Annotated in this window: 191 protein-coding genes, 3 tRNA genes and 2 pseudogenes (2 of these 196 cut by a window edge); 85 read left to right on the top strand and 111 right to left on the bottom strand. The window is 71.6% G+C overall.

The features are described from left to right. From IE269_RS20655 to IE269_RS20635, 5 genes are all read right to left on the bottom strand, one after another. On the bottom strand, positions 1–150 hold the start of the coding sequence (locus IE269_RS20655) for an SDR family NAD(P)-dependent oxidoreductase (protein WP_229897980.1). Its footprint begins 1,317 nt before the window's first position; 150 of the gene's 1,467 nt are visible here — the first part of the coding sequence; the start codon lies at positions 148–150; its stop codon lies beyond the left edge, outside the window. 115 nt (positions 151–265) lie between these two features. Continuing rightward, positions 266–337, bottom strand: a tRNA-Glu gene (locus IE269_RS20650). Between the two features lie 9 nt (positions 338–346). Then, positions 347–422: transfer RNA gene (locus IE269_RS20645), tRNA-Gly, on the bottom strand. 15 nt (positions 423–437) lie between these two features. Next, positions 438–2,075 carry a GMC family oxidoreductase gene (locus IE269_RS20640; RefSeq protein WP_189824516.1) on the bottom strand — a complete coding sequence of 546 codons (1,638 nt, stop codon included), beginning with the start codon at positions 2,073–2,075 and terminating at the stop codon, positions 438–440. A gap of 96 nt (positions 2,076–2,171) precedes the next feature. Next, complete coding sequence (locus IE269_RS20635) at positions 2,172–2,429, bottom strand: WhiB family transcriptional regulator (protein ID WP_189824515.1); 258 nt, start codon at positions 2,427–2,429, stop codon at positions 2,172–2,174. Between the two features lie 490 nt (positions 2,430–2,919). Between IE269_RS20635 and IE269_RS20630 the strand changes: the two genes are divergently transcribed. Further along, positions 2,920–4,326 (top strand): FAD-dependent oxidoreductase, encoded by a 1,407-nt coding sequence (locus IE269_RS20630; protein WP_189824514.1) that lies wholly within the window; start codon positions 2,920–2,922, stop codon positions 4,324–4,326. On the opposite strand, the gene IE269_RS20625 is transcribed toward IE269_RS20630, so the two are convergent. Continuing rightward, positions 4,323–5,402, bottom strand: a complete 1,080-nt coding sequence (locus IE269_RS20625; RefSeq protein WP_189824712.1) for an ATP-dependent DNA ligase — start codon at positions 5,400–5,402, stop codon at positions 4,323–4,325. The genes IE269_RS20630 and IE269_RS20625 overlap by 4 nt on opposite strands. Positions 5,403–5,534: 132 nt before the next feature. Between IE269_RS20625 and ligD the strand changes: the two genes are divergently transcribed. Together ligD and IE269_RS20615 are read left to right on the top strand one after the other, a co-directional pair. After that, entirely contained in the window at positions 5,535–6,572 is a 1,038-nt protein-coding gene (gene ligD, locus IE269_RS20620; protein WP_189824513.1) for a non-homologous end-joining DNA ligase, read from the top strand. Continuing rightward, a complete protein-coding gene (locus tag IE269_RS20615; RefSeq protein WP_189824512.1) occupies positions 6,569–7,666 on the top strand; it encodes a DUF3533 domain-containing protein in 1,098 nt (365 codons plus the stop codon). Before ligD ends, IE269_RS20615 begins: the two co-directional genes overlap by 4 nt. Before the next feature lie 38 nt (positions 7,667–7,704). On the opposite strand, the gene IE269_RS20610 is transcribed toward IE269_RS20615, so the two are convergent. The 4 genes from IE269_RS20610 to IE269_RS20595 all read right to left on the bottom strand — a co-directional run bounded on the left by IE269_RS20610 (position 7,705) and on the right by IE269_RS20595 (position 12,677). Continuing rightward, a complete protein-coding gene (locus tag IE269_RS20610; RefSeq protein WP_229898032.1) occupies positions 7,705–9,783 on the bottom strand; it encodes a glycoside hydrolase family 3 N-terminal domain-containing protein in 2,079 nt (692 codons plus the stop codon). Positions 9,784–10,082: 299 nt separating this feature from the next. Next, positions 10,083–10,775 (bottom strand): ATP-dependent endonuclease, encoded by a 693-nt coding sequence (locus tag IE269_RS20605; protein WP_229897982.1) that lies wholly within the window; start codon positions 10,773–10,775, stop codon positions 10,083–10,085. Between the two features lie 85 nt (positions 10,776–10,860). Then, positions 10,861–11,523 (bottom strand): response regulator transcription factor, encoded by a 663-nt coding sequence (locus IE269_RS20600; RefSeq protein ID WP_189824510.1) that lies wholly within the window; start codon positions 11,521–11,523, stop codon positions 10,861–10,863. Next, positions 11,520–12,677, bottom strand: a complete 1,158-nt coding sequence (locus IE269_RS20595; RefSeq protein ID WP_229897984.1) for a sensor histidine kinase — start codon at positions 12,675–12,677, stop codon at positions 11,520–11,522. Before IE269_RS20595 ends, IE269_RS20600 begins: the two co-directional genes overlap by 4 nt. Positions 12,678–13,610: 933 nt before the next feature. On the opposite strand from IE269_RS20595, the gene IE269_RS20590 reads away from it, so the two are divergent. Together IE269_RS20590 and IE269_RS20585 are read left to right on the top strand one after the other, a co-directional pair. Continuing rightward, on the top strand, positions 13,611–14,525 hold the full coding sequence (locus IE269_RS20590) for an ABC transporter ATP-binding protein (RefSeq protein ID WP_189824508.1): 915 nt from the start codon (positions 13,611–13,613) through the stop codon (positions 14,523–14,525). Continuing rightward, on the top strand, positions 14,522–15,355 hold the full coding sequence (locus IE269_RS20585; protein ID WP_189824507.1) for an ABC transporter permease: 834 nt from the start codon (positions 14,522–14,524) through the stop codon (positions 15,353–15,355). Before IE269_RS20590 ends, IE269_RS20585 begins: the two co-directional genes overlap by 4 nt. 45 nt (positions 15,356–15,400) lie before the next feature. Here the strand turns inward: IE269_RS20585 and IE269_RS20580 are convergent, their stop codons facing one another. Together IE269_RS20580 and IE269_RS20575 are read right to left on the bottom strand one after the other, a co-directional pair. Next, on the bottom strand, positions 15,401–17,320 hold the full coding sequence (locus IE269_RS20580; RefSeq protein WP_189824506.1) for an AMP-dependent synthetase/ligase: 1,920 nt from the start codon (positions 17,318–17,320) through the stop codon (positions 15,401–15,403). An 81-nt stretch (positions 17,321–17,401) separates the two neighbouring features. Then, on the bottom strand, positions 17,402–18,475 hold the full coding sequence (locus tag IE269_RS20575; RefSeq protein WP_189824505.1) for an adenylate/guanylate cyclase domain-containing protein: 1,074 nt from the start codon (positions 18,473–18,475) through the stop codon (positions 17,402–17,404). A gap of 379 nt (positions 18,476–18,854) precedes the next feature. Here IE269_RS20575 and IE269_RS20570 point away from each other — a divergent pair, with 379 nt between their 5' ends. Then, positions 18,855–20,942: an MDR family MFS transporter gene (locus IE269_RS20570; RefSeq protein ID WP_189824504.1), complete on the top strand. Its 2,088-nt coding sequence runs from the start codon at positions 18,855–18,857 to the stop codon at positions 20,940–20,942. A gap of 388 nt (positions 20,943–21,330) precedes the next feature. Here the strand turns inward: IE269_RS20570 and IE269_RS20565 are convergent, their stop codons facing one another. From IE269_RS20565 to IE269_RS20550, 4 genes are all read right to left on the bottom strand, one after another. Next, positions 21,331–21,765: a hypothetical protein gene (locus tag IE269_RS20565; RefSeq protein ID WP_308436972.1), complete on the bottom strand. Its 435-nt coding sequence runs from the start codon at positions 21,763–21,765 to the stop codon at positions 21,331–21,333. Positions 21,766–22,095: 330 nt separating this feature from the next. Next, the gene (locus tag IE269_RS20560) at positions 22,096–22,680 is read right to left on the bottom strand and encodes an RNA polymerase sigma factor (RefSeq protein WP_189824709.1); all 585 of its coding nucleotides are present in this window, start codon (positions 22,678–22,680) and stop codon (positions 22,096–22,098) included. Between the two features lie 242 nt (positions 22,681–22,922). Beyond that, on the bottom strand, positions 22,923–23,141 hold the full coding sequence (locus IE269_RS20555) for a DUF397 domain-containing protein (RefSeq protein ID WP_189824503.1): 219 nt from the start codon (positions 23,139–23,141) through the stop codon (positions 22,923–22,925). Further along, positions 23,123–23,965: a helix-turn-helix domain-containing protein gene (locus IE269_RS20550; protein WP_189824708.1), complete on the bottom strand. Its 843-nt coding sequence runs from the start codon at positions 23,963–23,965 to the stop codon at positions 23,123–23,125. Before IE269_RS20550 ends, IE269_RS20555 begins: the two co-directional genes overlap by 19 nt. Positions 23,966–24,147: 182 nt before the next feature. On the opposite strand from IE269_RS20550, the gene IE269_RS20545 reads away from it, so the two are divergent. The 3 genes from IE269_RS20545 to IE269_RS20535 all read left to right on the top strand — a co-directional run bounded on the left by IE269_RS20545 (position 24,148) and on the right by IE269_RS20535 (position 26,435). Then, complete coding sequence (locus IE269_RS20545; RefSeq protein ID WP_189824502.1) at positions 24,148–24,609, top strand: ATP-binding protein; 462 nt, start codon at positions 24,148–24,150, stop codon at positions 24,607–24,609. Between the two features lie 281 nt (positions 24,610–24,890). After that, positions 24,891–25,472, top strand: a complete 582-nt coding sequence (locus IE269_RS20540) for a S1 RNA-binding domain-containing protein (protein ID WP_189824501.1) — start codon at positions 24,891–24,893, stop codon at positions 25,470–25,472. Between the two features lie 31 nt (positions 25,473–25,503). Beyond that, positions 25,504–26,435, top strand: a protein-coding gene (locus IE269_RS20535; protein WP_438817590.1) for an IS5 family transposase whose coding sequence is annotated in 2 segments (ribosomal slippage) — positions 25,504–25,899 and positions 25,902–26,435 — 930 coding nt in all. Because the reading frame shifts where the segments join, the coding sequence is not laid out codon by codon here. 157 nt (positions 26,436–26,592) lie between these two features. Here the strand turns inward: IE269_RS20535 and IE269_RS20530 are convergent. Continuing rightward, the gene (locus IE269_RS20530; protein WP_189824500.1) at positions 26,593–27,120 is read right to left on the bottom strand and encodes an SMI1/KNR4 family protein; all 528 of its coding nucleotides are present in this window, start codon (positions 27,118–27,120) and stop codon (positions 26,593–26,595) included. Between the two features lie 697 nt (positions 27,121–27,817). Beyond that, entirely contained in the window at positions 27,818–29,062 is a 1,245-nt protein-coding gene (locus IE269_RS20525) for a cytochrome P450 (RefSeq protein WP_189824499.1), read from the bottom strand. Between the two features lie 142 nt (positions 29,063–29,204). On the opposite strand from IE269_RS20525, the gene IE269_RS20520 reads away from it, so the two are divergent. Continuing rightward, the gene (locus IE269_RS20520) at positions 29,205–30,272 is read left to right on the top strand and encodes a TetR/AcrR family transcriptional regulator (RefSeq protein ID WP_189824498.1); all 1,068 of its coding nucleotides are present in this window, start codon (positions 29,205–29,207) and stop codon (positions 30,270–30,272) included. Positions 30,273–31,067: 795 nt separating this feature from the next. Here IE269_RS20520 and IE269_RS20515 read toward each other — a convergent pair. The 3 genes from IE269_RS20515 to IE269_RS20505 all read right to left on the bottom strand — a co-directional run bounded on the left by IE269_RS20515 (position 31,068) and on the right by IE269_RS20505 (position 37,541). Then, a complete protein-coding gene (locus IE269_RS20515; protein WP_189824497.1) occupies positions 31,068–33,665 on the bottom strand; it encodes an InlB B-repeat-containing protein in 2,598 nt (865 codons plus the stop codon). Between the two features lie 236 nt (positions 33,666–33,901). Further along, on the bottom strand, positions 33,902–34,963 hold the full coding sequence (locus tag IE269_RS20510; protein ID WP_189824496.1) for a PucR family transcriptional regulator: 1,062 nt from the start codon (positions 34,961–34,963) through the stop codon (positions 33,902–33,904). A 64-nt stretch (positions 34,964–35,027) separates the two neighbouring features. Next, positions 35,028–37,541, bottom strand: a complete 2,514-nt coding sequence (locus tag IE269_RS20505; protein WP_189824495.1) for a glycoside hydrolase family 95 protein — start codon at positions 37,539–37,541, stop codon at positions 35,028–35,030. A 241-nt stretch (positions 37,542–37,782) separates the two neighbouring features. Between IE269_RS20505 and glnT the strand changes: the two genes are divergently transcribed. From glnT to IE269_RS20470, 7 genes are all read left to right on the top strand, one after another. Next, on the top strand, positions 37,783–39,129 hold the full coding sequence (gene glnT / locus IE269_RS20500) for a type III glutamate--ammonia ligase (RefSeq protein WP_229897986.1): 1,347 nt from the start codon (positions 37,783–37,785) through the stop codon (positions 39,127–39,129). A 28-nt stretch (positions 39,130–39,157) separates the two neighbouring features. Continuing rightward, complete coding sequence (locus IE269_RS20495; protein ID WP_189824493.1) at positions 39,158–40,042, top strand: class II glutamine amidotransferase domain-containing protein; 885 nt, start codon at positions 39,158–39,160, stop codon at positions 40,040–40,042. Further along, positions 40,030–40,731: a GltB/FmdC/FwdC-like GXGXG domain-containing protein gene (locus IE269_RS20490; RefSeq protein ID WP_189824492.1), complete on the top strand. Its 702-nt coding sequence runs from the start codon at positions 40,030–40,032 to the stop codon at positions 40,729–40,731. The genes IE269_RS20495 and IE269_RS20490 overlap by 13 nt, the downstream gene beginning before the upstream one ends. Positions 40,732–40,742: 11 nt before the next feature. Further along, positions 40,743–42,068 carry an FMN-binding glutamate synthase family protein gene (locus IE269_RS20485; RefSeq protein WP_189824491.1) on the top strand — a complete coding sequence of 442 codons (1,326 nt, stop codon included), beginning with the start codon at positions 40,743–40,745 and terminating at the stop codon, positions 42,066–42,068. Then, entirely contained in the window at positions 42,065–43,177 is a 1,113-nt protein-coding gene (locus IE269_RS20480; protein WP_189824490.1) for an FAD-dependent oxidoreductase, read from the top strand. The genes IE269_RS20485 and IE269_RS20480 overlap by 4 nt, the downstream gene beginning before the upstream one ends. Positions 43,178–43,313: 136 nt before the next feature. Then, positions 43,314–43,964: a helix-turn-helix domain-containing protein gene (locus IE269_RS20475; RefSeq protein WP_189824489.1), complete on the top strand. Its 651-nt coding sequence runs from the start codon at positions 43,314–43,316 to the stop codon at positions 43,962–43,964. A gap of 29 nt (positions 43,965–43,993) precedes the next feature. After that, positions 43,994–44,491, top strand: a complete 498-nt coding sequence (locus IE269_RS20470) for a nucleotide triphosphate diphosphatase NUDT15 (RefSeq protein ID WP_189824488.1) — start codon at positions 43,994–43,996, stop codon at positions 44,489–44,491. Positions 44,492–44,525: 34 nt separating this feature from the next. On the opposite strand, the gene IE269_RS20465 is transcribed toward IE269_RS20470, so the two are convergent. After that, positions 44,526–47,834: an NACHT domain-containing protein gene (locus IE269_RS20465; RefSeq protein ID WP_472941452.1), complete on the bottom strand. Its 3,309-nt coding sequence runs from the start codon at positions 47,832–47,834 to the stop codon at positions 44,526–44,528. Between the two features lie 175 nt (positions 47,835–48,009). Here IE269_RS20465 and IE269_RS20460 point away from each other — a divergent pair, with 175 nt between their 5' ends. Next, complete coding sequence (locus IE269_RS20460) at positions 48,010–49,797, top strand: hydroxysqualene dehydroxylase (protein WP_189824486.1); 1,788 nt, start codon at positions 48,010–48,012, stop codon at positions 49,795–49,797. On the opposite strand, the gene IE269_RS20455 is transcribed toward IE269_RS20460, so the two are convergent. The 4 genes from IE269_RS20455 to IE269_RS20440 are packed head-to-tail and all read right to left on the bottom strand — an operon-like array spanning position 49,794 to position 55,695. Continuing rightward, a complete protein-coding gene (locus IE269_RS20455) occupies positions 49,794–53,105 on the bottom strand; it encodes an NACHT domain-containing protein (RefSeq protein ID WP_189824485.1) in 3,312 nt (1,103 codons plus the stop codon). The two genes, IE269_RS20460 and IE269_RS20455, sit on opposite strands and share 4 nt — an antisense overlap. Positions 53,106–53,159: 54 nt before the next feature. After that, positions 53,160–53,924, bottom strand: coding sequence for an amino acid ABC transporter ATP-binding protein (locus IE269_RS20450; RefSeq protein WP_189824484.1), 765 nt, complete (start codon positions 53,922–53,924; stop codon positions 53,160–53,162). Then, a complete protein-coding gene (locus tag IE269_RS20445; protein WP_189824707.1) occupies positions 53,921–54,793 on the bottom strand; it encodes an amino acid ABC transporter permease in 873 nt (290 codons plus the stop codon). Before IE269_RS20445 ends, IE269_RS20450 begins: the two co-directional genes overlap by 4 nt. Positions 54,794–54,807: 14 nt before the next feature. Then, positions 54,808–55,695, bottom strand: a complete 888-nt coding sequence (locus tag IE269_RS20440; protein ID WP_189824483.1) for an ABC transporter substrate-binding protein — start codon at positions 55,693–55,695, stop codon at positions 54,808–54,810. A 217-nt stretch (positions 55,696–55,912) separates the two neighbouring features. Here IE269_RS20440 and IE269_RS20435 point away from each other — a divergent pair, with 217 nt between their 5' ends. The 3 genes from IE269_RS20435 to IE269_RS20425 are packed head-to-tail and all read left to right on the top strand — an operon-like array spanning position 55,913 to position 59,976. Further along, positions 55,913–57,817 (top strand): M64 family metallopeptidase, encoded by a 1,905-nt coding sequence (locus IE269_RS20435; protein ID WP_189824482.1) that lies wholly within the window; start codon positions 55,913–55,915, stop codon positions 57,815–57,817. A gap of 51 nt (positions 57,818–57,868) precedes the next feature. Next, positions 57,869–59,158: a VWA domain-containing protein gene (locus tag IE269_RS20430; RefSeq protein ID WP_189824481.1), complete on the top strand. Its 1,290-nt coding sequence runs from the start codon at positions 57,869–57,871 to the stop codon at positions 59,156–59,158. Then, entirely contained in the window at positions 59,158–59,976 is an 819-nt protein-coding gene (locus tag IE269_RS20425; RefSeq protein ID WP_189824480.1) for a hypothetical protein, read from the top strand. The genes IE269_RS20430 and IE269_RS20425 overlap by 1 nt, the downstream gene beginning before the upstream one ends. A gap of 59 nt (positions 59,977–60,035) precedes the next feature. On the opposite strand, the gene bglX is transcribed toward IE269_RS20425, so the two are convergent. From bglX to IE269_RS20405, 4 genes are all read right to left on the bottom strand, one after another. After that, positions 60,036–62,357: a beta-glucosidase BglX gene (gene bglX, locus IE269_RS20420; RefSeq protein ID WP_189824479.1), complete on the bottom strand. Its 2,322-nt coding sequence runs from the start codon at positions 62,355–62,357 to the stop codon at positions 60,036–60,038. A gap of 263 nt (positions 62,358–62,620) precedes the next feature. After that, positions 62,621–63,445: an SAM-dependent methyltransferase gene (locus IE269_RS20415; RefSeq protein ID WP_189824706.1), complete on the bottom strand. Its 825-nt coding sequence runs from the start codon at positions 63,443–63,445 to the stop codon at positions 62,621–62,623. Between the two features lie 70 nt (positions 63,446–63,515). Further along, a complete protein-coding gene (locus IE269_RS20410; protein WP_229898034.1) occupies positions 63,516–63,737 on the bottom strand; it encodes a DUF397 domain-containing protein in 222 nt (73 codons plus the stop codon). 93 nt (positions 63,738–63,830) lie between these two features. Next, entirely contained in the window at positions 63,831–64,691 is an 861-nt protein-coding gene (locus IE269_RS20405; protein ID WP_189824477.1) for a helix-turn-helix domain-containing protein, read from the bottom strand. 241 nt (positions 64,692–64,932) lie between these two features. Between IE269_RS20405 and IE269_RS43245 the strand changes: the two are divergent. The 7 genes and pseudogenes from IE269_RS43245 to IE269_RS20370 all read left to right on the top strand — a co-directional run. After that, positions 64,933–65,382, top strand: a pseudogene (locus IE269_RS43245) (ATP-binding protein); the annotation flags it as partial. A 164-nt stretch (positions 65,383–65,546) separates the two neighbouring features. Then, positions 65,547–65,972: a hypothetical protein gene (locus IE269_RS20395; RefSeq protein ID WP_189824475.1), complete on the top strand. Its 426-nt coding sequence runs from the start codon at positions 65,547–65,549 to the stop codon at positions 65,970–65,972. A 166-nt stretch (positions 65,973–66,138) separates the two neighbouring features. Continuing rightward, positions 66,139–69,597, top strand: coding sequence for a DUF4132 domain-containing protein (locus IE269_RS20390; RefSeq protein WP_229897987.1), 3,459 nt, complete (start codon positions 66,139–66,141; stop codon positions 69,595–69,597). Then, complete coding sequence (locus IE269_RS20385) at positions 69,594–70,694, top strand: ATP-binding protein (protein ID WP_318299657.1); 1,101 nt, start codon at positions 69,594–69,596, stop codon at positions 70,692–70,694. Before IE269_RS20390 ends, IE269_RS20385 begins: the two co-directional genes overlap by 4 nt. 10 nt (positions 70,695–70,704) lie before the next feature. Further along, positions 70,705–73,305 carry a DUF5682 family protein gene (locus IE269_RS20380; RefSeq protein WP_229897991.1) on the top strand — a complete coding sequence of 867 codons (2,601 nt, stop codon included), beginning with the start codon at positions 70,705–70,707 and terminating at the stop codon, positions 73,303–73,305. Next, positions 73,302–74,561: a VWA domain-containing protein gene (locus IE269_RS20375; RefSeq protein ID WP_229897993.1), complete on the top strand. Its 1,260-nt coding sequence runs from the start codon at positions 73,302–73,304 to the stop codon at positions 74,559–74,561. Before IE269_RS20380 ends, IE269_RS20375 begins: the two co-directional genes overlap by 4 nt. Further along, on the top strand, positions 74,558–76,582 hold the full coding sequence (locus tag IE269_RS20370; RefSeq protein ID WP_189824474.1) for a hypothetical protein: 2,025 nt from the start codon (positions 74,558–74,560) through the stop codon (positions 76,580–76,582). The genes IE269_RS20375 and IE269_RS20370 overlap by 4 nt, the downstream gene beginning before the upstream one ends. On the opposite strand, the gene IE269_RS20365 is transcribed toward IE269_RS20370, so the two are convergent. The 4 genes from IE269_RS20365 to IE269_RS20350 all read right to left on the bottom strand — a co-directional run bounded on the left by IE269_RS20365 (position 76,579) and on the right by IE269_RS20350 (position 80,161). Beyond that, positions 76,579–77,106, bottom strand: coding sequence for a thioesterase family protein (locus tag IE269_RS20365; RefSeq protein ID WP_229898035.1), 528 nt, complete (start codon positions 77,104–77,106; stop codon positions 76,579–76,581). The genes IE269_RS20370 and IE269_RS20365 overlap by 4 nt on opposite strands. Positions 77,107–77,156: 50 nt before the next feature. Then, on the bottom strand, positions 77,157–78,146 hold the full coding sequence (locus IE269_RS20360) for a 3-hydroxyacyl-CoA dehydrogenase NAD-binding domain-containing protein (RefSeq protein WP_229897994.1): 990 nt from the start codon (positions 78,144–78,146) through the stop codon (positions 77,157–77,159). Positions 78,147–78,219: 73 nt separating this feature from the next. Continuing rightward, entirely contained in the window at positions 78,220–79,113 is an 894-nt protein-coding gene (locus tag IE269_RS20355; protein WP_189824472.1) for a beta-keto acid cleavage family enzyme, read from the bottom strand. A gap of 136 nt (positions 79,114–79,249) precedes the next feature. Further along, entirely contained in the window at positions 79,250–80,161 is a 912-nt protein-coding gene (locus tag IE269_RS20350; RefSeq protein WP_189824471.1) for a TetR/AcrR family transcriptional regulator, read from the bottom strand. A gap of 116 nt (positions 80,162–80,277) precedes the next feature. Here IE269_RS20350 and IE269_RS20345 point away from each other — a divergent pair, with 116 nt between their 5' ends. Both IE269_RS20345 and IE269_RS20340 read left to right on the top strand, forming a co-directional pair. Continuing rightward, positions 80,278–81,474, top strand: coding sequence for a GDSL-type esterase/lipase family protein (locus IE269_RS20345; protein ID WP_189824470.1), 1,197 nt, complete (start codon positions 80,278–80,280; stop codon positions 81,472–81,474). Positions 81,475–81,476: 2 nt separating this feature from the next. Then, positions 81,477–82,772, top strand: coding sequence for an MFS transporter (locus tag IE269_RS20340; protein ID WP_189824469.1), 1,296 nt, complete (start codon positions 81,477–81,479; stop codon positions 82,770–82,772). A 24-nt stretch (positions 82,773–82,796) separates the two neighbouring features. Here IE269_RS20340 and IE269_RS20335 read toward each other — a convergent pair whose 3' ends face one another. From IE269_RS20335 to qcrB, 7 genes are all read right to left on the bottom strand, one after another. After that, a complete protein-coding gene (locus tag IE269_RS20335) occupies positions 82,797–85,481 on the bottom strand; it encodes an ATP-binding protein (RefSeq protein ID WP_189824468.1) in 2,685 nt (894 codons plus the stop codon). Positions 85,482–85,644: 163 nt separating this feature from the next. Then, entirely contained in the window at positions 85,645–86,712 is a 1,068-nt protein-coding gene (locus tag IE269_RS20330; RefSeq protein WP_189824467.1) for a YeiH family protein, read from the bottom strand. Further along, entirely contained in the window at positions 86,712–87,281 is a 570-nt protein-coding gene (locus IE269_RS20325) for a cysteine dioxygenase family protein (protein WP_189824466.1), read from the bottom strand. Before IE269_RS20325 ends, IE269_RS20330 begins: the two co-directional genes overlap by 1 nt. A gap of 87 nt (positions 87,282–87,368) precedes the next feature. Then, the gene (locus tag IE269_RS20320; RefSeq protein ID WP_189824465.1) at positions 87,369–88,274 is read right to left on the bottom strand and encodes a LysR family transcriptional regulator; all 906 of its coding nucleotides are present in this window, start codon (positions 88,272–88,274) and stop codon (positions 87,369–87,371) included. Between the two features lie 152 nt (positions 88,275–88,426). Continuing rightward, entirely contained in the window at positions 88,427–88,885 is a 459-nt protein-coding gene (locus tag IE269_RS20315; RefSeq protein WP_189824464.1) for a hypothetical protein, read from the bottom strand. Next, positions 88,861–92,115 (bottom strand): M36 family metallopeptidase, encoded by a 3,255-nt coding sequence (locus IE269_RS20310; protein ID WP_189824463.1) that lies wholly within the window; start codon positions 92,113–92,115, stop codon positions 88,861–88,863. The genes IE269_RS20315 and IE269_RS20310 overlap by 25 nt, the downstream gene beginning before the upstream one ends. Positions 92,116–92,299: 184 nt before the next feature. After that, entirely contained in the window at positions 92,300–94,006 is a 1,707-nt protein-coding gene (gene qcrB / locus IE269_RS20305; protein ID WP_189824462.1) for a cytochrome bc1 complex cytochrome b subunit, read from the bottom strand. A 200-nt stretch (positions 94,007–94,206) separates the two neighbouring features. Between qcrB and IE269_RS20300 the strand changes: the two genes are divergently transcribed. Beyond that, the gene (locus tag IE269_RS20300) at positions 94,207–96,003 is read left to right on the top strand and encodes a hypothetical protein (RefSeq protein WP_189824461.1); all 1,797 of its coding nucleotides are present in this window, start codon (positions 94,207–94,209) and stop codon (positions 96,001–96,003) included. Here IE269_RS20300 and IE269_RS20295 read toward each other — a convergent pair. Next, positions 95,963–98,140 (bottom strand): tetratricopeptide repeat protein, encoded by a 2,178-nt coding sequence (locus tag IE269_RS20295; protein WP_189824460.1) that lies wholly within the window; start codon positions 98,138–98,140, stop codon positions 95,963–95,965. The genes IE269_RS20300 and IE269_RS20295 overlap by 41 nt on opposite strands. Positions 98,141–98,310: 170 nt before the next feature. Between IE269_RS20295 and IE269_RS20290 the strand changes: the two genes are divergently transcribed. Then, the gene (locus IE269_RS20290) at positions 98,311–99,456 is read left to right on the top strand and encodes a M20 family metallopeptidase (protein WP_189824459.1); all 1,146 of its coding nucleotides are present in this window, start codon (positions 98,311–98,313) and stop codon (positions 99,454–99,456) included. 487 nt (positions 99,457–99,943) lie between these two features. Here the strand turns inward: IE269_RS20290 and IE269_RS20285 are convergent, their stop codons facing one another. The 3 genes from IE269_RS20285 to IE269_RS20275 are packed head-to-tail and all read right to left on the bottom strand — an operon-like array spanning position 99,944 to position 102,930. Continuing rightward, positions 99,944–100,735: an ABC transporter ATP-binding protein gene (locus IE269_RS20285; RefSeq protein WP_189824458.1), complete on the bottom strand. Its 792-nt coding sequence runs from the start codon at positions 100,733–100,735 to the stop codon at positions 99,944–99,946. A gap of 6 nt (positions 100,736–100,741) precedes the next feature. After that, a complete protein-coding gene (locus IE269_RS20280; protein WP_189824457.1) occupies positions 100,742–101,845 on the bottom strand; it encodes a FecCD family ABC transporter permease in 1,104 nt (367 codons plus the stop codon). Then, positions 101,842–102,930, bottom strand: coding sequence for a FecCD family ABC transporter permease (locus IE269_RS20275; protein WP_189824456.1), 1,089 nt, complete (start codon positions 102,928–102,930; stop codon positions 101,842–101,844). Before IE269_RS20275 ends, IE269_RS20280 begins: the two co-directional genes overlap by 4 nt. A 152-nt stretch (positions 102,931–103,082) precedes the next feature. Between IE269_RS20275 and IE269_RS20270 the strand changes: the two genes are divergently transcribed. The 6 genes from IE269_RS20270 (at position 103,083) to IE269_RS20245 (ending at position 111,125) form a co-directional block, all read left to right on the top strand. Next, positions 103,083–104,087, top strand: a complete 1,005-nt coding sequence (locus tag IE269_RS20270; protein ID WP_229897998.1) for an ABC transporter substrate-binding protein — start codon at positions 103,083–103,085, stop codon at positions 104,085–104,087. 299 nt (positions 104,088–104,386) lie between these two features. Further along, complete coding sequence (locus tag IE269_RS20265; protein ID WP_189824455.1) at positions 104,387–106,048, top strand: (2,3-dihydroxybenzoyl)adenylate synthase; 1,662 nt, start codon at positions 104,387–104,389, stop codon at positions 106,046–106,048. An 86-nt stretch (positions 106,049–106,134) separates the two neighbouring features. Further along, a complete protein-coding gene (locus tag IE269_RS20260) occupies positions 106,135–106,767 on the top strand; it encodes an isochorismatase family protein (protein WP_189824454.1) in 633 nt (210 codons plus the stop codon). 4 nt (positions 106,768–106,771) lie between these two features. Further along, the gene (locus IE269_RS20255) at positions 106,772–107,020 is read left to right on the top strand and encodes a phosphopantetheine-binding protein (RefSeq protein ID WP_189824453.1); all 249 of its coding nucleotides are present in this window, start codon (positions 106,772–106,774) and stop codon (positions 107,018–107,020) included. Beyond that, positions 107,017–110,937, top strand: coding sequence for a non-ribosomal peptide synthetase (locus IE269_RS20250; protein WP_189824452.1), 3,921 nt, complete (start codon positions 107,017–107,019; stop codon positions 110,935–110,937). The genes IE269_RS20255 and IE269_RS20250 overlap by 4 nt, the downstream gene beginning before the upstream one ends. Further along, entirely contained in the window at positions 110,934–111,125 is a 192-nt protein-coding gene (locus tag IE269_RS20245) for an MbtH family NRPS accessory protein (protein WP_189824451.1), read from the top strand. The genes IE269_RS20250 and IE269_RS20245 overlap by 4 nt, the downstream gene beginning before the upstream one ends. Positions 111,126–111,165: 40 nt before the next feature. Here IE269_RS20245 and fes read toward each other — a convergent pair whose 3' ends face one another. The 4 genes from fes to IE269_RS20225 all read right to left on the bottom strand — a co-directional run bounded on the left by fes (position 111,166) and on the right by IE269_RS20225 (position 114,673). Then, entirely contained in the window at positions 111,166–112,422 is a 1,257-nt protein-coding gene (gene fes / locus IE269_RS20240; RefSeq protein ID WP_189824450.1) for an enterochelin esterase, read from the bottom strand. Positions 112,423–112,506: 84 nt separating this feature from the next. Beyond that, complete coding sequence (locus IE269_RS20235) at positions 112,507–113,439, bottom strand: JmjC domain-containing protein (protein ID WP_189824449.1); 933 nt, start codon at positions 113,437–113,439, stop codon at positions 112,507–112,509. A gap of 24 nt (positions 113,440–113,463) precedes the next feature. Next, entirely contained in the window at positions 113,464–114,333 is an 870-nt protein-coding gene (locus IE269_RS20230; RefSeq protein WP_189824448.1) for a JmjC domain-containing protein, read from the bottom strand. Positions 114,334–114,463: 130 nt separating this feature from the next. Continuing rightward, the gene (locus IE269_RS20225; RefSeq protein WP_189824447.1) at positions 114,464–114,673 is read right to left on the bottom strand and encodes a hypothetical protein; all 210 of its coding nucleotides are present in this window, start codon (positions 114,671–114,673) and stop codon (positions 114,464–114,466) included. A gap of 222 nt (positions 114,674–114,895) precedes the next feature. Between IE269_RS20225 and IE269_RS20220 the strand changes: the two genes are divergently transcribed. Then, on the top strand, positions 114,896–115,612 hold the full coding sequence (locus tag IE269_RS20220; protein ID WP_229898000.1) for a hypothetical protein: 717 nt from the start codon (positions 114,896–114,898) through the stop codon (positions 115,610–115,612). A gap of 97 nt (positions 115,613–115,709) precedes the next feature. Here the strand turns inward: IE269_RS20220 and IE269_RS20215 are convergent. After that, positions 115,710–115,794 (bottom strand) — tRNA-Leu (locus IE269_RS20215). 97 nt (positions 115,795–115,891) lie between these two features. Next, a complete protein-coding gene (locus IE269_RS20210) occupies positions 115,892–116,356 on the bottom strand; it encodes a hypothetical protein (protein WP_229898002.1) in 465 nt (154 codons plus the stop codon). A gap of 156 nt (positions 116,357–116,512) precedes the next feature. Here IE269_RS20210 and IE269_RS20205 point away from each other — a divergent pair, with 156 nt between their 5' ends. After that, entirely contained in the window at positions 116,513–117,841 is a 1,329-nt protein-coding gene (locus tag IE269_RS20205; RefSeq protein WP_229898004.1) for a DUF2254 domain-containing protein, read from the top strand. Between the two features lie 6 nt (positions 117,842–117,847). Here the strand turns inward: IE269_RS20205 and IE269_RS20200 are convergent, their stop codons facing one another. The 6 genes from IE269_RS20200 to IE269_RS20175 form a co-directional block, all read right to left on the bottom strand. Continuing rightward, positions 117,848–118,855, bottom strand: coding sequence for a sugar phosphate isomerase/epimerase family protein (locus IE269_RS20200; RefSeq protein WP_189824446.1), 1,008 nt, complete (start codon positions 118,853–118,855; stop codon positions 117,848–117,850). Between the two features lie 13 nt (positions 118,856–118,868). After that, entirely contained in the window at positions 118,869–120,056 is a 1,188-nt protein-coding gene (locus IE269_RS20195) for a Gfo/Idh/MocA family protein (RefSeq protein ID WP_189824445.1), read from the bottom strand. A 50-nt stretch (positions 120,057–120,106) separates the two neighbouring features. Next, positions 120,107–121,192, bottom strand: coding sequence for a substrate-binding domain-containing protein (locus IE269_RS20190; RefSeq protein ID WP_189824444.1), 1,086 nt, complete (start codon positions 121,190–121,192; stop codon positions 120,107–120,109). Between the two features lie 56 nt (positions 121,193–121,248). Continuing rightward, positions 121,249–122,259 (bottom strand): ABC transporter permease, encoded by a 1,011-nt coding sequence (locus IE269_RS20185; protein WP_189824443.1) that lies wholly within the window; start codon positions 122,257–122,259, stop codon positions 121,249–121,251. Beyond that, a complete protein-coding gene (locus tag IE269_RS20180) occupies positions 122,256–123,791 on the bottom strand; it encodes a sugar ABC transporter ATP-binding protein (RefSeq protein ID WP_189824442.1) in 1,536 nt (511 codons plus the stop codon). Before IE269_RS20180 ends, IE269_RS20185 begins: the two co-directional genes overlap by 4 nt. A 292-nt stretch (positions 123,792–124,083) precedes the next feature. Then, complete coding sequence (locus IE269_RS20175; RefSeq protein ID WP_189824441.1) at positions 124,084–125,271, bottom strand: ROK family transcriptional regulator; 1,188 nt, start codon at positions 125,269–125,271, stop codon at positions 124,084–124,086. A 241-nt stretch (positions 125,272–125,512) separates the two neighbouring features. Here IE269_RS20175 and IE269_RS20170 point away from each other — a divergent pair, with 241 nt between their 5' ends. Beyond that, positions 125,513–126,001, top strand: a complete 489-nt coding sequence (locus IE269_RS20170; RefSeq protein ID WP_189824440.1) for a hypothetical protein — start codon at positions 125,513–125,515, stop codon at positions 125,999–126,001. Positions 126,002–126,007: 6 nt separating this feature from the next. Here the strand turns inward: IE269_RS20170 and IE269_RS20165 are convergent, their stop codons facing one another. Next, complete coding sequence (locus IE269_RS20165; RefSeq protein WP_189824439.1) at positions 126,008–126,961, bottom strand: beta-ketoacyl-ACP synthase III; 954 nt, start codon at positions 126,959–126,961, stop codon at positions 126,008–126,010. A gap of 214 nt (positions 126,962–127,175) precedes the next feature. Here IE269_RS20165 and fdhD point away from each other — a divergent pair, with 214 nt between their 5' ends. Then, positions 127,176–128,006 carry a formate dehydrogenase accessory sulfurtransferase FdhD gene (gene fdhD, locus IE269_RS20160; protein ID WP_189824697.1) on the top strand — a complete coding sequence of 277 codons (831 nt, stop codon included), beginning with the start codon at positions 127,176–127,178 and terminating at the stop codon, positions 128,004–128,006. A gap of 2 nt (positions 128,007–128,008) precedes the next feature. Here fdhD and IE269_RS20155 read toward each other — a convergent pair whose 3' ends face one another. Together IE269_RS20155 and IE269_RS20150 are read right to left on the bottom strand one after the other, a co-directional pair. Further along, positions 128,009–128,413 (bottom strand): (2Fe-2S) ferredoxin domain-containing protein, encoded by a 405-nt coding sequence (locus tag IE269_RS20155; protein ID WP_189824438.1) that lies wholly within the window; start codon positions 128,411–128,413, stop codon positions 128,009–128,011. Beyond that, the gene (locus IE269_RS20150) at positions 128,410–129,441 is read right to left on the bottom strand and encodes a bile acid:sodium symporter family protein (RefSeq protein ID WP_189824437.1); all 1,032 of its coding nucleotides are present in this window, start codon (positions 129,439–129,441) and stop codon (positions 128,410–128,412) included. Before IE269_RS20150 ends, IE269_RS20155 begins: the two co-directional genes overlap by 4 nt. Positions 129,442–129,547: 106 nt before the next feature. On the opposite strand from IE269_RS20150, the gene IE269_RS20145 reads away from it, so the two are divergent. Next, the gene (locus IE269_RS20145; RefSeq protein ID WP_189824436.1) at positions 129,548–130,420 is read left to right on the top strand and encodes a LysR substrate-binding domain-containing protein; all 873 of its coding nucleotides are present in this window, start codon (positions 129,548–129,550) and stop codon (positions 130,418–130,420) included. Positions 130,421–130,441: 21 nt separating this feature from the next. On the opposite strand, the gene IE269_RS20140 is transcribed toward IE269_RS20145, so the two are convergent. After that, positions 130,442–132,004: a glycosyl hydrolase family 28-related protein gene (locus IE269_RS20140; protein ID WP_189824435.1), complete on the bottom strand. Its 1,563-nt coding sequence runs from the start codon at positions 132,002–132,004 to the stop codon at positions 130,442–130,444. Between the two features lie 329 nt (positions 132,005–132,333). On the opposite strand from IE269_RS20140, the gene IE269_RS20135 reads away from it, so the two are divergent. Both IE269_RS20135 and IE269_RS20130 read left to right on the top strand, forming a co-directional pair. Continuing rightward, positions 132,334–134,157 carry an AMP-dependent synthetase/ligase gene (locus IE269_RS20135; protein ID WP_189824434.1) on the top strand — a complete coding sequence of 608 codons (1,824 nt, stop codon included), beginning with the start codon at positions 132,334–132,336 and terminating at the stop codon, positions 134,155–134,157. Positions 134,158–134,423: 266 nt separating this feature from the next. Next, positions 134,424–136,025, top strand: coding sequence for an ABC-F family ATP-binding cassette domain-containing protein (locus IE269_RS20130; protein ID WP_189824433.1), 1,602 nt, complete (start codon positions 134,424–134,426; stop codon positions 136,023–136,025). Positions 136,026–136,078: 53 nt separating this feature from the next. Here the strand turns inward: IE269_RS20130 and IE269_RS20125 are convergent, their stop codons facing one another. Next, positions 136,079–136,846: a class I SAM-dependent methyltransferase gene (locus IE269_RS20125; protein ID WP_189824432.1), complete on the bottom strand. Its 768-nt coding sequence runs from the start codon at positions 136,844–136,846 to the stop codon at positions 136,079–136,081. A 129-nt stretch (positions 136,847–136,975) separates the two neighbouring features. Here IE269_RS20125 and IE269_RS20120 point away from each other — a divergent pair, with 129 nt between their 5' ends. The 4 genes from IE269_RS20120 (at position 136,976) to IE269_RS20105 (ending at position 140,593) form a co-directional block, all read left to right on the top strand. After that, a complete protein-coding gene (locus IE269_RS20120; RefSeq protein ID WP_189824431.1) occupies positions 136,976–137,806 on the top strand; it encodes an aldo/keto reductase in 831 nt (276 codons plus the stop codon). 222 nt (positions 137,807–138,028) lie between these two features. Beyond that, positions 138,029–138,481 carry an RICIN domain-containing protein gene (locus IE269_RS20115; RefSeq protein WP_189824430.1) on the top strand — a complete coding sequence of 151 codons (453 nt, stop codon included), beginning with the start codon at positions 138,029–138,031 and terminating at the stop codon, positions 138,479–138,481. A 187-nt stretch (positions 138,482–138,668) separates the two neighbouring features. Next, positions 138,669–139,535 carry a S1 family peptidase gene (locus IE269_RS20110; RefSeq protein WP_189824429.1) on the top strand — a complete coding sequence of 289 codons (867 nt, stop codon included), beginning with the start codon at positions 138,669–138,671 and terminating at the stop codon, positions 139,533–139,535. 194 nt (positions 139,536–139,729) lie between these two features. Beyond that, entirely contained in the window at positions 139,730–140,593 is an 864-nt protein-coding gene (locus tag IE269_RS20105) for a S1 family peptidase (RefSeq protein WP_189824428.1), read from the top strand. Positions 140,594–140,618: 25 nt separating this feature from the next. Here the strand turns inward: IE269_RS20105 and IE269_RS20100 are convergent, their stop codons facing one another. Further along, positions 140,619–141,557, bottom strand: coding sequence for an AraC family transcriptional regulator (locus IE269_RS20100; protein ID WP_189824427.1), 939 nt, complete (start codon positions 141,555–141,557; stop codon positions 140,619–140,621). A 100-nt stretch (positions 141,558–141,657) separates the two neighbouring features. Between IE269_RS20100 and IE269_RS20095 the strand changes: the two genes are divergently transcribed. Together IE269_RS20095 and IE269_RS20090 are read left to right on the top strand one after the other, a co-directional pair. After that, positions 141,658–142,512: a Rossmann-fold NAD(P)-binding domain-containing protein gene (locus tag IE269_RS20095; protein WP_189824426.1), complete on the top strand. Its 855-nt coding sequence runs from the start codon at positions 141,658–141,660 to the stop codon at positions 142,510–142,512. 247 nt (positions 142,513–142,759) lie between these two features. Then, positions 142,760–143,752 (top strand): LysR family transcriptional regulator, encoded by a 993-nt coding sequence (locus tag IE269_RS20090; RefSeq protein ID WP_189824425.1) that lies wholly within the window; start codon positions 142,760–142,762, stop codon positions 143,750–143,752. On the opposite strand, the gene IE269_RS20085 is transcribed toward IE269_RS20090, so the two are convergent. Then, complete coding sequence (locus IE269_RS20085) at positions 143,737–144,042, bottom strand: 4a-hydroxytetrahydrobiopterin dehydratase (RefSeq protein ID WP_189824424.1); 306 nt, start codon at positions 144,040–144,042, stop codon at positions 143,737–143,739. The genes IE269_RS20090 and IE269_RS20085 overlap by 16 nt on opposite strands. 93 nt (positions 144,043–144,135) lie before the next feature. Here IE269_RS20085 and IE269_RS20080 point away from each other — a divergent pair, with 93 nt between their 5' ends. Beyond that, on the top strand, positions 144,136–144,942 hold the full coding sequence (locus IE269_RS20080) for a helix-turn-helix domain-containing protein (protein WP_189824423.1): 807 nt from the start codon (positions 144,136–144,138) through the stop codon (positions 144,940–144,942). On the opposite strand, the gene IE269_RS20075 is transcribed toward IE269_RS20080, so the two are convergent. Beyond that, on the bottom strand, positions 144,911–145,516 hold the full coding sequence (locus IE269_RS20075; protein WP_189824422.1) for a hypothetical protein: 606 nt from the start codon (positions 145,514–145,516) through the stop codon (positions 144,911–144,913). The two genes, IE269_RS20080 and IE269_RS20075, sit on opposite strands and share 32 nt — an antisense overlap. A 181-nt stretch (positions 145,517–145,697) precedes the next feature. On the opposite strand from IE269_RS20075, the gene IE269_RS20070 reads away from it, so the two are divergent. The 3 genes from IE269_RS20070 (at position 145,698) to IE269_RS20060 (ending at position 148,457) form a co-directional block, all read left to right on the top strand. Then, on the top strand, positions 145,698–146,642 hold the full coding sequence (locus IE269_RS20070) for an NADP-dependent oxidoreductase (protein WP_189824421.1): 945 nt from the start codon (positions 145,698–145,700) through the stop codon (positions 146,640–146,642). 74 nt (positions 146,643–146,716) lie between these two features. Continuing rightward, positions 146,717–147,604: an LLM class flavin-dependent oxidoreductase gene (locus IE269_RS20065; protein WP_189824420.1), complete on the top strand. Its 888-nt coding sequence runs from the start codon at positions 146,717–146,719 to the stop codon at positions 147,602–147,604. Positions 147,605–147,809: 205 nt separating this feature from the next. Continuing rightward, complete coding sequence (locus IE269_RS20060) at positions 147,810–148,457, top strand: LPXTG cell wall anchor domain-containing protein (RefSeq protein ID WP_189824419.1); 648 nt, start codon at positions 147,810–147,812, stop codon at positions 148,455–148,457. Between the two features lie 16 nt (positions 148,458–148,473). On the opposite strand, the gene IE269_RS20055 is transcribed toward IE269_RS20060, so the two are convergent. From IE269_RS20055 to IE269_RS20035, 5 genes are all read right to left on the bottom strand, one after another. After that, on the bottom strand, positions 148,474–150,264 hold the full coding sequence (locus IE269_RS20055; protein ID WP_189824418.1) for a vWA domain-containing protein: 1,791 nt from the start codon (positions 150,262–150,264) through the stop codon (positions 148,474–148,476). 182 nt (positions 150,265–150,446) lie between these two features. Continuing rightward, positions 150,447–151,508, bottom strand: a complete 1,062-nt coding sequence (locus IE269_RS20050; RefSeq protein WP_189824417.1) for an ATP-binding protein — start codon at positions 151,506–151,508, stop codon at positions 150,447–150,449. Positions 151,509–151,605: 97 nt separating this feature from the next. Then, the gene (locus IE269_RS20045; RefSeq protein ID WP_189824416.1) at positions 151,606–152,982 is read right to left on the bottom strand and encodes an amino acid permease; all 1,377 of its coding nucleotides are present in this window, start codon (positions 152,980–152,982) and stop codon (positions 151,606–151,608) included. 81 nt (positions 152,983–153,063) lie between these two features. Then, positions 153,064–155,244, bottom strand: coding sequence for an alkaline phosphatase family protein (locus tag IE269_RS20040; RefSeq protein ID WP_189824415.1), 2,181 nt, complete (start codon positions 155,242–155,244; stop codon positions 153,064–153,066). Positions 155,245–155,338: 94 nt separating this feature from the next. Beyond that, positions 155,339–155,806 (bottom strand): hypothetical protein, encoded by a 468-nt coding sequence (locus tag IE269_RS20035; RefSeq protein ID WP_229898006.1) that lies wholly within the window; start codon positions 155,804–155,806, stop codon positions 155,339–155,341. Positions 155,807–155,943: 137 nt separating this feature from the next. Here IE269_RS20035 and IE269_RS20030 point away from each other — a divergent pair, with 137 nt between their 5' ends. Both IE269_RS20030 and IE269_RS20025 read left to right on the top strand, forming a co-directional pair. Continuing rightward, on the top strand, positions 155,944–156,717 hold the full coding sequence (locus tag IE269_RS20030; protein ID WP_229898008.1) for an MBL fold metallo-hydrolase: 774 nt from the start codon (positions 155,944–155,946) through the stop codon (positions 156,715–156,717). A gap of 101 nt (positions 156,718–156,818) precedes the next feature. Beyond that, a complete protein-coding gene (locus IE269_RS20025; protein WP_189824694.1) occupies positions 156,819–157,373 on the top strand; it encodes a DedA family protein in 555 nt (184 codons plus the stop codon). Between the two features lie 12 nt (positions 157,374–157,385). On the opposite strand, the gene IE269_RS20020 is transcribed toward IE269_RS20025, so the two are convergent. Together IE269_RS20020 and IE269_RS20015 are read right to left on the bottom strand one after the other, a co-directional pair. After that, positions 157,386–158,447 (bottom strand): MBL fold metallo-hydrolase, encoded by a 1,062-nt coding sequence (locus tag IE269_RS20020; protein WP_189824414.1) that lies wholly within the window; start codon positions 158,445–158,447, stop codon positions 157,386–157,388. A 61-nt stretch (positions 158,448–158,508) separates the two neighbouring features. Then, entirely contained in the window at positions 158,509–159,837 is a 1,329-nt protein-coding gene (locus IE269_RS20015; protein WP_189824413.1) for an aminotransferase class I/II-fold pyridoxal phosphate-dependent enzyme, read from the bottom strand. Between the two features lie 955 nt (positions 159,838–160,792). Here IE269_RS20015 and IE269_RS20010 point away from each other — a divergent pair. From IE269_RS20010 to IE269_RS19985, 6 genes are all read left to right on the top strand, one after another. Then, a complete protein-coding gene (locus tag IE269_RS20010; protein ID WP_189824412.1) occupies positions 160,793–162,292 on the top strand; it encodes a pyridoxal phosphate-dependent decarboxylase family protein in 1,500 nt (499 codons plus the stop codon). A 107-nt stretch (positions 162,293–162,399) separates the two neighbouring features. Continuing rightward, positions 162,400–163,953: a phenylacetate--CoA ligase family protein gene (locus IE269_RS20005; RefSeq protein ID WP_189824411.1), complete on the top strand. Its 1,554-nt coding sequence runs from the start codon at positions 162,400–162,402 to the stop codon at positions 163,951–163,953. Positions 163,954–164,007: 54 nt separating this feature from the next. Next, positions 164,008–164,586 (top strand): hypothetical protein, encoded by a 579-nt coding sequence (locus IE269_RS20000; protein WP_189824410.1) that lies wholly within the window; start codon positions 164,008–164,010, stop codon positions 164,584–164,586. A gap of 79 nt (positions 164,587–164,665) precedes the next feature. Then, positions 164,666–165,448 (top strand): hypothetical protein, encoded by a 783-nt coding sequence (locus IE269_RS19995; protein ID WP_189824409.1) that lies wholly within the window; start codon positions 164,666–164,668, stop codon positions 165,446–165,448. A 41-nt stretch (positions 165,449–165,489) separates the two neighbouring features. Next, positions 165,490–165,933, top strand: a complete 444-nt coding sequence (locus tag IE269_RS19990) for a hypothetical protein (protein ID WP_189824408.1) — start codon at positions 165,490–165,492, stop codon at positions 165,931–165,933. Between the two features lie 30 nt (positions 165,934–165,963). Further along, positions 165,964–166,530 carry a hypothetical protein gene (locus tag IE269_RS19985; RefSeq protein WP_189824407.1) on the top strand — a complete coding sequence of 189 codons (567 nt, stop codon included), beginning with the start codon at positions 165,964–165,966 and terminating at the stop codon, positions 166,528–166,530. Between the two features lie 64 nt (positions 166,531–166,594). On the opposite strand, the gene IE269_RS19980 is transcribed toward IE269_RS19985, so the two are convergent. Then, positions 166,595–167,395: an RNA polymerase sigma factor SigF gene (locus IE269_RS19980; RefSeq protein WP_189824406.1), complete on the bottom strand. Its 801-nt coding sequence runs from the start codon at positions 167,393–167,395 to the stop codon at positions 166,595–166,597. A 259-nt stretch (positions 167,396–167,654) separates the two neighbouring features. Next, a complete protein-coding gene (locus IE269_RS19975) occupies positions 167,655–168,128 on the bottom strand; it encodes a MarR family winged helix-turn-helix transcriptional regulator (protein ID WP_189824405.1) in 474 nt (157 codons plus the stop codon). Between the two features lie 152 nt (positions 168,129–168,280). On the opposite strand from IE269_RS19975, the gene IE269_RS19970 reads away from it, so the two are divergent. Further along, positions 168,281–169,723: an MFS transporter gene (locus IE269_RS19970; RefSeq protein WP_189824693.1), complete on the top strand. Its 1,443-nt coding sequence runs from the start codon at positions 168,281–168,283 to the stop codon at positions 169,721–169,723. Here IE269_RS19970 and IE269_RS19965 read toward each other — a convergent pair. Continuing rightward, positions 169,701–169,961, bottom strand: a complete 261-nt coding sequence (locus tag IE269_RS19965; RefSeq protein WP_189824404.1) for a DUF4235 domain-containing protein — start codon at positions 169,959–169,961, stop codon at positions 169,701–169,703. The two genes, IE269_RS19970 and IE269_RS19965, sit on opposite strands and share 23 nt — an antisense overlap. Before the next feature lies 1 nt (position 169,962). After that, complete coding sequence (locus IE269_RS19960) at positions 169,963–170,112, bottom strand: hypothetical protein (protein WP_189824403.1); 150 nt, start codon at positions 170,110–170,112, stop codon at positions 169,963–169,965. 349 nt (positions 170,113–170,461) lie between these two features. On the opposite strand from IE269_RS19960, the gene IE269_RS19955 reads away from it, so the two are divergent. After that, positions 170,462–171,979: a bifunctional phosphatase PAP2/diacylglycerol kinase family protein gene (locus IE269_RS19955; protein ID WP_189824402.1), complete on the top strand. Its 1,518-nt coding sequence runs from the start codon at positions 170,462–170,464 to the stop codon at positions 171,977–171,979. Here the strand turns inward: IE269_RS19955 and IE269_RS19950 are convergent. From IE269_RS19950 to IE269_RS19900, 11 genes are all read right to left on the bottom strand, one after another. Continuing rightward, positions 171,957–172,976 carry a cation diffusion facilitator family transporter gene (locus IE269_RS19950; protein WP_438817598.1) on the bottom strand — a complete coding sequence of 340 codons (1,020 nt, stop codon included), beginning with the start codon at positions 172,974–172,976 and terminating at the stop codon, positions 171,957–171,959. The genes IE269_RS19955 and IE269_RS19950 overlap by 23 nt on opposite strands. Continuing rightward, positions 172,973–173,230, bottom strand: a complete 258-nt coding sequence (locus IE269_RS19945) for a gas vesicle protein K (protein WP_401754930.1) — start codon at positions 173,228–173,230, stop codon at positions 172,973–172,975. The genes IE269_RS19950 and IE269_RS19945 overlap by 4 nt, the downstream gene beginning before the upstream one ends. 226 nt (positions 173,231–173,456) lie before the next feature. Continuing rightward, the gene (locus tag IE269_RS19940; RefSeq protein ID WP_438817592.1) at positions 173,457–173,672 is read right to left on the bottom strand and encodes a gas vesicle protein; all 216 of its coding nucleotides are present in this window, start codon (positions 173,670–173,672) and stop codon (positions 173,457–173,459) included. Beyond that, entirely contained in the window at positions 173,669–174,574 is a 906-nt protein-coding gene (locus IE269_RS19935; RefSeq protein ID WP_229898011.1) for a GvpL/GvpF family gas vesicle protein, read from the bottom strand. Before IE269_RS19935 ends, IE269_RS19940 begins: the two co-directional genes overlap by 4 nt. After that, positions 174,571–174,921, bottom strand: coding sequence for a gas vesicle protein (locus tag IE269_RS19930; protein ID WP_189824401.1), 351 nt, complete (start codon positions 174,919–174,921; stop codon positions 174,571–174,573). Before IE269_RS19930 ends, IE269_RS19935 begins: the two co-directional genes overlap by 4 nt. Further along, positions 174,918–176,162, bottom strand: a complete 1,245-nt coding sequence (locus tag IE269_RS19925; RefSeq protein WP_189824400.1) for an SRPBCC family protein — start codon at positions 176,160–176,162, stop codon at positions 174,918–174,920. The genes IE269_RS19930 and IE269_RS19925 overlap by 4 nt, the downstream gene beginning before the upstream one ends. Further along, positions 176,155–176,814 carry a DNA primase gene (locus IE269_RS19920; protein WP_189824399.1) on the bottom strand — a complete coding sequence of 220 codons (660 nt, stop codon included), beginning with the start codon at positions 176,812–176,814 and terminating at the stop codon, positions 176,155–176,157. Before IE269_RS19920 ends, IE269_RS19925 begins: the two co-directional genes overlap by 8 nt. Beyond that, positions 176,811–177,056, bottom strand: coding sequence for a gas vesicle protein GvpG (locus IE269_RS19915; protein ID WP_189824398.1), 246 nt, complete (start codon positions 177,054–177,056; stop codon positions 176,811–176,813). Before IE269_RS19915 ends, IE269_RS19920 begins: the two co-directional genes overlap by 4 nt. 4 nt (positions 177,057–177,060) lie before the next feature. Beyond that, positions 177,061–177,777, bottom strand: a complete 717-nt coding sequence (locus IE269_RS19910) for a GvpL/GvpF family gas vesicle protein (RefSeq protein ID WP_189824397.1) — start codon at positions 177,775–177,777, stop codon at positions 177,061–177,063. After that, positions 177,774–178,193, bottom strand: a complete 420-nt coding sequence (locus tag IE269_RS19905) for a gas vesicle structural protein GvpA (protein WP_189824396.1) — start codon at positions 178,191–178,193, stop codon at positions 177,774–177,776. The genes IE269_RS19910 and IE269_RS19905 overlap by 4 nt, the downstream gene beginning before the upstream one ends. A gap of 42 nt (positions 178,194–178,235) precedes the next feature. After that, the gene (locus IE269_RS19900; RefSeq protein ID WP_189824395.1) at positions 178,236–178,616 is read right to left on the bottom strand and encodes a gas vesicle protein GvpO; all 381 of its coding nucleotides are present in this window, start codon (positions 178,614–178,616) and stop codon (positions 178,236–178,238) included. 93 nt (positions 178,617–178,709) lie between these two features. Between IE269_RS19900 and IE269_RS19895 the strand changes: the two genes are divergently transcribed. Then, complete coding sequence (locus IE269_RS19895) at positions 178,710–180,164, top strand: MFS transporter (RefSeq protein WP_189824394.1); 1,455 nt, start codon at positions 178,710–178,712, stop codon at positions 180,162–180,164. Between the two features lie 158 nt (positions 180,165–180,322). Here IE269_RS19895 and IE269_RS19890 read toward each other — a convergent pair whose 3' ends face one another. Beyond that, on the bottom strand, positions 180,323–182,203 hold the full coding sequence (locus IE269_RS19890; protein WP_189824393.1) for a transketolase: 1,881 nt from the start codon (positions 182,201–182,203) through the stop codon (positions 180,323–180,325). A 286-nt stretch (positions 182,204–182,489) separates the two neighbouring features. On the opposite strand from IE269_RS19890, the gene IE269_RS19885 reads away from it, so the two are divergent. From IE269_RS19885 to IE269_RS19875, 3 genes are all read left to right on the top strand, one after another. After that, on the top strand, positions 182,490–183,449 hold the full coding sequence (locus IE269_RS19885; RefSeq protein WP_189824392.1) for a TIGR03557 family F420-dependent LLM class oxidoreductase: 960 nt from the start codon (positions 182,490–182,492) through the stop codon (positions 183,447–183,449). A 136-nt stretch (positions 183,450–183,585) separates the two neighbouring features. Continuing rightward, positions 183,586–184,683, top strand: coding sequence for an enolase C-terminal domain-like protein (locus IE269_RS19880; RefSeq protein ID WP_189824391.1), 1,098 nt, complete (start codon positions 183,586–183,588; stop codon positions 184,681–184,683). A 158-nt stretch (positions 184,684–184,841) separates the two neighbouring features. Next, positions 184,842–185,654, top strand: coding sequence for a methyltransferase domain-containing protein (locus tag IE269_RS19875; protein WP_189824390.1), 813 nt, complete (start codon positions 184,842–184,844; stop codon positions 185,652–185,654). A gap of 28 nt (positions 185,655–185,682) precedes the next feature. Here the strand turns inward: IE269_RS19875 and IE269_RS19870 are convergent, their stop codons facing one another. Beyond that, positions 185,683–186,153, bottom strand: a complete 471-nt coding sequence (locus tag IE269_RS19870) for a GNAT family N-acetyltransferase (protein ID WP_189824389.1) — start codon at positions 186,151–186,153, stop codon at positions 185,683–185,685. Between the two features lie 93 nt (positions 186,154–186,246). Between IE269_RS19870 and IE269_RS19865 the strand changes: the two genes are divergently transcribed. Next, entirely contained in the window at positions 186,247–186,609 is a 363-nt protein-coding gene (locus tag IE269_RS19865; RefSeq protein ID WP_189824388.1) for a VOC family protein, read from the top strand. A gap of 12 nt (positions 186,610–186,621) precedes the next feature. On the opposite strand, the gene IE269_RS19860 is transcribed toward IE269_RS19865, so the two are convergent. Continuing rightward, complete coding sequence (locus IE269_RS19860; protein WP_189824387.1) at positions 186,622–188,583, bottom strand: DUF5107 domain-containing protein; 1,962 nt, start codon at positions 188,581–188,583, stop codon at positions 186,622–186,624. Between the two features lie 227 nt (positions 188,584–188,810). On the opposite strand from IE269_RS19860, the gene IE269_RS19855 reads away from it, so the two are divergent. Beyond that, a complete protein-coding gene (locus tag IE269_RS19855) occupies positions 188,811–189,149 on the top strand; it encodes a DUF6204 family protein (protein ID WP_189824386.1) in 339 nt (112 codons plus the stop codon). On the opposite strand, the gene IE269_RS19850 is transcribed toward IE269_RS19855, so the two are convergent. The 3 genes from IE269_RS19850 to IE269_RS19840 are packed head-to-tail and all read right to left on the bottom strand — an operon-like array spanning position 189,127 to position 190,523. Next, positions 189,127–189,543 (bottom strand): RidA family protein, encoded by a 417-nt coding sequence (locus IE269_RS19850; protein ID WP_189824385.1) that lies wholly within the window; start codon positions 189,541–189,543, stop codon positions 189,127–189,129. The two genes, IE269_RS19855 and IE269_RS19850, sit on opposite strands and share 23 nt — an antisense overlap. Further along, positions 189,530–190,144 carry a GNAT family N-acetyltransferase gene (locus tag IE269_RS19845; protein WP_189824384.1) on the bottom strand — a complete coding sequence of 205 codons (615 nt, stop codon included), beginning with the start codon at positions 190,142–190,144 and terminating at the stop codon, positions 189,530–189,532. Before IE269_RS19845 ends, IE269_RS19850 begins: the two co-directional genes overlap by 14 nt. A 25-nt stretch (positions 190,145–190,169) precedes the next feature. Beyond that, a complete protein-coding gene (locus tag IE269_RS19840) occupies positions 190,170–190,523 on the bottom strand; it encodes a hypothetical protein (protein WP_229898013.1) in 354 nt (117 codons plus the stop codon). A 128-nt stretch (positions 190,524–190,651) separates the two neighbouring features. Between IE269_RS19840 and IE269_RS19835 the strand changes: the two genes are divergently transcribed. Beyond that, the gene (locus tag IE269_RS19835; protein WP_189824383.1) at positions 190,652–191,182 is read left to right on the top strand and encodes a DinB family protein; all 531 of its coding nucleotides are present in this window, start codon (positions 190,652–190,654) and stop codon (positions 191,180–191,182) included. A gap of 7 nt (positions 191,183–191,189) precedes the next feature. On the opposite strand, the gene IE269_RS19830 is transcribed toward IE269_RS19835, so the two are convergent. The 8 genes from IE269_RS19830 to IE269_RS19795 all read right to left on the bottom strand — a co-directional run bounded on the left by IE269_RS19830 (position 191,190) and on the right by IE269_RS19795 (position 201,964). Then, positions 191,190–192,155: a S66 peptidase family protein gene (locus IE269_RS19830; protein WP_189824382.1), complete on the bottom strand. Its 966-nt coding sequence runs from the start codon at positions 192,153–192,155 to the stop codon at positions 191,190–191,192. Further along, on the bottom strand, positions 192,152–194,137 hold the full coding sequence (locus tag IE269_RS19825; RefSeq protein WP_189824381.1) for a prolyl oligopeptidase family serine peptidase: 1,986 nt from the start codon (positions 194,135–194,137) through the stop codon (positions 192,152–192,154). The genes IE269_RS19830 and IE269_RS19825 overlap by 4 nt, the downstream gene beginning before the upstream one ends. 68 nt (positions 194,138–194,205) lie before the next feature. After that, on the bottom strand, positions 194,206–195,540 hold the full coding sequence (locus tag IE269_RS19820; protein ID WP_189824380.1) for a M20/M25/M40 family metallo-hydrolase: 1,335 nt from the start codon (positions 195,538–195,540) through the stop codon (positions 194,206–194,208). Continuing rightward, a complete protein-coding gene (locus tag IE269_RS19815) occupies positions 195,533–196,366 on the bottom strand; it encodes a M55 family metallopeptidase (protein ID WP_189824379.1) in 834 nt (277 codons plus the stop codon). Before IE269_RS19815 ends, IE269_RS19820 begins: the two co-directional genes overlap by 8 nt. Positions 196,367–196,550: 184 nt before the next feature. Further along, positions 196,551–197,699: an RNA-guided endonuclease InsQ/TnpB family protein gene (locus tag IE269_RS19810; RefSeq protein WP_189824687.1), complete on the bottom strand. Its 1,149-nt coding sequence runs from the start codon at positions 197,697–197,699 to the stop codon at positions 196,551–196,553. Between the two features lie 133 nt (positions 197,700–197,832). Further along, the gene (locus IE269_RS19805) at positions 197,833–198,558 is read right to left on the bottom strand and encodes a methyltransferase domain-containing protein (protein WP_189824378.1); all 726 of its coding nucleotides are present in this window, start codon (positions 198,556–198,558) and stop codon (positions 197,833–197,835) included. Between the two features lie 226 nt (positions 198,559–198,784). Then, positions 198,785–201,181: an MFS transporter gene (locus IE269_RS19800; RefSeq protein WP_438817599.1), complete on the bottom strand. Its 2,397-nt coding sequence runs from the start codon at positions 201,179–201,181 to the stop codon at positions 198,785–198,787. A gap of 336 nt (positions 201,182–201,517) precedes the next feature. Continuing rightward, positions 201,518–201,964 carry an SRPBCC family protein gene (locus IE269_RS19795; protein WP_189824377.1) on the bottom strand — a complete coding sequence of 149 codons (447 nt, stop codon included), beginning with the start codon at positions 201,962–201,964 and terminating at the stop codon, positions 201,518–201,520. A 145-nt stretch (positions 201,965–202,109) separates the two neighbouring features. Here IE269_RS19795 and IE269_RS19790 point away from each other — a divergent pair, with 145 nt between their 5' ends. After that, positions 202,110–202,712 (top strand): GNAT family N-acetyltransferase, encoded by a 603-nt coding sequence (locus IE269_RS19790; protein ID WP_189824376.1) that lies wholly within the window; start codon positions 202,110–202,112, stop codon positions 202,710–202,712. Here the strand turns inward: IE269_RS19790 and IE269_RS19785 are convergent. Next, positions 202,661–203,263, bottom strand: a complete 603-nt coding sequence (locus tag IE269_RS19785; RefSeq protein WP_189824375.1) for a HEAT repeat domain-containing protein — start codon at positions 203,261–203,263, stop codon at positions 202,661–202,663. The genes IE269_RS19790 and IE269_RS19785 overlap by 52 nt on opposite strands. 372 nt (positions 203,264–203,635) lie before the next feature. Between IE269_RS19785 and IE269_RS19780 the strand changes: the two genes are divergently transcribed. The 9 genes from IE269_RS19780 (at position 203,636) to pssA (ending at position 214,904) form a co-directional block, all read left to right on the top strand. Continuing rightward, entirely contained in the window at positions 203,636–205,441 is a 1,806-nt protein-coding gene (locus IE269_RS19780) for a 3-hydroxyacyl-CoA dehydrogenase family protein (protein ID WP_189824374.1), read from the top strand. Between the two features lie 382 nt (positions 205,442–205,823). Continuing rightward, on the top strand, positions 205,824–206,645 hold the full coding sequence (locus tag IE269_RS19775; RefSeq protein ID WP_189824373.1) for a TetR family transcriptional regulator: 822 nt from the start codon (positions 205,824–205,826) through the stop codon (positions 206,643–206,645). Between the two features lie 478 nt (positions 206,646–207,123). After that, positions 207,124–208,461, top strand: a complete 1,338-nt coding sequence (ccrA, locus tag IE269_RS19770; RefSeq protein WP_189824372.1) for a crotonyl-CoA carboxylase/reductase — start codon at positions 207,124–207,126, stop codon at positions 208,459–208,461. Beyond that, complete coding sequence (locus tag IE269_RS19765) at positions 208,461–210,530, top strand: protein meaA (protein WP_189824371.1); 2,070 nt, start codon at positions 208,461–208,463, stop codon at positions 210,528–210,530. Before ccrA ends, IE269_RS19765 begins: the two co-directional genes overlap by 1 nt. Next, complete coding sequence (locus tag IE269_RS19760; protein WP_189824370.1) at positions 210,527–211,486, top strand: HpcH/HpaI aldolase/citrate lyase family protein; 960 nt, start codon at positions 210,527–210,529, stop codon at positions 211,484–211,486. The genes IE269_RS19765 and IE269_RS19760 overlap by 4 nt, the downstream gene beginning before the upstream one ends. A 5-nt stretch (positions 211,487–211,491) precedes the next feature. Continuing rightward, the gene (locus tag IE269_RS19755) at positions 211,492–212,004 is read left to right on the top strand and encodes a MaoC family dehydratase (RefSeq protein WP_189824369.1); all 513 of its coding nucleotides are present in this window, start codon (positions 211,492–211,494) and stop codon (positions 212,002–212,004) included. Positions 212,005–212,006: 2 nt separating this feature from the next. Continuing rightward, positions 212,007–213,212: an acyl-CoA dehydrogenase family protein gene (locus IE269_RS19750; RefSeq protein ID WP_189824368.1), complete on the top strand. Its 1,206-nt coding sequence runs from the start codon at positions 212,007–212,009 to the stop codon at positions 213,210–213,212. 179 nt (positions 213,213–213,391) lie between these two features. Further along, on the top strand, positions 213,392–214,063 hold the full coding sequence (locus IE269_RS19745) for a phosphatidylserine decarboxylase (RefSeq protein ID WP_189824367.1): 672 nt from the start codon (positions 213,392–213,394) through the stop codon (positions 214,061–214,063). Further along, positions 214,050–214,904, top strand: coding sequence for a CDP-diacylglycerol--serine O-phosphatidyltransferase (pssA, locus tag IE269_RS19740; RefSeq protein WP_189824366.1), 855 nt, complete (start codon positions 214,050–214,052; stop codon positions 214,902–214,904). Before IE269_RS19745 ends, pssA begins: the two co-directional genes overlap by 14 nt. Positions 214,905–215,246: 342 nt before the next feature. Here the strand turns inward: pssA and pdxR are convergent. The 3 genes and pseudogenes from pdxR to IE269_RS19725 form a co-directional block, all read right to left on the bottom strand. After that, positions 215,247–216,685, bottom strand: a pseudogene (gene pdxR / locus IE269_RS19735) (MocR-like pyridoxine biosynthesis transcription factor PdxR). 22 nt (positions 216,686–216,707) lie between these two features. After that, complete coding sequence (locus IE269_RS19730; RefSeq protein WP_229898019.1) at positions 216,708–217,700, bottom strand: GlxA family transcriptional regulator; 993 nt, start codon at positions 217,698–217,700, stop codon at positions 216,708–216,710. Between the two features lie 395 nt (positions 217,701–218,095). Then, positions 218,096–220,357 carry an ATP-binding cassette domain-containing protein gene (locus IE269_RS19725; protein ID WP_229898038.1) on the bottom strand — a complete coding sequence of 754 codons (2,262 nt, stop codon included), beginning with the start codon at positions 220,355–220,357 and terminating at the stop codon, positions 218,096–218,098. Between the two features lie 231 nt (positions 220,358–220,588). On the opposite strand from IE269_RS19725, the gene IE269_RS19720 reads away from it, so the two are divergent. Then, a complete protein-coding gene (locus tag IE269_RS19720; protein ID WP_189824364.1) occupies positions 220,589–221,176 on the top strand; it encodes a cysteine hydrolase family protein in 588 nt (195 codons plus the stop codon). A 61-nt stretch (positions 221,177–221,237) separates the two neighbouring features. Here the strand turns inward: IE269_RS19720 and IE269_RS19715 are convergent, their stop codons facing one another. From IE269_RS19715 to IE269_RS19695, 5 genes are all read right to left on the bottom strand, one after another. Continuing rightward, a complete protein-coding gene (locus IE269_RS19715; protein ID WP_189824363.1) occupies positions 221,238–222,500 on the bottom strand; it encodes an ABC transporter substrate-binding protein in 1,263 nt (420 codons plus the stop codon). After that, complete coding sequence (locus IE269_RS19710; RefSeq protein ID WP_189824684.1) at positions 222,497–223,654, bottom strand: branched-chain amino acid ABC transporter permease; 1,158 nt, start codon at positions 223,652–223,654, stop codon at positions 222,497–222,499. Before IE269_RS19710 ends, IE269_RS19715 begins: the two co-directional genes overlap by 4 nt. A 484-nt stretch (positions 223,655–224,138) precedes the next feature. Further along, complete coding sequence (locus tag IE269_RS19705; RefSeq protein ID WP_189824362.1) at positions 224,139–225,029, bottom strand: branched-chain amino acid ABC transporter permease; 891 nt, start codon at positions 225,027–225,029, stop codon at positions 224,139–224,141. Then, a complete protein-coding gene (locus IE269_RS19700) occupies positions 225,026–225,802 on the bottom strand; it encodes an ABC transporter ATP-binding protein (RefSeq protein WP_189824361.1) in 777 nt (258 codons plus the stop codon). Before IE269_RS19700 ends, IE269_RS19705 begins: the two co-directional genes overlap by 4 nt. Further along, a complete protein-coding gene (locus IE269_RS19695; protein ID WP_189824360.1) occupies positions 225,799–226,650 on the bottom strand; it encodes an ABC transporter ATP-binding protein in 852 nt (283 codons plus the stop codon). Before IE269_RS19695 ends, IE269_RS19700 begins: the two co-directional genes overlap by 4 nt. Positions 226,651–226,856: 206 nt before the next feature. Between IE269_RS19695 and IE269_RS19690 the strand changes: the two genes are divergently transcribed. Together IE269_RS19690 and IE269_RS19685 are read left to right on the top strand one after the other, a co-directional pair. Continuing rightward, the gene (locus tag IE269_RS19690; RefSeq protein WP_189824359.1) at positions 226,857–228,059 is read left to right on the top strand and encodes a PucR family transcriptional regulator; all 1,203 of its coding nucleotides are present in this window, start codon (positions 226,857–226,859) and stop codon (positions 228,057–228,059) included. A 50-nt stretch (positions 228,060–228,109) separates the two neighbouring features. Then, positions 228,110–228,817: a nitroreductase family protein gene (locus IE269_RS19685; protein WP_189824358.1), complete on the top strand. Its 708-nt coding sequence runs from the start codon at positions 228,110–228,112 to the stop codon at positions 228,815–228,817. A gap of 61 nt (positions 228,818–228,878) precedes the next feature. Here the strand turns inward: IE269_RS19685 and IE269_RS19680 are convergent, their stop codons facing one another. Next, a protein-coding gene (locus IE269_RS19680; RefSeq protein WP_189824357.1) for a glycerate kinase crosses the window boundary here: on the bottom strand, positions 228,879–230,036 show its 3' portion. 102 nt of this gene lie beyond the right edge of the window; the window shows 1,158 of its 1,260 coding nt (coding positions 103–1,260); its start codon lies beyond the right edge, outside the window; the stop codon is at positions 228,879–228,881.

The following is a 230,036-nucleotide window of genomic DNA, read 5'->3' as shown; positions in this document are numbered from 1 at the left end:
CTCGGCGTCGGACAGCACGAGCGCCCCTTCGGACAGCGCCACTGCCCCCTCGGGCGGCACCAACGCCCCCTCGGACAGCGCCAGCGCCCCCTCGGACGACACCAATGCCCCCTCGGACGGCTCCGTCGGCTCGTCACCGTGCATGTGCATGCCTACCCCCGTACCTGTCCCGCTCCCCCGTGCGTGCTTTCTCCCCGCATGGTGCCCGGACGACGTGCACGAGTCATCCGAGTTACCCCGCGAGCCGCACGGTCGCGTGGGGCGGCGGTCCCGGCCGGATTCGAACCGGCGTGTCTCGGCCGAGGGCCGAGCGCGCCTGCCTCTGCGCTACGGGACCGCCGGGTCTTCCCGGACGGCCGGATTCGAACCGGCGTCTCTCACCTGGCAGATGAGTGCGCCTGCCTCTGCGCTACGTTTCCGGGGGACCGGGAGCGATCCTAGCGGGCGTCCTCGCGCAGCAGTTCGGCGGCCTTCTCCGCTATGGCGACCGTGGGGGCGTGCGTGTGTCCGCGGGTGATCTGCGGCATCACGGACGCGTCGACGACCCGCAGCCCCTCCACTCCCCTGACCCGCAGCCTCGGGTCGGTGACCGAGCGCGCGTCGCGGCCCATGCGGCAGGTGCCGGTGGGGTGGTAGAGGGTCTCCAGGGAGCCGCGCAGGGCGGCAGCCAGCTCGCTGTCGTCGACGACTCCGGGGTAGAGGCCCAACGGCCCGCTGGTGTAAGGGGCCAGGGCGCGCCCCGCGAAGAGGGATTCCGCGCGCCGCACTCCGGCGACGATCCGGCGCAGGTCAAAGCCGTCGGGGTCGGTGAGGTAGCCGGGTTCGATGCGCGGCGGGGCGTCCGGGTCGGGGCCGGAGAGGGTGAGGCGGCCGGCGCTGGCGGGCTGGAGGAGGACGACGCCGATGGTCAGCCCGTGCTCGGTGGGCGCGGTGAGCCCGTGCCCGACGAACGGCACCGGGGCGAAGATCAACTCCAGGTCGGGGGCGTCGAGTTCCGGCCCGCTGCGCACGAAGGCGACGGCCTCGGCGACGTTGGAGGTGAGCGGCCCGCGCCCGGCGAGGAGGTAACGGGCCAGGTTGGCGGGCGTGTCTGCGCCGGTGAGGGTGATCGGGTCGGGGCAGCGCAGCGTGACGGCGGTGGAGAGGTGGTCCTGGAGGTGGCGGCCCACCTCGGGCGAGGCGACGCGGGGTTCGATGCCGTGGGCGCGCAGTTCGTCGGGGTCGCCGATGCCGGAGTGCATGAGAAGGTACGGGGAGCCGATCGCGCCCGCGCTGAGGACGACCTCGCGGCGGGCGGTAAGCAGCCCCGGCACCCCGTCGGCCTCGACGCCGACGACCCGGTCCGTGCCGGGGGCGAAGCGCAGCCGCCGCACCCGGGTTCCGGTGAAGACGTCGAGGTTGGGGCGGCGGCGGGCGGGCCGCAGATATCCGTCGGCGGCGCTCCAGCGGCTGCCGTGCCGCTGGTTGAGCGGGGTGACGGCGAAGCCGCTGTGGTCGGGGACGTTGAGTTCGGGCAGTTCGCGGAGTCCTTCCTCGCGGCAGGCGTCGAGGAAGGCGGCGGTCAGCGGGCTGGGGCCGCGGGGCGGCGAGACGAAGAGGGGGCCCTCGGTGCCGTACACGGTGTGCGCGGGAGTGGGTCCGGTCCACCGCTCGGCGCGCCGGAAGTACCGTACGAAGTCGTCGTACCCCCACTCGTGGCCGGCCGCCTCGCCCCAGACGTCGTAGTCGTCGCGGTGGCCGCGTACCCACATCATGGCGTTCATCGACGAGCTGCCGCCGAGCATGTGCCCGCGCGGCCAGTACAGCTCCCGCCCGTTCAGGGCCTCTTGCTTGACGGTGTGGAAGTCCCAGTCGTACGGGGTCTTGAACAGCTTGGGGAACGCGGCCGGTATCCGGATCTCCGGCTTGCTGCGGCGGTCCGGGCCGCCGGACTCGATGAGCGCGACGCGCACGGCGGGGTCCTCGGAGAGCCGGGCGGCGAGCACGCAGCCCGCCGATCCGGCGCCGACGACGAGGTAGTCGTAGGTGTGCGTGGTGCCCGACCCCTGCGCGGTGGATGGCTTGCGGCGGCTCAACGCGGCTCCCTGGTACGGCGGTTGCGGACTCGCGGCAGTGCCATGGACTGCCGGTGCCCCAGCATGACCGCCCGCGCGCCGTGTTACCAGTGGGTACTAGCGGGTTTCGCGGGTGCGGCGCAGCGAGTACCGCTCCTTCTCGGAGAGGCCGCCCCAGACGCCGAAGCGCTCGTCGTGGGTGAGGGCGTAGTCCAGGCAGGCGGCGCGCATGTCGCAGGCGGCGCAGAGCTGCTTGGCCTCGCGGGTGGAGCTGCCGGGCTCGGGGAAGAAGAACTCGGGTCCGGTCTGGGCGCACAGGGCGCTCTCCTGCCAGGAGAGCGCGTCGGCGGCGGGGAGGATGGTGTTGATCGGCATGGCGCACACGCTGCCCGTTTCCGATCAACGTTCGATCAACGCCTGATCAACGTCTCGCGCACGGCCCCCATGGCGCCGGGCGCCGCGTGTCGTGGGGGATGCCGCCATGACCGTAACCCGAAAGACCGATGCCGCGTAGGCATCGCAGGCGCGCGCGTGTCCGCGCCCACGCTCCGGCATTCGACGTCCACACGCTGAGCGCCCGAACCCTCGTCGACTGGCACGCCCGCCCGCGCCCCGACATGCACGGGCCGCCCACGGCCCCGTACCACTTCCGCTTCGAGCGCGAGCAGTACCTCTACGTCCTGGAATCGACCCGCGACGACCACACGGGGGAGTGGCCGGTACTGGTGGCACGCCCTGTACGCGCAGGCCGGGCGCGGCGGTGCGTGGGGGGTGGTGGATCTCGCACCGTGAGACGGGTTCGGAGGGGTGGTGTCCTGGGGAGGGAAGGGACGTCCGAGGCCAACTGCCGCGAGGAGCACACCCCATGACCGACTTCGCAGTGATCGGCGGCGGCATTGCCGGGCTGGCGACAGGGCTGTTGCTGGCCCGTCGGGGCCATGCCGTCTCGCTCTTCGAAAAGGACTCGCGTGCCCCCAGCGGCGATCTCGACGCCGACTTCTTCGACTGGCCGCGCTCCAGGACCGTCCCGCAGGCGGTGCAGCCGCACAACCTGCTGGGCGCGGCCCGGTCGGTGCTGATGACGGAACTCCCCGATGTGTACGAGGAGTTGTTGCGTCGGGGTGCGCCCGAGTACAGGGAGTTGAGTGTGTACGGGGAGGGGGTGGAGGCCGCCCCGGGGGACGGGGAGCTGGTGATGCTCCAGCCTCGGCGCATCCTGCTGGAGACCGTCCTGTACGACGCGCTGCGCGCGGAACCGGGGGCGGTACTGCGGTACGGGGAGCCGGTGACGGGGTTGGTCTTCGGCGGCGCGGACCGGAGCGGTGTTCCCCGGGTCACCGGTGTGCGCACGGACACCGGTGACCATCCGGCGGACGTGGTCGTCGACTCGGCGGGACGCCGGGGCGGCATGGCCGGCTGGCTGGCGGAGGCGGGCGGGCGGCCTCCGGTGGTCGAGGTGCATCCCACCGGGATCGTCTACTACTGCCGCTGGTACCGGCTCGGCGAGGGCGAGCCGGCCCGGCCTCCGGTGGTGGAGGGCGGCACGTTCGGAGGGTGCGCGGTGTTCCCGGCGGACAACAGGCTCTTCGGGCTGGGGTTGTTCCTGCACGCGGGCGACCCGACGCGGGCGGCGCTGCGGGACCCGGACGTCTTCGAGGCGGCGGCCCGGACCTTCGCCTCGGGGGCGAAGTGGCTGGCGCTCGACGCCTCGCCGCTCTGCGGGGTCCTTCCGCTGGCCGGGCTGGAGAACCGGTGGACCTCGCTGCTGGACGGCCAAGGGCCGGTCGTCACAGGGCTGTTGAATGTCGGCGACAGCTTCGTCCACACCAACCCGCACATGGCACAGGGCATCTCCCTGGCCCTGTGGTCGGCCCGGTGGCTCGCCGACCGGACCTCCTCCCTGGACCCGGCGAGTGCCGAGTTCACCTCCGCGTACCACGCATGGGCGCTGGAGACGCTCCGCCCCTGGTTCGACGTACAGGTGCAGACGGACGAGGCCATCGGCCGCCGCTACGCGGACCGCATGCCGGGCCCGCCGACCGGCCTCGCCCACGAGCGGGCGGCCATGATGGCGTGCGCCGCCGACGACCCGGTGGTGGGCCGGGCCAGGATGCGGGTCCGCCACTTGCAGGTGCCTCCGGCCGTGGCGTACGGGGACGAGGAGGTCAAGCGGCGCGTGGCGGACTGGCTGGCGGCGAACCCCTCCTGGGAGGCGCGGCCCGAGGGCCCGACCCGGGAGGAGTGGGAGAAGGCGGTCGGGGCGGGGCGCTAGGACCCGGCGGGGGCCGATCCCAGGACCTCGGTGAGGTCGTAGCTCAGGGGTTCCTCCAGTTGGGCATAGGTGCAGCCGGCCGCCTCCCGGTCCGGCCGCCACCGCCGGAACTGCACGGTGTGCCGGAACCGGGTCCCCTGCATGTGGTCGTACGCCACTTCGCAGACCCGGGAGGGGTCGAGGGCGACCCAGGACTGGTCCTTGCCCCCGTTCCACCGGTTCTGGCTGCCCGGCAGCCGGTTCGCCTCGTGCGCGGACTGGTCCTCCCAGGCCGCCCAGGGGTGTGCCGCGCCCGGTGCGAGGCGCAGCGGCTCCAGCTCCTCGACCAGTTCCGCCCGCCGTTTCGCGGTGAACGCCGACGCCGCTCCCACGTGCTGGAGCACGCCCCCGTCGTCGTACAGCCCCAGCAGCAGTGAGCCCACGCCCAGGCCCGGGGTCTTGTGCAGCCGGTAGCCCGCGACCACGCAGTCAGCCGTCCGCTCGTGCTTGATCTTGTACATGAGCCGTGCGTCCGGCCGGTACGGCAGAGTGAGCGGCTTCGCCATGACGCCGTCCAGCCCCGCCCCCTCGAACCGCTCGAACCACACCCGCGCGGTCTCGATGTCGGTCGTCGCGGGCGCCAGGTGCACCGGCGGCGCCGCCCCCTCCAGCACCTCGGCCAGTGCCTTGCGCCGCTGCTCCAGGGGTACGTCGAAGAGCGCCAGGTCCTCCAGGGCGAGCAGGTCGAAGGCGACGAAGCTCGCGGGGGTGGTTTCGGCCAGCAGGGTGATGCGGGAGTCGGCGGGGTGGATGCGGTCGGAGAGCCGCTCGAAGTCGAGCCGCCCGTCCTGGGCAATGACGATCTCCCCGTCCACGACGCACCGCGCGGGAAGGTTGGCCAGCAGGGCCGGTACCAGCTCCGGGAAATAGCGGGTCAGGGGCTTGCCCGTACGACTGCCGATGACCAGCGCGTCGCCGTCGCGGTGCACGATCGCCCGGAAGCCGTCCCACTTGGCCTCGTACTGCATGCCGGGCGGGATCTTCTTGACCGCCTTGGCCAGCATCGGCTTGACCGGCGGCATGACCGGCAGGTTCATTCCGGTCGCCTTGTTCGTCCCGCGAGCGGGACCGGAGGCATTGGCGGCGTTGGTGGCTTTGGCACCCATACACCCGACCCTGCACGAAACTCCGATATGCGGCATATGTAGGCTCGGCCTACCGTGGCGCACATGGGCAAAGCGGGCGAAGCGATCGAGCTGGATGCGGGAGGGCGGACCGTGCGGCTGTCCAGCCCCGACAAGGTCTACTTCCCCGCGCGCGGGTTCACGAAGGCGGACGTGGCCCGCTACTACCTGGCCGTCGCCCCGGGAATCCTGCGCGCGCTGCGCGAGCGCCCCACCACCCTGGAGCGCTTCCCGGACGGCGTCGACGGCGAGTCCTTCTACCAGAAGCGCGCCCCCAAGAACGTGCCGGACTGGCTGCCCACCGCCACCATCACCTTCCCCAGCGGCCGCACCGCCGACGAGATCTGCCCGACCGAGGCGGCCGCCGTGCTGTGGGCGGCGAATCTGGGCACCCTGACCTTCCACCCCTGGCCGGTGCGCCGTACGCACGTCGACCACCCCGACGAGCTGCGCATCGACCTGGACCCGCAGCCGGGCACCGACTTCGCCGACGCGGTACGGGCCGCGCACGAGCTGCGTGCGGTGCTGGGCGAGCACGGGCTGCGCGGCTGGCCGAAGACGTCGGGCGGGCGGGGCCTGCACGTGTTCGTGCCCATCGAGCCGCGCTGGGACTTCACGAAGGTACGGCGCGCCGCCATCGCGGTGGGCCGCGAGCTGGAGCGGCGCATGCCGGACCGGGTGACCACGGCCTGGTGGAAGGAAGAACGCGGGACGCGGATCTTCGTCGACTTCAACCAGACCGCCCGCGACCGCACCATGGCCTGCGCCTACTCGATCCGCCCGAAGCCGCACGCCCCGGTGTCCGCGCCGTTGCGCTGGGCGGAGCTGGACGAGGTGCGACCGGAGGACTTCGACCTGGCCACGATGCCCGCCCGGTTCGCCGAACTGGGCGATGTGCACGCGGACTTGGACGACCACGCGTTCGCCCTCGACTCCCTCCTGGAGCTGGCGGACCGCGATGAACAGGACCGGGGCCTCGGCGATCTGCCGTACCCGCCGGACTACCCGAAGATGCCGGGCGAACCGAAACGGGTCGCACCCAGCCGCGCCAAGCACGACACGCAGGAACAGGGAGAGGGATGAGCAGCGAGATACCCGGGACGGAACAGGAACGGGCCACCGGGCCGACGCACGAGCGGCACGGCGCGCACGGACGGGTGCGTACGGGGGCGGAGCGGTGGGAGGCCTTCAAGAAGAGCCCGTTCCTGCCCGCGACGGTACTGGTGTTCATCCTGGCCGCGGCCGCCGGCCTCTTCGCCGGCTCGTACACGTACACCATGGCCAACCCGACCCCCCACCACATTCCGGCGGCGGTCGTCGGCGATCCCGCGACCCCGCAGCTGAAGGCGTTCGTGGCGGGCCTGGACAAGGCGCTGCCCGGCTCGCTGAAGGTGACGTCGTACGCGACGGACGCGGCGGCCCGGGAGGCGGTGGAGGAGCAGCGCGAGTTCGCGGTGCTGCGGGCCGACGGGCGCAAGGTCGAACTCGACGTGTCGGGTGCGTCGGGCGCTTCGGTGGCGCAGCTGCTCGGGGAGGCCGGGGCGAAGGTCGGGACGGCGGCCGGGGTGGACGTCGAGGTGAAGGACGTGAAGCCCTTGCAGCAGGGCGACCCGCGGGGTCTCGCCCTCTTCTACATCTCCCTCGCCGCCGTCATCATCGGCTTCGTCGGAGCCATCCAACTCAGCGTCCACGCACGCGGGTTGAACCCCGCCGAACGCATCGGCTTCCACGTCGCGTACTCCCTCCTCGGGGCCTTCGTGATCGCGGCGGTGGTGGACTGGCTGCTGGGGGCGCTGGACCTGCCCTTCGTCCAGTCCTGGCTGATCCTGGCGCTGACGATGTTCACGTCGGGGATGGTCTTCACGATGTTCAACACGCTGATGGGCCGGTGGGCGATGCTGCCGACGTGGGGCCTGATGGTCCTCCTGGGCAATCCGTCCTCGGGCGGGGCGGTGTCGTGGCCGCTGCTGCCGTCCGTACTCGGGCACATCGGGCGCTGGCTGCCGCCGGGGGCCTCGGTGAACGCGCAGCACACGGCGGTCTACTTCCAGGGCCACCAGCACGTGCTGCCCTATCTCGTGCTGGCCGCCTGGGCGCTCCTCTCCTGCACGGTCTTCTGGGTCTGGCGGCACAAGCATCCGGGCGGGCGGGAACGGGCCGCGGCCCACGCTGGCTGAGCCTTGAGGCGCGCCCCGCGAGGGGCGCGCCCCCAGGACTACTCCAGGTGGAGCGTGCAGGAGGCGGTCGCCCGGGAGCTCGTGCCCACGAAGAAGTCGAGGCGGCCCGGTTCCACCACGAAGCGCCCGTCCACCGCATTGGTCCAGAAGCCGAAGTCCTCCGCCCCCAGCGAGAAGCGCACGACCGTCGACTCCCCCGCCCCCAGCGTGACCCGCTCGAAGCCCCGCAGCCGCCGCACCGGCTGCACCAGCGACGCCACCGGGTCGTGGACGTACAGCTGCACGACCTCGTCCCCCGCCACCTCCCCCGTGTTCCGCACGGAGACCTCCACCTCGATCCGCTCGCCCCGCTTCAGCTCGGCCACCGCGATGCGTTCCACGCTCGCCCGCGGTTCGCCGAGCTCGAAGGTCGTGTAGCTCAGCCCGTATCCGAAGGGGTACTGCGGGGTGCGGTCCACGTCCAGGTAGCCGGTGATGAAGGTGTTGCCGGGGTTCTCCGGGTCGTACGGCCGCCCGGTGTTCTCGTGGTTGTAGTGGACGGGGATCTGCCCCACATTGCGCGGGAAGGACGCGGGCAGCTTGCCGCCCGGGTTGACCTTTCCGTACAGCACGTCGGCGATCGCGTTGCCGCCCTCGATTCCCGGGTGCCACGCCTCCAGCACCGCGGACGCGGACTCCACCCAGTTGCCGATCGTCAGCGGACGGCCGTTGAGCAGGACGACGACGAAGGGGATCCCGGTGGCCGCGACCGCCGCGATCAGCTCCTCCTGGTCACCGGGGAGCCCGAGGTCGCTGCGGGACGCCGCCTCGCCGCTCAGCTTCGCGCCCTCCCCGACCACGACGACGACCACGTCGGCGGCCTTCGTCGCGCCGACTCCGTACGTCACCTTCGCCCCGCGTCCGGCGACGTTCCGGATGCCGTGCAGGACCGTCACCGGCGGGAACTTCTCCCCGCCGGGTCCCGCCCAAGTACCGTGCAGATCACGGGAGTCGGCGTACGGGCCGACCACCGCCACCGCCTTCCCCGGCGCGAGGGGCAGCACCCCGCCCTCGTTCTTGAGCAGCACCATCGAGCGTGCGGCGACCTCGCGGGCGGCCTGGCGCGCCTCGGGCGTCGGCCCGGGGACGGCCTCGGACTCGTCCACGTACGGGTTCTCAAACAGCCCCAGCGCGTACTTCAGGCGCAGCACGCGTGCCACGGCGTCGTCGAGGCGCTCCTCCTTGATGCGCCCCGCGGCGAGCAACTCCTCCCCATGGTCGGCGAGATGGGTGCTGACCATCTCCATGTCGACACCCGCATGGAGCGCGATGCGGCCCGCGTCGGCGCCGTCGGCGGCGAAGCCGTGCGGCAGCAGTTCGCCCACGCCGTTCCAGTCGCTGACCACGACGCCGTCGAACTCCCAGTCCTCCTTGAGGATTTCGGTGAGGGTGTGGGAGTTGGCGTGCGCGGGGATGCCGCTGAGGGTGTTGAACGAGGCCATGACGGTGGCGCAGCCCGCGTCGAGTGCGGCCTTGAAGGGCGGCAGGTAGAGGTTGCGCAGCCGGGACTCGGAGACGTCCACGGTGTTGTAGTCGCGGCCACCCTCGGCCCCTCCGTACGCCACGAAGTGCTTGGCGCAGGCGGCGACGCGGTCCTTGGCCTTGAGGTCGGTGCCCTGGTAGCCGCGCGTCTTGGCGGCCGCGAACGCCGCCGTCAGGTACGGGTCCTCGCCGCAGCTCTCGGCGATGCGGCCCCAGCGGGGTTCGTGGGTGACGTCCATCATCGGGGAGAACGTCCAGTGGATGCCCTGGGAGCGGGCCTCCTTCGCCGAGACCTCGCCGTCGACGCGCGCGGTCTCCGGGTCGAAGCTGGCGGCCTGGGCGAGGGGGATCGGGAAGGTGGTCCAGAAGCCGTGGATGACGTCGAGGCCGAAGACCAGCGGGATGCCGAGGCGGGACTCCTCGACGGCGATGCGCTGGAGGGCGTTGCTGTGCCGGGCGCCGAGGATGTTGAGTACGGATCCCAACTCCCCCTTTTTGGCGGCTCGTTCGGCGGCTGCGGTCTGGCTGCCGCCGGGGCCGGTGGCGCCGGTCCAGGAGAGCTGCTGGAGCTGGCCGAGCTTCTCGGCGACGGTCATGCGTCCGACCAGGGCCCGGATCTCCTCCTCGCGCCCGCCCGCCGCTGCGGTTCCCGTCGTCCCGTCCGCCGCCGCGTCCGTCGCCACCGCACCGGCGGCGGTGCCACTGCCGGTCATCGCCGCGAGGAAGGTACGCCGTCCCACGCCACCGTCACCCATGTGTTCACCTTTTGAAAGTGTCGAGCCCGTTGTTTGCCACTCAGGCTCCAGGTAATCACTTCAGGGGCTGATACGGGAGGGGTCGGTGAGCGACAAGTGATCACGTTCCGCCCGCTTGGCCCATCCGGTGGGGCTGCCGCTCAGACGTGGGCGAGCAGGCCGCCCAGCGGGCGGGGCACGTGGTCCAGGTCGAGGGCGTCGACCATGGCCCGCGCGTAGCTCTCCTTGCGCCCGGAGGTGGTGCCGATGAACCTGCGGAGCTGCTGGCGGGTGGTGCGGGGTCGCTGCGCGGGCTGGTTGCGGAACGTACGCAAGGACCTCAAGTCCCCCTGCTCGGAGGCGACTTGCTCCACCCCGCCGAATCCGATGGCGCGGATCAGCTCGTCCTCCAGGTCGGCGTCGCAGACGTAGAAGCCGAGGCGTTCCAGCTCTTCGTACGTTGCCGGGCTGCCCAGTCCGGCCCGCTCCAGGGCGCGCCGGAAGTAGCCGGCCTCGGCGGCGTCGCACAGGCCGCTCAGTCGCAGGCCGAGGCCCTGCGGGCCGAGCAGTGCGAGGAACCGGCCGATGCTGGTGGCGCCGCCCATGGGCAGGACGCACACCCCTTCGGCGTCGAGGTCGCGCCCCCGCCGCACGGCGAGCGCCTCCAGTGCGGCGCGGTCGCTGACGCCTTCCACGAGGACGACGGTCCGGGGTCCGTGCGTACGGGCGAGTTCCGCCGCGGTCTCCCCGGCCGCGTCCGCTTCCGCACCTCCGGCGGCCCAGGCGACGGCGGCCGCCCGGAACCGGTCCGAGACGTGCGGCTGCGGCCTGCTGTCCAGCTGGTTCTCGTCCACCGCTTCAGTGTCGCAGGCACGTCAAAGGGATTACGGGGGCGAGGGGTTGCGGCTCCCTGGCCCCTCGGCCCTCGCCCCTCGGCCCTCAGGTCTGCGGCCCGACCAGCCCCGTGTCGTACGCGATGATCACGAGCTGGATCCGGTCACGGGCGGCCAGTTTGGTGAAGAGGCGGGCGACGTGGGCCTTCACGGTGGCGACGCTGATGAAGAGTTCGGCGGCGATCTCGCTGTTGGACAGCCCGCGCCCGACCAGCAGCAGCACCTCCCGCTCGCGGCCGGTGATGCCCGCCACCTCACGGGCGACGGGGGCCTGCGCGGGGGCGGGGCGGGCCGCGAACTCCGCGATCAGCCGGCGCGTGACGCTCGGCGCGATGAGGGCGTCGCCCGCCGCGACCACGCGGATCGCGGTGAGGATCTCCTCCAGCGCCATGTCCTTGACGACGAACCCGCTGGCCCCGGCGCGCAGCGAGCCGTGGACGTACGCGTCGTCGTCGAAGGTGGTGAGCATCAGGACACGTACGGCGGGGTGCGCGGCGGTGATCCGGTGGGTGGCCTCGATGCCGTCGACGCCGGGCATGCGGATGTCCATGACGACGACGTCCGGGCGGAGGTCGTCGACGAGCGCGACCGCCTGCTCCCCGTCGGGGGCCTCGCCGACGACCACGAGGTCGGGCGTGTCGGCCATGAGGACGCGCAGTCCGGCCCGTACGAGGGGCTGGTCGTCGGCAAGCAGTACCCGCACGCTCATCTCTCGTCCCCTTCGCCCGCGCGGCCGGTCTGCCCGCCGCGAGAACCGCCCCGATCTGCCGCACCCGGTATCGGCAGCCGGGCCGCCACCCGGAAGCCGCCGTCCTCGCGCGGGCCGGCGGTGAACTCGCCGTGCAGCAGGGCCGTGCGTTCGCGCATGCCGATCAGGCCGTAGCCGATCCCCTGCGGGCGGCTGCCGCCGCTGCCGCCGTCAACGACCTCGATACGGAGTTCCTCGGCCCGCTGATCGACCGTTACCCGGCACGCGCCGGCACCCGCGTGCCGTACGACATTGGTGACCGCCTCCTGGACGATCCGGTACGCGGAGAGGTCCAGGTCCGCCGGGAGCGGGCGGGGCTCCCCGGTGCGGCGGAGGTCCACCCGTACCCCTGCTGCCGCGGTGGTCTCCACCAGGCGGTCGAGGTCGGCGAGGCCGGGGGCGGGGTCGAGCTCGGGCCCGCCCGGCTCGGCCCGGCGGAGTGCGCCGAGCATGCGGCGCAGGCCGGAGAGGGTGTCGCGGCTGGTGGTCTCGATGGCGCTGAGGGCGTTGCGGGCCTCGTGCGGCTGGGTGTCGATGACGCGGCTGCCGACGCCCGCCTGGATGGCGATGATGCCGATGCTGTGCGCCACCATGTCGTGCAACTCCCTTGCGATGCGCAGGCGTTCGGCGGTGACGGCCTGCGCGGCGGCCTGTGCGCTGAGGGCTGCGGCGTGCTGTCGACGCTCGCGGGCCGAGTGCCCGGCGCCCCAGGCGACGATCAGGACGAGGAGAAAGAAGACCAGCGTGGAGACGTAGACGTTGTTCCCGGAGGTGAAGTACGGAGCCGCTGCGGCCAGCGCCGCGAACACGGCGGCGGCCGCCCCGACGGACCAGCGCAGCCCGCGCGTGGCCGCGACGATCGCCACGGCGAACGCGCCGGACGCGACGAGCGAGTACCCGGCCCACTCCGCCCCCACCTGCACGGGGGCGATCGGATACCCCCTCGGGAACTCCACCCATCGGTGCGGAACGGTGGTCCCGCCGGCGAACGTGCCGACGACCACGGACACCAGCGCGGGCAACGGCCTGTACCGCAGCAGCCCGAGCGGCAGCACGCCGATCAGGATCGGCAGGAGCACCTGGAGGGCGGTCGTGTACGCGCGACTCTCGTGCACGGCGAAGTAGAGAACCACGGGGTAGCCGAGCGCTCCGGCCCAGGCGAGGAGACGGCGGGCGCGGCCCGACGGGGTGGGGCCCGCAGGGGAGCGGGGCGACGGAGTGGTGCCCGCAGGGGTGCGGGCACCACCGACAACGCCTCTGCGGGCGCGGGCCGCACGGGTACGGAACGTACCGGCGTGTACCGCACCGGCAACATCCGTACGGGCGCCGACCGCACGGCCACGGACCCTACGGGCTCGTACCGCACCAGCAACGCCTGCACCGGCACGGGCCGCACGACCTCGGAACATAGGGCCTCGGAACGTACGGGCGCCTTCTGCACCGGCAACATCCTCACCAGCACGTGCCGTGCTGGCCTCAGCCGCCACAGAGGACGCAGGCGCACCGGAGTTGCCGGGGCCCGTGCCCGCCCCGACGGCGACCCCCGCCCCGGCACCGGATCCGTCCCGCAACGTGCCTCCGGCACGCGGAGCGGGCCCGGCCCCGGAGACGGCCTCGCCCTCGGCCCTCCGGCCAGCCCCGGCGGCCAAGCCACCCGCAGCGGAGTCCGGGCCCGAGCCACCGGAACTGCCCGTGTCGCCCGGGACCGGGACCGGGGCCGGGGCCAGGACCGGGGCCAGGCCCGAGACGCCCGAACCACCCGGGCCGGAACCGTCCGAGCCCGGGCCATCCGCCCCTCCGGCCCGGCGCCCCATCCGCCCACCGCCCGGTCCACGCCCCCGCACCCTCCCCCACCAGCCCCGATACCCCCGCCGAAGGAGGTCCGTCTCCGCACCCGGCACCACTTCCTCGTACATGTGGACGATCGTACGGGCGGTGCCCCGCCCGGTCATTGGCCCCGAGGCGTACGCCCACGGGCTGCCCCCGGCTGCGGAACATGGCCGACGGTCCGATGCCCGTTCGTGGTCCCGCACCGCAGCCTGGTCCGCATGATCGAAGCGAACGAACTCACCAAGCGGTACGGGAGGACCACCGCCGTACGCGGTCTGTCCTTCACCGTGCGCCCCGGCCACGTCACCGGGTTCCTCGGCCCCAACGGGGCGGGGAAGTCCACCACGTTGCGCATGATCCTCGGGCTGAACCGGCCGACCTCCGGCACCGCGCTCGTCGGCGGCCGTCCCTTCGGGGCACTGCCGCGCGGGCTGCGGGACGTGGGGGCGCTGCTCGATGCCCGCGACGTGCATCACGGGTACACGGCGCGCGCCCATCTGTCGGTGCTGGCCCGCAGCAACACCATTCCGCGCCGCCGGGTGGGCGAGGTCCTGGAGGAGGTGGGGCTCGCGCAGGCCGCGACCCGGCGCATCGGCGGGTTCTCGCTGGGGATGAAGCAGCGGCTCGGCATCGCGGCCGCACTGCTCGGGGACCCGCCGGTCCTGGTCTTCGACGAGCCCGTCAACGGCCTTGATCCGGAAGGGGTGTTGTGGCTGCGTACGCTGCTGCGCCGGCTGGCCGCCGAGGGGCGGACGGTGTTCGTGTCGAGCCACCTGATGTCGGAGATGGAGAGCACCGCCGAGCAGCTCGTGGTAATCGGTCGGGGTGAGCTGATCGCCGCCGAGAGCCTCACCGCGTTCGCCGCGCGCGGCACGCGAAGGCGCGTCGCGGTCCGTACCCCCGACGCCGACGCACTCGCCCCCGCCCTGCTCGCCGCCGGCGCCTCCGTGGAGGCGGGCACCGACGGGCTGCTGACGGTGACCGGTCTTCCCGCCACCCGGATCGGCGAGCTGGCCTCCCACACGCGCGCCGTGCTGCACGAACTCATCCCGCGCTCCTCCTCGTTGGAGGAAGCCTTCATGGAACTGACCGCCGACAGCGTCGAGTACACCACCGCCGGAGACGTCCGATGACCATCGCCCTCCCCGCCGCCACCGTGCCCCGCCCCCGCTTCCGGGACCTGCTCGCCTCCGAGTGGCTCAAGCTGTGGTCCCTGCGCCCGACCCGCTGGGCTTTCCCCCTCACCGCCCTGATCGTCGTCGGCATCGGCGTCAACGGCGCGCTCGCCGACTACCGCAACTTCCCGCAGTACTCCGAAGGCGTCCGGGAGAACTTCGTCCCCACCTGGGCCCTGCGCGACGCCTTCCCGGTCGCCTCCGCCATGGTCCTGATGCTGATCGTCGGCACGCTGGGGGCCCTGTCCGTGGTCAACGAGTACGCGAGCGGCCTGATCCGTACGACGATGGCCGCCGTCCCCGCCCGCCGCTCCCTGCTGTCCGCCAAGGTGCTCGTCGTGACGGGTGTGACGGCCGTGTTCGGAGTGGCGGTGGTGGCGGTCTCGTTCACGGTGACGCAGGCGATCCTGTCGGGGCGGGGCGTGAGCCTGTCCTTCGGCGACCCGGACGTGCTCCCGTCGCTGGCCGCGTCGGCGGCGCTGGCGCCGATGAGCGCGCTCGTCGGGCTCGGCTTCGGCGTGCTTCTGCGGCACGGTGCCGCCACGGTGGCGGTGACCGCCCTGGTGCTGGTGCTGCTGCCGTCGTTCGTCGGGCAGGAGGAGGCGTGGACGGCGGCGGTCAAGTTCGCCCTGCCGCTGAACGCCTGGCAGAACCTGGCCACCGTCGCCCCGCTCCACGTGCCGCCTCCCTACACCCCCTCCCCCACACATTCGTGGGTGGTGCTGGCGGTGTGGCCGCTGCTCGCCACGGCCGCGGCGCTCGCCCTCGTACGCCGCAGGGATCTGTGACGTACCGTCAACTCCTTTGACCGCACGGGCAGAGCTGGCACAAACTCACCGGTACAGCTCCTCGATCTCGCTCTCGTACGCCGTCTCGACGGCCCTCCGCTTGACCTTGAGGGACGGGGTCAGCATCCCGTTCTCCTCGGTGAACTCCCCTTCCACCAGCCGGAATCGTCGGATCGACTCGGCGCGGGACACCGCCTCGTTGGCGTAGTCGACGGCCTTCTGGACGTCGGCGCGCAGCTCCGGGTCGTCCAGGAGGGCGGAGAGCGGGGTGTCGCGCGGTCGTTTGCGTACGGCCAGCCAGTGCTGGACGGCGTCCGGCTCCAGGGTGACCAGGGCGGCGATGTACGCGCGGTTGTCGCCGACGACGAGGCACTGGCCGACCGGCGGGCGGCTGCGCAGCCGGTCCTCCAGGATGCTCGGGGAGACATTCTTGCCGCCGGAGGTGACGAGGATGTCCTTCTTGCGGCCGGTGATGGTGAGGTAGCCGTCGTCGTCGAGGCTGCCGAGATCGCCCGTCGCGAACCAGCCGTCGCGCAGCACCTCGCCGCTCGCGGCCGGGTTGTTCCAGTACGAGCCGAACACGATCCCGCCCTTGACCAGCACTTCTCCGTCGTCGGCGATACGTATCGCGGTGCCGGGCACGGGCTGGCCGACGGTGCCGGGGCGGGGCGCGAGGGGCGGCACGATGGTGGCGGCGGCCGTCGTCTCGGTGAGGCCGTAGCCCTCGTACACGACGATCCCGGCGGCGTAGAAGAACAGGTTGAGCCGGCGGTCCAGCGGGGAACCGCCGCTGATGGCGTAGTGCAGCCGACCGCCCAGCTCCTTGCGGATGCGCCTAAAGACCAGCAGGTCGTACAGCGCCCACCCCGCGTACAGGCCAAGGCCCGGCCCCTTTCCGCCGCCGAGGTACTTCGCGAGGTACGCCTCGCCGAAGCGCACGCCGATCCGGTCGGCCCGCTCGAAGGACGCGCCGCGTCCGATCTTCTCGGCGGTGGCCCGCCCGGTGTCGTGGATCTTCTCGAAGAGGTACGGCACGCCGACGAGGAAGGTCGGCCTGAACTCCTGCAGTTCCGGGCGGAGTTCGTCCGGCTTGATGCTGGGGCAGTGGCCGATCTCGATACGGGCCTGGAGGCAGGCGATCTGGATGGCGCGCCCCAGGATGTGGGCGAGCGGGAGGAAGAGGAGGGTGGAGGCGGCCTGTCCGGTGACGGCCTCGAAGACGGGGTGCAGCAGTCCGACCGTGTTGCCCGCCTCGGCGAGGAGGTTGGCGTGGGTGAGGACGCAGCCCTTGGGGCGGCCGGTGGTGCCGGAGGTGTAGCAGAGGGTGGCGATGGTGTCGGGGGTCAGGGCGGCGCGCCGCTTGGCGACCTCCTGCTCCTCCACCTCCCCTCCTTCGGTGGCGAGTTGGTTCATCGCGCCGTCGTCGAGGGTCCAGGTGCGGGGCGGTTTCGCCAGCTCGGCTGCGGCCTCGGCGACGACGTCCGCGTTCTCGCGGGACTCGGTGACGACGAGGCGGGCGGCGGAGTCGCGGAGGATCCACTCCACCTGTGCGGCGGAGGAGGTGGCGTAGACGGGTACGGTCTGGCCGCCCGCCGCCCAGATCGCGAAGTCGAGGACGGCCCACTCATACCGGGTGCGGCTCATCACGGCGACCCGGCCGCCGGGTTCCAGCCCGGCGGCGATCAACCCCTTTGCGGTGGAGGTGACTTCGGCGGCGAAGGTACGGGCCGTGACCGGCTGCCAGCGGCCGGTACGGGGGTCCTTGCGGCGCAGCACGACCGCGTCCGGGGCCTCCGTCGCATTGGTGTACGGGATGTCGGCGGTGCTGCCGGCGGCGACCGGCGGGGCGAGGATTCCGGTGCGCGCCTCGCGCACCGCGCCGTCCTCGCGAGTCAGTTCCACGGTGACCCGATGTGCCAGGTCGTCGCGCTGTCGTGCCTTCTTGAGGTCCTTGAGTACGCCCACTGCGGCTCCTTGGGAACAGCTGACTTGCCGGTCAACTTACCGTCAGGTAGGTGGACTTGACTGCCCCTGGGACGACTCTTGTCACGTCTCGCGGGGGCGGCCCCGCCGGAGCGCGTAGGCACGCAGCTTGCTGTAACCCCGTACAGAGACGGGACGCAACGCCCTTACGTGGTAAGCGGGTTGGTCACGCAGCCCCTCGGCGAGCTGCTGGTCGACGACGATGGTGCCGGGTCGGGCCACGGCGGTCAGGCGGGCGGCGACGTTGACGACCTCGCCGTACACGTCGCCGAGCCTGCCGAGCACTTGGCCGTGCGCGAGTCCGGTGCGCAGCTCGGGCATGTCGGGGTCGGCCTCCGCGCGCTCCAGCAGCACGAGGGCGATCTCGGCGGCGGCGGCCGGACAGTCGACGGTGAAGAGGACCTCGTCGCCGATGGTCTTGACGACCCGGCCGCCGTGCTCGGTGACGGCGTCGGCGGTCACCGACTCGAAGGTCTCCAGCACGTGGACGAGCGCGTGCTCGCCGAGGCGGCGGGTGAGCCGGGTGTAGCCGACCATGTCGACGAACCCGACGGCGGTGTGCCGGGTCTCGCGGCCCGCCATGCCGTCGAGCGAGAGCACGCGTCCGGCGTGGGCGGTGAGGTGGCGGCGCCAGACGTACCCCTGGAGGTGTTCGAGCGCGGGCAGCAGGACCTCGGCGAGCCCGACCACGTCGCCGGACCCCTCCGTGGCGCCGGTCCCGGCGAGCCAGTCCCGGACCATCTCGATCTGCCACTCGGCGAGGCGGGAGAGGTGGTGCCCCAGGGCGCGGGTGACGGCGGCGTCCAGCGAGGGGTCGATGAGCCCGGACTCCAGGAGGGCGTAGGCGGTGCGGGCGGCGGCCACGTCGGCGTCCGTGAACACCACCTCGTCGTCCCCGGCGGCGGCGAAGCCGAGCGCCCGCCAGAGCCGGTGCACCTGCTCGGGCGGCACCTCGGCGAGGCCGGCGACCTCGGCGCGGGTGTAGCGCCGCGCGCCTCCGAGAAGGAAGGCTTCGAGGGCGGCGGCGGGGGAGGGGGCTTCCGGGGCGGAGGAGGTGTGCGGGGCTGAAGGTGCGTCCGGGGCTGAGGGGGCGTCCGGGGCGGAGGGTGCGTCCGGGACTGAGGGTGCGTCGGTCATGCGGCCCATGCTGTCCCTGAACCGGCCCCCAGGACCAGCACATCCGTTTCCCGAGCCCCCTGCGGCGGGGCCGCCCTCCCCTTCCCCCGAGCCCCCTTGGGCGGCGGGGCCGCCCCCTCCACCACCCTCGTCCCCTTGGGCGGCGGGGCCGCCCCCCGGGGGCGGAACGGGCGGGCAAGGGGGCGGCCCCTCCCGCTCCCGGCCCACAGGGACACCCCCCGCCCGGCCCCGACACCGGCCGCGCACCTCGCCAAGGCCCCGGCCCACCCCGTACCGGAGAACACGCCCCCGGCCGAGCCCGCCCACGTACCCCCACCCCCCTCACCACACCAGCCCACCCCCACATGCACAAACCCCCCACCAATGTGATCGTGCAAAAGTGACCACCGCCAGCGAGAACGCCCCCGCCCCCACGGCGCCCCCCGCCGAGCCGGTACCCCCCGTCCTCGACGGCCGCAGACGCAACATCGTCTTCGGCACGATCATGCTGGGCGTCCTCCTCGCGGCCCTCGACCAGACGATCGTCGGCACGGCCCTGCCAACGATCGTCTCGGACCTCGGCGGCGCGGCGCACATGTCGTGGGTGGTCACGGCATACCTCCTCGCGGAGACGGTCGCGACCGTCCTGGTCGGCAAGTTCGGCGACCTCTTCGGCCGGAAGGTCGTCTTCCAGATCTCCGCGATCATCTTCATCACGGGCTCGTTCCTGTGCGGCCTGGCCACCGACATGACCCTGCTCATCGCGTGGCGCGCGGTGCAGGGCATCGGCGCCGGCGGCTTGATGGTCACGGCGATGGCCCTGATCGCCGACGTCATCCCCCTCCGCGAACGCGGCAAGTACCAGGGCGCGATCGGCGCGGTCTTCGGCGTCTCGACGGTCGTGGGCCCGCTGCTCGGCGGCCTGTTCACCGACCACATGTCCTGGCGCTGGGCCTTCTACGTCAACGTACCGATCGCGATCCTCGTCGTCATCGCCGCAGCCCGCACCATCCCCTCCGTCAAGTCGGCGGTGAAGCCGCGCATCGACTACCTGGGCATCGCGCTGGTGGCGATCGGCTCCAGCGCCCTGGTCCTGGCGACGAGCTGGGGCGGCAACGAGTACGCGTGGGGCTCGGCCGTGATCATCGGCCTGTTCGTCGGCGGCATCATCGCGCTCGCCCTCTTCTGTGTGGTCGAGACCCGCGCCGCAGAGCCGATGCTCCCCATGAAGCTCTTCGCCAACCCCGTCTTCACGGTCTGCTCCATCCTCAGCTTCATCGTCGGTTTCGCCATGCTCGGCGCGATGACCTTCCTGCCGACCTACCTCCAGTACGTCGACGGAGACTCGGCCACCATCTCGGGCGTCCGCACCCTCCCCATGGTCATCGGCCTGCTGATCGCATCCATCTTCAGCGGCAATGTGGTCAGCAAGACGGGCACCTACCGCATCTTCCCGATCATCGGTTCGGCGGTAATGGGCCTCGGCCTCTATCTCCTCTCGCTCATGGGCCCCTCCAGCAACACCTGGCTGGAATCCCTCTACATGTTCGTGCTGGGCGTCGGCATCGGTCTGTGCATGCAGGTCCTGACGATCGCCGTGCAGAACACCGTCGACTACGCGGACCTGGGCACCGCCACCTCGGGCGTCACCTTCTTCCGTACGCTCGGCAGCTCGTTCGGTGCGGCGGTCTTCGGCACGATCTACGCGAACTCCCTGAAGCCGAACCTGGAGGAGGGCGTGACGGCGGCGGTCCGGCTGGCCCCCGCCGGAACCGACCCCGCCACCATCGCGCAGGCGGCGCAGAGCCCGCAGTCCCTGCACAAGCTCCCCGCCGCGCAGATCGCGCCGATCGTGGAGGCGTACGCGAACACGCTGAGCACGGTGTTCCTGTGGACGGTGCCGGTGGCGGTGCTGGGCTTCGTCGTCTCCCTCTTCCTGAAGCAGGTCGAACTGCGGGACACCTCACGGGCGGGCTCCGCCGACCTCGGCGAGGGCTTCGCACAGCCGACGCCGAGCGGGGCCGGCGGCTCGTCCCAGGCCCTGGAACTGGCGGTCGCTCGCATCGTCCACACGAAGGGCGCCCTGACCGCCCGCCAGGTCGTCGCCGACTCGAACACCCGCCTCGACATCGCGGGCGCGTGGGCGGTGATGCAGGTGGACCTCTTCACCCGCATGGTCGGCCACGCGACCCTGGGCCTGATCGCGGGCCGCCGCAACGTGCCGCCGGAAGTCCTGCTCCCGGTCTTCGACCGCATGGTCGCCGAGGGCTACCTGACCCGCGACGGCAACTACCTCTCCCACACTCCTGCGGGCGAACGTGAGGCGGGCATCATCGCTGGGGCCTGGTCCGACTGGCTCGGCAACCAACTCGAAAAGGACGCGGGCCGCCCGCGCAGCGCGGAACTCCGCACCGCCGCCGACCGCATCGCCAAACGCCTCCTGGCGGAGGACCTGGCGCAGAACCTGCCGGTGACGACGCCCCGCTAGGGGCGCGGGGCTGTGTTCAATTTGCGGCTCCGCCGCGTGGGCGCGACCAGCCACAACGAACACGCACGGAAACCGCCCACAGCCGCGCGGCGAGCGCTTTAGGGAAGGGGCGGAGAGGGGAGACCCCCCCCGCCGAAGGCGGCCTGAACAGCAACCCCCACCGCCCCGCGCAGCGTCACACGGCGACGCTCCTGCGAAACGGGCGGATCGGGCGGAACGCAGCGGATCCCTTGCCGAAGGAAGCCCGGCCAGCCACCGGCCACCAACCACCGCCGCGCACAACGGCAGCCGGCTGATCGACCACGCCCCACACAAGCGCCCACCGGGCGACTCGGCGAACGCGGCGGACCCGGCGCACCCGGCCGCACCCGGCGACCAAGACCACCCCTCACGCCGCCACCCTCACCCTCCCCGGCAACGTCAAGTAGTACCGCTCAAGAGACTCCTCCTCACCCCCACCCTCAAACCGGTTCCCCACCTTCCCCAACGGACTCCTCAGCATCCCGTCCCCCATCCGCACCCCGACCCACTGCCGGAAGTACCCCCGCTCCCCCTCATCGAGATCCACCCACTCGGCCCCGGCATTCCGCACCAGAACCTCCCCCACATACGCCCCGAGCCCAAACAGATTCCGCGCAATCAACCCTTCCTCGACCGCCCCACCCCGCATCTCATCCACCAGAAAATCCACGACCCGCAAACTCTTCACAGAGAAATCCAACGGCAACCGGCGTCCCACGGTCACCCGTTCCACAAATCCCTGGGCAATGTGCCGCATGTCCTCGGATCTCGGAATCCGCTTCTGATGTCCGTCACCGGCCACGGCTCCCACCCCTTCCTCTCACCTGTCCAAGGGGCACACACGCAGCGCACCCCACCTACTCACCCACCCAAGCGAATTCACCCCCACAACCGTCACACAATCCCCCCGTGCCCCTTCTCACACCCTCAACTGCCGCACCCCGTACAACCCTTCACCACACTCATTCGTCTACGCCGACAAATACCCACCCCTTTCTCCGACTTGACGCCGTTCCCCCGACCCATCCCCCAATCCCCTCCCTCACCCCGAATCCCCGGCATGCCCTTTATCTCCCCCCTACATGCAAAATGACCCCCGGCTCTCACCGAAGGCCACCCATCCCGCCCACCCTCACCCGGCAGTCCGCACCCCCTCGCACCCCAACTGCCCAGCCAGCCCCCGCAACCCCCGCGCCGCCGCCATCCGCACAGCCCCCGCCCGCTTCCCCAACACCCGTGCCGCCTCCGGACTCCCCAACCCCACCAGCACCCTCAGCAGCACCGCCTCCCCCTGATCCGGTGGAAGCGCTCCCACCATCCGCATCACACACGCGGTCGCCAACGCATCCATCACCACCTCCGCCGCATCCCTCACGACGGGCCCGCCGTACGACTCCCACTCCACCGGCACCGCCACCTGCCGGGGCCGGCTCCGTACCCACCGCAGATGATCGACGGCCCGGTTCCGCGCCACGGCCCGCACCCACCCCCGAAACGCATCCCCGTCCCCCGCGAACCGCCCCACATCCCGACTGACCTGCAACCACGCCTCGGAGGCAACATCCTCCGCCTCCTCCCCCACCAAGGTCCGCACATACCGCAACACCCCGGGCTGCACGATCCGATACGCAGCCGCGAAGCACGCCTCATCCCCCCGCCGCGCCCCTTCAACGGCCCGCGTCAGCTCCACCCGCTCCGCTTCCGCGTCCAGAGCCATCCCTCTGCCGGACACACATCCCACTTCCCTCGGCCGACACGGCGCATCGTGCCTATGTACGCAGCGGAGCCCGGCCCTCACAGCAACCTCACAGCCCCACGGCGACCCAAACCCCTACCACAGACAAACCCCACCTCGCCCCTGCCCTCAGATTCCCGGCAAACCACCACCGAAGGCGCTCCTCTACGCAGAGGTGCCCTGCCGGAAAGCCCGGCAGGGCACCTGCGTACCACACACACCGCTCAGCCAGTGACCGAGAGCCCTTCGCCACCCCTGACGCCGGCCACAAAGGACGCCCAGGAAACAGCCCCGAAGACGAGCGCAGGCCCGTCCGAAACTTTGCTGTCGCGCACGGGGACGAGCCCGGGGAACTGATCGGCGACCTCGACGCACTCGCCACCGTCGGTGTTGCTGTACGAACTCTTGCGCCAGACAGCGGTGCTCAGATCAAGGGATCGCACGGTAGGTCCTCCAGCATGTCCGTGATGAACTTCCGCGACTCCGCCGGACTCAGGGCCAGGTCGCGTACCACATCATAGGCACGCTGCATTCGCTCAACCTGCGTGGATTCCTGGACCAGTTCACCCCGGAAATTGTTCTCGGTGTAGGCAACGGGCTGACCGTCCGCCATCCGCAGAAACATCACGGCCGTGCTCATCAGGTAGTGCAGACCAGCATCGAGGGGCATCACATGCAGCGTGACATTGGGCCGATCCGCGGCCTCCACCAGATGCTCCAACTGCTCCCGCCACGCAGTCGCGTCCCGCAACGGCGTCCGCAGCACAGTCTCCGACAGGATCGTGCGGAAGTGCGGCGCACGATCACCCTCCAGCAACTGCGCCCGCCCGACACGAGCCGCAACCTGCTGGCTGAGCTCCTCACCCCGCAGGCCACCCGCCGCGAGGGCCTCGCGCGCGTAACCCTCCGTCTGCAACAACCCCGGCGGCGCACTCACCGCGTAGTGCCACAGGCTGACGGCCTCCGCCTCCAGCGCCATGTACCGCCGGTACTGCTCGCGGAACTGCGCCGGGTCCCCCACCGCCAACTCCCACAGCGCGAGCAAAAGCCCCGGCGTGCCGTAGTGCTGATCCAACGCCTGTACGACCTCGGGGCCGCCCAGTGTCTCCCCGCTCTCCATCTTCCCGAACAACGACCAGTCCCAGCCCAGGACTTCACCCAGCTTGCGCAGGCTGTCACCCCGCTCGGTCCGCAACCGCCGCAACTCCTCGGTGAACCGCACGCGCGGTTCCTGACTGCGGCCGGTGATCACCCGTCTCGTCGGCATCGTGTCGTCCTCCGTGACTCTGTGGAAGGTGTGGAGCCACCCGCGAAGAACAGAGAACTTCACACCAAAACGGTCATTCCGCCCGCGACTCGGGGTCACTCTCGTAGTGCCCAGCAACCACGCAGAGTAGTCCAAGTGCCGTACACCCCGCAGGTGTTGGCCGGACGGACCGGAGCCCGGACATGCCGAACACCCCACCGAAACCGACCCCCGCCCCCGACGCCGACACAGTCATCCACCACTGGAACTACCGCCCCCGCTCCGTCGGCCTGGCCCGCGCCGAACTCCGCAAGACCCTGGCCGACTGGGGCCTGACCGCGCTGGAGGACACGGCCACCCTGATCCTCTCCGAGCTCCTCACCAACGCCCAACGTCACGCCCACGTCCCCGGCCGCCACATCGAAACCCGCTTCACCCGCCTCCCCACCCCCACCGGACTCCGCCTGGAAGTCCACGACGCCTCCCCTCACCACCCCCAACTCCGCGCCACAACACCCCCCGACGCCCGCGAGGGCCGCGGCCTCCCCCTCATCAACCTCCTCGCCACCGACTGGGGAGTCACCTCGCGCAACGGCCCCGGGAAACTGACCTGGGCCGAGTGCGCCGACGTATCGCCAAGGGGTGCAGAGGATCAGTCCGCATAGCGGTAGGTCACCCCAGGGCTTCGGGACGACATCCTGCGTGGCTGAAGAGGCAGGTTCAGATGCGGACGACGCTCGCGCGTGGGATGAGCAGCTGAGCCTTCGCCGCAACGCGCGCGATGCCCGCCGACCCCTCGCGCTCCTCGGTCTCGCCCGAGCACAAAGTGGACGTCACTCGACTATGACTTGTCCGGCCGATCATGGTTCCGGTTGCTGGGGCACAGCGGGGCTTCAGTCTGTCGAGGTCATAGTCGGCCCGCGATGTCGTGTGCCAGGGTGACGGAATGGACTGGCAGTCGGAGAGCCCGGAACTCTGGGCATTTTTGGAGACCTTGCACCGCGGCGACATCTTGTCTGGCACCGTTGCGGCGATCGAGCAGTTCGGGGTCTTCGTGGCCCTGGACGACGGACCTGCCCATCCCCTCTTCCCCGGTGTCGGGTTCATCGAGGTCCCCGAACTGTCCTGGCGGCACATCGACGCCATCACCGATGTCGTTCGCGTAGGCCAGCGGGTCTCGTGCGAGGTCCTCCAGTTCGACACCTACAACGCGGAGGCCAGACTGTCCTTGAAGGCGATGGAGCCCGACCCCCTGCGGGCTTTCGCCGACCGCACGGTGGGTCAGGAAATCCGCGGGACGGTGGAGGAGACAGTTCCCATCGGCGTCTTCGTCGAGCTCGGAGACGGGTTCGTCGGGCTGGTCCCCTCCAGAGAGATCGACGGCCGGCCCGCAGTGAGTCCGGTGGAGGACTTGGAGGCCGGAGAGGAGATCACCGTCGTCGTTACGGAAATCGACCTGCCGACCCGCCGAATGTTTCTTTCCAGGCCGAAGAACGCCCAGCGCGAAGGTGTCGTGCCAGCCACGTGACGGCCACCATGCTCCAGCCGTTGAATGGAGCATGGTGCGGGGTGATCTGAGTGATGCCGAGTGGGAACGGCTGCGGCCGTTGCTGCCGGTCAGCAACCGGCGTTGCGGCAGGTGGCGGGATCACCGGCAGGTGATCGACGGGATCCTGCACCGGGTGCGAACCGGAGTGCAGTGGCGTGACCTGCCCGAACGATTCGGTCCGTGGAAGACCATCTTTGAACGCCACCGCCTGTGGTCGGCGGACGGTACCTGGGAACGTCTCCTCCAGCAGGTTCAGGCCGCAGCCGATGCAGCAGGCCAGATCGACTGGGACATCTCGGTCGACTCCACCATCGTGCGGGCGCATCAGCATGCGGCGGGCGATCGCATCGACCCACCGTCGGCGCCCGGCTCAAAGGGGGCCGAGGAGCCAGAACATCAGGACGAAGCGCCGTGGCAGAGTCTGCACGCCCGCCTGGTGGAGGTGGTGCTGGAGGCGAGAGTCTGGGCCGCTCGCGCGGCGTGTTCACCAGCAAGCTTCACCTGAGCGCGGACGGCCGCTGCCGTCCGCTGTCCCTGATCGTCACACCAGGTCAGCGAGCTGACTGCACCCAGTTCATCGCGGTGCTGGAGAGGATCCGAGTCCCTGGACCGGGCCTGGGGCGACCACGCAAGAAGCCCGACGGCCTTGCGGCCGACAGGGCCTACAGCAACGGTCCCCTCCGCGAGTACCTGCGACGCCGGGGCGTCCGCCACACGATTCCGGAGAAGAGTGACAGCCAGGCCGCCCGCCTGCGCAAAGGCGCACGCGGTGGACGGCCGCCCGGCTTCGACGAGGACCGCTACGAGAAGCGCAACACCGTCGAGTGGGCAATCAACCGCATGAAGCAGTTCCGAGCGGTCGCCACTCGCTACGACAAGCGCGGCTACGTCTTCCTCGGCACCGCCACCGCGGCGACCGTCGCGATCTGGCTCCGCACGTGACCGGCCGGACAAGTCCTAGGCCGAAGTCCTGACCCGTCCAGGGGTCCAGTTACAGGCCATCGGTCAATTCCTGCCCTCCAGACACCTGGGCCCCCGGCATTTCAGCACCGGGGGCCCAAGCGCTCTACCGCTTCCCCTGCAGTTAATGCAGGCGATCTCAGTAGGATTCGACCAGAGGATCAGGTCCCGGGAAATCTGGAGAAAGTCCATCTGGATCAACCAGACCGGATACCAGGCCGCTCAGATAGTCGGTCAAGCTCCCATTGAAACTGTTCCAGTCGTCATTGTGCCCGCTGACAACAATTCCCCAAGAATCTGGAGAATCGACGTTCGTCCGCCAGTAGAACAGGTCACCCTCGTTCGAGGACCCCCATGGAAGAAGTCCCCCAGCATTCGGATGGTCGACGTACCCGTGTGCCATGCCACTGCCCACAAGACTCTCCAGGTCACCAAGGAGTCTCCTAATTCCCCGAACGTAGGAGCTCTCCCTGCCAGGGATGGGAGTCTGAAGCGCGAGGAAGTCCCCAATAACGAGAGGCGTGTATTCCTCACTCAAGGACATGAAATCCGTTGGGAGCATCGTTCCGAGTTCAGCCGAGATGAAATCCCAGTTGACCGTTTGACGCTGCATTGCGCGGTACTGGCGGATCGCGGGGAGCGTTCGCTCCAGTTCATGGAGACTCAACGGGCCTTCTGACTTCCTGTGATTTTCTTGACGCGACGGTTTTGGAAGAGTGTCTTCGTGGGTGTTTTGGCAGTCATGGCAATTGCAGTTGACTTCTCGTTTCTCCACTCACCGGCTCGTGAAGCGGTTCAGCCCCAGGGGCTGTACGGGTAGGACGCGGTGAGCTTGGCGGCGACTTCCTCGGTGATGACCTCGCCCGACATACCCAGGTGTTTGCACTCGGTCTACTTTCCGCCCTTCGGCGCCGCACCCTCACGTTGCCAACTACTTTTCCCTCAGCAGCAGTTGACCCATAGGCGCGTGCAGGCAGGGCTCAGCACCGCCGCGGGAATCTCCCGGGCGGTTTCGTGGAAGGGCGAATTGCAATCGTGGGCGTGCCAGGGTGTCAAGCGGGAGTGGATGTCCGACAGTTGGCGCCATTTTCGGGGGTGGAATCTCGGGTGCGGGTGCGGTAGAACCGTCCGGCTCAGCGCCCGACTACCGAAGGTCCTCTCATGTCCACAGTGACCGAAGCCCATTCCCCCACCGAGACCCCGGCCTCGAAAAGCACCGCCGCGGGTCGTGCAGCTGCTCAAGGAGGGTGGCACCGCCACCTGTGCGCTGGCCGTGCGGGAGCGGCACCAGCAGCGGGCCACGGCTTCCGGGGCGTACGGGCGGACGACGTGCGTGGGGGTCGTGCCGGAGCGAGGGTGAGCGGTCAGAGGCGTACGGGGAGGGATTCCAGGCGCCAAGTGCCCGGGTCCAGGGCCCTCTTGGCGTCGCCCGCGCGGGTGAGGTGGGGGAAGCGGCGCAGCAGGGCGGCGATGGCGGTTTCCGTCTGGATGCGGGCGACCGAGGCGCCCAGGCAGAAATGCGGGCCGTGGCCGAAGCCCAGGTGCGGGGTGGCGGGGGCCGGGCGGCGGACGTCGAGCCGGTCCGGGTGGGGGAAGGCGCGGGGGTCGCGGTTGGCGGCGGCGACCAGGGCGGTGACGGCTTCGCCCTTGGGGATGTGGACGCCGTGCAGGTCGGTGTCCTCGGTGGCGTAGCGCGGGATGGAGAGGAGGGTGGGGCCTGCCCAGCGGGTGAGTTCCTCGACGGCTCCGGGGAGGAGGGAGGGGTCGGTGTGGAGTGCGGTGAGCTGGTCGGGGTGGGCGAGGAGGGCGTCGATCGCGTTCGCGACCAGGGGGGTGGGTGACTGGCCGGCGAGGACGACGTGCCAGATCAGGGTGACCATCTCGGTGTCGGTGAGGCGGTCGCCGTCCTCGTCCTGGGCGCGGATGAGGTCCGTGAGGAGGTCTGTGAGGAGGTCGGCCTGCGTGTCAGCGGTGAGTTCGGTGCGGCGGCGGGTCACTGCTTGTTTGGCGCCCCGGATGATGTCGGGGATCGCGGCTGCGAACTGAGGGCCCGCCCCGGCGGCCACCGTCGCGCCGGCTGCGCGCCACTGCGGGCGGTCCTCGCCCGGGATGCCGACCCATTCGCAGATCACCTCCATGGGGAGGTGCAGGGCGAAGTCGGCCAGGAGGTCGACCGTGCCGTCCCGGCGGAAGGCCTGTTCCGCGAGTCGGTCGAGGAGGCGGTCGACCGTCGCCTCTATGCGGGGGCGGAAGGCCGCGGCGCGGCGGGCGCTGAAGGCGGGGGCGACCAGCCTGCGCAGGCGCAGGTGTTCGGGGCCGTTCATCTCGGCCATGGTCCGCATGTACGGGACGCAGTCCTCCGGCACGTCCGGGCGCAGGAAGCTCTCCGTACGGATCTCGAAGCGGGGGTCGCCGAGGAAGGCGCGGGCGTCGGCGTGCCGGGTGACCGCCCACATGCCGCCGAAGCCGGGGGCTGCGAGGTGGACCACCGGGGACTCTTCGCGGGCGCGGCCGTAGGCGGCGAAAGGGGTGTGGAGGACTTCGGGGTCGGAGAGCAGGAGTTCGGGGGTGGGGGGTTGGGGGGTCGGCGTCTGCGCGGGCTGGGGCATGGGAGGGCTCCTTCGGGTCCAGGTTTCGGATGACCGCGCCACATGATGCCATCATCTGGATGGTCTGGGTATCTTGAATGCGCCGATTTCCGGTCGAGGAAGCGGCGGGAGCGGTAGTGACCACACAGGCGACAGGAGCGACATGGGCCGGTTGACCAGGGCCGAAGTCCAGGAGATGAACCGGCGGAAGGTGCTGGGGGCGGCGCGGGACGAATTCGGCGAGCGCGGGTTCCGGGACGCCAAGATCGACCGGATCGCCGAGCGGGCGGGGCTCACGCGAGGTGCCGTGTACTCCAACTTCCCGGGCAAGCGGGCCCTGTACTTCGCCGTGCTGGCCGACGCGGCGGGGCGGGTAACCGTGGACTCTCCGCCGGGTTCGGTGGACACCGTGCGGGAGGCGCTGGGGGCGCTGGCGCGGGGCAGGGTCGCGCGCTTTCCGCTGTCCGGGGCGGAGAGTGCGGAGAATCCGGCGCGGGATCTGCCCTCGGTCGTCCTCGCGGACGCGCAGACCCGGGAGCCGTACGCCCAGTTGCTGAAGCTGGACGCGATCGTGCTGGGGATGGCGCTGGAGGGGCTCGCCGGGCGGGGCGCGAAGCGGCTGGTGCCGGTGGCGGAGACCGTTCTGACGCTGCTGCACGGGGCGGATCAACTGGCCGCCGCTGCACCGGGGTTCGGGGATCCGTTCCAGGTGGTGGCTGCTTGTGAACAGTTGGGTGAAGTGCGGGCTGCTGGGGAGTGGGCGCCGCCGCATTTGTCGTACGTGGCGCAGGCGCGGCCCGTCGATGAGGCGTGGACGCCGCCCGGGAACGTGATGGACGCGCTGCGGGGGGAGGCGGTCGGACTCGGTGAGGACGGGGTGGTCGCCGTGCTCGGGCTGCACCGGCTGGAGGCGGTGGAGGAGACGGTGCGGGCGGCTCCGGCGGGGCAGTCGGTCACGGTGGTGCTGGTGACGGGGGAACCCGGGGAACTGGGCCCGCTGGCCCGGCTGACGGTGGCGGAGCTGGGGGTGGCACTGCGGCAGGCGTTCCCGAGGGGGGTGTGGCCGGGGGTGCGGGTGGTGCATGACGAGGCGGGGGTGCTGGCGGGGGCGGTCGGGGTGTCGGGGGTCAGCGATGCGACGGAGTGCGCGGTGAGGGTGCAGGGGGGCCGGGTCGTGGCTCGGGGGGAGGGGCGGGGGGCCGGGTATGCGGTGGGGGTGGGCGGGGGGTGAAGGCCCCGGGGGGGGCGTTGCAGTCGAGGGAGGAACCTCGGCCGACTGCGCCGGTCGATTTGCCTCGCGTACGTCGCCGGAACCGGGAAGCCGGTCGGCCCGGGGGCCGGTGGGGGCATGGCCGAGGCCGCCGCGCTGCTCTCCTCGGCTGAGCGATCTCGGCCGCGCCCACCGGTCGATCCGCTTCACGTACGTCTCGCCTCGGGGGGCTGGTGGGGCATGGCCGACTCGGCCGCGGTGCTCTCTTCGGCTGAGGGACCCCGGCCGCATCCACCGGTCGATCCGCTTCACGTACGTCTCGCCTCGGGGGGCCGGTGGGGGGGGCATCGCCGACTCGGCCGCGCCGCTCTCTTCGGCTGAGGGACCCCGGCCGCACCCACCGGTCGATCCGCTTCACGTACGTCTCGCCTCGGGGGGCCGGTGGGGGGGCATCGCCGACTCGGCCGCGCCGCTCTCTTCGGCTGAGGGACCCCGGCCGCACCCACCGGTCGATCCGCTTCACGTACGTCTCGCCTCGGGGGGCCGGTGGGGGGGCATCGCCGACTCGGCCGCGCCGCTCTCTTCGGCTGAGGGACCCCGGCCGCACCCACCGGTCGATCCGCTTCACGTACGTCCTGGGAACCGGAACGCCACTCGCCCCGAGGGTCGGTGGGGGCATGACCGACGCCGCCGCGCTGCCCTCCTCGGCTGAGGACCGGTCCACCGCCGGCCGGCGCAGGTGCGCCACGGCGGGCCCGGAGTATCAGTGGACACTCCGGGCCCGCCATGGCGCTCTTACCGCCGACGGCCGTCCGCTCAGTGCGGCTGCACGCGGGCCCTGCCGGTCTTCGAGTTGTGGATCAGGAGGCCGCCCTCGAAGTCCTGGACCAGGCCGGAGAAGGAGTCCCCGCCGCCGGGCGGCAGCGCGCCCCGTCTGCTGATCCTGTGTACGTCACCGGTCGGGAAGCCCAGCGCTCCCTTGACTCCGCCGCGTGCCTGCCAGTGGCCCAGCAGGGGAGGTTGTACTGCGTGCGCGCCCGTCTTCGGTGACCAGCAGATCACTCCGCGCTGGAAGGTCTGGCAACTCCCCTGCACTCCGAGAGAGTTGACCTCCTTTCGGGGGTCGGAGACCGGGTAGCCGAGGGTGCCGCGCTCGGCGCGCAGCGCGCGCCACTTGGCGTACACCGGACCCCACAGGGGGTGCGCCCCGGAGCGTTGCGACCAGTACACGGCACCGTGCTCGAAGAGCTGGTACTGGCCGCCCGCCGCTGCGGCCCGCTGCGGGGAAGTGGCGCAGCCGAGCTGGGCGGCCCGTGCGCGGGCCGCCCCGACCGGCCCCGTCGGACGTACGGCACAGTCGAAGGCCGCGGCGACGGTGTGGTCCCGGTCCATGGTGAGGGGCAAGGGGTTGCGGTTCGGCACGGGCCGGCCGTCGACGGTCCAGCCGGTCAGGGCGCGCGCGGGCGCCGGAACGGCGGTGAGGGTCACCTGTGCGCCGTGGGCGTAAGGGGCCGGTGCGGACAACTGGACCTTGCCCGCGCCGGCGGGGGTACCGGTCACCTTGAGGGTGTGCTGTTGGGGCTGGGGGTCGGGCTTGGGCTGAGGGTCCGGCTTGGGCTGGGGATCCGGCTGCGGCTGCGGCTGCGGCTGCGGCTGCGGGTCAGGCTTCGGCTGCGGATCCGGGTCGGGCTTGGGCTGAGGGTCCGGCTTGGGCTGAGGGTCCGGCTTCGGCTCGGGATCCGGCTTCGGCTGCGGCTCAGGATCCGGCTTCGGCTGCGGATCCGGCTTCGGCACCGTCACCGGCCGGAAAGTCGCCACCAGCCCGTGCCGCGCGTCCACCGTCACCACCAGCGGATTCGTGCTGCCCGCATCCGCACCGTCCAGGGTCCAGCCCACGAACTCCTGCCCCGCGGCCGGAGTCGCCGTCACCGTGACCTTCGTCCCCTTCTCGTACGGTCCGCCCTTCGCCGCACGCGCCTCTCCCCCGCCCACCGGCGAGACGGAGACGTCGAGCGCGAAGAGCTCCTGCGGCGGTACCGGCGGGGTCCGGTAGCGGGACACGACGGGCACGGTGTCGCGCAGCACCCGCGCGTTGTCGTGGTCCGCGTCGCCGAGGGCCTCGCCGCCCGCCGTCGCCGTCGGGCTGGAGTAGTTCATGGCCATGTCGCACGCGTACGAGCACGCGGAGCCGTATCCCATGATCGAGAAGTGCTTCTTGCTGGCGGTCACCCAGCCCCGGTTGTAGGGGTAGACGGGGTTCTTGGTCCAGTTCTCGCCGCGCTGCGAGGTCAGGGTCGCGTCGTCGTGCCAGAGCGCGAAGTTGTGCCCGAGTTCGTGGGCCATGGTCCCGGTGGCGGCGTCGTCCACGTCGACCGCCGAGAACGCCGAGTCGTCGGTCTTCCGCTCCCGGTACCTGGTGTTGCCCTTCGTCGTGATGCGGTCCTCGGCCAGCGGCTCCTGCGGGGTGTTGGCGATGCCCGAGGTGTACTCGCCGCCCGCCTTGGGCACCTCCGAGAGCACCGACACCAGGTCGGCGTACTGCTCCTCGCGCACCTTGCGGGCCTGTTTGCCCAGCACGCTGGAGGCGTCGCCGAGCGCCTTGATCACCGCGCTCGCGTCCTCGTCGCCGGTGTAGTCGGCCTGGAAGAAGTGCTTGAACCGCACCTTCCCCTGCACACCTGCGTTGCCGAACGCATCGTTGATCTGGCTCTCCGCGACGGCGATCCTCGCCTTGAGCGCGGCCTCGCCGCCCGCCTTCTTCAGCGCCTTCGCGGTGTAGCCGACGGCCACGTCCACCACCACGGGGTCGGCCGCTCGGGGCGCGGTGCCCCGGGGCGTCGCCCGCTCACCGGGCGCCTCGGAGGCGGGCACCACCTCGGGCGCGGGCGGCGGCTCGTACGTGTCGCTCGACTGGAGCCGCTTGCGCCGCAGGTCGACGACCCGTACGTCGCTGTGTCCCGCGTCCGTCGGCAGCAGTTCGTAGATCAGCGAGCCCTGCTTGACGGAGCCCGAGACCCGCACCGCTCCCCCGGCCCCGGCGCACACGCCGTCCACCACCAGGTACGCGAGCTGGTCCGGGGCGCCCACGACGTGCCCGGAGACCAGCACCCGGTCCTCGGACTTCCGGTGGGTGACCGTGTCGGCCGTCACCCGGATCCGTACGTCGGGGAACAGCGGCAGCAGGATCTCGTACGCCCGGCGCGGGTCGTCGTCGCACAGCGTGCGGAACGCGCCCGGTGCCACACCCACCCGCCCCAGCCGCACCACCCACGGCTCCCCCGGTACGGGATCACCGGCCGCCGGAAGCCCCCGCTCCGCCGGAAAGGCCACCGCCACCGCCGACTCCATCGCTCCCACCGAGAGCGCGCACGCCAGCGCCAGCACGCCCCCGGTCCGCCACCACTGTCTTCCCACGCGTCGCACACGCTGCACTTGTCGCACTCGTTGCACTCGTTGCACTTGTCGGGCTCGTCGCACTTGTCGTCCTTCGCACCACACGCTCGTACGGGCAGGCCGCGACGGACACCTCCCGCCGGGCACCGCCGGTCCGGCGGTGCCCGCCACCCAACCGCGCGGACGGGCACACCGCCCCCGGGCGAATCCGAATGGGGCAGCCGTCCCACCCGGCCGGGCGCAGGACGGACCGCGCCCTAGATCTCCTTGGCCGGCCAGTCGAGCATGCGGGCGCCGATGACCGCCGTCTGGAGCGTGTAGCGGCGCAGGGGGTCGGCGGGGTCGGCCCCGGTGAGGCGGTGGATGCGTTCCAGGCGGTAGGTCAGGGCGCGGACACTCAGGTTCAGGCGCCGGGCGGCCTCGGCCGCCACGCAGCCCGCGTCGAAGTACGCGCGCAGGGTCTCCACCAGGGGCTCGGCCCCGCCGCGCGCCTCCTGCAACGGGCCGAGCGCGCTGCGCACCAGGTCGACGAGGGCCTGCCGGTCCCGGCCGAGCACGGGAAAGACCAGCAGGTCGGCGGCGTACAGCACCGGACCCTCCAGACCCATCCGCTCGGCGAGGGCGAGCGCGCCGAGGGCCTCCTCGTAGCTGTGCACGACGCCGCCCGCACCGGGGTGCGGGCGGCCGACGGCCACCAGGATGCCGTCGGCGGCGGCGTGCGCCTGCTTGGCGAAGTGGTGCAGGACGTCCCGCTGCTCGCCCGGCGCGATGCACACCAGGCGTCCGTCCTTGCTGGCGACGAGGATGCGGCGGTCGGTGAAGCGGGCGGTGAGGGAGTTCTCCACGGTCCGGCTGACCGCGTCGCCGTCCTCGATGGCGTCCGGGCCCTCGGCGACGGCGACGGCATGGGCGCGGGAGAAACGCAGGCCGAAGCGCTCGGCGCGGGCGGCGAGACGGCCGAGGTCGCTGCGGCCGTGCAGCAGGTCGTCGACGAACTCCCTTCGTACGGCCTCCTCCTGACGGATCGCCATGCGCTGGGCCCGCTCGTACCCTTCGGCGACGGCGTCGACGGCCTGCCCGACGGCGGCCAGCACCTGGTCGGGCGAGCTCGCCGCCGTGCGCGGCCACTGCTCCCTGGTCTCCGTCAGGTACGCACGGACCACCGCCCGCAGCCCGAGCCCCGACTCGGCGGCCCGCTCCCCCAGCGCGCGGCGGGCGTCGAGCTCGTCACGGTCCAGCCGCCGCCCGGTCTCCGCCACCTCGCGCAGGGTCTGGGCATACCCCTCCACGTACTCCTCGGGTATTTCCCGTGCCGTCACGTCACACGCCCCTCCACCTGCTGTTTGTCCCTTTCAAGGATCGCAGACGGGGCAAAGCACGAACCTAGGGACGGATCCGGTACGTCTCCCCCGCCCGCGTCGGCACGACCAACACGCCGTCCTTCGCGGCGTACGTCACCGAGCCGCCGCCCCCGCGCACCACCTTGACCCGCCCGGCCAGCGCGGGATGCCGCACCTTCGCCGTGCCGCCGGCCGTGGAGGTGATCCGGATCTCCGTGGGCCTCCCCTCCTGCCAGTCGACGCCGACGGTGAAGCCGCCCCGGGCGCGCAGCCCGTCGTACGAACCCTTCGCCGCCCAGGCGGAGGGCAGGGCGGGCAGCACCTGGACCGTGCCGTGGCGGCTCTGGAGGAGCATTTCGGCGATGCCTGCGGTCGCGCCGAAGTTGCCGTCGATCTGGAACGGCGGGTGGGTGTCCCAGAGGTTGGGGAGGGTGGAGGACTTGAGCTGTTCGCCGAGCATCTTGGCGGCGTGGTCGCCGTCGCCGAGCAGCGCCCAGAAGTTGATCTTCCATGCCTTGCTCCAGCCGGTGCCGCCGTCGCCGCGCGCGGTGAGGGAGACCTTGGCGGCCTCCGCGAACTTCGTGCCGGGCTCGATCTGGCGGCCGGGGTGGAGGGCGAAGAGGTGGGAGACGTGCCGGTGGGTGTTGGCCGGGTCGTCGACGTCGGTCTTCCACTCCTGGAGCTGACCCCACTTGCCGATCCGCAGCCCCGGGTCCAGTTTGCGCAGGGTTTCCTTGAGTTGGCTCCTCAACTCCCTGTCGATGCCGAGCACTTCACTCGCTTCGGCGGTGTTGGTGAGGAGGTCGAAGACGATCTGCTGCGAGATGGAGGCCCCGGCGGTGAACTCGCCCTGTTCCGGCGAGTAGCTGGGCGAGACGACGAGGGTGCCGTCGCGCGGGTCGGTGTGGAGGTTGGCGAGCCAGAAGCGGGCGGCCTCCTTCATCACCGGGTAGGCGCGGGTGCGCAGGTAGGTGCGGTCCCGGCCGAAGAGGTAGTGCTCGTACATCTGCTGGACCAGCCAGCCGTTGGCCTCGGGCATCCAGAAGGAGGTCGACCAGTCGTGGACGCCGGTGTAGCCGTAGGGGTTGGTGTTCTGGTGCACGACCCAGCCCTCGGGTGTGCCGAACATCTCGCGGGCCGTCCTGCGTCCCGGCGGGCGGAGTGCGTCGACGAGGGCGTGGTAGGGCTCGGCGGTCTCGGCGAGGTTCGCGATCTCGGCGGGCCAGTAGTTCATCTGGATGTTGATGTTGGTGTGGTAGTCGGCGTTCCAGGGCGGGGTGTTGGAGTTGTTCCAGACGCCCTGGAGGTTGGCGGGCAGGAGGGAGCCGGGGCGGGAGGAGGCGATGAGGAGGTAGCGGCCGTAGCGGAAGAAGAGGGTTTCCAGGGCGCGGTCGGCGGGCGACTTCGGGTCGGCCTTGTATCCGGCGAGGAGCTTGTCGGTGGGGACGTCGGCGGGCATCCGCTGGCCGATGTCGAGGCGTACGCGGTCGTAGAGCCTGCGGTGGTCGGCGATGTGTGCGGCGCGGACCCGCTCGTACGGCTGGGCGGCGGCCCGGGTGACGGCGGACTCGACGCGGCCGTGCGGGTCGGCGCCCCGGTAGGTGGGGTGGCGGTCGGCGTAGTCGGTGCCGGCGGAGAGGACGAGGACGGCGCTGTCGGCGCCGGTGACGGTGATCCGGCCGCCGCTCTCGGTGCGGGTGCCGCCTCGGGTGACGACCTGGACCTGGCCCTCGTACCGCAGTCCGTTGTCGGCGAGGGCGCCCTTGACGGTGATGCGGCCGTCCTTGGCGGTGGTGGTGGCGCCGGGCTGGGCGGGGTCGATGCGCAGGGTGAAGGAGATCTGCCCGGGGCGGTCGGCGGTGAGCCGGCCGACGACGGCGCGGGCGGGGTGGCTGGCGAAGTACTCGCGGGTGAAGGTGATCCCTGCGGCGTCGCGGTAACTCACCCCGGCGAGAGCGTTGTTGAGGTCGAGGTGGCGGCGGTAGGCCTGGGGGGCGGCGGGCGCGCCGGGGAAGTCGAGGACGAGCGAGCCGAAGTTCTGGTAGTTGCCGAAGCCGGGGACGATTCCGGCGGGGGTGGAGTAGGTGGGGTTGCCGAGGCGGCGGGAGACCTCGTCGGGGTCCATCGAGCCCTGGGCGTCGATGATGCGGCGGACCTCGTCGAGGGCGCCGGGGCGGGGGGCGGGCCAGTTGCCGTGGTCGTAGCCCTCCTTGCTGCCGGGGCCGCCGGTCCACAACGACTTCTCGTTGAGCTGGAGTTGTTCGGTGGCGACGCCGCCGAACACCTTGACGCCGAGGTCGCCGCTGCCGAGCGGGAGGGCTTCGCGCTCCCAGTTGGTGGCGGGTCTGTCGTACCAGAGGGTGTGGCCCTCTGCGGGCGGCACGGGTCCGGCGGGCGGGGCCGCGGCGCCGTCCGGTGCGGGTGCGGGCACGGCCGACGTCCCGTCCGGTGCGGGTCCTGACGGAACGGCCGCACCGGCCGGGAGGGCGGTGGGCAGCACCGCACCGGTGGCGAGGACCGAGGACAGGGCGAGCGCCTGGCGCCTGGACAGCGTCATGGAGATCCCTCCAGAGATCGGATCAATGCCGGGCGAACATAGAAGCTGCCCGCGATCTTTCGCAATGGATGAAAAGTCTCGACGCTTGGACCTTTCCAGAGATCGGATCTTGAGCGGTCGGCACCCTCCCTCCTCGGCGCACCTCTTTACACGACGGCAATCGATCGGACACGCTACGAGCGTTTACCCCCAGGAGACTCCACCTCACGACAGTGAACATCGGCAGTTGGGGAGAGAGCCCGTGACCGTAGCGCCCGCACCGTCCGCCGCCACCCAGTCCCTGGCGTCGCTCGCCAAGGCCGACGGAGTACGTTTCCTGCTGGCCACCTTCACCACCCTCACTGGGAAGCCCTGCGCCAAGCTGGTCCCGGTGGAGGCCGCGGACGCGCTGGAGGGCGACGGGGTCGGGTTCGCCGGGTACGCGGCCGGGGCGATGGGCCAACTGCCGCGCGACCCGGACGTGGTGGCGGTGCCGGACCTCCGTTCGTACACACCGCTGACCTTCCTGCGGCCGGGCCTGGGCTTGGTGCACTGCGATCCGTACGTCGAGGGCAGGCCGTACGCGTACGGACCGCGCGTCATCCTGCGCACCCTCGCCGAACGGGCGGCGGCCGAGGGAACGGCTCTGGTCAGCGGGGCCGAGCTGGAGTATTTCCTGCTGCGCAAGGACGGGGCGACGGGCGAACTGGTCACCGCCGACCGGCTCGACGACGCCGCGCAGCCCTGTTACGACGCACGTGGTCTGACCCGGATGTACGAGCACCTGACCGCCGTGTCGGACGCGATGGTGGAGCTGGGCTGGGGCCCTTATGCGAGCGACCACGAGGACGGCAACGGCCAGTTCGAGCAGAACTTCCATCACGCGGACGTGCTGACGACGGCCGACCGGGTGGTGACGCTGCGGTACATCGTGCAGGTGCTGGCCGAGCAACGCGGCATGACGGCGACCTTCATGCCGAAGCCCTTCACCGACCGCACCGGCAACGGACTGCACCTGCACCTTTCCCTCTGGGACGGCGAACGGGCCCTGTTCCCACGGGAGTTGATCGAGGATCCGTACGGCATGGGGCTGAGCCCGACCGCGTACGCCTTCACCGCCGGGCTCCTCGCCCACGCTCCCGCGATGCACGCCCTGATCGCGCCGACCGTGAACTCCTACAAGCGCTCCGGCGCCACGACCACCGCCTCCGGTGCCACCTGGGCGCCGCGCGAGGCGACCTGGGGCGGCAACGACCGCACCCACCTGATCCGGGTGCCCGACGCGCACCGGGTGGAGCTGCGCGGCGGCGACGGCTCCGCCAGCTCGTACCTGGCGTCGGCGGCCGCACTGGGCGCCGGACTCGACGGCGTACGACGGAACTTGGACCCCGGAGCCCCGGGTGCTACGAGCGGGCCCGCGCTGCCGCGCACCCTGCTGGACGCCGTGCACGCGCTGGAGGAGGACGCGGTGATGCGCGGGGTGCTGGACGCGGTGGATCAGGAGGCGGGGGTCAGTGCGTACTACGCGCGGCTGAAGCGGGAGGAGTTCTACAGCTGGCACAACACGGTGACCTCGTGGGAGGTCGACCGCTATCTGACCGCCGTCTGAACCAACTTGTTGTGAAAGGGACTTGAACATGTGCGGTATCGCGGGAATCCAGGTGCGGGACCCCGCCCTGGAACCACGTCTGGGGTGGCTGCTCGCCGGAATGCTCCACCAGGCCGCCGAGCGCGGACCCGACTCGGCGGGGGTGGCGCTGTACGGGGACGCGCTGCTGTCGCCGCCGGGGCACGCCTCGGTGAGCCTGCTCGCGCCGGGGATGACTCCCTCGGAGCTGGCCGAGCGGGTCGGGCCGGACGCGACGGTGGTGCCGGTCGGGCAGACGACTGTCGTCCACGCGCCTTGCAGTGCAGGTGAGTTGGAGAAGCGGGTGCGCGCCGCCGGGACGGGGGCGACCGTCATCGGGCGCGGCGCGGACCTCGCCGTACTGAAGGGGGTGGGGCATCCGGACACCCTCGCGGAGGAGTTCGGGCTGCGGTCGGCCACCGGCCGGCAGGGCGTCGTACACACCCGGATGGCGACGGAGTCGGCGGTGACGCCCGAGGGGGCGCACCCGTTCGCGGTGGCGGACGACCTGTGCCTCGTGCACAACGGATCGTTTGCGAACCACGCGACGCTGCGACGTGAACTCATCGCGGAAGGCGCCGAGTTCGACAGCGCGAACGACTCCGAGGTGGGCGCGCGCTTCGTGGCGGCGCGGCTCGCCGAGGGGCACGACCTGGAGAAGTCGCTGCGTCTGCTGTGCGAGCGGTTCGACGGTTTCTACACGCTGCTGGTCACGACCGGGGACACCTTCGCGGTCGTACGGGACGCCATCGCCTGCAAGCCGGCCGTCGTCGCGGAGACGGACGCGTGGGTGGCGATGGCGTCGGAGTACCGCTGTCTGGCCGGGCTGCCCGGCATCGAGAACGCCCGCATCTTCGAGCCCGAGCCGGAAGAGGTGTACACATGGCGACGATGACAACTCCCGCCGTGACGACGACCGTTGACCTGAGCGTCCAGTCCGTACGCGATCTGAACTCCGCCCTGCACAAGGCGCGCGAGGGCAGCTGGCACGTCACCCGTCCCGACGGCGCGCACAACCTCGCGGTGGGGCTCGACGCCCCGCTGGACGTCCGGATCGACGGGCACGCGGGCTACTACTGCGCGGGCATGAACCAGCACGCGACGGTCACCGTGCACGGCAACACCGGTGTCGGCACGGCGGAGAACATGATGTCCGGCACGGTCCGGGTGCGCGGCAACGCCTCCCAGTCGGCCGGGGCAACGGCCCACGGCGGTCTGCTCGTTGTGGAGGGCGACGCGGCGGCCCGGTGTGGGATCTCGATGAAGGGCGTGGACATCGTCGTCGGCGGGAGCGTCGGCCACATGAGCGCCTTCATGGGGCAGGCGGGCCGCCTGCTGGTGTGCGGGGACGCGGGCGACGCGCTCGGCGACTCGCTGTACGAGGCGCGGATCTACGTACGCGGACGGGTGAAGTCGCTCGGCGCGGACTGCGTCGAGAAGGAGATGCGGGGTGAACACCTCGAAGACGTACGGGAGTTGCTGACAGCGGCAGCCTTCACGGACATCGACCCGTCCGAGTTCCGGCGGTACGGCTCGGCCCGCGCGCTCTACCACTTCGACGTCGACAACAGCAGCGCCTACTAGTGAGGACCCCCATGTACGACGATCCCTCCGCCCGCGGCCTGCGCGAGTCGGCGACGTTCGACCGGGCCACCATCCACGCCATCCAGCGCGCCGCCGAGACCGGCGTGTACGACATCCGGGGCTGGGGCGCCAAGCGTCGCCTCCCGCACTTCGACGACCTGCTGTTCCTCGGCGCGAGCATGTCCCGCTACCCGCTGGAGGGCTACCGGGAGCGCTGCGGCACCGACGTCGTCCTCGGCGACCGCCACGCGACCTTCCCCCTGCACCTGGACACGCCCGTCACGATCGCCGGAATGAGCTTCGGCGCGCTGTCCGGGCGGGCGAAGGAGGCCCTGGGGCGCGGTGCGAGCGACGCCGGCACCTCGACGACGACCGGCGACGGCGGCATGACGCCCGAGGAGCGCGGCCAGTCCAAGCACCTCGTGTACCAGTACCTGCCGTCCCGGTACGGGATGAACCCCGACGACCTGCGCAAGGCCGACGCCATCGAGGTCGTCCTCGGCCAGGGCGCGAAGCCGGGCGGCGGCGGCATGCTCCTCGGGCAGAAGATCACCGAGCGGGTGGCGGGGATGCGCACCCTCCCCGTCGGCGTGGACCAGCGCAGCGCCTGCCGCCACCCCGACTGGACGGGCCCCGACGACCTGGAGATCAAGATCCGGGAGCTGCGGGAGATCACCGACTGGGAGAAGCCGGTCTACGTCAAGATCGGCGCGACCCGCACCTATTACGACGTGAAGCTGGCGGCGAAGGCGGGCGCGGACGTCATCGTGGTCGACGGGATGCAGGGCGGCACGGCCGCCACCCAGGACGTCTTCATCGAGCACGTCGGCATTCCGACGCTGGCCGCGCTCCCCCAGGCGGTCCGCGCGCTCCAGGAGGAGGGGCTGCACCGCAAGGTGCAGCTGATCGTCTCGGGCGGCATCCGCTCGGGCGCGGACGTGGCGAAGTGCATGGCGCTGGGCGCGGACGCGGTGGCGATCGGCACGGCGGCACTGATCGCGCTCGGCGACAACCACCCCAAGTGGGAAGCGGAATACCGGGAGTTGGGGTCGGCGGCCGGGTACTACGACGACTTCCAGGCGGGCCGCGACCCGGCGGGAATCTCCACCCAGGACGAGGAGCTGGCCGCCCGCCTGGACCCGGTCGAGGGCGGACGCCGTCTTGCCAACTACCTGCGGGTGATGACGATGGAGGCGCAAACCATCGCGCGGGCGTGCGGCAAGGCACACCTGCATCACCTGGAACCGGAGGACCTGGTGGCCCTGACGATCGAAGCATCGGCGATGGCCCGCGTCCCGCTGGCCGGGACGGACTGGATCCCGGGGGCCGGGCGGTGACCCCGGACGCGGACCTGGCGGTGGTCGGGGCGGGCCTGATGGGGGCGGCGACCGCGTGGGCGGCTTCGCGGCGCGGCCTGGACGTCGTACTCCTGGAACAGTTCGCGCCCGGGCACGACCGGGGCAGCTCGCACGGGAGCGCGCGCATCGTGCGGCGGGCGTACGCGGATGCGCTGTACGTACGGATGACGGGCCGGGCGATGTCCCTGTGGCGGGAGCTGGAGTCGGACGCGCACGTGTCGCTGCTGCGCATGACCGGCGGGCTGGACCACGGGGCGGGCCGCGACCCAGAGGGCATCGCGGCGGTTCTGGCCGATTGCGGCGTCCCGCACGATCTCCTGTCCGCGTCGGAGGCCGCCCACCGCTGGCCGGGGTTGCGCTTCGCGGGCCCGGTGCTGCACCACGAGGAGGCGGGCACGGTGGATGCGGCCCGGGCGGTGGATGCGTTCGTACGGCGGGCCGGGGAGCGGGGTGCCCAGGTGCGGCACGGGTACGAGGTGCGGCGGATCGTGGTGCTGGGCGAGGAGGGGGTGCGGCTGGAGGGCGCGGACGGGTCGACGGTGACGGCGCGGCGGGTGGTGGTGTCCGCGGGGGCGTGGGTACGGGACCTGGTGGGCGGCCTCGTACCGCTGCCGGAGCTGGTGGTGACGCAGCAGCAGGTGTTCCACTTCGCGTGCGGGGACGAGGTTGCGGCGGAGTGGCCGGTGATCGTGCACAAGGCCGACTTGTCGACGTACAGCCTGCCGGGCGGCAGGGACGGCGGTCCCGGCGACGCCCGCAAGATCGCCGAGCACGACGCGGGCGCCCCGACGACGGCCCGTACGCGCTCCGGCACGGTGGACCCGGCGGCCCGCGAACGCATCACCGCGTACGTCCGCGACTGGCTGCCCGGCCTCGTCCCGGAGCCCTTCAACGAGGCCACCTGCCTCTATACCTCCACCCTGAACGAGGACTTCCTCCTCGACCGGGCCGGGCCCGTGGTCGTGGCCTCCCCCTGCTCGGGGCACGGCGCGAAGTTCGCCCCGCTGATCGGCGAGTGGACCACCGACCTGGCCACGGGCCGGGGCCCCGGCCCGGACGCCCGCTTCTCGCTCGCGGCGCACGGCTAGGGCACGTACTGCTGGTGCGTGCACTGCTGGCGCACGCGCTGCTGGCGTACGTACTGCTGGTCCGTGCGCTGCTGGTCCGTGCTCCGCCGCGCACCGGCTCGCGAGGAAGCCCACCCCCTGGGACACAATGACCCCCATGACATCCCCACCCACCCCGGAGGGAGCCCCGGGCCCCCTCCCGGACCGGGAGATCCACGCCCCCCAGCCCCCCTCCCTCGAAAAGGCCATCGCCCACCAGGTCCGCCACTACCGCACCACCTCCGGCCTCTCCCTCGCCGACCTGGCCGCCCGCTGCGGGATCTCCAAGGCGATGCTCTCGAAGATCGAGAACGCCCAGACCTCGTGCAGCCTCACCACCCTCTCCCGCCTCGCCACCGGCCTCGACGTCCCGGTCACCGCCCTCTTCCGGGGCGTGGACGCCGAGCGCGAGGCCGTGTTCGTCCCGTCCGGCCAGGGCGCCCGCATCGCCCGCCGGGGCAGCCGCGTCGGCCACCTCTACGAACTGCTCGGCGCCCTGCGCGGCCCGCACAAGCGGATGGAAGCCGTCCTGGTCACGCTCACCGAGTCCAGCGAGGTCTTCCCCCTCTTCCAGCATCCGGGCACGGAGCTGATCTACATGCTCGAAGGGGCGATGGTGTACGGACATGGGGAGGCCCAGTACGAGATGCGCGCCGGCGACGCCCTCCAGCTCGACGGGGAGGGCGCCCACGGCCCGCAGGAACTCCTCGCCCTCCCCATCCGCTTCCTCTCGGTGACGGCGTACGGCGACCAGCCCGGGGCCCATTGACCGGCCCCCACCGCCTATGGTCGATGACCATGAACGACGTACGACGCCTCACGAACCCCACCACCGACACGCAGACCCGCATCGCCCCCACCCCGAACTGCCTCACCGGCGTCGGCGTGATCGTCCAGGACACGACGACGGGCCACGTCCTGCTGGGCCTCGGCCACAACGGCCGCTGGGAGCTGCCGGGCGGCAAGGTGGACACCGGCGAGAGCTTCGAGCAGGCCGGGCTGCGGGAACTCGGCGAGGAAACGGGCCTGGTGCCGGACGCCTCCCGAGCGCGGGTCGTGGGCGTGGCGCTCGACAGCGGCTACGGGCTGAACCGGATTTCCGCGGCGGTGCATGTGCCGTCCGGGGGTGGTGTGCCCCGGGTGACGGAGCCGGACAAGATCGTGCGGTGGGAGTGGTTCGCGCCGGCCGACATCCCGGACGCGCTCTTCGTCCCGTCGGCGGCCGTACTGCGCGCGTGGCGGCCGGATCTGCCGCTGCCGCTGACGGACGCGTACGTGTATCGGGCGCGGGGCTGAGTAACGGGAGAGTCCCCCCGCACAACGCCCCCGGTCAGTCTTCTTCGTAGCGACGCAGCAAATCGCGCAACTGCACCGCCATCACTTCCGGCACCTGTGCGACCAGATCCGACATGAACCGCCGGGACCGACGATGACGGCCCTCCTCACCCCAAATCCGGAGGAGTAACTCTGGCATTTCCGCCACCGTCTCAATGACAACACCCAGTGAATCGCACAGCAGCCCACACTCGGCCTCGACGTCCGTGCCGTCCGCGTGCGGGTACAAGTCCATGGTGTTCAGACGCCGGAACAGGATGCGCGCCAGCACGGCGGCCCCCTGCGGGGTGCTATCCAGCTGGTACAGGGCATAAACCACACTGTGCACCACACGTACCGGCAACCGATGTGCATCAAACAGCAGTTGACCGGAGATCATCGAACGGAGCGTGTCGTTGTTGTCGTGGGGTCCGCGCACAGCCGCACGCAGCAGTTGCGTGCAGCGTTCGTAGCGCTCCGTAAGCTCCTCGTCAGAGGACCGCAGGTGGCTCGCAAACCAGAGGCTCAGCAGGTCATGCGCCCAGGACGTGGCCGGGCCGTCCGCCTCCCCGTGGAAGGTGGTCAGGGCAATACCGAAGTGTTCGAAGAACGGGTCCAGTGCATGCCGCACCAACAGGTCCTGACCGGCGTCGGCGATGTCCATCCGGTGTCGGCTCTTCTCCGCGTAAACCCGCGACCAGGTGACCTGTGTCGTGCGGTACTCGTGGTCGGGCCCGTAGCGGAATGCCCAGTAGGGGTCGACCGCCCCGACGCCACCCGGCGGCTTCGGCGCCGTAGCCGGGAGCACCGTGAGCTCCCGTGCCCCATCGATCCAACAGCGGTGCACCTGAAGCGCGGAGGCGAGATCCTCCCACTCCTGGTCGGTCAACGCAGAACGGTACAGCTGCACCCTGTGCGACCAGGTGCCCGCCGGATCGCTGGTGGGGAAGAGCGCGCTCGCGGTGACCCCGCCGGTGACCAGGACCGTCAGCACGAGCAGGTTCGCCTCGTACATGGCGTGCCGGGAAGCCGTCGGGTGCGGGAGAGGGCGGTAATCGGCGTACCGGAACTCCACCCTCTTGCGAGCGTCGGCCATGACCTCGATCAACACCTCACCGAGCCGCTCCCGCCGCTCCGACGCGAGTCGGCCGATGCACGCCTCGACGAACCACAGCATCTGGCGTGACACCACGGGCGCGAACGACAGCAGGGCATACAGCATCTCGTCGTCCGCAGGCGCCCGGCCGATCGCCAATGCTGCAGACTGATCGACGAGTTGGCTGAGCAGAAGCACTGTTGTCCGGGCGACCAAATACTCCCCGAAGGTGGCGTGCAGGAACTCGTACGTCGTCAGGTCCCGCTCCTCCTGGAGCGCCTGCGCCTTCTGTACGAAGAAGAAGCGGCCGAGGGCGATCTCCGCCTGGTTGAGCGGGGTACGCCGGAAGTCTGTCGGGGCGGCGGTGTCGGGGCCGCCGAGCAGGGCGGTGAGGTCCTCCTGGAGTTCGTCCGCGGTGATCCACTGGCGGCGGCGGTTCAGGATGCCGAAGGCGATGAGGGAGAGCCGCTGGAGTTCGCGCTCGGAGTGGGCGGCAAGGTCGCGGGCTGTGAGGCCGTCGCCGCGCTTGCCTATCTCGCGGACCGCGAAGGAGTTCAGCAGCTCCTCGTACAGGTCGGCCGCACCCAGGGGTGTGCCGCTCTCCGTCTCCCGTTGGAGCGCGTTGGCGTTGGCGTCGTACAGAGCGAGCATCAGCAGGAGGAGCGGCTGCGAGGCCAGTTCGGCGTGCCGGCATGCGACGGCGACGGGCAGCGGCCGAAGGCCCTGGGCGGTGAAGTGCGGTGCGTTGGCCGCGTTCCAGACCGTGAGCCAGCGACGGATGTGCGGTTCGGCGAACGGTTCGAGGCGTACCGCCACCGTGCCTTCCGGGCAGCGGGCCCGGTCCGCGACGGCCGTACGGCTCGTCACCAGGGCATAGACCGGGCGGCCCTGGTCGGCTTCGCGCTGCTGGAACTTGGCGATCCTGAGGAGATAGTCGGTCTGGCTGACGCCGGTGGCCTGGAGGAGTTCGTCGAAGCCGTCGAAGAGGAGAACGGGCACGGCGCCTTCGGCGGACCGAACCAGGTCCGTCCAGGACGTCCGCTCACCGGTGGCCGCCCGCACCGCGTGCTCGACCTGGTCCTGCACGTCGTCCTCGGCGCGCACCTCACGCAGCACGACCCGTACGGGCAGGAATCCGGTGTCAGTCAGCCGAGCCGCGAGGATCCTGGTCAGGACGGACTTGCCCGCCCCCGGTTGGCCCAGGACGAGCAGAGGTGCGTTGGCTGCGGGGCGGGAAGTGAGGGTTCCGGCGAGGAACTCGGTGAGGTCGGACCGCACCGGAAGCCCCTCCCACCAGCCCTCTTGCGCGGGTCCGTTGCCGTCGGCGGGTACGTCCGAGACCCGGAAGTCCGGGTCCACGTATCCGTCCCCGAGGGTGGGCAGGGTGAGTCCGCTCGGGGCCTCGCCCTCCGCGAGGATCTGCTTGCCGAGGTCCGAGCGGTAGGCGGTGGCGAGTCCGGCGGCGGCGTGGCGGAGGGCGGGCGCGACGACCAGGCCGTGGAGCGCGCCCTCGACGCCGGTCAGGGCCTGGCGGATCTCGTGGCGGGTCGCCTGGTGCTCGACTTGGCCGGACCAGAATCCGAATTCCGGTACTTCCACGGCTAGTCGGGAATAGAGCTGTTCGTAGTGGGCCCAGGCCGACCACTCCAGTCCGCTCATGGCGGAACGCGCCTCGGCCCGCTGCCGGTCGTCGAGTCGTTCCCAAACGGCCAGCCCCTGGATGAAGAAGTCCATGTTCGCCGTGGCACTTCTGTACCAGTCGAGCAGATCGAGCTGGAACCTCTCGTACGGCAGAGCCGGTCCCACCTGCGGGATCTCCGCGAGGAGCAGTTGCCTGACGAGCGGCCTGGCAGTCCGGTCGCCGCCCGCGATGCCGACCTGCTCCGCGGCCGTGAGCTCCAACTCAGCCACGGCAAAGGGCAATTCCACCTCGCCGAACGCCTCGAAGTACGCCGTGACCACCAGCACCGCGTGTGCCGCCGCGATCTTCTCCGTACGCTCCGTACGCCCGGCACCCCCCAGCCGGTCCCGCAGCCCTGAGGTCAGATCCCGCCCCAGCCGCAGCAACCGCCCTTGCGCGCCCAAGATCCCGAGCGCTGTATCGCTCACCCCTCCCGTGGCCACGGACAAGGCTCCGCTCAGGGCCCGGTCCGCCGCCGCCAGCGCCTCGCTGTCACCCCCCAGAATCGCCACCGCATCCCGGTAACTCAGCAACCGCCGCCCGCGCATCCCCATGCATCCAGATGTACCACGCACCACCGACAACCGAGCCGCACATCACCTTTCAGCCACCCCAACACACCTTATTAGCACCGGAGTTGACAGAGGTCTTCCCGTGACGAGCGGGGCCGCTCTATGCTCCTGCGACTCATGTGTCGGTTACCACTGGTAAGGGGCTGGGCAGATGGACCGAACGGGCACCACTTCTCGACGTACCTTCGTCGCCGGAGCGGCGGCAGTCGGCGGGGCCACCGCCCTCGGCGCGCTCCCCGCAGGAGCGGCGCAAGCGGCGCCCGCCCGACCGGCCGCCGACGCCCCGTCCGTCGCCGTACTCGGCGGCGGCGTCGCCGGTCTGACCGCCGCGCACGAACTCGCCGAACGCGGCTTCAAGGTCACCGTGTACGAGAGACGGGCCCTCGGCGGCAAGGCCCGCAGCATGGACGTGCCGGGCAGCGCGAAGGGCAATCGCAAACCGCTCCCCGGCGAACACGGCTTCCGGTTCATCCCCGGGATCTACCACAACCTCCCGGACACGATGCGCCGCATCCCCTTCCCCGGCAACGCCAACGGGGTCTGGGACAACCTCATCGCACCTCCCGAGATGATGTTCGCCCGCTCCGGCGGCCGCGAGGAGATGCGGATGCCGATCCCGTGGCCCGGCCACCAGCCGCCGAACCTCGACCTGGACGACATCCGCCGGATGCTCACCGGCCTGCTGGAAACGGCGCTCAACCTCCCCCTCCACGAGATCGCCTACTTCGTCAACCGGGTGCTCGTCTTCTTCACGAGCTGCGACGAACGCCGCAACAGCACCTGGGAGAAGACCCCGTGGTGGGAGTTCGTGCGCGCGGCCCGCATGTCGAAGGAGTACCAGCGCATCCTGGCCGTCGGCGTCACCCGCAACATCGTCGCGACCAAGGCGGAGGAGGCCAGCACCCGCACGGTCGGCACGCTCGGCGAGGCCTTCGTCTTCAACGCACTCGGCCAGGGCGCGGACGGCCCGCCCGACCGCATCCTGAACGCTCCGACGAACGAGGCGTGGATCGACCCCTGGGTGGCCCATCTGCGGACACTGGGCGTGGAGTTCAAGATGGGCTGGACCGTACGGGACATGAAGACGGCGGGCGGCCGGATCAGCGCGACCGTCATCGAGGACCCGGCGGGCCTACGTCAGTCGGTCGTCGCCGACCATTACGTATCGGCCATTCCGGTTGAGCATGCGCGCCGCACCTGGAACGCTGAAATGCGCTCCCTGGATCCGCAGTTGACCCGCGCCGACAAACTCGAGACGGACTGGATGACGGGCATCCAGTTCTATCTGACGGAGCGTCCGAAGATGGTCGACGGGCACGTCAACCTCATCGACTCGCCGTGGTCACTGACCGGCATCGCCCAGGCCGGGCACTGGAAGGGCCGCGACTTCCCGGCCGTGTACGGCGACGGGGTGGCCGTCGAGTGCCTGTCGGTCGACATCTCGGAGTGGGACAAGCCGGGAATCCTGTATGGGAAGACAGCGAAGCAGTGCACCCGGGAGGAGGTGGCGAAGGAGGTGTGGGCGCAGCTCAAGGCGGCCCTCAACGACACCGGCAAGACCGTCCTGAAGGACAGCACCCTGCACTCGTGGTTCCTGGACCCGGGCGTCGACGGGCTCGGCACGCCGAACCCGACCAACGAGGACGAGCTCCTCATCCACCCGTGCGGCACCCTCCACAACCGCCCCTCCGCCGCGACGAAGATCCCGAACTTCTACCTCGCGGGGGATTACGTCGCGGTGGACATCGACCTTGCGACGATGGAGGGGGCGAACGCCTCCGCCCGCCAGGCCGTCAACGCCCTTCTGGACAGAGTGGGTTCGGATGCAGCCCGCTGTACGGTGAAGGGGCTGCACAAAATCCCGGCGATCGAGACGTTGAAGCGGCACGACCGGACGCGGTGGAAGCTGGGGCTGCGGAACGCGCTCGACGTGGGTTAGCCGGCGGGCGGTTCGTCGAAGCGGCTGCGGATGGCGCGCAGCCGCTCGGCGATCTCCCGACCCATCCCCTCCTCGCACCGGTCGAAGACCTCCCGCGTGGCCACCAGGCCCCACTCCTCGATCCATGCCGCGTCGAACGATTCGGTCTCCTCCGTGCGCAGGAACTGGGCCAGCAACTCTTCCAGCACCTCCCACAAGGCCGTCTGTGCGACCGCCTCGGTCGGGTCCGGTACACCCGACATCGCGACACCGAGCCGTCTGATCGCGACGCGCGCATGGAGCACCAGGACCGTCGGCCCGTCCAGGGGCGCCCTCCAGTCGACAATCATGCGGAGCACAATCTCGATCGGCAGCCGGTGCGCATCGTGCAGGAGCTGCCCGTAGAGCATCGCCGCCAGCCGGTCGGTGACCTCCACCGGCATGCGCCTCAACGTCCTGATGATTCCGATGCAGCGCTCGTACCGCACCGCCAACTCGCCGTCGGACCGGTCGAGATGACTCGTCAGCCAGATCTCCAGGAGGTCGTGCGCCATGGAGCTGGCGTAACCGCCGGCCGCCCCGTAGAAGGTGTCCAGGGCCCCGCCGAAGCGGAGGAAGAACGGGTCGAGCGCATGGCGCAGCACCTCGTCGTGGCTGACGTCGGCCACGACCATCTTGTGCCGCGCTTCCCGCGAACCACTGCGCCACCAGGACCGCGCAGCCCTCTGGACCTGACCCGACGGCGGATGGTTGTACACCCAGTACGGGTCCACCGGGTCCGGCTGCGGCGGCTCCGTAGACAGCGGGGTGACGGTCAGCTCCCGGCGGTCCCCCACCCAGGTCCGCCTCACGTCGAGCGCGAGCGCATACTCGGTCCACTCCTGCGCGGTCAGCGCGGACCGGAAGAGCTGGACCCGCAGCGCCCAGATGCCCGCCGGGTCCACGGCCGCCGGGAAGAGTTGGCCGGCAGTGACTCCGCCCGTCAGCAGGACGGTCAGCATCATCAGGTTGGACTCGTACTTCCCGTGCCGGGCGGCCGTCGCCCGGGGTATCGGCCGGTACTCGGCGTACCGGTGCTCGACCCGGTTGCGGGCGTCCTCCATCACGCCGATCAGCAGCTCTCCGAGCCGTTGCCGCCGCTCCGGCTCGATCCGTTCGATGCGGGCCTCCACGAAGCGCAGCATCTGCCGGGAGGCCAGCGAGGCGTACGACAGCAGGACGTACACCAGGTCGTCGTCCACAGGCGTCCGCCCGAGCGACAACGCGGGCCGCTGGTCGATGAGTTGATCAACGAGAAGTACGGCGAGCCGTGCGACGAGGTACTCACCGAACGTGGCGTGCAGGAACTCGTAGGTGATCAGCTCACGCTCGTCCTGCACCGCCTGCGCCTTCTGTACGAAGAAGAACCGGCCGAGGGCGATCTCCGCCTGGTTCAGCGGCGTGCGGAAGTCGGACCCCGGACCTGTGGCGGACCGGCCGAGCAGGGCGGTGAGGTCTTCTTCCAGCTCGCTCACGGTGATCCACTGACGGCGGCGGTTCAGGATGCCGAAGGCGATGAGGGAGAGCCGCTGGAGTTCGCGTTCGCAGTGGTCGGCGCGCTCGCGCGTAGTCATGGCGTCGCCCGCCTTGCCGACCTCGCGTACGGCGAAGGAGGTGAGCAGCTCCTCGTAGAGGTCGGCGGCGGCAAGGGGTTCGCCGCTCTCCGTCTCCTGCTGGAGGGCGTTGGCGGTGGCGTCGTACAGGGCGAGCATCAGCAGCAGCAGCGGTTGCGAGGCCAGCGCGGAGTGCCGGGCGGCCACGGCGGCGGGCAGCGGGCGCAGGCCGTTGGCGGTGAAGTACGGGGCGTTCAGGTCGTTCCAGACGCCGAGCCAGCGTTCGATGTGCGGGGTGCGGAAGGGTTCGAGGCGCAGGGCGAGGGTGCCCTGCGGGCAACGGGCCCGGTCGGCGACGGCGGTACGGCTGGTGACCAGGGCGTAGACGGGCCGGCCCTGGTCGACCTCGCGCTGCTGGAACTTGGCGATCTTCACCAGGTAGTCGGTCTGGTTGACACCGGTGGCCTGGAGGAGTTCGTCGAAGCCGTCGAAGAGGAGGACGGGGACGGCGCCCGGTGCCGAGCGGACCAGGTCCGGCCAGCTCACACGCTCGCTGGTGGCGGACCGGATCGCGTGCTCGATCTGGTCCTGGATGTCGTCCTCGGCACGGATCTCGCGCAGGACGATCCGTACGGGCAGAAAGCCGGTCCCGGAGAGGCGGGCCGCGAGGATCTTGGTGAGGACGGACTTGCCCGCCCCGGGCTGGCCCAGGACGAGGAGCGGGGCGGCGGTGGAGGCGCGCGAGGTGAGCGTGCCGGAGAGGAATTCGGTCAGGTCGGACCGTACGGGGGCCCGCTCCCACCAGTCCTCCTGCGCGGGACCGCTGCCCTCCTCGGGCACGGGAGCCACCCGGAAGTCCGGGTCCACGTACCCACCTGCGAGGCTGGGCATGGCCAGCCCGCTGGGGGCCTCGCCCTCGGAGAGGATCGGGCGCGGGAGGGCCGCCCGGTAGGCGGCGGTGAGTCCGTGGGCCGCGTGGGCGAACTCGACGGGGCGGGCCAGACCCTGAAGGGCCCGCTCCACACCGTCCAGTGACTGACGCAGGACGCTGCGCGTGGCCTGGTGCTCGATCTGTCCCGACCAGAAGCCGAACTCCGGTATTTCCAGGGCGAGTTGCGCGTACAGCTCCCGGTAGCGCGCCAAGGCGCTCGTTTCGAGACCCAGCAGAACACCCCTCGTGCGGGTGCGACCGTCCTCGTCCAGCCGTTCCCAGAGGGCGAGCCCTTGGAGGAAGTCCCGGAGGAGGTCCGCGCGGTCCCAGTACCAGGCACGCACCAGTCCGACGGTCTCCTCGAAGGGCAGGGCGGGCGTCGGGTGGGGCACCTCCGCGGACAGCAGCGTCCCCACCAAGTGGTCGGCCGTGACCTGCCCCCCGGACAGCATCACCTGCTCGTTCCTGTTCAGCTCCAACTCACCGAACTCGAACGGCAGCTCCGCCTCCGCCAGCACCTCGAAGAAGGCCGTGATCACCAGCACCGCATGCGCCGCCGCGATCTTCTCCGTACGGTCCGCCCGCTCCGCCGACCCGAGCCGGTCCCGCAACCCGGTCGTCACGTCCCGCCCGATCCGCAGCACCCTCCCCTGCGCCCCGAACAGCCCGAGCACCGCATCGCTCGCCCCGCCCGTCGCCGCCGACAGCGCACCGCCCACCACCCGGTCCGCCGCCGCCAGCGCCTCGCTGTCGCCGCCCAGGATCGCCACCGCGTCCCGGTAACTCAGTAGCCGTCGTCCCCTCATGCACAAGGTGTAGCACGCACCACCGACAACCGGACCGACGATCTACAACCTCCCCTAGAGACGCCCTGCCTCCACAATCCGCTTCAGGAACTGCTGAGTTCGCGCCTCCTGCGGCGCCCCGAACACCTCCGCCGACGTCCCCCGCTCCAGCACCACCCCCGCGTCCAGGAAGCACACCTGGTCGGCGACCTCCCTCGCGAAGCCCATCTCGTGGGTGGCGATGACCATGGTCATGCCCTCTTCCTTCAGGTCGCGCACCACGCTCAGCACCTCCCCCACCAGCTCCGGATCGAGCGCGGCCGTGATCTCGTCGAGCAGCAGCAGGCGCGGACGTACCGCCAACGCCCGTACGATCGCGGCCCGTTGCTGCTGACCACCGCTCAGCCGGTCCGGGTACTCCCCCGCCTTGCCTCCAAGCCCCAGCCGCTCCAGCAGCTCCCGGGCCCGCTCCTCCGCCTCCGCTCGGTCGACGCCGTGCACCCGCCTCGGAGCCAACGTGATGTTGTCGAGCACCGACATGTGCGGGAAGAGGTTGTACGACTGGAAGACGACGCCGATCCGGCGGCGTACCGCATCCGCGTCGGCCCGGGGGTCGGTGATGTCGTCCCCGTCGAGGAAGATCGCCCCGTCGTCGATCTCCTCCAGCAGGTTCACGCAGCGCAGCAGTGTCGACTTTCCGGAGCCGGAGGCACCGATCAGCGCCGTCACCGTGTGCGCCGGGACCTCCAGGTCGACGTCCCGCAGGACCACGGTCTCCTTGTGGCGGGCGCGGTAGGTCTTGCGTACGGACTCCAGCCGCAGCACGGGTGTCGAGGTCATACCGTTCCTCCCTGGGCCCGCTGCCGGTCCATGCGTGCCGTCACCCAGTCCGTGAACCGTGTCATCGGGATGGTCAGGGCGACGAAGATGAGGCCCGCCACGATGTACGGGGTGTAGTTGAACTCCCTGCTGGCGATGATCTGCGCCGCGTACACGGCGTCGACCGCGCCCGCGATGGACACCAGACCGGTGTCCTTCTGGAGCGAGACCAGGTCGTTCAGCAGCGGCGGCACGACCCGCCGCACCGCTTGCGGAAGCACCACGTACCGCAGCGTCTTGCGGTGGGAGAGGCCCAGCGACCGGGCCGCCGCCCGTTGCGAGGGGTGGACCGACTCGATGCCCGCGCGGAAGACCTCGGCGACGTACGCCGAGTACGTGAGCGTCAGCGCGACCCCGCCGAGGACGACGGGGTCGGTGGTGACGCCCTGGAGCCGCAGTGCCGGGACGCCGAAGACGACGATCAGCAGGTTGATGATCAGCGGCAGCCCGCGGAAGAAGTCGGTGTACGCCGTCGCCAGCGCCCGCAGCGGGAAGAAGGCCGGTCCGCGCAGGGTGCGTGCGACGGCCAGCAGCATGCCGAGGACGAGGACGCACGCCCCGCACACCACCAGCAGCCGGAGGTTCAGCCAGAGACCCTCCAGGACGTCCGGGAGCGCCTTCTTGGCGAACGCCGGGTCGAAGAAGGTCTCGCGGGTCCGCTCCCAGCCGGGCGAGTTGACGATGACGAGATAGAGGACGACCGCGGTGACGAGCGTGCTGAGCGCGGCGATGGCGGTGGCCTTGCGGGTGCGGCCGCGCTTGAATGCCTCGCGTTCCAGGCGGCGGGCGGAGGGGACGTAACCGTCGTCCTCCGCCGCCGCCGACGGCATCTTGTCGAGCGAGGTCACTTCAGCACCGGCGCGTCGACCGCGTCCGCCAGCCACTGCTTCTCCAGCTTGGCGAGCGTGCCGTCCTTGCGGAGGCTGTCGACCGCGCCCGTCACGCACGCCGTGAGGGCGCTGCCCTTGTCGAGTACGAGACCGAACTGTTCGGCCTTGCCCGGAACGTCCGCGAACTGGCCGATCACGGCGGCGTCCTGGACCTCGGCGCCGGTGATGTAGAAGGCGGTGGGGAGGTCCACGACGATGCCGTCGACCTGGCCGTTCTTCAGGGCGGCCTTGGCGAAGTCGTTCTTCTGGTAGACGGCCGGCTGCTGGGTCGGCTTGATGACGTCCTTGATGACGTCGAGGCTCGTGGTGCCGACCTGGGCGCCGAGCTTGACGTCCTTGAGGTCCGCGACCGACTTGGCCTTCGCCGCCTTGGAGTTCTTGAGCGCGACGACGGTCTGGCGGACGTCGTAGTAGCCGGAGGAGAAGTCGACGGCCTTCTTGCGCTGGTCGCTGATGGAGATCTGGTTGAGGTCGAAGTCGAAGGTCTTCTTGCCCGGCGCGAAGGAGTTGTTGAAGGCGACGGTCTGCCAGACGACGTCCTCCTTCTTGTACCCGAGCTTCTCGGCGACGGCGTAGGCGACGGCGGACTCGTAACCCTGGCCGTTCTCCGGCTTGTCGTCCTTGAACCAGGGTGCGTACGCGGGCTTGTCGGTCCCGACGGTCAGCTTGCCCGCGGTCGCGGTGGCCAGCTTGCCCTGCGGACAGGCTGCGGCTCCTCCGGCGGACGACGACGGCGCGGCCTTCGAGGAGGGCTCGGGCTGCGGGGCACAGCCCGCGGCGAAGGAGGCGGCGAGGACGACGGCGGCGGCAGTGAGACCGCGAACGAGAATGACAGGGCGCATGGCGCGAGAGTGGCAGTGAGCAGGGACTTTTGTCCACGCCGAATAGGTGTTCGTCCGCATTCTGGAACGTGTTGCGAGATGATGAATTCTCCCGGCGAGCGCCCTTTGTCGGGGGCCGGGGCCGGGACGCCTCGCTCCCGTCGCAGGACGCACTCCGGCCACGGGACCAACTCCCGCCTCTTTACCCCGCGTTGAGCCCACCCCTACGCTCCGCGCCATGCGACTCATCCGACGCACCAAGAGACCCGCCCTGCTGGCGGCCGCGGCCGCGCTCCTCACCACCATGGCCCTGCCCCAGCACGCCACCGCACAGGACCGCGACCCGGTCACCGCGAACGCCACCGTCGTCCCCGTCCAGACCACCGGCCCCGTCGACAAACGCTTCAACCTGGTCATCCTCGGCGACGGCTACACGGCCGCCGAGATACCCAAGTTCCGGGCCGACGTCGAGAAGCACATGAACGTGCTGTGGAGCATCGAGCCCTTCGCCTCCTACCGCTCGTACATCAATGTGTGGGCCGTCGAGCTGCCCTCCCCCGAGTCCGGTGTCGACTGCGACCCCGGCCTCACCGACGCCCGTCGCGACACGCCTCTCGACATGGCCTTCTGGGGCGGCTGCAACGCGAACAGCGTGCAGCGGCTGCTGACCGTCGACACCAAGAAGGCGAGTGCCGCCGCCGATCTCGTCACGGGCACGAAGAGCGCCAACCGGCAGATCGTCGCGCTCGCCAACAGCAAGACCTACGGCGGTGCGGGCGGCTCCTGGGCCACCGCGTCCGGCGGCAACGCGCTCTCCTCCCTCATCACCCCGCACGAGATCGGCCACTCGCTGGGCAAGCTGGACGACGAGTACGACTACTACGGGCGCGGCGTCCCCGGCGGCACCTACACCGGCGGCGAGCCCACCTCGTACCACCACACCCTCCTCAGCGAGGAGGAGATGCGCGCCAAGCAGCAGAAGTGGTGGCGCTGGCTGGGCGAGGAGAGCCTGTCCGGCGGGAAGATCGGGCGGCACGAAGGCGGCATGTACTCCACCAAGGGCGTCTGGCGGCCGAGCAAGCACTCCATGATGAAGACCCTGGGGTACGACTTCGACCAGGTCGAGCGCGAGGTGATGACCCAGGCCATCTCCAACAAGGTGAACCTGGTTCAGGACCACACCCCCAACACCGCCCCGCTCGGCACCGACCGCACCGCCTGGGTCGACACCCTGCACCCGGTGGGCGGCGCGCTCGACGTGACGTGGAAGCTCGACGGGAAGACCGTGCCGGGCACCTTCGGCGCGCGCAGCCTCGACCTGAAGCGGCTGCACGTGGGCAAGGGCACGCACACCCTGACGGCTACGGTCACCGATCCGACCGACTTCGTACGCGACCCCAAGGTGCGCGGCTCGCAGGCCCTCACCCGTACTGTCTCCTGGACGGTCGACCGGTCCGTGAAGGCTCCCCAACAGGCCGCTCGGAGCGCTGAGTTCACCGGACACACCGGGACCGACAAGCCGGTCGGCGCGAAGTCCGTCGTGTACGCCGACACCTCGCACCCGACGACCGGCCGCAGCCCCCAGGTCCGCTGGACGCTCAACGGCTGGCCCGTCGCGACCAGTCTCGGCAACGACCGTGACCTCGACCTGAGCAAGCTGCCCCTCCCCGGCGGACGCACGCACACCCTGAAGGCACGGATCGCCGGTACGTCGCAGACGCTCAGCTGGACCGTCGACACGACCGCCGCGAAGGGCTCGTACGAGCTGTCGAAGCCGGTACGGACCGTGCAGCGGCCCGGGAAGCCCGTGGAGTACGTCTACGACGGGCCGTTCACGATGAAGCTGGACGCGCAGGACGACCAGAAGGGCACGGTCGTCTCGCAGTTCCGGGTGAACGGCGACGGCTGGTACACCTACTACGGCTGGCCGACGGACGCGAACTCGCCGTGGCGGTTCACGCCCTCGGGGACGAACGTCGACGACCTCGTGTACGGGAAGCTGGGCACCCCGCGCGTGGTGCCGTGGGACGACGCGACGCCCGAGTACAAGACGCACACCATCGAGTACCGGACCATCGACGCGGCCGGGAATGTCGGTCCCGCGAAGAAGTTCCTGGTGACGCTGACGCCGCCTCAGTCCTGAGGTCCCGGCCTCGTTTTGTGCCGGGCTGACTATCTTCCATAAGATCCGGCGATGATCACAAGGAAACGACTGGCGGCCGGAGCGTGCGGCGCACTGCTCGCCGCTCTGGCCGCCGGGCTGCTCCCGTCGCCGGCGCTCGCCGACGACGGGGACAGCGCCGAGGGCGCCCCGAAGGAATCCCCCAAGGTCGAGCTGGTCCTCGACGTCAGCGGCTCGATGCGGGCCAGAGACATCGACGGCCAGTCCCGGATGGCGGCGGCCAAGCAGGCCTTCAACGAGGTGCTGGACGCCACCCCCGAGGAGGTCCGGCTCGGGATAAGGACCCTCGGGGCGAACTACGCGGGCGAGGACAAGAAGAAGGGCTGCGAGGACACCCGGCAGCTCTACCCGGTCGGCAAGCTGGACCGCACCGAGGCCAAGACGGCCGTCGCGACGCTGGCCCCCACCGGCTTCACCCCGGTCGGGCCCGCGCTGCTCGGTGCGGCGAAGGACCTGGAGGGCGGGAACGCCACCCGGCGGATCGTGCTCATCACGGACGGCGAGGACACCTGCGGGCCCCTCGACCCGTGCGTCGTGGCGCGCGAGATCGCCGCGAAGGGCACCCACCTGGTGATCGACACCCTCGGCCTGGTGCCGAACGCGAAGATCCGCCAGCAGCTCACCTGCATCGCGGAGGCGACCGGCGGCACGTACACCGCCGTGCAGCACAAGGAGCAACTCTCCAAGCGGGTCAAACAGTTGGTGGACCGGGCGGCCGACCCGGTCGTCAACCCCGTCGCCACGAAGGGCGGCGCGTCCTGCCAGGCGGCTCCGAAGCTGACCGCCGGTCTCTACACGGACCGTGCGAAGTTCGGCGAGCACCGCTGGTACCAGGTGCAGGTCAAGCCGGGTCAGGAGCTGCGGGCCGCGGTGAGCATCGGTGCGGACCGCGCGGTCAACAACGACTACGGGATTCTCGTACGGGCCTTCACGCTCAGCGGGCGTGAGATCGTGCGCGGGCAGGAGTCCGGGGACGGCCGCACGGACGTGATCTCGTCCGGGCTGCGCTACCCGAAGTCGGACGTGGACGCCGAGAAGGGGCAGGAGCCCCCGGCGGAGACGGTGTGCCTCCAGGTGAGCAGTTCGTTCTCCGCGCCGCCGTCGGTGAAGACGGAGCCGGGCATGCCGGTGGAGCTGGCGCTGGACCTGGTGGACTCGCCGAAGAAGGCCGCCGACGTGGCGTCCTTCGGGCTGGGGCACGGCTGGTGGCTGCTGGGTGTGCTGGTGCTGGTCGGTCTGCTCGCGGGCCTGGTGTTCGGCTGGCTCTCGCGCTGGCGCGTTGCGGTCTGGAGGACCAACTGATGCGTACGACACGTGTGGTGAGCGGTGCGCTGCTGGCCGCGCTCGCCGTTCTGGGCGCCGCTCCTGCGGCGGGCGCGGACGAGACGCCCTCGCCGTCGCCGTCCGCCGGTGAGTCCGCCGCGCCGACCGAGGCCGGGACGTCGTTCCGTACCGCCACGGCCGTGAAGTCGGGGCAGCTCGCCACGGCGGGCGCCTCGACCGGCGACTACCTGTACTGGGTGTTCCCGGCCGACGCCGGTCAGGACGCGACCGTACGGGCCAAGGTCGCCCTTCCGGAGTCCGCGCAGCGGCACGGGGCGCAGACCTGGCAGCTGGACGTGTACGACGGGCTGCGCAGGAAGCAGGCGTGCACCTACGGATCCTCGACGGCGACCGCGCCGAAGGAGGCCACTTCGGTGTCGCTGGCCTGCCACCTGCGGACCGTCCGGTCCTGGGCCGAGCAGTCGTCGAACGATCCGCTGCCGGGGTCCTATTTCGTACGTCTGACGGTGACCTCTCTCGCCGACGACGACCTGGGGCTGCCGGTGAAGGCCGAGGTGCAGCCCGCCGTGGTCGACGCGGGCGGGTCGAAGGCGGTCGACGGTGCGCTGACGGCGCCGTTGGTGCCGGGGGCGACGACGGTGCAGGACGACGCGAAGGGCGAGCCGCGGCAGATCTCGGTGCAGGCGTCGCCCGAGGGCGGCTGGGCGTCCGGCACCTGGTCGAGCCGGTGGCTGTGGACGGCCGGCGGCGCGGTGCTGGCCGCGCTGGCGGGTGTCGCGGGGTATGCGATGACGCGCGGGTCGGGACGTCCGGCGCGGGTGCCGCAGGGCTACTGACGTAACGTCACAAATAACTAAGGGGCGGGGAGTTCGGACTCCCCGCCCCTTTCCCTTGCTCAGGTGATCTTCAGTGCCGCCTTGGCGGTCGCGTCCGAGCTGGTGCCGACGTAGACGTCGATGTCGCCCGGCTCGATCACGAACTTGCCGTCCTCGGAGTTGGTCCAGAAGCCGAGGTCGTCCGCGCCGAGCGGGAAGCGCACGGTGGTGGACTTGCCGGCCGCGAGCGTCACCCGGCGGAAGCCGCGCAGCTTGCGGACCGGCTGGACGATGCTGGCGAACTTGTCGTGGACGTACAGCTGCACGACCTCGTCGCCTTCCCGGGTGCCGGTGTTGGTGACGGTGACGGAGACCTCGACGGTGTCGCCGGAGCGCAGGGCGCGGGCGGAGACGCTGTCGCGGCCGAGCTTCGGGGCGCTCGTCTCGAAGGTGGTGTAGCTGAGGCCGTGGCCGAAGGCGAATTCGGGGCCGTTCGGCAGGTCGAGGTACTTGGACGTGTACTTGTTCTTCGGGTCGTAGGGGCGGCCCGTCGACTCGTGGTTGTAGTAGATGGGGATCTGGCCGACCGTGCGGGGGAAGGTGACCGGGAGCTTGCCGCCCGGGTTGACCTTGCCGAACAGGACGTCGGCGACGGCGTTGCCCGCCTCGGTGCCGCCGTGCCAGGCCTCCAGGACGGCCGGCGCGGAGGCCAGCCAGTCGCCGACGGTGAGCGGGCGGCCGTTGACGAGGACGACCACGAAGGGCTTTCCGGTGGCGGCGATCGCCGCGATGAGCTGCTCCTGGCCGCCGGGGAGGCTGATGTCGGAGCGGGCTGCGGCCTCTCCGCTGAGCGCGGCGGCCTCGCCGACGACGACCACGGTCACGTCGGCGGCCTTCGCCGCGTCGACGGCGGCGGGGATCTTGCTGGTGTCCTTGCCGTCGGCGTCGACACCCAGTGCGTACGTCACCTTGGCGTCCGGGACGGCGGCCTTCACACCCTCCAGGACGGTGATCGCGGGAGCCTTCTTCGCGGCGAAGGGGAAGGCCCACGCGCCGAGGAGGTCCTTGGAGTCGCCGAACGGGCCGACGACGGCGACGGACTTGGTGGTGGGGGCGAGCGGCAGGGCCTTCTTGTCGTTCTTCAGCAGCACCATCGAGCGGGCGGCGGTGTCGCGGGCGGCCTTGCGGGTCTCCGGGGTCGGCTCGCCGATGACGGCGGCCTCGTCGACGTACGGGTTCTCGAAGAGGCCGAGTTCGTACTTCAGGCGCAGGACGCGGCGGACGGCGTCGTCGAGGCGGCGCTCGGAGATCTGGCCGGAGCGCAGCAGCTTCTTGCCGTTGGTGACCAGGTGGGTGCTGGTCATCTCCATGTCGACGCCGGCGTTGAGGCCCAGACGGGCGGCCTCGGCGCCGTCGGCGGCGAAGCCGTGCGGGATGAGTTCCTGGACGCCGGTCCAGTCGGAGACGACGAGGCCGTCGAAGTCCCACTCGTCCTTGAGGATCTCGTTGAGGGTGTGCGAATTGCCGTGTGCGGGAACGCCGTTGATGGTGTTGAAGGACGCCATAACGGTGGCGCAGTCGGCGTCGATCGCGGCCTTGAAGGGCGGGAGGTAGTAGTTGCGGAGCTGCGACTCGGAGACGATCACCGTGTTGTAGTCGCGGCCGCCCTCGGCGCCGCCGTAGGCGACGTAGTGCTTGGCGCAGGCGGCCAGCTTGTCCTTGGCCTTCAGGTCGCGGCCCTTGGCGGTGCCCTGGTAGGCGAGCACCTTCGCCTTCGCCAACTCCGCTGTGAGGTAAGGGTCTTCGCCGTTGCCCTCAGCGATGCGGCCCCAGCGGGGCTCGTGGGTGACGTCCATCATGGGGGCGAACGTCCAGTGAATGCCGTTGGTACGGGCCTCCTTGGCGGAGACCTCGGCGTCGGTGGCGGCGACGGCCGGGTCGAAGCTGGCGGCCTGGGCGAGCGGGATCGGGAAGGTCGTCCAGAGGCCGTGGATGACGTCGAAGCCGTACAGAAGCGGAATGCCGAGGCGGGTCTCCTCGACGGCGATCTTCTGGAGGGCGTTGTTGGCCTTGCCGCCGTAGATGGACAGGACGGAGCCGAGCCGCCCCTCGCGGGCCGCCTTGGTGGCGGCCTCGGTGCCGCCGCCGCCCGGGCCGGTGTCCCAGGACCAGGGCAGCTGCTGGAGCTGGCCCAGCTTCTCGTCGACGGTCATCTTGCGCAGGAGCGCGGATATCTCGCGCTCGTAGCGGTTCCGGCCGGGACGGCCCGGCTTGGGGGCGGCTGCCGCCCCCATCTCCGCCGCTTCCGCGGCCTGGGCGGCACCCGTGCCGCCCGCCACCGCCCCCGCTGCGACCGTCCCGCCGAACGCAGCCAGGACGCTGCGTCGTCTCACACCACTCATGCGTTCACCCTCTGAAGACGTACTGCCGAGAAGTAGCCGTGAATTGCGTGCGGATCATCAAGTGTTGAGTGGAAGCTAGGGGGTTGTTACAGGTGGGTCAAGAGGTGCGACAGGCCAGGAATGTACGCGCTTACACGTGAGGGTGGCGCACAACGCAGTGGTGGCCGCCTCGAAGAACGAGACGGCCACCACGCTTGTGCAGGTCAGGACTTGCTTGTGCGGTCGGGGACTTGCTGGTGCGGTCCGGGACTTGCTTGTGCAGGTCAGGCCTTGCGGGCGACGCCCACCCAGCCCGGGATCGGGTCGTCGCCCTGGACCGGGACGACCTCGCCCAGCTCCGGGCGCCACTCGGCGGCCAGGGAGACGCCGGGTTCCACCAGCTCGTACCCCTCGAAGAAGCGGGCGACCTCCTCGCGCGAGCGCGGCTGGAGGGTGAGCCCGCGCGCCTTGTACATGGCGGCCGCCTTGTCCGCGCCCTCCGGGTCGAAGTCGCGGGCCACGTGGGAGAGGACGAGGTAACTGCCGCTCGCCAGACGGTCCATGAGGCTCCGTACGATCTCGTACGCACCGTCCTCGTCGCCGACGAAGTGCAGCAGGGCGACCAGCGAGAGCGCGATCGGGCGGTCGAAGTCCAGGATCTTGCCGGCGTGCTCCAGGATCGACTCGGGCTCGCGGGCGTCCGCCTGGATGTACTCGGTGACGCCCTCGGGGGTGCTGCGCAGCAGGGCCTCGGCGTGGGCGAGGACGATGGGGTCGTAGTCGCAGTAGACGATGCGGGACTCGGGGGCGGCGGCCTGGGCTATCTGGTGCAGGTTGGGCTCGGTGGGGATGCCGGTGCCGATGTCGAGGAACTGACGGATGCCGTTCTCGGCGAGCCAGCGGGTGGCACGGTGCATGACGGCGCGGTTGACGCGGGCCATCTCCCGTCCGCGCGGGTCGAGTTGGAGGAGCTGCTTGGCCATCTCCTCGTCGACGGGGTAGTTGTCCTTGCCGCCCAGGAACCAGTCGTACATCCGGGCAGGATGCGGCTTGCTCGTGTCGATCTCGATGGAGGGGGAGCTGCCGGTGGGGCGGTCCTGCCCGGTCATGGGGGTCTCCTGGGAGGTCAAGTGGCGCTGGGATAAGGGGTGCTGAGGGGTGCTCATGTGCTGACGGTGTTCAGGTTGAGGTGAGGAGGAAGTCTGCCTTGCCGGCCTTCGCGCCTTGAATGAAGGCGGCGATCTCGCCGGGGGTGTAGATGAGGGCGGGTCCGTCCGGGTCGGTCGACTGGCGGACGGCGACGCGGCCGTCGGCGAGCTTCATGGCCTCGACGCAGGCGCCGCCGTTGCCGCCGCTCCAGGGCTTGGTCCAGCCGTCGGCGGGCAGGTCGGCGGCGGGCATGCCGTTGTAGATGCGGCGGCCGGGGCGGAGCTCGGAGCGGCGGGCGGCGCGCCGGTCCGGGCGGGGGGTGCGGGGGATGTGGGACATGACGGTTCAGAGCTCCTTGCGGAAATCCGCGAGGATCTCCTTGGTGCGTGACGCGGTGGCGGCCTGCGCCGCCATGCGGTCCATGACTTCGAGGTGGGTGGCCACCTCGGGGCGCGCGTCGAGGTAGACCGCGCCGGTCAGGTACTCGCTGTAGGCCATGTCGGGGAGTTCCGGCACGGCGAAGCGGAAGAGGATGAAGGGGCCGAAGGTGCCCGGGTGCGGGCCGCTGCTGAATTCGGCGAGCTGGAGGGTCACATTGGGCAGTTCGGCCGCCTCCAGGAGGCGGTCCGCCTGGGCGCGCATGACGTCGGGGCCGCCGGCCATGCGGCGCAGGACCGTTTCGTCCATGATCGCCCACAGGGTCGGCGCGTCCGGTCCGGTGAGCAGTGCCTGGCGTTGCATCCGCAACGCGACGTACCGCTCGATGTCCTCGGGCCGGGTCTGCCCGACGACCCCGCTGCGCATGACGGCGCGCGCGTAGTCCTCGGTCTGGAGGAGGCCGGGGACGAAGTGCGGGTCGTAGGTGCGGATGACGGAGGCGGCGCCCTCCAGGCTCACGTACATGCTGAACCAGTCGGGCAGGATCGCGTGGAACCGCTGCCACCAGCCGGGCTGGTTGGCCTCCTGGGCGAGCCGGACGAACGCCTCGCCGTCGGCCTCGCTGCAGCCGTACTCCTTCAGCAGGATCTGTACGTACGGGATCTTGAGGGCGACCTCCGCGGTCTCCATCCTGCGCACGGTGGCCGGTGCGACGTGCAGCACCTTGGCGGCCTGGTCGCGCGTGAGGCCCGCGCGTTCACGGAGGTCTTGGAGGCGCTTGCCGAGCACCACCTGCCCGACGGTCGGGGCGGACCGCGGTTCACTCATGGGAAACCTCCCCGTAACTCACCGTCACTGAATGGCGATTGTGCTCTACGTGCTGTTGCGATGCAGTGTGCCATGCGGTCTTGATCTACGAAACGACACTCTGGAAATTTCAGAGTGCCCCTTGCCAAGTGGCGGGGTCAGAGGGAGAGTTGAGGTGTGAACTGGTTCACGCGGCTACCGTGCACCGCATCGGGGGAGGCGGTGCACGGTGGTCGCTCCCCCCTTGGTTAAGGATGCGGTCGTGGTACCTGGCTCCACGCTCTTCTCCCCGGTCGCGGGCCCGATTCAGGAGGCCTGCGTCCGCCGGTACGGTTTCGCCCTGCCCGCATGTCCGGAGTCGGTCGCGCGCGCACGGCACCTGACGGCGGACCGGCTGACCGACTGGGGCCTGGGAGAGGACGTCGGCTTCGCCGCCTGCCTGGTCGTCTCGGAACTCGTCACCAACGCGGTGATCCACACGGGCAGCGCGCGGGTGCGCTGCGAACTGGTCGACGCCGACGGGAAGTTGCGGATCGCGGTGCGCGACGAGGGCATCGGCCCGCAGGGGCCCCGGCTGCGGCGCACCGCGCAGGACGCGGGGGAGCACGGGCGCGGGCTGGTGCTCGTGGACGGGATGTGCGACTCCTGGGGCTCGCAGGAGAACGACCTGGACTCGGGGCGCACGGTGTGGGCGGAGCTGCCGCACAAGTGCGACGAATCGGGGATGGGGGCGGCTCTCGGGGCTTCTCTGTGCGCGGATTTGCTGGGTGACGGTCCGGTGGACGTGACGGGTGACGGACCAGCGGACTTGACGAGTGACGGTCCGGATGCCGATGTGTCCTCGCCGGAGCCTTCCGTGCAGGGCGGCGCGCTGCGATGAGCAACCGCCTCGCCACCCGGCTCACCCGGGTCCGCAGGTCCGGTGCGGGCGGTCCCGCCCGGCTGCCGCTGCCGCCCTCCCTGGACCACACCCCGCTCGGCTGCGACGCGGTCGGGCTGCCCGCCCGGCACGGGCAGCGGCTGCTGCGGCAGTTGCCGCGCCCCGGGTGCGTGTTCGCCGACGGGTACGGCGAGGGGGAGCACTGGTGGTGGATCGTCCCCTCCGGTTCCGACCTCGGGGTGCCGTGGCCGGAACCCGCGCGGTACGCGGCCGGGGCGTACGTCGCGGCTCCGCGCACCCGGCTGATCCACCGGCCGGACGGCCCGGCTCCGTACACCCCGCCGATCCCCCTCTACTTGATGGTGTGCCGGCTCGCGGGGACGACGCCGGTCTGGGCGGACGGGCTGTCCGCGTACCCCTGATCTTCCCACTTCCTCCACTACGCCCCTGACCTGCTGGAACACCGCTCGGGCGGTGTCTTCGGCGGCTGCCGTCGGGGGCGTTGTCAGTGCTGCTCGCTACTGTGTTCGCACTTGATCGAAGACGGTCCGGCGGGCCGTCAGGCACGGGCACGATGGGGTGGGGACAGTGGGGCACGGGGAGTACGTCGAGGGCGGTTCGGCCGAGGGCGGTTCGGCCGAGGTCCGGGAGGCGCGGGCTCCGGAGGCCGAGGGTGCCGCCGTGGTGATTCCGGACGAGGAGACCTTCGTACTGCCGGACTCCTGGCGGCGGTTGCTGCATCCCCGGCGCGGGAGCGTCCCGCGCAAGCCGGCGGCGGCTTCGCAGTCGGCGGTCGCGGACTTCGAGGAGTGCCTCGCCAAGGCCGCCCCGCGGATCGCCGCGTGCCTCGAATCGCCCGAGAGCGAGCCCGGTCTGGTCGAGGCGGCGCGGGCGCATCTGGCCGGCAGCCAGGACCCGGTGGGTGCGGGCGCGGTCCTGGCGATGGCCGAGGACGGCTCCCACTTCTACAGCGGCGGCATCAAGCACTGGGTGGACGCCCATGTGGCCCTGTACGGGCTGCCGTTCACGGCGCGCGCCGTGATCGAGTATCTGGACCTCCACGTCGACACCGACCTCTACCGGCCGAGGGGCAAGGACGCCTCGCTGAAGGTGCTGCAGCAGGGGCTGGGGTCGTACCGGGTGACCGGTCGCCGTGCGCTGGTGGACCGGGCACGTGCTCTGCTCGCGGCGTGCGACGAGGAGACGTACGCACGGACCGTGGAAGCCGTGGGCCGTCAGCTGGGCACGGGGCGGCGGCGGATCGTGGCCGCGTATCTGCTGCCGACCGAGACCGAGTGGGTCGAGGCGTGCTGTGCGGACCCCGGGTCGGAGGGTGAGCAGAGCGGCGAGGTGCGCGCGCTGCTGATGGGCGCGCTGGGTTCGCCGGAGCAGTTGGAGCGGCTCGGCGGGACCTCCTACCTGGGCAGGCAGGGGTGGTCCGTGGCGACGATCGCGACGCTGGCCGAGGGGATCGGGGTGGCGGCGGAGAAGCCGCTGATCGAGCAGATGAGCGATGCTCACCTCGACTCCGACGGTCTGCGCACGGTGGCGAAGGCGCTGGCCGAGTTCCCCACGGAGGAGGCGTTCGCGGCGCTGCTGCACCGGGTGGGTGACAAGAAGGCAGGTCCCGCGCTCCAGGAGGCGGTGACGCGCTGGCCGGTGCGGGCGCTGCGGCAGTTGGCGCGCGCGTCCGCGCGGGACGGGTCGGTGGCGGGCCAGTTGCTGCGGGGGCTGGTGCACGGGCAGCGGGCGCTGGTGGAGGCGGTGCTGCCGTCGCTGCCCGAGGACGTCGCGGCGGTGGTGCGGCCGCTGGCGGAGAAGTCCGGGCGGCTGCCCGAGGCGACGGCGGGCGACCTGCCGGCGGTGCTGGTGTCGCCGCCGTGGACGCGGACGGACGGGCGGATCGCCGCACCTCGCGCGGTGACGGGTCTGACGGCGTCGGCCGAGGCCTCGGTGGTGTGGCTGCCGGGCGAGCGGGAGCAGTGGGAGCGCACCAGGTCCTGCTATCACGACGGCTACTTCGGGCGGCGGGCTTCGGAGCTCAGGCCGGAGGAGGTGCGGTGGGCTTTGGTCGAGAATTCGATGGCATCGGCGGCGTTGTTCGTGCTCCGCCCCGAGGAGGAGGTGCGTCCGTGGCTGGACAGTTGGTCGCCCTCTGACATCTGGGACGCGGAAGGCCTTTTCGAACCGGTGGCGGCAAGGTTCGGGCTGGACGCGCTCGGCCTGCTGCGGCGAGTGGCCGCACGCCGGCCGGCGCTGCTGGGGCACGTGCTGCTGCCGTTCGTGGACGTCGTGGTGGCGCGGATGATGGCGGACTGGCTGACCCGGCCGAAGTCCGTCTCCTCGATCGCCCGGTCCTGGTTCCAGCGGCACGGGTCGTCGGCCGCCGGGTTGCTGGTGCCGAATGCGGTGGGCAAGGCGGGGCCCGCCCGGTCGTCGGCCGAACGGGCGTTGCGGCTGATCGCTTCCCAGGAGGGCTCCGAGGTGGTGCTGGCGGCGGCCGCATCGTACGGGGAGAAGGCGGTGGAGGCGGTGGACGTGCTGCTGCACGCCGATCCGCTGCGGGCCGCGCTGCCGTCGAAGATGCCGGTCGTCCCCGTGTGGGCGGAGGCGGGGCTACTGCCGCAGATCACCGTGCGCGGCGGGGCGGCGGCACTGCCGGTGGAGTCGGCGCGGCACGTGCTGACGATGCTGGCGCTGTCGAAGCCAGGGGAGCCGTATCCCGGGGTGGCCACGGTGCTGGAGGTCTGCGACCGGGCGTCGCTCGCGGAGTTCGGGTGGGCGTTGTTCGAGCAGTGGCGGCTCGCCGGCCTGCCGGCGCAGGAGTCCTGGGCACTGCACGCCCTGGGGCTGATCGGTGACGACGGGACCGTGCGGCGGCTGACGCCGCTCCTGCGGATCTGGCCGGGCGCGGGGGCGCACCACCGGGCGGTGGAGGGGCTGGAGGTGCTGGCCGCGATCGGTTCGGACGTGGCGCTGCTGCATCTGCACGGCATCGCCCAGCGGGTGAAGTTCAAAGCGCTCAAGGCGAAGGCGCAGGAGAAGATCCAGCAGATCGCGGAGACCCTCGGTCTGACGGGCGAGCAGCTCGCGGACCGGCTGGTGCCCGATCTCGGGCTCGACACGGACGGGTCCACGGTCGTCGACTACGGCACCCGGAAGTTCACGGTCGGCTTCGACGAGCAGCTGCGGCCGTACGTGCGCGACGCCGACGGCAAGCGGCTGAAGGACCTGCCCAAGCCGGGTGCGAAGGACGACGCCGAGCTGGCCCCGGCGGAGCGCAAGCGGTTCATGGCCCTGAAGAAGGACGTGCGGACCCTCGCCTCCGACCAGGTGCGGCGGCTGGAGGCGGCGATGGTCGCGGGCCGGTCGTGGACGGCGGAGGAGTTCCGGGACCTGCTCGTCGCGCACCCGCTGGTGTGGCACTTGGTGCGCAGGCTGGTGTGGGTGAGCACGCCCGCCGGGGAGGGCGCGCGGGGGACGGCGTTCCGGGTGGCGGAGGACCGGACGTTCGCCGACGCCGAGGACGACGCGTTCACCGTTCCCGAGGGGGCGGCGGTGCGGCTCGCGCATCCGCTGACGCTGGGCGAGGAGGCGGTGTCCGTCTGGTCGGAGGTGTTCGCGGACTACGAGATCCTCCAGCCCTTCGCCCAGTTGGGCCGGCCCGTGCACCGGCTGACCGCCGAGGAGGCCACGAGCGGTCGTCTGCCCCGCTTCGAGGGGCTCACCGTGCCCACCACCAAGATGCTCGGACTGACCAAGCGGGGCTGGGACCGGGGCATTCCGCAGGACGCCGGGGTGGAGAACGAGATCACCAAGAAGCTGGGCGAGGACCTGTATCTGGTGATCGACCTCGACGGCGGTATCGCCGTCGGCGCGATCGACGTCATCCCGGAGCAGAAGCTCCGGATGGTGGGCCTGTACACCCGCCCGGAGGGTCACTGGTCCGGCAGGGAGAACGGGCTGCGCTTCGGTGACCTCGACCCGGTGGCCTCCTCCGAACTGCTCGCCGACCTGACCGACCTCACGGAAGGGGCGGCCAAGTGAGCGTCGACCACCTGACGGCCGAGCAGGAGTCGCTGCAGCGGCCGCCCGCCGAGGTCCGGTACGCGGACGAGCTGGCCGCGCTGCGCGCCGAGGACACCGGGCCCCGGCCGCCCGGCTGGGCGCTGAGTCTGCGGGCGGCCCGACGCTTCGTCGTCGGGGACGAGGAGAGCAGGGTCAGCCGCAAGTTCGTCGGGAACCCGTCGCTGGTGGACCGGGCGCTGGTGACACTGGCGACCAACCGCGGGCTGATGCTGGTGGGCGAGCCGGGCACCGCGAAGTCGCTGCTGTCGGAGCTGATCGCGGCGGCCGTCAGCGGGACGTCGACGCTGACCGTGCAGGGCGGGGCGGCGACCACCGAGGACCAGATCAAGTACGGGTGGAACTACGCGCTGCTGGTGTCGGAGGGCCCTTCGAAGCGGTCGCTGGTGCCCGCGCCGATGCTGCGCGGCATGGCGGAGGGCCAGGTCGTACGGTTCGAGGAGATCACCCGGTGCCCGCCGGAGGTGCAGGACTGCCTGCTCTCTCTGCTCTCGGAGCGGGTGGTGGCCGTGCCCGAGCTGGAGGGGCCGGAGGGGATGGTGTTCGCCCGGCAGGGGTTCAACGTCATCGCGACGGCGAACACACGGGACCGGGGCGTCAACGAGATGAGTGCGGCGCTCAAGCGCCGGTTCAACTTCGAGACGGTCTTCCCGATCCCCGACCTCGACACCGAACTGGCCCTGGTGGAGGCGGAGGCGACCGCGCTGCTGGCCCGTTCCGGGGTGACGGTCGCACCCGAGCGCGACGTGCTGGAGGTCCTGGTGGGGACCTTCCGCGAGCTGCGGGCGGACGGGGGCGGCCAGCCGGACCGTCTTTCGGCGGTGATGAGCACGGCCGAAGCGGTGTCGGTGGCGCACGCGGTGGGCGTACGGGGCTGGTTCCTGCGCGGCGAGGCGGGCAGCGCCGCCGACGTGGCGGCCTGTCTGGCGGGCACGGCGGCGAAGGACAGCCCGGAGGACCTGGCCCGGCTGCGCCGCTATCTGGAGCAGCAGGTCTCCCGGCGGCGCGGCCCGCAGTGGACGGCCCTGTACGACGCACGCCACCTGCTGGACGGGTGAGGTGAGCGCGATGGGCGGGAGGGTGAGGTTCCTGGGAGTGCGGCACCACTCCCCCGCCTGCGCGCGGCTGGTGGCCGACACGATCGCGGAACTGCGTCCGGCGTACGTCCTGGTCGAGGGCCCGGCGGACATGAACGGGCGGCTGGACGAACTGCTCCTCGGCCACGATCTGCCGGTGGCGGTCTTCAGCCACTACCGGGACGCGGACCGGGCGGCGACCTCGTGGACGCCGCTGTGCGCGTACTCCCCGGAGTGGGTGGCGCTCACGGCGGGCCGGGCGGCCGGGGCGGAGGTCTCCTTCATCGACCTCCCGGCCTGGCACCCGGCGTTCGCCGAACGCACCAACCGGTACGCGGAAGCGGAGCTGCGGTACGCGCGGGCGACGGAGCGGCTGTGCGAGCGGTTCGCGGTGGACTCCGTGGACGCGCTCTGGGACCGGCTGTTCGAGGTGGAGCCGGCGGACGGGCTGGGGGAGCGGCTCGACGCGTACTTCGACCTGGTGCGCGGCGACGCGGAGGCCGAACCGGGTGACGTGGCACGCGAGGCGTACATGGCGTCCTGGGTCCGGGCGGCGGTCCGGGCGGCGGGCGGACGCCCGGTGCTGGTAGTGACGGGCGGCTTCCACACGCCTGCGCTGAGGGGGTTGGCGGGGGCGGATGCGGGGGCGCCGGGCGGGACGGTGACGGACGGGTGGCCGGAGGTTCCCGTGCCCGGGGTGGGGGCGTTGGCCGGGAGTTATCTGGTGCCGTACTCCTACCGGCAGTTGGACGCCTTCGCCGGGTACCAGTCGGGGATGCCGTCGCCGGGCTACTACGAGCAGGTGTGGGAGCGCGGCCCCGAGGAGGCGGCCGATGCTCTGGTGCGGGCGGTTACCGGGCGGCTGCGCGCCCGTGGGCACCCGGTGTCCACGGCCGACCTCGTGGCGGCCCGAGCCCTCACCGAGGGCCTGACCCTGCTGCGCGGTCACTCCCGTCCGGCCAGGACCGACGTGCTGGACGGGCTGGCCAGTGCGCTGATCACCGACGACCTGGACGTTCCGCTGCCCTGGACCGGGCGGGGCGAACTCGCCGTGGGGACGCACCCGGTGGTGGTCGAGATGGTGGCCGCGTGCAGCGGCGACCGGGTGGGACGGCTGCATCCGGACACTCCCGCACCTCCCCTGGTGCACGAGGTGGCGGCACTTCTGGCCGTCCTGGGGATCCGTTCCGACCGGCCGCTGACGCTGGACCTGGGCTCCGGCCGGGGCCTGGAGCGCAGCCGGGTGCTGCACCGGTTGCGGGTACTCGGCGTACCGGGGCACGAGCGGGTCGCGGGCCCGGAGCACGGGGCGGACCCGGTGTTCACCGAGCGCTGGGAGCCGGCGGACCGCACGGGCCGGGACGCCGCGCTGGTCGAGGCCGGGTCGTACGGGGCACGGCTCGACGAGGCGGCCGCCGCCGCGCTCACCGAGCGGGCCCGGGACGCGGGCCGGGAAGGCCTGGCCGGTGCCCTGTTCGACGCGGTGCTGTGCGGGGTGGACGCGGTGTCGGACCGACTCCTGTCCGAACTCGCTTCGGGCGTGGCGGAGTTGAAGGACCCGGGCGCGCTGGGCGAGGTACTGGCGACGGCTCTGGGACTGTGGCGGCACGACCGGGTGTTCGGGGCGGCGCGCGGGCGGCTGCTGGGCGCGGTGGTGAGCGGTGCGGCGCTGCGGGGGCTGTGGCTGCTGGAGGGGCTGCGCGGGGCTCCGGGGGTGGACCTGGGACGGCTGCGCGCTGTGGTGGCCCTGCGGGACGCGTGTGCCTATGCGCCGGAGTTGGTGCCGGTGCCCCGGGAGGCGGTGGCGGCTGCGGCGCACCGCATCTCACGGGACGAGGAGGCCCCGGCCGACCTGCGCGGGGCGGCCTTCGCCCTGCACCGGACGCTGGCGCAGCCCGGGGACGGCAGGATGCCGCACGGGAACGACAGGGCGCCGGAGGCGGGAGCAACCGGGGTCGGGGCGGCATCGACGGCGGCCCCGGGTGCGACACCGGACGCGAACGCGACGGCAGGCACAGGCGTAGCGCCGGACACGGGCGCGACGGCAGACGCGCATGCGGCACCCGCCGCGGCGGCGACCGGGTGCACCCTCGGCGGCGTACCCGAGGATGCGCGCACCGGGACGGGGGACGAGCCGGGAGCCCCTTCCGTGTCACGCGCGGCGGCCGACGAGGTGCTTGCCCTGGGCCGGGGCGGGGAGTTCCTCGGGGACTGGCTGGCGGGGCTGTTCGCGGTGGCGCGCGACCAGGTGGCACGGGCCGTGGGCCCGGCGGGCGGCGGGTCGCTGGTCGGTGTGCTGGACTCGCTCGTCGGGGCCATGTCCGACGAGGAGTTCCTGGTGGCGTTGCCGTCGCTGCGCCAGGCCTTCGCGCTCTTCCCGCCCCGGGAACGCGAGCGCATCGCCCGGCAGTTGCTGGAGCGGCGCAGCCTGCGGGGCTCCGCACGCTCCTTGCTGCGCACGGGCGCCGACCCCCTGGTGGTGGCCCGGGGCCGCACGCTGGAGAGGTCCGTGGACGATCTGCTCGTACGACACAGGCTGGACGCGGCCCGGCCCCGGACCGACCGCACGGCCCATGAGGGGGCGCCGGAATGAACGACTACGCGCCGGGCGCAACCGCCCACCGCCACAGGGGAACAGACGACCCTGCGGGCGCCGGCATGCAGGGCGGGCCGGCGGCGCACGGGCCCCACAGGGGCGACGGGGATGCCGGGCTGGAGCGGTGGCGGTTGATCCTGGGCGAGCCCGCCGAGCGGAGCACGGGCGGTCTGGGCGGGCAGGGCCTGGCCCGGGATGCCGCGCTGGAGTGGCTGTACGGCCGGGACCCGGAGCTGGCCCGGCGCGGGGTGCGGCGGACGAAGGGTGCCGCGGACGGCACGTCCGGCGATCGCGGGGCGGGGGACGGCCCCTCGTCGGTCACCGCCGTCGACTGGCTCGACGAGGTGCACCGGCTGTTCCCGAAGGAGACCGTCGAGCGCCTGGAGCGGGATGCCGTGGAGCGGTACGGGATCGAGGAGATCGTCACCGACCCGGCCGTCCTGGAGCGGGTGGAGCCCAGTGCCACCCTGCTCAAGGCCGTCCTGCGCACCAAGCACCTGATGAACCCCGAGGTCCTGCGGCTCGCCCGGCGCATCGTCGCGGAGGTGGTCCGGCAGCTGATGGAGCGGCTACGGCCGGAGGTCCGCCGTGCCTTCCACGGCACCCGCTCCCGCCGCCCCAGCAACCGCCATGTGGCCCGGAATTTCGACTTCCGGGCCACCGTCCGGGCCAATCTGGCGCACTACCGGCCGGACGAGAAGCGGCTGCTGATCGAGAGGCCGCACTTCCACTCCCGTACGGCACGCCATCTGGACCAGTGGCAACTCGTGCTGCTGGTCGACCAGTCCGGGTCGATGGCGGGCTCGGTGATCCACTCGGCGGTGACCGCCGCCTGCCTGTGGGGGCTGCCGGGGCTGAAGACCCATCTGGTCGCCTTCGACACTTCCGTGGTGGACCTGACCAGCGACGTCACGGACCCGGTGGAGCTGCTGATGCGGGTACAGCTCGGCGGCGGCACCGACATCGCACGGGCCGTCGACTACGGCGCGGGCCTGATCGAGAACCCGCGCCGGTGCGTCTTCGCCGTCGTGAGCGACTTCTACGAGGGCGGCGACCCGTACCGCCTGGTGCGCACCGTGCGCGGTCTGGTCGGGCAGGGCACGACCGTGCTCGGGCTGGCCGCCCTCGACGAGGACGCGAACCCGGCGTACGACCGTGCACTGGGACAGCGGCTCGCGAACGCGGGCGCGCACATGGGGGCGATGACACCGGGGCAGTTGGCCTCGTTCGTCGCGGAGAGGCTGGCGGGATGACCACGGAAGCCGTCGCGCGGGCGGACCTGCTGGCCCTCTCCCCCGACACCCTCGCCTCGCTCGCCAACCGGGGCCTGGTCAAGCGTGCGGCGAAGGACCTGGACGCGGGAGCGGGGCCGGTCGTCTCGGTCGCGGAGGACGGTCGCGTACGGGCGGTGTTCGAGGACGGTACGGAGTCGGAGCTACCGCCCGGTGCGGGCCTGGACCCCGGGCACTGCACGTGCGCGGCGCCGGGGGTGTGCCGCCATCTCGTCGGCCTGGTCCTCGCCTACCAGCGAACGGCCACGGAGGCGGCGGACCCACCGCACGCCGAGGCGCCCGGGTCGGCCGCCCCCTGGTCGCCCGGCGGCTTCGACGACGAGGCCCTGCGCGTCGCCGTCGGCGCGCGTTCACTGGCGAGTGCCCGGCGCACCTTCCTGCGCGGGTACACGGCGGAAGTGCATCCGGGCACGTCCACCGCACCGGAACCGTGGGTCGAACTGCCCACCTGCACCGTACGGTTCCCGGTGCCCGGCGAGATCGGGTACGCGCTCACCGACGCCTCCCCCGCACTGCGCGGCGAGATGCTGGCCCTGGCCGTCTGGGCCTTCCGGGCGGCCGACGCGCAGGAGACCCTCCGGGCAGCAACCCGCCTGGAGGTGGGCGGCAGCCCTCACCCCTCCGGCACCGCGCTCACCGCCCTGGACCGCGCGGTCACCACGGTCAACGGCCTCCTCGCCGACGGTGTCCCGCACGCGGGCCCGCTCCTCGGCGGCACCCTCCGGCAGAGCGCCGCCGCCCTCTCCGCGGCCGGGCTGCACTGGCCGGCGGGAGTGGTCGCGGACCTCGCCGTACAGGTCGAGGCGTACGGGGAGCGCAGCGCCGCCCACCGCGCCGAGGAACTGGCCTCACTGGTGGGCGAGTTGTACGCCCGGCACCGGGTCGCCGCCGTCGACCCCGGCGCGCACGCCGACGTACTGGGCGTGCGGGAGGCCGGGGAGACCGCGCTGCGCCGGGTGCGGCTGGTCTCGCTGGGCTGCCGGGTGAGCGGGTCGGGCCCGACGACGTACGCGGAGGTGTTCTTCGCGCACCCCGACGCGGGTGTCGTGCTGGTGCTGCGCAAGGAGTGGACGGCGGCGGACGGCACCGGGGACGCCCCGCCCGGCGGTCCGGGCGTGGCGTCGCGCCGGGTGCTGGGCACGACGCTGCGGGCGCTCGCCTCGGGCAGCCTGATCAGCGAGAACGCCCGCCGCACCGCGAGCCGGGCGCTGCTGCTCGGCCGCAGCAGGGTCGCCACGACGACGGTCGTCCCGGCGGGTTCGGCCTGGACCTCGCTGCCGGATTCCCTCCTGGTACGGGACCTGGTGGCGCACGCCGTCGACTGGGACCGGCGGCCGCCCCGGCTGCTGCGGCCACGCGTGGCGGCGGAGGCCGTGCGGGTGGTGGAGCTGTCGTGGGTCGGCCCGGTGTCGTACGACCCCGCCGAGCAGCGGCTGACGGCCGAGGTGCGGGACGCCGCGGGGAACGGGGCCCTGCTGGGCGCCGGGTACGACCCCCTGTGCCCGGACGCACTGGACGTCCTGGCCGACGCGCTGAACGGGGACGGCGGCACGCGGTACGTGAGCGGGGCGCTGTCCCGCGCAGGGGGGCGCATACGGATCACCCCGCTCGCCGTGCTGACGCCGGGCGGGGTGCGGGTGCCCGACCTCTCACCGGCCGCCCCCGGCTCCGTTCGACTGTCGGCGGACGGAGCGGCCGGCAGCCGTACGGACGACGAACTGACCGAAGCGGTCGGCGGGGCGCTCGCGGCGCTCGCCGAGGCCGCGCACCACGGGCTGCGGAACCCACCGCCCTCCGTGCTGGGCGAGCTCGACGACGCGGCGGCCCGGCTCGCCCGGTGCGGGCTCGACCGGGCCGCCGCTCTGGTGCGGGCGATTCCCTCGGCGCTCCCCCAGGGAGTCGCGGCGGTGCGCGACGCCTGGGTGGACGCGCAGATACGCCTGCTGGTGACCGCCGAACTGCACCAGGGGCACGGTTCCTAGGCCGGGGCTGCCGCCGCCGACGGCACCTCCACGATGGCGCGGCCCGCCCAGGACGGGGCGTCCTCACGCAGACCGGCCAGTCGTTCGCGGATGATCTCCGGGAAGCCGGTGGCGCGGCCCGCCGCCTGGTCGACGTGCAGGGCGAGGAGTTCGGTGGTGGCCACCGGCCGGGCCTCGGTCGGCAGGGTGGTGGGCGTCTCCCCCGACACCTCGGTGTCCACGACGAACAGCTCGTGGGTGAAGCGCAGCTTCTTCGCGTCGACGCCCAGCACCCGGGTGCGAACGGCGAGGCGGGCGCCCTCGGGCACGTCGCTGAGGTAGCGGATGTGCGCCTCGACGGTGTAGAGGGAGCAGCCGGTGGACTCGCGGTAGCCCGCGTGCAGCCCGGTCTCGATCATCATGGCGTCGGTGGCGTACCCGAAGACGAGGACGTAGAAGGCCTCGCTCATGTGGCCGTTGTAGTCGATCCACTCGGGGCGGACCGTGTGGTGGACGAGCGGCAGGCAGTCGACGGCGCCGTTCAGTTCGGCGGTGTCGGTGACGTCCTGGCGGTCCCCCACGCGTGCTTCGCCGCTCACTTGGCCTCCCCCTGAGTGCGGAGGCGGCCGGTGGCGCGCAGGACGTCGATGACGCCCTGGTCGCGTTCGGCGACGAGGTCCGCGATGGTGCGGCCGTCGGCCGCGTCGTCGCATCCGGCGACCACGGCGTCGTACAGCTTCTTGTCGAGTTCGGGGGCTTCGAGGCGGGTCCACGGGGACTTCAGGGACGGGCCGAAGTGGTCGAGCATGTGGGCCATGCCGCCCTCGCCGCCCGCGAGCGCGAAGGTGAGCATGGGGCCCATGAACGCCCAGCGCAGGCCGGGTCCCTCGGTGATCGAGTCGTCGATCTCGCGGACGGTGGCCTCGCCGTTGGCGACCATGTGCAGGGCCTCGCGCCACAGGGCTTCCTGGAGGCGGTTGGCGATGAAGCCGGGGACCTCGCGGTCCATGGTGATGACGGACTTGCCCGCGACCTCGTAGAAGCGGGACGACCAGGCGACGGCGTCGGCGCTGGTGCGCTCGCCGCCGACGACCTCGACCAGGGGGATGAGGTAGGGCGGGTTGAAGGGGTGGCCGACGACGAGGCGGCCGGGGTCGGCGGCCTCGGTCTGCATGTCGGTCATGGGGTAGCCGGAGGTGGAGGAGGCGATGACGACACCGGCGGGGGCGGCGGCGTCGAGCTGCCGCAGCAGGTCGCGCTTGAGGTCGAGCTTCTCGGGTGCGCTCTCCTGCACGAACTGGGCGTCGGCGACGGCCTCCTGGAGGGTCGCGGTGACGGTGAGCCGGTCCGGGGAGGCACCCTCGGCGAGCCCGAGCTGGGTGAGGGCGGGCCAGGCGGCGTCGACGAGGCGGCGCAGCTTCTGCTCGGCGTCGGGGGCCGGGTCCCATGCGGTGACGTCGTAGCCGCGGGCCAGGAAGTGGGCGACCCAGCCGCCGCCGATGACACCGGCGCCGACACAGGCGACGCGGCGCACGTCCTCGGGGGCGCAGGGGGGCGTGGGGGAAGACAGGCCGGGGGAACTCACGGTGGGAGGAACTCCTCGTGCTTCAGGCAGGTTTGACGAGTGGTCAGAACGCGGGCGCGCGGGCGTTCAGGACTCAGGCGCGCGGCTTGAGCCCCAGCTTGGCGCGGGCCTCGTCGGGGGTGGCGACCCGGGAGCCGAGCGACTCGGTGATGGTGACGGCGCGTTCGACGAGCTGGGCGTTGGTGGCCTTGTTGCCCTTGCCGAGGTAGAGGTTGTCCTCCAGGCCGACCCGGACGTGCCCGCCGAGCAGGATGGACTGGGCCACCCACGGCATCTGCATCCGGCCGAGCGCGAAGCTGGCGAACTGGGCGCCCTCGGGCAGCATGTTGACCATCGACTGGAGGACGCCGGGGTCGGCGGGCGCGCCCCACGGGATGCCCATGCAGAGCTGGAAGACGGTCGGGTCGTCGAGCAGCCCCTCGTCCTTGAGCTGCTTGGCGAACCACAGCTGGCCGGTGTCGAAGATCTCCAACTCGGGCCGTACGCCCAGCTCCTGGATGCGCTTGGCGCCCGCGCGCAGCATGTCGGGCGTGGAGATGTAGAGGTTGTCGCCGAAGTTCAGCGAGCCGCAGTCGAGGGTGCAGATGTCGGGGAGGAGGTCCTCGACGTGCGGGAGCCGGTCGAGTCCGCCGACCAGGTCGGTGCCGGGCAGCGGGAAGTCCTTGAGCGGCTGGTCCGGGTCGATCACCAGGTCGCCGCCCATGCCGGCGGTGAGGTTGATGACGACGTCGGTGCCGGTCTCCTTGATCCGCTCGACGACCTCGCGGTAGAGGTGCGGGTCGCGGGACGGGTCGCCGGTCTCGGGGTCGCGCACATGGATGTGCACGACGGCGGCCCCGGCCTCGGCCGCCTCGACGGCGGAGGTGGCTATCTGCTCGGGGGTGACGGGAACGTGGGGGCTCTTTCGGACGGTGTCGCCCGCGCCGGTGAGGGCGCAGGTGATGATGACGTCCTGGTTCACAGTCATGCGAATCTCCTTACGGGGAGCGGTGGTTGGGGACGTACGGAGGAGGGGACCGATCAAGCGGGGAGTGGGTCACTCAGGCATGAGAGCCGGCCGCTCAGGCACGGGAGGAGGGCACTCGGGCATGAGAGCCGGCCGCTCAGGCACGGGAGGGGGTGGGCCGGACGTGGAGGAGGGTCGTGGCCACGTGGTCGAGGAGTGCGCCGTGCATGTCCTCGGCGCTCGTCCCGCCGACGGCGCCGGGCGTCGAGGCGAGCACCTGGGCGGCGAGCCCGTCGATGAGGGCGGTGAGACGCAGCGCCGCGCCCTCGGGGTCGGTGCCGGGCCTGAAGGCGCCCTGGGCGACTCCGCGGCGTACGACGTCGGCGACGGTGTCCCGCCACTGCCGGTAGTAGTCGACGTGCAGCCGGCCCACGACGGTCGAGCGTGCCGCCTGGGCCCAGAGGTCGACCCAGACGAGCCACTGGCGGCGCTGCTGCTCGCTGTACGGGACCTGGAGCTCGATGAGCTGGTGCAGTTCGTCGGCGGCGTTGTGGGCCTCGGCCGTACGGGCGGCCCGGCGCGCCGTGTCCTCGTCCATGCACCAGCGGACGGCGGCTTCGAGCAGGTCGTCCCGGCCCGGGAAGTGGTAGTGGATGGTGGCGGTGCTGGTGGCGCAGGCCTCGGCGATGTCGGCGACCCGTACCGCGTGGAATCCGCGTTCGGCGATGAGCCGGACGGCCTCCCGCACGATCTGGAGGGGCCGGCCGCCGTCCGGTGCGGCGGCGGTCGTGCCGGTGTCGCGGGTACGTCGTACCGGCGCGGCCGCAGGCGTGCGCGAGCCCGGCAGCGATCCCATCAGCCAGCCCACGTCGGCTCCGGCCGTGTCGGCGATCCTGGCCAGTTCCGCGGCGGTGAACCGACGGGTGCCGCCCAGCGAGCGGGACAGTTTCGAGGGGTCCATCACGACCCGCCGGGCGAACTCCCGCTGGCTGACTCCGGCGGCCGCGACGACCTCCCGGACCCGGGCCGCCACGTCGTCGGCCGCTGTGTCGGCTGGTTCGTTCTGCATGGTCGGCCACCGTACGCACATGTTGAGCAAATCTCAACGCCTGCCACCTCCAACCAGTGCGTTGAGATCCCGACTGATGAGTCAGTCAGACACGATTCCCGCGGAAGGACCCAAGAGTGACCGACGCGACACCCGATCCCCCGACCCCCGAGCCCCATACGCAGCCCCCTGCGCAGACCCGTACGGAGAACGGCACCGTCCCCGGCGACCACCCCGCTCTCCGCTTCCGCGGCGCCGTCTCCGTGCAGCGCGGTCCCGGCGGCGCCTGGTTCTCCCCCTGGCGGGTGCCCCACGAGGAGGCGAGGCTGTATCTGCCCGAGGGCGGCATAGGCCGGGCGGCGATGCCCGCCGGGGTGCGGCTGACGTTCCGTACCGACAGCGGTTCGCTGGTCTGCCGCTACCAGGCCGACCCGGCGCCCCGGCTGACCGGCGTGCAGGAGCAGCCCCGGCTCGACGTGGTCTGCGACGGGCGGCCGGTGGAGACGGTCGAGCTGACGGCCCACGGCGGTGACGCGCAGTTCCGGACGGTGCGCCTGCCGGGGCGGATGGTCACGGTGGAGCTGTGGCTGCCGACGTACAGCCAGTTCCGGTTGCGTTCCCTGGTCCTGGACGCGGGCGCGGCGCTCGCCCCCGACACCGCCGTGCTGCCGCGCTGGGTGCACTACGGAAGCTCCATCTCCCAGGGGCGCGGGGCCCCCTCGCCGGTCCGCGCCTGGCCCGCGCTGGTCGCCCGCAGCGCCGGGCTCGACCTGACGTCGCTGGCGATGGGCGCGGCCTGCTGCCTCCAGCCGATGACCGCACGTCTGATGCGCGACCTGCCCGCCGAACTCCTCACGGCCTGCGTGGGGATCAACGTCCAGTCGCTCGGCAGCCACAGTCCGGGCGCCTTCGACGCCGCGCTCATCGGCTTCGTCCGTACGGTCCGCGAACGGCACCCCGACACCCCGTTCGTCCTGATGTCGACCATCGTCGCGCCGGACCGCGAGACGCTGCGCGGGCCGACCGGGATGACCGTCGAGGAGATCCGCGCGCGCACCCGCGACGTCGTCCACCTCCTGCGCGCGCACGGCGACGTGGAGCTGCGCCACATCAACGGGCTCGACGTGTTCGGGCCGCGCGAGGTCCCGCTGATGCTGGAGCCGCCGGGCCTGGACCGGCTGCATCCGGGGCCGACCGGGCACCCGGTGTTCGCCCAGCGCTTCCTCGGCGCACTGCGCAGGGTCCTCGGCGACGGGCTCCCGGGCGCATCACTCCTTAACGCGCCCTTCACATCAGGCTCTTGTGCCGCTCCCCCGATTCGACAATTGTCCTGATCATGACTGAGACGACCAGGCCGGCCGCGCCGCCGAACCCCGTCCGCAAGCCGCTCAGGCAACTCCTCGCCGCCTCCGTCGGCAACGCCGTGGAGTGGTACGACTGGTACGCGTACACCTTCCTCGCCACCTTCATCGCGGCGCAGATCTTCCCGAAGAGCGCGGGCAGCCCGCTGGTGCCGTTGCTGTCGACGTTCGCGGTGTTCGCGGTCGGGTTCTTCATGCGGCCGGTCGGCGGGCTGCTGCTCGGGGCGGTCGCGGACCGGCACGGGCGGCGGGCCGCGCTGACGGTGACGATCCTGCTGATGGGCGGCAGCAGTCTGCTGGTGGGGCTGACGCCGACGTACGCGTCGGTGGGGGTGCTCGCGCCGGTGGTCCTGGTGGTGGCGCGGCTGCTCCAAGGTCTGTCCGTGGGCGGGGAGTTCGCCGCTTCGACGACCTTCCTGGTGGAGTCGGCGGGGCCCGGACGGCGCGGGCTGTTCTCCAGTTTCCAGTACGTCTCCACGACTGCCGGACAGCTCGCCGCGTCCGGGATCGCCGCGCTGCTGGTGTCGAACCTGAGCGACGGGCAGATGGACGGGTGGGGGTGGCGGGTGCCGTTCGTCCTCGGGGCGCTGCTGAGCCTCGTGGGGTTCTGGATTCGTCGTGGGGCGCACGAGACGCACGCGCCGGCGGAGCGCACCGAGCGGCCGGGGCTGTTCGACGCGCTGCGGAAGTATCCGCGCCAGTCGCTGCTGATCTGCGGGATCACCGCGGGCGGCACCATCTCGTACTACACGTGGACCTCCTACCTGCCGACCTACGCCGAGCTGAACGGCGGCTTCGACAAGTCGGACGCGCTGCTCGCGGGGACGATCTCGCTGGCGTTCTTCGCGGTGCTCCAGCCGCTGGGCGGGCTGCTCTCGGACCGGATCGGGCGCAGGCCGCTGCTGCTGTTCTCGGGGCTCGGGTTCGCGCTCTTGATCGTGCCGCTGCTGCGGGTGGTCGACGGGGGTGTGTCGTTCGGGACGCTGGTGCTGGTGAGCTGCGCGGGGATGGTGCTGCTGACGGGGTTCACGTCGATCTCGGCGGCGGTCAACGCGGAGATCTTCCCGGCGAAGGTGCGCGCCTCGGGGATCGGGTTCCCGTACTCGCTGACGGTGGCGATGTTCGGCGGGACCGCGCCGTACATGGGGACGCTGTTCAAGGAGATCGGCAATCCGGGGCTGTTCCCGTGGTACGTCGCGGCGTTGTGCCTGGTGTCGTCGGTGGTGTTCTTCCGGCTGCCGGAGAACGCGCACAAGGAGCTGGAGAAGTAGCGTCCGCGCGGGGGCCCGGGCGCGTCACTTGTCGCTGTGCGGGAAGCCCAGCTCGCGCAGGGCCCGGTCGGCGGACTTGATCAGTTCGGCAGCGCCGCAGGTGACCGCGATGGCGCGGCCCTTCTCCAGTTCGCTGGGCGATCCGGTGGCGATGCCCCATTCGATGCGGGCCCCCGCGTGCTCGTACTTGCACGGCGACGAGCCGAGCAGGTCCACGGCGCGCCGCAGCAGTTCCGCCCTGGTCTGCCCCTGGGCCAACTCGGCCTGGCAGCGCATGGCTTCGCCGATCGCGGTGTTGGTGCCGAAGCGTTCCGCCTTCTCGCGGGCGTACCGGGCGAGGGCCGCCGCGCGCTCCGGGTCGTCGGGGGCGACCGCACGGGCCAGGTCCAGGGCCCACGGTGCGAGCACCGTGTTGTGCCTGCCGCGTGCCTTGAGGGCCTCGCCCGCCGCTTCGAGTTCGGCGACGGCCTCCTTGGTGCGGCCCTGGGCGAGCAGCAGCCTGCCCCGTACCGAAGCGGCGTCCGGGATGACGATCGTGGTGGGGTACGGGGCGTGGAAGCCGCCGAAGTCCTCGGCGGCCTTCTGGGCCTCGTCGACCCGGCCCCGGGCCAGCAGGGTGTCGATGAGCATGCACACGGCGTCCCAGTGCATGGGCAGTCCGTGCCCGATGCGCTCGGCGAGCCGGACGCTCTCCCGCAGGTCCTCCTCGGCGCGCACCAGATTGCCGCGCCTGCGCTGGACGTAGCCGGTCAGCGCGTACGCGAAGGCCAGGTGGCCGCCGCTCCAGCCGACCTCGGTGAACGCCCGCCGGGCGTCCGCGAACAGGGCGTCGGCGTGGTTGAGCCGGTCGGCGAAGGCGTAGCTGAGGCCGAGGAGGGCGGGCACCTCGAAGCCCCAGGTCTGGTCGGTCCAGTTCAGGCCGGGTGGCAGGCTGTCGTTGACGAGCGCCCGGTCGCCGATCTCCACGATCGTCTGGGCGTCCTCGCCGACGGCGGTCGCGTCGAAGGCACGGAGCATCAGCAGGGCCTGCTCGGTGGTGTCGCGGCCCTCGACCTTTTCGGCGGCCTCCCTGAGCCGGCGGGACCTGGCGGGTCCGTCGAACTCGGTGGCGTACACGCCCTCCCAGAGGAACTGGATGGTCTGCAGCCGCATCCGCAGCAGGCCCGGGGCCGCCGCCTCGGCGACTTGCGCCACCATCTGACCGGCCTCGGCGGCCTGGTCGTTGTGGGTGAGCGCCTGCGACAGCAGGAACACGGCGTCGGCCTGCTGCTCGTCGTCGAGGCCCGGCTGGTCCAGGGCCTCCTTCAGGTAGTCGGCGGCGGTGGCCGGGGTGGTGAGGGTGATGAGCTTGCCCAGTTCGTACAGCACCTGGGCCCGGACCGTGGGCAGCGGCGGCTCCTGGAGCGCCCGCTCGAGGCAGAGCCGGGCGGCGTCGGGCGCGCCGACCGCGACGTACTCCCGGTGGGCGTCGCGCATCTGCTCGACGAGGTCGGCGTTGGCCTCGGGCGGTACGTCCATGAGGTACCGGGACGCCGCGGCGGCGCCGCGCCCGTCCTCGAGCAGGACCTCGGCGACGATGCCGTACCGCGCCAGGCGCACCCAGGTGGGCACCGCCTCGTTGACGGCCGTGGCGATGGTCGGGTGGACGAACTCCAGGTGTTCGTCCTCGCCCTTGAGGATGCGGGCGTCGCGCAGCCACTGGGCGCATTCGACGGCTTCGCCGACACTGATCTTCACGACCTTGGCGGCCTGCTTCAGGGAGACGTCGGACTCCAGGACGGCGACGGCGAACGCGAAGCTGAGGGTGTGGCCGCCCTTCGCCTTGAGCCGCTCCATCAGCCCCTCGGGGCGTTCGGTCGCCATCAGGGGGCGCAGTTCGCCCGCCGTGCGCTCGACCGGTTCGAGTTCCTGGGCCTTGGCGCGGGCGACGAGCGCGACGGTCTCGAAGAGGTTGCCGCCGGTGACCGCCCACACCTCGCGGCAGAACGGGTCGTCGGCGTGCTCGCCCAGCACGCGCCGGGCGAAGAGGGCCGTGCCCGGGGGCGAGAGCGGACCGAGGAGGACGTCGGTGCCCCGGCGGCGCACCGTGGTGTCCAGCTCGCGGAGCAGGGTGGCGGTCTCGCCGTCCGCCTCGTTGATCCGGTACGCGGCGACCAGCAGCACCGGGGGTGCGTCGGTGCGCGCGGCGAACGGGACCAGCCAGCGCAGGGTCTCCAGGTCGCTCCACTGGAGGTCGTCGACGACCAGGACCAGCGGGTGGTGACGTTCGGCGAGGGTGTCGATCAGGGCGTCGAGGCCGTCGCGGACACCCAGTGGGTCGGCCTGGACGTCACTGCCGGGCGGGTGGATGCCCAGCGCGCGGGCGAGGCTGCTGTGCCATTCGCCGAGCAGCTCGCGGGTCGTGGTCTCGCTCGCGCCCGCGAGGGCCGGCTGGAGCAGATGGCGTACGACGTGGAAGGCGACGGAGGCGACCGTCTCGCCGCCGCGCGCCGACCAGACGGCGCAGCCCCTCTCGCGGGCGCGGCGCTGGATCTCCGCGAGGAGGGCGGTCTTGCCGATGCCTGCCTCGCCGCGGAAGAGGAGGACTCCGCCGCGGGGTGCGGGGGTGGCGCAGAGGGCGTCGAGGGCCTTCGTGGCCGAGTCCAGTTCCGCGTCGCGTTCGATCAACTGCGGGGCGGGCGCTGGGTTTTCCGGCCGGGGCACGGGCATTCCTTCCCCTCGTCACATCGGAATTCCGAGCGTATCCCCACGGGTCGGCCACTGGCCAGCTTCTCCGGAATTTCCCCTCCTCCGGGACGGCTTCCGGCACGGACGGCCCTTGACGGGCCGTCACCTCCCGCCGTCACGAGCGCCGTTCCCGCACACCGTCCCCTCACGTCGTCAGCAGCACTCCCCCGTACGACACCCCGGCCACCACGACCCACGCGCACAGCCCCAGTCCCGCCACCCGGCCGCCCGTGCGGGTCAGCGACGGCAGGTGGACGGCGCTGCCGAGCCCGAACAGGGCTGCGGCGAGCAGGAGTTCCTGGGCGTGCTGGGCCACGTCGAGACCGATCCCCGGCACCCAGCCCGTGCTGCGCAGGAGCACCATCGCCAGGAAGCCCACCACGAACAGCGGCACCACCGGCGGCCGCTTCTGCCCCGTGGCGGGGACCTCGGGGGCCGCGAGGGCAGCCCTGCGCCGGTGGCGCACCGAGAGCGCCACCGCCGCGACCAGCGGCGCCAGCAGCGCCACCCGCATCAGCTTCACCAGGACCGCCTCGCCCAGCGCCCCCGGTCCGGCCGTCTGCGCGGTGGCCACGACCTGGCCGACGTCGTGCACGCTCGCCCCGACCCAGCGGCCGAACTCCGCGTCGGTGAGCCCCAACGGTCCGTGCAGCAGGGGGAGTACGGCGATGGCGAGGGTGCCGCACAGGGTGACGAGCGCGACGGAGGTGGCGGTGTCGCGTTCGTCGCTGTCGGTGGCCTCGGCGACCGCGCCGATCGCCGACGCCCCGCAGATCGAGTAGCCGGTGGCGATCAGCAGGGGCTGATCGCCCGGGAGACCCATCTTCCGGCCCAGCCACCAGGTGCCGAAGAAGGTCGCGGCGACCACGGCGAGGACCATCAGCACGGTCGCCCAGCCGATGCCGAGGACGTCGTCCAGGCTCAGCTTCAGGCCGAGCAGGACGATGCCGACCCGCATCAGCCGCTTGCCGGCGAAGGTCAGTCCGGGGCGCGCCGCTCCTCGTACCGTCGTACGGACCAGGGGGAGGTGCGCGACGACGATGCCGAGCACCACGGCCGCCGTCAGCATCGGCACGGCCGGGACCAGGCGGTGGATGCCCCAGGCGGCGGCCACGCCGAGCACGGCCAGGGTCAGGCCCGGCAGCTTGCCGGGGGCGGCCGGGGTGCCGGTGAGCGGGCGGTGGCGGGTCGGGCGTTCCCGCAGCAGCGCCATCAGCGGTCGGCCGGGAGTTCGTACACGCGGCGGACGCTGGAGCCGATGCGGGAGATGTCGGCGCCGTAGACGTGCAGCGATATCGCCAGGTCGGTGCAGGCGTTCCAGACCCGGTGGATGTCGCCGGGCGGGGCGAATCCGCAGACCGCGCCCTGCGGGTTGACGACGTCGTCGGTGGCGACGAGGTGGGCGGCTTCGTCCTGCGTGGCGGGCACGAGGCGGTAGCGGCGCTCGCGCTCCTCACCGACGTGGACCCCGGTCGTGCACCAGGAGACGTGGTCGTGGACGGAGGTCTGCTGGCCGGGCAGCCAGACGAGGGCGACGATCGAGAAGCTGCCGTCGTGCTCGGCGTGCAGGAGGTGCTGGCGGTAGCTGTTGGGGTCGGACTCCTGCTGCTCCTCCGTCAGCAGATCGTCCGCGCCCAGGTGGGGGGCGAGGCGTTCGCCGACGAGGTAGGCGGTGAGGTCCGGCGGCAGGCCCTGGCCCACGGCTTCGCGTACGGAAGCGACGAGGGCGTCCAGGCGGGCGGTCGTGCGCGCGGCCGTGTAGGCGGTCGAAGTCGTGGTCATACGGGCAGCGTGCAGCGGCCCGATCCATCACGTCCAACAGCGATTCGTACGCAGATCCCCAAATCCCGCTTATGTTTCGTGCGGCGCTCAGCAGCCGATCTTGTGGGCGGCGACGGTCTTCAGCTCGTCCAGTACGAGGGCGGTCGCCGGTATCCGCAGGTGCTCCCGGAGGACGTACGCGGACACCTGGCGTTTCGAGGCGGGGGCCAGGGCCCGTCCGGTGACCTGTTCGTGGCGCAGGAAGTTCAGGACCAGCCCCGGCATCATCGCGATGCCGAGCCCCTCCGCGACGAGGCTCTGCACGACGAGGTTGTCGTCTGTGGTGAACGCGATGTCGGGGGCGAAGCCCTGGGCGGCGCACTCGTGGAGGAAGTTGACCCGGCAGCGCAGACAGCCCGCGATCCACCGCTCCTCGGCGAGGTCGGCGAGCTTGACGGTGCGGCGGCGGGTGAGCGGGTGGCGGGTCGGCAGCAGGACGAGGAGCTGGTCCTCGAGCAGCGGGACCTCCATCACCTCGTCCGGAACCTCCTCCTCCGATCCGGGGTACGTGAAGGCCAGCGCGATGTCGCACTCCCCGCGCACCAGCCGCTGCAAGGACTCCGGCGGCTCCTCCTCGCTCAGCTCGACCCGCACCCCGGGGTGCCCGGCCGCGAGCCGGGCCAGGGTCTCGGGGACGAGGGTGGCATTGGCACTGGGGAACGCGCACAGCCGTACGCGTCCCGTGTGCAGCCGGGTCAGCGCGGCCATCTGCTGCTGGGCGGCGCTCATGGTGTCGAGGATCGCGGCGGCGTGCCGGGACAGCGTCTCCCCCGCCTCGGTGAGCCGCAGCCCGCGTCCGGCGCGGGTGAACAGGGGGGTGCCGACGTCCCGTTCGAGGGCCTTCATCTGCTGGGTGATCGCGGGCTGGGTGTAGCCCAGGGCCCGCGCGGCGGCCGAGTAGGACCCGGTGCGCACCACTTCGTGAAAGGTCTTGATGTGCCTCGAATCGAACACCGGGTCAGCATAGCGGGGTGTGCGGGCGTGGATCATAAGCAGGTTTTGGGGGTACGCAGAGGACTCCCCCGGCAATGGCTCACCCCGGCCTTACGAACCGGTTCGCTCCAGGTGACGCTGAGCGGGTCGCTGTCGCTGCGGGACCTGGATGATCACCAGGCCGAGACGGGTGCGGCCGGAGCCGGGGCCGGGGCGACGACCTTGAAGGTGATGCTGACCTGCCGGGTCCCGCCGCCCGCCCGCACCACGGCCGTGCCCTCCCGCACCGCGCGGACCTCCCACTCCCGGTAGCCGGGGTCCGATTCGTACTCCACGGGTACGACGGTGACGGCGGGCCCGTCCGCCACGGCCTCCCCGACGCCCGGCCCCGTCACCCTGAGCAGCGCGACGCCGCCGGCGACGAGGCCGAGGGTGCGCCCCGAGTCGTCCTGGGTGAGGGAGAGCCGGGTCGGGGTCGGGGGGCTGGGCAGGTCGGGCAGGGGTGCGGAGGCGGACAGGGTGCGCCCGGGTGCGGGTTCCGGGCGCGCGCAGGCGGTCGCCGCCACCCCGAGGACCAGGGCGACGGCGACCGCGGAACAGCGGACTGCTAGACGAGCGGAACGTTGACGCATGTCAGGATCTTCGCCTGCCGGAACAGGTCCTGCGCACTCGATGCCGGATCCAGTCGCACCTTCTCCGCATTCTGAAGCACTGTCAGGAACGCTGTGTCCGCCTTGAGATCACCGTCCGTGTCGACCTTCTCGCCCGGCTCGAAGGCCCCGTTGGCGAAGTTCAGCCAGGCGCCCAGGAGTTGACGGTCGACCGCCTTCTTGGCGTCGAAGAGCGACGGCGCGAGGACGTGCGCGGCCCGCCCCTGCGTGGACACGTCGACACCCTCGGAGAACACCGCGCTGGAGTGCTGCACGATCTTCAGGTAGCAGTCGAGCCGCTCCTTGCCGAGCCCGGTGAGGTCCCCCGTCAGGTACTTCACGTACCAGACGTCGGCGAGCAGCGAGAGCGGTGCGTTCCCCTGGACGATCACCTTGGCCTGGTCGGAGCCGGTGCCGCCGTCGTCGTCCCGGGCGGACAGGCCCAGGTCGTACAGGCAGGGCTTGTCGTACGTGTGCGCCTGCGTGTCGGCGAGGTCGCGCGGCTGGACGCTCGGGCTGTTCGCCGGGTCCGGGTTCGGCGGGTTGACCAGGGAGTTCACCACGGTGTCGGGGGTGCCGTCGCCCCACGCCCAGGTGAGCTTCTCGTCGTCGCTGCCGGGGTCGGTGACGCGCCCGGCGAGCTCGGCCTTCTTGCCCGCGTGCACGACGAGCGTCTTGCCGCCCGCGAGGTCGACGGCCTTGGACTTGTCGACGGCGACGGTCGGATCGACGTTGTCGACCGTGACGGCGGTCTGCTCGCAGGTCTCGGTGTCGTCGTCCTTGCCGCAGATCTTGATGGTGTACGTGCCGTTGTCGCCGAAGACGGTGTCGGTGGAGAAGGTGAGGGTGGCGTCCGGCCGCCCGTTCTCCAACTGCCCTTGCAGGGGTACGGTCTTTCCGTCCCCGAGGTCGACGGTCGCGGTGAGCGGGTCGAGCCAGCCGGGGTCGGTGACGGTCCCGCTGACGGTCAGCTTCCCGCCCTCCACGGCCTGCCCCTTGACGGTGAGGGCCACGGACGGCGCGACGTTGGTGACGGTGACCGTCGCGGTGTCGGTGCTCGCTCCGGCCGCGTTGCCGACGCGCAGGCCGACGGTGTACGTGCCGTCCTGGCCGACCCGGTCGAAGAGCGGGCCGGGCCCGGTGGCGTCGTCGTACGCTCCGTCGCCGTCGAAGTCCCAGGCGTACGTGGCCGCACCGCCCGGCGAGGTGCTGCCGGAGGCGTCGAGCCGTACGTCGGAGCCCTCCTTGGTGGTGTACGGGCCGCCCGCGTCGGCCGTCGGCCTGCAGGTGGCCGGGAGGTCGGTGGCGGGGGTGCCCTGGTCCTGGGCGGAGGAGGAGGCGCTCGCACCCATGCCGCGCTTGGCGAACGCACCCCACAGCAGGCACTGGTTGGCGCCGTTGTTGTTGGCGCGGTCAGCGGCGAGAATGCCGTCGCGGGCGTCCAGGAAGTCCGGCTTGGTGGCGGTCAACTTCATGCCGTCGACCATGAGTTGCTCGTGCTGGGCCTTGCCGCCCGCGGCCCCGTGCGCGCCGACGAGTGCGGTGCGGGCCTCCCACATGGTGGCGGCCCAGATCTCGCCGTCGCGGTGCACCTGGCAGCCGCCCTCGCAGAGGTTCGCGTAGGTGAGGGGGCTCTTGTCGTAGGCGTAGCGGCGCACGCCGGACGCGGTGCCGGTGGCGTACTCGCCGTAGACGGGGTCGCTCCACATGGAGGTGGCGATGGCGTCGCCCCAGCCCTCGCCGAGTCCGCCGGTCTGCGCGCCGCTGCCCAGGTTGCCGCCGCCGACGAGGCGGTGCGAGAGGCCGTGGCTGTACTCGTGGGCGACGGTGTCGCCGTTCATGCCGCGGTGGGTGTTGAGCTGACCGCAGGAGGTGCGGCCGACGAACATCCGCATGGTGGGGTTCTGGCCGTCGGCGGGGGTGCCGAAGTTGGCGTTGCAGGCGCTGCTGCCCGAGGCGTTGTAGTCCACGTACACCTGGACGCGGTCGCTGCCCTTGCCCCCCTTGCCGAGGTTGTCCTCCTGGAAGTTCCCCGACGCCTCGTCGAAGCCGAGCTTGTACAGGAAGTCGTGCATGTTGTTGGTGTAGTAGAACGCCTGGGTGACGACGGCGTCCCGGTCGGTGGTGAGGTCGGTGCCGCCGCTGGTGCGGAAGGCGTCCGTGAAGGGGTAGTGGAAGTGCTGGTACGCGGGGTCGCCGGCGGGCGGGGTCTGCGGCTGGTAGCCGAGGGACTCCTGGCCGGTGAGGTTCTGCGAGACCTCGGCGTTGTTGCCGGTGGGGACGCGCCCTTCGACCCAGGAGCGGCCGAGCCCGCTGAAGGGGACTGTCTGCTGACTGCCGTGGTTGGCGTTCTGGCCGGTGAAGACGCGCCCCTCGGGGCCCTCGTTGTGGCTGAGGTCGGTCCGGCTCAGGATCGCGCCGTTCTCGGCGTCGACCACGGTGTCGTACAAGTGGCCGTTCTTCGCCGTGAGTTGGGTGCGCCAGCCGGGCCGGGCGGTGCCGTCGGCGAGGGGCAGGACGACGCGGACGGCGGTGGTCTCGCCGGTGACGTCCGGGGTGCCGACGGAGGCGGCGGCGAGGTCGAGTGCCCTGGTTTGGCCGAGAGTTGCCGCCGCGTCGGCGCGGACGCCGGGGATCAGGGAGCCGGTGGCGGTGGCGATGCGGCCCTGCTTGTCGACGGCGACGGAGAGCTGGGCGCCGTGGACGGGGACGCCCCGGTCGGTCTGGCCGAGGAAGACGTGCTGGACGCCGTTGTGCTGCGTACCGTACGACTTGACGACGGCGAGGCCGTCGAGGTCGGCGGCGGAGAGCCCGTACAGCTCGGCGTGCTCGCGCACGTAGCCGAGGGCGATGCTGCGGGCTTCGGCCGAGCGGGCGCCGGTGAGGGTGGGGCGGCCCTGCGGGGTGACGAGGCGCGGGGTGCCGGTGCGGCCCCAGCGTACGGCGGACCTCTCCAACTCCCGCGCTGCCGAGAGCTGTTCGGAGGTGGGGCTCTTGCGGAAGGCGGCCTGCGGGTCGATGTCGGGGTAGGGCTGGTCGGCCTTCTCCTCGACGGGCGCGGCCTGCGGGGCGGGCAGGGGCGCGGCCGCGGCGGACGGTACGGCGACGGCGGTGGCGGGCAGCGCGAGCAGCGCGGCGCCGACGACCAGCGTTCTTCGGATGCGGTTGCGGTCTCTTCGTATGCGGGTTCTTCGTATGCGTGCGGACGGCATCGCTCTCCCCCTGATACGCGGTTCACGGCAAGGAACCGCGCCAAGGTACGTGAGCATGACAAGAGGGAGGAAGGGCCCGTGGGTCGGGATGGCCGAAAGTGGCGTACACGCGCTGCTGTGACATCAGGGGAGCCAGAGGCGCCGGGTGAGGGGCGGTCGTCCGGCCGCCCCTCACCCGTACACCTCAACGACGCTGCGACTCCTCCGCCTGCTCCCCGTGGTCGCCGGGCCCGCCGTGCCCGCCGCCGTGCCCGTTCGTCAGCGCCCGCCGGTACTCCTCCGCCGTCGGCTTCGGTACGAACGTGCCCGGCCCGTACATCGCCTTCGCCAGCCGCGCGCGCAGCCGGTCGGAGCGCCGGACGGGCCTGCGCACACCGTTGGCGTCGACCTCGGGGCCGACCTCGAAGGGCACCGGCTGCTCGTGCGCGGTGAGGGTGTGCAGTTCGGCCTGCGAGAGCGGGGTGTGCACCTCGACGAACTCGCCGTGCGGCAGCCGCTTGAGCGTGCCGCTCTCCCGCCCGTGCAACGCCTTCTCGCTGTCGCGGAGTTCGAGCCCCTGACAGACCCGGCGGGTGATCACGAAGACCAGCGCGGGCACCACGAAGACGCCGATGCGCACGAACCAGGTGATGGCGTTGATGGAGAGGTGGAAGTGGGTGGCCCACAGGTCGTTGCCGCCACCGATCAGCAGCACCGCGTACAGCGACAGCCAGGCCGCGCCGAGGCCGGTGCGGGTGGGGGCGTTGCGCGGGCGCTGCGCGATGTGGTGCTCGCGCTTGTCGCCGGTCACCCAGGCCTCGATGAACGGATAGACCGCGATGGCCATCATGATCAGCGGGAAGAGCGTGAAGGGGATGAAGACGCCGAGTTGGAGCGTGTGCCCCCAGGCGTTGATCTCCCAGCTGGGCATCACCCGGATCAGCCCCTCGGAGAAGCCGAGGTACCAGTCGGGCTGGGCGCCGGTGGACACGAGGTCGGGGCGGTAGGGGCCGAGCGCCCAGACCGGGTTGATGGTGACGACCGCGCCCATGATCGCGAGCACGCCGAAGACCAGGAAGAAGAAGCCGCCGGCCTTGGCGATGTAGACGGGCATGAAGGGTGCGCCGACGACGTTCTTCTCGGTCCTTCCGGGCCCCGCGAACTGCGTGTGCTTGTGGTAGAAGACCAGGATCAGATGGGCGACGACGAGCCCCAGCATGATCCCGGGCAGCAGCAGGATGTGCACCGGATAGAGCCGGGCGATGATGTCGTCACCGGGGAACTCGCCGCCGAACAGGAAGAACGCGAGATACGTCCCCACGATCGGCACCGACAGAATCGCCCCGTGCGCGAACCGCAGCCCGGTGCCGGAGAGCAGGTCGTCCGGCAGCGAGTACCCGGTCAGCCCGGTGATCAGGGCGAGCATCAGCAGCGTCCACCCGATGAGCCAGTTCACCTCGCGCGGCTTGCGGAAGGCGCCGGTGAAGAAGACCCGCATCATGTGCACGAGCATCGCGGCGACGAAGACCAGCGCCGCCCAGTGGTGGATCTGCCGGATCAGCAGCCCGCCGCGCACCTCGAAGCTGATGTCGAGGGTGGACTCGAAGGCCCGGGTCATCGGGACGCCGTTGAGCGGGACGTACGACCCGTGGTAGACGACCTCCGCGGAGCTGGGCTCGAAGAAGAGGGTGAGGTAGATGCCGGTGAGGATGATGATCAGGAAGCTGTAGAGGCAGATCTCGCCGAACATGAAGGACCAGTGGTCCGGGAAGATCTTCCGCAGGTTGGCCCTGGCCATCGGGTAGAGCCCGAGCCGGCCGTCCGCCCAGTCGGCCAGTTTCTCGCCCTTGCCGGGCGGTCCTGGCCTCGCACTGTCGCCTTGGGTGAGTCCGCTGCCGCTGATGCTGCTCATACGACCCCCTCATACGGACCTCTCAGAGTAGGCGCGTCGCCATACAGATCCAACAGGGTTGACGACGTGGGCGGTTGAAGTGTGAGGCGGCGGTCGGATCCGGTTGTTCCGGGGGCCGTACGGGTGGGGGTGCGCGGCGTCCGGACCCGGCTGGATATCGTGGCCGGTCACGGAGCACGGGACGCAGGAGGGGGCAGCGCATGGCGGGGCCGGGGCGCGAGGACTGGATACGGGTGCCGGTCGGGGAGGACGCGGACCGCTGGGCCACGCGGGGCCGCTGCCGCCGGGTGCTGCTCGTGGTGCACAACGTGACGGCCGCGACCCGGCTGCTGGATGTGGCGCCGCTCTTCGACGACGACACCGGGGTGCAGCTGCTGGCGACCTGTCCGGGCTCGTCGCCGTTCCGGGCCGGGGTCGCGGAACTGCTGGAGGACGTCCTCGGGGTTCCGGTGCTGTCGTGGCCGCAGGCGCTCGCGACGCCGGTCGATCTCGCGATATCCGCGAGCTTCGGGGGCGAACTCCACCTGATTCAGGGGAAGTTGGCCATCCTGTCGCACGGGGTTGGCTACACTAAAAGGTTGGCGACACCGGACACCGGACACCGGACACCGGACACCGGACACCGGACACCGGACACCGGACACCCTTCGCCCGACGCCCCTCCGCACGCCTGTGCCGCCCCCGTCTTCGGCCTCTCCGCCCCCTGGCTGCTGCACAACGGCGTCCCCGTCGCCGACGCCCTGGTCCTCTCCCACCCCGAACAGCTGGACCGCCTCAAGGAGGCGTGCCCCGTGGCCGCCCCCACCGGTGTCATCGCCGGTGACCCCTGCTTCGACCGCATGCTGGCGGCCCGCCCGTACCGCCACCGCTTCCGCAACGCGCTCGGGGTGCAACCGCACCAGCGGCTGATCGTCGTCAACTCCACCTGGAACCCCGAGTCCCTGTTCGGCGACGGGGGCGACGAGGACCTGCTGCCCGTCCTGCTCCCCCGGCTGGCCTCGGAGCTGCCCGCCGACGAGTACCGGGTCGCCGCCGTCCTGCATCCGAACATCTGGGCCGGTCACGGCCCCGGCCAGATCCGCGCCTGGCTGGACCGGGCCCGCCGGGCGGGCCTGATCCTCGTCGACCCGCTGCACCACTGGCGGCAGGCGCTGCTCGCCGCCGACGCGGTGATCGGCGACCACGGCGCGGTCTCGTTCTACGCCGCCGCCCTCGGCACTCCCGTGCTGCTGGGCGCGGCCCCGCTCGCCGGGCTCGCCCCGGACTCCCCGGTCGCGGACTTCGTGACGCACGCGCCGCGCCTCGATGCGTACGCACCCCTCGTACCGCAGCTCGACCAACTCATCGCCGCACACCGCCCGTTCACGGAGGCAGCGGAGTTCGTCACGTCCGTCCCCGGCCGGTCCGCCGCGCTCCTGCGACAGCTCTTCTACAACCTCATGGGCCACCCCGAGCCGACCGGACCTGCACTTCCGGAGCCACTGCTGGCCGAGACGATCGAGCCCCACCCCCTCACCGCACCCCTGCACGTGGTGACCACCCGCGCACCCTCCGGGGAGATCTCGGTGACCCGCTACCCCGACCCGCGCACGGCCCCCGAGGTGCGCGGCGAGGTCCACTCGGCCGTGCACGAGGACACCCGCGACCGCGGGCGGCTCGCGCTGGCCGACGTCATCCACCGTACGAACGCGGCCGACGACCCGCGCTTCGGCGGCCCCGCCCGCTGGACGGCCGAGGTCCTCGCCCGCTTTCCGCAGTGCGCGATGGCCGCGTACGTCACCGGGCCGACCACCTGCACGGTCCGCACCCGCGAGGGCGCCCTCCTCCACCTCACGGGCACGTTGGGGGCCGACCCGGCGCTGTACGCGTCCGCCCTGTACGCGGTCCTGGCGGACGGCCCGGAGCCGGTGAGCGGCCTGACCGTACGGACCGGCTCCGCCGTTCACGCCGTGACGGTCACCCCGCTGCCGGACCCCCTCCAGGACTTCCGGGGCTGACGCACAGCGCACGCAGCTGCCGCAGGTAGGCCAGGTGGTGCTCCGCCCGCTCGCCCTCCAGGACGGCGATCGCCTCGTCGACCAGCGGCAGCGCGGCGGCCTGCGCGGCCGGGCCCGCCCGCCGGGTGCCGTCCACGTGCGTACGGGCGAGGTCGGTCAGTGCGCGCGCCATGTTGTACGGGTCGCCGCCGGACCGGAAGTACGCCACCGCCGCGCCGAGCCGCTCACGGGCCTCGTCGGTGCGGCCCAGCCCGGTGAGCGCGCGGCCCCGGTGGCGTTCGAGGAGGGCGAGGGCGCGCGGCAGGTCGGCGGCACCCTCGTCACCGGGGCCGATGGCCGCGTACAAGCCCTCCACCTGCTCGAAGAGTACGTACGCCTCCTCCCACCGCCACTGCGCGAGCCGCAGCAGCCCCAGCCCCTCGACGGCGGAGGCGTGCCCCCGGACGTGACCGGCGGCGCTCTCGTCGCGGGCGGCGGCCCGGAGGGAGCGCTCGGCCTCGTCGTACCGTTCGAGCGCGGTGAGGGCGAAGCCGAGGTGGGCGTGCATCATCCCGGCGATACGGGTGCCGGGGAAGTGCGCGTCGGCGGTGGCGGCGCCGGTGTGCAGGGCCGGCAGGACGACGTCCAGCTGCCCCGCCTTCAGCTGCACCGGCCACAGGGCGCGGACCAGCCTGCACACGGTCTCGGGCCGGCCGAACTCGTCGGCGGCGGCGACCGCTTCCATCAGGTTGGCGGTCTCGGCGGCGAGCGCGGCGAGGGCCTCGCCCGGGCCCTCGTACGTCAACACCTCGTCGCTGTCGCGCGGTTGGGGCGAGCGCCAGCTCTGCGGCAGGGCGGCGCGGGCGGTCGGCTCGGCGAAGTGCAGATACCCGTCGAGCACGCGCCCGACGGCCGCCGAGCACACGGCCGGACCGTCCTCCCGCGCGGCGGCCTGCTCGGCCAGGGCGCGCACGGAGGGCCGGTGCCGGTGGTGCCCCTGCGGGGTGGTGTCGAGGAGCCGGTTCTCGGCGAGTACGTCGAGGGCGCGGGCCGCGTCGGGGGTGGCGAGGTTGGCCGCGCGGGCGGCCAGGCCGGTGGTGACGGCGGGCCAGGGGCGCAGGGCGGTGAGCCGGTGGACGCGGGCGGTGACGGGGTCGAGGGACTGGTAGGCGTGGTCGATGGCGGTGCGGACGGCGTCGCGTTCGGTCATGGCGGGTAACTGCGTCCTCTCCGTGCGGGGTTGCGGTACGTGCGCCAGCCGGGGTGCGGCGGCCAGGACCGCGTAGGGCGAGCCGCCGCAGTCGGCGATCACCGAGGGCAGCAGGGCGCGTGCGGCGTCGAGGGCCGGGCGGCCCGCCGTCTCCTCCAGGAGCCTGCGGACGTACTTCTCGGCGAGCGGTCCGACCGGGATCCGCCGGGCGGGCAGCCGCAGCAGCGGATCGCGGGCGGTCACCACGGTGACCACGCCCGGCGCGGTGGCGATCAGAGGGAGCACCTGGGCTGCGTGCGAGGCGTGGTCGAGTACGACGAGCAGGGCCAGGTCGGCGACGCAGCGGCGGAAGAACTCGGCACGGTGCAGCTCGGAGGGCGGTATCTCCTCCTCGGAGACCCCGAGTTGACGGAACGCCTCCCGCAGGGCGGCCCCGGCGCTCATCACCCCGTCCGGCCCACCGCGCAGATCCACGTACACCTGCCCGTCCTTGAACCGGCGTGCGGCCTCCCGGCCGCCCCAGCACCAGGCGATCTCGGTGGTGCCGATGCCTTCGGGCCCGTGCAGGAGGGCCACCTTGGGCCGCCCGTCCGTCCTGCGGCCGGCTTCCTCGTCCAGCTCCTTCAGTACGCGCTGCCGGTTCACGAAGTGCCGTGAGGCGGCGGGGAGTCGGGGGACGGACCGGGCACCGGCGGCCCGTCGCACGGTGCCCGCGAAGACGTCCCAGTCCCGGACGAGTCCGGGATCGCGCCGCATCGCCTCGTACAACTCGGCTGCCATCAGCTCCACTTGACGCTGATCGACGGGTGCCGCGACCTCCCGCCCCAGGATGCGCTGCACCAGCGAACCGGCCGACTGCCAGACCCACTTGCCCGCCTCCGAGGCCGTGCCCGAGGCGACCGCGCCGAGCACGGTCGAAATGGCCCCCACCGAGATGAGATCGAGCATCCTGCACTCCCCCGTCGTCACCGTCGTCACGTCTCGCGTCGCCGCGGAATCAACCGTATCGACAGGAGTGGCCCACACAACACCCTCCCCGGACGGCAGTCCCGCGATCACCCCTCCGGACGGCCGTAGGGTGACAGTGAAACAAAAGGGCGCAGGTCAGGAGCCGACAGATGACGAACCCCACGACGGACGACAACACCATCAAGTCCGGCATACGAAAGCGGCTCGACGAGGTCGCCACCGAACTGACGACCCTGAGCCGCCGCATCCACGCACACCCGGAGACCGCCTTCGAGGAACACCGGGCGGCGGCGTGGTGCACGGACCTCCTACGCACCCACGGCTTCGCGGTCACCGCGCCCGCGTACGGCCTCCCCACCGCCTTCGAGGCGACGGTCGGCTCGGGCCCGGTGACGGTGGCGCTGGCCTGCGAGTACGACGCGCTGCCCGGGCTCGGCCACGCCTGCGGCCACAACCTGATCGCGGCGGCGGGGGTGGGCGCGGCACTCGCCCTCGCCCCCTTCGCGGACGAACTCGGCCTGACCGTACGGGTATTGGGCACCCCGGCCGAGGAGAGTGGCGGCGGCAAGGCCCTCCTCCTCTCCGCCGGTGCGTTCGACGGCGTGGACGCGGCGATGATGATCCACCCCTGCCCCTTCGACGTGGCGGACTTCCACTCCTACGCCATGGGCTCACTCGACATCACCTACACCGGCAAGTCGGCGCACGCCGCGATGAACCCCGAGGACGGCCGCAACGCGGCGGACGCGCTCACGGTCGCCCAGGTCGCCCTCGGCCTGCTCCGCCAGCAGCTGCCCGCAGAGTGGAAGGTCCACGGCATCACGACCTCGGCGGGCACGGCCCTCAACGCCATCCCGGAATCCGCCCACGCCGCGTACGCACTCCGCACCCCTTCCGCCGCTGAACTGGACACCCTCCGTGCCCGTGTCGAGAACTGCTTCCGCGCGGGCGCCCTGGCGACGGGCTGCGAGGTGACCCTCGCCCAGCCCTCCCCCGACTACCTCGACTTCCGCTCCGACCCGGAACTGGTCGCCCTCTGGACGGCGAACGCGCGCGCCGTGGGCCGCCCGGAGCCGGAGGTGCGGGGGCCCTTCGCCTCCACCGACATGGGAAACGTCTCCCACGCGGTCCCTTCCATCCACCCCGTCCTGAACATCGGCGCCTCGTCCTGCGGCCCCCACCAGCCGGAATTCACCGCGGCGGCAGCGACGCCTGCGGCCGAACGCACGATGCTGGAGGGCGCCCTCTCCCTGGCCTGGACCGCCTCCGACCTGGCCACCCACCGCACCCCCTGACCCGCCCGTCGGGGGCGCGGGGCTGTATCGACTTGCGGCTCCGCCGCGCGGGCGCGACGTCCTGTGCCGGGCGCACTCATCCGTGCCCCTTCAGGGGCACGGGGCTGTACCGACTTGCGGCTCCGCCGCGCGGGCGCGACGTCCTGTGCCGGGCGCACTCATCCGTGCCCCTTCAGGGGCACGGGGAACTGCGCGACCAGCCACGACGTGCCTGCACGGGAACCGGTCCCCTCTTGCCCCGCAGGGTTTAGGTGAAGGGGCGGGGCTGGGGACCTCTTGGCCCGGCGGGCCGGGCTTCACGTGCCCGGTGCCGGGAGGCGCCCCGAGGGCCCTGCGGCTGCGCGCACCCGGCGTGCAAGNGCGTGCAAGGTGCGGGCAGGGGCCGGAACCGGGGCGGGCCCGGATCGGGCGTACCGCCCCCTTGCCCGCCCGTCCCGCCCCCGGGGGGCGGCCCCGCCGCCCAAGGGGGCGAGGGAGGGGAGGCCCCTCAGCCCACCGGGGCCAATGCCCCCGCCCTCGGCACCACCACCGGCGCCCCGTCCCCCGGCGCCTCCAGCACATCCGCCTCCACCCCGTAAAGCTCCTTCACCAGCGCCGCGGTGACGACCTCCCGGGCGGGCCCATGCGCCACCACCCGCCCCTCATTCATCGCCACGACCACATCCGCATACCGCGCCGCACTCGCCAGATCGTGCAGCACCATCACCACGGTCCGCCCCGCCGCCGCGACCTCCCGCACCAGCGACAGCACCTCCACCGCGTGCCCCAGATCGAGCGCACTCGTCGGCTCGTCGAGAAGCACGATCGGCGTCTCCTGCGCCAGCACCATCGCCAGCCAGCACCGCTGCCGCTGCCCGCCGGACAGCTGGTCGAGCCTCCGCTCGGCGAGCGACAGGGTCCCCGTGGCCTCCAACGCGGCCCGCACCGCAGCCTCGTCCTCCCGGGACCACTGCCGGAACAGCCCCTGGTGCGGGTGGCGCCCGTACCGTACGAGCCCTGCGACGGTGACCGCCTCCGGCGCCTGCGGCGACTGTGCGAGCAAGGCGATGCGGTGGGCGGCCTTCCGCTGGGTGAGCCCCCAGACGTCCTCCTCACCCGCCCGTACCGTCCCGGAGTCCGGCTTGTGCAGTCGGGCGACGGCCCGCAGCAGGGTCGACTTGCCGCATCCGTTGGGCCCGACGATCGCGACGACCTGCCCGCTGGGGACGGTGAGGTCGACGCCGTCGACGACGGGATGGCCGGGGTAGCCGGCGGTGAGCGCCTCTACGGTCAGTTCCACGGGACTTCAGGCCTTTCCGGTCCGAGAAGGACGATCAGATGTCTTGCCGAACAGCACCCACAACAAAAACGGCCCGCCGAGAACACTCGTCACGACGCCCACCGGGATCTCGACCGGCGCGATGACCCGCCCGAGCGCGTCGGCCCCGGCGACGAGTGCCGCACCGACGAGCGCCGAGCCGATGATCGGGACCCGGGTGGGCCCGCTGAGCCGCGCGGCGAGCACCGGCGCGGCGAGGGCGACGAAGGCGATGGGCCCGCCGATGCCGACCGCGATGCCGGAGAGCACGACGGCGAGCGCCAGGGTGACGGCCCGTACCCGGGAGACGTTGACGCCGAGCGTGGCGGCCATGTCGTCGTCGAACCGCAGCAGTTGCAGCCGACTGCCCGCCACCAGCGCCAACGGCACAAGCACCACCAACAGGTACACAAGCGGGGTCCCCACCCCCCAGTCCCGCCCGTTCAACGACCCGACGGTCCACAGGAAGACACCACCGGCGGTGTTGTCGTTCTCCCGCGACATCACGAGATCGGTCACCGCCCCGATGACCGTGGAGACACCGATGCCGACCACCAGGATCCGGTACCCGGCGTGCCCCGCCCCGCCCGCACACGCGACGACGAGCATGGCTGCGGCCGCCGCGCCGAGCGGTCCCAGCCACCAGTCGCCGATCATTCCGGTGGAGGAGCCGACGACGGAGGCGACCACGGCCGCCGTGGCGCCGTCGTTGACGCCGATGACGTCGGGGGTGGCGAGGCGGTTTCCGGCCAAGGTCTGGGTGAGGCAGCCCGCGATGCCGAGGGCCGCACCGACCATCAGGCCGACCGCGATACGGGGCAGCCGGAACTCCCGTACGAGCATGACGGTGGCGCGGTCGCCGGTGCCGAGGAGCCCGGCGAGGCTGTCGCCGAGGCTCATGCTGGTGGAGCTGGCGAACGCGGCGAAGGTGACGATGCCGCCGATCAGCAGGGCGAGCCCGACGGCCGCGAGGGCGCTGCGGTAGGGGAAGAGCCAGGAGAACGCGCCGAGCCGCAGCGGGGTGGAGTCGGGCGGGGTCAGCACCTTGCCGGACGAGGTCTTCTCGTACGGAACACGAGAACGCGTACTCATGCGCTCGCCCCCGCCGTCGACATCCGCCGCGACCGCGCGATCCAGATCAGCAGCGGCCCGCCGATAAACGCCAGCAGCACGCTCACCGGCGTCTCCCAGGGCCGGATCACGACCCGGGCCAGCAGGTCGGCGACGATCATCACGCACGCCCCGACCAGCCCGGACAGCACCAACTGGCCGCCCATCCGGGGCCCGGTGACGGACCGTGCCGCGTACGGCGCGAGCAGTCCGAGGAAGGCGATCGGTCCGGCCAGTGCCACCGCCGACCCGGCGAGCAGCGTCACCGCGACGGCGACGGTGAGCCGGATGCGCCCGGGGTGGTGCCCGAGGGAGCGTGCGCTGTCGTCGCCGAGCGCCAGCGCGGACAGCGGCCGTACGGACAGGAAGGCGACCGCGAGTCCGACCGCGATGAGCGGCAGCAGCGGCAGCGTGTCCTTGGTCTCGATGCCCGCGAGGGAGCCGATGGTCCAGTAGCGGTACGTGTCGAAGGTCGACTGGGTGCCGAGCAGTACGTACGACGTGGCCCCGTGGAAGGTCGCCCCGAGCGCGGAGCCCGCGAGCACCAGCCGCAGCGGGGATCCGGCGGCCCGCCCGGACGCGGCGAGCAGTAGGACGACGGCGCTCGCCGCCATGCCGCCGACCAGCGCCCACACCAGGACCGCGTACGCGGAGGTGATGTGGAAGTACGTGAGTCCGATCACAACTCCGAGCGCCGCACCGGAGTTGACGCCGAGCAGTCCGGTCTCGGCGAGGGGGTTGCGGGTGACGGCCTGGAGGAGGCAGCCGGCCGCGCCGAGCGCATTGCCGACGAGCAGTCCGGCGATCGTGCGGGGCAGGCGTACGTCCATGACGGCCAGCCTGATCTGCGCGTCCGCGCGGGCGGCGGGGTCGCCGGTGAGGAAGCCCCAGGCCTTGGCGATCGGGTTGGAGCCCGAGCCGATCAGCAGGGACAGCACGCACAGCGCCGCCAGGAGCAGCAGCAGGGCGGCGGCCGCCCACAGCGTGGGCCGATGGAGTCTCGCCGAACCCGGTATGGGGGGTTCGGTTCCGGCCTCCCGGACCCGCCCCTCTTGCGCAACCAACATGAAGTTAGCCTAACCTAACCACGACACGGAGCCCCTGGTCGGGTGCTGTGTGAACTCCCTGTTGCGGCAGGGACAGTTCGCCATGCCCCGACACACCCCGAGTCACCCCGTATGTCCGGTTTCCGATCCGGGCAACACTTCGCCTCACCAGCATGGAGATCACGGACATGTCCTCGACCCTCACCCCGCGCGCCCGGCTGACCGCGGTGGCGGCCCTCACCCTGGCCTCCGCCCTCACCCTCTCCGCCTGCGGTTCGGACGACTCCGGCTCCGGCGACAAGGGCTCCGGCCAGGCCAAGAACGCCGGCAAGACCGTCGCCGTCACGGACGCCACGGGCGCCGAGGTGAAGGTGCCCGAGGCGCCGAAGAAGGTCGTCGTGCTCAGCGAGATGGACCTAGACTCCTCGCTCGCGCTCGGGGTGAAGCCGGTCGGCCTGACCGCGGGCCGCGGCCAGAAGGGCGCCCCTGGCTACCTGGCCGAGCAGGCGCAGGGCATCCCGGTCGTCGGCGCGGTGACCGGCCCGGACATCGAGAAGGTCCTCGCCGCGAAGCCGGACGTGATCCTGGCCGGGCAGCTCGCCGACAAGCAGGTCCTCAAGCAGCTCCAGGCGATAGCCCCGACCGTCGTCACCATCGACAAGAAGAAGGACTGGAAGAAGTCCCTCGAACTGACCGGGAAGGTCCTCGGCAAGACCAACGAGGCCGCCGCCTTCGTCAAGGGGTACGAGACCAAGGTCGGCGAAGTGAAGACGGCGCTCGGCGCCAACGCGGGCAAGACCGTGTCGGTGGCCCGCTACTCGGCCAAGGGCACCGCGGTCATGCAGCAGGGCGTGTTCATCTCGGACATCCTGAAGGATCTGGCCTTCAAGCGTCCGGGCATCCAGAACGAGAAGGGCCAGGGCCACTCGACGCCGCTCAGCGACGAGGACCTGAAGCAGATCGACGCGGACTGGCTGTTCATCGGCACGCTGATGCAGAAGGGCCCGGACGCGAAGCTCTTCGGCGAGCTGAAGGAGAAGCCCGCGTACAAGGAGCTGGGCGCGGTCAAGGACAAGCACGTCACCGAGATCGACGGCTCCAAGTGGACCAGCCTGGGCGGCGCCACGGCCGCGATGTCCGTCCTCGACGACATCAAGACGGCCATGGCCGCCAAGTAGTCCGGGCCACCAACCGCTGAGCCCACCCTGCCCGCTGCGGGCAATCTCGCCCCGCCCGCTGTGGGCAATCGTTCCGCAGGGCGAGGGGGGCACCCCCTGCTCGAGCGGAGCCGAGAGCTTGGGGGAGGGTGGGCACAGCGGAACCCCCTGCGCCGGGCAGGCGCCCCACCCCCCGGCCCGCCCCGACCCCGGCCCACCGTCGACCGGGCCCCGGCCCACCGCAGCCCCACCCGCACGCAGGGGTACGGGACGCCACCCCGCCCCGTACCCCTGAAACCCCCACCTGCCAAGGACCCCTCGTGCCCGACACCTCCGCCGAAGCCGAAACCCCCACCCCCGCCCGGCCCGAGGGCGACGCCCCCACCTGGCCCGAAGAGACCGCCGCCCGCTACCGCGCCGCCGGCTACTGGCAGGGCGAAACCTTCGCCGGATGGCTCGCCGAACGCGCCGAGTCCCACCCCACCCGCCCCGCGATCACCGACGGCGACCGCACCTGGACGTACGCCGACCTCCACACCCGCGCCACCGAACTCGCCGCCGGTTTCGCCTCCCGCGGCGTCACCCACGGCGACCGCGTCGTGGTCCAACTCCCCAACGTCGCCGAGTTCTTCGAGGTCGTCTTCGCCCTCTTCCGCCTCGGCGCGCTCCCCGTCTTCGCCCTCCCGGCACACCGCGAGACGGAGATCCACTACTTCTGCGAGTTCACCGAAGCCGTCGCGTACGTCGTCCCCGACCGCCACGCCGGCTTCGACCACCGCACCCTCGCCGCCACCGTCAAGGCCCAAGTCCCCACCCTCCGCGAGGTCTTCGTCGTCGGCGACCCGGGCGAGCACACCGCCCTCACCGAAGTCCCGCTCCCCGCCACCGAGTTGAAGGCCCCGGAGCCCGCCCCCTCCGACCTCGCCTTCCTCCAGCTCTCCGGCGGCAGCACGGGCGTACCCAAGCTGATCCCCCGCACCCACGACGACTACATCTACTCGCTCTGGGGCTCCAACGAGCTGTGCGGCGTGAGCGCCGACTCCGTCTACCTGGTCGCCCTCCCCGCCGCCCACAACTTCCCGCTCTCCTCCCCCGGTTCACTCGGCGTCCTCTACGCGGGCGGACGTGTGGTGATGTGCCCGCAGCCCGACCCGGACACCGCGTTCCCGATCATCGAGCGCGAGAAGGTCACCATCACGGGCATCGTCCCGCCCCTCGCCCTCGTATGGACCGAAGCCGGGCCGAACACTCCGTACGACCTCTCCAGCCTCGAAGTCCTCCTGGTCGGCGGTGCCAAGTTCAGCGAGTCGGCCGCCCGCCGGGTCGGGCCGGCGCTCGGCTGCACGCTCCAGCAGGTGTTCGGCATGGCCGAGGGACTCGTCAACTACACGCGCCTGGACGACGATCCGGAGACGATCGTCACCACCCAGGGCCGCCCGATCTCCGCCGACGACGAGATCCGCATCGTCGACGACAACGACGAGGACGTCCCCGAGGGCGAGTCCGGCCACCTCCTCACCCGCGGCCCGTACACCATCCGCGGCTACTGGCGGGCCCCCGAGCACAACGCCCGCTCCTTCACCGCCGACGGCTTCTACCGCACCGGCGACATCGTCCGCCGCACCCCGACCGGCCATCTGGTCGTGGAGGGCCGGGCGAAGGACCAGATCAACCGGGGCGGCGAGAAGATCGCCCCCGAGGAGATCGAGAACATCATCCTCGGCCACCCCTCGGTGCACGACGTCTCCCTGGTCGCCGTCCCCGACGACTACCTGGGCGAACGCACGCTCGCATACGTGATCCTGCGCGCCGGCGCCGAGCCGCTGAAGTCGATGGCGATCAAGAAGTTCGTACGGGAGAAGGGCCTGGCCGCGTACAAGGTCCCCGACCTCGTCGAGTTCGTCACCGCCTTCCCGCAGACCGGCATCGGCAAGATCAGCAAGAAGGACCAGCGCTCGATCGCCACGGCCCCGCAGAACTGACCACTCCCCTTCTGCCGAACGGTTCGGGGCCACGCACCACCGCTCCGGTCCCGAGCACCCGCACTACCGAAAGGCCCACCCCCACCATGGCCCTGCCCGCCGTCGCCCCTTACGCGATGCCCACCGCCGACGAACTGCCCGAGAACCGCGTCGCGTGGACCGTCGACCCGCAGCGGGCCGTTCTGCTCGTCCACGACCTCCAGAACCACTTCCTGACCGCGTACACCCCCGACACCTCGCCGACCAACGAACTCCTGGCGAATGTCGCCCAGTTGACGAAGGCGGCGCGCGACGCGGGCATCCCGGTGATGTACTCCGCGCAGCCCGGCGGCCAGTCGCCCGCCGAGCGCGGTCTCCAGCAGGACTTCTGGGGCCCCGGTCTGCCGGACGACGCGCACGCGAAGGCCATCGCGGGCGAGGTCGCCCCCGAGCCCCGCGACACGGTCATCACCAAGTGGAAGTACAGCGCGTACGTCCGCACCGACCTGGAGGAGCGGATGCGCGTCGCGGGTCGCGACCAGCTCGTGGTCGTCGGTGTGTACGCGCACATCGGCGTCCTGATGACGGCGGCCGACGCGTGGATGCGCGACGTGCAGGCGTTCGTCGTCGCGGACGCGGTCGCGGACTTCTCCCGCGAGGACCACGACATGGCGTTGCGCTACGCGGCCGGACGGTGTGCGGTCGTCACCACCACCGACACCGTACTGAAGGGAATCTGATCCGATGTCAGCCACTGAACCCACTTCTCTGACCGTCGATCAGATACGCGTCGACGTCGCCGACGTCCTGGGCGAGGCCCCCGAGGACATACCCGTGGACGAGAACCTGGTCGACTACGGCCTGGACTCGATGCGGATCATGACGCTGGTCGAGCGCTGGCGGCGCGACCACGGCGTCACCGCGTCCTTCGTGGACCTCGCGGAGCAGCCCGCGATCGAGGCCTGGGCCCCGCTCCTGGGGGCGGCCTCATGACGACTGCCCCCACGGCGGCCGGTCTGAAGCTGACCGCCGCCCAGTCCGGCATGTGGTTCGCGCAGGCGCTGGACCCCGAGAGCCCCGCGCAGAACACCGCGGAATGCCTGGAGATCCACGGCCCGATCGACCCGGACGTCTTCGCCAGGACGCTCCGTCAGGTGGTGTCCGAGGCCGACGCCTTGCGCGTACGGATTGTCGAAGGGACCGACGGTCCGGAGCAGTTGGAGATCTCCGGCCTCGAACTCCCCCTGCACGTCGCCGACCTCCGCACCTCCGCGAACCCCTTCTCCGAGGCGTACGCCTGGATGCACGCCGACCTCGCCGTGCCCTTCGGCCTGGCCGAGGGCCCGCTCTTCGCGCACGCGCTCTTCCGCGTCGGCGACGACCGGTGGCTGTGGTACCAGCGGGTCCACCACATCGTGATGGACGGCTTCGGCTACTCCCTCCTCGCCCGCCGCACCGCCGAGATCTACACCGCGCTCGCGTCCGGCGAGACCCCGCCCGACAGCCCGTTCGGCCGGCTCGCCGACCTGGTGGAGGAGGACGCGGGCTACCGCGTCTCGGGGACGTACGACAAGGACCGCCGCCACTGGGACGGCACCTTCGCGGACCGCCCGGAGGCCCCGACCCTCGCCGGCCGCACCGCGCTGCCCTCGCGGACCTTCCACCGCCGCAGCGCCCACCTCTCGCCGCTCGCCACCGACCAGCTGCGCGAACTGGCCTCGTCCATCAAGGCGACCTGGCCCGAAGTCCTCGTCGCCGCCCAGGCGTTGTACGTCTCGCGGGCCACCCACACCGAGGAGGTCGTGCTCGGCCTGCCGATGATGGGCCGCATGGGCTCGGTGGCCCTGCGCGTGCCCGGCATGGTCATGAACGTGCTGCCGCTGCGCCTGACCGTCACCCCGTACGCGACCTTCGCGGAGCTGACCCGGCAGGTGGTGCTCGGCATCCGCGCCGCCCGCCGCCACCAGCGCTACCGGTACGAGGACATCCGCCGCGACCTCGGGCTGCTCGGCGAGGGCCGCTCCCTGGTCGGGCCGCTGATCAACGTCATGCCCTTCGACTACGGGCTGACCTTCGCGGGCGCCCGCACCGAGGCCCACAACCTCTCCGCCGGCCCGGTCGAGGACCTCACCGTCAACGTCTACGACCGCACCGACGGCTCCGGCCTGCGCATCGACTACGACGGCAACCCGGCCCTGTACGCGCCGGACGAGCTGGCCCTGCACCAGTCCCGCTTCCTGGAGCTGCTGGAACGCATCGCCCGCACCGGCCCGCACACCCCGCTCGCCGCACACACCATCGCCCGCGAGTCCGAACTCTCCCTCGTCCTGGACGAGTTCAACGCCACCGCCCGGCAGGTTCCCGCCACCACCCTGATCGGTCCGATCGAGGACCAGGCCGCCCGCACGCCGGACGCGACCGCCCTGGTCTTCGGCGACACGCACCTGACGTACGCGGAGCTGAACACCCGGGCGAACCAACTCGCCGCCCATCTCATCGAGTTGGGTGTACGTCCCGGGGCGCTCGCCGCGGTCGCCGTGCCCCGCTCCCTCGACCTGGTGGTCTCCCTCCTGGCCGTCCTCAAGGCGGGCGGGGCCTACCTGCCGCTCGACCCGGACTACCCGGCGGACCGGCTCGCGTACATGCTGGCGGACGCGGAGCCCGCCTGTGTCATCGCCGACCGAGCGGACCGCGTCCCGGCCTCCGGCGTGCCGGTCGTCGCCCTCACCGGGCTGGACACCACCTCGTACACCACCGAGAACCCGGCCCCGGGCCTCACCCCGCAGGATCGGGCGTACGTCATCTACACCTCGGGTTCGACGGGCCGCCCCAAGGGCGTCGTCGTCAACCACGCGGCGATCGACAACCGTCTGCGCTGGATGCAGCACGAGTACGAACTCGGCCCCGGCGACCGCGTGTTGCAGAAGACCCCGTCCGGCTTCGACGTCTCCGTGTGGGAGTTCTTCTGGACGCTGCGGGTGGGCGCGACGCTGGTCGTCGCCGAGCCCGGCGGCCACAAGGACCCGGCCTACCTGGCCCGCGTGATCCGCGAACAGGCCGTCACCGCCTGCCACTTCGTGCCGTCGATGCTCCAGGTCTTCCTGACCGAGCCCGCCGCCGCGAGCTGCACGGGCCTGCGCCATGTGTTCTGCAGCGGCGAGGCGCTCCCCCGTGAGACCGTGCGCGAGTTCGGCCGCGTCCTGGGCCCCGGTGTGCCGCTGCACAACCTGTACGGTCCGACCGAGGCCGCGGTCGACGTGACGTACCACCCCTGCGACACGAACGGCACCGGAGCGGTCCCGATCGGCCGCCCGGTCTGGAACACCCGGCTGTACGTCCTGGACGCGGCGCTCCAGCCGTGCCCGCCCGGCGTCAGCGGTGAACTCTTCCTCGCGGGTGTGCAGTTGGCGGACGGCTACCTGGGCCGCCCGGCCCTCACCGCGTCCCGTTTCGTCGCCGACCCGTACGGCGCGCCGGGCACCCGTATGTACCGCACGGGCGACCTGGCCCGGTGGACGGCGTCCGGCGAGATCGAGTACCTGGGCCGCACCGACCACCAGGTGAAACTGCGCGGTCAGCGCATCGAACTCGGCGAGATCGAGGCCGAGTTGGCGAAGGACGCGTCGGTCGGCGCGTCCGGCGTCCTGGTCCGCGAGGACCGTCCGGGCGACCAGCGCCTCGTCGGCTACGTCACCCCGGCCGCCGGGGCCGCGCACCCCGACCCCGAGGCCCTGCGTGCCCGCCTGGCCCGCACCCTCCCGGAGCACATGGTGCCGGTTGCGATCCTGGTCCTGGCCGACTTCCCGCTCAGCCCGAACGGCAAGCTGGACCGCAAGGCCCTGCCCGCCCCGGAGTTCAGCACCACCGCCGACGGCGGCCGTGTCCCCGCGAACCACCGCGAGGAGACCCTGACCCGGCTGTTCGCGGAGATCCTGGGTGTGCCCCGGGTCGGTGTGGACGACGCGTTCTTCGACCTCGGCGGCACCTCGCTCCTCGCGGCCCGCCTGGTCGCCCGCGTACGGGACACTCTGGGCGCGGAACTCACCATCGGCACCCTCTTCCAGGCCCAGACGCCCGCCTCGCTCGCCGCCCAACTGGACGCGGGCAACAAGGAGTCGGACCACGCCCTGGACACCCTCCTCCCGCTGCGGGCCACCGGTGACCGCACCCCGCTGTTCGCCTTCCACCCGGCGGGCGGCATCAGCTGGTGCTACTCGGGCCTGCTGTCCCGCCTCGACACGCAGCAGCCCGTCTACGGGCTCCAGGCACGCGGCCTGCACGGCGACGGCGAACAACTCCCTTCCACCATGGAGGAGATGGCCGCCGACTACATCGAGCAGATCCGCACGGTGCGCCCGCACGGCCCGTACCGGCTGATCGGCTGGTCGGTGGGCGGTGTGCTGGCGCACACGGTCGCCGTTCGCCTCCAAGAGGCGGGCGAGAAGGTCGAGTTGCTGGCCCTGATGGACGCCTACCCGTCCGACCAGTGGCAGGACTCGGCGATCCCGGCCGAGGCGGACGCGCTCACCGCGCTGCTCCGGATGGCCGGTTACGACCGCACCGACGAGCTGACCCGCGAGGACGTCCTCGCCACCCTGCACCGGGAAGGCAGCGCCCTGGCCGGGCTGCCGGACGCCACGCTGTCCGCCGTGGTCGACATCGTGGTGAACAACGCCCGCCTGATGCGGGCCCACCGCCACCGCGCCTTCGACGGCGACCTGCACTTCTTCACGGCCGCCGCGCCGCGCGAGGAGGACTGGCTGACGCCGGACGCGTGGGCCCCGTATCTCACGGGACAGCTCATCAACGACGAAATCGACTGCCTGCACCCGGAGTTGACACAGCCGGGCCCGCTGGACGAGGTGTGCGCGGTGCTCGCCGCCCACCTGAAGGAGCTGGACCACGCATGACCCACTCCCCCTTCGACCCGCCCGAGCAGGACACGGCCGGCGAGCCGACGCACCTCGTCCTGCGCAACGCGGACGGCGCGCACTCGCTCTGGCCGGTGTTCCGCGAGACGCCGGACGGCTGGACGCCGGTGTACGGCCCGGCACCGTACGGGCAGTGCACGGCACATCTCCAGGAACCGCCCGCCTGATACGGACGAGGGGCCGCCACGACACGTGGCGGCCCCTCACCTACTTCAGCAACTCGACGAGCCCATCGGCGAGTTCGGTGCGCCAGCACAGATAGTCGTGCCCGCCGTTGTACTCCCGGTACGCGGCATCGGCGTACCCCTTCTCCACCAACACGTCCCGAAGCCTGCGCGCGGCGGGCAACGCCACCCACTCCTGCTCCCCCACGGACAGCCAGAACCGTACGGGCAGCCGCTCGGCCGCCTCGATCCGCCCGGTCAGCCACTCGGAACTCTCCAGGTCGGGCCCGTCCGGCCACCAGAACGACCCCGACTGGGCCAGCACCAGCCCAAACCGCTCAGGCGCGCTCACAGCGGCGAACGCGGCGGTGAGCCCGCCGAGGCTCTGTCCGGCGACGACCGTCCGCGCCGGATCCCGGGTCACCGACCACCGCTCCCCCGCCCACGGCAACAACTCCCGCTCCAGGAACCCCACGAACCTCTCGCTGCACGCCAGCTCGTCCCACCGCACATCGGAATCAATCGACTCCGGCAACAGCGCCAGCAACGGCGGAATCCGCCCCTCCGCGATCAGGTTGTCGAGCAGCGCCGCGACGTCGAGCCCCGGCTGCCACATCTCGCCGTCCATGAGCACCAGCAGGGGCAGATCCTCGCCGCCGCCGGACGGCTCGTAGACATGCACCCGCCGCTCGTTCCCGAGGATCCCGCTCCGCACGACGTGCTCGCTGACGGTCCCGCGCGCGACCCCGTCCCGCCGCTGCCAGTCGCCGCCGCGAGGGGCCTCGGGCAGCTCGACGTACGAGACGGGCTCACCGCCCCAACGGCGGCTCAGCGTACGGGTGTTGAGCGGGTCGGCCCGCTGCGGGCGGCTGCGCAGCCACGGCCAGTACGCCGCGCCCTCACCCTGCGGCGCACCGCCCTCGTCCACGTGGAAGCCGTACGTGGCCCGCCAGTCGTCCCGCATGCGCACCGACCAGTGCCAGACATCCGTCCCCGGCACGTGCTCCATGAGGTTGTGCCCCATGTCGCGCGGATCCACGATCTTGTTCGGCATGCACAGCACAGCCCGTGTCTTGGCCGTCCCCCGCCACAGAAACGTGACGACCCGGTAGGCGGGGTCCCCCGCCGGATCGGCCTCGACGACCGGCGACCCCCCGGCCGCCCGCACGGCACCCCAGAAGTCGCCGCTCCCGACGGCCTCCGCCACCCACGCGCTCTCCGCCCTCTCCACGGGCTCCGGCCGGGTGATCCGGGGCGGCCGCCGGGTGGTCCCGACGGGCGGCGGGGCGGTCAGCGGCATGGGGCCCTCCAGCGAACACTTCGACGGCGATATCTCCGAATAAGGTTCACCTTACTTGGCGTGCCCGGAGCCGTTAGCGCGGCCTCACACCCCTCTGACCAGGGCGCCCAGCGTCCGCACGGGGGCGGGTTCGGTGCGTTCGGCACGCATGGCGTCCCGTGCCAGCTCGACCAGTTCCGCGGGTGTGAGGTCGTCGAGGGTCCGCCGGAAGGCGGCGATGAGGTCGGCCGCCACCTCGGTCAGTGCCTCGTCGCTGACGGGCCGCGCGGGCAGATCACCGCTCTCGGCCACCAGGAGGGCGCTGCTCAGGGCGTAGAGCTGGGCGGTTCCCGCCTCGCGCACGGTGAACGAGAGGTGGACGGAGGACTCCGCACCCGGCTCCTCCTCGCCGACGGCGCTGGCCGCGTGCGCGTACCCGCGGGGCACGTACAGCACCTCCCCCGGGCGCAGCACGGCGTCCAGGAGCAGCGGCCCCGGGTCGCCCTGCTCCCGCTCGGGCTGCCAGTTCCCGTCGGCGGGCCCGCCGTACACCCGCCAGCGTTTCGCGCCGTGCAGTTGTACGGCCAGTACGTCGGCGTCGTCGCGGTGCACGGGACGCCCGGTGGTGCCGGGCGGGGTGAGGAAACAGAACGCCTCGACCTGCCGCCCCAGCCGCTCGCCGAGCGAATCAGCGAGCGCGCGGACACCGGTGTGCCACTGGTCGACGTACCGGAGGAGCAGGGTCGCGCGCTCCTCGTGGACGATGCGGCGCACCGCTTCCGCGTCGACGTGGCCTTCGGTGATTTCACCGAGGACGACGCGCGGTGTGCAGAAGCGTTCCGCCGGTACGGTGGCGTGCTCGTGCACGAGCTGGGCGTACGGCGCGGTGAGCAGTCCGGCGTCGAGTACGCCGTCGAGGTCGGCGACGGTGAGGACGTCGAGCGGCGGATCGACCGGCCGGAACAGCGCGGGCTCCTTCCGCCAGTGGTCGGCGAAGAAGGCGGTCTCGTCTTCCACGAGTCGTGCGAGCCAGTCCATGAAGGAAATTCCGATCCGTTTCGCTCAGGCCGTCGGACGGCTGCTGTGGGCGTGCGGGCGGGCGCTCGCCACCAGGTCCAGGGGGTCGACGTCGGCGAGCCTCTTCCTCAGGTGGTCGAGGAGGCCGGCGGCGGTGTCGAGCAGCGCCGCGTCGTCGAGCGGGCGTCCGGGCAGGGTGAGCCCTTCCGCGAGCCGTGCGAGGAGGGCGGTGCGCAGATGGTCGGCACCCGCCTCCCGGATCACCACCGTGAGGTGCGACGAGGGTTCTCCTCCGACGGCTTCCGCGGTGTGCGCGAACCCCCTTGGTACGTACAGCACTTCACCTGTCCGTACGACGGTGTCGAGGAGCACCGGCCCGGGGTCGTCCTCGCGGACCGGCTGCCAGTTCCCGTCGGCGGGCCCGCCGTACACCTGCCAGTGCTTGGCCCCGCCGAGCTGGAGGGCGAGGAGGTCGCCGTCGTCACGGTGCACGGGACCGTGCCGGCCGGGCTGCGAATGAAAGTAGAAGGCTTCCACCAACCGCCCGAAATGAGCGGCGAAGTCCCGTACCAGGGAGCGCACTTGAGGATGCCACTGATCGATGTACCGCAGTTGCAACGTGGCACGCTCACTGCTGATGAGATCGCGCACGGCCTGCCCGTCGACGTACCCGTCCACGGGCTTTCCCGTGACGATGCGCTGCGGACAGAAACGCTCGTCGGGGATCTGCCCCTGCGCCGTGTAGAGCCCCGCGTACGGAACCCGCAGCAGCCCCGCATCGAGCACGGCGTCCCGGTCGGCCGCCGTGAAGACGTCGAGCGGCGGATCGACCGGCCGGAACAGCACGGGCTCCTTCCGCCAGTACGTGGAGAGAAGTGCCTCCGGGTCGGGCACACAGCGTCCGAACCAGTCCATGGCCCGCCTTCCGATCTTGTTCAGCCATGCATCGCTTACAGGGGGATTCACACCACGTGAGGGGCCGTCCGGCGTCCCGTCCGGCCCCTCACGCCCTGGCCCCACCGGCGAACCGGCGGGGCCGGAGGGACTAGATGACGTCCGGGTAGCAGTCGCCGCACCTGGCGACGACGCTCTGCTGGGTAGCCGCACCGGACGGCTGGGCGAGGGCCGAGGGCGCGAAGATGGCGCCGCCGACGACGGCCGCGGCGGCCACGGAGAGCGCGGCACGCTTGGAGACGAGGCTGCGTCGCGAGACGGCGACGGCCTGCGCGGGCTCGGCCTGCGGGGTAACCTGCATGGGGGAACTCCCTTGTGCGAAAGGTGGGTTGGACCACTCGTATCCGGTGGCCCGCACTGATGATCACCACGCCTTCCGACGCTGAGGAGCCCCCCTGATGGGTTCCATACGACGTACCGCAGGTATTGACGCCTCCCCTACGGCATCCGTGCCGAAGCCGCCCCCGTCGGCACCGAGGGAAATCCGCGTGCCCCACCCCGTCCCGTACGCCATCCTGTCGCGATGTACGAGAGTCACCTGACCGTGCTGTGCCACGGCGAAGAACTGCGCAGGCTGGAGCGTTGGGCGGCCGCGCGGACCCACCGCGTGAAGTTCACCCACATCGCGCTGGACCGGGGCCGCAGCCCGGATCAGCCCATGCTGACGCTGCGCGGAACGCGCCCCACGTACGCGGCGGAGATCGCCGCAGCACGGCGGACGACCGCTCAACTGACCGATGCCGGATTCACCGTGGCCCGGTGGAAGGTGGAGTGCGCCCCCTGGGCCACGGAGGTGCCGCAGGACGACCTCGGCGCGGCCACAGCGGGCCCCGACGCGGGGCCCGGGACCGGACGCCACTTCGAGCACCACATCAAGCTGCTCCTCCCCCTCTCGTACGACCACAACGCCCTGGTCACCCACGCCGAACGCCACGGAGCCCATGTCTCGCGCAACGCACGCCGCAGGCGGTCCGACGGCCGCCAGGAACGGTTCGTCACCCAGCGCTGCCACGGCGTGGGCAACGACCGCGCCGCACACGCGCTGACCACCCTGCTCGCGGAGCTGACCCCGTACGAGGTGATCGACGTCGAGCGCGAGTACGTCCTGCTCGACAGCGCGTCGCCGGCCCGGACCTGGACGACGCGCTCCGCTACGTCGAATGGCACCACTTCGCCGACGAGTACCCCGCCTTCGCCCCCCGCGAGCAGGAGTTCATCCACCGCCTGCGCAGGGCCCTGATCTCCACCTTCACCGACACCGGTGTCGGCACCGGGAAACACTGACCGCCCCGGACAACGCGAAAGACCCCCAGAAGCTCTGGGGGTCTTTCACTCGGTGTCCGAGGGGGGACTTGAACCCCCACGCCCGATAAAGGGCACTAGCACCTCAAGCTAGCGCGTCTGCCATTCCGCCACCCGGACAAGGTGTCTGTCGTTCCGGGGTTTTTTGTGCTGTCCCGTTCCGACATGGAAAACAATACCAGGGGTTCGGGGTGGGTTTCACCTGCGTATTGCGTGGTCAGTGGCCTGCGGCCGTCTTGTTGGAGGCGATCCAGTCGTCGTTGTGCTGCCAGGCGTACAGGGTGTTGCCGTCCGTGTACGCGTAGTAGAGGTCGCAGCGGTGGGTGGCCTGCTGGGCGGTGGTGTCCTTGGGGAACCACGTGGCCTGGAGCTGCGGGTCCTTCGGCTTCTGGTCGGCGGGGAGGGGCTTGCAGGCGGGAGGGAGGGGGGTGGTGGGGAGCTTGGCCTTGAGGAGGCGTTCGCCGCCGGTGGTCTTCATCGTGTACGAGATGTCGGCGGCCGTGTCGGGGAGCCAGCGCGGGACCGAGGGGCGGGCCTCCTTCGCGGCGGTGCCGGTGGCGTAGGAGGCGGACTCCTGGTGGCGGCCGTCGAACCAGTCGTAGGCGGCCGGGGCCGCGACGAAGGCCAGGAAGGCGGTTCCGGCGAGGGTTGCGGTGGCGGTGACGAGGACGGCGGGCTTCATGAGGTGCTCCGGGGAGGTGGGGGGTTGGGGTGGTGATTCCATCCTTGGGGCGGGTTCGGCCGATCGGGTCAGACCGGAGGACCGTTGTACGTACGACTGAGGTGGCATCCGGAGAGGTGAGCACCTAGGGGGTCGGGGGCGTCCTAGCCTCGCGGGGTGAGCACTCAGGAGCCGGGCGCGCAGAGCCCACCGCGTTATCGCAGGCCACGGGCCCTTTCGCCGCTGCGGGAGCACCTACGGGACACCTTCTGGTTCGCCCCGGCCGCAGGGCTCGTGGGGGTGATGTTCCTGTGGTTCGTGGCCTCCGGCGTCGACGTGGCGGTCATGGACGCCCTGCGGGAGGAGCGGGCGTACGAGGAGATCGGCAGGCTCGTCGGGTTCGCCGAGGACGCCAAGACGATCATCACGACCGTCAGCTCCGCGATGATGACCTTCATCGGTGTGGTCTTCAGCATCTCGCTGGTCGCCGTGCAGATGGCCAGCGGGCAGTTCAGTCCGCGGGTGGTGCGGATCTTCGTGCGGAGCCGGATCACCAAGCTGACCTTCTCCGTGTTCCTGGCGACGTTCGTGCTGTCGCTGCTGGTGCTGGCCGCCTACGACGGGGAGACCGACCCGGAGAAGGTCGAGACCGTCCCGGTGGTGCAGAGCCTGCTGACCATGGCGATGGTGGCGCTCAGCCTGATGCTGTTCATCGCGTACGTGAACTCCACGCTGCGGCTGATGCGGGTCAGCCATGTCATCGACCGGATCAGCCGGGCTTCGCTGGCGACGCTGCGCAAGCAGGAGCGGGAGTGGGACGAGGACGTGGTGCTGGGTCCGGAGACCGCACGGTTCGCCTATCGCGGGCGGGCCGGGGTGCTGCGGGACGTGGACATCGCGCGGCTGATGCGGGTGGCGCGGCGGCGGGGGGCCGTGCTGCGGCTCATTCCGCGGATCGGGGACTTCGTGGTGCCCGGGACTCCCGTGATCGCCGTGCACGGTGGGGAGGGGGTGACGGAGAAGGCGGTGCGGAGGTCCGTGTCCGTGGGGGTGGAGCGAACGTTCCACCAGGATCTCGGGTTCGGACTGCGGCAGCTCGCGGACATTGCGCTGCGGGCGCTGTCGCCGGCCGTGAACGACCCGACGACCGCCGTGCAGGCCCTGGACCGGATCGTGCAGTTCCTGGCGGTGGCGGTGGAGCTGCCGCTCGGGGCGCTGCGGCACCGGGACGGGCAGTTGCAGGTGCGGTTCGTGCAGGACGTGCCGGGGTGGGCGGATCTGGTGGATCTGGCGTTCACCGAGATCCGTGGGGTCGTGGCGGGCAATCCGCAGGTGTCGCGGCGGATGATGGCCGGGCTGGACGACCTGTTGCTGCTGGCGCCCGAGGGGCGGCGGGAGGTGCTGGAGCGGCACCGTGCGCTCCTGGTGGACGTCGTGGAGCGCACGGCGCCGGATGCGGCGGACCGGGAGTTCGCGCTGACGGCGGACCGGCAGGGGATCGGGTAGCGAGGGTCAGGCCGGTCCCGTACCGAAGGCCGCGTCGAAGGAGGCGGCCGGCGGGGGGAAGTCGAAGCGTTTGAGGTGGGTGAGGGCCTCCGGGGCTCCGGCCAGGCGGTCCATGCCCGCGTCCTCCCACTCGACCGAGATCGGGCCGTCGTAGGAGAGCGCGCGCAGGGTGCGGAAGATGTCCTCCCAGGGGACGTTGCCGTGGCCGGCGGAGACGAAGTCCCAGCCTCGGCGGGGGTCGCCCCAGGGGAGGTGGGAGCCGAGGCGGCCGTTGCGTCCGTCGAAGCGGGTGCGGGCCTCCTTGCAGTCGACGTGGTAGATCCGGTCGCGGAAGTCGAGCAGGAAGCCAACCGGGTCGAGGTCCTGCCAGACGAAGTGCGAGGGGTCGAAGTTCAGGCCGAAGGCGGGGCGGTGGCCGATCGCTTCGAGGGTGCGGCGGGTGGACCAGTAGTCGTAGGCGATCTCGCCGGGGTGGACCTCGTGGGCGAAGCGGACGCCCTCGGCGTCGAAGACGTCGAGGATCGGGTTCCAGCGGTCGGCGAAGTCCGTGTAGCCGCGTTCGATCATCGTCTCGGGTACGGGCGGGAACATCGCGACCAGGTGCCAGATGGCGGAGCCGGTGAAGCCGATGACCGTACGGACTCCGAAGGCGGCGGCCGCGCGGGCGGTGTCGGCCATCTCCTGGGCGGCCCGCCGGCGTACGCCCTCGGGTTCGCCGTCGCCCCAGATGCGGGGCGGCAGGATCGCCTGGTGGCGTTCGTCGATGATGGCGTCGCAGACGGCCTGGCCGACCAAGTGGTTCGAGATCGCCCAGCACTTGAGGCCGTACTTGGCGAGGAGGGTGTGGCGGGAGTCGAGGTAGGTGGGGTCGGTGAGGGCCTTGTCGACTTCGAAGTGGTCGCCCCAGCAGGCGAGTTCGAGGCCGTCGTAGCCGAAGTCGCGGGCGTACGAGCAGACTTCTTCGAGGGGGAGGTCGGCCCACTGGCCGGTGAAGAGGGTGAAGGGGCGGGGCATCGTGGCTTCCTCCTCAGAGGGGTACGGATGTGTAGGCGGCGTTCTTCTCGGCACTCTCCTCCACGGCGGCGAGCACCCGCTGCACCTGGAGACCGTCGGCGAAGGTCGGGGCGACGGGGGTGCCGGTGGCGATGGCGGTGAGCAGGTCGCGGGCCTGGTGGACGAAGGTGTGCTCGTAGCCGAGCCCGTGGCCGGGCGGCCACCAGGCCTTCAGGTAGGGGTGGCCGGGTTCGGTGACCAGGATGCGGCGGAAGCCCGCGGTGTGGGCGGGTTCGGTGTGGTCGTGGAAGGCGAGTTCGTTGAGGCGTTCCAGGTCGAAGGCCAACGAGCCCTTCTCGCCGTTGAGTTCGATACGGAGGGAGTTCTTGCGGCCGGCCGCCATGCGGGTCGCCTCGAAGGAGGCCAGCGCTCCGGAGGCCAGGCGGCCGGTGAACAGGGCGGCGTCGTCGACGGTCACCTCGGCGCGGCGGGAGCCCGTCTCCGGGTCGGGCCGGTGGCGTACGAACGTCTCGGTGAGCGCGGAGACGCCTGTCAGCTCCTCCCCCGCCAGGTACTGGGCGAGGTCCACCAGGTGGGCGCCGAGGTCGCCGAGGGCGCCGGAGCCCGCGCGGTCCCGTTGGAGCCGCCAGGTCATGGGGGCGACCGGGTCGACGAGCCAGTCCTGGCGGTACGCGGCCCGGATGTGCCGCAGCGCGCCGATGCGACCCTCGGCGACGAGGGTGCGGGCGTACGAGAGGGCCGGGACGCGACGGTAGTTGAAGCCGACCATCGCCAACTGGCCCCGTGACGAGGCACGTTGGGCAGCTTCTGTCATCGCGCGGGCCTCTTCGACGGTGTTGGCGAGGGGTTTCTCGCACAGGACGTGCTTGCCCGCTTCCAGGGCGGCGACGGCGATTTCGGCGTGGCTGTCGCCGGGGGTACAGATGTCGACGATGTCCACGTCGTCGCGGGCTATCAGAGCCCGCCAGTCGGTCTCGGCCGCCGCCCAGCCGTGCCGGTCGGCCATGGCGCGTACGGCGTCGCGGTCGCGGCCGCACACGGCGGCCAGGGCCGGGCGGGCGGGCAGGTCGAAGACGCGGCCCACGGTGCGCCAGCCCTGGGAGTGGGCGGCACCCATGAACGCGTATCCGACCATGCCGACACCGAGGGTCGGGGCACCGATGGCCGGGGCGCGGAGGGGGGTGGGTGCGGAGTGTTCCATCCGGTCTCTCCTTGTCCGTCGCGTACGGGTCAACTCGCTTGCAGGACGGGTCAGTTGAAGCCCGTGGGGAGGTAGTCGTCGACGTTCTCCCGGGTGACGACGGCGGAGTAGAGGGTCAGCGAGGCGGGGATCTCCAGTTCGGCGATGCCTCCGATGCCCTTGCCCTGGCCGAGAGCGCGGGCCAGGTCGATGGCGGAGGCGGACATGGTCGGCGGGTAGAGGACGGTGGCCTTGAGGACGGAGTTGTCGGCCTTGATGGCGTCCATGGCGGACTTGGCTCCGGCACCGCCGACCATCAGGAAGTCCTTGCGGCCCGCCTGCGCGATGGCGCGCAGCGCACCGACGCCCTGGTCGTCGTCGTGGTTCCAGAGCGCGTCGAACTGGGGCTGGGCCTGGAGGAGTTGGGCCATCTTGGCCTGCCCGGACTCAACGGTGAACTCGGCGGCCTGGCGGGCCACCTTGGTGATGTTGGGGTAGTTCTTGAGGGCGTCGTCGAAGCCCTGGGTGCGGAGGCGGGTCAGCTCCAGGCTGTCGATGCCGGCGAGTTCGACGACCTTGGCGCCCGCCTTCCCCTTGAGTTTCTCGCCGATGTAGCGGCCCGCGTTGAGTCCCATGCCGTAGTTGTCGCCGCCGACGTAGCAGCGGGAGGCCTGCGGGGAGGCGAAGGCGCGGTCCAGGTTGATGACGGGGATGCCCGCCTTCATCGCGGCGAGGCCGGTCTGGGTGAGGGCCTTGCCGTCGGTGGGGAGGATGACCAGGACGTCGACCTTCTTGTTGATGAGGGTCTGGATCTGGCCGATCTGGGCGGCGGTGTCGTTGGAGCCCTCGGTGATGTCGAGGGTGACGTCGGCGTACTTCTTGGCGCGGTTGCGGGCGTTCTCGTTGATGGCGTTGAGCCAGCCGTGGTCGGCCTGGGGTCCGGCGAAGCCGATGGTGACCTTCTTGCCGGGTGCGGAGTCGGCGGCGGGCCGGTTGTCGGTGGCGGGGGTTTTGTCCTTCTTGGTGGGCTCGTTGCTGGTGCAGGCGGCGAGGAGGGCGGTCGCGGAGACGGCGGCCCCGCCGAAGAGGAGGCCGCGGCGGGTGCTTCCGGGCCGGGCGGCGGTGTCGGATCGGGCGGAGTCGGGTGTTTTTGGCATGGCTGGGGCGACCCTTCGGGCTGAGTGGTCAACTTGGTTGCGGGATAAGGCTGTTGCTAGGTGCCGTCGTGTGCGGTGCGGCGCTGGACCAGTACGGCGGCGACGATGATCGCCCCCTTGGCGATCTGCTGGACGTCGCTCTGGAGGTTGTTCAGGGCGAAGATGTTGGTGATCGTGGTGAAGACGAGCACGCCGAGCACGGAGCCGACGATGGTGCCGCGCCCTCCGGTGAGCAGGGTGCCGCCGATGATCGCGGCGGCGATGGCGTCGAGCTCGTACAGATTCCCGTTGGTGTTCTGGCCCGAGCCGGACAGGACGATCAGCAGGAAGGCGGCGATCCCGCAGCACAGGCCGGAGAGCAGGTAGAGGTAGAGACGCTGGCGGCGTACGTCGATGCCGGCGAGCCGGGCCGCTTCGGCGTTGCCGCCGACGGCGACGGTGCGGCGGCCGAAGGTGGTGCGGTTCAGGAGCAGCCGGCCGACGACGGTGACCGCCGCGAAGACGAGGACCAGCGGCGGGATGCCGAGGACGTACGCGTCGGGCAGGCCCAGGTCGAGCACGGAGTTCACGGTGACCATCTGGGTGCGGCCCTCGGTGATCTGGAGGGCGAGACCGCGGGCGGCGGCCAGCATGGCGAGGGTGGCGATGAACGGCACCAGCCTGCCGTACGCGATGAGCACACCGTTGACGAGTCCGCAGGCGGTGCCGACGAGCACGGCGGTGAAGAGGATGCCCGCGAAACCGTACTCCTGGGTGGCGACGGTGGTCGCCCAGACGGAGGCGAGGGCGACGATCGCACCGACGGAGAGGTCGATGCCGCCGCTGGTGATGACGAAGGTCATGCCGACGGTGACGACGCCGATCACCGAGGCCTGGGTGAGGACGAGTTGGAGGTTCCCCGTGTCCAGGAACTGTTCGGGCTTGGTGATGCCGCCGACCGCGATCAGGACGGCGAGGACTCCGAGGAGGGAGAGGTTGCGGACGTCGAGGCGTGAACTCCCTTTGCTTGCAGTCTCTTTGGCAGCGACTTGAGCCGGTGCCGCCTTGGTCAGGTCGGGCGGGGTCATGGGGCGGGGCTCCCTTCCATCACGAGGTCGAGCACACGGTGTTCGTCGAGTTCACGGGCGGGCGAGGTGTGGACGAGGCGGCCTTCGCGCAGGACGAGTACGCGGTCGGCGAGGCCGAGGACTTCGGGGACTTCGCTGGAGACGAGGAGTACGGCGAGGCCTTCGTCGGCGAGGCGGCGGACGACCGCGTACAGCTCGGCGCGGGCGCCGACGTCGACGCCCCGGGTGGGCTCGTCCAGGAGGAGGACCTTGCAGCCGCGCAGCAGCCAGCGGGCGAGGACGGCCTTCTGCTGATTGCCGCCGGAGAGGGTGCGGACGTGGGCGTCGGGGTTGTCGGGGCGCAACGATATTTCGCGGGTGGCCTGTTGGGCGGCGATGCGTTCGGCGCGGCGGTCGAGCCAGCCTGCGCGGGAGAAGCGGGAGAGGGTCGAGACGGAGACGTTGCGGGTGACGGACTCCAGCATCAGGAGGGCCTGCGCCTTGCGCTCCTCGGGGGCGAGTCCGATGCCCGCGCGCACTGCGGCTCTGACGCTTCCGGCACGTAACTGCCTCCCGTCGACGGCCACTTGCCCGGCGGTCGGCTTGCGGGCCCCGTAGATCGTCTCCAGGATCTCGGAGCGGCCGGAGCCCACGAGACCGGCCAGGCCGACGATCTCGCCGGGGTGGACGGTGAGGTCGAGCGGCTCGAACTCACCCGTGCGGCACAGGCCTTGGACGTGGAGGGCGGGGGTTCCGGGGCGGTCCTGGGGTGCGGGGCGGTCCGGGAAGGCGTAGGCGACGTCGCGACCGGTCATCAGGGCGACGATGTCGCGGGTGGGGGTGGACCTGGCGGGAAGGCCGACGGCCACGGCGCGGCCGTCCTTGAGGACGGTGACGCGGTCGCCGATGCGGCGGATCTCCTCCAGGCGGTGCGAGATGTAGACGACGGCGACCCCGTCGGCGGTGAGGGAGGCAACAGTCCGGAAGAGGTTGTCGACCTCGTCGGGGTCGAGGGCGGCGGACGGCTCGTCCATCACGATGAGGCGCACGTCGTGGGAGAGGGCGCGGGCCATCGAGACGATCTGCTGCTGGGCGGCGGAGAGGGTGCCGACCAGGCGGTTCGGGTCGATCTCGGGGTGGCCGAGGCGGGTGAGGAGGGCGGCGGTCGTGGTGCGGGCGGTGCGGCGGCGTACGAGGAAGCCGGCGGTGGTGGGCTCGTGGCCGAGGTGGACGTTCTCCGCGACGGAGAGGCCTTCGACGAGGTCGAGCTCCTGGTAGATGGTGGCGATGCCGAGGCGCATGGCGGCGGTCGGGGACTTGAGGGTGACGGTCTCTCCGGCCCAGGTGATCCGCCCGCTGTCGGGGTGGTGGGCGCCGGCGAGGACCTTGATGAGGGTGGACTTTCCGGCGCCGTTCTGGCCGAGGAGGCAGTGGACTTCGGCGGGGCGGACTTCGAGGTCGACGCCGTCGAGGGCGCGGACGCCGGGGAAGGTCTTGGTGATGCGGGACATGGTGAGGAGGGGGGTGGGTGGGGGTGCGGGGTCGGGTGGCATGAGGTCCCCTCGGGCGGGTGGTGGGGTACGGGGTCGGGGGGGGTGCGGGGTGGTGGGGCTGGGCGGGGGTGGGCCGGTGCTTGGTGGTGCGGGCAGGGGGCGGTGTCCGGGTGGGCCCGGATCGGGCGGGCCGCCCCCTTGCCCGCCCGTTCCGCCCCGGGGGCCCCGCCGCCCAAGGGGACGGCGGCGGAAAGGGGGCGGTCCGCCCAAGGGGGCTGGGCGGAAGAGGGGGCGTCGCCCGAGGGGAGCCAGGTGGAAGAAGGGGCGGGGATGGCGCCTTGCTGGCGGAGGGTCAGGAAGCCGGGGAGAAGAGGTGGTTGGTGATGAGGAGGGTGGCGCCCGTGACGCCCGCCGTGGGGCCCAGTTCGCCGAGGACGATGGGGAGGTTGCCCGTGGCCAGGGGCAACGACTGGCGGTAGACCTGGGTGCGGATGCTGGCCAGCAGGGTGTGGCCCAGGCCCGTCACCCCGCCGCCGATCACCACCAGCCCCGGGTTGAAGAAGCTGACCAGGCCCGCGATGACCTGGCCGACCCGGTTGCCGCCCTCGCGGATGAGAGCGAGGGAGGTCGGGTCGCCCGCAGCGGCCGCCGCGGCCACGTCGGCCGCTGTCAGGCGGCCGTCGGGGTCGAGGCGGGAGGCGAGTTCGAGGGAGTGGCCCGCACGGGCGGCGGCCTCGGCGTCGCGGGCCAGGGCCGCTCCGCTGAAGTGCGCCTCCAGGCAGCCCTTGTTGCCGCAGGCGCACAGTCGGCCCTCCGGCTCGACCTGGATGTGCCCGATGTCGCCCGCGCTGCCGGTGGTCCCCCGGTGGACCTCTCCCCCGACGACGATCCCGCAGCCGATGCCGGTGCCGATCTTGACGCAGAGGAAGTCGCCCACGGACCGGGCCACGCCCGCGTGCTGCTCCCCCATCGCCATCAGGTTCACGTCGTTGTCGACCAGCACCGGGCAGCCCAGGTCCTGGCTGAGCGCCTCCCGCACCGGGAAGCCGTCCCAGCCGGGCATGATCGGCGGGGCCACCGGCACGCCCTCCGGGAAGCGCACCGGGCCGGGCACGCCGACCCCGGCGCCGTCGAAGCCGCCCGGGGCGAGGCCCGAGGCGCGGAGCTTGGCGGCCAGGTCGAGGGCCTGCTCGAAGACGGCGACCGGACCCTCCCGTACATCCATCGGCTGGTTGAGGTGCCCGAGGATCTCCAGCTCCGCGTTGGTGACGGCCACATCGACCGAGGTCGCGCCGATGTCGACGCCGAGGAAGCGGAGTTCGGGGGCGAGGCGGACGTTGTGCGAGCGCCTCCCGCCGCGCGAGGCGGCCAGCCCGTCGGCGACGACGAGCCCCGTGTCGAGGAGCCGGTCGACCTCGACGGCGAGTTTGGAGCGGGAGAGGTCGACCTGATCACCCAATTGGGCCCGGGAGTTGGGGCCGCCGTCACGCAACAGGCGGAGCAGGCGCGCCTGGTGCGCGTTCGCGGGTCGAGCCGTCATGCGCCTCACGTGCCCCTCCTGCCGCACGGGCCGTACGGAGACGGCCTGTTCGCTGCCTGCCCCGGGGTCGGTCCGGGCGGGCTTTGGAGGGGAACGTAGCAGCGGGTGCAGGGGCTGGGAAGAAGTTGAGCCGGAATCGGTCTCAACTTTCTCCACTGTGAGGACAAAGCGCCGGCCGGGGGTCGTGCATGCTCCCGCCCCGGACGGGCACCCGGCCTCCATGAATGTGATGGAGGGTCACATGTCTTTGGCAGCAGTCGAGTTCGCAGGAAAGTTCGTCGACTTCACCGGTGTCCTGTGGAAGGACATCGTGCTGAACGTCTCCTTCATCTTCGGGATGCTCGGCGTGCTCGTGTGGATCGCCTGGTGGGTGCAGGAGCGCAGGCGCGGGGTGCGCGGTGCCGCCGAGAACCCGCCCCTCACCCTCGGACGGCGGATGGTGACCCGGCGCGTCCTCGGTGTCCTGTCGGTCGCGGGGACGCTGGCGCTGCTCGGTTTCGGCATCGCCCTGGCCACGGGGGACGACCCGGAGGGCAATGCTGGGTTCCTGCTGGTCCTCGGCGGCCTCTTCGCCGTCGCCTGGCTGGTGGCCCTGGTACTGGGCCGCCCCCTCCCCCGCCCCGCCGACGACCGGTCGGTCAAGCACGCGCCGACCCGGGAGAAGCCGTACGACCAGACGTCGTACGCGCACCTGCCGGACGACGTCCCCGGACGGAAGCGCAACAGCTAGCACGAGCTAGGGGCAGCGCACGACCTGCCCCGCGTACGACAGGTTCCCGCCGAAGCCGAACAGCAGCACCGGGTCGCCCGAGCGCAGCTCTCCGCGCTCGACCAGCTTCGAGAACGCCATCGGGATGCTCGCCGCCGAGGTGTTGCCGGAGTCGACGACGTCGCGCGCGATGACGGCGTTGACCGCGCCGATGCGCTGGGCGAGCGGCTCGATCAGGCGGAGGTTGGCCTGGTGGAGGACGACCCCGGCGAGGTCCTCGGGGGCGATCCCGGCCCGCTCGCAGACCTTGCGGGCGATCGGCGGGAGCTGGGTGGTGGCCCACCGGTACACGGTCTGCCCGACCTGCTCGAAGCGCGGGGGCGTGCCCTCGATCCGTACCGCATGGCCCATCTCCGGTACGGAACCCCACAGGACCGGGCCGATCGCACCTGACTCCACGGACCCCTCCGGCGTCGCCTCGACGACCGCCGCGCCCGCACCGTCGCCGACCAGGACGCAGGTGGAACGGTCGGTCCAGTCGGTGATCTCGGTCATCTTGTCCGCGCCGATGACCAGCGCACGGGTCGCCGATCCGGCCCGTACCGCGTGATCGGCGGTGGCCAGGGCGTGGGTGAAGCCCGAGCAGACGACGTTGAGGTCCATCACGGCGGGCGAGCCCATGCCGAGGCGGGCGGCGACCCGGGCGGCCATGTTGGGCGAGCGGTCGATGGCGGTGGAGGTGGCGACCAGGACGAGGTCGATGTCCGCCGGGTCCAGGCCCGCGGAGGCGAGGGCCTTGGCGGCGGCGTGCGCGGCCAGCTCGTCGACCGGTTCGTCGGGACCCGCGACGTGCCGGGTCCTGATCCCGACCCGGCTGCTGATCCATTCGTCGCTGGTGTCGACCAGTTCGGCCAGGTCGGCGTTGGTCAGCACCTTGGCCGGCTGGTAATGCCCGAGCGCGACGATCCGTGAACCGGTCATGTGCGCCTCCACCCCTCATTGCGGACAGTCGGAGCGACCCAGTCTTCTTTGTGACTCACCGGTACGAGGGCGTGTGATTCAACAGCATTCGCCACCCAGACTTTGGAGCTTCCCGCCCACCCCACGGACAATGGACCTCGCAAAACGCACCTCAGATCGCATCGTCACCCGCGGTGCGGCACTCGTCATCACTCTCGGGGCAGGACTGATCACCATGGGCCGGGTCACCGCACGCCGTCGCGTCGTACGCATCAGGGGCGGGGCCGTCTCCACGCGGCCGGACACACTGGTGGCGGAGGAGCCGCTGGAGATCAGGCTCAACGGAAAGCCGCTGGCCATCACGATGCGCACGCCCGGCGACGACTTCGCGCTGGCCGCGGGCTTCCTGGTCAGCGAGGGCGTGCTCGGCGACGGGACGGAGGTCGCGAACATCGTCTACTGCGCGGGCGCCCAGGAGGATGGTTCCAATTCGTACAACGTGGTGGACGTACGGCTGGTTCCCGGAACGCCGGTCCCGGACATCACGCTGGAGCGCAACGTCTACACGACGTCCTCGTGCGGGCTGTGCGGCAAGGCCAGCCTGGACGCCGTAAGGACGCAGGCGCGGTTCCCGATCCTCGACATACCGCCGGTGCGGGTGACGCCGGAGCTGCTGGCCTCGCTGCCGGTGCGGTTGCGCGAGGCGCAGCAGGTGTTCGACAAGACGGGCGGGCTGCACGCGGCCGCGCTGTTCTCCGACACCGGCGAGCTGATCGACGTACGCGAGGACGTGGGACGGCACAACGCGGTCGACAAGCTGGTGGGGCGGGCGCTGACGGACCGTCGGCTGCCGTTGTCGCGGTCGATCCTGCTGGTGTCGGGGCGGGCGTCGTTCGAGCTGGCGCAGAAGGCGGTGATGGCGGGGATACCGTTCCTGGCCGCCGTCTCCGCGCCGTCGTCGCTGGCGGTGGACCTGGCGGCGGAGACGGGGCTGACGCTGGTGGGGTTCCTGCGGGGGGACGACATGAATGTGTACGCGGGCGAGGAGCGGGTCGTCCTCCCCTGAGCTCAGCGCCGCTTGACGGTACGGCTCTCCACCGGCGCCGGGATGAACTGGAGCTCCAGCGTCGCCGGCGGCTTCGCGATCCCGGGGCCGCCCGCCGCGATCCAGGCCAGGATCTCGTCCGTGCTGTCGTCGTCCAGCGCCCAGCCGACCCAGGCCGCCCGGCCTCCCCTGCGCCGCCCCTCGGTGGAGGGCTGGACCACCACGACGTTGGCCTGTCCGCAGGGGCCCAGGCAGTCGCTCGTACGGACGACCAGGCGTCCGGCGGAGGCAGCCGCGGCCTCGCGCATCCGGCGGAGCTGGCCCGCGTGGTCGGTGCCGGGGTTCTTGCGGGCGTCGCCGCAGCAGCAGCCCCTGCACACGGTGAGGGCGCAGGGGCGGTTGCCGAAGGTGCGTATCGCTGAAGTCACTTGTCGATCTTGCCAGCCGGGGCCGGGGCGGCGACAGGCGGCATCTCCGCCGGTGGCGGGATCCGGTCCTCGGCCCGGCGGCGCGCGATCACCGCGCACACCATCAGCTGCATCTGGTGGAAGAGCATCAGCGGCAGCACCGCCAGGCTCGCGTGCGCCCCGAACAGGACGCTCGCCATCGGCAGCCCCGCCGCCAGGCTCTTCTTCGACCCGGCGAACTGGATCGCCACCCGGTCCGCCCGCTCGAAGCCCAGCTTCTTCGACCCGTACCAGGTGAGCGCCAGCATCACGGCGAGCAGCACCGCCTCGACCCCGAGCAGGGCCAGCAGCCGCACCGGCGAGATCTGGCTCCAGATGCCCTGGGCCATGCCGAGGCTGAAGGCCGCGTACACGACGAGCAGGATCGACGAGCGGTCGAAGTAGCCGAGCACCTTCTTGTGGCGTACGAGGAAACCGCCGACCCAGCGGCGCAGCAGTTGCCCGGCCAGGAACGGCGCGAGCAGCTGGAGCCCGATCTTCAGCAGCGAGTCGGCGGAGAAGCCCGCGCCGCCGCCGGTGAGCAGGAGCGCCGCCAGCAGGGGCGTCACGAAGATGCCGACGATGCTGGAGAAGGAGCCCGCGCAGATCGCCGCCGCGACGTTGCCGCGCGCGATCGAGGTGAAGGTGATCGAGGACTGGATGGTCGAGGGGACCAGGCAGAGGAAGAGGAAGCCGTTGTAGAGCTCGGGGGCCAGCACGTGCGGGACCAGGGCGCGGCCCGCGAGTCCCAGCAGCGGGAAGAGGACGAAGGTGGTGGCCAGCACGGTGACGTGCAGCCGCCAGTGCGCGAGGCCCTGGAGCATCTCGGCGGTCGACAGCCGCGCCCCGTAGAGGAAGAACAGGATGGCGATGGCCGCCGTCGAGACGTGCCCCAGCACCTCGGAGGCCGTGCCGGTGGCGGGCAGCAGGGTGCCCAGGCAGACGGCGCCGAGCAGCGCGAGGACGTACCCGTCGATCGGGAACCAGGAGGGCAGCTTGAGGCGGCTCATGGGGTCCATCGTCGCCTTTCGCGGATGATCGGGAAACACGTATACGACGCTTACTGCCATCGCGATGTGTGATGACGGGCAGGCCGTGGGGCGGTACCTTCGGCGCATGTACGAGCCGACGCATCTGCGGACCTTCCTGGCCGTGGCCCAGACCCTGAGCTTCACGCAGGCCGCGCGGCGTCTGGGGCTGCGCCAGTCGACGGTCAGCCAGCACGTGAAGCGGCTGGAGGAGGAGGCCGGGCGGCGGCTGTTCTCGCGGGACACGCACCGGGTGGCGCTCACCGAGGACGGCGAGGCGATGCTCGGCTTCGCCCGGACGATCCTGGCGGCGCACGAGCGCGCGGCGGCGTTCTTCACGGGGAAGCGACTGCGGGGGCGGTTGCGGTTCGGGGCGTCGGAGGACTTCGTGCTGACGCGGCTGCCGGAGATCCTGGAGGCCTTCCGGCGGGACCATCCGGAGGTGGACCTGGAGCTGACGGTGGAGCTGTCGGGGATCCTGCACCGGCAGTTGGAGAGCGGGCGGCACGATCTGGTGCTGGCGAAGCGGCGGGCGGACGACACGCACGGGGAGCTGGTGTGGCGGGACTCGCTGGCGTGGGTGGGGGCGCCGGGGCTGCGGGTGGAGCCGGACCGGCCGGTTCCGCTGATTCTCTTCCCGCCGCCGGCGATCACGCGGGCGCGGGCCCTGGAGGTGCTGGAGGCGCACGGGCGGGCCTGGCGGATCGCGTGCACGAGCGGCAGCCTGAGCGGGCTGGTGGCGGCGGCGCGGGCGGGGCTCGGGGTGATGGCGCACACGCGGGGGCTGGTGCCGCCGGGCCTTGAGCCGGTGGCGGCGCGGGGCGGGCTGCCGGAGCTGGGCGAGGTGGAGTTCGTACTGCTGCACGGGCGGCGGCGGGGTGCGGCGGTGCAGGAGGCGGCGGAGGCGCTGGCGCAGGCGGTGCTGGCGGGGGCGGACCGGCTGCACCGGGGCGGTCAGTAGGGGCACCCTCACGCGGGGTGGTCAGTAGGACGGCACCTGGAGCGACCCGAGGCCGGGGGCGGCCGGACCCGAGCACCTTCCGGCGGATCGCGTGGCCTTCGGCGGCCGGGCGCTGCTTTCCAGGGCGACCGTGGGGCCCGAGGCGTAGGTGTTGTCCGGAGTGATGGTGAAGGCGTCCAGGGGGCCGTTCGTGAGGTCGATGCCGGTCTTGCGGGTGGGGTCACGGAAGACGTTGCCGCGCACGGTGATGTCCGCGACGGCCGCGTCCTTCGGGTACTCCATGTAGGAGATCCCGGTGCCCCACTTTCCGTGGTCGCGGGTCGGCCGGAAGTCGTTGTGGCAGACCTCGACGTCCTTGAGGTGGTGCGGGTGGTCGGCGGCGTTCGAGTCGTCCTGGACGTACAGCAGCACCGAGGTGTCGTGCATCGTGTTGTCCCGTACGGTCACGGCCTCCCCGTTGCGCACCTTCACCCCGCCCTCCGCGCCGGACAGCCACCAGCCCCGGAACCAGTTCCCGGCGACGACCGTGCGCGCGCCGTGCGTGCCCCAGAGGTAGATGGCGTGGTCGAGGTCGTAACGCTCTGTGGTGCGTGATGCGTTACGGTCCAGGCTCGCGTTGAAGACGTTGCGCCGGATCGTCGTTCCGGAGGCCGCGTTCCCGAACAGGCCGGAGGCGAAGGCCCCTTGGTCGGCGCGCCAGCCCTCCGCCTTCGCGACGGCGGCCAGGACGTCGGCGGCGCCGGGGAAGGAATCGCCGAAGAAGCCGTCCAGCCAGCCCAGCCGGTTGGTGTTCACTCCGATGACGTTGTCGTGAATGTGCGCGCGGTCCGTCTTGTAGAGGTCGACGGGCGGAGTCACCGGGACGGGGTGGTCCGAGAGGAAGAGCGACTGGCCGACCTCGGCGTTCGCAGTGGTGCTGAAGCTCGCGACGGCATTGTGGAAGACCACGCGCTGGACGCGGTAGTTCCTCTTGTACGTCGACGAGCCGCGCTGGGCGACGTCGACGCCGTCCAGCACCAGGTCGCGTATGGTCACGCCGGCCGCGTGCCCGTTCCACTCCTCGTCGCCGAGCCGCCCCTTCCCGGTGAGCACGGCGGGCCGGGCGAGGTCACCGGCGATCGTCACGCTGTCGGCCAGCGGGACCGCGCCGTCGATCCGGTAGTGCCCGGCGGGCAGCCAGACCGTGCCGCCCTTCGCGGAGGCCGCCTGGATCGCCTTGCCCAGTGCGGCCGTTGAGTCCTTGCGGCCGGTGGGGTCGGCGCCGTGCGCAGCCGGGTCGACCTTGGGGCCCTTGATACGGGGCGGCCGGTAGGCGGTCGCGCCGGTCTGCGGGGTACGACGCGGGCGGGCCGTGCTGTCGGCCTTCGCCGGGAGCGTGGGGGCGGCCTTCGCGGGTGCGGCCGGTCCGGCCGTGCCCGGTGTCCGTGCGGGGTGCGCGGCGGGTGTGCCGTCGGTGCCGCCCGCCACGGCGGCCCAGGTCAGGGCGCCGGCGATCCCGGCGCCCGCCACCGCGCCGCCGATCAGGACCGTACGACGAAGGGGGGAACGGCCGGAGTCGGCCGCGCGGCGGCGGGAGCGGGACATGGGGAAGAGAGCCTTCCGGAAGGCGTACGGGGAGCGTCGCGCCCGGCCGGGGGCCTGCGAACGTCCGTCCGACCCTAGTCGTCGGGGGCGCACGCCCGTAGGCGCGCGGTGGCCTCCGCGTACAGATTCCGTGGAGATTTCACCGGGTCCGACTTACCCGGAAGTAAGGTCGCCGTCCGAGCCCTCCGATGGGGTCGCCCGAAGGGCCTGTGACCTGTACCGATATGCCCGATCGCAGTTTCCTTCAGCGGCTCTCGCCCCCTCCCGCGCGGGGCGGCATTGGGGTACCGTCACCGGCGCTGTGCGGAGCGTCACAAGGAGCCAGGCCATTGCGCGAGTTCACTGTTCCACCCACGGCTGCGCCCCCTCAGGTCGGCGGACTGGCGGACGCGGTGTTCCGTAACGCCGAGGAGGACCCGCACCGGGTCGCGCTCGGCCGCAAGGACGCGGAAGGACACTGGCGGGACGTCACCGCGGCGCAGTTCCGCGACGAGGTGATGGCGCTCGCCAAGGGGTTGCTCGCGCAGGGGGTGCGGTTCGGGGACCGGGTCGCCATCGTGTCCCGTACGCGCTACGAGTGGACGCTCTTCGACTTCGCCCTGTGGACGGTCGGCGCGCAGCCGGTGCCGGTGTACCCGACGGCCTCCACCGAGCAGGTCTTCTGGACGCTGCACGACTCGGAGGTCGTGGCGTGCGTGGTCGAGCACGAGGACCACGCGATGACGGTCGCCTCGGTCATCGACCGGCTGCCGCGCCTGTCCCGGCTGTGGCAGTTGGACGCGGGCGGGGTGGCGGAGGTGGTCGCGTCGGGTGCGGGCGTCGACGACGACGTGGTGCACCGGCACCGCAGGGCCGTCACCCCGGAGTCGGTCGCCACCGTCATCTACACGTCGGGCACCACCGGCCGCCCCAAGGGCTGCGTCCTCACGCACGCCAACTTCATGACCGAGACGGACACGGTGATCGCCCGCTGGGAGCCGGTGTTCCGCTCCTCCCCCGGCGACGAGGCGTCGACGCTGCTGTTCCTTCCGCTGGCGCACGTCTTCGGGCGGATGGTGGAGGTGGCGGCGATCCGGGGGCGGGTGAAGATCGGGCACCAACCGGCCATGGCGGCCGCCGAGTTGCTGCCCGACCTGGCGGCCTTCCGGCCCACTTTCGTCCTGGCCGTCCCGTACGTCTTCGAGAAGGTCTACCACGCGGCCCGGCGCAAGGCGGAGGCCTCGGGGAAGACCGCCGCCTTCGACAAGGCCGTCGAACTGGCGGTGCGGTACGCGGAGGCGCTGGAGCACAAGGCGTTCGGGACGGGGCCGGGTCCTTCCGCTTCGCTGCGGATGCAGCACCAGCTGTACGAGAAGCTCGTGTACGGGAAGGTGCGCGAGGCGATGGGCGGGCGCGTCCGGCACGCGATGTCGGGCGGGTCGGCGATGGAGCGGCGGCTCGGGCTGTTCTTCGCGGGGGCGGGCGTCACGATCTACGAGGGGTACGGGCTGACCGAGTCCACGGCGGCCGCGACCGCCAACCCGCCGGAGCGGACCCGCTTCGGGACGGTGGGGCTGCCGCTGCCGGGGACGACCGTGCACATCGCGGACGACGGAGAGGTGTGGCTGCACGGGGGGCATGTCTTCTCCGGGTACTTGAACGACCCGGCCGCGAGCCGGGCCGTCCTCCACGACGGGTGGCTGTCGACCGGGGACATCGGGTCGCTGGACGCGGACGGATACCTCACGATCACCGGGCGGAAGAAGGAGATCCTAGTGACCTCCGGCGGCAAGAGCGTGTCGCCGACGGGGCTGGAGGAACGGGTGCGGGCGCATCCGCTGGTGGCCCAGTGCATCGTCGTCGGCAACGACCGGCCGTACGTCGCGGCGCTGGTCACGCTGGACCTGGAGGCGGTCGAACACTGGCTGGCCATGCACGGGCGGGCGCCGATGGAGCCGAAGGATCTGGTGCGGGACCCGGACCTGGAGATGGAGGTCCGCCGGTCCGTGGTGGCGGCGAACACGCTGGTCTCGCAGGCGGAGTCGATTCGGACGTTCCGGATACTGGCGCATCAGTTCACGGAGGAGCAGGGGTTGCTCACGCCGTCGCTGAAGCTGAAGCGGAAGGCGATCGAGAGGGCGTACGGGGTGGAGGTCAACGCGCTGTACCGGTGAGGGGGTGCTGCGTTGAGGGGGTGCTGCGTCCGGGCGGGCAGGGTGGCTGCGAGGCTCACGGTTCCGTGCGGGTGCGTTGTGGTTGCTCGCGCAGTTCCCCGCGCCCCTGAAGGGGCGCGCCCGGTTAGAGGGCGGGCGGAAATTCGGTCGCCGGGGCGAAGGGGGCGGGCGTAGGGTCGGAGCCATGTCTACGCCCCGTGTTTCTTAGCTGAGGACCCACTCCCACGCCACCCGTGTGTCCTCTTGCTTCTCCGGAGCGTAATTCCATGATCACCGTCCGCGGTGCCGACGTCCGCGTCGGCGCCCGACTCCTCCTGTCCGACGTCTCCTTCCACATCTCCCCCGGCGACCGCATCGGCCTCGTCGGCCGCAACGGCGCGGGGAAGACCAGCCTGCTCAACAGCCTTGCCGCGAAAGTCCCGCCCGCTTCCGGCGTCATCGAGCGCACCGGGTCGCTGGGGTATCTGGCCCAGGACTCCCGGGCCGCCGATCCGACCGTGTCCGTGAGTGCGCGGATTCTCTCCGCGCGGGGGCTCGATCGGGCCACCAGCGCGCTGCGTGACGCCGAGAGCGCCATGGCCCGGGCCCGGACCCCTGCCCAGGAGCGCCGCGCCATGGCCGCCTACACCCGCGCCGAGGCCGACTTCCAGGCCCGTGGGGGGTACGCCGCCGAGGCCGAGGCCGCCCGGGTCGCGGCCGGGGTCGGACTGCCCGCCGGCGCCATGGACCGGCCGGTCGGCGAGCTGTCCGGCGGGCAGAAGCGGAGGGTCGAGCTGGCCCGGATTCTCTTCGCCGATCATGACGATCTCCTGCTGGACGAGCCGACGAATCATCTCGATGCCGATTCCGTGGGCTGGCTGCGCAGCTTCCTGCTCTCCTACCGGGGTGGGGTCGTCGTCATCAGCCACGACGTCGGGCTGCTCGCCGACACCGTCAACCGCGTCTTCCAGCTCGATCCGGCACGCCGTGCGCTGGACGTGCACAACACCCCCTGGCACACCTACCTCGCCGCCCGCGACGCCGAGGAGCGGCGGCGGGCGCGCGAGCGTGCCGCCGCCGAGCGGAAGGCGGCCACCCTGCACGCCCAGGCGGACCGGATGCGCGCCCGCGTGTCCACCGCCGTCGCCGCCAAGAACATGGCCCGGCGGGCCGACAAGCTGCTCGGCGACCTCGCTCCCGTGCGGCGCACTGAGAAGGTCGCGAGGATTCGCCTGCCCGAGCCCGTTCCCTGCGGGCGGATGCCGCTCGGGGCCATCAGCCTGACGAAGGCGTACGGAGGGCAGCAGGTTCTGCGCGGGGTCGACCTCGCCGTGGACCGGGGCAGCCGGCTCGTGGTGCTCGGGCTCAACGGGGCCGGGAAGACCACCCTGTTGAAAGTCCTCGCCGGGCAGGTGGCACCGGACTCGGGCCGTGTCGTCCACGGGCACGGGCTGCGGCTCGGGTACTTCGCCCAGGAGCACGACACGCTGGAGGCCGCCCGTACCGTACGGGAGAACCTCGCGGCGGCCGCGCCCCACCTGGACGACGGGGAGGCCCGCCGGGTGCTCGGCGCGTTCCTGTTCGGCGGGGACGACGCGGACAAGCCCGCCGGGGTGCTGTCGGGCGGCGAGAAGACCCGGCTGGCACTGGCGGGGCTCGTGCACTCCGGGGCCAATGTGCTGCTGCTGGACGAGCCGACCAACAACCTCGACCCGGCCTCGCGCGGCGAAGTGCTGGGCGCGGTCGACTCGTACCCGGGAGCGATCGTGATGGTCACGCACGACGAAGGTGCGATCGAGGCGCTGCGGCCCGACCGGGTGCTGGTGCTGCCCGAGGGGACGGAAGACCTCTGGGGGCAGGAGCACTTGGGGCTGGTGTCCCTGTCGTAAACGGCAGGTGTAAGGGGCGACCTCCATGGAGGTCGCCCCTTACATCATCAAGCTCAGGCAGGCTTGCGGGCCTCGATCAGGAAGCGGGCCGTGTGCGCGACGAACGAGCCGTCGCGGCGGATCTGTTCGTCCATCTCGCGCAGCCGGTCCCGGTAGGTGTCGACCGTGAAGCCGGGCACCATCCAGATCACCTTGCGCAGGAAGTAGACCACCGCCCCGATGTCGAAGAATTCCGTACGGAGCGACTCCGACCGCAGGTCCACGATCTCCAGCCCCGCCGCCTCGGCCTCCTCGCGGGCCGTCTCCGGGCGGCGGCCGAGGCGGGCCTCGGGCTGCGGGCCGAGGAAGAACTCGACGACCTCGAAGACGCTGGCCGGGCCGACGTGCTGGGAGAAATAGGTGCCGCCGGGCGCCAGCACCCGGGCGATCTCCTCCCACCAGGCCTTCACCGGGTGGCGGCTGGTGACCAGGTCGAACGCGCCGTCCGCGAAGGGCAGCGGCGGTTCGTCGGAGTCGGCGACGACGACCGCGCCCAGGGGGTGCAGGAGGCGGGTGGCCTTGGCCACGTTCGGCGGCCAGGACTCGGTGGCGACCGTCACCGGCGGCAGCTTCGGCGCCCCGGCGAGGACCTCGCCGCCACCGGTCTGGATGTCGAGCGCGGCGGAGGCGGTCGCCAGGCGTGCGGACATCTGCTTCTGGTAACCCCAGGAGGGGCGCTGCTCGGTGGCCCGGCCGTCCAGCCAGGAGAAGTCCCAGCCGTCGACGGACACCGTCTCGGCCTCGGCGACGAGTTCCTCGAACGTACGATTTTCCTTGCTCATATGCGGATGATCTCTGTATTCATGGAGAAAAGCCATCCTGCGGCGTCAATCGGCCGGAGCGGGAATGTCTGCCCGGTGATGATCGTTGGCCATGGAGAAATCCCCGACGACGTAAGGAAAAGTTCCCTCGTGAGCAAGGTCCCTTCCCTGACCCTCAACAACGGCGTCGAAATGCCGCAGCTCGGATTCGGCGTCTGGCAGGTGCCGGACGACGAGGCCACGACAGCGGTGAGCACGGCTCTGGAGGCCGGCTACCGGAGCATCGACACCGCCGCGATCTACGGCAACGAGGAGGGCACGGGCCGCGCCCTCGCCTCCTCCGGGATCGCCCGTGACGAGCTGTTCGTCACCACCAAGCTGTGGAACGACAAGCAGGGCTACGACTCCACCCTGCGCGCCTTCGACGAGTCGCTCGGCAAGCTGGGCCTCGACTACGTCGACCTGTACCTGATCCACTGGCCGGCCCCCGGCCAGAACGCCTACGTGGACACCTTCAAGGCGTTCGAGAAGATCCTCGCCGACGGCCGCGCCCGGGCGATCGGCGTGTCCAACTTCCTTCCGGAGCACCTGAAGACGCTGCTCGCCGAGACCTCGGTCGTCCCCGCCGTCAACCAGATCGAGCTGCACCCGCAGCTCCAGCAGGGCGAGTTGCGCGCCCTGCACCAGGAGCACGGCATCGCCACCGAGGCGTGGTCGCCGCTCGGCCAGGGCAAGGGCCTCCTCGAGGTCCCGACCGTCCTGGCGGTCGCCCGCAAGCACGGCAGGACCCCGGCCCAAGCGGTGCTCCGCTGGCACCTCCAGCTGGGCAACGTGGTGATCCCGAAGTCCGTGACCCCGTCGCGGATCGCGGAGAACATCGACGTCTTCGACTTCGAGCTGGACGCCGACGACCTGGCCGCCTTCGCCGCACTGGACGAGGGCAAGCGGCTGGGTCTGGACCCGGCGGTCTTCGGCGCGTAGCCGGCGCGGAACGCCCGGTCCCGGGCGCCCTGGCCGGCCGGTCCGGGCGCCCGCCCCCGGTCCGCGGGTTCGGACCGGGGGCGGTTCCGTCGCGGGGGCGGTACGAGGGCGCCACAGCGGCACGCCCCTGGTCGACCACCGACCGCTTGAACTCCGGCCCGGCCCCGCCCCCTTCGGCCCGTCCCCGTTCAGCCGTACGAAGGCCGTCGTAGACTCGCGGGCATGAACAACGGCACCACCCACCTCCTGCGCAACGTCGGCAGTGGACTGCTCCTGGAGGTGCGGGACGGCGCCAAGGGCAGCGGCGCGCCCGTGCAGCAGGGCAAGGACAGCGGGGCCGCCGCCCAGCAGTGGACGCTCACCCCGGTGCACGAGGGCAGCGGACTGCACCACGTCGTGAACGTCGCCAGCGGAAAGCGGCTCGACGTCGCGGGCGCCAAGCTGGAGAACGGCGTACGGATCCAGCAGTGGTCGGCGAACAACTTCGGCGCCCAGGAGTGGATCGTCGAGCGCCACCCGGACGCGCCGGGGCGGGTGAGCCTGATGAGCTGGATCAGCGGACTGCTGCTGGAGGTCGCGGACCGCAGCACGGAGGACGGCGGGCGGGTGCAGCAGTGGGAGGACACCGACTCGCCGTTCCAGTGGTGGCAGCTGGAGCCGGTACCGGCCGGCTGATCCGTCCCGCCGCGGCCGAGGGATCCGGCCCGCGCCGGGCGAAGGTTCCGGCCCGCGCCGGTCAACTGACGTAAAACCTACGGTCATTGACTCCTTGCCGCACGCTTTCATGGCGGCAAAACCCTTGCCTGGCGCACGTATCGCCTCCAAGAATGCCCCTGACATTCGTCGCTGGAGGGGAACTCGCATGAGAAAGCCTTACCTCGGTGCACTGCTCGCCCTGTCGCTCCTGGGAGCAGGTGCGGCACCCGCGATCGCGGCCACGAGCCAGGACGGCGCGGCCACCGCGGCAGCGAAGCACCGGCCGAAACCGGTGGACTTCGCCGGGACGGTCGCACTCAGCAACTGTTCGGGCTCCGTGGTCCGCATGCCGCAGTCCCGGCCGGGCGACCCGGCGCTGATCCTGTCCAACGGGCACTGCATCACCGAGCAGGACATGCCGGGTGCGGGCGAGGTCGTGCTGAACCTGCCGTCGACGCGCACGTTCGCGCTGCTCAACGGCAAGGCGGAGAAGGTCGGCACGCTCACCGCGAGCAAGCTGGCGTACGCGACGATGACCGACACGGACATCTCGCTGTACCAGCTCACCGAGAGCTACGCGCAGATCCAGAAGAAGTACGGGATCAAGGCGCTGGAGCTGAACACCGAGCACCCGCGCCAGGGCCGCGCCATCACGGTGGTCTCCGGGTACTGGAAGAAGACGTACGGCTGCAACGTCGACGGCTTCGTGCACCGGCTCAAGGAGGGCGAGTGGACCTGGAAGGACTCGCTGCGCTACACCTCCGCCTGCCAGACCATCGGCGGCACCTCCGGATCCCCGGTGATCGACAACCGCACCGGCAAGGTCGTCGCGGTGAACAACACCGGCAACGAGGACGGTGAGCGCTGCACGCTCAACAACCCGTGCGAGGTGGACAAGCGCGGCAAGGTGACGGTGCGTCAGGGCATCAACTACGCCCAGCAGACGTACGGCATCGCGCGGTGCATCGCGCGCAACAGCCAGGTCGACCTGGACCGCCACGGCTGCCGTCTGCCGGAGCCCGCGCGCAAGTAGCGGGCTGCGCAAGCGGGTTGTGGCACGAGCCGGTGATCTCAGCCCTTGCGACGGCGTCTTCACCTCTCGTGTCGCAACCCGCACAGCAGCCTCACAGACGCCCTCTTGTCCGTCCCGTGGAATCCCCGAACAATGCCCATGACAAACCGGGGCCACCCAGCCCCGGTCACATAAGGCACTGAGGGGACCCCCACATGAAGAAGCCTCTCGTCGGCGCTTTCCTCGCCACCCTGCTCGTCGGGGCGGGCGTGGCACCCGCGTTCGCGGCCACGAGCCAGGACGCGGCGCCGACCCCGGCCAAGGCATCACCATCGGCCAAGGCCAAGGCGGTTGACTTCGCCGGAACGGTGGCGCTCAGCAACTGTTCCGGTTCGGTCGTGCGCACAGCCGCCTCGCAGCCGAACGACCCGGCCCTGGTGATGTCCAACGGCCACTGCCTGGAGACCGGCTTCCCGGCCGCCGGGCAGGTCATCGTCAACAAGGCCTCGTCCCGCACCTTCTCGCTCCTCAACGGCGCGGCCCAGAAGGTCGGCACACTGCGGGCCAGCAAGATCGCGTACGGCACGATGACCGACACGGACGTCTCGCTGTACCAGCTGACCAGCACGTACGCGCAGATACAGAGCCAGTACGGGATCAAGGCGCTGGAGCTCAGCGCGGCGCGCCCGGCGCAGGGTACGGCCATCACGGTCGTCTCCGGCTACTGGAAGAAGACGTACAGCTGCAACGTCGACGGGTTCGCCTACCGGCTGAAGGAAGGTGCCTGGACCTGGAAGGACTCGGTCCGCTACACCTCCGCCTGCCAGACCATCGGCGGCACCTCGGGCTCCCCGGTGCTCGACACCAACACCGGCAAGGTCGTCGCGGTGAACAACACCGGCAACGAGGACGGCGCCCGCTGCACGGACAACAACCCGTGCGAGGTCGACGAGGCCGGGAAGGTGACGGTCCGCAAGGGCATCAACTACGGCCAGCAGACGTACAACATGGTCCCGTGCATCACGGCGGGCAGCAAGATCGACCTGACCCGTCCGGGCTGCGCGCTCCCCAAGCCGTAGCCGTTGGACGTTTCTTGACGGTACGTCAGCCCGCAGCGGCCCTTCGGTGCTCCTGCGGGCTGACGCCCCGCACCCGCTTGAACGCGGCGCTCAGCGCGAACGAACCGCTGTAGCCGACCTTCCGCGCGACGGCCTCCACGGTCGCGTCCGAGCTCCGCAGCAGGTCGGCGGCGAGAGTGAGCCGCCATCCGGTGAGGTACGCCATCGGGGGCTCCCCCACCAACTCGCTGAAGCGGCGGGCCAGTCCGGCCCGGGAGACACCCGTCTCGGCGGCGAGGGAGGCGACGGTCCACGGCCGGGCGGGCTCGTTCTGCATCAGCCGCAGGGCCCGGCCGACGACCGGGTCCCCCATCGCCCGGTACCAGGCGGGCGCCTCGGCCTCCGGCCGCGAGAACCAGGCCCGCAGCGAGGCGATCAGCAGCAGGTCCAGGAGCCGGTCCAGATAGACGCTCTGTCCGGGATCGTCCCGGCTGATCTCCTCCTCCAGCACGGGCAGCAGCGGGCACCGCCACACCTCGGAGGGCAGGTAGGCGAGCGGCGGCAGCGCGTCCAGCAGCCGCTGCCCGACCTCCCCGCCCAGCTGGTAGGTGCCGATCAGCATCACGGACTCGCCGTCGACCCGGTCCCCCCAGGTCCGCACCCCGAGCTGCATGGACTCCGCGAGCGGCGTGCCGAACTGCGTGCTGCACACCCCGCCGGGCCCGATCCGCGCCCGGACGGGGCTCGCGGGGGTGTCGGCGCAGGTGTACGGTTCGGGGCCGCGCGCGATGGCCAGGTCGCCGGGCCGCAGCAGCACGGGGTCGCCGGTCTCCGGCATGACCCAGGCGGTGGACCGGGTCATGCACATCAGGGTGAGCGGGGCGCGGTCCTCGATCCGTATCGACCAGGGCGGGTCGAGCACCGCCCGCAGGAGGAAGGCGCCGCGGGCCCGTGGCCCGTCGAGCAGCCCGGCGAGAGCGTCCATGTCCACAAGTCTAGGCCGGTCGGCCGGAGTTGGACGCACACGTATGCGCATGAGTCTGTGGAGCATGTTCTGTCCAACGCCGCTGGACGAACCTTGAGTCATGACAACGAACGAGAACACGACGCAGACCAACGACATCAACACCGTGCTGGTGACGGCGGCTTCGGGCAAGACCGGACGCCGGGTCGCCGAGCGGCTGGCGGCACGCGGCCTCGACGTGCGGGCCGGCTCGCGCACCGGCGAGGTCCGCTTCGACTGGGAGGACGAGAAGAGCTGGGGCCCGGCCCTGGCCGGCGCGGACGCGGCGTACGTGACGTACTACCCGGACCTCGCGGCGCCGGGCGCGGTGGAGGCCATGCACGCCTTCGGGCTCGCGGCCCGGGACCAGGGCGTACGGCGGCTGGTCCTCCTCTCCGGGCGGGGCGAGCCGGACGCGGTCCTCGCGGAGGACGCGCTGCGGGAGGCGTGGGGGTCGCCCTCGGGGCTGACCGTGGTCCGTGCGGCCTTCTTCGCGCAGAACTTCAGCGAGGGTGCTCTGGCGGAGGGGGTCGCCGCCGGGGAGATCGCCTTCCCCGCCGGGGACACGGCGGAACCGTGGGTGGACGCGGAGGACCTGGCGGACGCGGTCGTGGAGACGCTGGTCGGGGCGGGGCACGGGGGCGAGGTGTACGAGCTGACCGGGCCGCGCCTGCTCACCTTCGCGGAAGTGGCTTCGGAACTCTCCCGTGCGACGGGGCGGGAGGTGCGCTACGTCCCGGTGACGGTCGCCGAGTACGCCTCCGCCCTCCAGGGGTACGGCCTGCCGCCGGCCGAGGCGGAGTGGATGGCGGGGCTGTTCGGGATGCTGCTGGACGGGCACAACGCGGGGACGACGGACGGTGTACGCCGGATCCTGGGCCGCGACCCCCGCGACTTCACCACCTTCACCTCCGCGACCTGGCCCCCGACCTCCTGAGCGGGCTCCACCCCCACCGTCCTCGGGCTCCGCCCAGCCACCTCGGGCGGCGGGGCCTCCCCTCCTCCAGCCGCTGCGGCGGCCTCCGCGCGGGGCTCGCCGCCCCGGGTCCCGTCGTACCGGGCGGCCTCGTTGTCGTTATCCAGCACCATGATCGCGACTGTACGCACCTTCACGGACGGCTCTCGGCCCACAGAAGTCCCGCACGTGTCTTGCCGGGGGTAACCCGTGCCCATAACTTGCCGGTATGGAGCTGGAGTTGCGTCACCTGCGGACCGTACGGGCCATTGCCGACGCCGGATCCCTGACCAAGGCCGCGGCGGCGCTCGGGCTCGCGCAGCCCGCGCTGAGCACCCAGTTGCGGCGGATCGAAAGGGCTTTGGGCGGGCCGCTGTTCGACCGGGACCACACGGGGTCGCGGCCGACCCCGCTCGGCGAGCTGGTGCTGGAGCGGGCCCGGATTCTGCTGCCCGCCGTCCGGGAGCTCCAGGAGGACGCGGTCCGCTTCGCCAACACCTGGGCGAACCTGGACCGCTTCCGGCTCGGCGCCACCCACGGCCCCCTGCTGGGCGGGCTGGTGGACCGGCTGGCCACGGCGCGTCCCGGCGTGCCCGTGACGACGTACACCACCTGGTCGGTGACGGAGATCAGCAGCATGCTGATCGAGGGGCGGCTCGACTTCGCGCTGATCGGCACCTGCGGCGAGAGCCGGCCACCCGCGCAGGACCGGGTGAGCTGGGAGGTCGTGGGCGTCGATCCGGTTTTTGTGATGCTGCCGGAGAGTCATCCGCTGGTCGGGCAGGGGGAGTTGGAGCTCTCGCAGCTTTCCGGGGAGTGTTGGACGGACGTGCCCGGGGAGGGGTGTTTCGCGGACTGTTTCACCGCCGCGTGCGCGCGGGCGGGGTTCGCACCGATGCAGGTGTACGAGACGGACACGGCGTCCTGTGTGCACCTGGTGCAGGTGGGGCGGGCGGTGGGGCTGTGCCGGGCCACCTTCCCGCCGACGCCGGGCATCGTCACCCGGCCCCTGGCCGGTGCCCCGCTGGCCTGGCGGCACCTGCTGGGCTGGCACCCGGGCGCCCCCGCCGCGGAGGCGGCGAAGGCGGTGTCCGGGTACACGGGCGTGGCGTACCAGGAGGCGATATCGCGCAGCGCGAGCTACACGCGCTGGCTGGCGTCGCCGCCCAGACCGGGCTTCGGCGCCAGCCACCAGCAGGGCAGGTCTCAGCTCGCCCCGTGACCGGGTGCGATCTCCTCGACCCGCTGGGCCAGTTCGAAGTCCTTCTCCGTCACGACGCCGCCCGCACTGTGGGTGTTCACGGCGAGCGCCAGTGTGCGGTAGCCGAGGTGCAGGTCCGAGTGGTGGTCCAGGTCGTCCTGGATCTGTGCCACGTGCACGACCATCGCGGCCCCGGCGAGATGCGATCCGACCCGGTAGGTGCGGGTGAGCCGGTCCTCCTCCCAGGCCCACCCGGGAAGCTCCCGCAGGCGGTCCTCGATCTCCTTCTGCGACAACGGTTCCGTGGCCATGACCGGTCTCCCTTCACCTTCGTGGTACGGGATCAGCTTCCCACCATCCCGGGCCGGGGGTCACCCGCCGCGTCGTGCGGCTACCTTCGTGGCATGACAACCCTCTCCACCGACACCGGAGTTGGCGCCCTGCTGCGCCACTGGCGCGAGACGCGGCGGCTCAGTCAGCTGGAGCTGGCGCTGCGGGCCGATTCGTCGGCCCGGCACATCAGCTTCATCGAGACCGGCCGGTCGCGGCCCAGCGCCGAGATGGTGCTGCGGCTCGCCGAGCACCTGAACGTGCCGATGCGGGAGCGCAACGACCTGCTGCTGGCGGCCGGTTACGCCCCGCAGTTCGCGGAGACCCCGCTGGACGACCCGTCGATGGGCGCGCTGCGTGCCGGGATCGACCAGTTGCTGCGCGGGTACGAGCCGTACCCCGCGCTGGTCGTGGACGGCATGTACAACGTCATCGCCTCCAACAGCGGCATCCAGGGCCTGCTCGGCGGCGTCGCCCCGCACCTGCTCGCCGCACCGAACGCGATGCGGCTGGCCCTGCACCCCGAGGGCCTGGCCCCGCGCATCCGGAACCTGCCGCAGTGGCGCGGGCATCTGCTGCACCAGATGGAGCGGCAGATAGCCCTGCTGAGGTCGGCGCCGCTGCGTGAGCTGTACGACGAGGTGGCGGCGTATCCGCTGCCGCCCGCGCACGACGGGGCGAGCCTGGAGCCCGCGCCGCCCGAGGCGTACTTCGCGCTGCCGCTGATGATCGAGCACGACGGGCGGGTGCTGTCGTTCGTGTCGTCGATCTCGACGTTCAACACGCCGATGGACGTGACGGTCGCCGAGCTGGCCATCGAGACGATGCTCCCGGCCGACCCGGAGACCGTCACCTACCTGCGGGATCTGCGACAGCGGTGAACGTCGTGGGCCGCTGCACGCTCGCGGGGTCGACGGGGTGCGCCACCGCCCACCGCCAGCGTGCGGCGACGGCCCCGCGTCCGTCGGGGGCGGGGACGCGGGCCGGGTGGGTGCCGGAGACGATCCCGTGCCCGGCGCCGTCGTACGTGCCGTCCTCCTCCGTCCACGGGCTGGTGGCGAAGAGGTAGGAGGAGCCGGGCTTCAGGCGCTCGGAGCCGTTCCTGGGGTGGATGACGGTGATCGGCCCGCGCAGCTCGCCCTTGTGGCGGGCGCCCACCTCCACGTCGTACGTGTCCACGGGCATGTCGTCGAGGTTCTCGGGGCCGTCGTGGTCCAGCACCCGCCCCTCGAAGACGTCGTCGGCGGCGAAGGCGACCTGGCGGGGGTCGTCGGGGTCGAAGCCGCCGAAACACTCGGTGAAGTGCAGGCTCGCCGCCAGCCGGTCGTACGCCACCCACCCCGACGTGCCGAGGACCGCGACGGCGGTGAGCGCGACGGCGGCGCGGTGGCGGGGCCGCAGGGTGCGCAGCGCCCGTACGGGGTGCGGGAGCCTCGTGATCCGGAAGGTCTTCATGGTCCGGCCAACGCGCCGCACCCCCCGCCCGTTACGCACGGCGGCCCGGCGGGCGGTTCCCGGGTGCCGATGTGCGGCGGGAAGAAGGAGCGGAGATTCTTGGTTCGTATGTCACACAAGAGCGGCATACGAGACTTTCCGGACTCCCCCGGGTGGTCGCAGCACAGAAGGTGAATCCGCCATGCGTGCAGTAGCTGTCAGTGCGTTCCGGGCTGTGCCCGAGGCCGTCGAGGTGCCGGATCCGGTCGCGGAACCGGGCCGGGTGCTGGTGAAGGTCGCCGCGGCCGGGCTCAATCCCGTCGACTGGCTGATCGCCGACGGAATGCTCGACGGTGTCGCTCCGCATGTGTTTCCGCTGGTCATGGGCGCGGACTTCGCCGGAACGGCGACTGCGGTGGGTGACGGGGTGACCCGGTTCGCGGTCGGCGACGAGATCTTCGGGCAGGTGGGCGGCGCGGCGATCGGCAAAGGTTCGTACGCCTCGTATGTGAGCGTGTCGGAGGGTGCTCCGGTGGCCCGCGCCCCCAAGAGCGTCCCGCTGGCCGACGCGGCGGCCCTGCCGGTGGCGGGGATGACCGCCGCGCAGATCCTGGAGGCCGCGGCCGTGCGGGAGGGCGAGAGCCTGCTGGTCATCGGGGCGGGCGGCGGTGTAGGCACCTACCTCACCCAGTTGGCGGCGGCGCGCGACGTGCGGGTGCTGGCGGCGGTGCGGGGCGAGGCGCGGCAGCGGATGGGCGCGCTGGGGGCGGCGGTCACCGTCGACACCACGGCCCAGGACCTGGCGGCGGCGGTGCGGGACGAGTACCCGGACGGGGTGGACGCGCTCGTCGACCTGGTCTCCCGCACAAAGGAGGACTTCGCGGCGAACGCGGCCCTGGTGCACGACGGCGGTGTGGCCCTGACCAGCCTGCACCAGGAGGACCCCGCGCGGGCCCCGCAGGGCGTCGAGGTGATCGGCTTCGAGATGGCGCCGAGCGGTGAGCTGCTGGCCACGCTCGCGCAGGCCGTGGACGCGGGTCAGCTGAAGATCGACATCGAGGCGCGGGTGCCGCTGGAGCAGGCCCCGGCGGCCATCGCGAAGAGCCGCTCGGGCGGGGCCCGCGGCAAGACGCTGATCATCCCGTAGCCCGGGAACACCGGACACCCGCAGCTCCCGCACGCCGGAGATCCCCGTCCCCGCACGCCAGAAAGGCGGCCCGCATGCTTCCCGTACAGCTCGGCGCGAATGTCGATCCCACCTGGGCGGACCCGCTGCGCCCGATCCTCAACGCCAAGCGCATCGAGGAGGCCGGGCTCGACATCATCACCGTGCAGGACCACCCGTACCAGCCCGCGTTCTACGACACCTGGACGCTGGCCAACTGGATCCTCGCGTACACCGAGAAGCTGGTCGTGCTGCCCGCCGTGGCGAACCTGCCGCTGAGACCGCCCGCCGTGCTCGGCAAGTCGGCCGCCAGCGCCTACCTGCTGTCCGGCGGGCGGCTCCAACTCGGGCTCGGCGCGGGCGCGTTCTGGGACGCGATCGAGGCGTACGGGGGCGAGCGCCGCACGCCCGGCGAGGCGCTCGGTGCGCTCAGCGACGCCGTCGACGTGATCCGCGCGGTGTGGAGCCGGGAGCGCTCGGTGCGCACCGACGGCACCCACTACGCGGTGAAGGGCGCCCACCCGGGACCGCCCGCCGCGGACGACGGACTGGGCATCTGGCTCGGCGTGACCGGCCCGCGCGCACTGAAGCTGCTGGGCGCGAAGGCCGACGGCTGGGTGGTGTCGAACATGTACTTCCCGCCCTCCGAACTCGCCCGCGGCAACGCGTTGATCGCCGAGGGCGCGGAGAAGGCGGGCCGGGACCCGGCGGAGCTGGACGGCCTGCGCAAGCTGTACAACGTGGCGGGCCTGGTCTCCGAGACCGAGTCGGCGGACCCCTTCCACGGCACGGCCCGGCAGTGGGCGGACACCCTGGTCTCGCTCTACCGGGACTCCGGGATGAACGCGTTCGTGTTCTGGCCCGAGGACGACCGCGACCGGCAGACGGACCTCTTCGCGAAGGAGGTCGCACCGCTGGTGCGGGAGGCGTTGGGCAGGCCGTAGGCAGTACGGAGGGGGCGTGCGCGGAATCCGTGCACGCCCCCTCCGTCGCGCGTACGGGTGGGTGAATCCCGGCGGGTCGGCGGCCCGGTCGGGCGGGCGGAGCCGGTGGGCGGTGCTCGGATGGGCCCCGATCCCTGGCCCGGCCGCCGCACGGCCTCCGCCCTGCGCGGCCGACGCCTTCCACGGCCTTCCCGGAGGGGACTCCATGCCCGCCTTCACCCGTCACGCCTGCGCCCTCGTACCTCTGCTGCTGCTCGCTGCCGCCCCTGCCGCGCTCGCGGACGACAAGACCCCGGCCAAGAACCAGCCTGCCGCGCCTCCGGCCATGTCGATCTCCCTCTCCAACGGTGTGGACACCGTCAGTTCGGGCTCCCGCCTCGCCTACACGGTGACCGTCCAGAACCAGGGCGCGGCCAACCTCGCCGGGCTGCGCATCGAGCAGGAGCTGCCCACCGGCGCTTCGGGTGCGGCGGCGGACCACCAGGCGAAGGTGGCGGGCGGCAAGGCGGTGTGGACGGCGGACGTGCGGGCGCACGGCAAGACGGTGCTGACGTCGTCGGCGACGCTGGGCGCGGAGCAGGCGGGTGCGCTGCGGGCGGCCAGCACGGTCTGCGCGTACCTGCCCAAGTCGCAGGTACCGGTGGTGTGTTCCAGCGACATGGACCTGCTGCCGGCGGGCGCGAAGGCGGAGGGCGTGGAGCTGGCCGACGGCGCGGACGGCGGCAAGGTGCTGGGCATGGAGCCGGGTGTGGCGATCGGCGCGGGCATCGGCGCGGCACTGCTCGCGGGCGGCGGGGTGCTGGTGCTGCGCCGCCGCAAGAAGACGGCCGAGGGCACGGTCGGCCTGGGCTAGCCGGGCAGGCACCCCATCACCGCACCCGGAAGACCGGCCCGCGTGCGGTGAACGGCAGGGACGCCCCCTGCGGAATCAGGAACGCGTGCTCGCGCCGGATGCGCAGGACGTCGGTCCACCCGTCCGTGATGACCAGCAGCGGCGCCGACGCCGGAAAGTCGTCGGCCCGCAGCAGCAGGTCGATGCCGGGCTGGAGCGCGGTCCCGCCGCGCCCCCTCACCCGTACCCGTCCGGCGATCTCGGTCGGCGGGAGGTAGCCCGCGTCGTACGGTGCCGCGTCGCAGAACACGACGCGCGCCGCCGGTACGTCGCGGGCTTCCGCGTACGAGGCGATGGCGCCCAGCGCCTTCCCCAGCAGCGTGCGGTCCATCGACCCCGACGTGTCGAGGACGACACCGAAGGTGCAGCGGGCGATCTCCTCGGGCGGGAAGTACCGCCCGGCGCGCGGGATGCCGGGTGTCGAGGCCTGCCGCCGGGACGGCCGGGAGTACGTCCGGACCGCCTCCGGCCGGGGCACGAACTCGTCGAACCAGCGCGCCAGTCGGGCGTCCCACGGCACCGGCGGATGGCTCAGCGCCTTGATCTCCTCCACCAGCCCGGCGGGCAGCATCCCCCGCTCCCCGTACGCGTGCAGGTCGAAGCCCCGGGTGAGGCCGCGCCGGTAGAACTCGTCGAGGTCGACGTAGTCGCGGACCTGCCCGATCGGCCGGTCGAGGATGTCGCCGCGCCCCTTCCCGCGCAGGGTGGCGAGCCGCCGCTGCCGGCGCAGGTCGGTGGCGATCCGGTCGTACACCTCCTCGGTCGACAGCCCCTTCAACTCGGCGTCGTACAGCAGCCCTTCGGGCATCTCCCCGACCCGCATCTCGACCAGCCACCCGTTGATGACGTAGTCGGCGGCGACGTTGAAGAGGTACGGGTCGCGGCCCCCGGAACGCTCGCCGTGCCGCAGGGCGGCGTGCAGCATCTCGTGGGCGAGGACGAACCGCCACTCCTCCTCCTCGAAGCGGCGCAGCGGATTGACGTAGATCTCCCCTGCGGTGGCGTCCACGGCGGCGACGGAGATGTCGTGCGCACGGGCCAGTTCGGCGTCGGCGACCACCTTGAGCCCCGCCGCGATGCCGCCGAGCAGCGGATACGACGACACGAACCAGTTGAGCGCCCGGTCCCAGGGGTGCTGGCTCTGCCGCTCCCCGGTGAGGGTGTCGCGACGGCCGCCCGCGACGTCCATGGCGGCGGAGACGGTACGGGTGAGGGCGTGCGCGAAGGCGAGCTGGTGGTCGGGGACGGGCTCCCCCCAGTAGTTCCAGGGGGTGAGGACCTGGTCGGGCTCGCTGCCGTTGGTCCCGCCGTGCCGGAAGACATCGGGAATCCCGTCCCGGTGCCAGCGGGCGGCGAGCTCCTCCTCGTCACTGCCGGGGTAGGAGGCGGTGAGCCCGTCCGGGGCGCGCCCCACGGGGGAACTCATCAGGAACCGGTTCACGACGGTGCAGCGGGCGGCGAGCTGGGCGGGGGTGGGCTGCGGCCGGGTGTCCTTGTCGGCGGGAACGTGGCCGAAGCCGAGGTGGAGGAGGGCGTGGGCGAGGGCCCAGGCCCAGTCGCGGGGGTCGGCGCGGTGCTTGGGGTGGGCGTGCACGGTGCCGTTGGAGTCGACGGAGACGAGGCCGTCGTACGACACCTGCGTGCACTTCTCGCTGCGGCAGACGGTGGCTTCGACGGCGGCGAGCGCCGGGTTGCGCTTCACGAGGGCAAGCCCGGCGGCGAAGGCTTCGGCGGCGGGGTCGACCTTCTGCTTCTTGCCGGGGGGCATGGGGCTCCTTGGCCGGTGTCAGGGGGGGATGGCTGCCCGAAGGGCACGCCATCAGGGGCGCGGGGAACTGCGCGAGCAACCAACCAACAAGCCGCGCGGCGAGCGCTTTAGGGAAAGGGGCGGGACAGGGGCGAAAACAGGGGTCCGGGGGCGGAGCCCCCGGCAGGAACAGCAACCCCCACCTACCGCCGCGCCTCCACCAGCCGAGGCATGTCCCGCGCCGCCTCCACCAGGAACCACGCCGGAAGCACCGGCTGGCCGGAATCGTCCTCCGCGATCACCGTCTGCGCCACCTCCACCGAAATCTCCGCCAACTGCACCAGCAGCGCCTTCGCCCGGTACGCCACCTGCATCAAGCTCGGCGACACATGCGCCTTCTCCGCCGGAAGTTCCTTCGCCAGCCGCCCCCGGAAGGCCTCCGCCAGGTAGTACAGGAGGTCGCGGTCCTCCATCCGGTTGGGCCACGACGCGTCCCCCTTGAGGATCGCGTCGAGCCCGTACGCATGACGGACGATCTTCGCGTACCCGCAGAAGGAAACCGCGTGGGCCGGTGTCAGCGTCCCGTGCGCGACGACCTTCAGGGTCTCCTCGTCCAGGGTGGGCCCGAAGGAGTGCAGCGCGTCGGAGAGCATGTGCCACGACCTCGGCGTGGAGAACGGCTCCTCGGTCTTCGGCGCCGGCGACCACAGGTGATCGGGCCGGTCGCCCAGATAGTCCACCACCCACGGGTGGATCCCGTTCTCCCCCGCCCACACCAGCCAGTCCGTCGCCGACGCCCGCAGGTGCACATGGGTGAGCCGGTTGACCAGCGCGGACGCGATCGGCCGGGCCAGCGCGTTGTCCGTCGACCGGTTTCCGGCCCCGATCACGATCGACCCTTCCGGCAGCTCGTACGAGCCGATCCGCCGGTCGAGGATCAGCGAGTAGAAGGCCTTCTGCACATCGGGGGTGGCCGCGTTCAGCTCGTCCAGGAACAGGCAGTACGGCTCGTCGCGCGCGATGGCCTCCGGCGGGCAGAACACCGACCGCCCGTCGCGGATCTGCGGCACCCCGATCAGGTCCTCCGGCGCGAGCTGCGTACCGAGCAGGCTGACGCACTCCAGCCCCAGCGAATCCGCGAACTTCCGCACCAGCGACGACTTGCCGATGCCGGGCGCTCCCCACAGGAACACCGGCCGTACGGTCGCGAGGCCGAGCAGCAGCTCGGGTATCTGGGCGGGAGTGACGGTGACGGCTGCCTGCACGCGGGGTTCCTCACGGGGTGAACGGGGGTAAACGAATGTCCGGTACGCACCATCATGTGCGTACCGGACATCACCGCGCATCCGAATTAAGCGCCCCTCAGGAAGCGGTGGCCGCCCGCTTCTTCCTGGCCGACATGCACGCGTACACGATCACGCCCGCGAACAGGAACAGCACGCCCTGGTAGACCGCCGCGTACCCCGACCCGGCGACCAGCCACATGGAGAACCCGGCCGCCAGCGCCGCGAGGATGCCGTCCCGGACCAGGCGTCCCCGGTTGACCCGCTCGGACTGCCCGGAGATGAGGAAGTACAGCTGGGCGGCGGTGGCGAGCAGATACGGGACCGTCGCCGTGAAGGTGGTGACCAGCACCAGGATCTCGAAGACGCCGTCCGAGCCCGCCGTGTAGTTGTAGACGGTCAGCAGCGACGCCAGGATCACCGTCACGATCACGCCGACGGTCGGCACTCCGCGCTTCTTCGTCGCGAAGACGGACGGGAAGAGTCCGTCCTTGGCGGCCGCGTACGGGGTCTGCGCGCTGAGCAGCGTCCAGCCGTTGAGCGCGCCGAGGATGGAGATGACGGCTGCGCCGGCCACGACCGTGCCGCCCCAGGTGCCGCCGAACATGTGGTTCACGGCGTCGGAGAAGGGTGCGCCGGAGTCGACGAGCTTGTCGTGCGGGACGTTGCCGAAGACGGACAGCGTGCCGAGCAGGTAGACGAAGGCGGCGCCCAGCGTGCCGAGGATGGTGGCGCGGCCGACGTTGCGGCGCGGGTTGCGGACCTCGCCGGCGCTGACGGCGGCCGACTCGACGCCCAGGTAGGAGAAGAGCAGGATCGCGGCGGACGCGGACACCGCGCCGACCGCTCCGGACCCGCTGGCCTGGAACGGGCCGAGGTTGTCGGTGGAGAAGGTGAACAGTCCGCCGATCGCGACCAGCAGCAGCGGCGCGAACTTGAGCACGGTCGCCACGACCTGCACCGCGCCGACGTACCGGGTGCCCGCGAAGTTGGCGGCGGCGGGCAGCCACTGCACGACCAGCGCGGCGAGCATCATCGCGAACTTCGAGTCGCCGAGCGGGAAGAGGACGTCGAGGTAGCCGACGGCCGCGACGGCGAGCGCCGCGTTGGACACCCAGGCGGTGATCCAGTAGCTCCAGGCGGCGAGGAATCCGGCGAAGTCGCCGAAAGCCTCCCGGGCGTAGACGTACGGGCCGCCCGTCTGCGGGTGCTGGTTGGCCAGCTTGCCGAAGACCAGCGCGAGGCAGATCGCGCCGAGGGTCAGGACGCCGAAGGCGAGGAGGCTGATGGTGCCGAAGGGGGCGACGGAGGCGGGGAGCAGGAAGATGCCGCCGCCGATGATGTTGCCCATGACCAGGGTCGTTGCGGCCAGCAGGCCAAATCGCCGCGAATGCTTGCTCTGGTCCTCGGTGTGCTCAGCCGGATCCGACTGCGGAGCGGTTCCGGTGTCGTGCATGGGGTGGTGCCTCTCGCCGTACGAAGTGCCCAGGGTCGCCGGGCGACGCCCATGGTCATGTACGGGGAAGCATGCGCAAAATCACGCCTTTTCATCCTGTACGGCGCGGCTCACAACCGGAAAATCTCCTTCCGCTTCCACTTCCGGGCGGGATTCCTGCGCGGGGCCGACGGGCACCTGCGGGCCCTGGCATTCGCGCAGCCAGCGACGGAGCACCTGGTGGACGGCTTCCGCACCGACGATCTCCTCCCCCTCGGGGACCGGCCGGGACAGCGCGAGCGGCCAGAGCAGGAAGGGGTGGGTCTGCTCGCCGCCGAGGCCGCCGTGCGAGCCGATCTGCTCCTCGAAGGCGTGCACGCGGCCCGTCTGCGGGTCGTACGAGGAGTTGACCATGATGTCGGCGGTGTGCGGGAAGGTGTCGGTGCGCCGGATCGCGTCGGCCGCGCCCGTGCCGAAGTGCTGCAGCGGGCCCTCGCCGTCGCGCAGTTCGGACAGTGGGATCTCGGCGCCCTTCGCGCCGAGGACCACCGCGCCGTGCTCCTCGCTGCGTACGAGCAGGAAGCCGACGCCGGGATGACCGGCCAGCATGCGCAGCAGGGCGGGGTGGCGGCGGTCGATCTCCTCGCGGGAAGCGCGTCCGGGGAGGTCGGGGAAGCTGATCAGGCCGAGGTTGCCGGAGGCCAGCACGATCGGGTCGGAGGCGTCGGACCCGGCGGGGTGGGAGAGCGCCGCCTCGTTGAGGTCGACGGGGCGGTGCAGGACGGTGCGCACGGCGTCGCGGGCTTCGGCACCGCTGCGGGTGCGCTGGGCGCGGCGGGGGACGGAGAGACCGCAGCTCGCACGGACGTAATCGCGCAAGGTCAGCCCGAAGCGGCCCTCGAAGGTCTCGCCGGGGCTCTGGCCGTGGTCGGAGAGCAGGACGATCCGGTACGCGCGCGGGGCGTGCTCGGCGACCTTGGCGATCAGGGCGACGGACCGGTCGAGGCGGCGCAGGATGTTGTCGGCGTCGCGGCTGCGCGGCCCGGAGTGGTGGGCGACTTCGTCGTACGAGACGAGGTCGGCGTAGATGGCGGTGCGGCCGGAGAGGACGTCCCCTATGACGGCGGCGACCACGACGTCCCGCTGGACGACCGTGGCGAAGGCCCGGATGAAGGGGTAGAGCCCGCCGCGCCCGACGCGCGGGGTCTCCTTGCGCAGCCGGGAGCGGAGGGAGGAGTGGATCTCGCGGCCGACCTCGGTGACGAAGGACATGGCGGTGCGGACGGCGTTGGCGGGGTCGGAGAAGTACGCGAAGTATCCGGCGCGGGAGCGGTTGTTGCGGCCCCGGCGGGCGGCGATGGAGAGCACCAGGGCGAGCTGGTCGGCGCCGCCGGAGAAGAGGTTGCCGCGGCTGGCGCCGTCGTAGGTGAGCAGGCCGCCGTCGCCGGTGCGCTCGATGGCGCGGTTCTGGAGTTCGGCGGTGCTGGCCGGGCTGGAGCACACCATGGTGCGCCCGGTCTCCTTCTCGTACCAGCGGAAGGCGGGCACGTCGTGGTTGGAGCCGTGCAGGATGCCGAGCTGGCTGGCGCCGGTCTGGCTGGACCAGTCGGTGCGCCAGGGACTGAGCCGGTGGCTCGGCAGGTCGCCGTCCAGGAACGAGGCCACGGTGGGCATCAGACCCTTGTCGAGGGCGCGGCGCAGGGTGTCGTGGCCGAGGCCGTCGAGCTGGAGGAAGACGGTGCCCGGCATGCCATGCCGGCCCGCGTCGCGCTTGCCGCCCCGGCGGCGCTGGGCGAGCCGGGAGAGTCTGCGCCGGTAGGCCTCGTCGTCGCGGACGGCGAGTGCGGTGGAGGTCGCGGAGGCGACGGCGGACATGACGGCGGCGACGACCACGGCGGTCTCGGGGTCGGCCTCGCCGCTCCCCTGGGGCAGCATGCTCAGCGCGACCAGCAGCAGTGACCCGTTGAGGAAGAAGGCGAGCAGCCCCAGCACCAGCGCCGGTACGAGGAGCAGCGCACGCACCACGAGCGGCCACACCAGTGCGGACAGCAGCCCGAAGGCCCCGGCCGCCCAGGCGGCGGTGAGGGCCACGTCGGTGAGCGACTCGGAGTCGTCGCCCTGGAGCTGGAACTCGGGGAGGATCCCGGCGAGCGCCAGCATGGTGAGCGTGGACACCGCCCACACGGTGATGACGCGCAGGAGCGTGCCGCCCGCCCGCCGCCAGCCGATTCTTCGCCAACGCCCTTCGGCCACCACGCCGTGTCCACCTCTGTTCGTATGCATCCGGCCCCTCGTGTCCGGCCAGCCTGTCACAGCGGGCGGGGCACTCCCGAATCAACCCAGACACAACGGGACACAACACCCGGTGGCGGGGACCTCAGCAGCCGTCGTATCCGGCGGTCGGCATGGAGAGCCTGCGGTGCACTTCGGCCTTCATCGTGGCGCTGTAGACGGGCTCGTCGAGCCCGGCGGTCTCCAGCCGGACGCCGCGCCGCTCGCACTCGGCGAAGAAGTCGGCGACGGAGCGCACGGCGCGGTGCAGGACGCGTTCGTTGGCGGTGACGAAGAAGTCGACGTGCCCGGCGTCGATGTCAGTCCACAGGGCGCGGTGGTCGTGCGGCAGGGAGTGCACGACAAGCTGGCGGATGACGACGTAGCCCTTGTCGGCGGCCCAGCGGGCGCACATCGCGTGCTGGCTGCGGGTGTCGACGAGGAAGGGGTCGCGGTCCAGCTCTTCGAGGGGGGTGAGGCTGGCGATGACGGCGACCCGGACGTCTCTGCGGGGCGCGGCCTCCCCGGGGGCCGGAGCGGCCGCTTCCGTGGAGTGCGTGCGCGCCTCGCCCATGACCCGTCCCCTTCGCCGCTGTCGCGGACGACCCTACTCCGATCGCCCGGGCGGCAGGAGGCGCGCACGGGTGGCACGGTGCGCCTCCGGGAGCGCCGTAGGGTGGATCGGACGTCGGGAGAGGAGTGCGCATCACTGTGAGCAGCGCGGGAACGGTCATCACCTGGTGGGGTCATGCCACCTGCACGGTCGAGGACTCCGGGGTGAGAGTGCTCACCGACCCGCTGTTCGTACGGCGCTTCGCGCATCTGCGGCGGCGCAGGGGCGCGCTGCCCACCGCCGAGGCGGCCCGCGCCGACGCGGTCCTGATCTCGCACCTGCACTCCGACCACCTGCACCTGCCCTCGCTGTCCCGGCTCGCCCCGGACTCGCTCGTGGTGCTGCCGCGCGGGGCGGTCCGCGCGGTCCCGGCGCTGCGCCGCTTCCGCACGGCGGAGCTGTCCCCGGACGAGTCCCTGCGGGTCGGCCCCCTGACCGTCCGCGCGGTCCACGCCGAGCACGACGGGCGCCGCCTCCCGATCGGCCCGCACCGCTGTCCCGCACTGGGGTACGTCGTCGAGGGCGCGTCCGCGACCTACTTCGCGGGGGACACGGGCCTGTACGACACGATGGCCTCGGCCGTCGGGCCGATCGACACCGCCCTGCTCCCGGTCGGCGGCTGGGGCCCGAACCTGGGCCAGGGCCACCTGGACGCGGGGCGCGCGGCGCAGGCCCTGGCGGCGCTGGACCCCCGGCACGCGGTGCCGGTGCACTACGGGACGTACTGGCCGATCGGCCTGGACGGGGTGCGGCCGCACGAGTTCCACGCGCCGGGAGTCGAGTTCGTACGCAAGGCTGCCGTGCTCGCGCCGAAGGTGGCGGTGCACAGGCTGGAGCACGGCGAGAGCGTGCGGACGGAGGACGCCCGGTGAGCGGTGCGAGATGGGCGTCGGCGCAGTGGGTGCTGGACGCGGCGCAGGTGGTGGACGTCAAGGTCCCTCCGGAGGCCACCCAGCAGGCGGTCGGCTACCCGATGCTCTTCGCGCTGGTGGTGCTGGGAGCCCTCGTCCCGGTGGTCCCCACCGGGGCACTGGTCAGCACGGCCGCCGTGGTGGCCCTGCACCAGAGCATCCCCGCGCTCTCCCTGCTCGTCGTCTTCCTGGTCGCGGCGGCCGCGGCCTTCGTCGGCGACCTGGCCCTGTACTGGCTCGGTGTGCGGGGCGTCCGTTCCGAGCACGGCTCGAAGTGGCTGGACGCGCTGCGCAAGCGGGCCCCGGACCAGCGTCTGGAACAGGCTCAGCGCAAGCTGGAGGAGCACCGCTCGAAGGTCCTCACCCTCTCCCGCCTGGTCCCGGCGGGCCGGATTCCGGTGATGCTGGCGTGCCTGCTGGCGAAGATGCCGATCGGGAGGTTCGCCCGCGGCGACGTCCCGGCGTGCCTCGCCTGGGCGGCGGCCTACCAACTGATCGGCATCCTCGGCGGCACCCTCTTCTCCCGGCCCTGGGAGGGGGTGGCGGCGGCGATCGCGGTGACGCTGCTGATCAGCGGCGTCCCGTCGCTCTGGCGCAGGGTGCGGGGCACGGCCTGACGGGCCCTGGGCTCAGGACAGCACCCGCGAGGCTCCGACGCCCAGGTCCCAGAGATCCTCGCGGCGGCGGCCCGAGGCGGCCCACGCCTCGCGGACGCGGGTCAGGGGTTCGAGGACCGGTTCGGCGGAGAGGACGAAGGTGCCCCAGTGCATGGGGGCCATCCGGCGGGCGCCGACGTCGGCACAGGCGCGGACCGCCTCCTCCGGGTCCATGTGGACGTCCTGGAGCCACCACCGGGGGTGGTAGGCCCCGATGGGCAGGAGGGCGAGGTCGAATCCGGGGTAGCGGTCCCCGATCTCGCGGAACCAGTGCCCGTACCCGGTGTCCCCCGCGAAGTACACCCGCTGCCCGCCCCCGTCGGACAGCACCCACCCGCCCCACAGCGTGCGGCACGTGTCCGTCAGGGAGCGCTTGCTCCAGTGGTGCGCGGGGACGAAGTCCAGCCGTACGCCGCCGAGTTCGGCGCCCTCCCACCAGTCCAGCTCGGTGACCCTGGTGAAGCCCCGGCGGCGGCACCAGCGCGCCACTCCGGCCGGGACGAAGAGCGGGGTGTCGCGGGGCAGCCGCTTGAGGGTCGGCGCGTCGAGATGGTCGTAGTGGTTGTGGCTGATGACGACAGCGTCGACGGGCGGCAGGTCCTCCCAGCGCACGCCCACCGGTGTGACCCGGGGCGGGGTGCCGAGGATCTTCCGGGACCACACCGGGTCGGTGAGCACGGTGAGCCCGCCGATGCGGACCACCCAACTGGCGTGCCCCGCCCAGGTGACGGCGACGGTGGCGGCGTCGACGACGGGCAGCGGCCCGGGTTCGTACGGCAGCCGGGAGATGTCGCGCAGCCCGTCCCGGCCGGGCCGGATGGCGCCCTCGCGGGCGAGCCTGGCCAGTGCCCGTACGCCCGGGAGCGGGGCGGTGAGGCGGTCGGCGAAGGTGCGCGGCCAGGGGGCGGTGCGGACCTCGCCGACGGGGCGGGTCAGGGGGGTGGGCGCGGTCGGGCGGGGGCGTTCCGCCAGGCCGCCGGGGGTGCGGCCCGCGGAGCGTTCCGGAGGGTCGGTGAGTTCGGTCTGTTCCGTCATCGAGAGGCTCCGTTCGGTGGCGTACAGCGGTGCACAGTTGCGTCGGCTCAGGTGCGCTTGTTCACGGACGGCGGGCACGGCCCAGTTCGGCGAGGGCCGCTGTCAGGTGGTTCAACGCTTGCTCCAGATGCGGCAGTTCCAGCGGGTCCCGTGCCGTCAGGGACTCCGTGCGCTGTGCGGGGGTTGCTCCCAGCAGGGGTGCGGTGGACAGGCGTACGCGCAGGGCGCCCAGGGAGTCGCCGAAGCGGTGGCCGCCGGGGACGGGGGTGTCCAGGCGGGCGGTGAGGTACTCCTCCAGCTCCATGGAGTCGGTGACGCCGTGCTCGGCGAGGCCCTCGCGGAGCGGTCCGAGGTCGGCGTAGAGGTGCCGTCCGGCGACCGGGGGCCGGGCGAGGGCTCCGGCGTCGAGGACCGCCCGGTGCACGGCGTGCTGGACGCGGGCGTGCATCGCGGCAGCGGCGGCGGCGCGCTCGACGACGGGTTCCGGGTCGTGCAGGGCGTACGCGGCGGCCTCCGCGACCGGTGCGGGGACGGTGGCACCGAGCGCGGCCAGGACGTCGAGGGCGCGGGCGCGCAGGGCTGTGCCCGCCGCGGTGGATGGCACCCGGGCGACGGCGACGGGCCAGCTGGTGGGGGTGAGGGCGCCCGCGAGGTCGCTGAGGACCACGACGTGGTCGGGGAACATCTCGGCCGGGCTGAAGAAGACCGTCTCGCGGGGCCGGTGCACGGTGTCGCGCCAGGTCTCGTCGCTGACGACGGTGAGCCCCTCGGCGAGCGCCACCTCGCAGACGGCGCGCACCGTCTCGGGCGGGGCGAGGGTGGCCGTCGGGTCGTCGGGCACGGACAGCAGCAGGAGCCGGGGCCGGCCGCCCTCGGCGCGTATCCGGGTGACGGTCTCCAGCAGGGCGTACGGGTCGGGCACGCCGCCGCACTCGGCCGGGGTGGGCACGTGGAAGGAGGTGCGGACCCCGGCCAGCAGCCGCACCTGGGCGGCCCACCAGGCGGGACAGGGCCGGGGCAGCAGCACATCGCCGCCGGCGGCGGCCATCAGGGCGAACAGCAGGGGCGGTCCGCCCGGGGCGGCGACCACACCGTCGGTGTCCACGCCGATGCCGCGCCGCCGCCAGTGCCCGACGGCCGCGGCGCGCAGGGCGGTGCCCCCGCCGGGCGGTTCGCACACGGTGCGGCCCGCGGCGGCGGCCAGGACGGCGGCGAGTTCCGGCAGGACGGGCAGCCCGGGGTCGGGGGCGGGCGGCCCGTGCCGGACCCGGCCCCGCTCGGCGGCGGGGCCCAGGGCCGCTGCGACCGGTACCGGGTCCGCTCCGGTGCCGTCCTTCGCGGGGCGGTGTGCTCCGGCGCGCGCGGGGTCCTCGGGAGCCGTCCGCTGCATGCCTGAAACCTCCGCCGGGTGCCGGGTTCTCGTCGCCAGGACATCCGCCCTGACCCCTTTGCCCTTTATACGTAGCTCTGCGGCGGCCCGCCTCTCGTGCCCGCACCGCAGCCGCCTCCCGCACCCGCCTCCCGCCGGCACCGGCCGGGCGCCGCGAAGCCTCTCCCCCGCCACCTCGTGCGCCCCGCCTCGCCCTTGATTAACCGGGGCTTCATTTCGCGATCCGGAATGGGATACGACTTTGCGCCGTTCGGCCGAGAAGCCCCCTGCCCCGACTGCCGGAAACAGACATCCGCGCCGCTCGCACGGTGATTTTCGATCAACGACGGAAAGGCCCTGACCTGTGACGCTGGCACGTACCGCAGGTAGGTTCGGACCAACGCCGCGCATGCTTTTAGGACATCTGCACGTGCACCGCGCCCAGGCGGAACCCCAGGACCTATTGTCAGTTCTGTAAGAGAGCGACAACATTGCGTAGCAGGTCGCACGAAATCGAGTGCGCTCTGCATCCCGCCCGGTTACTGGGGAGAAACCGGGCGGTGTGCAGAATTTCTTTCGCCGCAGTGGACCACGTGTGTCCGAGGGGGGCAGTTGCTGGTATACGGCACCACATTCTCCGAACGCGGATCCTTGTCCGGGAGGCGTTGACCGTCCCCGACCCGCGGCCGGCCACGTCCCACGAGGAACCCGGCCACCAGGCAGGACTTACCGTGTGCCGCGTTCGGACGGCAGAGCTTTTCAGGACCGCGCGCAGGCCCCGACCAGCCGTGCGCGGGCAGCACCCGCACGCCCTGGAAACAATTCCCGCGGGCCCTGGCAAGAGGTTCGGAACTCCCCTGTGCGAATTCTCGACGCGGCCCGCCCATTCCTTTCGCCATGCTTTCCGGACGTCCTCTCCCCATGCCCGGAAACAGACCACGCAATGGGCATAGCGCCCTTTCCCAAGGAGGCCGCCATGACGCAGCCCCGGTCAGAGGAACCCGCTGCCGGATTACTGCTCGAAGCTTTCGACCCGCAGCTGTTCCGGGAGAACTCCGAATCGGCCCTCGGCAGGCTGGAAAAGCACTTGTCGGACCTCTCCATCAGGGGTCTCGAACTCATCAGGCCCGCCGCTCTCACCCGGGCGGCACAAGCCTTGATGGCTCCGGACAGCGATCAGGTCAATCCCTTCGACGAGGAGCGGCTCGGGGCGATCCTGGACCTCTACATCCGGACCGGAATCCCGGTGCACTCGCCCGGCTACATGGGCCGGCAGTTCTCCGGGGTGGTGCCCCTGTCCGGCGTGGTGGACTTCGTCAGCTCCGTCGTGAATCAGCCGTCGTCCTTCTACGAGGCCGCCCAACTCCCGAATGTGGCAGAGCAGTTGATGGCGGGCGAGCTCAACCGGTTCATCGGCTTCGACCCCGACCGCTTCACGATGGTCACCACCTCCGGCGGCTCGCTGGCCAACCTCACCGCGCTGCTGGCCGCGCGCAACGACAAGTACCCCGACTACTGGGCCGAGGGCGGCTCCGCCGTCGCGGGGCGGCCGCGTCCGGCCATCGCGGTCGGCGCGGACGTGCACTACAGCGTCTCCCGGGCCGCCGGGGTGCTCGGCATCGGCGAGGACCAGCTGGTCAAACTGCCGCTGAACGACGCCAAGCAGATCTGCATGGAGCAGGCGCCGCACGTCCTTCAGGCGGCCGAAAGCCGCAAACTGAAGGTGTTCTGCCTGGTGGCGTCCGCCGGCAGTACCTCGCTCGGCGCCTTCGACCCGCTGGGCGAACTCGCCGACCTGGCCCGCCGCAAGGACATCTGGCTGCACGTGGACGGCGCGCACGGGGCGAGCCTGCTGGTGTCCGACAAGCAGCGCGCCAAGCTCAAGGGCATCGAGAAGGTCGACTCGCTGACCTGGGACGCGCACAAGATGCTGTTCGTCCCCGCGCCCTGCACGCTGCTCTTCTACCGGAACGGGGAGAAGGGACAGGGTGCGTTCCGGCAGCAGGCGAGCTACGTGTTCGACGAGGAGCCGGACATCTACACCGACCTCGACAGCGGGAGCAAGAACTTCGAGTGCACCAAGCGGCCCATGATCATGCCGCTGTGGACGCTGTGGTCCGTGTTCGGCCGGGCGCTCTTCGCCGAGAAGATCGACTACCTCTGCGACCTGACGGCGCAGGCCCATCAGGTCGTCGAGCAGGAACCGGACTTCGACGCCCTGCACCGGCCCGAGTCGAACATCCTGTGCTTCCGCTACCGGCCGTCCGACCTGATCAGGGCCGACGAGACGCACCGCCTCCAGGTCGCGATCCGCAACCGGATCAAGCGCCAGGGCAACTTCTTCCTCTCCAAGGTCAACGTCGACGGGGTCGCCGCACTCCGCGTCGTGATGATGAACCACCAGATCACCGTCGAGCACTTCCGGATGCTGCTGAACGAGATCCGCAAGGTCGGCGAAGAGCTGCTCCACGGCTGACCGGGACACGCGTCCCCGGTCGCTCTCCCCACGGCCGCACGCCGGGCCGACTCCCCACGGCCGCACCACAACCCGGCCGCACACCGTTCGAGCAAGGGACCTCACGTATGACGACGATCTCTCCGCTGCCTCGGATATCGACCGACGAGGCCACCGCACTGGCGATGCGACTGATTCCGGACTGGGAGTGGAACCCCCAGTCGGTCGGCGCCGTACGCGCCCTGCCCACCTTCGCGGGCAAGCTCGTGGAGGCGGCCCAGGCCTACCAGACCCCCTACCCGGAGCTGCCGCACACCGTGCAGGACGCGCTGGTGCTGCGCCGTCTCCAGCAGCAGGTGCACACCGCCCGGCTGAACCCGCTGTGGCGCGCCCGGCTCGCCGAGGCGGGCATCACCGGTGCGCCCGCGACGTACCGCGACTGGCAGCAGGTCCCGCTCTCCGACAAGGACGTGCAGCGCGACTTCTTCATGGACGAGCGGCCCGGCATGGTGGTGCCGCTGCACCACGGCGGGTTCGAGGTGGTGGCCAGCGGCGGCACCAGCGGCGGACGCCCGCTCGAAGTGGTCTACTCACTGCGGGAGTTGGAGGACACGTACCGCATCGCGGGCGACTTCATGGGGACCTACCAGCTGGGCAAGTACCTGCCCGGCATCGGTCCCAAGTGGCTGATGACGACACTCGCCGACTACCAGATGTGGAGCAGCGGCACCATGGTCGGCGGCGTGCTCAGCCACGTCCCCGGCATCAACTACATCGGCGCGGGCCCGGTCACGGCCCCGGTCCTTGAGCACATGTTCTCCTACCCGGGCCCCAAGGCCCTGATGGGCATCACCGCGGGCATCGCGATCCTCAGCGACCTGGGCGCCGGAATGAGCCAGGAGGCGAAGGAGAGCTTCCGGGTCGCGCTGTACGGCAGCGGGGTGCTGGCCCAGCGCAAGCGGGCGGAGCTGCGGGCGATGTACCCGAACCTGGCCATCCTCAGCTACTTCGCCGCCACCCAGGCGGAGACCATCGGCCTCCAACTCTCAGAAGAATCCCCGTACTTGGCCTCCGTGCCCGGACTGCACTTCATCGAGATCGTCGACGCCGACGGCCGGTGGGTGCCCGAGGGCGAGGAGGGCGAGCTGGTCGTCACCCGGCTGCACGCCCACGAGACCCCGCTGCTGCGCCTGAAGCTGGGCGACCGGATGATCCGCCGGCCCCGGCTGGACGGGGCGGGCCTGAAGACCCAGCAGTTCGAGTTCGCCGGCCGCACCGGTGACGTACTGCACCTCAACGACAGCCAGTACTCGGCGGCGCGCGCGTACGAGTCGCTGCGCGACGAGCTGCGGGCGAGCACCGGGGTGGACCTGGACGCGCTGGCGCACGAGGTGCAGTTCGTGAACCACCGCGAGTCCAGGACGCTGGTGTTCCTGGCCTCCGTGGACGACGTCGCCGGGGTGACCTACAGCCTGGACACGGCGCTGGGCCCCTACGGCGTCCGGCAGACCTTCCTCAACTCCCTCCCCCGGTCGCTCTCGCTGTTCAACCACGGGGAGGCGAATCCCGCCTCGATCGAAAAGACCGGCTACCAGTTCCAGATCAAGTTCGTGCACCGGATGTCGGCCGAGATCGAGCGCACCGACGTCGGAAAGGTCCCCCTGGTCCGCGACCGCGGCTAGGGCCCGCCCGGCGAGCAGAGACAACTCCCGCAGCACGTGACAGGAGTGGCAACAGTGGCAGTGAAACAGAAGGTCAACATCGTCGCCGTGGTGGACGTGATCGGCGCCCTCTCGGACGGCACCCTCGGCAACGGGAACCTGTGCCTGATCGACGACGGCCCGTACGACAGCCGCGGCCAGGGCACCCCGCAGCTGGAGACCGTCGTCGCCCCCGGCCAGACGGTCCAGTGGACCGCGCTGGCGGTGGACCTCCAGACGCCGGTCGAGATCAAGAGCATCACCTTCGTCGGCCAGGACGACGACACCAGTCACCGGGGCAACGGCGCGGCGCACCGCCCGCACGAGTCCGCCCAGCAGCAGCACCCGGGCCAGCGGCCCCAGTCCCGGCGGTCGTCGGGATCGTCGCAGGGCCTGGCCCAGGACCGGGACAACGGCGACGTCGCGCACCAGGCCAACGGCCACAAGGAGACGTACGAGAACCTGGAGCTCGCCGTCTGGTCGGGCGTCGTCCCCTACCACCTGACCCCGGGCACCCCGCTCAAGTACCGGCTGGAACTCCAGATGTACGAGGGCCCGCGCAGCACCCTGACGGTCGAGTCGGCCGCACTGGTGGCCACCACCCCGCAGCAGTGACGGCACCGGCCGCGACAGTCGCGCGCGCCACACCCACCGCAACCGCAGCAGCACAGCATCAGGCGAGGAAGGCGGGCTCATGCCCCAGCAGTTAGCGATCATCGTGCTCGTGGACGTCGGCAACGCACTGGAGGCCAAGTCCCTGGAGGACAACACCTATCTCTTCGACAACATGAAGCTCCAGGGCTCCGAGAACGAGGGCACCGGCAAGCTGGTGACCGCGATCAACGGCTCCTACTGGAGCGACGGTTCGCAGGCCAGCGAGCAGGTGCTCAACTGGCTTCCGTACAGCCTGGGTTCCCTTCCGCCGACGGTGCCGCGCGGTTACGAGGTCGAGCGCGCCCGGCAGACCGACCAGAAGGCGCTCGCCGATCTGGAGGCCCTGGTCAACCGGCCGGCCGGGCAGGGCGCCGACCCCTCGGCGGACCTGGCCCAGATCCAGCGGTCGGTGGGCACCCGGGTCAAGTCCAACCGGCGCAACCGGGGTCCGGCCGCCGCGAAGATCCTCGACCTCACCGGCAAGGTGGTGCCCGCCGACAGTTCGGCCGCGCACAGCTACCCGGCCCCGGTGATCACCGACATCTACGGCGAGGCCGTGGACGAGAAGATCATCTATCCGGCCGAGTACGGCTCGCCGGACTTGGTCACGGACGGCTGGTACTGGTCGGCGACGGTCGACACCTCCCGCCCGGGGACGTACGCCTACACGATGAAGATCCAGCTCCACAAGCTGGTCGAGTCGGGCACCGAGGCGCTCTGGGAGCCGGTCAACCTGACCTGCGAGTCCTGGCTGCGGATCACCTCGGAGCCCAAGCGCAACGGCTTCACGGGCGCGGGCCTGGGCCTGCTGCCCCTCTCCTAGTGCGCGCACACCACCCCCAACCACCGGAAGAGGAGGAGCAGATGACCACCAAGGCGAAGCCGCGGACGACGACCCCGCGCATCACCAACAAGCGGCCGATCTCCATCAGCGCGGTCGTGGACGCCGTGGGCGTGCTGGCGTCCCTGAGCACCAGGGGCCACGTCTACCTGTACGACACCAACCGCACCGCCGGATCGACCGGGTTCGGCACCGAGCAGCTGCGTACCAAGGTCAAGGCGGGCGACACGCTCCTGTGGTCGCCGCTGGCCCTGGAGTGCGAGGCGTACGTCGCCATCGACGGCATCGAGATCGACCCGGCGGTGGCCGAGCCGGTGCGCAAGGTCTACCCCGGGACGGACGTCTCGTACTGGACCGCGACCGTGAAGAGCCTGCCGGGCGAGGAGGTCCCGTACCGGATCAGGTACCGGGTGGGCACCCGCACCGAACCGGTCACCAGTGACCAGTCGTCATTCCTGATCGGCTAGAGCCCGGCCACCGGACCTGAAGGAGGAACGTTGAGCACCACAACGCGCAGCAGCGTGCAGGAGCAGGACCAGGAGAAGCAGAATCCGGGCCAGCTCAACTCCGTGCAGCTGAACATCGTCTCGATCGTCAACATGGAGCGGGCGACGGAGGAGAAGTCGCTGGAGAACGCCCTCTACATGATGGACAACAGCGTGGGCGGCACCGGCCAGGGCACCCCGCACCTGGAGACCGTCGTCAAGCAGGGCCAGGTACTGAACTGGATCATCCGGCCGATCGACATGGAGAAGCGGCCGGACGGCACCTGGCCGCCCATGCCGAAGATCAACAACATCGTGGTCCTGGACACCGAGATCGGTGACGAGGAGGACGTGGCGGAGAAGAAGATCTTCACCGAGCTGAAGATCTACGGCGGCCCCGACCGGATGCGGGACAAGTTCACCCCGGTCTACTACTACTGGGCGGGCACGGTGCTGAGCACCGCGAAGCCCGGGGTGTACAACTACCGGCTGGTGGTGGAGCTGGAGCAGGAGGACACGCGCGAGAAGCTCTACCTGAACACCTACGACCACCCGTCGATCCGGGTGCTCGCGGTCTGATCCGTACGGCACACAGGGGCGGGTGCGCGCGGCACGGGCCGCGCGCACCCGCCCCGTACGGGCGTCAGGCGGCTTCCTTCAGCGCCTGCGCCCGCAGCTGGGTGCAGCACCGGGTGATCAGCCGGGACACGTGCATCTGGGAGAGGCCGAGGTCCTCGGCGATGCTGCTCTGCGTCATGTCGCGGAAGAAGCGCATGTAGAGGATCTTCCTTTCGCGCTCGGGGAGTTTGCGCAGGCCGGGCTTGATGGCCTCGCGGTCGACGATCACGTCGAGTGCCGGGTCGGGCCCGCCCATCGCGTCCGCCAGCGAGTAACCGTCGTCGCTGCCGGGGAGTTCGGCGTCCAGGGACAGCGCGGTGAAGGAGTCGAGGGCTTCGAGCCCGGTCAGCGCCTCGGCCTCGGTCATCCGGGCCTGGGCGGCGATCTCGGCGACCGTCGGGGAGCGGCCCACCATGGTCTGGGCGAGTTCCTGGTGCGCGGTGCGGACCCGGTTGCGCAGGTCCTGGACGCGGCGCGGGACGTGCAGGGTCCACATGTGGTCGCGGAAGTGGCGTTTGATCTCGCCGGTGATGGTCGGCACGGCGAAGGACTCGAACACGGCGCCGTGCTCCGGGTCGTACCGGTCGACTGCCTTGACCAGGCCGAGGGCCGCCACCTGGCGCAGGTCCTCCAGCGACTCCCCGCGGTTGCGGAACCGTCCGGCCAGCCGCTCGGCCATCGGCAGCCACGCGTTGACGATCTCCTGCCGGATCGCCTCGCGTTCGCGGCCGTCCGGCAGGTCGGCGAGGAGCCGGAAGGCCCCGGTGGTGTCGGGTGCGTCGTCGTGCGGGTGGCGCTGACGGGTGCGCGAAGTCTGAGTGCGCATCGGATTGCTCCCTGGAACCTGAAGTCACGGTGCAGACGGATGGGTGTCACCGTGGGGAGCAGGAGAGCCGGGCCCGGATGCCGTACCGATCGCTCGGAACACGTCCGGAGCACTGTCCACCGCTCCCACGGACGTGCCTCCGGTCCGAAGCACGTGGTTCGCCTGCCCTGGCGCACTGACGGCAAACGGGGCGCACTTGGATCTGTGACGCGGCGCACATCCGGGCGTCGGGAGCGGTTCGACCGCCGGGGTCAGGGGTTCAGGAGGAGGTCGCCGTGTCGTACGCGGCGACCGCGCGCGCGAGGAAACGCGCGACCACCGCGCGCTCGTCCGGGGCCAGTTCTTCGGTGGCCGCGGTGATGCCGGAGATCAGCGGGGCGACGTACTCGAAGGCGGTGGCCGACCAGTCCTCACCGGGGGTGACCACGACCTTGCGGCGGTCGGTGGGGTGGGGCTCGCGGCGTACGTGTCCCCCGGCGGCGAGCCGGTCGATGACCAGGGTCATGGCTGCGGTGGAGGTGCCCAGGTGACGGGCGAGCTCGCTGGGGGTGGTGGGGGCGACGTTGACCAGGTGGTCCATGACGGCGAGGCCGGCCGGGTCGACGTGGAGCTTGCGGCCGAGGAAGCGCTCGAAGCGCTGCTGCCGGAGGGTCAGCTCGCGCAGTTGCGCACGGATGTCGTCCGACGGGTCCCGTGGGGCGGACTGGGGGGCTGCGGCTTTTTGGACATCCATGGGGATCAGGATACTGTCGATATTGCTAAGAATATTGATAACCAAGATCCTGAGGTACACACGCTGTGAGTACTAACGAGACGGGCGCCTACAGCCAGGGCACCACCGTCGAGAAGCCGCCCTACCGGTGGCGCTGGCTGATCCTGGCCGTGATGATCGTCGCGGAGATCATGGATCTCCTGGACGCGTCGATCGTGAACGTCGCAGGTCCCGCCCTGGAGAAGTCGCTCGGCGCGACGTCCGTCGGCCTCCAGTGGGTGATCGGCGGGTACGCGCTCACCCTCGGCGCGGGCCTGGTGCTCGGCGGACGGCTCGGCGACCGGTACGGGCGCAGGCGGATGTTCCTGATCGGCCTGTTCGCCTTCACGGCCGCGTCGCTGCTCTGCGCGCTGGCCCCGAACATCGAGCTGCTGATCGTGTTCCGGCTCGTCCAGGGCACGGCGGGCGCGATGCTGCTGCCGCAGGGCCTGGGCCTGCTCCGGGAGAACTTCTCCGGCCCCGAACTCACCAAGGTCTTCGGCATCTTCGGCCCGGTGCTGGGCCTGGGCGGGATCATCGGCCCCGTCCTCGGCGGCGGCCTCATCGAGGCCGACCTCTTCGGGCTGGGCTGGCGGCTGGTCTTCCTGGTCAACCTGCCGATCGGCCTGGCGGCGCTCGCCGTCGCGTGGAAGTTCGTACCGAAGAAGGAAGGCGACCGGAAGGTCAGGGTCGACGGGCTGGGCGCGTTCCTGGTCGCCGTGTCCTGCGCACTGCTGGTACTGCCCCTCAACCAGGGGCAGGAGGACGGCTGGCCGCTGTGGACCTGGCTGTGCATGGGTGCGTCCGTCGTCGGCTTCGTGCTCTTCGCCCTCCAGCAGCGCCGCACCTCCGCCCGTGGCGGCGAACCGCTGGTGACACCGGCGCTGCTGCGCAAGCCCGCCTTCACGGTCGGGCTGGGCGGGATCGCCCTCTTCTTCGGCGGCCTGGTCGGCTCGCAGCTGGTCCTGACCCTCTACCTCCAGATCGGCCAGCACTTCACGGCCGGCGAGGCGGGGCTCGGCAATCTGCCGCTGGCGCTGGGCACGGCGGTCGGCGGCGCGGTCTCCGGCGCCGTCCTGGCGGACAAGCTGGGGCGGGCGGTCATCCAGATCGGCCCGTTCGTGCAGCTCCTGGGAGCGGGACTGCTCTGGCACGAGCTGGAGGGCCTCGGCGCCGGAACCCTCGCGGACTTCTCCGTCTGGGACGTCGCGCCGGGTGTGGCCGTCTCGGGAGTCGGGGCCGGCATGGTGATCGCCGCCCTGTTCAGCTTCATCCTGGCGGCGGTGGACGACGACGAGATCGGGTCGGCGTCGGGTGTGCTGTCGGCGGTGCAGTCGATCGGCGGTTCGATCGGCGTGGCCGTCTTCGGCTCGGTGTTCTTCGCGCAGGCCAAGACCGGCGAGTTCGGGACGGGCTACCGCTACGCGCTGATCGTGCAGGCCTCCCTGCTGATCGTCTTCCTCGCCATCACTTTCCTGCTGCCGAAGAAGGGCCGCCCGGAGGACGAGCAGCACGCGCTTCCCGAACCCTCCTCGGTGGCCCCGGAGCCGGAGCTCACCCCGGCCAGTACCCGGTGAGCTTGCGCACGGCGGTGGCACCACCGCGCTCCACCGACGTGCGCACGACGGCGAAGATGGCCCCTTCCAGGGCGACGGCGGGCAGGATCTCGCGCCAGCGGCGGTCCCGGTCCAGGCCGTCGGGGGCGTCGTCCTCCCCCGTGACCGCCTTCCAGGTCTTGCGGAAGGCGAGCCCGGCGAGCATGCCGCCCGCCATGCCGAAGATCATGCCCAGTGGCTTGTAGAGCACTTTGCCCATGTCAGGCCTTCCCCCCAGGAATCACGTCCAGGGACATCGGTTCACGCTCCGGGCCCGCCGGGGGCGGGGGGAGCAGTACGTCCTCGTAGGCTCCGAGCGCGAGTATCGCGCCGAGCATGAAGATGGGCAGCAGCACCGCCAGCAACGCCATGGCCCTGTCCTTCCGTGGAATGGGTACGGGCCTGTGGGGTGCGGGTGACCCGGGCCACAGCCGCTAAACACGGCGGGCCGAGGTCGGCCGGAACCGGCCTGCCGGGGGTACCACCGGGTGCGGCCCACTCCGGGCGCGGCCCCCGCACACGCCGTCCCTGACGGTTGCGGGGCCCGCGCCCGGAGCCCATCCCTATCCCAAGGTGGCCTTGCGGCCGCCGTACGAGTCCCCCGGGACGGGGACCGCAAACCCCCTGCCGGGGGCGGCAGTTGACGGAGTCGGAGATTCCGGGGGCGGGCCGGGAGCGAGGGGGTCGGTTGGGGCAGGGGGAGGAGGGTAAGCGGGTGCCATGTCCGAGCCCATCGTGAGAATCCCCGCCCGCGCCCCCGGCCGCATCGCCGACTGGCTGACCGCCCGGGACCACGCCGTCTTCCGGTCCGTCGCCACCCGCCACTGGCCGGGCGCCGACCACGTCCTGCCCCGGCTGAGCCGCAGCGCCAATCACGGGCTGCTGTGGTTCGGCGCCGCCGCCGGCATCGCCGCGTTCGGCGGCAGTACGCGTTCCCGGCGCGCCGCCGTGCGCGGGGTGGCCTCCCTCGCCCTGGCCTCCGCGACCGTCAACACCGTCGGCAAGCGCTCGGTGCGGCGGATAAGGCCCGTACTGGATTCCGTACCGGTGATCAGGCAGCTGAAGCGGCAGCCGGTCACCACGTCCTTCCCCTCCGGGCACTCCGCGTCGGCCGCCGCGTTCGCGGCCGGTGTGGCGCTGGAGTCCAAGGGGTGGGGGGCGGCCGTCGCGCCCGTCGCGGCGGCCGTCGCGCTGTCCCGGGTGTACACCGGGGTGCACTTTCCGAGCGATGTGCTGGTGGGTGCCGCCGTCGGGGTGGGTGCCGCCTTTGCCGTACGAGGTCTGGTGCCGACCCGGGACCAGCTCCCCTCCCCCGGCCGCCCGCACACGGACGCGCCCAAGCTGCCCGCCGGGCGCGACCTGGTGGTCGTCGTCAACAAGGCGTCCGGCAGCGCCGCCGCCAAGGCCGCGCTCGTACGGGACGCCCTGCCCGAGGCGGAGGTCCGCGAGGTGGACCCCGACGACCTGTGCGCCGAGCTGGACAAGGCCGTCGAGCAGGGCCGCGCGCTCGGGGTGTGCGGCGGCGACGGCACGGTGAACCGGGCCGCGGTGGCCGCCGCCAAGGCCGGGGTGCCGCTCGCGGTGTTCCCCGGCGGCACCCTCAACCACTTCGCGTACGACCTGAACATCGAGACCGTGCAGGACACCTGCCGGGCGGTGGAGGCGGGCGACGCCGTCAAGGTGGACCTGGGGCGCTTCACGCCGGGGCCGAACCCCGACGGCTCCCCCGGATACTTCCTCAACACCTTCAGCCTGGGCGTCTACCCGGAGATGGTCCGCATCCGCGAGCACTGGTCGCCGCGCATCGGCGGCTGGCCCGCCGGGGTGCTCGCCGCGTACGAAGTGCTGCGCAGGGAACGGCCGTTGCACGCCGAGGTGCGCGGCAAGAAGCGCGGGATGTGGATGCTGTTCGCCGGGAACGGCCTGTACCAGCGGATGGGGCCCACCCCGGGCCGCCGCTTCGACCTCGCCGACGGACTGCTCGACGTACGCGTGGTGCACGGCGGACGGCTGCCCGGGCTGCGGCTCATGCTGGCGGCGCTGTCGGGGCCGCTGAGCCGCTCGCCGTTCCACGCGGCGGGGCGGATGCGGCGGGTGCGGATCGCGGGCCTGGAACCGGGCACGCCGCTGGCGTTCGACGGCGAAGTGGCGGAGGCCCCGCCCGCCTTCACGATCGACAAGGCGGACGAGGCGCTCACGGTGTACCGGCCGCTGCCTACCGTGCAGACGGCTCTGTAGTTCCGGACGACCGGTCCCCGGGGACGAGTTCGCCGTCGGCGTCCTCGTCCGTGGGGGCCTCGGTCACGTCGAGGAAGACCTGGTCGGCCTCCGGCCAGGTCTTCCGTATGTGCTTCTTGATGCGTTCGGAGACCAGCTCGACGCGCTCGCTGTCCAGGCCGGGCATCAGGTCGATGCGGGCCGCCACGAGGGTGGACTCCAGGCCCAGCCGCATGGTCAGCAGGGACGCCACCCGGTCGATCTCCGGCTGCTCGCCCAGCAGGTCGCGGATGCCGTCGCGCAGCTCCGGGTCGACGGCCTCGCCGATGAGCTGGGCGCGGGCGTCGGAGCCGAGGCGGTAGGCGACGTACACCAGGAGCAGGCCGATGGTGAGCGAGGCGGCGGCCTCGTACGCGACCTGGCCGGTGACCATGTGGGCGATCATTCCGGCCATGGCGACCAGGACGCCGACCACGGCGGTGGAGTCCTCGGCGACGACGGTGCGCAGTGCCGGGTCCTTGCCGAGCCCCTCGCCGGGCTGTTTGCGGACCTGCCACAGGGCGCGCACGAGGGAGGTGCCCTCGGCGACCAGCGCCACGAACAGGACGATCAGCCCGGCGACGTAACCGCTGGTGGCCTCCGCCTCCGGCGGTTTGACCAGGGCCTCGATGCCCTGGAAGAAGGAGAAGCCGGCGCCGAGCACGAAGATGCCGACGGCGGCGAGCAGCGACCAGAAGTAGCGCTCCTTGCCGTAGCCGAAGGGGTGCCGGCGGTCGGCGGGGCGGCGGCTGCGGCGCAGTGCGGCCAGCAGGAAGACCTCGTTGATGCTGTCGGCGACGGAGTGCGCCGCTTCGGACAGCAGGGCGGGCGAGGACGCGAGGAGGCCGCCGACGGCCTTGGCGACGGCGATGAGGAGGTTGGCCCCGAGGGCCACCAGGATCGTGATGCGGGTCTTGCGGTCGGCCCCGCTCTCGGCAGGTGTGCCGCTGCTTCCACCGGTCTCGGTCACCGGCGTCAGTTCCTCGGGAGGAGGGGTCCGAGGGGCCCCAGGTCGATGTTGAGGTCCTCGGGCTTGAGGCCGAACTTGTCGCGGAGGATGTCCATCCGGTCCTCCAGCAGCATCAGCGTCATGCCGATCCGTTCCTCCTGGTCCTCGGTGAGTTCGCCGGTGTCCACACGGCGCAGTGCCTGGCGTTCCATGAGCTGGCGGAGCAGCTCGACGACGGTCAGGACCAGCTTGGCGAGGTCGCGCTCGACGGTGTCGGCGTCCAGCTCGACCTGCTTGCGGCGGGCCTCGTCACCGGTGGTGGCCGGGGCGGCGCCGGTGGAGCCGAGGCTGATGTTGCCGGCCTTGCCGGTGGCCACCGCCTCGTCCAGGTCGGCGGTGGCGAACTCGGCGCTCGTGGTGGTGCCGGGTGTGCCGGTCACGAGACTCTCGACGGTCTCGGTGATGCGGTCGAGGCGGTCGTCGTTCACGCCAACTCCCTTCCTCTCCATGTCAGTTCAGGTCCTCGAAGGGCGAGGGTACGTTCTCGCTGACCGAGCTGATGAGGGCGTTGAGGTCGATGCGTACGAGATCGACGTCCGCGATCCGCAGGGTCAGGTCCCCGGAGAGCACCACTCCCCCGCCCAGCAGCCGGTCGAGCAGGTCGACCAGGGCGATCTCGCGCTGGGCGAGGGCGTCTATGTCGTGGTCGTCGGTGTAGTGGGTCATGCGGTGCCTTCTTCGTCACCGATTCCGGTGAAGGAGTACGGGGCCCAGGGCCCGGTGAGTTCGACGGTGACGCCGCCGCCCTCCTCCGGGGAGAGCGCCTGCACCTGCTCCACGAAGGCCTCGCTGTCGGCGCGCGGTACGAGGTAGGCGGCGTTGAGCACGTTCTGCCCGGTGCGGCCGGAGATGCGGCCGTCCTGGAGGCGGTGCAGCTGGGCCGCCTCGGCCTTCTGGGACAGCTCGGTGTGGAGCGTGCGGCAGAGCGCGTCGGCGTTGCGGGACTCCGTCTCGCGGCTGCGCTTCTGGGCGAGCCGCTGCTGGAGGTAGCTGCGCCCGGCGCCGGGCTTGTCGGGGGACGGCGGGGCGACGGGTGCGGCGGCCTTCTTGGGGGCGGCTTCGGCGTACACCTTCACGCCCCACTCGACCCGCCCGTCCAGCCGCTCCAGCGCCCGTACGAATCGGGCCCGACCGTCTTCGAGGAGCCGGCGCACCCCGTCGTCGTCGCGGCACAGCGTCGCCAGGCGCAGCGGCAGCGGTGTCGTGACGGCGGTCAGCGCGGTGACGACGGCCTGGTGGGTGCGGGCGGTGCCGGCCAGCCAGTCGAGGTCTTCGAGGTGGGCCTTGAGGGGCGCCTCGTCGAAGTCGGCGGCGGGCACGGGGCTGACCACGGCGACCAGGCCCTCGTGGTGCAGGAGCCGGGGCGGTTCGCCGTCCAGGCCGCGCCCGCCCTCTTCGGGGAGGACTCCCTCGAAGGGGCGGGTCACGGCGTAGACGTAGCGCAGTTCCGCGGGCCCCGACACGTCCTGGAACGTCTCGTCGGGGCCCAGGGGGCCTGGTCCGGGGCCGCCCTGTCCGGTGCTGCTCGTGCGGTTCGGGAGGTTCGGATCGCCTGTCATGTCTGTCATGCCTGTTCTGCTTGCCCGTCCTTCGCCCTTTCAAGCTCCGGGGCGGCGGCTTCCAGATCGGCGATACGACGCTTCAGGCGTTCGTTCTCCTCGGCGATCTCTCGGCGCCTGGCCCCGGAGGAGAGCGAGGGATCGTCCTCCCACCAGTCGATGCCCATCTCCTTGGCCTTGTCGACCGAGGCGACGATCAGCCGGAGCTTGATCGTCAGGAGCTCGATGTCCAGAAGGTTGATCTTGATGTCGCCGGCGATGACGACGCCCTTGTCCAGGACGCGTTCCAGGATGTCGGCGAGGTTCGCCCCGCCGCCGGACCCGTACGGGTCCGGCATTCTGGCGGCTGTGCTCATCGGTGACCCTTGTCTCCGGAGTCGGCGTACTCACGCTGCTTGCGCGTGTCGGCGTCCTCCTCGTCGTCCTCGACCAGTTCGGCGTCCTCGTACTCCGCCTCCGGGTCCTCTTCCTCCTCGACGTCCTCGTACTCGGCCTCGGGGTCGCCCTCCTCCTCGTACTCCGCCTCGGGCTCGCCGTCCTCCTCGGCGCCCTCCTCGTCGTACTCGGCCTCCGGGTCGTGCTCCTCGGCCTCTTCCTCGTCGAGGTCTTCCTCGTACTCGGCCTCGGGGTCGTGCTCCTCGTCGCCCTCCTCGGCCTCGGTCTCCTCGTCGTACTCGCCCTCGGGGCGGTCGTCGTCGCCCTCGTGGCCCTCTTCGCCCTCGTGGCCCTCCTCCTCGGCGCGGGCCTCTTCCTCCTCGGCGATGGCGTCCTCGTGGGTCTTGACGACCTCGCCGTCCTCGATGGTGCCGCGCCAGCCGTCGTCGATCTCGCCCTTCATGGAGATGTGCCGGGCGTAGTTCTTGAGGTCCAGGCGGGCCCGGCGGCCCTGGGCGCGCCAGATGTTGCCGGTCTTCTCGAACAGCCCCTTGGGGTAGTACTCGATGACCAGGCACACCCGGGTGAGGTTGTCGCCCAGCGGGTGGAAGGTGACGACGCCCTTGGTGGTGCCCTTGGCGCCCTCGGTGGTCCAGGAGAGCCGGTGGTCCGGCAGTTGCTGAGTGGTGTGCGCCTTCCAGCTCCGGTTGGACCAGAAGACCTTGAGCTTCCAGTCGGAGGTGGTGTCGTCGGCGGTGGTGGCGCTCTTGACGCCCTTGGCGAAGGTCGAGAAGTCCTCGTACCGGGTCCACTGGTCGTACGCGACCCGGACCGGCACACCGACGTCGATGGTCTCCAGGATGACGATGGGCTTTCCGCCCCCGCCGCCCTTCTTGCGCTTGCCCTTGCCGCCGAACAGGCCGGAGAACGCGTCCTTCGCCTTGTCCTTCACGTGACCGGCTCCGAGTTCCACGGCGGTACGCATCGGGCCCTTGCCCTCGGCGAGCTTCCTGCCGCCGGACAGGGCCAGCTTGGCGAAGCCGGGGCTGTTGCCCTCGGCAATGTCGTTGAGCCGAGCCGTGGACTCGCCCAGCTTGCGGCCCGCGCCGGTCAGGATGCTCGTGACCTTCGCGGCCAGGTAGGCCTGTGCCTCCTGCTTGAGGCGGTCGGTGATGTCGGGGTCCGGCTTCAGCGCGCCGGCCGCGCCCTTGAGATCAGCCACGGCTCTGGCCCCCCTTCGCGGCGCTCGTCCTGCGGGCCGCCGTCTTCTTCGCCGTGCCACTCGCACCGGAGGCGGTCTTGCGGGCGCCGCCGGTGGCCTTCTTCGCCGTGCCGCCGGTCGCCTTCTTCGCCGTACCGGACGAGGCGGTCTTCTTGGCCGCGCCCTGGCCGGTGGAACGGGCGCCGCCGGTCGCCTTCTTCGCGGTCGAGGAAGCGGCCTGCTTACGAGGACGGGCCTGGCGGCGCGGTTCCTCGCGCTTCTCCTCGGCCTCCGGCTCCTCGTCGTACTCCTCCTCGCCCTTGTCGTCCTTCAGACTGGTGATGTCGGGTACGATCCCGGCGGCCCGGTCCTGGACGTTCAGGGTGCGGTCGTGCAACTTGTCGGCGAGCCCGCTCAGTTGACGGTTGATGATCGCGCCGGTGGCGGCCTTGCCGACACCTCGCATGTCCTCGCGGAGCTGGTCGCCTATCTCCTTGAACTGCGGGTTGTTCTGCAACTGCGAGGACGCGAAGTCCATCAGCGCCTTCGGGCTCAGCTGCAGCTTCTTGCCCGCGACGAACGTGCCGACGGCGAAAGCGAACTTGAGCTTCTTCGTCCGCCCCAGCAGATAGCCCGCGCCCACGGCGAGCCCCAGTCCGAGCCTGTTGTTCATGGTTGCTGCATCCCCTTCTGCTTCTGTTCCAGCCTGTCGAGGAGTCCGTCCTCCAGGCGGTCGAATTCGGCCTCGTCGATCTCCCCGGCCTCGAGGCGCTCCTCGAGGGCGCGGAGTTCGCGCTGGATGGCCGCCGGGTCGTAGTACTGCTTCTCCGCCTCGTCCACCACCTTCCGCAGCACCCAGCCGGTGCCGCGGACGGGGGCGAACGGCAGCAGAAGCAGCTCTCCCAGGAGCCCCATGGGGCTACTCCACGAAGCTGTACGGGGGCAGCGGGCCGTTGACCTGGAGCACCAGGTGCGGGGCCTCCCGCTGGAGGGCGTCGACGGCCTCGACGAAGTCGGCCGACTTGTCGCGTTCGACGAGGAAGGACACGTTGGCCAGCCAGCCGGTGGACTCCGGTCCGGGGTTCGTGTCGGCGGCGGAGCCTTCGAGAGCCTGCCGGACCAGCAGGCCGTCGGCCTTCTCGCGCTGCTGCACGGCGGCCACGACCCGCTCGCCGAGGGCGAGCTTCTGCTCGTAAGTGCCGCCCCCGGCAGCCCTGTTGGCCTCGTTGAGGGTGCGCAGCTCGGAGTCGGTGGCGAGCACCTGGTGGAGCACGGCCTCCTCGTCATGGGTGGCCTTCACGTTGTACTCGACCTTGCCCTCCAGGGCGTCGAGGCGTTCCAGGTAGTGCTTCTCGCGCTCGGCGAGGACGTTCTTGACGGTCTCGTCGTCGGTGGAGACGCTGCCGAACCGCATCGGCAGGACCGCGCCCTGCGCGCCCGCCTCGGACAGCACGCTCTGGTGGGCGAGCAGATCGCGGCGCTTGGGGCGCAGATTCTCCGGCGATTCGCTGACCAGGGCGGTCAGCTCACCGGTCTTGATCGCGTAGACGGGCTGCGGCGGATCGCCCACGCCGCCCATCTGCTCGGGGAGCGCGGGATGCGACGCCCGGGTGATGCCGTAGACGTACGTGCTCATTCCTGCTCCTCCTTGCGGCGCGTCGTGGTGCGCCGGGCCCGCGGCTTGGACTGGGCGCTCTCCTCGCGTGCCTGCTGGAAAGCGCCGGATATCGTCTCGGCGGCACCGGAGAGGGCGCCCTTGGTCTTGCCGGACGCGCCCTTCTCCATCATGTCGCCGGTGATGTCGGTCAGCCCCGAGGGCTTCTTGGCGCCGGTCTCCAGGTCGAGGCGGTTGCAGGCCTCGGCGAAGCGCAGATAGGTGTCCACGCTGGCGACCACGACACGGATGTCGATCTTCAGGATCTCGATGCCGACCAGGGACACACGGATGAACGCGTCAATGACGAGCCCCCGGTCGAGGACGAGCTCCAGGACGTCGTAGAGGCCACTGGTACCGCCGCCGCCTCCACCTTGCTGTGCGGGAACAACGGACATGTCGTCCGGTCTCCTTCTCTGTTGGGTACGCGGGGGCCGGTGCTACTTCTTGTCGGCCTGGCCACGCGCATAGCGGCCGACGCGGCGATATCCGGTGAGCTCGCCGTCGGGGTCCAACTGGACCTCGTACGAGGCGAGCAGGCTCATGGTGTCCGGGACGCGCTCGAGTTCGAGCACCTCCACGCGGAGCACCCAGCCGCCCTCGATCTGCTCGAAGGAGGACACGGATTCGGCGGGCATGCCGGTGAGTTCCGAAATCTGCTCGCGCGCAGCACGCAGGACCTGCATCGGTCCCGGCTTTTTCTGCCGCGGCGCAGCGGGCTTTTCGTCCTTCTGGGCCCTCTGCTCGCTCTGCTCTTCGCTCTGTTCTTCGTCGGCCTTGGACGGGGATTTCTTCGTGGTGTTCTCAGATGTATTTGCCATGTCTGCCTCGGTGGACCGGGTAACCGCACACGTCTGGCGCAAACCCTCCGAGCGGGAGAGTTGTTCGAATCACGGCGGGGTACCCGTCGCGCCATGACAACAACAGACAGCGGAGAGTTCCCGGAGGTCCGCACGCGCATTCCGGCGCGGCTGGACCGCCTCCCGTGGTCCCCCTGGCACTGGAGGATCATCATCGGCCTCGGCACGGTGTGGATCCTCGATGGCCTGGAAGTGACCATCGTCGGCAATATCGTCGTGCGGCTCGCCGAAGAGGGCAGCGGCATCAAGATCACCACCGCGCAGGTGACGACGACCGCGGCGGCGCTTTATGTGGCGGGCGCCTGTGTGGGCGCACTGGTCTTCGGCCGTCTCACCGATCTCTTCGGCCGCAAGAAACTCTTCCTGATCACGCTGGCGGTGTATCTCGCCGCGACGGCGGCAACGGCCTTCTCCGGCTCGGCGTGGTTCTTCTTCCTGTGCCGTTTCGTCACCGGGCTCGGAATCGGCGGTGAATACGCGGCGATCAACTCGGCGATCGACGAACTGATCCCGAGCCGGCTGCGCGGCCGCATCGACCTCATCATCAACGGTACGTTCTGGGCGGGCGCGGCGCTGGGCGCGCTGGCGTCCGTACTGCTGCTGAACACCGACCTGTTCCCCGAGAACGTGGGCTGGCGGCTCGCGTTCGGGCTGGGTGTGGTGCTGGGTGTCGTGATCCTTCTTGTACGGCGTCATGTGCCGGAGAGCCCGCGGTGGCTGATGGTGCACGGGCGGGAGGAGGAGGCCGACCGGATCGTCACGGCGGTCGAGCAGAAGGTCCACGACGAGACGGGCACGGCGCTGCCGGTGCCGGAGGAGGAGATCACGGTTCGCCAGCGCGGGTCGATCGGCTTCCTGGAGATCATCCGGACGGTGTTCTCGCAGTACCGCAAGCGGGCGATCCTGGGCCTGTCGCTCTTCATCGGGCAGGCGTTCCTCTACAACTCGATCACCTTCGGGTACGCGGTCATCCTGGAGAAGTTCTTCGGGGTGGGAACGGGCTCGGCGGCCTACTACTTCGCGGTGATCTGCGTGGGGAACCTGCTCGGGCCGCTGATCCTGGGGCACTTCTTCGACTCGGTGGGTCGGGTGCCGATGATCGCGGGGACGTACATCCTCTCCGGAGTCCTGTTGTTCGGTACGGCGATGCTCTTCCAGAACGGGGTGCTGACTGCGACGACGATGACGGTGTGCTGGTGCGTCGTCCTCTTCTTCGCCTCGGCGGGGGCGAGTTCGGCGTATCTGACGGTGAGTGAGGTCTTCCCGCTGGAGACGCGGGCGATGTGCATCTCGTTCTTCTACGCGGTGGGCACGGCGCTCGGTGGCATCACCGGACCGATCCTCTTCAACGGGCTGGTGAGCAGCGGAAAGCCGTCCGACACCACGCTGGCGTTCTGCATCGGGGCGGCGTTGATGGTGGGGGCGGGGATCGTGGAGGCCTTCCTGGGCGTGAAGTCCGAACGCAAGTCGCTGGAATCCATCGCCCAGCCTTTGAGCGCGGTCCGCTAGCCCTCGGGCCGGGAGGGGGCGGGGTCGGACCGTGCGCCCCCTCCCGGCCGTGGCCCGCTGCGCCGGCCCGGGTTGCTGTCCCAGACGGGGCTACGCCCCTTGCCCCCTGCACGGGCTGCGCCCGCGCGTCCTCCATCGCCGGACGGGCTGAAGTGCCCTCACCGCACCATCACCTTCTCCACCAGCAGCCGGACCGCCGCCGCCACCGACTCCGCGTCGATCCCCGCCCCGTACAACTGCTCGTCCGGAGTCGCCGAGCCCGGCATGGTGGAGACCGCGAGCCGGACCAGGCGCGGCACCGGGCGGCCGTCCGCGTACGCCTCCGCGACCGCGTCGCCGAGGCCGCCCTCGGGGTGGTGGTCCTCGACGGTGACCAGGCAGCCGGTCTCCTCGCCCGCCGTCCACAGCGTCTGTGCGTCGACCGGCTTGACGGAGTAGAGGTCGACGACGCGGACGGCGATGCCCTCGGCGGCGAGCAGGTCGGCGGCGGCCAGTGCCTCGTGCACCGTCGTGCCCGCCGCGACCAGCGTCAGCCGGTCGTCGTCCGTGCGGCGCAGCACCTTGCTGCCGCCGATCGCGAACTCCTCGTCGGGGCCGTAGATCACGGCGTCCTTGCCGCGTCCGGTACGCAGGTAGCGGATGCCGTCGAGGTCGGCCATGGCGGCGACCAGCTTGGCGGTCTGGTTGGCGTCGGAGGGGTAGAGGACCGTGCTGCCGTGGATGGCCCGCATCATCGCGAGGTCTTCGAGGCCCATCTGGGACGGGCCGTCCTCGCCGATGGCGACGCCCGCGTGGGAGCCGACGACGTTCAGCGAGGCGCGGCTGATCGCGGCCATGCGCAGGAAGTCGTGGGCGCGGGTGAGGAAGGCGGCGAAGGTCGAGACGTACGGGACATGCCCGCGCGCCTGCATGCCGACGCCCGCCGCGACCAGGAGCTGTTCGGCGATGTAGCACTCGAAGTACCGGTCGGCGTGGTCCTTCGCGAAGTATTCGGTACGGGTCGAGTCGCCGACCTCGCCGTCGAGGGCGACGATGTCGCCGCGCGCCGAGCCGAGCGCGGCGAGCGCCTGGCCGTACGCGTCGCGGGTGGCGACCGGGTCGCCGCCCTTGTCGAACGTCGGCAGGTCGAGGTGTCCGCTGGGCACCGCGTGCAGGGTGCGGGCGGCGGTCGGCTTGTGCACGTCGACGTGCCGGGCGCGTACGCCGCCGAGCTCGGCGATGGCCGCCGTCGCGTCCGCCAGCGGCTTGCCGTGCTGGCCCTCCTGATCGGCTACGGCCTCAACTCCCTTGCCCTTGACGGTGCTTGCGAGGATCGCGGTGGGCCGGTCCTGAGTCGAGCGGGCCTCGGCGTACGCGCGGTCGACGGCCTCGACGTCGTGGCCGTCGACCTCGACGGTGTGCCAGCCGAACGCCTTAAGCCGCCGGGCGTACGCGCCGAGGTCGCGGCCGTGCCGGGTGGGGCCGCGCTGGCCGAGCCGGTTCACGTCAACTATCAGCGTGAGGTTGTCGAGGCCCTCCGCCCCGGCGTGCTCGACCGCCTCCCACACCGAGCCCTCGGCCATCTCGCTGTCGCCGCTGATCACCCACACCCGGTAGGGGATCCGGTCCAGGCGCTTTCCGGAGAGCGCCATGCCGACGCCGACGGGCAGTCCCTGCCCGAGCGAGCCGGTCGCCACGTCCACCCACGGCAGCCGGGGCGTGGGGTGCCCTTCGAGGCGGCTGCCCTGGCTGCGGAAGGTGAGGAGTTCCTCGTCGGTGACGGCGCCGGCCGCCCGGTAAAGGGCGTAGAGGAGGGGCGAAGCGTGCCCCTTGGAGAGGATGAGGTGGTCGTTGCCGGGGTGGTCGGGGCGGTCGAAGTCGTAGCGCAGATGGTGCGCGAGGAGCACGGCGGCCAGGTCGGCGGCGGACATCGACGAGGTCGCGTGCCCTGATCCGGCGGCGTCCGTGGCGCGCACGGAGTCGACCCTCAACTGCTGGCCGAGTTCGGTGAGTTCATCGACGGAGAGTGCTGAGCTGCCGGGGAGTCCTTCGCTGGGCATGTTTCTCCTCGTACGGGTCTGGCCCGCCGCTCCGCCGGATGTGCGGGGCGCGCGGGTGCGGAGGGGCCGTGGTCCCGGGACCCGTCCCGCGTGCCCCTGCCCGGCTTGCCCAAACTCCGTGATCGGTGTGTTTCCGGGCGTCCTGCCGGGTTACCCGCCAAGCGAACGCCGCTCGCGGGCGCGCGGACCGTACGTACCGCACACGCATACGACGACTTCCACACATGCGTACGGCACCCGCTCCCCGCGCACGGACGGCACGCCCACCTCCGGGAGGCACACCCTCATGACCGCATTCGGCTACTTCCTCAGCTGCGAGGAGTTCGGTCCCGCCGAGCTGGTGGAGCAGGCCCGGATGGCCGAGCAGGCAGGATTCGAGGCCCTCTGGATCTCCGACCACTTCCACCCGTGGAACAACGAGCAGGGCCAGAGCCCCTTCGTCTGGTCGGTGATCGGCGCACTGTCGCAGGCGGTGTCGCTGCCGGTGCAGACCGCCGTGACCTGTCCGACCGTACGGATGCACCCGGCGGTGGTGGCGCACGCGGCGGCGACGGCGGCCGTGCAGCTGGAGGGCCGGTTCCGGCTCGGGGTGGGGTCGGGCGAGGCCCTCAACGAGCACATCATGGGCGGCCCGTGGCCGAGCGCCCGCGTCCGCTTGGAGATGCTCGAGGAGGCGATCCCCCTCATCCGCAACCTCTTCGACGGCAACGAGGTCAGCCACGAGGGCAAGCACTACCGCCTGGAGAACGCCCGCCTCTACACGGTCCCGGACGAGCCCGTCCCGATCGACGTCTCCGCCTTCGGCCCGAAGGCGATGTCGCTCGCCTCCCGCACCGGCGACGGCCTGATCACCATGAAGCCCGACGAGGGCGCGGTGACGCGGTTCCGCAAGGGCGGCGGCGGGGCGAAGCCGGTGAGCGGCGGCTTCAAGGTCTGTTACGGCCAGGACCGCGACGAGGCCGTCCGCACCGCCCACCGCCTCTGGGCCACCGAGCAGCTCCCCGGCGAAATGGGCCAAGTCCTGCCCACACCACGCCACTTCGAGCAGATCTCCACTCTCGTCACCCCCGACACGGTCGCCGCGAACGTGGTCTGCGGCGACGACGTGGAAGCCCATGTGGGCCGTCTCCGCGCCTACTCCTCCGCCGGGTTCGACCGGGTCTACGTCCACCAGATCGGTCCGGACCAGCGCGGCTTCTTCGACTTCTACCGCACCAAGGTCCTCCCCCAGGTTCAGGAGCCCTGAGATGAGACTGACCCAGGTCGCCCACCAGCCGTCCCCCGCCTGGCGCCCGACGCTCCGCACCCGGCTCTCGTACCTGCTGGCCCGGATCCGCTCGGTCGTCCTGCGCCGCCGCAACGCCTGACGGGCGGTGCCCCCGATGAACCACCCGCTCGAACAACTCGACGTCGCCTGCTACCTCGTCCCCACCGACGGCCCGGAGGCGGACGGCACGCTGAGCTGGGACCGCACGCCGGTGGTGGTGGTCGAGGCGCGGGCCGACGGGACGACGTACGGCACGGGCTGGACGTACGCACCACCGGCGGCCGGCGCCTACCTCGCCCGGGAGCTCACCCCGCACCTCCTGGGCCTGGACGTCTTCGACACCCCGGCCGCACACGCGGCGATGTGCGCGGCCACCCGCGACCACGGCCGCCCCGGCCTGGCCTCGTCCGCGATCTCCGCGGTCGACATCGCCCTCTGGGACCTGAAGTCCCGCCTCCTCGCCCTCCCCCTGACCCGTCTCCTGGGGGCCACCCGCCGGACGGTCCCCGTCTACGGCAGCGGCGGCTTCACGACGTACCACGACACCCATCTGGCCTCGCAGCTCGGCGGGTGGGTGCACGGGCAGGGCATCGACCGCGTCAAGATCCGCATCGGCGAGGCCTGGGGCCGGGCGGTCGTCCGCGACCTGGACCGGGTCCGCCTCGCGCGTGAAGTGATCGGCTCCCAGGCGGAGTTGTACGTCGATGCGAGCGGGGCCTACACGCGCAAGCAGGCGGTACGGGTCGGGGGCCCGCTGGCGGAACACGGCGTGGGGTGGTTCGAGGCGCCCGTCCCGGCGGACGACCTGACCGGTCTGCGCCTGGTCCGGGACTCGGTGGTCTGCGACGTGACGGCGGGCCCGGTGGGCGACCTGGCGCACTTCGCCCACATGATCCGTGCGGAGGCGGTGGACTGCCTGACGCTGGACGCGACGCGGTGCGGGGGTCTGACGGTCTTCCTCCGTGCGGCGGCCCTGGCCCAGGCCCACGGGCTGGAGGTCTCGACGCGGGGGGCACCGCACGCCCATGCGCATGCGGCGGCGGCCGTTCCCAATCTGCGGCACGTGGAGTGGTTCCACGACCATGTCCGGGTGGAGTCGATGCTCTTCTCCGGCGCCTTGGACCCCACGGGAGGCACGCTCGAACCGGGGCCGGCCCCGGGCCACGGGATGGCCTTGCGCCACGAGGAGGCGGAGGCGTACCGGGTGCTGTGACCGGCACGGGGCTCGGGTGGCGCAGGGGCGCTGCCTCACCCTCAACGCCCAACGCCCGCAAGCCTCTTGTCCACATCCCAAGACGCGCATCTCACATGCCAACACTCCGGCGTACGGTGTGACCACCACCGAGGAACCCACGGAGGAAGGGCCCCGTCATGCCGAAAGAGACCGCCGTCTACACCCACGGCCACCACGAGTCCGTGCTGCGCTCCCACACCTGGCGCACCGCGGCCAACTCCGCCGCCTACCTGATCCCCCACCTGCACCCGGGCCTGTGCGTCCTGGACGTGGGCTGCGGTCCCGGCACGATCACCGCCGACCTGGCCGCCCTGGTCGGCCCCGAAGGGCACGTCACCGGTGTCGACGCCGCCTCCGCGATCCTGGACCAGGCCCGCGCCACCGCCGCCGAACGCGGCCTGACGAACACCGACTTCGCCCCCGCCGACGTCCACGCCCTGGACTTCCCCGACGACTCCTTCGACGTGGTCCACGCCCACCAGGTGCTCCAGCACGTGGGCGACCCGGTGACCGCCCTGCGCGAGATGCGCCGCGTCTGCCGGCCCGGCGGCATCGTCGCGGCCCGCGACAGCGACTACCAGGCGATGACCTGGTACCCCGAACACCCCGTCCTGGACGGCTGGTTGAGCCTGTACCGCCAGGTGGCCCGCGCCAACGGCGGCGAACCCGACGCCGGCCGCCGGCTGCGCTCCTGGGCCCTCGGCGCGGGCTTCACCGACGTGACCTCCTCCGCCGCGACCTGGTGCTACGCCACCGAGGACGAGCTGTCCTGGTGGACCGGCCTGTGGGCCGACCGCACCGTCGCCTCCTCCTACGCCGTCCGCGCGACCGAGAGCGGCCACGCCACCGAGGAACAGCTCAAGGAGATCTCGGCGGCCTGGCGCGAGTGGGGCACCCGGGAGGACGCCTGGTTCATGGTCCCGCACGGCGAGATTCTCTGCCGCGTCTGACCGGGGCGTCCTCGAGCGGCGGCCGTACTCACGCCACGGCCGGCCGCCGCCACTCCAGGACGTGCCCCGTCGCCGCGAACTCCTCGCTCCCCGCGAGCCGCCCGCTCTTCGTCTCGCGGAGCACGAAACCCTCGTCGACGTACAGCGCCAGGGCCCCCGCGTTCCCCTCCAGCACCGTGCACTCGACGCACGGCGAGACGTCCGCCGCCAGCGCGTGCCGCAGCAACTGCCGCCCCACGCCCCGCCGGTACCACCCGGGGTCGACGTACAGCCAGGTCAGTTCGGCCTCGGCGAGCGCCGCGAAGCCGACGACGTCCCCCGTGTCGCTCTCCCCCACCCAGACCGCCCCGTCGAACAGCCCCTCGCCCTCGTAGGTGTCGTCCAGCGTGCGGAACGCCTCGACCCCTACGCTCTCCCGCAGCTCGTCGAGCCGTGCCGCGTCGTGGATGCGGGCGATCGCCGCCCAGTCCCGGTCCTCGTACGGACGTATCGTCACCATCCCAGGACGCTCGCACCAACGCCTCGGCCCCCGCAAACGATTTCCCGCCGGAACGGATCACACCCGCCACGCCGCCCAACTACCCTCGCCTGCATGGAAATCCTGGGAACCACACTGCGCATCTACGTGGACACCGCCGACGCCCTGACCACCACTGCCGCCTTCTACGAGCGCATCACCGGCGCCACCGCGCAGCGCTTCGACCGAGGCGGCGTGTCCGTCGCCGCGGTGGGCTGCTTCCTGGTGATGAGCGGTCCGCCCGAGGAGATCGACCTGCTGCGCAAGCTGACGGCGACGGTCGCGGTCAAGGACGTCACCGAGGCCCACGTCACCCTGACCGCCGCCGGCGCGCAGATCGTCGCGGGCCCGGTGCCGACCCCTGCGGGCCGCAGCCTGATCGCCCTGCACCCGGACGGCTCGGTCTTCGAGTACGTCGACCGCAACCCGACCCCCTGACCGGCACAGGTCTCAGGTCAGCCGCCTGAAGTCGTACGCCGCAGGCACCGGCTCGTCGGTGATCGTCGCCCAGACGTCGCTGACCTCGGTCGACCCCTCGCGCAGGTCGGCGACCTCGAAGCCCGCGTCGTACACCGCCCGGGCCGCCTCCTTGTCGCCCTCCGCGACCAGCAGCCGGGCCTCGATCAGACGGAAGCGGCCGGTGGTACGGGTGGCCGGGCGCAGGCCCTCCCACACGGTCCGCGCCTCGGCGGTGCGGCCCTCGGCGAGCAGGGCGTCGATGGCCTCCCGGCCGAGGGCAGCGGTGGCCGCCGTCCAGTGCTCGCCGTCGCGGCGCTCCTCGCAGAGGTCGGCGAAGGCCTCCGCGTAGAGGTCGGCGGCGCGTTCGCCGTGGCCGGCCTCGCAGTCGGCGAGGGCGAGGTTACGCAGCAACGGCCAGCGGGACGGGGCCAGTTGCAGGCCGCGCTCCCAGCTCCGTACCGCCTGGGCGAGATCGCCCGCGTGCCACTGGGCGACGCCGAGGTGGTACTCGGTGAGGGGTTCGGCGGGGGCGGTCTCCAGCATGTCGCGCCAGTGCTGGGCGACCAGGGACGGGCCGGGCGGGACCACCTTGCGCGGAGCGGGGAAGACGCCGGAGCGCAGCAACTCCAGCCAGGGGCGCTGCTGTTCACCGATCGTGGACTCCGGGAAGGGCGTGCCGGGCAGCTTGTGGCCGCCGCGCAGCACCTCCAGCGCACCCCAGCCCGAGCCGGTGTGCAGGATCTCGCCGACCTCGTGGTCGGCGTGGGCGAGCCAGGCGGTGTACGCGGCGTCCACGGAGGCGCGGGGCAGGGCTGCTTCGAGGGCGCGGGCTGCCTCCGAGCGGGCGGCGGTCCAGTCCTCGCCGTGGACCAGGGCGGGGTCGGCGGACAGGGGTCCGTACGCCTCCAGCCAGCTGAAGTCGGCGCCGGGGTCGAGGGGGACGTGTTCCAGTTGGGTTCGGGCCAGGCCGGCCTGGATCTCGGCGTAGCCTCCGGTGCCGGGCTCGGTGAGCCACTCCTGCCAGCGGCGTCCGCCCGCCCCGGTGCCCCAGACGAACAGCTTGCGGCCGCGCAGCCGGTCGGTGGAGGTCTGGGCGAGGCCCTGCCCGGCCCCGTCGAGGGAGGCGATCCACTTCCGGGACTCCTCCGGGACCTCGTAGAAGTAGTCGGCGGGGTCCTCGCTGCGGGTGGGGCGGGTGCGGTCCGCGCCGTCGAAGTGCGGGACGGGGACGCGGGCGAGGTTCCTCTCGTACCCGAAGTACCAGGCTTCGTCGGCGGGGGCGAGGACGCGGGTGTGCTCGTCCTCGGGGACGGCGATGTTGGACCACCAGTAGGCGGGCACGGGGCGCTCGTGCGGATTGCGGACGCGCACGCCGACGTACAGGAAGTCGGAGTCGGCGGGCAGCCACAGGTCGACCTGGAAGGGCAGGTCGCGCAGACGTTCCCACTCCCAGAGGCGGACCATCTCGCCGCCGTCGGGGGCGGGCACGATCGCCGCGTGCAGGGGGGCGCAGGTGAGGGTGGTGTGACCGGTGGCGCCGATGTTCCACTCGATGCCGCCGGAGTACCAGGCACCGTTGAGGGCGAAGTCGGCGGGCTGGAGGACGGGGTTGCGGTAGACGAGTTCGCGGCCGGTGGGCTTGTGGTGGAGGGAGTGGATCCGGCCGCCGAGGCCGGGCAGGACGGTCGCCCGCAGCCGGTCGTTCTCGATGACTATGGATTCGACCTCGGTCTCGGTGCGCTCGCGGCCGTACCCGTCGAGGGTGCGCACGGGCAGGGTGGTGCGCAGCGGTGCGTTGCCGATCTGCCGCTTCATGTCGCGCGGCAGGCCGTCCTTGGCGCGGTCGTCGAGTTCGTGCACCTGGTCGAGGGTGCGCAGCCCGGGCAGCGGGTTCTCCGGGCCCAGCGGGGCCGCGGGCAGGGTCGTAACGGCGCGTCGCACGCTCGTGGCCACAGGAACCTCACTCGATCACTGGTCTCGATCACTGACACCCGGGGACGGGTGCACGGGTGCGCGCACCCCTCTTCCGCCGCCCATCGGAACACGCTGGGCACCGGCCTGACCAGGGGTTCCGGCGGTCAGGATTAAGCAAAGGCGGAAAGTGGCCGGTCGCCGTAGCCTGGCTGTTCGCCGACGTCCGCCACCGGGGCGGACGGGCACAGCAGAGGGACTGACGACACATGGGCACGCAGCACACGTACCGGGTCATCGTGCGGGGCACCTGGGACGGGCTGACCGAGGAGAGCCGCACCCGGCTGCTCGCCGAGAAGGACGCGCACGGGCTCACCTCGATGCAGTTCTCCGCCGAGGGCTCGCTCACCTACGACGTGCCGCTGAAGCACTTCTCGATGCGGTACGTCGTGGAGTCGGACGCCGAGGACGGCCCGGAGATGGCGGGGGCGATCGCCGAGGACCGCGCCGCGTCGTATCTGAAGGCCCTGGGGCACGCCCATGCCGAACTGCGCTCGACCGTCACCGACATGGACACCATGAAGGTCAACCGGAAAGCGCGGCGGTGACGTCCAGCTCGACCAGCTGCCCGGCGAAGCCGAGCTGCGTGACGCCCAGCAGGGTGCTCGCGGTGCTGAAGGCCGGGGCCAGCGGTGAGGCGTTGAGGCGCTGCCAGACCGCGCCCAGCTTCTCGCGGTCGTCGCTGACGACGTAGATCACGGTGCGTACGACGTGTTCGGGACCGGCGTCGACGGCGGCGAGCGCGGCCAGCGCGTTGGCCACCACCTGGTCGGTCTGGGCCAGCACGTCACCGGGGCCGACCAAGTCGCCCGCCGGGTCGAGCGGGCACTGCCCGGCGAGGTGGGCCGTGCGGCCCGCCTCGACCACGGTGATGTGGTGGTAGCCGGGGGTCTGGTGCAGGGTGTCGGGGTTCAGCCGGGTGATGTGCTCACGCGTGGTCATGCGGATCATGCTGCGGGGCCGACTCCCGTGCCCGCAAAGGGTTTTGGGGGCGGTACTCGGGGGCGGTGATCGCCCACCGCTCGTGGTCGCGCCAGGCGCCGGCGATGAAGAGGAAGTCCGGCGAGTAGCCCTCGTATCGGAAGCCCGCCCGGCGCACCAGGGCGAGCGAGGCCTCGTTGCCGGGCTGGATGTTGGCCTCCAGGCGGTGCAGGCCGAGGCGTCCGAAGGCGTGCCGCATCACGAGGTCCAGGCCCTCGGCCATCAGGCCGCGCCCGGCGGCGTGGGCGAACGCGCCGTAGCCGAGGGCGCCGCACTGGAAGGCGCCCTCGACGATGTTGTTGATGTTGACGAATCCGGCGATCCTGCCGTCGTCCCGGGTGCAGACCAGGAAACCGGCCCGGTTGGGGCTCTCGATCAGGGTGGCCGCGTAGCCGCGGAACGCCTCGACGGTCTCCGGCGGGGTGCTCCACGGCCAGTGCAGTTCGCGGCTCTCGCGGACCCGCGCGGTGAACTCCTCCGCGTCGCTGCGGCGGAACGGCCGGATGCCCACGCGCGGGCCCTCGGCGAGGAGGGGTGCGAGCTTGCTGACTGGTTCGGACATCCGGCCAGGTTACGACGTGGCCGGATCAGCGCTTGGGGCACTTCTCGTCGGTCTTGACCACGCCCAGCTCCAGGGTGCCGCCGCGCAGCTTGGTGCCCGCCTTGGGCGACTGGGTGCAGACCTTCCAGTTCGGCGGCCACAGCACCTTGCGCTGCTCGCCGCTGAGATCGCGGATCTTCAGGCGGGTCTCGGCGCTGACGGTGCTGTAGACGCGGAACAGGTTCCGGCCGACGAAGTTGGGCAGCGGGTCCGGCTCGTCGGCCGCGACCGCCGCCACGGGGGCGGTCGTCACGGGAGCCGCCGTCGCGGCCCCCGTCGAGATCGTCGTCAGGGTCAGTACCGCACCGGCCGCCGCCATCGCCGCACGCTTCCGTACCACTTGTACCTCCTGCGTCACTGGGGGAAGGGGGGACTCCCGCCCCTCTCACCCCCAGCATGAGCAGATCCCGGACGCCGACGGGCAGTCCAGTCAGCCGTACGGGTGACGGGCACTGTTACGGTCCCGCCATGACCGAGACCCCGAAGCGCATCGAACGCGTCCCCTTCACCGGCGACGAGAAGTCGACCCTGCTCGCCTCCCTCGACCAGCACCGCGACATCGCCCTGTGGAAGCTGGAGGGCCTGGACGACGTGCAGTTGCGCCGCCCGCTGACTCCCTCCGGCACCAGCCTGCTGGGTCTGGTGAAGCACCTGGCGGCGATCGAGTACGGCTGGTTCTGCGAGACCTTCGGCTACGAGACCGAGAAGCTGTGGTTCGCCCCCGAGGACGACCTGACCGTCGGCCCCGACGAGACGGCCGCGCAGATCGTGGAACTGTACGGGCGGGCCCGGAAGGCCGCCGACCGGGTGATCCACGACCTGGACCTGGACCACACGGGCACCTCGTGGGACGGCACGACGGTGTCGCTGCGCTGGGTGCTGGTGCACATGCTGGAGGACACCGTCCGGCACACCGGTCACATGGACATCGTCCGCGAGCTGATCGACGGCGCGACCGGCGACTACCAGATCAACTGGGAGGACACCGACGCCTCCTGACGGTCTGTCACACCAGCGCGGGGGCGTCCAGCGTGAGCGTCCCCGCGTCGGCGTCCAGCACGGCGGGCACCCCGAACGGCACGGTGAGCGCGCTCTGCGAGTGCCCGAACCCCAGCTCTTCCACGACCGGCACTCCGAGCCCGCCCAGCCGGTCGAGCAGCACCGGACGGATCTCGCTCGCGTACGGTCCGCACTCCGCCCAGGAGCCGAGAGCGATCCCGGCGACCCCGTCCAGCCAGCCGGAGCGCAGGAGTTGGGTGAGGATGCGGTCCAGCCGGTACGCCTCCTCCGCGACGTCCTCGATCGCCAGCAGCCCCCCGCGCGCGGAGGGCCGGGCGTGCGGGGTGCCGAGGTCGGCGGCGAGCAGGGAGACGCAGCCGCCGAGGGTGATGCCGTGCGCCCGGCCCGGCACCAGGGTGCGGGCGGTGGGCAGGCCGAGGGTGCGGACGGATTCGGGCTCGAAGAGGGTGGCGCGCAGGCACTCCTGGGTGGGCGCGTCCTTGAGGAAGGTGACGGTGGCGGTCATCGGCCCGTGCAGGGTGGCCACGCCCATGCGGACGGCGAACGCCTCGTGCAGGGCGGTGATGTCGCTGTACCCGACGAAGGGTTTGGGCCGGCCGTACGCGGCGGTGGCCGCGCGCATCGCCGCCCAGTCCACGAGGTCGACCATGCGCTGGACCCCGTACCCGCCGCGTGCGCACATCACGGCGGCGATCGACGGGTCGCACCAGGCGTCGGTGAGGTCGCGGGCCCGGTCGGCGTCGTCGCCCGCGAGGTAGCCGAACTCCCCGTGCCGGTGGAGGACATGGGGCATCACGACGGGTTCGAGGTCCCACCCGCGCAGGATGTCGAGCCCCGCGTCCAGCCGTTCGGCGGGCACGGGCCCGCTCGGGGAGACGATCGCGATGCGTGCGCCGGGGCGCAGGCGGGCGGGCCGGGACAGTTCACCGAGCCCGGGGGCGGAGAGGGTCACTTCTTGAACTCCAGTCGCGGCACGTCGTCCCGATCGATCCCGAACACCTGGACGTACAGGGAGAGTTCGGCCTCCAGCACACGCCGTATCGTCTCCGCCTTCCGGAAGCCGTGCCCCTCCCCCGCGAAGGCGAGGTACGCGTGCGGAACTCCGCGTCCCGCCATCTGCCCGAGGAAGCGCTCGGCCTGCACGGGCGGGCAGACCGGGTCGTCGAGGCCCTGGAGAAGCAGGGAGGGGACGGTGATCCGGTCGGCGTGCGGGGAACGTTCCGCGTAGACCTCCTGGCAGGTGGCGAGTGGCCCGACCAGGGACTCCAGGTAGTGCGACTCCAGGTCGTGGGTCTCGTCGTCGGCCCAGGAGACCAGGTCGAGGACGGGGTACTTGATGGTGCCGCAGGCGTAGATGTCGGTGTCGGCGAGCGAGGCGGCGGTGGTGAAGCCGCCCGCGCTGCCGCCCCGGACGGCGAGCCGGTCCCGGTCGGCGGTGCCCTCGTCGGCGAGCGCGAGGGCGACGGCCGCGCAGTCCTCGACGTCGACGACGCCCCACTGGCCGCGCAGCCGGTTGCGGTACTCGCGCCCGTACCCGGTGGAGCCGCCGTAGTTGACCTCGGCCACGCCGATGCCGCGCGAGGTGAAGTAGGCGATCTCCAGGTCGAGTACGAGCGGGGCGTGGCCGGTGGGTCCGCCGTGCGCCCAGACGACGTACGGCGGCAGCTCCTCGGCGGGCGCGATGCGGCCGGGGTGGTGCGGCGGGTAGATGTGCGCGTGGATGTCGCGGCCCTCGGGGCCGGTGAAGGTGCGGATCAGGGGTTCGGGGTAGTAGGCGGGGTCGACCGGGTCGTCGTGCGGGGAGCCGATGACGCGGGCCCGGCCGGTGGCGGTGCACAGCTCGACCACCTCGTAGCCGCTGCGGGGGCTGGCGGCGACGCCGATGATCCTGTCGCCCTGGACGGCGAGGGTGGCGGCCCAGGTGGTCCAGGGTCCGGCCGCGTCGACGAGTTCGCCGGTCTCGGGGTCGAGTATGCCGAGCGCGGTGGCGCCCCGGCCGTGCACGACGGCGATCAGCCCGGTGTCCAGGGGGTGGAACCAGCGCTGCCCGACCTGCCACAGCGGCCCGCCGAACTCCTCCTCGCGGCCCAGGCAGAGCGCCCCACTGATGCGGTGCCCGTCCCGCCGCAGCCGGTACAGCTCCCACCAGCCGCCCCGGTCGGAGGAGAACAGCAGCGTCCCGTCCCGGTCCCACTCGACCTGGCAGACGGACTCCTCGGGGCCACCCGCCAGGCAGCGGGTGTCGGTGAACTCCCTTGCCCCGTACGGAATTTCCGCGACCAGCACCTCGGTTCCGTCCCACGGCATCCGGGGATGGTCCCAGCCGATGTACGCGACCTGCGTGCCGTCCGGCGAGATCCGGGGCCCGGTGACGAAGCGGTGCCGCCCGTCGCTCAGCTCCCGCACCGCCGCGCGGTCCTCGGCGGCCGATCCGTCGAGCGGCACGGCGGCGATCACCCGGCGCACGTCGGTCGGCGCCTCCCCGGTGAACTCCTCCAGCACGCACCACACCTCGCCGCCGCGCAGCACCGGGTCCGCCCAGCGCAGCCCGCCGCCGACGGACGACACGGGGGTCAGCGGGCGCGGCCGAGGGCCGCCGGGGGCGTCCGGCTCGTACGCGTAAAGCCGCTGGTCGGAGAAGTTGACGAAGACGACGAGCGGCCCGTCGGCCTCCCGCGCGGTGCCGGTCCACGGCTGGCCGCCGTACTCGACGACCCGGCTGCGCACGTTCCACGGCGCGGGCAGCACCACGTCCTCCGCGCCGTCGGGGCGCAGCCGCACCAGGGCCTGCCGGCCGCCCTCCTCGGGGCGGGGCGCGGTCCACCACACCTCGTCGCCGACCACGCCGACGAACTGCGGTGCCCCGCCGTGCGACGCCGCGACCGTGGCGTCGATCGGCGACGGCCAGCTTCCGTAAGGCCCGGTGGGCACCATGCTGCCAACTCCCCCTGCTGCGATCTGTGCTTCTGTACGGATGTGTACGGATTCGCGGCGCGCGCGGTTCACGCGTGCCGCAGGTAATGGTCCAGGACGCGCACCCCGAAGTGCAGTGCTTCGACCGGTACGCGTTCGTCGACCCCGTGGAAGAGTGCCCCGTAGTCGAAGCCCTCGGGAAGCCTCAGCGGCGAGAAGCCGTAACCGGTGATGCCGAGCCGGGAGAACTGCTTGGCGTCCGTGCCGCCGGACATGCAGAACGGCACGACCTGCCCCTCGGGGGCGAACTTCCGTACCGCAGCGCGGAGTTGACGGTACGTCGCCGAGTCGACCGGTGCCTCGATCGCGACCGAGCGGTGGTGGAACTCCCAGTCGACGTGCTCCCCGGTGAGGGCGTCCAGGGTGGTGCGGAACTCGTCCTCGCCGCCGGGCAGAAACCTTCCGTCGATGTACGCGGTGGCGCTGCCCGGAATGACGTTGACCTTGTACCCGGCGTCCAGCATGGTCGGATTCGTGCTGTTGCGCACGGTTGCTTCCGCGAGGGCTGCGGCGGGGCCCAGCTTGTTCAGGACGGCGTCCACGTCGTACGCCGGATCGTCCGGGTCGGGTACGTCCAGGTCGTGCAGGGCGGCCAGCTCGCGCAGACAGGCCCGTACGGTCGGGGTCAGCCGGACCGGCCACTCGTGCTCGCCGATCCGGGCGACGGCGGCGGCGACCCGGCTGACCGCGTTCTGCCCGTTGACCTTGGAGCCGTGGCCCGCCGTGCCGTGACCCGTCAGCTTGAGCCAGGCGGTGCCGCGCTCACCTGCGGCGATGGGGTAGATCTGCTTGCCGGGCCCGGCGTGGAAGGTGTACGCGCCGGACTCGCTGATGCCCTCGGTGCAGCCCTCGAAGAGGCCGGCGTGCTGCTCGACCAGGAAGTCCGCGCCGTCGATCGCGCTGGCCTCCTCGTCGGCGGTGTACGCGATGACGATGTCCCGGCGCGGACGCACTCCCGCGCGCGCCCAGGCCCGTACGACGGACAGCACCATCGCGTCCATGTTCTTCATGTCGACCGCGCCGCGCCCCCAGACCACCCCGTCCCGCACCTCGCCGGAGAAGGGGTGCACGGACCAGTCGGCGGGCTCGGCGGGGACGACGTCGAGGTGGCCGTGGACCAGGAGCGCGTCGGCGGACGGGTCGGTTCCGGGGATGCGGGCGACGACGTTGGTGCGGCCCTCGGTGCGCTCCAGGAGGTGCACGTCCAGGCCGGTGGCGGCGAGGCGCTCGGCGACGTACTCGGCGGCGGGGCGCTCGCGGCAGTCGCCGCTCCCCCGGTTGGTGGTGTCGATGCGGATGAGGTCGGAGGTGAAGGACACCACCTCGTCCAGCGCCACCTGATCCACGATGTCGGGGTCACCCATACTGCTCCTCCACAGCGGCCGAGACGATCGTCGTGACCGCCTTGAAGGTACGAATGCCCTCATACATCGTCGGACTGGTGTAGGCGACACGCCGTTCACCGGATCGGGCCACTCCGGGAACGACGGTCGCGGCGTCCGACAGATGGGCGGCGTCGAACTCCAGCTCCACGGTGAACGGGCCGCCCCGGGTCGGCTCATGACGTACGGCCAGCACGGCGGCCGTCTTCGCGGCGGCCCGGATGTCGGCGGCCGTGCGGGTGGGGGTGCGGCAGACGGCGGCGTACCGGGAGACGTGGTCCTTGACCGCGACCTTGTGCGCGTCCGGGGCGTACCCGTCGGCGTCCTTGCAGGTCAGGTCGTCGCCGGTGACCAGGACGACCGGGACTCCGTACTCCGCGACGACGTGCGCGTTGAGCAGCCCCTCGCTCGCGCGCTTCCCGTTGAGCCAGACGCCGGTGATGGAGTTGGCGAGGTAGGTGTGCGCGAGGACGCCGTCGGCGCCCGCGCCGGTGTGGTAGCCGACGAAGGCGATGCCGTCGACGTCGTCGTGCTGGACGCCCTCGACCATGCTGAGCGACTTGTGGCGGCCGGTCAGCATCTGGGCGCGCTCGTCGAGCCGTTCGAGCAGGAGGTTGCGCATGGTCCAGTGGGCCTCGTTGATGAGGACCTCGTCCGCGCCGCCGTCGAAGAAGCCGAGGACGGCGGCGTTCACGTCGGAGGTGAACATCGACCGGCAGCGTTCCCACTGCGGGGTGCCCGGCAGCACGTCGGCGGGCCAGGTGACGCCGGTGGCGCCCTCCATGTCGGCGCTGATGAGGATCTTCACTGCCGGTCCCACCCTTCACTTGCGTACCGCTGCCGTCACCACTGCACAGATACACCGACGACGTTAGTCAACCACTCAGCCGCGAACGAACGAGCCTGGCGGCTTGTTCCGATGCGGCTGTTGTTTATGCTCCCGACTGCCCCCCTACGACAGGGCGGTCACGGGGCACATCTACCCGCCCCGGCTAGGCCGGGGCGGGACCGGGCATGCTGACGAAGGCCCACGCCGAGCGGGCGCGGTTGCGCACGTTGACCCCGGCGACGTGATCGGAGGACCCAGCGAGGCCACACCGACGACAGTGAAAGTGGTCCCGAGTTTGCCGGTTGGCACGCTCGGTGTGCCCGCAGCGCGGGCAGCGCTGCGAGGTGTAGGCCGGGTCCACCTCGACGAACGGCACCCCGTTGCGCCGGCACTTGTAGGCGATAAACGCCCCGAGCTGGTGGAAGGGCCAGGAGGACAGCCGTGCGCGCTGGTCGCGGGGAACCGTAACCCGATGGCGGATACCCCGGAGTTCCTCCAGGGCAACACCGCGTCTGGTGCGTTGGGCGACCGCAACGACTGTCTTGCTGATCTTGTGATTGAGGTGAGTGGCGTGGCGGGCTTCCTTCTTCGCCCGCTTCTTCAGCCGCTGCTTCGCGGACCGGGTGCGCTTGGCCTGGAGCTCGGCCCGCTTACGGGCCTGCCAACGCCGGTAACGGCCCACCCGACGACCCTGGTAGTTGGTGCCGTCCGAGGTAGTGACCAGGTTCACGATCCCCCGGTCCACCCCGACCCAGTCCACCGGCTCAAAGTCCTCCCGGTCAGGCAGGTCGATCGTGGCGTACAGGAACCACTTCCCGTCCCGGAACACCAGATCTGACTCTCCGCGCCGGTACGCGACAAGCTGCTTGAGCGCATCCGGCGAACAGGCGAACCGCACGTTGCGGACCCGGCCGTCCAGTGTCCAAATGCTCACCGTCTGTGCGTCGTAGTTCCACGACAGACACCGGTCGTCGAAGGTGTGCGCGGAGTGACGACGAAAGACGACAGGCTTGGACTCCGCCTTTCTGCGGGACTTTGAAGTGACTGGTCCGAGGTTCCCGGCCTGGATGTTCGCCCGCAGGGTGGTGTAGGCGTCGGCCACACGCTTGATGAGGTGCTGGGCGGCTTGCGCCCCCAGCCCTCGCTCGCGCAGCGAGCCATAACACTGCTTGCGTAACTCCCGCACCCCGCCCCTCAGGGCGAAGGCTTCGAACGAGACGGCGGACACCCAATTGGCGGCCTCATTGAGGGATGGCAGGGTGCGTTCGAACGCCGACGCCTGTACGGCATCCGGCATCAGCTTGACCTGCACCACGAGCTTCACGGAAACCGAACGTAGCCAGCCGCGCCCTCGCCCGCAGCCGTCTCGGGCCAGGTCACCCGTTCGAGTTCATGCCTGGTAGATACAGGTACAGCACGACTTTCCAACAGCGCGGCCCCGGCCCTCAGCCCGCCCGCCCCACCACGAGCCACTGCGAGGGCAGTTCGATGCGGGTGCCGTCGGGGCGGTACTCGGTGGTCGTCAGCGGGAGTTCGCCGCTCGCCAGTACGTCCAGCCCGGCCGCCCGGAAGAGTTCGGGCACCTGCCCGTCCGGCATCGCGCCCGGGGCGATGCCGTGCGCGAAGACGGGACGGAGCTTGGGCGGCGGGCCGTCGGGGCTCTGGGCCAGTTGGCGCAGGATGCGGCCCGCGCTCTCGTCGGGTTCGACGACGAAGGCCCGGCCGCGCGCGCCGAGCAGGACGGCGACCGCTTCGGCGAGCGGCGCCCGGTCGAGGGGTTCGGCCTGGTGCAGGACGCTGCGCAGGTACACCTGGGAGTCGCCGAGTTCGCCGTGCAGGCGGTGCACGGCCTGGGGCTCGGTGGCGTCGGCGACGGTGAACGCCACCTGGCCCTCGGGGTCGCCGCGCCGGGCGCGGGCGATGGCGGCGCGGGCCAGGTCCACTCCGGCGACGTGCGCGAAGCGGTCGGCGAGGAAGAGGGTCTGGGTGCCGTTGCCGCAGCCGAGGTCGACGACGGGGAGGGCGGGGTCGGTCATGTGCGGTTCGAAGAGGGCGAGGTGGATGCCGGCGGTGAGGGCGGGCTCGGCGTCCCACAGGACGGCTCCGGCCCGGTCCGGGACGTCCTGCCAGAATCCTTCCCAGGCGTCCTTGTACCGGCTCGTCACGCTCATGATCAGCTCCCGGGGGTGCGGTGGCCAACTGTGAAGATCGCTTCCACCGTCCCCCTCCCCGAGGCGCACGACAAGGTGTCGACATACACCTTTGTCGGCCGTTCGAGCTGCGACGACGGCCGTGCACGCCGCGCATGCGCCGTGCACGCTGGGGTTGACAAAACGGAAGCGGACGGTCCCCAAAGGGTCCGTCCGCTTGGTCGCAGCAGGTGTACGTGTCGTCGGCTCAGTCCTCGTGGCCGAGCTGGAGGTCGCGCTCGGTGCGGCCGCCGCCCGCGACCTGGAGGACGGTCGCCACCGGCGGGTAGCCCGCCGCGATCACCGTGTACTCGCCGGACGACAGGTCCACGAAGCGGAACGTGCCGTCGGAGCCGGTGGTGAGGGTGTCCACCACGTTGCCCGCCGCGTCCAGCAGCGTGACCCGGGCGTCCTCCACCGGCCGGCCGCCGTTGGCCCGCACGGTGCCGCGCAGCACCGCGCCCCCGGCCAGCTCGATGTCCTGCCGGGTCTCGCGGGAGGCCTGCACGCTCACCGGCAGTGCGGCGGGCCGGTAGGCGGGGGCGCTGGCCGCGAGGGTGTACTCGCCGGCCACCAATTCCGAGATGACGTAGGCCCCTTCACGCCCGCTGCGGGTGGAGGCGACGACCTCGCCCCGTACGTCGGTGAGCGTCACGGCCGCGTCCCGCACCGGGTTGCCGTCGGCGGTGAGCACCGATCCGGCGAGGCGGCCCGCGCCGCCGAGGACGACGTCCAGCTCGACCGGCCGCTCCCCCACGGTGACCGTCACGGCCTGCGGCTGGTGGCCCCCGGCCGCGGCGATGAGGACGTACGATCCGGGACCGCGCACGCTCAGCGCGTACCGCCCGTCGCTGCCGCTGGCGCCCCGCCCGACCTGCCGGCCGCCGACGTCGATGAGGGTGAGCGCGGCGCGCGGCACGGTGGAGCCGTCGTGGTGCTGGACGGTGCCGCAGACGGGGACGCCGCCGGAGTGCGACTGCTGCGCGGGGACGGGGAGTTGGGGTGCGGGGAGCGGTTGGGCCACGAAGGATTCGGGGGCTTCGGCGGGGGCGTTGTGCGCGGACACCAGTGGTTTCTCCTTGAGGAAGCAGGCGATGAGCAGGCCGAGCACGAGCACCGGCACGAGGTAGAGGAAGATGCGCGGCATCGCCACGGCGTACGCCTGGATGTAGGCGTCGCGCAGCAACGGCGGCATGGAGTGCACCAGTTGCGGGGTGATGGACGACGGGTCGGGCAGGTCGACGCCGGACGGCAGGGAGTCGGCGAGCGCGTCGACGAGGCGTCCGGCGAAGAGCGTGCCGAAGATGGCGGCGCCGATGCTGCCGCCCATCTGCCGGAAGTAGTTGTTGGCGCTGGTGGCGGTGCCGAGGTCGGCGGGCCGCACGGAGTTCTGCACGGCCAGCACGAGGACCGGCATGATCAGCCCGATGCCGATGCCGAGGACGGCCATCCACAGGCTGTACTCCAGCTGCGAGGTGTCGACCTCCAGTCGGGACAGCAGCCACATGCCGAGCGCGGACAGGGCGCTGCCGACGATCGGGTAGATCCGGTAGTGCCCGGTCTTGCTGATCAGCTGCCCGGAGACGATGGACGCGACGACGACGCCGCCCATCATCGGCAGCATCAGGAGCCCGGACTCGGTGGCGGTGGCCCCGTCGACCATCTGGAGGAAGGTCGGCAGGTAGCTGGCCGCACCGAAGAGCGCGATGCCGACGACGGCGCCGACGAGCCCGGTGATGTTGAAGATCGAGTCGCGGAACAGCCGCAGCGGGATGATCGGTTCGGCCGCGTAGTGCTCGACGACGAGGAACAGCAGGGACGTTCCGGCGGCACCGGCGGCGAGCCCGAGGATCACCCGCGAGTCCCACGCGTACTCGGTGCCGCCCCAGCTCGTGATCAGTACGAGGCAGGTGGAGGCGGCGGCGAGCAGGATCGCGCCCATGATGTCGAGCCGGGGCCGGATGGTCGGCTTGGGCAACTTCAGCACCACGGCGACGACGGCGAGGGTGACCAGGCCGAACGGCACGTTGATGTAGAAGCACCAGCGCCAGGAGGCGTGGTCGGTGAAGAACCCGCCGAGCAGCGGTCCCGCGACGGAGGCGAGCCCGAAGGCGGCGCCGATGAGGCCCATGAACCGGCCGCGCCTGCGCGGCGGCACGATGTCCGCGATGATCGCCTGCACGCCGATCATGAGCCCGCCCGCGCCCGCGCCCTGGATGGCGCGGAAGGCGATCAGCTCGTCCATCGTGCGCGACCAGCCGGCCAGCCCCGAGCCGACGATGAAGACGACGATGGCGAAGAGGAAGACGCCCTTGCGGCCGAAGAGGTCGCCGAGCTTTCCGTAGATCGGCAGGCCGATGGTGGAGGTCAGGAGGTAGGCGGTGATCGCCCAGGACATCCGGTCCAGGCCCTGGAGATCGCCGACGATCTTCGGCAGGGCGGTGGCGACGATCATCTGCTCCAGCGCGGCGAGCAGCAGCGCGAGCATCAGCCCGAAGAAGACGAGCCGGATCCGGCGGGGGCTGAACTCCCCTGCGGGGGCGGTTTGTTCGGGCCCCGGTGGACTTCCGGCGGCGGACCTGTCGAGCCGTTCGACCTGCTCGATGTCGAACACGTCCTGGCCGGTGGGGACTTGCGTGGGACCCCGTACGTCCCGCTCGTCCTCCACCGGAGTACCCACCGGAGTGCCCACCAGAGTGATGCCGCCCACGTCACTGCTCCCCTCGTCGCGCCTCTCGTCACGCCTGCGCCGCCCATTTGTCGCATCGGGCGACAAGGCGGAGCAAGCGCGACGATTGACGCGCAGGGGGCGTGCGGGTTGAATTCGGGCCGGTGGGAGCCCCTACGGCGTACAACGGACCGGCACGGAAGACCACTCGAACCGGTGAGTCCGGAATCTGCCCGTAACGGCCTTCCCCGTACGGGGAGTTACTTCCCGGAGCTACTTCTTCTCGACCTCTGCGGCCAGGTTGGCGAGCACCGCGTCGTAGATGCGGGCGAGTCCCTTGGGCGCGAAGGTGCGCTCGAAGAAGCCGCCGATGCCGGTCGCACCGTTCCACACGGTGGTGACGACGGCCTTGGACGAGCCCTCACCGGCGGGGGTGACGGTCCAGGTGGTCACCATGGTCGAGTTGCGGTCCTTCTCCACGAGCTGACCGTCGGTCGGCTCGCTGACCTCAAGGAGGCAGTCGCGGACGCGCTTGCTGGTGGCCTGGAGCTTCCAGTGCACCAGCGTGCCCTCGCCGTCGCCGCCCTCGCGCACCTCGTACTCGCTGAAGTGCTCGGGGAGGAGCTTGCCGCGCGTGCCGCTGTAGTCGGCCAGCGTGTCGAACACCGTCTCCGCATCCGCCGCGATGATCCGCTCCGTCGTGGCCTCTACCTGCGCCATGCCTCTTCCTCCAGCACTTGATTCTTCGGGGGGTCACCGCCGGGAACAGCGGGCCCCTCTCCGTGGGTGCGCTCACCCAACCACCTCGGGGGCGGCGGCCAAAATCGGGACGACGCCATGTCGATACGGGGATTAGCGTTCCGCCATGAACACTTCACCGACGAGCACTCCGCCGAACACCCCGGCCCAGGTGCGCCCCATGACCCTCGACGACGTGCCCGCCGTCGCCGCCTGCCGTGTATTCGGCTGGCGGCGCGCCTACGCCGGGATCGTGCCGCAGTCGTATCTCGACCGCATGGACCTCGCCGAGGAGGCCGAGCTGCGCCGCACCCACTTCACCAAGGCGGGCCCGCGCACGGTGAACCTGGTCGCCGAGCGCGACGGACTGGTCGTCGCCTGGGCCTGCTTCGGGCCGTACCGGGAGACGGAAGGGGTGCCTCTGTACAGCACCCCCGAACGCCCGGTCGCCGAGCTGTACACCCTCTACGCGCTCCCCGAGCACCACTCGACGGGTGCGGGCCGCGCCCTGATGACCGCGAGCCTGGAGCGGGCGCACGCCGCCGGGTTCGCCGCGCTGAGCCTGTGGGTGCTCAAGGAGAACGCCGTCGCCCGCCGCTTCTACGAGAAGGCCGGATGCACCTGGGACGGCGCCGAGGAGTCCTTCGAGATCGGCGGTGCGACCGTCGACGAGGTGCGTTACGTCAGTCTGCTGAGCGCCGCCGCTGCCGCCGCCCCGAGCCGGGGGTGATCCAGCGCCGCGTCCAGCACCTGCGTCGCCCTTACGTCGCGGAGCTGCCCGAGCCCCTCCACGCAGGCCAGTGCCACCCGCCAGTGCGGGTCGTTCGGGGCGAGCAGGCCGCGCAGGGTGGTGATGAGCGCGGGGACGGACTCGGGGGCGCGGAGTTCGGTCAGGAGGCGTACGGGCTGCATGGCGTAGGCGGTGCGCATGGTGTTGGTGGCGAGGGCGGCGGCGGCCTTCGCCGTGCGCGGGTCGCCGAGTTTGGCCAGTGCGTGTGCGGCGGAGACGCAGCGTTCGGGGTCGCGGTGGTTGAGGAACAGCACCAGGGACTCGAAGGCCCGCCGGTCACCGGCGCAGCCGAGCCGGAAGGCCGCCAACTCCCTTGCCCAGAGCGGCTGCTCGGGTTCGGTCAGGACGCGGGCGAGTATTTCGTGGTCGTCGGTGGCGATCAGCTCCTCGTACAAGTCCTCGTACGAGTCCTCGCGCGACTCCTCGTGCGAGGCGGACTCCCCGGCCTCTTCGCCCAGCCGGTCGATCAGGGACCGCAGTTCCTCGTCCATGCGGTCAGCGTAGCCAGCACGAGGGGAGCGCGGGCGGCGTAGATCACATCCGGCCACCGGCTCCAGGGGCTGGCGCGCTCGTTACCGGCCGGTTAGTCTCATGTGAGCGGGCTGCCCCCACCACAGGGCTCAACACCCGCTGAAAGATCAGCTCTTGGCGGCCTGGTGACGCAGCCGCCACGGAGTGCCAGTCGGTTCGGCGTTCTTTCTCCACGCGTACGGCACCGGCCCCGGGACAGGGCCCGCCGCTCAGCACCACCCTCACGACGCTTGCCGTCCTGCGCGTGCTCTTCGTTTCCACGCGCCGACGGTCCGTCTCCTCTCGCGCAGACGCCCCTCGTCTCAGTCGTCACTCATCCCTGGAGTCCCGTGATGGACACCCCTGTCTCCACCACCCCTCTCTCCTCTCTCGCCACCGTCGCCGTCGTCGGCCTCGGCACCATGGGCACCGGCATCGCCGAGGTCCTGCTGCGGGCGGGCCGCACCGTGATCGGCATCGACACCGACGCCGACGCCCTCCACCACGCCGTCGCCGCCGTCGAGGCGTCCACCGCCCGCGCCGTCCGCAAGGAGCGGCTGTCGGAGATCGGCCGGGCGGAGGCGCTGGCCCGGTTCCGTACCGATGTGGACCTCTCCGCCGCCGCCGAGGCGGACCTCGTGATCGAGGTCGTGCCCGAGTCGTACGAGATCAAGCACCAGGTCTTCCGGGCGCTCGACGCGATCGTCCGCCCGGACACCATCCTCGCCACCGGCACCAACGCGCTGTCCGTGACCCGGCTGGCCGCCGACTCGGCGCGCCCAGAGCGCGTGCTGGGCCTGCACTTCTTCAACCCGGCCCCGGCGATGAAGCTGGTCGAGATCGTCTCCTCGGTGCTGACCGCGCCGACCGCCGTCGCCGCCGTCACCGACCTCGCGCACGACCTCGGCAAGGAGCCCGTCGCGGTCGGCGACCGGCCTGGTTTCGTCGCGGACGGGCTGCTCTTCGGGTACCTCAACCAGGCCGCCGCGATGTACGAGGCCAAGTACGCCTCCCGTGAGGACATCGACGCGGCGATGAAGCTGGGCTGCGGGCTGCCGATGGGCCCCCTCGCCCTGCTCGACCTGATCGGCATCGACACCGCGCGCACCGTCCTGGACGCCATGTACGCGGAGTCGCACGACCGGCTGCACGCCCCGGCCCCCGTCCTCAAGCAGCTGAGCGCGGCCGGGCTGACCGGCCGGAAGTCGGGGCGCGGGTTCTACACGTACGACGCCCCGGACAGCGCCACCGTCGTCCGCGACGCGCTGACCCCGCTGGAGGCGGCCCCGCTCACGGGCGGCCGGGAGATCCGCTCGGTCGGCGTGGCCGGTTCCGGGACGATGGCATCGGGCATCGCGGAGGTCTTCGCGAAGGCCGGGTACGCGGTGGTCCTGGCGGCCCGCAGTTTCGAGAAGGCGGAGGCCGCCAAGGCCCGTATCGACAAGTCTCTTTCGCGGTCGGTCACCAAGGGCCGGATGACGGCGGAGGCCAAGGACGAGACCCTCGCCCGGATCACCCCGGCGGGCTCCCTCGACGCCTTCGCGGACGTGGACCTCGCCCTGGAGGCGGTCGCGGAGGACCTGGAGGTCAAGCAGCAGCTCTTCGCGACCTTCGACAAGGTCTGCAAGCAGGGCGCCATCCTCGCCACCACCACCTCCTCGCTGCCCGTCGTCGCCTGCGCCCGCGCCACCTCGCGCCCGCAGGACGTCATCGGGATGCACTTCTTCAACCCGGCCCCGGCGATGAAGCTGGTCGAGATCGTCCGTACGGTCCTGACCGCCGACGACGTCCACGCCACCGTCCGCGACCTCACCGTGAAGATCCGCAAGCACCCGGTGGACTGCGGCGACCGGGCGGGCTTCATCGTGAACGCCCTGCTGTTCCCGTACCTCAACAACGCGATCAAGATGGTCCAGGAGCACTACGCCTCGCTGGACGACATCGACGCCGCGATGAAGCTGGGCGGCGGCTACCCGATGGGGCCCTTCGAGCTGCTCGACGTGGTCGGCCTCGACGTCTCCCTCGCCATCGAGCAGGTCCTGCACCGCGAGTTCCGCGACCCGGGCCTGGCCCCGGCGCCGCTGCTTGAGCACCTGGTGGCGGCGGGCTGCCTGGGCCGCAAGACCGGCCGGGGCTTCAGGGAGTATGCGCGCCGGTGAGGGGCGCCGGGGCGGGCCCGGCAGTCCGGTGACCGGTCCGTCGGGGCCGGCGGGCGGGGCGTCCGGGGCGGTGGCCGGGGCCTCCGGCACCGTGGAGGGAGTGTCCGGGGCGGTGGGCGGAGCGTCCGACGCCGCCCGGGTGCCGGTTGCGGCACCCGCGCAGGACGGTGCGGCGAGTCGTGACGGCCCGGCGCGGTCCCCGGCCCGCGCACCGCAGGCGGACGGCCGGACGGACCGCACCGGAAGCACTGCTTCCGCACCGGCCCCCTCCCGACCGGCCGCACCGGCGGCCGCCGGGACCGGCTGGGGCGGGCTGCTGCAGCCGTCGGGGCTCCCCGCCCCGGCGGCGCGGCACCCTGCGCCGATGGGTTACTTTCAGGGCATGCCCCAGGCCCCCAGGACTCCCCGTACGAACTCCACGACCGACCCCACGGAGAGCGCCGCGGGCACCCGCGCGGCCGCGCAGCGCCTCAAGATGCGCCGCGAGCTCTCCGCCGCCGCCATGGAGCTCTTCGCGACGAAGGGGTACGAGGCGACCACCGTCGACGAGATCGCGGCGGCGGGCGGCGTCGCCCGGCGCACCTTCTTCCGCCACTTCCGCTCCAAGGAAGAGGCGATCTTCCCCGACCACGACGACACGCTCGTACGGGCCGAGGCGGTGCTGAACGCGGCCCCGCCGCACGAGCACCCGCTCGACACGGTCTGCCGGGGCATCAAGGAAGTCATGCGGATGTACGCGGCGGCCCCCGCCGTGTCCGTCGCCCGCTACAAGCTGACCCGCGAGGTCCCGACCCTGCGGGAGGCGGAGATCGCCTCGGTGGCCCGCTACGAGCGCCTCTTCACGCGCTACCTCCTGGGCCACTTCGACGAGCACGACCACCAGCCCGGCAACGACGACCCGCTGCTCGCCGAGGTCGCGGCCTCCGCGGTCGTCACCGCCCACAACCACGTCCTGCGCCGCTGGCTGCGGGCGGGCGGCCAGGGCGACGTGGAGACCCAGCTCGACCACGCCTTCGCGATCGTCCGCGAGACCTTCGGCACGGGCATCGGCGCGGGCCGCACGTCCCGCTCCGAGGCGGTCCCGGCCGAGCCCGCGCCGGCGGCCGTGCGCCGGGACGGCGAGGTGCTGGTCGCGGTGGCCCGCACGGACGCGCCGCTGGACGAGGTCATGCGGACCATCGAAGAGGCACTGAAGCAGCGTTGAAGCAGCGCTGAGGATCCGCGTCCGGGCCTCGGCAGGGCCTCGGCGGGGCCGTTGAGACGCACACCACGAAAGAAGCCGTTCCCCCTGGTGGGAGCGGCTTTTTTCACGCCTCAACGCGGCCGAATCGGACATCCGGCTGCCCGCCCTCGATCGATCATCGCGCATATGCGCAGCCCATTCGCCAACTGAGCGAATTTGTTGGCACTCAGTGCCTTGCCGACTGTCACGGGGTGCCATACGTTGATGTTGTCCGAGCGGCCGGGACGCGGAAAACGCGCACCCCGGCTGTCCCCGCCCACCCCTGGTGGGCGCGCCCGGACGCCTGCGTCACAGGCACCTCCCGCGCACACCCTCGCGCTGCCGGAAAACATCTGAACCGCCTCGCCGAACCGACGGCACACCTCCACCCTCACTCCACCCTCAGCACCCCGACGACCCCTCGGAGCGCTTCCCTCAGCGCTCCCGCCGGAGGCACACCGTGAAGGAAATCCTGGACGCGATCCAGTCGCAGGAAGCGACTGCCGCGGACTACGCCGCTCTCTCGCTCCCCGAGTCGTACCGCGCGATCACCGTGCACAAGGACGAGGCCGAGATGTTCTCCGGCCTCACCACCCGCGAGAAGGACCCCCGCAAGTCGATCCACCTGGACGACGTGCCGATTCCGGAACTCGGCCCGGGCGAGGCGCTGGTGGCGGTGATGGCCAGCTCGGTGAACTACAACTCCGTCTGGACCTCGATCTTCGAGCCCGTCTCGACCTTCAGTTTCCTCGAACGGTACGGCCGCCTCAGTGAGTTGACGAAGCGTCACGACCTGCCGTACCACATCATCGGCTCCGACCTGGCGGGCGTCGTCCTGCGCACCGGCCCCGGCGTGAACGCCTGGAACCCGGGCGACGAGGTCGTCGCGCACTGCCTGTCCGTCGAGCTGGAGTCGAGCGACGGCCACAACGACACGATGCTCGACCCCGAGCAGCGCATCTGGGGCTTCGAGACGAACTTCGGCGGCCTCGCCGAGATCGCCCTCGTCAAGTCCAACCAGCTGATGCCCAAGCCCGGCCACCTCAGCTGGGAGGAGGCCGCGGCCCCGGGTCTCGTCAACTCGACGGCGTACCGCCAGCTCGTCTCGCGCAACGGCGCCGGCATGAAGCAGGGCGACAACGTCCTGATCTGGGGCGCGAGCGGCGGACTCGGCTCGTACGCGACCCAGTTCGCCCTCGCGGGCGGCGCCAACCCGATCTGCGTCGTGAGCAGCGAGCAGAAGGCGGAGATCTGCCGGTCCATGGGCGCGGAGGCGATCATCGACCGCAGCGCCGAGGGCTACAAGTTCTGGAAGGACGAGCGCACCCAGGACCCGAAGGAGTGGAAGCGCTTCGGCAAGCGCATCCGCGAGTTCACCGGCGGCGAGGACATCGACATCGTCTTCGAGCACCCGGGCCGCGAGACCTTCGGCGCCAGCGTGTACGTGACCCGCAAGGGCGGCACGATCACCACCTGCGCCTCCACCTCCGGGTACATGCACGAGTACGACAACCGCTACCTGTGGATGTCGCTGAAGCGCATCATCGGCTCGCACTTCGCCAACTACCGCGAGGCGTGGGAGGCCAACCGCCTGATCGCCAAGGGCAAGATCCACCCGACGCTCTCCAAGGTGTACTCCCTCGAAGACACCGGCCAGGCCGCCTACGACGTCCACCGCAACCTGCACCAGGGCAAGGTCGGCGTCCTCGCGCTGGCCCCGCGCGAGGGACTGGGCGTCCGCGACCACGAGAAGCGCGCGCAGCACATCGACGCCATCAACCGCTTCCGGAACGTCTGATGAGCGGCCGTCAGCCCGGTAACGAGCGCCAGAAGGACCGGCCCTGGCTCATGCGGACGTACGCCGGTCACTCGACCGCCGAGGCGTCCAACGCGCTCTACCGCAACAACCTCTCCAAGGGCCAGACCGGGCTGTCGGTCGCGTTCGACCTGCCGACCCAGACCGGTTACGACCCCGACCACATCCTCGCCCGCGGCGAGGTCGGCCGGGTCGGGGTCCCCGTCTCCCACCTCGGCGACATGCGCCGGCTGTTCCAGGACATCCCGCTGGAGCAGATGAACACCTCGATGACCATCAACGCCACCGCCATGTGGCTGCTGGCCCTCTACCAGGTGGTCGCCGAGGAGCAGGGCGCGGACATCACCAAGCTCCAGGGCACCACCCAGAACGACATCGTCAAGGAGTACCTGTCGCGCGGGACGCACGTCTTCCCGCCCGGCCCATCGCTGCGGCTGACCACCGACATGATCTGCTACACGGTCAACAACATCCCCAAGTGGAATCCCATCAACATCTGCTCGTACCACCTCCAGGAGGCGGGGGCGACCCCCGTCCAGGAGATCGCGTACGCGATGTCCACGGCCATCGCGGTGCTGGACTCGGTGTTCGCGTCCGGGCAGATCCCCGACGACCGGCGCGGCGATGTCGTGGCCCGCATCTCGTTCTTCGTGAACGCGGGCGTCCGGTTCATCGAGGAGATGTGCAAGATGCGCGCCTTCGGCCGCATCTGGGACAAGATCACGCGGGAGCGGTACGGGATCGAGGACCCCAAGCAGCGCCGCTTCCGGTACGGGGTCCAGGTCAACTCCCTCGGTCTGACCGAGGCCCAGCCGGAGAACAACGTCCAGCGCATCGTCCTGGAGATGCTCGGCGTGACGCTCTCCAAGGACGCGCGCGCCCGCGCCGTCCAGCTCCCGGCCTGGAACGAGGCGTTGGGGCTCCCCCGCCCCTGGGACCAGCAGTGGTCCCTGCGCATCCAGCAGGTCCTGGCGCACGAGTCCGACCTCCTCGAATACGACGACATCTTCGAGGGCTCGCACGTCATCGAGGCCAAGGTGTCCTCGCTCGTCGACGAGTGCCTGGCCGAGATCGACCGCATCCAGGACATGGGCGGCGCGCTGGCGGCCGTCGAGTCCGGCTACCTCAAGTCCGAGCTGGTCGCCTCGCACGCGCTGCGCCGGGGCCGCATCGAGTCCGGCGAGGAGAAGATCGTCGGCGTCAATTCGTACGAGTCGACCGAGCCGAGCCCCCTCACCTCGGACCTCGACACGGCGATCATGACCGTCGACCCGGCCGTCGAGGCGCGGGTGGTGGCCGCTCTCGGGGAGTGGCGCACCACCCGTGACGAGGCCAACGAGCGCCAGGGTCTCGCCGATCCGCTGGTCTTCCCGTCCACCGCGCAGGCCATCGAGACGCTCAAGGAGGCCGCCGCCTCCGACGAGAACCTGATGGAGGCGACCCTGGAGTGCGTGCGCGCCGGTGTCACCACCGGCGAGTGGGCGTGGGCGCTGCGCGAGGTGTTCGGCGAGTTCCGCGCCCCGACCGGCGTGTCCTCCGCCCCGGTGGCGGTCACCGCGGAGCCCGGGACGCCGTTGGCCCTCGTACGCGAAAAGGTGAAGCGCACGGCCGACGAGCTGGGCTCCGGACGACTGCGGCTGCTGGTCGGCAAGCCCGGTCTGGACGGGCACTCCAACGGGGCCGAGCAGATCGCCGTACGGGCCCGCGACGCCGGGTTCGAGGTGGTCTACCAGGGCATCCGGCTCACGCCCGAGCAGATCGTCGGCGCGGCCCTCGCGGAGGACGTGCACTGCGTGGGCCTGTCCATCCTGTCCGGCTCGCACGCGGAGCTGGTCCCGGACGTTCTCGTACGACTGCGAGAAGGGGGAGCCCCCGAGCTCCCGGTGATCGTCGGCGGGATCATCCCGAACGCCGACGGCGAAGCACTGAAGAGGGCGGGAGTCGCCGCCGTCTTCACCCCGAAGGACTTCGGCATCACGGAGATCATCGGCCGTATCGTCGACGAGATCCGGAAAGCGAACAAGCTCGACCCTCTGGAGGTCCCCGCATGACTGTCAACCGTCTCCGTCCCCGCCGCTCGTGTCTCGCGGTCCCCGGGTCGAACCCCCGCTTCCTGGAGAAGGCCCAGGGGCTGCCCGCCGACCAGGTCTTCCTGGACCTGGAGGACGCCTGCGCGCCGCTCGCCAAGCCCGAGGCGCGGCACACCATCGTGAAGTTCCTCAACGAGGGCGACTGGACCGGCAAGACGCGTGTGGTGCGCGTCAACGACTGGACGACCGAGTGGACGTACCGCGACGTCGTGACCGTCGTCGAGGGCGCCGGCCAGAACCTCGACTGCATCATGCTGCCGAAGGTCCAGGACGCCCAGCAGATCGTCGCGCTCGACCTGCTCCTGACCCAGATCGAGAAGACGATGGGCTTCGAGGTCGGCAAGATCGGCATCGAGGCGCAGATCGAGAACGCGCGCGGCCTCAACAACGTCAACGCCATCGCCGAGGCCTCCCCCCGCACCGAGACGATCATCTTCGGCCCGGCCGACTTCATGGCGTCGATCAACATGAAGACGCTGGTCGTGGGCGAGCAGCCGCCGGGCTACGGCGCCGACGCGTACCACTACATCCTGATGAAGATCCTGATGGCGGCCCGCGCCAACGACCTCCAGGCGATCGACGGCCCCTACCTCCAGATCCGCAACGTCGACGGCTACCGCGAGGTCGCCCGGCGCGCCGCGGCGCTCGGCTTCGACGGCAAGTGGGTGCTGCACCCGGGCCAGGTCGAGGCGTCGAACGAGATCTTCTCGCCCTCGCAGGAGGACTTCGACCACGCCGAGCTGATCCTCGACGCGTACGAGTTCTACACGTCGGAGGCGGGCGGCAAGAAGGGCTCCGCGATGCTCGGCGACGAGATGATCGACGAGGCCAGCCGCAAGATGGCGCTCGTGATCTCGGGCAAGGGCCGGGCCGCCGGCATGCAGCGCACCTCGAAGTTCGAAGCCCCGGAGGCCTGAAAACCATGCAATTCGGACGCACCTTTGAGGAGTTCGAGGTCGGCGCGGTGTACAAGCACTGGCCCGGCAAGACGGTCACCGAGTACGACGACCACCTCTTCTGCCTGCTGACCATGAACCACCACCCGCTGCACATGGACACCAACTACGCGGAGAAGACGACCGACTTCGGCAAGAACGTCGTCGTCGGCAACTACATCTACTCCCTCCTGCTGGGCATGTCGGTGCCGGACGTCTCGGGCAAGGCGATAGCCAACCTGGAGGTCGAGTCGCTCAAGCACATCGCGCCGACCTTCCACGGCGACACGATCTACGGCGAGACCGTCGTCCTCGACAAGACCCCCTCCAAGTCGAAGAACGACCGCGGAATCGTCTACGTCGAGACCAAGGGCTACAAGCAGGACGGCACGGTCGTCTGCGTGTTCCGCCGCAAGGTGATGGTCCCGACCGAGACGTACATCAAGGAGCGCGGCGGCGAGCAGCCCGGCCGCCCGGAACCGAAGGTGCAGGGGAAGTAGTCATGGCCCGTCTTGCCCAGACCGCCGGTCTGACCGACATCCAGCAGGAGATCCTCTCCACCGTCCGCAGCTTCGTCGACAAGGAGATCATCCCGGTCGCGACGCAGCTGGAGCACCGCGACGAGTACCCGACGGAGATCGTCGAGGGCCTCAAGGAACTGGGCCTCTTCGGCCTGATGATTCCCGAGGAGTACGGCGGCCTGGGCGAGTCCCTTCTCACATATGCGCTCTGTGTGGAAGAGATAGCCCGCGGCTGGATGAGTGTGTCCGGAATCATCAACACGCACTTCATCGTCGCGTACATGCTCAAGCAGCACGGGACGCAGGAGCAGAAGGACACCTTCCTGCCGCGGATGGCGCTCGGCGAGGTGCGCGGGGCCTTCTCGATGTCGGAGCCGGCGCTCGGCTCGGACGTGTCGGCGATCACGTCCAAGGGCGTGCGCGACGGCGAGGAGTACGTGCTCAACGGCCAGAAGATGTGGCTGACGAACGGCGGCACCTCCTCACTCGTGGCGGTCCTGTGTCGCAGTGACGAGGGTCACCCCGAGGGCACGGCCCCGCACAAGTCGATGACGACGTTCCTGGTCGAGAAGGAGCCCGGATTCGGAGAGGTCCGCCCGGGCCTCACCATTCCCGGCAAGATCGACAAAATGGGATACAAGGGTGTCGACACCACCGAGTTGATCATGGACGGACTGCGCATTCCGGCCAATCGCGTACTCGGCGGGACCACCGGCCGAGGGTTTTACCAAATGATGGACGGCGTCGAGGTCGGCCGGGTCAATGTGGCGGCCCGTGGTTGCGGCGTCGCTCAGCGTGCCTTCGAGTTGGGCGTTTCCTACGCCCAGCAGCGCCAGACCTTCGGCAAGCCGATCGCCCAGCACCAGGCGATCCAGTTCAAGCTGGCCGAGATGGCCACCAAGGTCGAAGCCGCCCATGCGATGATGGTCAATGCAGCACGCAAAAAGGACAGCGGGGAACGAAACGACCTCGAAGCAGGGATGGCGAAGTACCTGGCCTCCGAATACTGCAAGGAAGTCGTCGAGGACGCCTTCCGCATTCACGGCGGATACGGGTTCTCGAAGGAGTACGAAATCGAGCGCCTCTACCGCGAGGCACCCATGCTGCTGATCGGTGAAGGTACCGCCGAGATCCAGAAAATGATCATTGGGCGGCGACTGCTGGAGGAATACCGGTTCCAGGGCTGATTGTTCTCTTTGCGTAGATTTCAACGCGAAGAAGATCACACCCTGTTACCTCTTCCAGGCGGCTTTCCGGCCGCAGAGTCGCTTTCCGGCTTGCCCAGTTGCGCCTCGCAACCGATAGCATCGCCGGAAAGCCGCCGTCCCCCGTCTCCGCGCGGCATCATCCGCTACGAAGGTCTTCCATGCCCCACAGCCAAACCTCTGCATCACGCGACGGCGTCTCCTCGGGTCTCATCCCCAAGGGCCGCCTTGCTCGCGGAGCATCGCCGTGGCTCCTGCCGACCGTCGCGACCGCGGCCCTCACGCTGGCCAAGTCGCGGAAGTCGGGTCGCTGGGCCGCCGCAGCCGTTCCCACCACCGCTCTCGCGGCCGGGATGCTGTGGTTCTTCCGCGACCCCGAGCGTGAGATCGCCCAGGGCCGGGTGATCTCGCCGGCCGACGGCGTGGTGCAGAGCATCATGCCGTGGAAGGACGGACGCACCCGCGTCGCGATCTTCATGAGCCCGCTGAACGTCCACGTCAACCGCGCGCCCCTGGCGGGCACGGTGACGTCCGTCGAGCACGTGCCCGGCGGTTTCGTTCCGGCGTTCAACAAGGAGAGCGAGAACAACGAGCGCGTCGTCTGGCACTTCGACACGGAGCTCGGCGACATCGAGATGGTGCAGATCGCGGGCGCTGTGGCCCGCCGCATCGTCCCCTACCTCCCGCAGGGCACCAAGGTGGAGCAGGGCGAGCGGATCGGCCTGATCCGCTTCGGATCGCGCGTGGACATCTACCTTCCGGAAGGTGTCGAAGTCGCGGTCGAGGTGGGACAGACCACTACCGCGGGGGTGACTCGAATTGACCGTGACTGATCCAGAGACGCAGGCAGGCTGGGTGCCTGAGGCCGAGGCAGAGGACGACGCGGAGGACATGCCGCTCAGTCTGAGGCTGTCGATAGCGGACACCCTCACGCTCGGTAACGCGACGTGCGGATTCATGGCGGTGTACTTCACCACCACCGGGATCCTCATTCCGCACCTCCAGGGCAGCGCCGAGACCGGCATGGCACGCAATAGCGCCGCCACCGCCGTCATCCTCATGCTCCTGGCCGCGATCTTCGACCTGTGCGACGGCCTGGTGGCCCGCAAGCTGCGCAGCTCGCCGATGGGCGCGGAGCTGGACAACCTCTCCGACCTGATCAGCTTCGGGCTCGCGCCCGCCTACTTCGTGCTCGTGTACGGAATGGTGGCGGACGACGCCCAGCAGAAGGTGGCGGCGCTGGCCGCGATCGTGGTGCTGCTGGCGGTGGTGCTGAGGCTTGCGCGGTTCAGTTGCGTGACCATGAAGGACGGCATGTTCCAGGGCATGCCGAGCCCCTTCGGAGCGCTCACGGTCGTCTCGATCGTCCTGCTCGAGCTGCCCTTCATCGCCACCCTCCTCGCCGTGATCGGTGTGGCGTGGCTGATGGTGAGCCGGGTCGAGTACCCGAAGCCGCGGGGTGTCCTCGCGGTCGCGATGCTCAGCTGGATCATCGGCGCGATGGGCTTGCTGGTCGCCTGGGCGTTCAACGCCCCCGGCGGTGAGCTGCTGCTCCAGACCGGCTGTGTGCTCCAGGTCGTCCTGGGTGCTGTGATCCCGCTCTTCGCCACCGCGCGTCGGGTGAACACGTTCCGTGACAACCGTCGCGAGGCGCGTGCGGCGCAGCTGCCGTAGTTCTTGGTCGTACGTGAGAGGGCCCCCGCCCGGTGCAAACCGGTGCGGGGGCCCTCTTTCGTGTGGTCCACAGAGGCGTCAGGTGGACGTCTGGGCGCCTACCGGGGCGAGGGTCGGTGCAGACCCTCCCCGGCGCTCCCCGGGGGCATCTCAGCCCGTCCGGCGGTTGAGGGCGCGCGGGCCGCAGCCCGTGCAGGGGGCGAGGGGCGTAGCCCCATCGGGAACAGCAACCCACCACTCGCCCCGCAGGGTTTAGGTGAAGGGGCGGGGCTTGGGCGAAAACACCCCGGTACCGGGCAAGGCACGCAGAGGGTCGCCCCCGGCGAGGTCCCGGACCCCCGCCTAGTCCGGGGCGGGGAGCGCCCGGCAGAGAGCTGCCAGGGCGGCCGCGTAGGCGTGGTCGGGTGGGGTGGCGTAGCCGACGACCAGCCCGTCGGGGGCAAGCCCTGCGGCCCCGGGGTGGCGGAAGGGGCCGAGGCCGTCCAGGGCCAGGCCCTGGTGGGCGGCGGCGCGCAGGGCGTCGGACTCGGTGCCCGCAGGGAGGCGGAGCACCGCGTGCAGGCCCGCCGCGATGCCGGTCGCGCGGATGTGCGGGGCATGGGCGGACAGGGCTGCGAGGAGTTGGTCGCGGCGCGCCCGGTAGCGCTGGCGGGTGCGGCGGACGTGCCGGTCGTAGTGGCCGGAGGCCAGGAAGTCGGCGAGGGTCAGCTGGTCCAAGGCGGAGGCCCACGCCTCGCGCTGGCCCTTCACCGCCAGGACGGGTCCGACCAGGTGGGCGGGCAGGACCATCCAGCCGAGCCGGATCGCCGGGGAGAGGCTCTTGCTGAGCGAGCCGAGGTAGACGACCCGTTCCGGGTCCAGGCCCTGGACAGCGCCCACCGGTTCGCGGTCGTAGCGGAACTCCCCGTCGTAGTCGTCCTCCAGTACGAGCCCGTCGTGGGCCCGCGCCCAGTCGACCGCCTGTGCCCGCCGCTCCGAGTGCAGCGGTCCGCCGGTGGGGAACTGGTGCGCCGGGGTGAGCAGCACCGCCTTCAGCGCCCTGACCTCGCCCAACTCCCCGACATCCGCCCCGTTTTCGTCGATCTCCAGGGGTACGGTCCGGACTCCCGCCCCGTGCAGCAGCTCCCGGTGGAAGGGCAGCCCGTACGCCTCCACGGCCAGCGGACCGCGCAGCACGCCGCGCGAGGGGCCGCCCACTCCCCCGTACAGCAGCCTCAGCGCGTGTGCGAAGCCGGAGCAGATGACGATGCGGTCGGGGGTGGTGCGCACGCCCCGGGCGCGGGAGAGGTACTCGGCGAGGGCGCGGCGCAGTTCGATGCGGCCCTGCGGGTCGCCGGGGCCGAAGGCTTCGTTGGGGGCGGCGGTGAGGGCGCGGCGGGCGGCGGCGAGCCAGGCGGTGCGGGGGAAGGAGGCGGCGTCGGGCACGCCCTGGCGCAGGTCGTGGGTGGGGCGCGGCGGGGTGGTCGTGCCGTGCGGCACGGGTACGGGGCGCGGGGGCGCGGCGCGGTCGGCGACGCGGGTGCCGGAGCCCTGGCGGGCGGTGAGCCAGCCTTCGGCGACGAGTTCGGCGTAGGCGGAGGCGACGGTGTTGCGGGCGACGGCGAGGTCGGCGGCGAGGGAGCGGTAGGGGGCAGCCGGGTGCCGGGGGCGAGCCTGCCGTCGCGGATGGCGTCGCGCAGGGCGCGGGTGAGGGCGGCCTGGCGGCCGCCCTTTCCCTCGGGGAGGTTCAAGTGGAGGTCGGCGCCGATGCGTTCGGCGGAATTGACCCAGGATTCCGGCATGGAACGGCACCCTACCGGGGGTCTACCGCAGTCCCTTCACCGGTCCTGCGGCGAAGGAGGCGCGGTAGGCGCGGGGGCTGGTGGAGAGCCGGTTGGCGAAGTGCTGGCGCATGGTGACCTCGCTGCCGAAGCCGGTGCGGCGGGCGATTTCCGGCATGGGCAGGTCGGTGTGTTCGAGGAGTTTCTGGGCGGCGGCGATGCGCTGGTCGAGGAGCCAGCGCAGCGGGGTGGCGCCGGTGGCGGCGGTGAAGTGCCGGGCGAAGGTACGGGCGGACATGCCCGCGCGGGCGGCGAGCCGGGCGACGGTGAGGGGCTCGTCGAGGTGCGTCAGCGCGTAGGTGCGGACGGCGGCGAGGGCGTCGGCCCTCTGGTCGGTGCAGGGGGTGGGGTGCTCGATGAACTGGGCCTGGGTGCCGGTGCGGAACGGGGCGGTGACCATGGCACGGGCGATGGTGGCGGCGACCTCGGCGCCGTGGGTGATCCGCACGAGGTGCAGGCAGAGGTCGATGCCGGCGGCGGTACCGGCGGAGGTCCACACCCCACGGTCCTCCACGAAGAGGGCGTCGGGCTCCACCACTGCCAGGGGATGCTGGGCGCGCAGCTCGTCGACGAGCTTCCAGTGGGTGGTGGCGCGACGCCCGTCAAGCAGCCCGGCCTGGGCGAGGGTGAAGGCGCCCGCGCAGAGGGCGGCGATGGGGGTCCCCCGGGAGTGGGCCCGGCGAAGCGCTTCGAGGAGGGGCTCGGGGGCACGGCCCTGGTGATCGTCAAGTCCCGGTACGAGGACGAGATCGGCCCGGGGCAGCCAGGCGAGGCTGCGGTCGGGGGTGATCGACATGCCGCCGCGCAGGGGGACGGGCCGGCCGGGGTCGGTGCCGACGCGGTGCAGGTCGAAGGCGGGGACGCCGTGGGAGGTCCGGTCCGTCCCCCACACCTCGGTGATGACCGAGAGGTCGAAGGGCCGAACGGCGGGGAAGGTGAGGAGGGCGATGCGGGTCGGGGAGGCGGGGGTGTCCACGCGGGCAGTAAACCACCGCCCCGCTGCACCCTTCCGGTGCTGGGTGCGCTCGGGGGGCTGTGCCGAATTGCCCCTTCAGGGGCGCGGGGAACTGCGCGCCCAGCCACCAACTCACCCGCACGGGACCGGTCCCCTTGCCCCGCGGGTTTAGGTGAAGGGGCGGGGCTGGGGACCCTCTTGGCCCGGCGGGCCGGGGCTTCACGTACCCGGCACCGGGAGGCGCCCCGAGGGCCCCAGAGCTGTGCGCACCCGGCGTGCAAGGTGCGGGCGGGCCGGTGCCGGGGCGGGCCCGGAACGGGCGTACCGCCCCCCGGGGGGCGGCCCCGCCGCCCAAGGGGGCGAGGGAGGTGGAAGGGGCCGCCGCCCAAGGGGGCGAAGGAAGAGGGGGAGAGGGGTCAGCGGTCCACGTATTCGCGGAGGTGGTGGGCCGTCAAGCTCGTGCCGGAGGCGACCAGTTCGGACGGGGTGCCCTCGAAGACGATGCGGCCGCCGTCGTGGCCGCCCCCTGGCCCGAGGTCCACGAGCCAGTCCGCGTGGGCCATCACCGCCTGGTGGTGCTCGATCACGATCACGGTGTTGCCCGCGTCGACCAACCGGTCGAGGAGGGCGAGGAGTTGGTCCACGTCCGCCATGTGGAGCCCGGTGGTGGGCTCGTCCAGGACGTAGGTGGCGGCCTTCTCCGCCATGTGGATGGCGAGCTTCAGGCGCTGCCGCTCCCCGCCCGAGAGCGTGTTCAGGGGCTGGCCGAGCCGGAGGTAGCCCAGGCCCACGTCGCCGAGGCGCCCGAGCAGGGCCCGGGCCTGCTGGCCCGCCGCTCCCCCGACCGCACCCCCGTCGGCGAAGAAGTCGTACGCCTCGGCAACCGACATCCCCAGCACCTCGTGGATGTTCTTCCCGTTGAGCGTGTAGGCGAGGACCTCCGCCGTGAAGCGCTTGCCGTCGCACACCTCGCACACCGACGACACCTGGGCCATCACCCCTAGGTCCGTGTGGACGAGGCCGATGCCGCTGCAATTGCCGCACGCTCCCTCGGAGTTGGCGCTGAAGAGTGCCGCCTTGACCCCGTTGGCCTTGGCGAAGGCGTTGCGGATCGGGGTCAGCAGTCCGGTGTACGTCGCCGGGTTGGAGCGGCGCGAGCCGTGGATCGGCGACTGGTCGGCGACCACCACGCCCTCCCGCCCCGGGAGGTTCCCGTGGATGAGGGAGCTCTTGCCGGAGCCCGCGACGCCGGTGACCACGGTGAGCACCCCGGTCGGCAGGTCGACGCTGACGTCGTGGAGGTTGTGCTGGTTCGCCCCGACGATCGGCAGGGCCCCGGTCGGCCTGCGCACCTGCGCCTTCAGCTCCGCCTTGTGCGAGAGGTGCCGCCCGGTCAGCGTCCCGGACGCCTCCAGCCCCGCCACGTCGCCGCTGAAGCACAGTTCGCCACCGGCCGCACCTGCCCCCGGGCCCAGGTCCACCACGTGGTCGGCGATCCGGATGACCTCCGGCTTGTGCTCGACGACCAGCACCGTGTTGCCCTTGTCGCGCAGCCGCAGCAGCAGGTCGTTCATGCGGCGGATGTCGTGCGGGTGCAGGCCGGTGGTCGGTTCGTCGAAGATGTACGTCACGTCGGTGAGCGGCGATCCGAGGTGGCGCACCATCTTCACGCGCTGGGCCTCGCCGCCCGACAGCGTCCCGGCCGGACGGTCCAGGCTCAGATACCCGAGGCCGATCTCGACCAGCGAGTCCAGCAGCTCCCGCAGGTTCGTCAGGAGCGGGGCGACCGCTGGGGCGGCGAGACCGCCGACGAACTTCGCCAGGTCGCTGATCTGCATCGCGGAGCACTCCGCGATGTTCACCCCGTCGATCTTCGAGGCGAGGGCCGCGCGCGTCAGGCGGGTGCCGCCGCACTCGGGGCAGGCGGCGAAGACCACCGCGCGGTCCACGAAGGCCCGGATGTGGGACTGCATCGACTCGCGGTCCTTGACCAGGATGGTCCGCTGGACGCGGGCGGCCAGGCCTTCGTACGTGAAGTTGTTCTTTCCGACCTTCACCTTCGTCGGCGGCAGGTGCAGCAAGTCGGCCCACTCCTGCTCGGTGAAGTCCTTCACCTTCTTCTCCGGGTCGAAGAACCCGGAGTTGACCACGATCTGCCACGGCCAGGAGTCCACCGGCGAGCCCGGCACGATGATCGCGCCCTCGTTGAGGGACCTCTCCCGGTCGACGAGCTGGTCCACGTCGATGTCGGAGACCTGGCCCATGCCCTCGCACCGGGGGCACATGCCCTCGGGCACGTTGAAGCTGAACGCGCCCGCGCTCGGCAGGTTCGGCGCACCGAGGCGGCTGAAGACGATGCGCAGCATGGCGTACGCGTCGGTGGCGGTGCCCACGGTGGACCGGGAGTTGGCGCCCATCCGCTCCTGGTCGACGACTATCGCGGCGCTGAGGTTGTGCAGGGCGTCGACGTCGGGGCGGCTCTGGCTCGGCATGAAGCCCTGGACGAAGGCGCTGTACGTCTCGTTGATCAGCCGCTGGGACTCGGCGGCGACCGTGCCGAAGACGAGCGAGGACTTGCCGGAGCCGGAGACTCCGGTGAAGACGGTGAGGCGGCGCTTGGGGAGGTCCACGGAGACGTCGCGCAGGTTGTTCTCCCTCGCGCCGCGCACCTGGATCAGGCCGTGCCCGTCGGCAGGGTGCGGTTCGCCGACGCCCGGCGCGGCGAGGGGGCCCGGCGAGGCGGGGCCGGACCCCGTGAGGTGCGACTGCGGGTGGGAGGACGCCGTGCGGGCGTTTTCCGAAGGCATGGCACGACCCTACGGGCCACCACTGACAACTGGCGGTTTCCCATCGATCGCTGACTTTCCACCCCCTGTCGCAGCCTCCCGCCACCCGGCAGGATCATCGCCATGGACATCACGCAGCACACCGCCCTGGTCGTCGTGGACGTGCAGCAGGGCTTCGAGGACCCCTTCTGGGGCACCCGCAACAACCCGGCCGCCGACGACAACATCGCCGCGCTGATCGAGGCCTGGCAGTCCGCCGGCCGCCCGGTCGTCTTCGTACGGCACGACTCCACCGAGTCGTGGTCGCCGCTGCGCCCCGGAACCAGCGGCAACGACTTCAAGCCGTACGTGGAGGACCGGCGCGGCAAGGGCCCCGGCCCCGAACTGCTCGTCTCCAAGGTGGTCAACTCCGCCTTCTACGGCTCCCCCGACCTGGACGAATGGCTCAAGGAGGCGGGCGTCGAGCAGTTCGTGGTGGCCGGCATCCAGACCAACATGTGCGTGGAGACGACGGCCCGGATGGGCGGCAACCTCGGCTACGGCGTCATCCTGCCGCTGGACGCCACCCACACCTTCGACCTCGAGGGTCCCTTCGGCTGGACCCAGAACGCCGACGAGCTGTCCCGGTCCACCGCCGTCTCCCTGCACGGCGGCGGCTTCGCCAAGGTCACCTCCACCGAGGAGGTGCTGCGGGCGGCGACCGAGGGCTGAGCGCCCGCGTGCGGTACGGGACCGGCCGAGCCCGGTCCCGTACCGCACGGACCTGAGCCCGTCACCCGAACGTGAAGCCCTCTGCGACCTTCGACGTCGTCGCGGGCTGCACGACCTTGAGGCCGCCCGGCGTCTTCGCGTCCGGCTGCATGATCACCGACTGGCGGGTGGAGGGCAGCTTCGGGTCGGTGAAGTCGTGGGTCATGCCGAAGCCGTTGTCGAAGGCGTTCATCGAGCGGACGGCCTTGGCCATGCCCTCGCGGGTGAGGTTCTTGTCCTTGCAGGCCCGGGTGAGGACCTCCTCGAAGATCTTGCCCGCCGAGTAGCCTGCGGCGACGCCGTTGTCGAGGGCGTCGCCGGGGTACTCCGCCTTGTACGCCTTGGCGAGGGCCGAGGGGCCGGGGTCCGGGGAGCCGATGGGCAGGGTCGAGGAGGCCACCCAGTAGTTCTTCTGGAGGGCGGGGCCCGCCGGGGTGCCCAGGAGCTGCGGGGAGAACGCGGAGTTGTTGCCGATGATCGGCACCGCGAAGCGGCCGGCCGCCGCGACGCCGACCAGGGAGGCCGCCTGGCGCGGGCCCGCGCTGATCATGATGGCCTTGACGCCCGCCTGCTTGAGGGCGGTGACCTGGGCGGTCATGTCGTTGTCGGTCGGCTTGATCTTCTGCTCGACGATCGTCAACCCGGCTTTCTCCGCAGCGTACTTGGAGCCCTGGAGGGCGTTCTCGCCGTAGTCCCCCTCGAAGTAGACGTGGCCGACCTTGTCGCCCTTGGTGATCTTCTTCTGGGTGAGCAGGAAGTCGAGCGCGTTGATGGTCTCGATGTCGTACGTCGCCCCCACGACCCGTACGTACGGGCTGCCGAGCAGCGAGGCGGACCAGGCCTGCGGGAGGATCAGCCCCTTGTCCTGCGTCTCGACGCGCTGCTTGACCGCCGCGACGAAGGGCGAGCCGATGAACTGGACGTATCCGGCGACCTTCGGCTCCAGTTCGGTGTACGCGGAGACCGCCTTCTGGGGGTCGTAGCCGTGGTCACGGACGGTGAGTTCGATCTTCCGTTCGCAGATGCCGCCCTTGGCGTTGACCTCCTTGGCCCACAGCTGCTGGGCCTGGGTGAGGCTCTTGCCGAGGGAGGCGTACACGCCGGTCAGGTCGGTGAGGGCGCCGAGCGGGATCACCTTGTCGGTGATGCCGTCGCCGGTCTTCACGCCCTTCGCGTCCTCCTTGCCGGCCGATCCGGTGCCCGCCTTGCTGCTGCATCCAGTGGCGGCGAGGGTCAGGGCGAGGAGGGTGGCCGCCGCAGCGGTGGTGAACCTTCGATCCGTCATTTGCTTCCCCTTCGGACACTGCTTCGGAGACGGAGGCGGGAGAGACCGCCGGGCAGGAACAGGACCACGACGACGACCGCCGCGCCGTACAGGTAGCGGGACGCCTCCCCCGGTGCGAGTCCGCCGCCGGTGCCGGGGGCGGAGACCAGGGGGAGCGATTCGCTGTAGCGGGTGAGGAGTTGGGGCAGGAGCGAGACGAAGACGGCGCCGATCACCGCGCCGCGCACGGAGCCGAGCCCGCCGATGACGATCATGGCGAGGAACTCCAGGGAGAGGGTCATCCCGAAGTACTCGGGCACGGTCCGCTGGAAGACGAGCGCGAGCAGCACCCCGGCGAGCCCCGCGTACATGGACGACAGCACGAACACCGACGCCCGGTAGCGGGCCACCGGCACGCCCATCACCCCGGCGGCGATCCGGTGGTCCCGGATGGCGTTCATCGCCCTCCCCGGCCGCCCGCGCAGGACGCCGCGTGCGAAGAGCGCGCACAGCAGGAGGGCGAGCAGGGCTGCGTACCAGAGCTTCTCGGCGGACTCGAAGGGGACGCCCGCGATGACGGTCTGCGTGTCGTCGAAGGTGATGCCGAAGAGCGAAAGGGGCGGCACCGTACGGCCGTTGAAGCCCCCGGTGAGGTCCCGGGCGTTGAACAGCACATGCTGCCCGATGAAGATCAGCGCGAGCGTGGCGATGCCGAGGTACGCGCCCCGCAGCCGCCCGGCGATGGGGCTGAACAGCCCGCCCGCGAGCCCCGCCACGCCCACCGCCAGCACGGCGGCGAGCCATCCGGGCAGCCCGAGCCCGGTGAGCCGGTGCCCGTTCTCGATGCTCGGCCCGGCGGCGAGGACGCAGTAGCTGTACGCGCCGACGGCGAGGAAGAAGGCGTGCCCCATGGAGAGTTGACCGGTGGCGCCGGTGAGGAGGTTGAGCCCGATGGCGGCGATGGCGGCGGCCATGGCGAACAGCCCGGCCTGGAGCCAGAACCGGTCGAGGTAGAAGGGCAGGGCGAGCAGCAGGACGCAGAGCACGGTCCAGAGGTACGTCCGGGGCCGCCCGAGGGCACCGGCGAATCCGGTCGGGCCCGGCTGCGTACCGGATCCGCCGCCCGCACCGGAGCCCGGCGTGCCCGGTGCGGCGTCGTCGGCCGCTGCGGACACGGTCCCGCCGCTGCGGGCAGCGTCCCGCTTCCTACCGGCCCGCTCCCCGCCGGCCCGCTCTCCACCAGCCCGCTCCCCGCCGTCTCGCGGGCGGCCGTTGCGCGATGCGGAGGAGGAGTCCGTACGGTCGACCGCGCCGGCAGCGGGCAGGCCGCCGGCACGGGGCTCGCCCCCGGGACCCGCGGCCCCTCCGGAGGCCGGACCGCCGCCCTCGCGGGGGGCCGCGCCCGCCGCACGGACGGCCGAAGGGCCCGAGCCCGTACCGGAAGGGGCGGCTGCGAACCGGCCCGAGGACCCCGTTCCCGGGGGTGGGGCGGCGCGCCGGGCGGTGCCGTCGGCGGAACCGGCCGGGTCGGGGCGTACCGGATCCGCCCTGCCCGGTTCGGGTGCACCCGCCGTCGACGGCGTACCGGAGTCGACGGCTCCGGAGGGGTCCGGGCCGGGCGGGGCGGCGGGTGGCGTGTGGGGGCGGTGGGGGTCGAGGTCAGACACGGGCCGTCTCCTTCGTGCCGAAGAGGCCCGCCGGGCGGATCAGGAGGACCGCGACCATCACCAGGTACGGGGCGAGGTCGCCGATGCCCCGGCCGAGGAAGGACAGGTCGCCCTGGTAGCCGGTGGCCAGGGATTCGACGACGCCCACGATCAGGCCGCCCGCGAGGGCGCCCGTGGTGGAGTCGAGGCCGCCCAGGATGGCGGCGGGGAAGGCCTTCATGGCGGCGAGTGAGGTGGCGCGTTCGAGGCCGGGGGTCGGGAAGACCGTGAGGAAGAGCGCGGCGACGGCGGCGAGTGCGCCGGCGACCGCCCAGGCGGAGAGGGAGACCCGGCCCAGGCGGACGCCCATCAGGGCCGCGGTCTGCGGGTTCTCGGCGGCGGCGCGCATCGCCACGCCCCAGGAGGTGTAACGGAAGGCGAGCAGGAAGGCGGTGATGAGGAGGGCCGCCGCGAGGAGGGCGGCGATGCGGGTGTGGGCGAGGGAGATCGGGCCGAAGGTGGCGACCTTGTCGCCCCACGGGTCGCCGGGCGACAGGACGCGGGTGCCGATGCGGCGGGTGAGCTCGGTGACCAGGAGGATGTCGACGCCGATGGTGACGATGGCGAGGACGCTGTGGTCGCTGCCCCGGTAGCGGCGCATGACGAGGAACTCGACGGCCGCGCCGACGACCGCCGCGCCCGCGATGCCGACGGCGAGCGCACCCCAGAAACCGAGGTCGTCGTGGAGGACGGCGGTGAGGTAGCCACCCGCCAACAGCAGTGACGCATGGGCGAAGTTGACCACTTCGGTGGCTTTGAAGATGACGACGAAGCCGAGGGCGATGAGGGCGTAGACGGCCCCCATCGACAGCCCGCCGAGGAGGAGTTCGACGAAGGTCGTCATGGTGTGGGAGCCCCCAAGTAGGCCTGGACGACGGCGGGATCGTTCTGCACCTGGGCGGGGGTGCCGCCCGCGATGCGTTTGCCGAAGTCGAGTACGGTCACGGCGTCGGCGAGCCGCATCACCACCCCCATGTCGTGCTCGACCAGCACGATCGAGATGCCGAGGCCGTCGCGGACGCCCGCGACGACGGCTGCGGTGGCGCGCCGTTCGTCGGCGGTCATGCCCGCGACGGGTTCGTCCAGGAGGAGTACGCGGGGCTCCATGCACAGGGCGCGGGCCAGCTCGACGAGCTTCTGTTTTCCGTACGGGAGGACTCCCGCGGGCTTCTCCAGGTCGTCCGCGAGGCCGACGAACTCGGCTATCTCGTGCACGCGTTGGAGGTGGGCCCGGGCCTCGCGGGCGGCGGACGGCAGGCGCAGTCCGGCGGCGAGGAAGCCTGTGCGGGTGAGCCGGTGGCGGCCGAGCAGGAGGCTGTCGGAGACGGTGGCGCGGGGCGGCAGCGCGAGGTTCTGGAAGGTGCGGGCGACGCCGAGGGCGGCGATGCGGTGCGGTGCGAGGCCGGTGAGTTCGGCGTCGCCGAGGCGGACGCTGCCGGAGGTGGCGCGGTAGACGCCGGACAGGACGTTGAAGCAGGTTGACTTTCCTGCCCCGTTGGGGCCGATGACGGCGTGCACACTGCCGGGTTCGACGGTGAAGGAGACGGAGTCGAGGGCGGTCAGCCCCGCGAACTTGACTGTGACGTCGGCGACTTGGAGGGCTTCGGCCGTGCTCATACCGTCCACCTGCTCAGCGTCGGGGCGCCGGCTTCCGCGCGGTCGGCGTCCTCGGCGGCGGTCTCGTCGACCACGCCCAGGTAGCGGCGGCGGACCTCGTCGGAGGCGGCCAGTTCGGCGGCGGGCCCGTGCAGGGCGACCTCGCCGACGTCGAGGACGTACGCGGTGGTGGCGAGCCGCAGCGCGAGGGCGGCGTTCTGCTCGACCAGGAGGACGGAGGTGCCGTCGGCGTTGATCCGCCGGACCGTCTCCGCGATGCGGGCGGCCATCAGCGGGGCGAGTCCGAGGGAGGGTTCGTCGAGGAGCAGGAGCCGGGGGTCCGACATCAACGCCCGCCCCAGGGCCAGCATTTGCTGTTCGCCGCCGGAGAGGAGCCCGGCGCGCTGGTGGGCGCGGTCGGCGAGGACGGGGAAGAGGTCGTGGACGCGGGCCTGGGCCCGTTTCGCGGCGGCGCGCCCGCCGCTCGCCCCGAGCGCCCCGGCGCGGAGGTTGTCGGCCACGGTCATCCGGGCGAACACCTGCCGCCCTTCCGGGACTTGGACCAGTCCGGCGGCCACCACCCTGGCGGCGCTCGTGCCGTGCAGGTCGCGGCCGTCGTACGAGACCGAGCCCTCGGCAACCGCTCCCCCGTGGTGGCGCAGGGTGCGCGAAACGGCCCGCAGGAGCGTGGACTTGCCCGCCCCGTTGCCGCCGAGGACGGCGACCACGGACCCGGCCGGGACGTCCAGCGTCACCCCGCGCAGGGCGCGCACCGGGCCGTACCCGACGGACAGCCCGCGCACCTCCAGGGCGCCGGGCGGAGAACCTGAGGACGAACGGGGAGACCCCACGGGAACGGCTCCTTCCATGGCGGCGGACCGCAGGCGGAACGCGGGCGGGCCGCAGGCAGACCACTGTGGGGGCCGCCGTGGGGGCACACACCAACACCCGACACGTGTAACCGTCCAGCGGGTACGTCCGAATCGCTGCCGATGACCAGTGCCGGACCGGGGGCGTTGTGCACGGGCACAGCGGGTCTGTCCACCTCGCCCCGGCGGTGGCATCCTCACCGGTCATGGACGGTCGCAGAGCACGCACGGACCACGAGCGGACGGTGCTGGCAGCCGCGTCCGAGGTGCTGATCTCACGCGTCGGACGCCTCACGGACCTGCTGATCACCCGACTCCGCGCACATTCCCCGCAATACGACGTCGCGGTACCGGCAGACGAACACTGGCAGCAGATCAACGAGGCGCTGCGGTACGGGATCGAGGCCATCACCGCACCCCGGTCGGCGCCCCGCCGGGACCTGGAGTTCGCCCGGCAGCTCGGCCGCCGGCGCGCGGAGCAGGGCCTCGAACTGGACCTGCTGCTGCACGCCTACCGCAAGGCCGGATACCTGGTGTGGGACGAGCTGCTGGACATCGTCTCGGCGAAGGACCCCGAGGCACTGCCGGTGCTCGTGCACACCGCGGCCCAGGTGTGGGCGGCCGTCGACCGGCAGGCCGCCACGGTCGCGGACGCCTACCGCAGCACCGAGGAGGACATGCAGCGGCGCAGCGACGAACACGTGCAGGCGCTGCTGGACGCCCTGCTGGAGGGGCGGACCTCGGCGGCGGTGGTGGCGAACGCGGCGGCCGGGCTCGACCTGCCGGAGCAGGGCCGGTACGCGGTGGCGGTGCTGCGGGCGGACCGGCGGGAGCGCTTCCACCGGGTGACGGCGGCGGACGGGCTGCGGTTCTTCTGGCGGATGCGGACCGACTGCGAGATCGCGGTGGTGGCGCTGGGACCCGACGCGGGGCTCGGGGAGCTGGCGGCGGAGCTGGAACGGCGGTGCGCGGGCCCCGGCGGGCTGAGCCCGGTAGTGGAAGGACTGGCCGAACTCGGCCTGGCCCGACGGCTGGCGGAGACGGCGCTGCTCACCTGCGGGGCGACGCAGCCGCCGGGCGGTACCGGGATCGTACGGCTGGACGAACGGCTGCCCACCGCGCTGGTGGTGGGTCAGCCGGAGCTGGCGGCGCGGCTGGTGGCGGAGGTGTTCGGGCCGCTGCTGGCACTCGATCCGGGCGACCGGGCGGTGCTCCTTGAGACGCTGGACGCGTGGCTGGGGGCGGAGGGATCGGCGGGGCGGGCGGCGACGCGGCTGTACTGCCACCGGAACACGGTGTTCAACCGGCTGAAGCGCCTTGAGCAGTTGACGTCGCGGTCGTTGTCGCGGCCGCGGGATCTGACGGAGATGACGTTGGCGTTGGACGCGTTCCGGTTGTCGGTGGGGTGAGACGGGGGTGGCCGGGGGGCGGTTCCGGGGTGGTCGTACACTCCGCGATCATGACTAACGATGCGCAGGCGCCTGCGCTCTTCGACACCATGTCCACCATGCGCGCGATGCGTCGCCTCAAGTCCGACCCCGTGCCTGAGGAGTTGCTGGAGCAGCTCGTGCAGGCGGCCGTGTGGGGGCCGAGCGGGGGCAACATGCAGGCCTTCCAGTACGTGGTGGTGACGGACCGTCAAGTGATGGCGGAGCTGGCGCCGTTGTGGGAGCGGTGCGTCGACGCGTATCTGGCGACGACGGGGAAGTACGCGCCGGAGGGGATGGACGAGGAGGCGTACGGGCGGATGGTGGCGGCGATCCGCTACCAGCGGGACCACTTCGCACAGACTCCTGCGGTGATCATCCCCTGCTACCAGTTCCCGGAGCCCCGGGTGGACGAGGAGGGGCTGGCGGCCTCGGCGGCTGCGCTGGGGCCGGAGGGGCTCGCGCAGATGGCGAGCACGCAGGAGCGGTTCCAGACGTTGGCGGAGGGGTCGTGCGTGTACCCCGGGGTGCAGAACCTGCTGTTGGCGGCGCGGGGGGTGGGGTTGGCGGCGAACATCACGATCTGGCACCTGATGCTGGAGCGGGAGTGGAAGGCGGTGCTGGGGATCCCCGAGGCGATGAACACGTTCGCGGTGATTCCGGTGGGGTGGCCGAAGGGGAACTTCGGGCCGGTCCGCCGCAAGCCCGTGGCGGAGGTCCTCCACCGGGACCGGTGGTAGGTCGCATGCTGCGGGGCGGGGACGGCACGCCCTCCGGGCAGCCGTCCCCGCCCCGTACCGGCTACGCCAGGAAGTCCCGGCCGATGGTCTCCGCGACCTGCTCCAGGAGGGGCCCGGCCTGGGCCATGCTCTTCGCCGGGTCCGGTTCCAGCGCGCTGAGGGCGTAGGCGCGACTGATTCCGGCCGCGGTCAGGGCCGATTCCGGCAGGGCCAGGCGGCCGCAGACCGCGACGACCTCCACGCCCGCCGCGCGTGCGGCGGAAGCCACCCCGGCGGGGGCCTTGCCGTGCAGGGTCTGCTCGTCGAGGGAGCCTTCGCCGGTGATGACCAGGGTGGCCCGGTCCAGCGCCGGCGCGAAGCCCAGGACGTCGAGCATCACCTCGATACCGGGGCGGAAGCGGGCGCCGAGGGCCGTGAGGGCTCCGTAGCCGATGCCGCCCGCGGCCCCCGCACCCGGCGAGTCCGCCACGTCCGGGCCGCCCGCCGCCGGGCCGAGGACCGACGCGAAGTGCGCCAGGGCCCGGTCCAGGGTCGCGACGTCCTCCGGCGAGGCGCCCTTCTGGGGGCCGTAGACCGCCGGGGCGCCCTTGGGGCCGGTGAGGGGGTTGTCCACGTCGCTGGCCAGGATCAGGTCCACGCCCCCGGCCGCGCCGAAGCGCCCGTCGAGACCGGAGAGGTCCACGGAAGCGACGTCGGCCAGCGGGCCGCCGCCCGGGCCCACCGGGTTGCCGTCCGCGTCCAGGAAGCGTGCGCCCAGCGCGGCCAGCATCCCGGCCCCGCCGTCCGTCGTCGCGCTGCCGCCCACGCCGAACACGATCGTCTTCGCGCCCGCGTCCAGCGCCGCCCGCAGCAGCTCGCCCGAGCCGTACGTGGTGGCCGTCAGGGGGGCGAAGACACCGGCGGGGAGGTGCTGGAGGCCGGAGGCCTCCGCCATCTCCACCACGGCCGTGCCGTCCGACTCGCGGAAGGCGTACGTCGCCGTCAGGCCCTCGCCGCGCGGGCCCGTGACCCGTACCTCCCGGCGTTCGAAGCCCGCGGCGACCGCCGCCGCCACGGTGCCGTCGCCGCCGTCGGCGACCGGCAGGGACTCGACCTCGACCCCGGGGACCGCCCTGAGCAGTCCGGCCGTGACCCGCTCGGCGACCTGTACGGCCGTCAGCGAGCCCTTGAACTTGTCGGCGGCGATCAGCACCCGTGCCTTCGCACCGGTCGCCTCGCT

Source organism: Streptomyces spiroverticillatus (assembly GCA_014650415.1).
Taxonomy (GTDB): domain Bacteria; phylum Actinomycetota; class Actinomycetes; order Streptomycetales; family Streptomycetaceae; genus Streptomyces; species Streptomyces spiroverticillatus.
This window is presented reverse-complemented; position numbering and strand designations above follow the sequence as displayed.

Bases quoted from the DNA above. Each gene is read 5' to 3' on its own strand.
- IE269_RS20635 (WP_189824515.1), bottom strand. From the start codon at position 2,429: ATGCCGATCAACACCATCCTCCCCGCCGCCGACGCGCTCTCCTGGCAG.
- IE269_RS20630 (WP_189824514.1), top strand. From the start codon at position 2,920: ATGACCGACTTCGCAGTGATCGGCGGCGGCATTGCCGGGCTGGCGACA.
- IE269_RS20625 (WP_189824712.1), bottom strand. From the start codon at position 5,402: ATGAACCTGCCGGTCATGCCGCCGGTCAAGCCGATGCTGGCCAAGGCG.
- ligD (WP_189824513.1), top strand. From the start codon at position 5,535: ATGGGCAAAGCGGGCGAAGCGATCGAGCTGGATGCGGGAGGGCGGACC.
- IE269_RS20615 (WP_189824512.1), top strand. From the start codon at position 6,569: ATGAGCAGCGAGATACCCGGGACGGAACAGGAACGGGCCACCGGGCCG.
- IE269_RS20610 (WP_229898032.1), bottom strand. From the start codon at position 9,783: ATGACCGTCGCCGAGAAGCTCGGCCAGCTCCAGCAGCTCTCCTGGACC.
- IE269_RS20600 (WP_189824510.1), bottom strand. From the start codon at position 11,523: ATGAGCGTGCGGGTACTGCTTGCCGACGACCAGCCCCTCGTACGGGCC.
- IE269_RS20590 (WP_189824508.1), top strand. From the start codon at position 13,611: ATGATCGAAGCGAACGAACTCACCAAGCGGTACGGGAGGACCACCGCC.
- IE269_RS20585 (WP_189824507.1), top strand. From the start codon at position 14,522: ATGACCATCGCCCTCCCCGCCGCCACCGTGCCCCGCCCCCGCTTCCGG.
- IE269_RS20575 (WP_189824505.1), bottom strand. From the start codon at position 18,475: ATGACCGACGCACCCTCAGTCCCGGACGCACCCTCCGCCCCGGACGCC.
- IE269_RS20560 (WP_189824709.1), bottom strand. From the start codon at position 22,680: ATGGCTCTGGACGCGGAAGCGGAGCGGGTGGAGCTGACGCGGGCCGTT.
- IE269_RS20550 (WP_189824708.1), bottom strand. From the start codon at position 23,965: ATGCCGACGAGACGGGTGATCACCGGCCGCAGTCAGGAACCGCGCGTG.
- IE269_RS20545 (WP_189824502.1), top strand. From the start codon at position 24,148: ATGCCGAACACCCCACCGAAACCGACCCCCGCCCCCGACGCCGACACA.
- IE269_RS20540 (WP_189824501.1), top strand. From the start codon at position 24,891: ATGGACTGGCAGTCGGAGAGCCCGGAACTCTGGGCATTTTTGGAGACC.
- IE269_RS20525 (WP_189824499.1), bottom strand. From the start codon at position 29,062: ATGCCCCAGCCCGCGCAGACGCCGACCCCCCAACCCCCCACCCCCGAA.
- IE269_RS20520 (WP_189824498.1), top strand. From the start codon at position 29,205: ATGGGCCGGTTGACCAGGGCCGAAGTCCAGGAGATGAACCGGCGGAAG.
- IE269_RS20505 (WP_189824495.1), bottom strand. From the start codon at position 37,541: ATGACGCTGTCCAGGCGCCAGGCGCTCGCCCTGTCCTCGGTCCTCGCC.
- IE269_RS20495 (WP_189824493.1), top strand. From the start codon at position 39,158: ATGTGCGGTATCGCGGGAATCCAGGTGCGGGACCCCGCCCTGGAACCA.
- IE269_RS20490 (WP_189824492.1), top strand. From the start codon at position 40,030: ATGGCGACGATGACAACTCCCGCCGTGACGACGACCGTTGACCTGAGC.
- IE269_RS20485 (WP_189824491.1), top strand. From the start codon at position 40,743: ATGTACGACGATCCCTCCGCCCGCGGCCTGCGCGAGTCGGCGACGTTC.
- IE269_RS20475 (WP_189824489.1), top strand. From the start codon at position 43,314: ATGACATCCCCACCCACCCCGGAGGGAGCCCCGGGCCCCCTCCCGGAC.
- IE269_RS20470 (WP_189824488.1), top strand. From the start codon at position 43,994: ATGAACGACGTACGACGCCTCACGAACCCCACCACCGACACGCAGACC.
- IE269_RS20465 (WP_472941452.1), bottom strand. From the start codon at position 47,834: ATGCGCGGGCGGCGGTTGCTGAGTTACCGGGATGCGGTGGCGATTCTG.
- IE269_RS20460 (WP_189824486.1), top strand. From the start codon at position 48,010: ATGGACCGAACGGGCACCACTTCTCGACGTACCTTCGTCGCCGGAGCG.
- IE269_RS20455 (WP_189824485.1), bottom strand. From the start codon at position 53,105: ATGAGGGGACGACGGCTACTGAGTTACCGGGACGCGGTGGCGATCCTG.
- IE269_RS20450 (WP_189824484.1), bottom strand. From the start codon at position 53,924: ATGACCTCGACACCCGTGCTGCGGCTGGAGTCCGTACGCAAGACCTAC.
- IE269_RS20445 (WP_189824707.1), bottom strand. From the start codon at position 54,793: ATGCCGTCGGCGGCGGCGGAGGACGACGGTTACGTCCCCTCCGCCCGC.
- IE269_RS20440 (WP_189824483.1), bottom strand. From the start codon at position 55,695: ATGCGCCCTGTCATTCTCGTTCGCGGTCTCACTGCCGCCGCCGTCGTC.
- IE269_RS20435 (WP_189824482.1), top strand. From the start codon at position 55,913: ATGCGACTCATCCGACGCACCAAGAGACCCGCCCTGCTGGCGGCCGCG.
- IE269_RS20430 (WP_189824481.1), top strand. From the start codon at position 57,869: ATGATCACAAGGAAACGACTGGCGGCCGGAGCGTGCGGCGCACTGCTC.
- IE269_RS20425 (WP_189824480.1), top strand. From the start codon at position 59,158: ATGCGTACGACACGTGTGGTGAGCGGTGCGCTGCTGGCCGCGCTCGCC.
- bglX (WP_189824479.1), bottom strand. From the start codon at position 62,357: ATGAGTGGTGTGAGACGACGCAGCGTCCTGGCTGCGTTCGGCGGGACG.
- IE269_RS20415 (WP_189824706.1), bottom strand. From the start codon at position 63,445: ATGACCGGGCAGGACCGCCCCACCGGCAGCTCCCCCTCCATCGAGATC.
- IE269_RS20410 (WP_229898034.1), bottom strand. From the start codon at position 63,737: ATGCCCGCCGCCGACCTGCCCGCCGACGGCTGGACCAAGCCCTGGAGC.
- IE269_RS20405 (WP_189824477.1), bottom strand. From the start codon at position 64,691: ATGAGTGAACCGCGGTCCGCCCCGACCGTCGGGCAGGTGGTGCTCGGC.
- IE269_RS20395 (WP_189824475.1), top strand. From the start codon at position 65,547: ATGAGCAACCGCCTCGCCACCCGGCTCACCCGGGTCCGCAGGTCCGGT.
- IE269_RS20380 (WP_229897991.1), top strand. From the start codon at position 70,705: ATGGGCGGGAGGGTGAGGTTCCTGGGAGTGCGGCACCACTCCCCCGCC.
- IE269_RS20375 (WP_229897993.1), top strand. From the start codon at position 73,302: ATGAACGACTACGCGCCGGGCGCAACCGCCCACCGCCACAGGGGAACA.
- IE269_RS20370 (WP_189824474.1), top strand. From the start codon at position 74,558: ATGACCACGGAAGCCGTCGCGCGGGCGGACCTGCTGGCCCTCTCCCCC.
- IE269_RS20355 (WP_189824472.1), bottom strand. From the start codon at position 79,113: ATGACTGTGAACCAGGACGTCATCATCACCTGCGCCCTCACCGGCGCG.
- IE269_RS20350 (WP_189824471.1), bottom strand. From the start codon at position 80,161: ATGCAGAACGAACCAGCCGACACAGCGGCCGACGACGTGGCGGCCCGG.
- IE269_RS20340 (WP_189824469.1), top strand. From the start codon at position 81,477: ATGACTGAGACGACCAGGCCGGCCGCGCCGCCGAACCCCGTCCGCAAG.
- IE269_RS20335 (WP_189824468.1), bottom strand. From the start codon at position 85,481: ATGCCCGTGCCCCGGCCGGAAAACCCAGCGCCCGCCCCGCAGTTGATC.
- IE269_RS20330 (WP_189824467.1), bottom strand. From the start codon at position 86,712: ATGGCGCTGCTGCGGGAACGCCCGACCCGCCACCGCCCGCTCACCGGC.
- IE269_RS20325 (WP_189824466.1), bottom strand. From the start codon at position 87,281: ATGACCACGACTTCGACCGCCTACACGGCCGCGCGCACGACCGCCCGC.
- IE269_RS20315 (WP_189824464.1), bottom strand. From the start codon at position 88,885: ATGCGTCAACGTTCCGCTCGTCTAGCAGTCCGCTGTTCCGCGGTCGCC.
- IE269_RS20310 (WP_189824463.1), bottom strand. From the start codon at position 92,115: ATGCCGTCCGCACGCATACGAAGAACCCGCATACGAAGAGACCGCAAC.
- qcrB (WP_189824462.1), bottom strand. From the start codon at position 94,006: ATGAGCAGCATCAGCGGCAGCGGACTCACCCAAGGCGACAGTGCGAGG.
- IE269_RS20300 (WP_189824461.1), top strand. From the start codon at position 94,207: ATGGCGGGGCCGGGGCGCGAGGACTGGATACGGGTGCCGGTCGGGGAG.
- IE269_RS20295 (WP_189824460.1), bottom strand. From the start codon at position 98,140: ATGCTCGATCTCATCTCGGTGGGGGCCATTTCGACCGTGCTCGGCGCG.
- IE269_RS20290 (WP_189824459.1), top strand. From the start codon at position 98,311: ATGACGAACCCCACGACGGACGACAACACCATCAAGTCCGGCATACGA.
- IE269_RS20280 (WP_189824457.1), bottom strand. From the start codon at position 101,845: ATGAGTACGCGTTCTCGTGTTCCGTACGAGAAGACCTCGTCCGGCAAG.
- IE269_RS20275 (WP_189824456.1), bottom strand. From the start codon at position 102,930: ATGTTGGTTGCGCAAGAGGGGCGGGTCCGGGAGGCCGGAACCGAACCC.
- IE269_RS20270 (WP_229897998.1), top strand. From the start codon at position 103,083: ATGGAGATCACGGACATGTCCTCGACCCTCACCCCGCGCGCCCGGCTG.
- IE269_RS20260 (WP_189824454.1), top strand. From the start codon at position 106,135: ATGGCCCTGCCCGCCGTCGCCCCTTACGCGATGCCCACCGCCGACGAA.
- IE269_RS20255 (WP_189824453.1), top strand. From the start codon at position 106,772: ATGTCAGCCACTGAACCCACTTCTCTGACCGTCGATCAGATACGCGTC.
- IE269_RS20250 (WP_189824452.1), top strand. From the start codon at position 107,017: ATGACGACTGCCCCCACGGCGGCCGGTCTGAAGCTGACCGCCGCCCAG.
- IE269_RS20245 (WP_189824451.1), top strand. From the start codon at position 110,934: ATGACCCACTCCCCCTTCGACCCGCCCGAGCAGGACACGGCCGGCGAG.
- fes (WP_189824450.1), bottom strand. From the start codon at position 112,422: ATGCCGCTGACCGCCCCGCCGCCCGTCGGGACCACCCGGCGGCCGCCC.
- IE269_RS20235 (WP_189824449.1), bottom strand. From the start codon at position 113,439: ATGGACTGGCTCGCACGACTCGTGGAAGACGAGACCGCCTTCTTCGCC.
- IE269_RS20230 (WP_189824448.1), bottom strand. From the start codon at position 114,333: ATGGACTGGTTCGGACGCTGTGTGCCCGACCCGGAGGCACTTCTCTCC.
- IE269_RS20225 (WP_189824447.1), bottom strand. From the start codon at position 114,673: ATGCAGGTTACCCCGCAGGCCGAGCCCGCGCAGGCCGTCGCCGTCTCG.
- IE269_RS20220 (WP_229898000.1), top strand. From the start codon at position 114,896: ATGTACGAGAGTCACCTGACCGTGCTGTGCCACGGCGAAGAACTGCGC.
- IE269_RS20210 (WP_229898002.1), bottom strand. From the start codon at position 116,356: ATGAAGCCCGCCGTCCTCGTCACCGCCACCGCAACCCTCGCCGGAACC.
- IE269_RS20200 (WP_189824446.1), bottom strand. From the start codon at position 118,855: ATGCCCCGCCCCTTCACCCTCTTCACCGGCCAGTGGGCCGACCTCCCC.
- IE269_RS20195 (WP_189824445.1), bottom strand. From the start codon at position 120,056: ATGGAACACTCCGCACCCACCCCCCTCCGCGCCCCGGCCATCGGTGCC.
- IE269_RS20190 (WP_189824444.1), bottom strand. From the start codon at position 121,192: ATGCCAAAAACACCCGACTCCGCCCGATCCGACACCGCCGCCCGGCCC.
- IE269_RS20185 (WP_189824443.1), bottom strand. From the start codon at position 122,259: ATGACCCCGCCCGACCTGACCAAGGCGGCACCGGCTCAAGTCGCTGCC.
- IE269_RS20180 (WP_189824442.1), bottom strand. From the start codon at position 123,791: ATGCCACCCGACCCCGCACCCCCACCCACCCCCCTCCTCACCATGTCC.
- IE269_RS20175 (WP_189824441.1), bottom strand. From the start codon at position 125,271: ATGACGGCTCGACCCGCGAACGCGCACCAGGCGCGCCTGCTCCGCCTG.
- IE269_RS20170 (WP_189824440.1), top strand. From the start codon at position 125,513: ATGTCTTTGGCAGCAGTCGAGTTCGCAGGAAAGTTCGTCGACTTCACC.
- IE269_RS20165 (WP_189824439.1), bottom strand. From the start codon at position 126,961: ATGACCGGTTCACGGATCGTCGCGCTCGGGCATTACCAGCCGGCCAAG.
- fdhD (WP_189824697.1), top strand. From the start codon at position 127,176: ATGGGCCGGGTCACCGCACGCCGTCGCGTCGTACGCATCAGGGGCGGG.
- IE269_RS20150 (WP_189824437.1), bottom strand. From the start codon at position 129,441: ATGAGCCGCCTCAAGCTGCCCTCCTGGTTCCCGATCGACGGGTACGTC.
- IE269_RS20145 (WP_189824436.1), top strand. From the start codon at position 129,548: ATGTACGAGCCGACGCATCTGCGGACCTTCCTGGCCGTGGCCCAGACC.
- IE269_RS20140 (WP_189824435.1), bottom strand. From the start codon at position 132,004: ATGTCCCGCTCCCGCCGCCGCGCGGCCGACTCCGGCCGTTCCCCCCTT.
- IE269_RS20130 (WP_189824433.1), top strand. From the start codon at position 134,424: ATGATCACCGTCCGCGGTGCCGACGTCCGCGTCGGCGCCCGACTCCTC.
- IE269_RS20125 (WP_189824432.1), bottom strand. From the start codon at position 136,846: ATGAGCAAGGAAAATCGTACGTTCGAGGAACTCGTCGCCGAGGCCGAG.
- IE269_RS20115 (WP_189824430.1), top strand. From the start codon at position 138,029: ATGAACAACGGCACCACCCACCTCCTGCGCAACGTCGGCAGTGGACTG.
- IE269_RS20110 (WP_189824429.1), top strand. From the start codon at position 138,669: ATGAGAAAGCCTTACCTCGGTGCACTGCTCGCCCTGTCGCTCCTGGGA.
- IE269_RS20105 (WP_189824428.1), top strand. From the start codon at position 139,730: ATGAAGAAGCCTCTCGTCGGCGCTTTCCTCGCCACCCTGCTCGTCGGG.
- IE269_RS20100 (WP_189824427.1), bottom strand. From the start codon at position 141,557: ATGGACGCTCTCGCCGGGCTGCTCGACGGGCCACGGGCCCGCGGCGCC.
- IE269_RS20095 (WP_189824426.1), top strand. From the start codon at position 141,658: ATGACAACGAACGAGAACACGACGCAGACCAACGACATCAACACCGTG.
- IE269_RS20090 (WP_189824425.1), top strand. From the start codon at position 142,760: ATGGAGCTGGAGTTGCGTCACCTGCGGACCGTACGGGCCATTGCCGAC.
- IE269_RS20085 (WP_189824424.1), bottom strand. From the start codon at position 144,042: ATGGCCACGGAACCGTTGTCGCAGAAGGAGATCGAGGACCGCCTGCGG.
- IE269_RS20080 (WP_189824423.1), top strand. From the start codon at position 144,136: ATGACAACCCTCTCCACCGACACCGGAGTTGGCGCCCTGCTGCGCCAC.
- IE269_RS20075 (WP_189824422.1), bottom strand. From the start codon at position 145,516: ATGAAGACCTTCCGGATCACGAGGCTCCCGCACCCCGTACGGGCGCTG.
- IE269_RS20070 (WP_189824421.1), top strand. From the start codon at position 145,698: ATGCGTGCAGTAGCTGTCAGTGCGTTCCGGGCTGTGCCCGAGGCCGTC.
- IE269_RS20065 (WP_189824420.1), top strand. From the start codon at position 146,717: ATGCTTCCCGTACAGCTCGGCGCGAATGTCGATCCCACCTGGGCGGAC.
- IE269_RS20060 (WP_189824419.1), top strand. From the start codon at position 147,810: ATGCCCGCCTTCACCCGTCACGCCTGCGCCCTCGTACCTCTGCTGCTG.
- IE269_RS20055 (WP_189824418.1), bottom strand. From the start codon at position 150,264: ATGCCCCCCGGCAAGAAGCAGAAGGTCGACCCCGCCGCCGAAGCCTTC.
- IE269_RS20045 (WP_189824416.1), bottom strand. From the start codon at position 152,982: ATGCACGACACCGGAACCGCTCCGCAGTCGGATCCGGCTGAGCACACC.
- IE269_RS20040 (WP_189824415.1), bottom strand. From the start codon at position 155,244: ATGCATACGAACAGAGGTGGACACGGCGTGGTGGCCGAAGGGCGTTGG.
- IE269_RS20035 (WP_229898006.1), bottom strand. From the start codon at position 155,806: ATGGGCGAGGCGCGCACGCACTCCACGGAAGCGGCCGCTCCGGCCCCC.
- IE269_RS20025 (WP_189824694.1), top strand. From the start codon at position 156,819: ATGCTCTTCGCGCTGGTGGTGCTGGGAGCCCTCGTCCCGGTGGTCCCC.
- IE269_RS20020 (WP_189824414.1), bottom strand. From the start codon at position 158,447: ATGACGGAACAGACCGAACTCACCGACCCTCCGGAACGCTCCGCGGGC.
- IE269_RS20015 (WP_189824413.1), bottom strand. From the start codon at position 159,837: ATGCAGCGGACGGCTCCCGAGGACCCCGCGCGCGCCGGAGCACACCGC.
- IE269_RS20010 (WP_189824412.1), top strand. From the start codon at position 160,793: ATGACGCAGCCCCGGTCAGAGGAACCCGCTGCCGGATTACTGCTCGAA.
- IE269_RS20005 (WP_189824411.1), top strand. From the start codon at position 162,400: ATGACGACGATCTCTCCGCTGCCTCGGATATCGACCGACGAGGCCACC.
- IE269_RS19995 (WP_189824409.1), top strand. From the start codon at position 164,666: ATGCCCCAGCAGTTAGCGATCATCGTGCTCGTGGACGTCGGCAACGCA.
- IE269_RS19990 (WP_189824408.1), top strand. From the start codon at position 165,490: ATGACCACCAAGGCGAAGCCGCGGACGACGACCCCGCGCATCACCAAC.
- IE269_RS19980 (WP_189824406.1), bottom strand. From the start codon at position 167,395: ATGCGCACTCAGACTTCGCGCACCCGTCAGCGCCACCCGCACGACGAC.
- IE269_RS19975 (WP_189824405.1), bottom strand. From the start codon at position 168,128: ATGGATGTCCAAAAAGCCGCAGCCCCCCAGTCCGCCCCACGGGACCCG.
- IE269_RS19970 (WP_189824693.1), top strand. From the start codon at position 168,281: ATGATCGTCGCGGAGATCATGGATCTCCTGGACGCGTCGATCGTGAAC.
- IE269_RS19965 (WP_189824404.1), bottom strand. From the start codon at position 169,961: ATGGGCAAAGTGCTCTACAAGCCACTGGGCATGATCTTCGGCATGGCG.
- IE269_RS19960 (WP_189824403.1), bottom strand. From the start codon at position 170,112: ATGGCGTTGCTGGCGGTGCTGCTGCCCATCTTCATGCTCGGCGCGATA.
- IE269_RS19955 (WP_189824402.1), top strand. From the start codon at position 170,462: ATGTCCGAGCCCATCGTGAGAATCCCCGCCCGCGCCCCCGGCCGCATC.
- IE269_RS19940 (WP_438817592.1), bottom strand. From the start codon at position 173,672: ATGACCCACTACACCGACGACCACGACATAGACGCCCTCGCCCAGCGC.
- IE269_RS19935 (WP_229898011.1), bottom strand. From the start codon at position 174,574: ATGACAGACATGACAGGCGATCCGAACCTCCCGAACCGCACGAGCAGC.
- IE269_RS19930 (WP_189824401.1), bottom strand. From the start codon at position 174,921: ATGAGCACAGCCGCCAGAATGCCGGACCCGTACGGGTCCGGCGGCGGG.
- IE269_RS19920 (WP_189824399.1), bottom strand. From the start codon at position 176,814: ATGAACAACAGGCTCGGACTGGGGCTCGCCGTGGGCGCGGGCTATCTG.
- IE269_RS19915 (WP_189824398.1), bottom strand. From the start codon at position 177,056: ATGGGGCTCCTGGGAGAGCTGCTTCTGCTGCCGTTCGCCCCCGTCCGC.
- IE269_RS19910 (WP_189824397.1), bottom strand. From the start codon at position 177,777: ATGAGCACGTACGTCTACGGCATCACCCGGGCGTCGCATCCCGCGCTC.
- IE269_RS19905 (WP_189824396.1), bottom strand. From the start codon at position 178,193: ATGTCCGTTGTTCCCGCACAGCAAGGTGGAGGCGGCGGCGGTACCAGT.
- IE269_RS19900 (WP_189824395.1), bottom strand. From the start codon at position 178,616: ATGGCAAATACATCTGAGAACACCACGAAGAAATCCCCGTCCAAGGCC.
- IE269_RS19895 (WP_189824394.1), top strand. From the start codon at position 178,710: ATGACAACAACAGACAGCGGAGAGTTCCCGGAGGTCCGCACGCGCATT.
- IE269_RS19890 (WP_189824393.1), bottom strand. From the start codon at position 182,203: ATGCCCAGCGAAGGACTCCCCGGCAGCTCAGCACTCTCCGTCGATGAA.
- IE269_RS19885 (WP_189824392.1), top strand. From the start codon at position 182,490: ATGACCGCATTCGGCTACTTCCTCAGCTGCGAGGAGTTCGGTCCCGCC.
- IE269_RS19880 (WP_189824391.1), top strand. From the start codon at position 183,586: ATGAACCACCCGCTCGAACAACTCGACGTCGCCTGCTACCTCGTCCCC.
- IE269_RS19875 (WP_189824390.1), top strand. From the start codon at position 184,842: ATGCCGAAAGAGACCGCCGTCTACACCCACGGCCACCACGAGTCCGTG.
- IE269_RS19870 (WP_189824389.1), bottom strand. From the start codon at position 186,153: ATGGTGACGATACGTCCGTACGAGGACCGGGACTGGGCGGCGATCGCC.
- IE269_RS19865 (WP_189824388.1), top strand. From the start codon at position 186,247: ATGGAAATCCTGGGAACCACACTGCGCATCTACGTGGACACCGCCGAC.
- IE269_RS19855 (WP_189824386.1), top strand. From the start codon at position 188,811: ATGGGCACGCAGCACACGTACCGGGTCATCGTGCGGGGCACCTGGGAC.
- IE269_RS19850 (WP_189824385.1), bottom strand. From the start codon at position 189,543: ATGACCACGCGTGAGCACATCACCCGGCTGAACCCCGACACCCTGCAC.
- IE269_RS19845 (WP_189824384.1), bottom strand. From the start codon at position 190,144: ATGTCCGAACCAGTCAGCAAGCTCGCACCCCTCCTCGCCGAGGGCCCG.
- IE269_RS19835 (WP_189824383.1), top strand. From the start codon at position 190,652: ATGACCGAGACCCCGAAGCGCATCGAACGCGTCCCCTTCACCGGCGAC.
- IE269_RS19825 (WP_189824381.1), bottom strand. From the start codon at position 194,137: ATGGTGCCCACCGGGCCTTACGGAAGCTGGCCGTCGCCGATCGACGCC.
- IE269_RS19820 (WP_189824380.1), bottom strand. From the start codon at position 195,540: ATGGGTGACCCCGACATCGTGGATCAGGTGGCGCTGGACGAGGTGGTG.
- IE269_RS19805 (WP_189824378.1), bottom strand. From the start codon at position 198,558: ATGAGCGTGACGAGCCGGTACAAGGACGCCTGGGAAGGATTCTGGCAG.
- IE269_RS19795 (WP_189824377.1), bottom strand. From the start codon at position 201,964: ATGGCGCAGGTAGAGGCCACGACGGAGCGGATCATCGCGGCGGATGCG.
- IE269_RS19790 (WP_189824376.1), top strand. From the start codon at position 202,110: ATGAACACTTCACCGACGAGCACTCCGCCGAACACCCCGGCCCAGGTG.
- IE269_RS19785 (WP_189824375.1), bottom strand. From the start codon at position 203,263: ATGGACGAGGAACTGCGGTCCCTGATCGACCGGCTGGGCGAAGAGGCC.
- IE269_RS19780 (WP_189824374.1), top strand. From the start codon at position 203,636: ATGGACACCCCTGTCTCCACCACCCCTCTCTCCTCTCTCGCCACCGTC.
- IE269_RS19775 (WP_189824373.1), top strand. From the start codon at position 205,824: ATGCCCCAGGCCCCCAGGACTCCCCGTACGAACTCCACGACCGACCCC.
- IE269_RS19765 (WP_189824371.1), top strand. From the start codon at position 208,461: ATGAGCGGCCGTCAGCCCGGTAACGAGCGCCAGAAGGACCGGCCCTGG.
- IE269_RS19760 (WP_189824370.1), top strand. From the start codon at position 210,527: ATGACTGTCAACCGTCTCCGTCCCCGCCGCTCGTGTCTCGCGGTCCCC.
- IE269_RS19755 (WP_189824369.1), top strand. From the start codon at position 211,492: ATGCAATTCGGACGCACCTTTGAGGAGTTCGAGGTCGGCGCGGTGTAC.
- IE269_RS19750 (WP_189824368.1), top strand. From the start codon at position 212,007: ATGGCCCGTCTTGCCCAGACCGCCGGTCTGACCGACATCCAGCAGGAG.
- IE269_RS19745 (WP_189824367.1), top strand. From the start codon at position 213,392: ATGCCCCACAGCCAAACCTCTGCATCACGCGACGGCGTCTCCTCGGGT.
- IE269_RS19720 (WP_189824364.1), top strand. From the start codon at position 220,589: ATGGACATCACGCAGCACACCGCCCTGGTCGTCGTGGACGTGCAGCAG.
- IE269_RS19715 (WP_189824363.1), bottom strand. From the start codon at position 222,500: ATGACGGATCGAAGGTTCACCACCGCTGCGGCGGCCACCCTCCTCGCC.
- IE269_RS19705 (WP_189824362.1), bottom strand. From the start codon at position 225,029: ATGACGACCTTCGTCGAACTCCTCCTCGGCGGGCTGTCGATGGGGGCC.
- IE269_RS19700 (WP_189824361.1), bottom strand. From the start codon at position 225,802: ATGAGCACGGCCGAAGCCCTCCAAGTCGCCGACGTCACAGTCAAGTTC.
- IE269_RS19695 (WP_189824360.1), bottom strand. From the start codon at position 226,650: ATGGAAGGAGCCGTTCCCGTGGGGTCTCCCCGTTCGTCCTCAGGTTCT.
- IE269_RS19690 (WP_189824359.1), top strand. From the start codon at position 226,857: ATGGACGGTCGCAGAGCACGCACGGACCACGAGCGGACGGTGCTGGCA.
- IE269_RS19685 (WP_189824358.1), top strand. From the start codon at position 228,110: ATGACTAACGATGCGCAGGCGCCTGCGCTCTTCGACACCATGTCCACC.